We start from the raw sequence: 229,379 nt of genomic DNA, 5'->3' as shown, positions 1-229,379 counted from the left end.
TGGTGAGGTCGACGATCCTGACGCCGGCGAGCGGGCCAGCCGGCGCGGATGGCGCGTCTTTCGTTGGCACCCTGCTCAATGGCTGGCGGCCAGCGCTTCGGTGAAGGCCTTGAAGACGTCGGTGCCGGGCTTGCCGCGTTTGTCGACGTCCTTCACCCAATCCTGCGCCACCGACTTGAAGGCGGTGTCGAATACCTTCTTGTCATCGTCGCTGAAGTTGATGACCTTCATGCCCTGCGACTTGATCTTGTCGGTCGCGGCCTTCTCGCCGTCCTCGAATCGCTTGCAGGCCTCGCGCGTGGTCCGTTCGCCGGCCTCGACCAGCGCCTTGCGCACGTTCTCGGGCAGCGACTTGAATTTCAGCTCGCCGATCGAATAGGTGAAGATCGCGGTACCGAAGTTCAGCCCCTCGGTGCCCGACTTCAAGATCTTGCCGAAGTCGTAGGATGCCGAGCTTTGATAGGAGAAGATCAGCCCGTCGAGCGTGCCACGGGTCAGCGATTCATAGATTTCGGGAGCGGCCATCCGCACCGGCACGCCGCCGATCGAACGCATCATCAGATCCATCGCGCCGCCGGTGGTGCGGATCTTCAGACCTTCGAGGTCCTTTGCCGTCTTCACCTCGCGGCCGGTTGCGAGCTGGATCTGGTAAGCCGGCAGCGCCAGCGTCACCAGCGGCCGAAGCTGGTTGGGCACGAATTCCTTGGTCTCCAGGATGCCGCCATTGTGCGAGATCTTGTAGAAGGCGAGCGAGCCCCGGCATTCGCTGTCGAAGATGCCGGGCAACTCGGCAGCCGCTGTCAGCGGAAACTTGTCCGAAGAGTAGGACGGTACGATGTAGGAGATGTCGGCGACACCGAGCGCGGTGAGCTGGGCCATGTCCTTGGCCTTGCCGAGCTGCTCCGCCGGGAAGTGCTGGAACGTGACCTGGCCGTTGGTCAGCTTGGTGACGAGCTCGGAGAACGGCTTGCCGACGAGCTCATGGATCACGTGGCCGGAGGGCAGACTGTCCGCAAGGCGAAGGGTGATCTTCTCCTGGGCGCTGCCGGATCCGGCCGTGGCCGCGAACAACGCCGCGGCGAGCGCGAGCGACCTCGTTGGAGCGGACATCACATTTCTCTCCCTCTATTCGTTGCTTTTCTCAGTAGCCCATTTTCATAGGCAGCCAGAGGATAATCGTCGGCCAGATCACGAGAATTGCGATCGCGATCAGATGGGCGACGAAATGCGGAAATACGCCGTGGAAGACCTCCGCCACAGGGCGCCCGGAATAGCGCGCGACCACGAAGCAATTGAGACCCACAGGAGGAGTGATCATGCCGACCTCGGCGGTCACGATCTTGATGACGCCGAACCACAGCGGATCGTAGCCAAGGGACTTGATCAGCGGCAGCACGATCGGAACGGTCAACACCAGGATGGCGATCTGGTCCATGAACGAGCCGAGCACGATGTAGCCGCAGAGAATGATTGTCAGGATCAGCCACGGAGGCACCGGCAGGCTGCCCACCCAGCTCACAAGATTCTGCGTCACCTGCGTCAGCGTGAAGAAATATCCGAAGATCGAAGCGCCGAACAGGATCATGGCGATCATGCAGGTGCCGTGAGCCGAACGGAGCAATGCGCTGCGCAGAGTCTTGCGGTTGATCCTGCCCTTCCAGCAGGCGAGCGCGAACGCGCCAAACGCGCCGAGCGCGGATGCCTCGGTCGGTGTGGCGACGCCGGTATAGATGACGCCGGTGACCATGCCGAACAACAGCAGCATCGGCCCCACGACGCGCATCATGCGAAGCTTTTCCGCAAGCGATACGGAAGGAGCCGACGGAGCACGACTAGGGTCCTGCCAGGCCAGGAACCAGACGGTGGCCATGATAGTGAAGGTGACGAGTATCCCGGGGATCACGCCGCCGATCAACAGCGCGCCGATATTTACCTCCGCGAGCAGGCCGTAGATCACCAGCGCCACAGATGGCGGGATCAGCATCGCGAGGGTGCCGGAAATCGCGACGACGCCCGCTGCCATTCTCGGTTCATAGCCCTGCTTCAGCATTGCCGGCAGGCTTGTGGCGGAAAGCGTGGCGGCGGACGCAGTGCTTGTGCCGCAGATCGCGCCGAAGCCGGCGCCGGCCAGCGCCGTCGCCATGCCGAGACCGCCCGGAATTCGTCCGACCCAAGCCGCAGTCGCCTTGAACAGGTCGTCGGCGATTCCGCTTACGAGCACGAATTCCGCCATCAGCAGGAACATCGGGATGGTGATCAACTCGTAAGAGGTGACGGCCGAGAGCGGCGCGGTCTGCAAAATTCCCGTGAGGATCGGCATGCCGCCGATCATGTACAGGCCGAGCACGCCGGATCCCGCCATCGCAAAGCCGACTGGGGTGCCGATCGCAAGCAGACTGAACAGTACCAGCATCACCAGGAGAAGCGTCATTCGAATGTCTCTCCGGCGGCATGCGAGGCGGGCAGTGCGATCACGCTGCGTCCGGTCGCGAGCGAAATCGCGTGTGCGACGAGGTGCAGCACGAGGCGGATCGTGATCAGCCCGGCGCCGAACGGCACCAGTCCGATCGACGGCCACATCGGCCACGGGATCGCGCCGGCCATCACGTCAGCGGACTCGAAGCTGTCGACGGCACGCAGGAAGCCGAGATAGGCGATCAGCGAGAATATGGCGATGCCGACAATGCAGGTCACGATTTCCGAGATGCGGATCATCGCCGGCGAGAATTTCTGCTGCAGGATATCGACGCTGACATGGGCACGGCTGGCGTAGGCTTCCGACAGCACGAGAAAGAAGATGCCAGCCATCAGATAGAGCGAGATCAGGTCATAGGCCCACGAGAATGGCTTGTTGAAGGCGTAACGCATGATGACGTCGCCAAACACGATCATCATGATCGTGAACATGAACGTCGCGGCAATCGTCGAGGCGATCTTCTCGATGGCACCGAGCGCCCTTAACAATCCGTCGATCAAGAGTCTTGCCCCCGTGGCTTTGTGTGTTCACTTTGCCGGAATGGCAGCGACCGCGGCGTCGAATTCCTTGAGCGCGTCGCTGCCGTGCTTGCCGCGTGCATCGAGCCCGTCGGCCCAGGCCTTGCTCACGCCCTTCGTCAGATCCTTGAGCTTTGCGACGACGTCGGACTGCAGGGTGTCGAAGCGGACGCCCGCGGTCTCCATCGACCTCATGGTCTCGCTGTCCTGCTTTTGCACTTCCTTGCAGGCTGATGGCAGGATCTCCTCGGCGACGTCGACCATGGCCTTCTGGATCGCGGGCGACAGTTTCTTCCAGGCGTTCTCGCTGATCGAATATGCGACCACGAAGCTTGCGAAGCCGAAGCCTTCGGTGGAATGGTTGACGAGCTTGTCGGCGCCGTAGGCGACGACGCTCTCGAGCGGAAACAGCAGGCCGTCCATCGTGCCACGCGACAGCGACTCATAAGCGTCGGGCGCCGCCATGCGCACCGGCACTGCACCGATGGCGCGCAGGGTGAGGTCCTGCGCGCCGCCGGTCGATCGCAGCTTCAGTCCATTGATATCGGCAACATCCTTCACCGGCTGCTTCACGGTCAGGATGCGATACGGCGGCAGGCTCACCGCGAGCAGCAGGCGGATGCCGTTTGCGGTATAATCCTGCTGTGCAATCACGCCGCTGCGCGCGGATTTCCAATACGCCAGCGTGCCTTGGCAGGAATGCTCGAACGCGCCGGGCAGCATCGCGACTTCGGAGACCGGCATCTTGTCGGACACGTAGGCGGGCGCGACATAGCCGATATCGGCGACGCCAGTTTGCGTCAGCTTGAGCATGTCAGCGGCCTTGCCGAGTTGCTGGGCCGGATAATGCTCGAACGTCACCGCGTTGTTGGTGCGCTTCTGGACCTCGGCCATCCAGGGCTCGAGCACGAGGCGGACGAGATAGTGGCCTTTCGGAAAGGAGTCGGCGACCCGCAGCTTGATCGGGTCCGCCGCCGCAAGATTGACCGATGCGATGAGGAAGCCGTAACCGGCCAGCGCCTGCCAAAGCCCGCCCATATGTCCTGCCCCTGAGTAACCTTGTTGTTTTGAGCAGCTGGGCACAAACGAATTTGCCCGTCAAGCAGGGCTCGGCTGAGCGTGCTTGATGAGACAACCAAAGAGCGCGAGACGCCATGCGCCCGCGATTGCGACGATGGAAGGCATCACGGGAGAGGATGTCGAAATGCCCGCCCTGATCGCCGATTACGTCCCGTGACGACCAACTAGGAACCTGATCCGCAAGAAAGACCCGGATGCGACATCAATTTTGTCCACTGCGCGGGAAATTCCTCTGCGCCCGATCGCACCGTCGCCAGCAGCACAGCCGATGCGGCGAGTAGGAACTCGCCGCGCTCCCGAAAAGGAAAGGTCGAAAATGTTGCTTAGTGTGTGATCGACTAGCCTAGATCACCGGATTGAGGAATGCGCCCCGACGGCCGACTTGCCGTCCTGCCGCTTCGACCACGAGACGTAGTAGGCGACGGCCGTCATCGCGGCGATACCGGCGATGCTGACCGCGACCTGCCTTGCCAGTGAGTATGGGCCCGTAATCAGGATCAGGTGCGCAGCGAATGAGAGGAAGACGCCTGCACAGAACACGGCCAGCCATTCCTCGCCGCACTTGATGATCGGCTGCAAGGCGTGAGATCGCAGGTATTCCCAATCGCGCGGCACCAGCCACGTGAACAGGAACGTCAAGGTCACGAAGTGCAGGATGCGATGAGGCGCGACATCCTCCCGGTCGTTTGGCGGTAGCATATCGCTCAGCCCGCTCGGCATCATTTGCGCGAGTGCCGGGATATCGCTGGTCGAGACGATCGTCAGGGCGAACAGCAAATACAGCAACGCCGTGGCGCGTAGCGCGGGAGCGGCCTGCATCGCGCGGATCGCGGGTGCATATCGCGCGCCGATCAGCGCGAGCCAGCCGCCCATCACGAACAGCAATTGCCAGCAGAACGGATTGAGGTACCAGTCTCCATACGGATATGACGACAGGTTCCAGTCGAGCAGCCGGCCGGCCGCATAGAGGGTCACGGACGCGACGATCGTCACGTTCGGCACGTACAACAGCCCGAACACGATGATGGGCTGGAACGCCATCAAGGCAATGGTGAGTTGCAGCACGTCGAGATTGAGCGGCTTGGCCTGCAGGAACAGGCCGTAGATCAACGTCCGGATCGGGTGATCGATGAAGCCGGTGATGTTGAACTCGCTGATGATCTCGGGCGCCGCGGTCCGGGTAGCGACATAGCTGATCAACTCGACATAGATCACGAACAAAACGATATAGGCGGCATAGAGCTGCCATACGCGCTTGAAGATGCGGGTTGCGGCCACCAGGAATCCGCGTTCCAGCGTCATTCTGGCGTAGATCAGCGTCACTGCGTAGCCGCCAACGAATACAAAAAGGTCGGTTGCGCCGCTGAAGCCGAAGTTGCGCATGGTCAGCGCGCCGACGACGTTGTGCGGAATATGGTCCAGAAACAGAAACCAGTTTGCGATGCCAAGCAGCAGCGCGATCCTGAGATCGCCATCGGCTTTCGCGATCTCGGCGTTTGTTGTCGAAGTCATCTGAAGCTGAAATTTGCCGGCCCGAGAAACGAATCGCTAATCTAGAGGGAACCCGCGCCTGGTCCGAATAGACTTTGCGTGAACCCTATCTAGTCCGTTTCGGGTTCCGGCCAAGTGGCCGGCTCAAGAAAGATCACGTTTTCGCAATCATCCCGTGAGCGGTGTCAGACCGGTTCGTGTTTGCGCAGGTCGCGGGCGTGATCCAGCGTATTGGCTTGCAGGTTCGCGCCGGTCGCGGGGAGCTCCGGCAGGGCGGCCTCGGCCAGGAGGTCGTCCGTGACATCCTCGACCGAACGCTCGGCAGTCTCGTGAATGAAGCTGATGTTCGTATATTCGCCCGAGGCGATTCGTGAGACGACGTCGCGTCGTGTCATTTCGGGATCGACGATCGCCTCGCGGCCACGGCGGCCATAATCGATCATCACGACGAAGTACTGCATTGCCGGATCGTTCGGTGTTCTGACTGTCACCGGGCATTATTTCCGATAATCGGAAGTGCGTCAAGTTGAATTGTTGAAAACCGAAATTCAGGCATGCGCGGCCGGACCGATTCGGCCCGAAGGCGTCCGAATCGGTCTGGCCGGTCCCTGAAGCAGCACGGTTACTTCTCGGACGATCGCCCGCCCTGCGTCCGAGCAGATTTGCGACTCTTCGCCGCCGATTTGCCGCGCAGCCTTTCGATCTGGCCGCGGGGCAGGGTGACGCAGATTTCGCCGATCCATTCGAGCTTTACGCCGTTGATCGGCTTGGCGTTGAAGCTCTTGAGGTTGACGGTGCCGGACGAACTGCCGCGTTCGATCGTCTTCAGATATCGCTCGCCGCTCTTCAGCCGGACCGCAGCTTCCTCTCCGTAGAAGCTCGATAGCGGATAGCGCTGTTCGCGATACACCACGATGACGTCGCCGTTCTCGTATTTCGGCAGCATCGAATCGCCTGAGACCTCGAAAGCGACGGTCTCCTCCGTCATCGGGAACGGAAGCTCGATTTCGCCCAGACCCTCCGGCGGGACCTGCTCAAGCTCCGGCTGGATCGAGGCGCCGGCGCCGACCCGGCCCACGATCGGCACCGAATTCAGCTCCAAATACTCCATGATCGGGGCAATCTCGGATGCCTTGATCAACCTAATTCCCGACAGGATTTCGGAGACCGCCCCGGCCCGAACCCCCATCGCGCGGGCGAGCCCGCCTTTGCTCTTCCCGGTCTTTTCCAGTGCTCGTTCGATCAGTGCCGCGTCCAGCATGTTTCATCCTTTCCCAAACCCGGACACACTATATCCGTTACGATTATCAGAAACAAGGCTTGACATTTTATTCGGAATATCGGAAGATGTGCGAGGCGCCGGCGGAATGACAGAAATGGGAATTTGGAATGGAAACGATGAACTGGCTGCTGGAGCATTCGGCAGCCTTGCAGGACCTCCGCGCCCGCGGCTTGTCCTATTCGGAAATCGCTGACACGATCAACGCTACCTTCAAGACGGCCTATACGCGCAACGCGGCGCTCAGCCGGGCGCAGCGCATGGGGTTGGCGGGCCTTGAAAGGCTCGAGCCGTCCCTGCCGGGGCACCTCGATCCGCCCAAATCGCCCCTGCCGGAGCTCCCAAGGTTCGGGCGGCTGCGTGAAGGGCGCGCCGAATTGACGCCCGATCTGCTTCGCGGGCCAAAGATCTTCACTGAAACGGTGGAGATGCCGCAACTTCGTTGCGTGGTGGTCGTGCCGCGGCATCTTTCGCTGCTCGACCTCAAACCCGGAGACTGTCGCTATCCCTATGGTGGCGATCGCGACGGCGAGACAATGACCTTCTGCGGTCATCCGTGCCGGTCGGGCTCGAGCTACTGCACCCCGCATTTTCACCTCAGTCGCGATCCTGAGGCCACGGCGAGGCCGGTATTGAGCGCCGCCTGGCTTCAAGCCATCGGGACCGGTTGAGGCAATTCATCACCAGACCGACGGACATCGGTCCGCAACCGAGATCGCGCGGAAGCCTCCGCGCGTCCATCATCAGATATTTTGGAGGTTACCAATGCCGCGAGCCAGGCGCCGGAAGCCGCACGATCCCGCCGGAGCGCGCGAAGCGGTCAATGCGCGACGCGGATGGTCGTCTGTAAAAAAAGCTGTGACTGCACCAAAAGAGGCGGAAGGCGAGCGGGCTGCGGCTTAGGGGCCGATACGTCAGGTAAACTGCCTCTCACGTGATTAGCATCTTCAGCCACACTGACGAGGCTGCTGCGCTTTGCTATTGTTTTTGCGCACAGAGAAGCCCACGGTTATATCGCCTATGCGCGGGAGCAGCCTTATGGTGCAAGCTCTCATTGTACACAAGGACCGGCTGCCTCAGCCGCAAAAGATGCATCAAGCGGCGCAATATGTCCGCATGTCCACCGACTACCAGAAATACTCCATCGAAAATCAGGCGGTGGTTATCGCTGCCTACGCCGAGCTTCATAAACTCACGATCGTGCGCACCTATCGCGATGAGGGCGAAAGCGGCCTGAAGATCGAGAATCGAACTGGCTTGACCGAACTGATTGACGATGTTCAGTCCGGTCGAATTGAGTTTGGTCATTTGCTGGTATTTGACGTCAGTCGATGGGGGCGCTTTCAGGATGTTGATGAGAGCGCGCATTACGAGTTCATATGTCGAAAGGCCGGCGTCAAGGTTGCCTATTGCGCCGAGCAATTCGACAACGACGGCAGTCTCCTTTCGAGCATAGTTAAGAATATCAAGAGGGTCATGGCGGCAGAGTTCAGCCGGGAGCTTTCGGCCAAGGTTCTTGCAGGAGCTTTGCGTCTGGCAAGTCGCGGGTTCAAGATGGGTGCCCCGGCACCTTATGGTCTAGAGAGGCGACTCGTTGACGATAAATGTAGGCCGAAAGGTGTTCTGAAGAGCGGCGAGCGGAAGTCTCTTACCACCGACCGTGTCACACTCGGGCCAGGCTCGCGAGATCAAGTCGACGTCGTGAAGTGGGTCTTCGATGAATATCTACGATGCAAATCGCAGGCGGAAATCGCGCGTGAGCTTAACCGAAGAGGCGTCCTTACGAACCGAGGATACCGATGGCAGCAAAGTGCGATAAGTGCACTTCTTCACAACGAAGCGTATATCGGCGACTCCATCTACAATCGTGACACCGCGAAACTAGGAGCGAAGCGAACGCACAATCCGAGAGATCTCTGGATCACACGTAAGGGCGCGATCGAGCCAATCATTAAGCGTGATACATTTCTGCGCGCAAAGAAGACAATGGAGGAGCGTTGCGTTTGCATTTCCGAGAAGGAGATGCTCGTGCGCCTTCGTAAGGTCCTGATGAAGAACGGCAAGCTCAACGCCTCGATTATTGATGCAAGCCCCAGTTTGCCTTCGCTCACCACGTATCTCGTTCACTTTGGCACGCTTCGAAATCTCTATCGATTGATCGGCTACACGGGCAACCAAGACCGCTTCGACAAGCTTGACGCGCACAGAAAGTGGGTCAATTTCCACCTCGAAAATGCCAGCCGTCTTCGCGAAGCCTTTGAGGATGCGAATAGGCGCGCCACATTTGATCAGCCGACCGGATGTTTGCGGATAGATAACGCCGTGAATATCTGCTTCCAATTGGCCAAATGGCGCAAGTATGGGGGCCAGCCGCTGCGCTGGGCGATGGTTCGTCACGTGGCATTGCAGAGGGGATGGGTCGTCGCGCTAAGGATGGGTGAGAACAATGAGGCGGTCCTGGATTATCTATTATTGCCGTCCGCGTCGCTTTCGTTCAAAACCCAAGTATTCTCTTTTTCTGAGGACACACGCGCGGCCCACAAAATCGAGCGCTTTCCGACTTTCGAGGCGCTGTCTCGGTCGCTCGTAGAGCGAGTCTGCAAGGGAGCGAGCAAAACAAGCGGGCCAAAAAAGGGCTAGAGCACCCAGGTAGCGTTCGACTGAGCAGCGTTGTGAGCACCTACACTCACCACGATGATGACCAGGAATAGCGGCCTCGCTTACGAGGCCACTGCTCGCGCATGTACGCTCGCAAGCCTCGTTTGCCAAGGTGGTCCGAAGGTCCATTGTGATCGACGTCAGTAACAATACCTGGAGTGTCCTGGTTCCCCAACTTTGCTGCCACGAAAAATCATTCAGCGTCGTGGGACCGAGAGCTAGCTGAGTATCCTGAGTATGAAAGGGTGATATCTGAATTCGGAACCGAGCTTCCAGATGTCGATGGCGGCCTGCGACGCGAGCCGATCACCGAGGGGCAGCGCCAGGCGACGCTGCGCCTGAATCGCGCCGAGCATGAACTCGGCGCCGACGGTTCGGCGCTGGTGCACGATGTCCTGATCCTCGGCATGACCATGGAGCAGGTTGGACAGCGGCGCGGACTGCGTACGCAGCGCTGGCAGGAATATTTTGCGCGGCGTCTCAAGGAATGCCTGGATCGGCTGGCGCTGATGTACGGACTTGCGACGGCAAGCAGGGTCCCGGTGAACGACCGTCAACGCTGATCTGACGTGATTGCTGGCGTGCCGGTTTGCCGCGCAGGAATCTGGCACGGCAGCAACTCGCGACATGACTGTGCCTTGCCTCACACTGAACTCCTTCCTTGTGTGCGGTCGGGTTGGGCCCGGGCTGTGTCGAAGATGGTCGACAGCGGCGCGGACTCTCATGTAACTTCCGTTGCGTCGACGACCTGCCTGCATTCGAGGCCTCTCGCGCGGGGAAGGGTCTGGTACGTCCACGCAAGGGAGTTCGCCGCGGCTACGCACCTGTCCACGTCTTCTCTGCATCACGAACACCACGAGCAACGTGGATCGATGCCGACGCGGAGCCTAATCAAAATAACCCAAGGGAGAACCGACCGATGAATCACACTGGAAACTGCTTTTGTGGCGCCGTCGAACTCAAGGTCAGTGGGGAGCCCGAGGCAATGGGCTATTGCCACTGCCGTTCATGCCGTTCCTGGTCCGGCGGTCCGGTGAATGCGTTCAGCCTCTGGAAGCCCGAGGCGGTCGAGGTGACCAAGGGCGCCGACCACATCGCGACATTCGAGAAGACCGCGATGAGCCAGCGCAAATATTGCACAAAGTGCGGCGGTCACCTGATGACCAACCACCCGACGCTCGGGCTCGTCGATGTGTTCACCGCAACGATCCCGACGCTGAAATTCAGCCCGGGCGTTCACGTCAACTATTCCGAGGCAGTGCTGCAGATACGCGATGGCCTGCCGAAGTTGAAGGATTTTCCGGCCGAGTTCGGCGGCTCCGGCGAAATGATCGCCGAATAGCCCGAAGGCTCTCCATCACGAAAGCGGGTGGCGGCGGCGTGCCGCCACCCGTCTGCGTATGGCCCCCCAGATCGGTGTCCAGCAGGCTTGCTTCGCATGCGAGGCGTCCGACCATGTCGGCGGCCGCCCGCGCCGCCGGGGCGTCCTGGCCATTGACAGCCATGTCGGACGAAGGTCCCGCCCTGCAAAATCCGGGTTTGGTTTTGCTGACGAGCTTCCGCTAAAAGGCGAGCAGCGTCGGTCTTGGCAGGGACCGTCGTATTTCGCCTGACAAAATGAACAGAGGAAGCGTCAGATCATGACCAGACCAGAATTGCCGGGGCGCACGCCGCGCGGGGAGGGAGTTCCGACGGCGCTCGACGGCCTGCTGGTCGTCGACTTCACCCGCGTTGTGGCCGGCCCGGCCTGCACGCAAACGCTGGCCGACTTCGGGGCCGAAGTCATCAAGATCGAAAATCCGGACGGCGGTGATGACACGCGCGCCTATGAGCACGCCGAAATCGGCGGGGAGAGCGCGGCGTATCTGAGCCTCAATCGCAACAAGCGCGGCATCGCGCTCGATTTCAACAATCCGGCCGCGCTCGAGATCGCTCGCGCCTTGATTGCCAAGGCCGACGTCGTGGTGGAGAATTTCTCCGGCGGCGTGATGAAGAAATTCGGTCTTGATTATGCGTCGGTGGCGCCGACCAACCCGCGGCTGATTTATTGCTCGATCTCCGCCTACGGCCGCAAAGGCGATTTCGCGCTGCGCCCGGGCTTCGACCCGATCACGCAGGCCGAAAGCGGCTTCATGTCGCTCAACGGTTTCCCGGATGGCGAGCCGGTGCGCACCGGGCCGCCGATCGTCGACATGGCAACTGGCATGTCGGCCTGCAACGCCATCCTGCTGGCGCTGATCGCGCGCGATCGGCTCGGTCGCGGTCAGCAGGTCGAGGTCGCATTGATCGACACCGCGGTGTCAATGACCGGTTTCTACGGCATGGCCTATCTCATCAATGGCAACAATCCCGGCCGTTTCGGCAACTCTCCGAACGGTTCGCCGACCGTCGGCGTCTACCGGGCGTCCGATGGTCCGCTCTACATGGCCTGCGCCAATGACCGGCTGTATCGCCGGCTGGTCACCGACGTGCTGGAACGTCCGGATCTCGTCACCGATCCCGAGTTTGCTCATCGCAAGGCGCGGACCGCCAACAAGGAGAAGCTGCGCGCGATCATTGCCAGCGTGTTTGCGGGCGACACGCTCGAGAACTGGATGGCGAAGATGAAGAAGGCCAACATTCCGGTTGGCTATCTGCGGACGGTCGAGGAGGGGTTCAACGCGCCCGAGGTACGCGACCGGCATCGCCTGAGCAGGATTGCGCATCCAACCGCCGGCTCGGTTCCGAACATCGAGTCGCCGGTCAATATGAGCCTGACGCCGACCGTTGATCCTGTTGCGGCTCCGCTGCTCGGTCAACATACGAAGGACGTGTTGAGCGAGACGCTTGGTTACGACGACCGGCGTATCGCCGCGCTGGCCGAGGCTGGCGCGTTTGGCAAGGCGGGCAACACCGGCTAGAGCCTTTTCCGTGCCGATAGAATCGGAACGGGGCTCTAGATTCTGGTTTGACGCGTTTCCTTGACGCGAACCCGTATCCGCTTCGCTCGAAAACGCTCCAGCGTGCTCGGCCTGCACGAAGGATCAGCTATTCGCATACCAGCCTGACCGCAGGCGAGAGGAAAGCCTCTCGCCTCGCGAGATGTCTTTCAGGCGTCGCAGGCCCGGCGGGTCGCCGGCGGCCCGGGAGCTGGTCCGTTTTGGGAACTCAGTTCGGCTTGCTGCGCAAGTTGTTCCTTGGCATACTTTCAACTTCCTCGGGCTCCGCCCGATCAATCTCGAGGCGTGCCATCCGGAGGATGAGGGTTGCCGTGGTGAGGCCGAGGCGTTCGGCCTCTTGTGCTGCGGTGTCGACCTTCTGGGCCAAGCCTTCACGTTTACCTGGGTATGCCATTCGTAATCCTCACTTAAGGTGCGAGATGAAAAATCCCACATACGTTGCAGAGCTGCAGAAGAAGCTCGGAGCTCCATCGAGCGAAACACTGGAAAGCCTGCGACTGTTGAAGGCTTTCCTTCGACTTGCGCCCGACCAGCGTTCCGAGGTCATCGAGCTGGTCGAACGTTTGGCGGCTGAGCCGCCGCGCGATCCCTCTCTGTCCTGAGGTGCTCGCAAATCTTTCCTGTGCGTCAGTTGTTCATTGGCTTGGCGGGCGTTTGCGTCGCGATCACGTAGATTGCGCCGCCCTCGAGCGCTTCGGATTGATGCAGCGTGCCGGCTGGCAGCAAGATGGTGTCGCCGGCGCCAACCACCCGCTCGCCGCCATCCCAGATGAAGTGCAGCCGGCCGCTGATGATCATCAGGATCTCGTCGACCGGATGGGTATGGAATTGATGCACCTTGCCGGCCGCATCATGTTGCAACTCGACCGACCCCTGGGGCGGAAGCAGGTTCAGGATCTCCGGGTCGATGGCAAATTCAGTCTTCGTGCCTGCGATGATCTGGGTCATGCTGCCTGCTCCTTGTTCGCGATCGGTGGCGTCTTGTTCTGCGCGAGCTTGGCGAAGGGGCAGCCCGAACTCGCATTGTTGTCGTCGTGCAGGAAGTACTGCAGATACTCGCGGCCGTCGGTCGCACCGTAGCGGCCCAGAAGCGGAGAGGGGCTCGCGCTGTCGTACGGGATCAGGCGCTTGCGCACCTCCGCGAACGCGGCGTTCGCGGCCTTCTCCGTCCCGAGGATCTTCTCGAACACCCAGCGCGGCTGGAATGTGAGCATGAAGGCGCTGGACCGGCGGCTCTGCCGCATCACATGCGCGGGCGTCGTGCAGACCACGAAGATCGGCTCGCCTGCAAACGAGAACTCCCACATCGGGTGGTCGATCTGTTCCGGAATCTCCGATGGCCAAGGGTTCTTGTCCAGCCGTGCGAGCTGGTCGAGCGTCAGCCACATCTTGCGATAATAGGCATCGAGCGTCTGTACCGGGCGGGGTCGCGTGAACACGATCAACGAGGTGTTGGGACCGAACGAGCGCGCCTGCGAGACATATAGCCCGAGTTGCTCGCCCAGCACCGCCACGTCATATGGGTCGAGGAACAGGTAGCGGAGCTGATCCTGGCGATGTCCGGTCACGCCGAACACGCAAGGGAACGGCCTTGCCTCGCTGCTCATCTGTGCTTCAAACTCGGAGAACATCACGCTCTGCCAGCTGCTGACCGGAAAGTTTGACGCGATTTCGCCTTTTCTCAAGAACAAGCGCTCCATAACACCCCCTACACTCATAACGGCACTAACGAGCTATCAACTTGCTTCTCATCAAGAGCGGCCCGGCAATGCCCGGCAGCGACATGAGAAGCAGAATGACAATCAAGGCGCTGTAGCCGCCGTCGCCGATCGCGGCCGTGTTGTGTACGGCGTCGGTCCCCGAGGCGTTGCTGGCGGCTAGCATCGCGAAGCCGATGATGGGCTGCGAGATGCCGGCGAAGATTCCGGCGGCTGTGGTGTTCACGGATGCGCCCACGCCGATCAGATCGGCGGTGTAGAGCTTCTTGACGCATTTCAGCACCAGCGGGACAGTGCCGCCGGCGACGAGCCCCAAGGCAGTAAACACGACGGTGACGTAGGCGAGACCAAATGTCTGGGCGATCGGCGGCAGCAGCATCGCGATCAGCAGCATGCGGAGCACGCAAATGCCGATCAGCGCGCGGTCAAGCGCCGCCGCGGCGCGATCGGCGGCGTGACCCAGGAAGATCGAGCCGAGCGCATTGCCGATCATGAAGGCGAGCAGGGGCGTGCCGGCCGCCGTCGGGGAGATGTGGAAGAAGTGCGCGACCATCGGAATGCCCCAGACGCCCGACAGCGTCGTTACCACCGCGAAGTGCGACGCAAACGTCATTGCGCAACCCCAGTTCGCGACATGGGCCAGCGATTGCCGCGCGGCGAGCACCACGCCCTTCAGCGTCTTGTTGCTGTGCGAGGCTGGATCTGGCTTGAGCGCGAGCTTGGCGAAAGCGAGGTTGGCCAATCCAATGCACGCGATGAACAGGAAGCAGGCCCGCCAGCCAAAGCCTGAAACCGCAGCTGCAAGCGGCGTGGTCGCAATTACGCCACCGACATAGCCCGAGACCTGCGAAATGCCCGACATCATGCCGAACCGCTCATCCGCGAAGCTTTGTGCCACGAGCTTCAGGAGTGCGGTGAAGACCAGCGCATCGCCGCAGGCGACGATCAGGCGTGCAACAAAAACGTCGAGCAGGTTCGGTGCCAGCGCGAACGCGGCGCTGCCGAGCGAGGAGGCGATCATGCTGACGAGGACGACGCGCTTGACGCCGTAACGGTCGACCAGAAGGCCTGCCGGAATCTGCATCAAGGTGTAGCCCCAGAAGTAACTAGAGGCGAGCATCGCAACGCCGGCCGCGTCGGTGTTGAAGTCGTGCATGAAACTGAGGCTGACCGACTGTGGCGATACGCGCTGCAGGAAGGCTATGGCGTAAGCGATGGCCACCGCAGTCCACGCGAGATAGGCGCGATCGGTGAAGCGCGACGTCGGGGCATAAACAGCTTGTTGTCCAAGCACCGACATCACACCCTCGCGTAACCCACCGAGAAAAGGGCATCCGCTGAATTCGGAATCTTCCGTGACATCGCGGCATCGACCAGCGACGCGGTGCCATGATAGGCCTGCCGATGGTGCTTAATGTGGCCGTAAGCGCCACGCATGATCATGTCGGGCAGTTCGAGCGGCCTGCCCGGATAGAGCGAGGTGCACATCTCGATACAGGCCGCCTGCAGGGCGAGATCCTGCGCATCGTCGAGCAAAGATGGAGTCACTTTTTCGCAAATTTTAGCGTTCGCTGCCCAGACGATCGGGTTGCGGGTTCGCCAGCCGTAAAGCACGTTGCCCTCGGTTCTCGCGGCAGCGCCGGAGCATTTCAGGACTTCCGATGTGAAGAAGCCGTAGAAGCCGCGGCCCTGGTGCGCCGGAAGCACTTCCGTGCCGCTGCGATAGATGCCAAGCCCGGCCGACATCTCCAGGACGCGGTAGACCGAGAAGGCAATGAGGCCAGACCGATCGTAGACAAGGATCAGGCTGTACCTCTTGTCGAAAGGCGAGGAGGTTGCTGTCCAGTGCGGCTCGGTGGCCTGCCAGTTGACGGCAATGATGCCGTTCATGGCGTCCATCAGCGGCTGACGGTCGCAGGCTTCGACCCGGGATGCATCGGGTAGACTGTAGATCGCGTAATCCGTCCAAGGCGATTTGATCGCTTCGTATCCGCTGCCCAGATTTCGCGACATGGCAGAACTCCAGAATTCCATTGCGAGCTATACAGGGCAGCCTCGAATGGCTTAAAGGACAATATGCCCTCGAAAACTGCCAAAGCGCCCCGGCCTGAGCCGCGCGACAAGAAAGCAACGCGGCGGATCGCGATCGTTGCCTTTCCGGGTGTGACCTTGCTCGACATCTCGGGACCGGCGCAGGTGTTTGCAGAACTGGAAGCGATCGAGCTGCCGGGACCGGACTACTCGCTGTCCTACCTGTCGACCTCCGGCGGGTTGGTGCCGACCGATGTCGGCATGATGATCGACACGGCGCCGATCGACAGTATTGCGCCCGCCGAGGTCGACACGCTGGTGATCCCCGGCGGGCCCGGCATCTGGAAGATCCGCAACGATGCGAAGTTGATGAACTGGATCGCGGAGGCGCTGCCGAAGGCGCGCCGTATCGCGTCGGTTTGCCTTGGCGCATTTGCGCTGGCCTGGACCGGGATTCTGGACGGCAAGCGGGCAGCAACGCACTGGCGTTATTGTCCCCGTCTGCAGGATAGCTTTCCCAATATCCGGGTCGAGCCCAACGCGATCTTCGTCAAGGACGGACGGGTCTGGTCATCGGCCGGGGTCAGTGCCGGCATCGATCTGGCGCTCGCCATGATCGAGGAGGATTTCGGCCACACCATCGCGCTCGATGTCGCGCGCAGACTTGTGGTGTTTCTGAAACGGCCGGGCGGTCAGAGCCAATTCTCGACCGTCCTTGCCGCCCAGGCATCGGACGTCGAGGGACGCTTCAGCGCGCTGCACGCCTGGATCATCGAGAACATCACGAGCGACCTCAAGGTCGAGACCCTCGCGGAAAAGGCGGGGATGACGCCACGCACCTTTGCCCGGACCTATGTCAGCCGCACCGGCATGACGCCGGCAAGCGGCGTCGAGGCGCTGCGCGTGGAGACCGCGCGCTTGCTGCTCGAAAGCCGCCAGATCGGCGGTGTGGTCGAGGTCGCCAAGCGCGCGGGATTTGGCGATGACGAGCGAATGCGGCGGGCCTTCCTGCGCCACCTCGGCGTATCGCCGACCGAGTACCGAAACCGGTTTTCGGGCAGTTAGCTCGCTTCGCGCGAGGCCTGTCCGGATGCGGACCGCTTCGCGTCGAGAGCCGATCCATCTCACGAGCGAATAGCTGGCCTTCGCTGGCCGGATTCGTGGCTCAAGGTGGTAGCTTTTCCGGTTTGTCTGCGGCTAATGTGCCGGCCAAATCGGGAGAAGAAACACCATGAATGACGGGACCCCCATTCGACAGGCGCGCAATGTCGAACTCGGCGCCAGCGGCGAGGAATTCCAGAACCTGCACGAATTCGCGCGAAAGGCCCGTGCCAAGCTGAATCAGAACGCCTGGGACTACATCGTCGGCGCCTCGGAGACCGAGACCACGATGCGCCGCAACAGAATGGCCCTCGACGAGATCGCGTTCCGGCCGCGCGTCCTGCGCAACGTCATCAACGTCGATCCTTCTACCAAGGTATTCGGACGCAAGCTCCGGCTTCCCGTGATGATCGCCCCGGTCGGCGCGCTCGAGATCTTCGATCCGGATGCGGGCGCGGCCGTCGCGCGCGGAGCGGGAACGTTCGGCGCGGCGCACATGCTGAGTTCGGTGTCCGAGCCCGGGCTGGAGAACACCGCCAAGGCGGCACCGGACGCGCTTCGCATCTTCCAGCTCTATGTGCGCGGCGACGATGCCTTTGTCGAGGATGTGGTCAGCCGCAGCATCGACAACGGTTACGCCGCGTTCTGCCTCACCGTCGACACCGCCCATTACAGCCGGCGCGAGCGCGACATAGCCAAGCGCTATGTCCGCGAGAGCCGCATCCGCGCCACCGGCGGCGATTTCCAGAAGGGGCTGGAATGGCGAACGGTGAAGTTGATCAAGGACAAGTTCAAGATTCCACTTATCCTCAAGGGGATCGCCACCGCCGAAGACGCCAAGATCGCTCTCGACCACGGGGTCGACTGGATCTACGTCTCAAATCATGGTGGCCGACAGCTCGACCATGGCCGTGGGTCCATGCATGTCCTGCCCGAGATCGTTCAGGCGGTCGCCGGGCGTGCCAAGATCATGGTCGACGGCTCGTTCTGCCGCGGCACCGACATTGTGAAGGCTGTCATTTCGGGCGCTGATCTTGTCGGCATCGGCCGCCTGCAGTGCTGGGCGCTCGCCGCGGCCGGCGAGGCCGGCATTGTCCGGATGCTTGAACTGCTCGAGGATGAGGTGATCCGCTGCCTCGGTCTGCTCGGCGTCACCAGCTTTGCCGAACTGGACAAGTCCTTCCTGCATCCGGCGATGCCGACCAATCCGCCGAGCGTGTTCAGCGCATTCCCGCTTCTCGATATCGATCCTTACCGCTACTGAGCCGCTGCGAGCGATGCATGAAGCGCCGGCGCGATCGAGGCATTGTGCGCCCCCGATCGCGCCAGCCGCCATCAATCTGTGGTGTCCATGAAGCCGCCGCGGCAACGACAAAGTCTGATCCAAATGCCGCACTAGTCGAGGCGGATGGCAATTAATCCATTCGCGGAATTTTCACTCGAGCGCGCGATCGGCTTGCGCTGGACCTTGCGGGATATCCAAGCTGGCAGGCTCAAATTGTCACCGGCCAGCGATGAGGATCTGCACGTCCTCGCTGAGCTCGGTCTGATCGAACTGCATGACGACGAACCCGGGCTGACGGAGGCGGGAGCCGCGGTGCTGAGCGACTGAACGGGCGCCCGGCCTAGCGCGCGTTCAGGAAGCTTTCACCGGAATTGCAAGGCGTGCACTGATAGGTCAGCACGTCGTAGACCTGGTCGCGCGGCTCGATCAAGGCAAGCCGCATTTGCGTGCCGCACTTCATGCACGGCATCTCTATGCTGGTTTTGAACCGGGTGCAGGTCGGTGTTGGACGAACGGCGCGCAGCATCGGATCCCCTTATTCCCCAGAGACGCGAACGCGACCGACGAAGAAGCCGAATCAATATGCCACAGTGCTGACATGATTGGAATCGGCTGTCGGGCGCGGCTAGGTAATTTTTCCTCAATTGGGCGGAGCGGGTGGGGTCTTCATAGCTCGCGATCCGGCGCTGACGCCGTCACAATCTATGCTAACCTCGCCAGACGCTTATTTCAGGGGCGCGATCATGATTGAGCCGAAGCTTGAAGTTCCCGCCGAGTTGCGCGATCTCGCGGAAAAGACCATCGACCAGGCCGAACAGGCCTTTAGCCTGTTCTTTGATGCCGCGAGCAAGTCGATGACGTCGATGCCGGGCGCCGGTACCGAGATATCCAAACAAGCGCTGTCGTTCACCGAGCAGAACATGAAGGCGGCGTTCGAGCATGCGCGCAAGCTCGTGCACGCAACGGATCTGCAGGAGGCGATGCGAATCCAGTCGGAATTCCTGCGAAGCCAGTTCACCAATGCCGGCGAACACATGCGGCAGATCAGCGGTAGCGTGATGTCGGTGACCAAGGACGCGACGAAGGGCAAGTTCTAGAACGGCTTTCGCGGTCCCATCGACGCTTTATCGCCGGCGCGCGACGGCGACGCCGAGCAGAAACGCGACGAACAGGCTTGCGAGCGGCGCTTCGCGCGTGACCGCACTCACGGTGGCCAGGGCTCCGCCCGGTCGGCGCGAAGTCGCGATGGCATCGCTGAGGCGGTCGGCGGCCGCTCGAAGTCCATCCGACACCTCCGTGATCGTACGCGAAACGTCCGTCGCGGTGTCGATCGCTCGTTCACCGAGTGTGGGCTGAAGCGGGGACTCGGGTATTTCGGAGCTCATGTGCGTGCCGCAATTTCATTGAAGGCCAGATGACCGACGTCGGGTGACCGCCCCCCCTTTGCTTTCCGCACGTTTTGGACGGCGGTGGCGGCCACATATCTCAGAAATTCCGCAGCGGTGGATTGGTTCCACCGAATATGCCTCGCTTTCACGTCGAGGAACCGGAAACTTACGCGCGGGTCGCGGCTTGTTTCCGTGGAGGAGACGATGATGACTATGCAGGCGCATGGCATTGCGGATGGCGGTTCGGTCAAGCATCGAAATCGGCATGGTGGCACGCCGCTGTTGGTGGCGGCCGTGGTTGCGATCCTCGGCGTGCTCGGTATGCTGATCGTGGATCACGGCCCGTGGAACAAGCCGAACGTGCAGCCGGCCGCTTCGGCTAACTACTCAACGACCGGCGAGGCGGCGCGAGCCGCTGGCGCAAAGGTCATACCGACCGAGCCCAAGGCACCGATCGAGCCTGTTCCACCCGGCCCAAAGCCCGCTCATCCGGCAAATCCGGGCACGCCGCAATAGGTGCGGGCGTTCGTGGGATCGCATCCCGCGGCAGGGCGCAGGAATTGACTCGTCGGGCAAATCAGCGGCACAAAATCATTGTCGGAAATATCGCGGGATGATCAGCGAACGCTAACCAGCATGCCCCACGCTGCTGCAAATCCTGCACCGACAAGAACGAGCATCGGACTATCGCAGAAGATGCCGCCATACTGGCACATAGTGGCACCGAGAGAGCCGATCTGATGATGGCCCGCGGCGTAGAACAGGCCGGACAGGACCGCGAGCACGGCAGCAACGAAATACATCGACGCTTCCTCCTTGCAATCAAATGCGGCGCGGGTCAGTTCGACCGACGCGAGCCAAAACTGTATTGATGTCGATCCAAACATTGTGAGCTGTCCGCTTGACGCGTCGGGCAACTCAGCGGCACACTGACATCATCGCAGCAAGCATAGGCGCTTGGCGCCGGCTCGCGTTGCGATTTCGGATCAATGCGCAAACTTTCGTTCAAGGCGGTTTCTCACCGTCGAAGCCGACGCATCGCATTTTACCAATCGCATTCAACCCGAAAAGAGGGTTTGACCGGTCGGGCAACTCAGGGGCGTAATCCGAAAATCAGAAATTATTGAGCCCGCGCGGAGCAATCCGCGGCGGGCTTGTCTTTGCCATCTCGCCCACCCGACGGTGACTATCGATACATGAAGCAGACGTCGAGCAATCGTGATGGAAACGTTGATCGAGCAAGATCGGGTGCGCCGAAGCGAAATCGACGCCACTGTAGTCAAGACCATTGCGACCGTCTTGACCTCATTCGGTTTCGAGGAAGGGGACCGACGAAAGCTGCGCTGATTTCAACATCTCCGACGATGGCGCGGGAACGCGGAGCAGGCGCAAAGCTATGCGTTCAAAGCGTTCGCCACAGTAATCGCCACGGGGTTTCTCGGAGCCGTTTGGTTAGGCATAGGACGACGCTCGGAAAATAACTGCGGCGCGCGGATCCGAGTTGTTGCGAACAATTCGTCCCCCTAGAGGTCCCTAGCCGAACCGACGGGGCCATTTTTTTCCTTTTTCCGGCCAGTAGGTAGCACTTTCGATGCCGTCGCTAGCGGGATCGAATCTTGGCCACGGGAGTGCTAGAATGGCCAGTCCAGCGCAAACGAAGCATCGATCGAAGCGTTCTCTCAAAATGGGCGCTCGGCAGCAGTCGTGGATCCTGAGCGCTGATTTCGCTAAATGCAGGCTTGCGCGTCTTGGTGATCGGTCGATAAACTGAGTTGACGGCTCGATCGCACGTGCAAATGTCTTGGAGATCGAACGAAGGAAGAGACCATGGTTGAGGTTGACCGCGGGCTCGACACGAAGCTACAGCCAGGCCCGGATATGGATCGTTATTCGGTCATGGTCGCACGAGCCAAGGCGCTTGTTCCGGCCTTGCGCGAACGGGCATCACGGACCGAAGAGCTGCGCCGATTGCCGCCGGAGACCGAGCGGGATTTGCTCGATAGCGGCCTTTTCCGGATCCTGCAGCCCAAGCGCGTCGGAGGCAGCGAGCTCGACTATGTTGCGCTGGTCGACTGCGCCGATGCCCTCGGGCAGGGAGACGCCTCGGTCTCCTGGAATTTTGCCAACCTTGCAAGTCACCACTGGATGCTGGGTATGTTCGCCCCCGAAGCGCAGAGCGCGGTGTGGGGAGAGGATCCGGATGCGCTGATCGCGTCTTCCTTCGTCTTCCCGGCAGGTCGTGCGAGGAAGGTAGGTGGCGGATATGTTCTGAGCGGTCATTGGCCGTTTTCCTCCGGGGTGGAATCCTGCGGATGGAACATGCTCGCCAGCGTGGTCGCCTCGGATGATGAGGCCGATGGTGTCGAGTATCGGCTATTCCTGTTGAACAGGCGGGACTACAGCATCGACGACACCTGGAATGCGGCTGGTTTGCGCGGGACGGGGTCGAACGACGTGCGGGTAACCGACGCCTTCGTTCCCGAGCATATGACGGTTGCCGTCAGCGATCTTGCGGGAGGTGCGACACCGGGCAGTATCGTCAATCCGAATGCGCTCTACATGCTTCCGGTCTTTTCGTTGTTTCCCTATGTGTTGTCCGGGGTTGGTTTGGGAAATGCGCAGGCTTGCCTTGATGACTATGTCGAGATCGCGCGACACCGCGTATCGACATATAACCGGGCCAAGATCGGGGATCTGCAAAGCACGCAGATCAAGATCGCCGAGGCGTCGGCGAAAATAGATGCCGCGCGGCTGATCATGCGCACGAACTGCGTTGAGGCGCTTGCGGAGGTCCGGCGTGGCGACATTCCGGGCATTGCAGCGAAGACGAAGCTCCGGCGCGACGGTGCGTTCGCGGTCAATTTGTGCACCGAGGCGGTATCTCTTCTATTTGCGGCGGGCGGCGCACGCAGCCTGTTTACCTCGGGAGCGTTGCAGCGCCAATTCCGCGACGCGCATGCGGTGAATTCGCATCTCGCGTTCAATTTCGACGCGGCGGGCACCAATTACGGGCGGGTGGCTCTCGGGCTGCCGTCTGAAAACCTGACGCTTTGAGGTTAGCCGGATGTCCGACTTACCCAAACATCCGCTGGATCCCGCCAGTGAGCTCGCAAGCGATAGTTCGGCGATCGATCCCCGTGATTTCCGCAATGCGCTCGGCACATTCGCAACAGGTGTGACGATAGTCACTGCGATGGCGGCTGAAGGACGGCCGTATGGAATTACTTGCAATTCCTTTGCATCGGTGTCGCTTAACCCGCCACTGGTGTTGTGGAGCCTGGGCATGTTTTCGCAGGGGCTGCCGATCTTCCAGAATGCCAGCCATTTCACGGTCAACGTTCTGGACGCGTCGCAGCAGGCGCTGGCGATGCAGTTTGCCAGATCGTCGGGTGACAAGTTCGCGGGCGTGAGCTGGACGCCGGGTCTCGGGAATGCTCCCGTGCTTGCCGATGTGGTCGCGAATTTCCAATGCCGTGCCGCCAACCGCTACTATGGCGGGGATCACGTCATTTTCCTGGGCGCGGTGGAAGCCTACGCCTATAACCGGAACAATCCGCTGTTGTTCGCGCGCGGAGGTTTTGGCCGGTTCCTGGCCGACGGTGGTGACAAGACATCATGAATCGAAAGACGCCCGTCAAGCGCGTTCGTGCCAAGCAGAGGCGACTATCAGCTGTCGATCGTCGCAGTGAATTCGTTACCAAGGCAACCGAGCTATTTGCGGAGGAGGGATTTGGCGGCGGCACGCGTGCCCTTGCTCACAAGCTCGGAGTAACGCAGCCGCTGCTTTACCGCTACTTTCCGAGCAAGGACGATCTCATCAAGGAGGTCTACCGCAAGGTGTATCTCGAACCGCTTGAAATCGGCTGGGAGAAGTTGCTCTCGGATCGGTCACGTCCGCTCCGCGTGCGGCTCCAGGAATTTTACGAAATCTATACCGACGCGATCTTCAACCGAAGATGGCTCCGGATCTATCTCTACTCCGGCCTCAAGGGCCTCGATATCAATCGCTGGTATGTTGGCATGGTCAAGGACAAGATCCTGACGCGCATTCTCAGGGAATGCCGCCACGACGCCGGCCTCGCGACGCAAGGCAGGCCCAGCGCCGCAGAACTCGAGCTGGCCTGGGTGTTTCACGGCGGCATCTTCTATTATGGCGTACGCAAGTACATTTACGAGGCGCCTGTCCTCGAGGACAAGGCGCAGATGATCAGTGACGCGCTGGATATCTTCCTTGCGGGATTTGAGAGGATGGCCGAGAGTGCGACCGATCGTCGACGGGCGCCGATCAAGGTCGTCGGCTGAGTCGCGCTACGTTGTCGCCATCTGACCCCGATACCAATCGCCGATCTCGCTTGCCGTCATGAGGGCGACGCCGTCATGGCCGATGACGTACTCGAGCAGGGCCTCAAGGTACTTGATACGATGCGGTACACCCGTGATGTAGGGATGCACCGAGATGGCCATGATCCGCGCGTTCTCTGCGCCCTCGAGGTACAACCGGTCGAACTGGTCAGTGCAGCGCGTCAGGAACTGTTCCGAAGGAAGGTGTTGCAGCGCGTGAATGACAATGTCGTTGGTCTCGACCGAATAGGGAATCGTCGTCACGGTGCCGTGCGGCGTGGCGATGTCCTGGGGGAGATCGTCGATCACCCAATCGGCCACGTATTCGATCCCGTTGAGGCGCAGGAGATCGAGCGTTTCTTCGGTTTCGGTCAGGCCCGGGCTTTCCCATGATCGCGGCGGCTTGCCGGTAAATCCAGCAATCGTGTCGACCGCGCGTTTGATTGCGTCCGCCTGGTTCTCGACCTTGTGCATCGGGCCCTGCACAAACCCATGTCCCATGAATTCGAAGCCCGCCTCGCGCGCCGCAGACGCCACACGCGGATAGCTGTTGCAGACATTGGCGTTCGCAGCCAGCGTCACCGGTATCTTTCGATCGGTGAAAGCTTTGAACTGCCGCCAGAAGCCGGCGCGCATGCCGTATTCGTGCCACGACCAGTTCGGTACGTCGGGCAGCAGGGGCTGCCCCATTGGCGGGCTCAGCACGGTGCGCGGCATCGCGTTCTCGATGCGCCATTCCTCGACATTGAGGATGACCCACACGGCAAGCTTCTTGCCGTCAGGCAATGTCAATTTCGGGCGATCGACCTGCGCCTGGTACGGAATGCGATCAGTAAGGGCCATGTCGAACCTCCTTCACGTCGATGATCCGGCAGCGGCATTGATCCGCGGCAGGACCTTGTCGGCCATCAGGATCATCGATTGACGGCCAAGCTCGCGATCTTTCCAGTCCTTGCCGGCGTAAAGCAGGGTTCCGAAGGTGCCAATCTCTTCCTGGAACGCCAGCAACTGGTCAGCCACGCTTTCGGGCGTGCCGTAGATGATCAATTTGTCGCAGATCGACTCCAGTGTAACCTCAGCGTCGGGTTGATCCCGTCGCGTCTTGAACAATTCGAGCCGGCCACTGCGCTTCAGCTTCGTGAACAACTGGTGATAATAATACACGTAGGGACTATCGGGCGACGTGGCATAGGCCTTCGCGGTTTCTGCATCCTGTGCCACGAACACGCTCTTGGCGACCCGCCAATTGGCTGGCTCGGCTGCCCGGTTCACGCGCGCACAACCCTCGACATATTTCGGCCAGTGGCTCTTCACCCAGGCAGGCATCAGGAAGTTCGCCGAAATCGGATCCCAGCCGCGCGCCGCCGCCTCCGTGACGCCCTTTGAGAATGGCGCAACCGCGGTCACCACAATTGGTGGGTGAGGGGCCTGCAAGGGGCGAGCGACGATTCCCTGGCCGATGTCCTCGATCAGAGTCCTTTTGACAGAGATGTTCCAATATTTGCCCTGCAAGTCATAGGGCGGCTTACCAGCCCACATATCAAGAACCTGATTGATGGCTTCGAGGAACATCGCATTGCGGTCGGCATCGAGATTGCCGAAAACCTCCGCGTCCGACAGCAATCCACCAGGACTGATTCCAAGGATGAAGCGGCCATCAAGCATGTGATCGAGCATGGCGACGGCCGCTGCGACTGCTGCCGGATGCGTGTTTGGCATGTTGATGGTGCCGGTTCCAAGCTTGATCTGCTTGGTTGCGGCTGCGAGCCAGGCAATGAAAGCGATGCTGGAGGTGATGTTCTCGGCCTTGTCGGTGACGTGCTCGCCGACATACGCCTCGGTGAACCCGAGCTCATCCGCGAGCAGAAAAGCCTCACGATCCTCCCGGAGCGATTGCCGCCAATCCTTGTCGAGAGGATGGATCGGCATCGTAAAAAAACCGAGCTTCATGATCCGCCTCCCCGCGATTTGAACTTTGGTTGGCAAGGAACCTGCGTCCTTCCCGAGGCCAAGACAAGCCCTGCCGCACAAATAATCACTCGATAAACAAGCTTGACCTTTGAAGAGGGCGGCCCTCTAATCGGGCAAACCAAAATTGGGCCCGGGAGGCCACGCCCACATGAAAGCTGCGGCTTTCGCCTACGCCCGCGCGACCAGCGTCGTGAATGCGCTGGAGCTGCTCGCCATGCACGGCGACAAGGCGAAGGTTCTGTCGGGAGGTCAGAGCCTGATGCCGGCGATGAACCTGCGGCTCCTGTCCCCGGATATTCTGGTCGATATCGGTGGCCTCGCCGAGTTGCGCGGCATCACCGTGAGGGGAGACGTGCTTATCGTTGGTGCGCTGACCCGGCACGTCGATCTGCTCGGATCGCCGGAGGTTGCACTGCACGCGCGGCTGTTGCGCGATGCCGTTGCCCACGTTGCCCATCCCGCGATTCGCAATCGCGGAACGATCGGCGGTAGCCTTGCTCACGCCGATCCTGCCTCGGAGCTGCCGGCCTGTGTTGTGGCGCTTGACGCCACCATCGTTGTTCGGGGCTCGGCCGGCGAGCGCCGGATTGCTGCGACGGAGTTTTTCAGGGGAATCTACGAAACGGCGCTGTTGCCGGACGAGTTGCTTGTCGCGGTCGAGGTGCCGATCGCAGGCCAAGGCTCGACATTTTTCTTTCAGGAGTATGCCCGGCGGCATGGCGACTACGCTGTTGTTGGCCTCGCCGCCCGTGCGGTAGTTGCGGCCGGCAGGTTCTCAGCTCTTCGGCTCGGCTTCTTTGCTGTTGGCGATCGCCCGTTGTTCGCGGCGGCCGCCGGCAAGCTGATCGATGCCACGGTAACTCCCGCGTTGCTCGCGGAGGCGGCGACCGCACTGGCCGATGAACTCGATCCACAGGAGGACCAGCAGGCGACCGCGGCCATGCGTCGACACCTCGCAACGGTCTTGCTCCGGCGCTGCGTGGCAGCATTGCTGGCACGGCCAGAACTGGAAACGGGAGTCGGCAAGTGAAGGCTCCGGTACCGGTCTCGCTTCTGGTCAACGGCGAACCCATCGACGCATTCGTCTTGCCGCGGCTCAATCTTGCTGATTTCCTTCGGGAAAATCTCAAGCTGACCGGAACCCACGTTGGGTGCGAGCACGGCGTTTGTGGTGCCTGCACAGTCCGGCTCGATGGCGAGATCGTTCGCTCCTGTCTGATGCTGACAGTCCAGGCGCAGGGGGCGTCAGTTGAGACAATCGAGGGGCTGTCTGACAGCGGTGAAATAGCCGATCTTCAGGCGGCATTTCGCGAGCGCAATGCATTGCAGTGTGGCTATTGCACGCCTGGGATGCTGATAACGGCGCAGGACCTGCTGAAGCACGTGTCCGTGCCTGATCGTCGAGCAATCCGCGAGCATCTTTCCGGCAACTATTGCCGCTGCACAGGCTATCAGGCCATCGTGGATGCGGTGGAGGCGACAGCCAAGATGCGCGCGGAGCGGGGCGTATGACGGTGACGCGGGCGCCAGCAGACACGCTTTCGGTGCTTGATCGCCCGAATTCCTACATCGGCAAGACCGTGCCGCGGCCGAACCTCGACAGGTTGCTGCAGGGGCGCGGCCAATATGTCAGTGATCTCGAACTGCCGCGGATGGCGCACGTGGTTTTTCTACGGTCGCCACACGCCCACGCCAAAATCGCAGCGATCGACGCCGACGCGGCGACGCGGATGCCGCGTGTAATTTCCATCGTCACAGGCCGTGAACTTGAAGCGGTCATCACGCCGTGGGTCGGAGTGCTCTCGCACCTGAAGGGACTGAAGTCGGCGCCGCAGCACGCGATCGCGGTCGACCGCGTGTGCTGGCAGGGCGAAGCCGTTGCAGCGATTGTGGCGACCAGCCGTGCTGCAGCCGAAGATGCCATGGAGCATATTTCAGTCGACTACGAGGAGCTCGAGGCGGTGACGGACATGCGAGCTGCGCTCGATCCGGCAGCTCCTGTCATTCATGCCGCGCTCGGCGACAATCTTGCCTTTGAGCGGACGCTCGACGCCGGCGACGTCGATCATGCATTGTCGGGGTCCGAACTCGTCGAGGCCGACTTCGTATTCGGGCGCCACACCGGCGTGACACTTGAACCGCGGGCCGTCGTTGCCGATTGGAATGCGGCCGAGGCACGGCTCACGATCTATCAGGGCACGCAGGCGCCCCACATGGTGCAGAACATCGCAGCGCTGCATCTTGGGTTAAGGGAAGCGCAGGTCCGGGTGGTCTGCAAGGATGTCGGCGGCTCGTTCGGCATCAAGGTCCACATCTACGCCGACGAAATGGCGACCTACGCGCTGTCCAAGCTGTTGCGCCGGCCGGTCAAGTTCGTGGCGGACCGCGTCGAGAGTTTCAACACGGACATCCACGCCCGCGATCATCGTTGCAGGGGACGGATCGGCGTCAGGCCGGACGGTACGATCACAGCCTTCGAGATCGACGATCTGACGGGGATCGGCCCGTATTCGATGTATCCGCGCACCAGCGCCATCGAGGCAAATCAGGTGGTCAATCTGGTCGGTGGACCCTATGTCACGGCGAACTATCGGGCACGGGCGCGCGTCGTCTTCCAGAACAAGAACATGATGTGCCAGTACCGGGCGGTCGGACACCCGATCGCCTGTTCGGTCACCGAAGGCCTGGTCGATCTGGCGGCAGCGAAGATCGGCATGGACCCCGTCGAAATCCGGCGGCGCAATCTGATCGCCGACGATGCCTATCCGTGTGCATCACCCTCGGGCATGAAGTTCGAGCAGCTCTCGCATCACGCTTCGTTGACCAAGCTGCTTCAGATGATGGATTACGACGCGTTGCGCGCTGAGCAAGCGGCCTGGCGCGCCAGAAACGTCCATCGAGGCATCGGAATCGCGAGCTTCATCGAGGTGACCAATCCCAGCGCTGCCTTCTACGGCGTGGGCGGCGCGAAAATCTCCTCGCAGGATGGCGTTGCGGTCCGGCTCGACGCGCAAGGGTCGGTGATCTGCCAGACCAGCATCACGGAACAGGGGCAAGGGTCGGAATCGTTGACTGCCCAGATCGTCGGCAGCGTGCTTGGCGTTTCGATGGAGCGCGTTCGCGTCATCCTGGGGGACACCGACAACACGCCCTATGGCGGTGGCACCTGGGCCTCGCGCGGTGCCGGCATCGGCGGCGAAGCTGCATTGCAGGCAGCCAAGGCCCTGCGAGAGAATATTCTGAACGTCGCCGCGGCCATCCTGCAATCGACGCCGGCCGAGCTCGATATCGTCGACAACGGCATCGTCAACGCCGCCGACGGCGCGCCGCGCATCGAACTGCACGAGCTTGCGCGGATCGTCTATTTTCGGCCGGACACCCTGCCTCCCGGCATCCAGCCCGAATTGATGGCGACCCGGCATTTCGTTCCGCGTCAATACCCCTTTGCGTTCACCAACGGCGTTCAAGCCTCATGGCTCGAGGTCGATACCGAGACCGGGTTCGTTAAGCTGCTGAAGCATTGGGTTGTCGAAGACTGCGGCACTATCATCAACCCGCAACTGGTTGACGAGCAGATCCGGGGCGGGGTCGTTCAGGGACTCGGCGCGGCGCTGTTCGAGAAGTGCATCTACGATGAACGCGGTCAGCTGACCAATGCCAATATGGCGGACTATCTCGTCCCGATGTCCGGCGAGATGCCCGATATCGAGATCGGCCACGTGGTGTCTCCGACGCAGGAATCGGAGCTGGGAGCCAAAGGGGCAGGGGAGGCGGGGACGGCCGGCGCGGCAGCTGCGGTTGCCAACGCGGTCAATGACGCGCTCCGGCCGTTTGGCGCAACAATTACCGAGATTCCACTCACGCCTCAGGTTATCCTGACCGCCTTGGGACGGATCTGAGCGGAGACGTTCCGGGCAACGATAATACGATAAGCAAAACGCAGACAGTTCTTGGGGAGGAATAGTCATGACGAAGAAGGTCACCAAAGCTGGATCGATATCACGGCGTCGTCTGCTGACGACGGCAAGCGCCGGCGCCGTTCTCGCCGTCTCGCCTTTTCGCATCAATCTGCTTCAGGCTGAGGAAGCGCCGATCAAGATCGGCTTCCCGGTTCCTTTGACCGGTCCATACGGCGCCGAGGCCCAGGACCAGGTGCGGGCGGGTCAGCTCGCTGTGGCCCAGTTCAATTATGCCGGCGGTCTGAACGGCCGCAAGGCCGAGCTCGTGGTGCGCGACGACAAGCTGAATCCCGGCGAGGCGGCGACGCGGACCCTGGAATTGGTCGAGAAGGAGAAGGTGAATTTCGTCGTCGGCAGTCTGTCCGCGGCGGTTCAGCTCGCGATCAACAACGTCACCAAGGAGCGCGGCGTCATCTTCAATTCGATCAGCCAGTCCGACGCCATCAACGAGGCGGCAGATTTCAGCAAATACACGTTCCACGAAGCGCTGAACCCGCATATGACGTCAGGGGCGGTCGGTCGCTACGCCTTCACCAAATTCGGCAAGAAGGTTGCGTTTCTCACGGCGGATTATGCTTACGGTCACGAGATGGTTCGTGGCTTTCTCGAGGTCGGCAAGCAATTCAACATCGAGAATCTCGGTGACATCCGCCATCCACTCGGGACGACTGATTTCTCGACCCTGCTGCCGCGTCTCCAGGCGCTGAAGCCCGATATTCTATGCATCAGCAATTTTGGCCGGGACCAGCAAATCGCACTGAAACAGGCAACCGACTTCGGCATCAAGAAATCGATCCAGATCATCGCGCCGCTGCTGTCGCATGCCAGTCGCGTTGCGGCGGGCCCTCAGGCATTCGAAGGCGTCGTCGGCGGCTGCTCGTTCTTCTGGGGCATCGAGGACAAGTTCGCCTCGACCAAGGCGTTCAACGACGCATTCCGCAAGATGTATGACGGCAAGTTGCCTACCGACTACGGCGCGCTCGGCTATGGCGGTGTTCGGACGGTGCTTGAGGCGGTCAAGGGCGCGGGCAGCGTGGAGACCGACAAGGTCGTCGCGTCGTTGGAGGCTCTGAAATACGACTACTACAAGGGGCAGCAATACTATCGCAAATGCGATCACCAGTCGGTGCAATCGGTGCTCGTGATCAAGTCGAAGTCCAAGGACATGAAGAACGAGTCGGATGTGTTCGAGGTTCTATCGACCGAAGAGCCTGACGAGAAGAACCTGCGTACCTGCGACGCGCTTGGCCACAAGAGTTGAGCCATGCGCCGGCGCGCACCGCGGGGCGGCGCGCACCGTGCTGAGGGGGACAAATGGCGGGCCTGAGCTTTGACCTGATTGCATTGCAATTATTCGCCGGGCTGGCGCTCGGCGCGATCTACGTGCTGTTTGCGATCGGCCTCTCGCTGATCTTCGGGATGTTGACCGTCGTCAACTTCGCCCATGGCGCGTTCTACATGGTCGGCGCCTATGTCGGGCTGTACCTGATTTCGATCGGCGGCAATTTCTGGCTCTGCTTGCTGGCGGTACCACTCCTGATCGGGCTGTTCGGCCTTGCCGTCGAGCGCGTGCTGATCCGGCCGCTTTACGGCCGCGGCATCGATTATCCGCTACTGCTGACCTTCGGGCTGAGCTACGTCATGGTCGAATGCGTGCGCATTGCCTTCGGCAAGACTGGTTATCCCTTCGATACGCCCGAGCTTCTGCAGGGGGCTGTCAACATCGGTGTCGGATATTTTCCGCTCTACCGCCTGTTCGTGATCGGCGCGACGGCCGTCGTCTTGTTGGCGCTCTGGCTGTTCCTGGAAAAAACCAGCTTCGGACTCATTATCCGCGCTGGCGCGCGCGATCCGCAAATCGTCCGCGTTCTTGGGGTCGACGTTTCCAGGGTCTGGTTGATCGTGTTCGGGATAGGCACCGCGATTGCGGGCTTTGCCGGGCTGCTGGCTGCCCCGCTTCAAGGCGTCATTCCCGAGATGGGCGGCACGATTCTCGCCGAGGCTTTCGTGGTGACGGTCGTAGGAGGCATGGGTTCGATCGGTGGCGCCGTACTGGCGGGCCTTCTCGTCGGTGTGGTGGTCAGCATGACTTCGCTGTTTGCACCCGAGATGGCCAAGGTTTCGATCTTTGCCCTGATGGCGATCGTCCTGATCGTCCGTCCCCAGGGTTTCTTCGGCCGCGCCGGATTGATGAGCTGAGAGCCAGGGATGACCGAAGCCACCGAATCCATCAAACAGCCTCGTGCCACGACGGGCAGTTGGTACGAATTCGCAACGCGGCATCGCGCCAGCATTGTGGCCGCGGTGATCCTGATTTTCCCGTTGGTGATGCCGTTCACGGCCCTCGCGGTGAACATCCTGATCTATGGATTGTATGCCGTCGGCTTCAACCTCGTCTTTGGTTATCTCGGCCTGCTGTCGTTTGGTCACGCGGCGCTGTTCGGAACCGGTGCCTACCTCTGCGGCATCGCCATCGTGCATTTTGGCTGGCCATGGTATGCGGCCATCGCGGCCGGGATCGCCGGCGGCCTCTTGATGGCATCGTTGATTGGCGTACTCGCGATCAGGACCCGCGGCATCTACTTCGCGATGGTGACGATGGCGCTGTCGCAATGTATCTACTACCTCTTCTATCAAGCGGTTGACCTCACTGGCGGCGAAAACGGCCTCCGCGGCATCAATGTCCGCACCATCGATCTGTTCGGCTTGCGGCTCGACTTCATCAATCCGATGATCCGTTACTATGTCATCGCGGCCTTCGTGATTGCCGCATTTTTCGTGATGTCGCGCATTCTGGCCTCGCCATTTGGCGCCGTCATTGAGGCCGTGCGGGAGAATGAGATACGCGCGCGCGCGTCAGGCTATGACGTCACCAAGACCCGATTGCTGACCTTCGTTTTGTCTGGCGGCTTCTGCGGTCTCGCGGGAGCTTTGCAGGCGCTGCATCTGTCGATCGTTCCGATTGAGATCCTGCACTACGAGACGTCGGGCCTGGTCGTGATGATCGCATTGCTGGGTGGTATGGGGACGTTCTTCGGGCCGATGATCGGCGCCGCGGTGTTCCTGGTCCTGGAGAATGTGGTCTCGGTGTGGACCGTTCACTGGCAACTGATCGTTGGCGCCATTTTCATTGCATGCGTGCTGTTCTTCCCTGCCGGCATCTGGGGCACGCTGATCGCGCGAGGCAGGCGATGAGTGCCGCGGAAGACCAAACCAAAGAAATCATTCTGCGCACCAGGGGCGTCGGCAAGACGTTCGGGAAGTTTGTCGCGCTAAACAATATCTCGGCGGAGTTTTCGAGAGGAGCGATCACCTCCATTATTGGTCCGAACGGGGCCGGTAAGAGCACCTATTTCAATCTGCTGTGCGGCGCGCTTGCGCCCACCAAAGGCAGCGTTGAATTCGAGGGCAAGGATGTCACCGGCCTACCGCAGCACCGCTTTGCGCATATGGGGATCGCAAAGTCCTTTCAGATCACCAGCGTGTTTCCGCAGCTCACGACCCGTGAAAACATCCGCGTCGGTCTGCAGGCGCTGGTGTCGAGATACGACATCTGGCGTCCCCGCGCGCGCCTGACCGAGCTCGTCGAGCGAGCGGACGAACTGCTGGCCCTGGTCGGATTGTGGGAATCTCGCGAACGTGCCGCCAAGACGCTGGCCCATGGCGAGCAGCGGGCGCTGGAAATCGGCATGGCGCTTGCCAGCCAACCCCGGTTGCTGTTGCTGGACGAGCCGACGGCCGGCATGAGCCCGGAGGAAACCCGGACCATGATGGATCTGATCGTGAAGCTCGCAAAGGAGCGTACGGTCATCCTCGTCGAGCACAAGATGAAGCTGGTGCTCGGGATCAGTGATCGCATCCTCGTGCTGCACCACGGAGAACTTCTCGCAGAAGGAACGCCGCAGGAGGTCCGGCAGAACGAGGCGGTGAAACGGGTCTATCTCGGCCAGCGGGAGCATTGACGGATGCTGCAGATCAGCAAGCTCAATGCCTGGTACGGCGCAAGTCACGCGCTGCAGGACGTCACGCTCGAGGTGACCAAAGGCGAGATCGTCTGCCTAATCGGTCGCAATGGAGCCGGCAAGACGACGACGCTGAAATCGATCATGGGGTTGATGGGACGAACGCGCGGCTCGGTGACCTTCAAGGGCGAGGAGCTGCTGAGCCGGCCACCGCATGTGCGCTTCGCGCTCGGACTTGCCTATGTTCCCGAAGAGCGGCGGATTGTGCAGGGATTGTCGGTCCGGGAAAATTTGCGGCTCGGGCTGGTGGCGTCGCCAGCGAAGAAGCGGGAAGCCGAGCTGATTGACGAGATCGCAGGAGTATTCCCACGGCTGGCCGAGCGCATGGACCAGGAGGCGGTCACGATGTCCGGCGGCGAGCAGCAGATGCTGGCGATCGCGCGGGCGATGATCGCAAAGCCCGACCTGATCATGCTGGATGAGTCTTCGGAGGGCATCATGCCGGTCCTGGTCGACGAGATGTTCGAGCTATTCCGCAACATGAAGGCGCAGGGAACGACGGTGCTGCTGGTCGAGCAAAACGTCGAGCTCGCGCTTGGCATCGCCGATCGTGCCTACGTCCTTGATCAGGGGGCGGTGGTGCACCAGGCGTCGGCGCAGGCCCTGCTGGCCGACGACGAGATCAAGGAACGATATTGCTCGGTGTGAGCCGGCTTTCCGGTTCCTGCCGGCGCGAACGGACCTTACTCCGCAGCGCGCGCGATCGCGCCGGCCTTGCGAGTGGTGACGACGACCTTGATCGCGTCATCCACGCGATCCCGCGCATATCTGAGCGCCGTCGGCAGGTCGGCCAGCGGAAACGTATGCGTGTGGATTCGTGTCGCGTCGAACCGCTTCGCTGCCATCAATTCCATGGCGCGGCGAGTGGCGCTGCGGCCCTCGCCGCGAATCCCGTAAGCGTAGATGTTGTTTCGCACGAGATGCGCGATGTCCAGCGTCGCGGCCTCGTGCGGGAAGGCGGCCAGACAGATCTTGCCGCCACGATTGGTCATGTGAATGGCCTGGTTGAGTGTCGCTTCGGTGCCTGCACATTCGACGACATAGTCCGCGCCGATCCCCCCTGTTAGTTGCTTCACGACCGCAACGGCGTCTTCGTCGTTGATGTTGATGACGCGGTCGGCCCCCGGTTCCTGGCCGATCGCCAGCCGCTTGTTGCGCGTGCCGGTCAGAATCACCGGGCTTGCGCCAAGCGCCTTGGCCACGGCAACTGCGAGAAGTCCGATCGGCCCCGGGCCGATCACCACGACGCTCTCGCCCGCCACCAATCCCCCCAATTCCGTCAAGCCGTACATCGACGTGCCCGCGGTCACCACGAGCGTCGCCTCCGCGTCGCTCATGCTATCCGGGACGCGCGCCAGCGTATTGATGTGGTTGACTGCGTACTCCGCGAATCCGCCGTCGGTCGTAAAGCCGTTGGCGCGGTGGCCCTTTTCCGGCTTTCCATAGTTGAGGCATGACGTGTACATGCCCTGGCGGCAGCGTTTGCATTGGCCGCAGCCGGCGTGGATTTCGACGCTGATCCGCTCGCCGATCCTGAACTCGTCGACTTCAGGCCCGAGCGCGGCGACCGTGCCCATGTACTCGTGGCCCGGCGTAAAGTTCTTGTTGAAGGGCAGGCCGCCCTGAATGCTTGCTGGCGACCCGGCATGGATAATTTCGAGATCGGTGGCGCAGATCGCAACCGCGTCGATGCGCACCAGCACCTCGGCACGCGACGGGACCGGCGTCGGCTTTTCGCGAAGCAGGAGCTGATCGGGGTCACCAAGGACCCAGGCTGTCATCAGGTCTGGGACGGGAAGATCGGGCGATGTCTTGACGCCGGGCGGCTGGTACATGGGCTTCCTCTTCTGGCCGGCAGCCTAGCGCGAAACCAGTGGTTGCCGCGAGCACCCGATAGTCGGCATCGGAGCCGTTGCATTTGCTGCACGGCAGCAAGCGGGTCGCAAAACATTCATACGCGGCCTATACTTGGTCGCCCGGTTGATGTTGAAATCCTCATTGCATCGTCTCCCAGATCGGAGCCTCCCATGAAGACCGTCCGCCTTGTCCTTGCGTTGCTGGCGCTAATGCTGATCGCGCCGTGGCAATCAGCCAGGGCGGCCGACGTGATCTGCTACAATTGTCCGCCGGAATGGGCGGATTGGGCGTCGATGCTGAAGGCGATCAAGGCGGATCTCAACTACGATATCCCGCACGACAACAAGAATTCCGGCCAGGCGCTAGCCCAGATATTGGCCGAGAAGAGCAATCCGGTCGGTGATATCGGCTATTTCGGCGTGACCTTCGGCATGAAGGCCAAGGCCCAGGATGCGCTCGAGCCCTACAAGCCGGCGCATTGGGATCAGGTCCCGGCCGGCCTCAAGGACCCCGATGGCTACTGGACCACGATCCACTCCGGCACGCTCGGCTTGTTCGTGAACAAGGATGCGCTCGGCGGCAAGCCGGTGCCGGCCTGCTGGAAGGATCTCCTGAAGCCCGACTACAAGGGGATGGTCGGCTATCTCGATCCGTCGTCGGCGGCGGTCGGCTATGTCGGCGCGGTCGCCGTCAATCTGGCGCTCGGCGGCTCACCAGGCAACTTCGATCCGGCGATCAGCTTCTTCAAGGAGTTGCGCAAGAACGATCCGATCGTACCCAAGCAGACGTCATATGCCCGCGTCGTCTCCGGTGAGATGCCGATCCTGTTCGACTACGACTTCAATGCCTACCGCGCGAAGTACTCGGAGAAGGGCAACTTCGAGTTTGTGATTCCCTGCGAGGGATCGGTGGTGTTTCCCTATGTCGTTGGTCTCGTGAAGAACGCGCCCGACAAGGAGAAGGCCAAGAAGGTGATGGACTATCTCTTGTCCGACAAGGGGCAGGCGATCTGGACCAATGCCTATCTGCGTCCGGCCCGCCCGATCGAGCTGCCGGCTTCCGTGAAGGGAAAATTCCTCCCCGACAGCGACTATGCCCGCGCCAAGAGCGTCGACTGGGGTGAGATGGAAAACGTGCAAAAAGCCTTCGTCGACCGCTATCTCGCCGAGGTTCGCTGAGGCAATATGGTGCCCTTCGCCGGGGCACCATTCTTCCGATGTCGCAAAAATCCTTCGTTTGGCTCTGCCTGCTGCCGCTCGCGGTCGTGACCACGGCATTCTTCCTGCTGCCGATGGCGCGGCTGGTGGTCGCGGGTGCCGAAGGACCGCACGGGCTCGCCGGATATCTCGCCATCCTGACCGAAGCTCGTTATCGCGCGACGCTGATCAATACCGTGCTCCTCGCTGCGGCAACGACGGTCGTCACGCTGATCGTGGCGACGATAGCCGGAATGTTTCTGCAGCGGCACCGCTTTCCCGGGCGGGCCGTGCTGATCGCGATGCTGACCTTTCCGCTGGCGTTTCCCGGCGTGGTGGTCGGCTTCATGATCATTCTGCTGGCGGGGCGGCAGGGGCTGATCGGCGATCTGTCGAACCGGATCTTCGGCGAGAAGTTCGTCTTCGCCTATTCGATCTACGGGTTGTTCCTCGGCTACCTCTACTTCTCGATCCCGCGCGTGATCCTCACCATCATGGCGGCCGTGCAAAAGCTCGATGTCGGTCTGGAGGAAGCCGCGCGTTCGCTCGGCGCCAGCCCCTGGGCGGTGCAGCGTGACGTCGTGCTGCCCGCGCTGGCGCCGGCCTTCGTTGCGTCCGGCGCGATCGCATTTGCGACCGCGATGGGGGCCTTCGGGACTGCGTTTACGCTGGCGACGAATATCGACGTGCTGCCGATGCTGATCTATACCGAGTTCACGCTGGCCGCCAATTTCGCGACCTCGGCCGCGCTGTCGGTGGGACTTGGCCTGATCACCTGGCTCATCCTCGCGCTCGCCCGCTCGTTCAGCGGCAGCGCGGTCGCGGCGGCCGGGTGAACGCATGCGCAATGGCTTGATATTCGCCGGCCAGTTCATCTTCACGCTGCTCGTTGCCGGCTTCCTGGTGGTTCCCGCAGGGCTGTCGATCTCCGCCGGCGTGACCGTCAATTACTTCCGGGGCATCCAGTCCGGCGTGACCCTGCAATGGGTCGCGCAGGTCTGGGAGCTCTATGCCGGCACCATCCTGCTCTCCTTCGTGATCGCATTCGCGACCCTTGCCGTCACGCTGCTCGCCGGCGTTCCCGCAGCCTATGCGCTGCATGCGCGGGGAGGCCGGCTTGCGCGCATCGTCGAGGAGATCATCACGTTGCCTTTGGCGATCCCCGGGCTTGCGATTGCGCTTGCACTGCTGCTCGCCTATGGCAGCTTCGGCGACTTTCGCCGTTCCTGGCTTTTCATCCTGGTCGGACACGTGATCTTCACCATGCCGTTCATGGTGCGGTCGGTCATGGCGGTGTTCGCGACCGTGGACATCAAGACGCTGGATGAGGGAGCGGCCTCGCTCGGGGCGTCGCCATGGCGGCGATTCCGCGACGTCATCGTGCCGAACGCACTGCCGGGAATTCTCGCCGGCGCGCTGATGGTGGTCACGCTGTCGCTCGGTGAATTCAACCTGACCTGGATGCTGCATACGCCGTTGACGAAGACACTGCCGATCGGGCTCGCCGACAGCTACGCCTCGATGCGGCTCGAAGTGGCGTCGGCCTATACGCTGATCTTCTTCGTGATGATCATTCCGCTGCTGGTCGCGATGCAGCTGCTGGCCGACAGGGATCACAAGCGATGAGTACGGCCGGGCACGGCGCAGCGGTGCGGATCGAGGCCTGCGGCAAGACCTTTGCCGACGGCACGCGCGCGCTCGATCCCGCAACCCTCGACATTGCGCGCGGCGAGACGCTGGTGCTGCTTGGGCCGTCCGGCTGCGGCAAGACCACGATGCTGCGCATCATCGCAGGCCTCGAGCTGCCGGATGTCGGCGGCAAGGTCCTGTTCGACGGCAAGGACATGACCTCGGTCCCGATCGAGCGGCGCAATGTCGGGATGGTGTTCCAGTCCTACGCCCTGTTCCCCAACATGACGGTGGCGGACAATATCGCCTACGGGCTGAAGATCCGCGGTGTTGCGAGGGGCGAGCGCGCCGCACGCGTCGCCGAACTGGTTGCTCTGACGAACATCACGGGATTGGAGAATCGCCGCATCGACCAGCTTTCGGGCGGCCAGCGTCAGCGCGTCGCACTGGCGCGCGCCGTCGCGATCCGGCCCGGCATCTTGCTGCTCGACGAGCCCTTGACCGCGCTCGACGCCGCGTTGCGGGACCGGCTGCGGAGCGAGCTCAACCGGCTGTTGCGCGCACTTGGGATCACGACGATCTATGTCACCCATGATCAGGCCGAAGCCATGGAATTGGGCGACCGGATCGTCGTGATGCGGAAAGGCGCAATCGCCCAGATCGGCACGCCGCGCGAGGTCTACTTCGCGCCGAAGGACCGGTTTGTGGCGGAGTTCATCGGAGCGGCGAACATTGTGGAGGCTCCGATCGAGAACGGCGTGTTGATCCTGCCCGGCGGGCGACTGCCGATCGAGGGTGCAGCGACGACCGCGAACGCGACCGTCATGATCCGCCCCGAAACCATTCGCGTGACGGAGGCGGGCGCGGGTTTGCTCTCGGGAATCGTCGATTCCGTCAGCTTCATCGGCGACCGACAGCGGCTCGTCGTGAGCGGTGCATCGAGCAAGCCGCTCAATGTCGACGCTCCCAACACGATTCAAGCCAGGATCGGCGATCGTGTCGGGCTTTCGATTGCGCCCGACGCTGTCCGTCTGCTCCCCTCCGAACCACGAGATTGATCGATGCCGTCGAAACCGGTCCTCATCGCCCAGATTTCCGACCTCCACATCAAGCCGCCGGGAGCGTTGGCTTATGGCCGGGTCGATACCGCGAAGGCGCTTGAGCGCTGCGTGGCCACGCTCAGTGCATTCGAGCCGGCGCCCGATTTCGTCGTCATCTCGGGCGACCTTGTCGATACGCCGTCGGTCGAGGAATACGACTATCTCAAGCGCCTGCTCGCGCCGCTGCGCGTTCCGTTTGCCGGAATTCCCGGCAATCACGACTCGCGTGCGTGGATGCGCGGCGCGTTTCCGGGCGCGCCCTATGCTCACGCGACAGGTCCGCTCGACCAGCGGATCGAGGTGAATGGCCTCGATTTGCTGCTGCTTGATTCAAGCGTTGCCGGAAAGCCCCATGGCATGCTCGAACCGCCGACGCTGCAATGGCTGGACGCGACGCTGGCGGCAGCGCTCGACCGGCCCGCGCTGCTTTTCCTGCATCATCCGCCGTTCAAGGGCGGCATCTGGCACATGGACCGCCAGGACCTTTTCAATGCCGCAGAGCTGGCAGCAATCGTCAGGCGTCACCCGCGGGTGCGTTTGATCGGCTGCGGGCACGTTCATCGTGCCATGCTGACCTCGTTCGCCGGGATTCCCGTGACATTGTGCCCCGCGCCGAACCATGCGGTCGACCTGGACCTCGGACAGCTCCGCGAACCATCGTTCAAGGTGGAACCGCCGGCGTTTCACCTGCACACGTGGTTTGGCGGGCCGGATTTTGGACAATTGGTCACGCACCAGGTCCCGATCGGTCAGTTTGACGGGCCGCATCCGTTCTTTGGGCCAGACGGCAAGTTGCTGTGAGCTGGCCGTGTTGACCCCTCGCACAGACGGGATTTTTGCCAGGCGAGATTGTCGGGGCCGGGCATGTCAGATCAAGGGCAGCCCATTGCCTGCAATTGAGCGTTGCATCGACGCAGATTTATTCCAAATTGTACCTTGGATGCCCTCCATCCCAATGCGCCGGATCGGACCTTTTGTTGATGTAGGGGCCCGGTGGGGCTATACTTCTGCTGCTTTCATTGATCGATGGCATTGTCGGCGCCCGCTATGCTGGCGGGCCGATTGAACGCAACACAATCAGTCTGGAAAACGATGACCGGAGCGCCGCCCATAGAACGAACTGCCGGCGCGCCGTTGTTTTCGAACAACAAACTGTCGGTGCTGCGCAAGCACCCCTATTTCGCGGATCTCGAGCCCGAGGCATTCGATCAGCTCTGCCGCTACGCCAAGCACACCACGCTGAAGCGGGGGACGACGATCTTTTCCAAGGGCGATCCTGGCACCAGCCTGATTGCGGTGATCTCAGGCACGGTCAAGATCAGCATCTCGTCGCCGGATGGTCGCAACGCGATCTTGAACCTGATCGAAGCCGGCGAGATCTTCGGGGAGATCGCGCTGCTCGACGGCTTGTCGCGGACGGCCGATGCCACCGCCAACACCAATTGCGAGCTGTTCGTCATTGACCGGCGCGAGTTCATTCCGTTCGTGCGCAGCCAGCCGACGCTTGCGATGAAGTTCATCGAGCTGCTTTGCGAAAGACTGCGCCGGACCAGCGATCAGGTCGAGCAGGTGATCCTGCAGAACTTGCCTGGCCGTCTGGCCAGCGCGCTGCTGCGCCTCAGCGACAAGCACAAGCCGCAGGGACGCACCATCTCGATCACCCAGCAGGAGATCAGCGAGATGGTCGGGATGACGCGCGAGAGCATCAACAAGCAGCTCCGCGCGTGGGCGATACGCGGTTGGGTCAGGCTCGAGCATGGCGCGATCGTTGTGCTGAAGCCCGAGACGCTCCAGGAGCTGGTCGACGCTGGGGCGAACGACGGCGAGTAGTCGCGCCGGCTGCCCGGTCGGTCGCGCATTTCACGAAACGGTGAGCTGAACAAGGCCTGTGAAGCCATTCACATCGGCCTTGCGTGCGCTGCGGTAAGTGACGCGTCACGGGAGCACAATATGGACGAATCCATGCAGAACTCTTTCGACAAGCGAGGGCAGGACCCACAGCACAATTACCAGAGCTTCAGCATCAAGCTTGTCGCGTTGCCGTTGCTCGTCGTCGTTGCGTTGATCGGGATGCTGGTCAGTCATCCGGCGGTGGTCAGATGGATATCGGACGCGGCGCAAGCGGAGTTCGTCGGAACCGATGCCGTCTACACTGATCCGATACCCAATATCGCGCAGGTGGCACCAACGGTTCGGCCGGGCAGCAAGATCCGGACGGTGAAGGTCTACTGATTGTTGACGCCGTCGTCGCGCGGCACGGCGCGACGACAGCTGCCTGTCCAGCAGCAAGGCGTCTTCACGCGGCTACGCCAAGCAGCTTTGCTGCGGTCCGCCCGAGAATATTGGCCTTGTCATCGTCGCTCAGCGACGACGAGGCGAAGATGTGGTCGACCGGTGCCAGTTGCCATGGATAGGGATAGTCGCTTCCCAGCACGATCTGGCCGGCGCCAACCTGGGCGGCGAGGTGCCTGATCGCCTCAGGCGTGAAGATCAGAGAGTCGAAGTAAATCTGTTTGAGATACTCCGCCGGCACCTTCTGGAGCTTGATCTCCGGATTGCATCCCTTGGGTCCAACCAGACAGGCATGGTCCGAGCGGTCGGCGTACGAGCCGAGATAACCGCCGCCATGTGCGGCGATGATTCTCAGCCCCGGGAAGCGATCGAGCGTGCCCTCGAAGATCAAATGGGAGAGTGCGATCGTGGTCTCGAGCGGATTGCCGATCGTATTGCCAAGCCACCCATTGCCGGAGAGCCGCTTGGTGAGCTCGGGCACGCCCTGCGGATGGATGAACAGGGGGACGCCGAGTTCCTCGGCCTTGGCCCATATTGGATGAAACTTCGGATTTGAGAATTCGTCGCCATCGACGACACCGCCGATCGCCGCGCCCTTCAGCCCCTGCTTCTTCACCGCGGTCTCCAGCTCCTGCACCGCAAGGTCCGGTGCCTGCAGCGTCAGCGAGGCGAAAGCCGCGAACCGGTCGGGCTTTGAGGCACAAAGTTCGGCGAGCTTTTCATTCTGAATTTTCACGATCTGCGCGGCAAGGTCCCGGTCGCGGTCGTACCAGAACGGATTGATCGAAAGCACCTCCATGTCGACGGCCTGCGCGTCCATCGCAGCCAGCCGCTTGTCGATCTCGATGAAGGCCTCGCTGGCGCCGTTGACCGGCGGCAGTTGCAGCTTTCCGGCGTCGGCGCCGAGCAGGGCTCCGGCCTCGCGGAAATGGCAATGCGAGTGAATGTCGATGGTCTTGACACGTTTGCCGTTGATCGTGATTGGCAACTGCTGGCGCGATTGCTGCGCATTCGCGTTGTGGACGAGCCCGCAGCCGCAGAACACGATGCCTGCCGTCGCCGTTGCTCCCGCTTTCAGGAAATCCCGCCTTGTGGTCATGACGATCGCCTCCCTGGTGTTTTGTTATGGACAGGGAGCCTACGGATGCTGGCTAGTGCTCGCAAGATCACACGCTGTGCGTGTCGCGCAATGTTGATCTGCTCAGACCGCCTTGATCTCCGCCTTTGCGATGATGTCGCGCCATTTCGGCGCTTCGTCCGCAATTCGCCTGCGCATGCCATCGGGCTGTTTGCGGGCAAGTCGCCGTGTAATGGATAGCATTCAGTCAGATCGGCAATGCGTCACCCTCGCTCGACTTTGATCAGGCCGCGAACACGACAAACGCCAATATCACGACCGCACGGTTCAGTATGCAAGTGAAGGCATTGACCACTGTCGCCACTTTCGCGAGCGCTATTTGAGCGGATTAGCGCCGCCAGCAATCTCGCAGGATCAAAGGCCACTCAGCCCTTTCGCGATTTCGCGCCGATGCCGGACATCAAAGCCCGGCTGCTGCCCCCAAATCGTCAATTCCCCGTCGGGCTGAAACCGCGACAGACCGCCGTCCGTCCCCATCCGCTTGTTCATGATCCACTAACCTTGCGCTTTCACCGCATTTACTAGCTGCCCAACGCGGTGTAGATGCCGATCAATTAAGACGAATTTCCTGTTAACGACGAATAGCGGGATTTTCTCAAGAGCCGACGCGATCCAGCGCTGTGCGGCGGAGCCGCATAATCTGTTGGCGGAACGGAACGGCGATTTCATGCTAAAATGAAAGAAGCGAGGTGAAATAGAGTCTGCTTACGCCGAAGCCAAGCCGACGGTAGCACTGCCTCGTCTAGGCAACGAGGAAGCGTCCTCGTGAGGAGACGGGTTCGATGGGAGGGAAAATGGACCGAAACCTTGTGATCCTGAATGTGACTGGTTCGGAGACGATGTTGCGTTCCGACGGACATGCTGCCATTCGACTGGAGACCAAGGAGATGGGCCCCGTCGCCTTCGAGGTGAATCTTCAAGCAATTGCCGCACTTCGTCGCCACTTGGCGCGCGCCGAAATACACATTCTGCAGAGCCAGAATCAGACCAAAAACTGATTATCTTCAGAAGACGTCACTAAACTAAGCTGGCTATCAGATTGCCCCCTGAGGTCCGAGGGCGGGAATCCAATCGGAGGCGCCTGCAAGTCTAGAACGGCGTTGACCGCGGCGGATTCTGATTCCGCCATTCGGAGGTTCGATCCCTCCCGCCTCCCTGGCATGCGAGCGCGCTTCATACGAGATACGTCGCTTGTCCAACTGTCTGGCAGAAAGAGACGTAACGCGACCATCACTGGCACTTCGCCGCGCGCAAGCGTTAAAGACACCAGCGTTTGGCAATTTGCCGTTTTACCGAGAGCCGACGCGTATGTGTACTCATAAACGTTGGCTTGTGGTCATAAAGCGGAAGTCGCCCGGTCTGACCGCCAAGGGCGACTTTTGACCCAGCTTGAAACATCGCAGCTCTTTGCGTTTGATGTTATGATTGGGCACCAACGGCGGTGCAGCATCTGAGTTTCGGGGAGCGGCCATTGGGGCCTAAAAACGAGTCGGGATTTCAACTCAAGCCGTTGGCCAGCGAGCGGGCTCTGGAGCGCGCCGAGCGATTGGCCAATCTTCTGGCCTCCATCGTCGAGTCCAGCGACGATGCTATTGTGAGCAAGAATCTAGATGGCATTGTTACGAGTTGGAACAAGGCGGCCGAGCGCATTTTCGGTTACTCGGCCACGGAGGCTATTGGTCAGCCCATTACACTCGTGATTCCACAAGACCGGCTCAGCGAAGAACGGGAGATTTTAACCCGCATCCGACGAGGTGAGCGCATCGACCATTTCGAGACGGTCCGGCGACGTCGGGATGGTAGCTCAATCATCGTTTCGCTAACTGTTTCTCCTGTCAAAGACGCCCACGGCAACATCGTCGGCGCATCAAAAATTGCTAGAGATATTACCCAGCAGAAGCGAACTCAGGAGCAGATTAGCATTCTGGCTCGCGAGGCGGAGCATCGAAGCAAGAACATCCTTTCTAACGTACAGGCAATTATCAACCTTTCTCAGTCCGACACCTCCGAGGGCCTCAAGGAAGTGATCAGCGGGCGCATCCAAGCGATGGCAAATGTTCACTCGCTGTTTGTTGAAACGCGGTGGATAGGAGCCGAAGTCTCGGCGATCGCCAAGCAGGAGTTTGCCCCTTACCTCGAAGAGAGTCACCAGAAGCGGATTGTGATGGAGGGGCTGCAGACGGTGTTAGAACCCATCGCTGCGCAGGCGATTGCTGTTGTCCTGCATGAGTTAGCAACCAATGCTATCAAGTATGGAGCGCTATCCAACACAAGAGGCCGGATAGAATTGGCCTGGTCGCGCGCCGAGGATGGGCAGCTGGTGCTCCGCTGGACCGAACTGGGCGGACCGAGGGTAAAGGCGCCCCAACGCAAGGGATTTGGTAGTCGGCTCATCGAAGGGACGATCAATCCACTTGGCGGGAAGGTGCTCTTTGACTGGCGCGCGGAAGGGCTGGTTTGCGAAATCGCCGTTCCGACGTGAGATGCCAATCGAGCTTCGCTGCTCTCGCCGCTACAACTTTTGCTTATGGCCGACTCTGTTGAAAATGGCGGCTGTTGCGACGCAGAGATATCGGTGATTCAGTCTGTCTAGTTGGCAGGACTGAAGATCATGATAGAGCATCGGAAAGTCGAACAGGCCGCGTTGTTCTATGAGTTATCGCTCGAAAGACATATCCCGACTGATCACTTGCTGTGGTTGATTGACAGGTTTGTCGATCTTGAACAGGTCCGGCGGGACCTGGCGCTTTTCTACAGCAGCATCGGTCGGCCTTCGATCGCTGATCATCCGCATGCTCCTGATCGGTTACTGTTCGGTATCCGATCGGAGCGGCGCCTGTGCGATCAGGTTCACCTCAATTTGGCCTACCGGTGGTTTTGCCGGCTCGGTCTGGATGGGCGGTGCCAGATCATTCGACATTCTCCAAGAACAGGCATAGGCGCTTCCGGCAGAGCGACCTCTTCCGTCGCGTGTTCGAGAGCGTGCTGCGCCGCTGCATCGAGGAACGACTGGTCGGCGGCGAAGGATTTGCAGTCGATGCGAGCCTAGTCAAGGCCGATGCAAATCGGCAGAAGGCGATCGAAGGCGATAAGGGACTTGGCCAACGACGGCAATCCGGCAGGCGGAGGTATTGACCGCTAAGCGCATAATTGAGCGGTCGCTGGAGCGGTTTGATCTCTATCCGAGCCGGCTCCTCGGCGACAGTGGCGATGGCTCGGCCGAGATGCTCGCCTGGCTGGTCTATGAGCATGGCATCGAGCCGCACGTTACAGTCTTCGACAAGTCGGCCCGCACAGGCGGGATCTTCTCGCGCGACGACTTCACCTACGACCATGCTGGGGACATCTATCGTTGCCCTGGCGGCAAATTTCTTACCACGACAGAACGTTGGTGAATGATGGTGCCACCATGCTTTACCTCGCCAGCAAGCGCGATTGTGATCGATGCACATTGAAGGCTCGGTGTTGCCCCAAGCAGGCCTCACGGAGAGTGCCGCGCTCGATCTACGAGGGCGCTCGCGACATGGCGCGCCACATCGCGAGATCGTGGGAGGGAGGCACCTCGCGCCGGCTCCGCTTGTTGGCGCACCTCAAGCGCATTCTCAAGCTCGACCGTTTGCGTTTACGAGGTCCAAACGGCGCGCGCGACGAGTTCATCCTCGCGGCCACCGCCCAAAACCTTCGAAAGATGGCCAGTTGATCCCGATGCCCACCCCGAGGCTCGCATAGGGTCGGTAGAGCAGTTCGGCCACGTCGCGACGGAGCTATTACAACGAAATACTGCCAGCCTTTTTCGACGGAATCGGTCATATGCAAACATTCTTCACCCCGGCCCGCGCCCTCTCGGCTTCGGCTCGGCCAACGGTGCGACTTCGACCGTGGCGCTCTCTAGAGCGCGCTCTCGTTCAATAGTCAGCCGAACTTGCTGACCGACCGCGGTCAGCCCGATGAGGTTGCGCATTTGCGTGGCGCTGCGGATCGGGATGTCGTTGGCCTTCAGAATGATGTCGCCGCGGCGAAGGCCCGCGCGCTCTGCGGGCGAGCCGGGACTGACCTCCTTGATACGGGCCCCCTGCGTCACACCCGCAGCGGGCGTCTCGAGATCCTCCAGCGCAACGCCGATGCGGCCACGCTCGACCCGCCCTGTCTGCGCGAGCTGCTCCATCACCTTGCGGGCCATGTTGATGGGTACCGCGAAGCCAATTCCCACATTGCCTCCTCCCGGAGAGATGATCGCCGTGTTGATGCCAACGAGTTCGCCGCGCAGATTGATCAAGCCGCCACCGGAGTTGCCGGGATTGATCGCAGCATCAGTCTGGATGAAGTCTTCATAGCCGTGCTTGCCAAGGCCGGTGCGCCCGAGCGCGCTGACAAGGCCTGACGTGACGGTCTGGCCCAGGCCGAAGGGATTACCCACCGCGATGACGAAGTCGCCGACCTGAAGCGCGTCGCTGTCGCCCAGCGCGATGGCCCTCAGCCCGACTGGCTCCTTGACCTGTAGTAGTGCGATATCGGTCGGCGCATCGCGGCCGACCACGCGACCGGCAAACTTTCGGCCATCCTTGGTTCTGATCTGCACTGCGGTCGCGTTGGCAACAACGTGGTTTGCTGTCAACACATAGCCGCGCTGGGCGTCGACAATCACGCCCGATCCGGCGGCGTTGATTTCCTTCTCCAGCTGTTTCGGAACGTCGAAGAACTCCCGAAAAAAGGGATCCTGGTACAGCGGATTGTCCTCACGCACGCGTCCCTGCACCGAGATGTTGACGACGCTCGGCGTCACCTCCTTGACCAACGGCGCAAGGGTTGGCACGCGGCCGATGTTGATCTCTGGAATTTGGGCGAGAACTGGCGGTCCGGAAAGGGTTAACACCAGCGTCGAGCCGAGCCCGAGTCGCGCAAGCCCACGCAAGTATCGCATCGTTTCTCTCCGGCAGCACACCGCGTTTATCGCCCCGTCCTCCGGGGCGGTGGCGGCGATTAACTGGTTGGCTCAAGTCGACTGTTCAAGAGCCTTCAGTGCATCGTTCGGATGAGGCGCCAAAATTTTCGTAGAAGCTCTTGAACGGATTTTGTGCGTTACCTAAGTCGCTTCCGCCCGGGGCCCGGTTCCCGGACCCGGATTTTTGACATCGCTGACCTAATCAGGAGGATGTGCATGCATTTCCGTCCATTGCACGACCGCGTGCTCGTGCGCCGCATTGATGCCGAAGAAAAGACTGCTGGCGGCATCATCATTCCCGACACCGCAAAGGAGAAACCGCAGGAGGGTGAAATCGTCGCCGCGGGCCCTGGCGGTCGGAATGAGCAAGGGCAATTGGTGCCCCTCGACGTTGATCCCGGCGACCGCGTGCTTTTCGGTAAGTGGTCCGGCAACGAAGTGAAAATCGACGGCCAGGACTACCTCATCATGAAGGAAAGCGATCTTCTGGGCGTGGTCGACAAGGCCGCCTCGCTCAAGAGGGCCGCCTGAGCAAGCTGGAAGCTGACAGTCATTCGAGAAAGGAGCAGATAATATGGCTGCCAAAGACGTGAAATTCTCAACTGAGGCCCGCGAGCGGATGCTGCGCGGCGTCGATACGCTCGCCAATGCGGTCAAGGTGACGCTTGGTCCCAAGGGACGCAACGTCGTCATCGAGAAATCCTTCGGCGCCCCGCGCATCACCAAGGATGGCGTCACTGTTGCCAAGGAAATCGAGCTCGAAGACAAGTTCGAGAATACGGGTGCACAGATGGTGCGCGAAGTCGCCTCGAAGACAAACGATCTCGCCGGTGACGGCACCACGACGGCGACCGTGCTAGCCCAAGCCATCGTCAAGGAAGGCGCAAAATCGGTCGCCGCCGGCATGAACCCGATGGACCTCAAGCGCGGCATCGATCTAGCGGTCGAAGCCATCGTCAAGGACCTGCAGGCGCATGCCAAGAAGGTCACCTCAAACGAGGAAATCGCGCAGATCGGCACCATTTCCGCCAACGGCGACACCGAGATCGGCCGTTTCCTTGCCGATGCCATGCAGAAGGTCGGCAATGAGGGCGTGATTACCGTCGAGGAAGCCAAGGGCCTCGATTCCGAGCTCGAAGTGGTCGAAGGCATGCAGTTCGATCGCGGTTATGTCTCGCCCTACTTCGTGACCAACGCAGAGAAGATGCGGGTCGAGCTCGAGGATCCCTACATCTTGATCCACGAGAAAAAGCTCTCCGGGCTCCAGACCATGCTGCCGCTGCTGGAGGCGGTGGTGCAGTCGGGCAAGCCACTGCTCATCGTCGCCGAGGACGTCGAGGGCGAAGCACTCGCGACTCTTGTCGTCAATCGGCTGCGCGGTGGCTTGAAAGTGGCAGCCGTCAAGGCGCCCGGGTTCGGCGACCGCCGCAAGGCCATGCTCGAGGACATTGCGATTCTCAGCGGCGGAACGGCGATATCGGAGGATCTCGGAATCAAGCTCGAGAACGTAACCCTCAACATGCTCGGGCGCGCCAAGAAGGTCGTCATCGACAAGGAGAACACGACCATCGTCAACGGCGCAGGCGCCAAGAAGGACATCGAGGCCCGCGTCACCCAAATCAAGGCGCAGATCGAGGAGACCACCTCCGACTACGATCGGGAGAAGCTGCAGGAGCGTTTGGCGAAACTCGCTGGCGGCGTCGCCGTAATCCGCGTCGGCGGTGCCACCGAGGTCGAAGTCAAAGAGAAAAAGGATCGCGTCGACGATGCAATGCACGCAACGCGCGCCGCGGTCGAGGAGGGTATCCTGCCCGGAGGCGGCGTGGCGCTTCTGCGCGCGTTGAAGGCGCTCGATGGTCTCAAAGCTTCTAATGCAGATCAGAAGGCCGGCATCGATATCGTGCGTCGCGCCATCCAGGTTCCTGCCCGGCAGATCGTCCAGAACGCCGGTGAAGACGGCTCGCTCGTCGTCGGCAAGCTGCTCGAGAACGCCGACTACAATTGGGGCTTCAACGCAGCTACGGGAGAGTACCAGGACATGGTCAAAGCGGGCGTGATCGATCCTGCCAAGGTCGTCCGCACCGCGCTGCAGGACGCGGCTTCAGTCGCCGCCTTGCTCATCACGACGGAGGCACTGGTGGCCGACAAGCCGAAGAAGGCGGAGACGGCGCCTGCCGCGCAGTCCATGGACTTCTGATCAACCCTGAGCCCGGCCGGCGACGGCCGGGCTCATCCGATCCACCACGAGAAAGCAACGATAGTACCAAGGAGCTTCAGATGAGCAGGCGCACACAATCTCCACCACCCAACGGCGGGGCGGCTGTGATGCATTGGCTCATGTTCGCCCTCAGCCTTCCGACCATCGCTTGGATCAGCTTGCCGAAATTAGGAGGATGAGATGACAAGAAATGATACCCTTTCCGCTCGTGCTGAGACTTCAGACCGCCGGGCCCGAATGATGATTGCGGGCGCGTTCGCTTATGCGGCAATGCTGCTCCCGGCGGGTGCCTGGGGCCTGGACGGTCCGTCAAAACAGATCCCCGAGCGCGCGAACCACCTTCTGCCGCTTCCGCCCATCCCCTATCTGGATTCGATGCAGTGGATGAGCTGGAAACCGAGCCCGCCGCTGTTCAAGATGGACACGCTGCTGTTGCCAGACAGCAATGAACCCCATGTCCTTCGTCTTCCGTCCGACCTCGAGGGGACTGCCCCCCGGGTGAGCTAATGCTTCACGCGCGGCCCGTCTATGGGTCACGCAGCTTCCCTGGCACTCGAGGACGGCGAACCTGCGCCTCAACCGCGTTGCCGAATTGCGGGCCCGTGCATAACTCGCTTTGGCCCTTGTTAACGAAACGGACGTCAGGTCAGGTTACCGAGGACCAAAGCCCTAAAAAATTTTTGGCCCCCTCTTGAAACCAAAAACGACTTTGCTAATTTTTTTTGTCGCCACCGAACGGTGGTTTCCGGGCGCCTCATGGGTCCGGCCGTTGAGACGGGCACCGGTCGTGTCCGGTGCCGCTCGTAACCATCTTGCTCTTTGGAGGATTTGGCTATGCGCACTTATGATTTCTCGCCCCTTTGGCGTTCGACCATTGGCTTCGATCGCCTTTTTGACCTCGCGGAAATGGCCCAGCGGGCCGGCGAGGACAACTATCCGCCCTACAATATCGAACGGCTGTCTGAGGACCGCTACCAGATTTCGTTGGCGGTTGCAGGTTTTGCGCCCAACGAGATCGCGATCACGGCCGAACAGAACGTGATCACCATTGAGGGCAGCAAGTCGGAGAAGGCTGAGCGCGATTTTCTCTACCGCGGCATCTCCACCCGCAGCTTCAAGCGGCAGTTTAACCTGGCGGATTACGTTCAGGTCAAGAGCGCCGCATTCGACAACGGCTTGCTCAAAATTGAGCTGGTCCGGGAAATCCCGGAAGCCATGAAGCCGCGCCGTATCGCAATCAACGGCGTATCGGCCGACAATGTCCAGAAATTGGAAGCTAAGGCAGCCTAAGCAGGCTCCGACCGGCGCCGCGCGAGGCTTCGCGCGGCTGCCGCTCGTCGTCAATGCAAAGGAGGATACCATGCGGCCGACGACCGCTGACGACAACGTGTTTGACTTCAACGCGCTCCTGCATCCCGGCACCGCTTTCGAACATCCCAGGGATGTCGTGTGCCATGCCGGCCTGACGACGGCCGAGAAGCGGGCAATTCTGGCATCCTGGGCGTCCGACGCATCGGCGATAGCATGCCCGTCGCTCCGCTCGCCCGCCGGACTGAAGAAGCCCGTATCGATCGACGAAATCCTCGAGGCCCTGTGCGAACTCGACGGCGGACCCCGGAATCCTCCGGGTGGAAAGCCTTGTCGGTTGCGCTCAACCGAACGTGCCTTGGCCGCCTGAGCCGGAAGGGGACGAGTGATGATCAAGGGAAATCTTGAACGCCTGCGTGCCCATCGCGCCAATATTCGGCGCTACCGCAGGCTGCTCGCGACGCGGCTGTCGGACCTAGAGCGAGCGTATATCGCACGCCGGATGAGCGAAGAGCAGCATTCCGTGGAGGCCCTTTTGCACAAGACGTTTCCCGATCGCCTCTCGCTGCAGACGGATCGCCGACGAACAATGAACTTGGAGATGGCTCGGCTGCTGCATCCAGCCGAGGCGTTTGCTCATCCGATGTACGTTGTCGATGATTGCGACCTCACCTCGTACGAGAAACGGGCCATTCTATCGCTTTGGGCCGCGGATGCTTGCGCCTTGAAAGACGATCCAGAATTGAACCGGACAATCGATGGAGCTGTGAGCTTCGACGACATCGTGGATGCCCTGCGCCTTCTGGAGTCCGATTCGGATCGAAGGACCAATGGCTCCAACCGAAAAGGCCGACGTTTTGGCAGCCATGAGGCGGACGATAGTCCCGCTCTGTAGACCGATGCTTTCGTTGCTCTGCCGCCACCCTGACGAGAGCGCGGCAGAGGTGGGAATTTGTTGAGCGCTGCGAGGGGGAAATGTCTCAAGCTGTTTCTCAGAAATTGCCGTCGCTCGGCACCGGGCTGACGAAGTATTTAACGGAAATTAGACAATTTCCGATCCTCACTCGGGAAGAAGAGACCACTCTTGGTCGGCGATGGCGAAACCGCGGCGATCGTGAAGCGGCTTATCGCCTGGTGACAAGCCACCTGCGTCTCGTTGCGAAAATCGCCATGCGATATCGAGGTTATGGGCTACCCATTGCCGATATCATTTCCGAGGGCAATGTCGGCCTGATGCAGGCCGTGCGGCGATTCGATCCGGAGCGGGGCATCCGCCTTTCCACCTATGCCATGTGGTGGATCAAGGCAACGATCCAGGATTTTGTTCTTCGCTCCTGGTCGCTGGTGAAGATCACGGCGGACGCTGCCCAGAAGAAGTTATTCTTCAAACTGAGGCAATCGAAGAGTGCGATCTCCGCCTTGGAGGACGGGGATCTGAGGCCAGAACAGGTCAAGACGATCGCCGCTCAGCTCAAGGTACCCGAACGTGAAGTCGTGAATATGGACCGTCGCCTGCGTGGCGACCTGTCCCTGAATTTACGTCACAAGGATGCCGGCGACGTCGGAGATGCCCTCGAACGGCTGGTAGATCCGGCGCCTACTCACGACGTGACGTTGGCCGAGGACCAGGAACTGGCTCAACGGCGGCAAGCTCTGACAGCAGCCATTGAGAAGCTAAGCCCCCGCGAAAGGCATATCTTCACAGCGCGCTATTTGAGTGAAGATCCCCCGAAGCTCGAAGCGCTTGCCTTAGAGTACGAAATATCGCGCGAGCGTGTCCGCCAAATCGAGCAACGGTCATTTGAAAAGGTACAGTCCGCGATGCTGACAGGAGGAGCCTGTCTGAAAAGTCCATACAACATTCGAAGGAACGGTAAACACACTTTCGGCTCAGGCGCTTGACTGTACGATGCTAACGCCATTCATTCTTTGTCTGATGACCGCGAATAGCATGGCCGCGGCAGGAGCCATTTGCGCGGCACGACATATCGTGCTGCTCTTCGCGCATGGGACCGATAACGACCGTGCCATTCCGCAGATCGAGCAGCCAGGCAAGAGCGAGGCGCCTTCTCCGTTGGTTTCAAGCAATGCCTCAAAGCCGCAACTATGAGCGGGCCGTCAGTCCGCGCAGCGGATTGTCCATGCGCTCGACCGCTTCATGCGCACACCACCCGCAGAAGTCAGCGAGCGACTCTCTCTTGGCGATGCAATGAGCCATGCCCCGAGATGTCTCTTTCGACGCCCGCGCCACGAGCGAACAAGAGCGGACTAAGCTTGAATCCCTGATCTGCGAGGATTTTGAGCGCTGGCATCCCGGTCACACCCTGGAAGATCTGAAGCGAAGGGCTTCCTTCTCGTAAGCCTCCGAGGGGAGACGCCTTGCGGCGGGCTGGGCTGATGGTTGAGAACTGTACGTATGGACAGCCACACGATCAGTACGCTGAATCGACTTGAAGTGGTCGATAGTCGATGTCCTCGACGCAGGCCTGCTGACGCACCTTGGCGTATTGCAGCCTCGTGGAGAGCCGCTTGTCGCGTCGCAGCCACGCTTCGCGTTCGGGCAGGAGCGCAAGCCATTCGGCATGGCCGAGGCTTGCAGCATCGCCGCCGGCTTCGATGTCGGCAAAGGCTTTGGCCATGCCATGAAGGCCGAGCGCGTGGAGTTGTCGAGGGTCGGACGCGTGATGTTGGGATGAAGGATCGGCGCATTGTCCGCGGAGCGCTTGGTTGAAGGACGTCGATCGAGATTGTTGGTGAGGATCGATTTGACCGAGCCGTAGGTGCGGGCGCCGATGTCGATCGCCCGCAGGGCGGCGGCACCGAGCCGCTCTTGCCCGTAAGATCGGGCGAGCCGGATGATGCCGGGGCAGGCGCGGAAGCCCTGCTCGGGGTGTGCCCGCTCATCGAGGATCAGGTTGCACAGCGCCGCGGTGGCAGGCCCGATCGTGGCGGCCTCCTTGCGGATGCGCTCGATGGTCCAGCCGGCGTAGCGCCGATGACTGGACGCCATGTGCTCCGGCACGGTGGTGTGCTTGTGGTTGCCGCTCATGCGCTGATGCGCGGCGATCCGCTCGCCCCTGTGGAAAATCTCGACAGTGCGGGCGGTGAAGCGCACCTCGACCCTCGGCGCGGAGGAAGCGATGCGGGACGCTGTAGTAATGCGCTTCGACCTCGACGTGATAGTCGATGCTGACCCGGCAGATCCGCCACTTCGGCGAACACGTAGGGGCTCTCCGGCAAGTCCTTCAGCGCGGCCCTGGGCGAATGCTTACTGCGGATCGCGCAACCATCGCGCTCTAACTACTAAATTTCATGAGGAAGGCAGTGCTGCGCATGTGCAGTATTCGGCGAGCTCATTAGCAACTCCTCATCATACATGCCGTTGACCCTGTCTCGCATCACGCCATAGCACTCGCATGCAATCGTCTCGAGCCGCGTTCGGTCGATCTCTAGCATTCGTCGCTGTTCTGAAATGATGCCGCCGGCCGCTCGAAGTTTACGCATCGTTAGCGTCACGGTCGTTCGGCGCACCCCGAGGAGTTGTGCTAACGCCTCCTGCGTTAATTGAATTCGGCTGTCCGCAACTCGGTCGTGAATGTCGAGCAGCCATCGGGCCATACGGCATTCCACCGAATGGACCGCGTTGCAGGCTGCTACGTTCTGAAGCTGCAACAATTGCGTGCGAAAATGGAAACGAAGAACACGCCTAATCGCAGCGCTTTGCTCAAAGACATGCTGCAATTGTGAAACAGGTACATGGAGCGCGCTTCCGGCCACATAGGCCGTTGCCGTGACTGGCGATCGCGACCGGGAGGGACTTAGGACGGAGAGCGCGCCGACCGCTCCTTCTGAGCCCATGAGAGTGGACGCCACAATCTGACCGCCCGACATTTCGACTAAGAACGAGATGGCGCCGCTGAGGGGGAAATAGACCTGCTTGAACTCGTCTCCTGTTCGTACCAGCACAGCATCGAACCCGAAAGACGTTTTCTGAAGATGGGGCGCAAGCAAATTGAAGTCGGCTGCGGGCAACGCCGCCAAAAGTCTATTCCCAAGGCGGGTCTGGAGCGCCATCACGGATGTTCCCTGAAACCGCGCAGAAACAACCAAAGTTTGAAACCCGCGCCAAGCGCGCACGTTCCTAACTGGCCTGTTGTCGTTGATCCAAACTGCCGCTTCGGTCCAAAAGCCGGCCTTGGCGGTCAGACCGGGCGACTTCCCACCGCGGCATTCCTATGTATGGCCACCAAGCGATTTCACGTTCCGCTCCGGTGTCGCGCGCGCCAGAAGCGCATAGGACACCCCCAATCCGAGGGGCATTTGAGGGTGAGGCGCTCATCGCGCGCGGCAGGTGACTTTTGACGCGAACCCAGAAGCCATGCGTCAGCGCCGGGAGACGGCAGCTTTGAATGCTCCCTCTGCGGGGCGACGCTGGAAAGCGGGAAATCGGTTCGGGTGCCGACGTACAGGTTTCTCGCCGAGCCGGTGCGACTGCCTGCGAAGTAGACTGCCCATATCGTGGGTCCTCGATTCGTTCTCAATCCATAGCGCGGATGGATTACCGGGGTTCTCCGTGGGAGAACGGAGTTCCTAGCTCTATTGGCGTCCGCTAAAATCGGCTCCGCAGGCCTCGACCGAATGGCGGGGATCTGACGCGGGTTACCCTCGGGAAGAGCCGGGTGCGGGAAATCCGCCCGCCCGGATCTGTGAGGGCGAAAGCCAAATGGCTGAGCTACTCGACCACAACTGGGGGCGCAACTCGGAACTTGGCTCTGTGGTTGCTTCGCCCTGGACATTGGTCCGGCCACAAGGGGCCAATCAGGCCAACCGCTATCAGCGCGCCCCTGCGATTAACAGCCAATGCAGCAATTGCAATGAGAGCAGTAAGGCCTTTGCCATTTTCACTCCAGGACAGCGTTACTCAAATGCCACGCCGCCCTCCGGGGCGTTTTCCTCGAACCATTTCTCGGCGGCCTCGATCGAAGCGAAGACTTTGATGTGGTCCTCGTCGCCGATTTACTTAGCCGCGTCCGTGTAGATCCAGACAGTTTAACTGCACGGCCTTGAAAGGCAGGGCTCGATTCGATCGCTCGATGTGCCGCCCGAAATGGATCCTAGTTAGCTGCGCCGGCAGACTGCGTTGGTATACGAAGTCAGTGCCCAAAGAACAACCACAGCAGGATGATCACAGGAATTGGCACGCCCAAAAGCCAAAGCAAAACGCCTCGTCCCATCGCTTCCCTCCTTATTTATTCACGCCAATGGCAACTCCGGAGACGCGGCCAATGTTCCTAGCCCACCGATCGCGTCGTCCTTGCCGTTGCGCAGGGGGCGGATGGCGGTGGTCATCCCTCAATGATGAGGCGCCCCAGGAACGCATTGCAGGCCCGCTCGGCTTCAGCGAACGAACTGAAGGGAGACCCGGATACGTGAGCCATTCAGATAGTCGGGGCGATATGATGCAACAAAGCCCGGCTCTCCATGCAATCCAGGCCACTCCGGCTCTCGTTGCTGATGACGAATGAATAGTCGTCGCTGCTTGCGATCCATATCTCCAGTTCAGTATCGACTCGGCGGAAGTGCAGGGCCATTTCACCCTCCGCCTCCGTGATCATCCAGATGGGACGCTGAGCCCGCTCTTGTGCGGTTGGCCGCTTCGGCTCCCGCGCCAGCCGTTCGGCCTTTAGGCGCTTTCGATTATCGTGCATCGCTTTTTGCGCTTTGGCGTAATCCGTCATGGCTTCCGTCGGCCGGACTATTCTCGATGGGCGTCCCGTTCGCGTCCCGGACGTGCTCGCTGATCCACACTTCAATCGCCCTCGAGCACAAGAACTCATAGGGTTTCGGGGCGGCGCTCGGCGTCCCGCTCGTTCGGGAGGGCCACGCTTTCAGTGTCATTAACCTGTTTCGCTTCGCTGTGGGGTCTTTCGAGGACAAGCAGATCGAGCTGGTAGCGACGTTCGCCGACCAAGCGGTGATCGCGATCGAGAACGTCAAATTGTTTGAGCAAGTGCAGGCGAAGACGCGCAGCCTTACTGAGGCGTTGAAACAGCAGACCGCGACCGCCGACGTGCTTAAGGTCATCAGCCGCTCGGCATTCGATCTGCAAACCGTGCTCGATACCTTGACCGAATCGGCCGCGCAGCTCTGCAACGCCGACATGGCGGCGATGACCCGGCAGGATGAAACCGGCGGCTACCACCATATAACCAACTACAAGTTCTCGATCGATTGGGTGAAGATCGCAGACGCCGTTCGTCTCCATCCGGGACGCGGTAGTCTCGTCGGAAGGGTGCTTCTGGCGCGCAAGGCGGTCCAGATCGCCGACGTCCTCGCCGATGCCGATTACTCCTATCCGGAGATGCAGCAAGCGGCCGGATATCGCACTCTACTCGGCGTTCCACTTCTTCGCTCGGGAGAGCCCATCGGTGTCCTGTTTTTGGCGCGCAAGGTGGTTGAGCCCTTTACCGACAAGCAGGTCGAACTCGTCTCGACCTTCGCCGACCAGGCCGTTATTGCCATCGAAAACGTCCGCTTGTTCGAAGAAGTGCAATCAAAGACGCGCGACCTCTCCGAGGCCCTGACCTATCAGACCGGAAGTGCCAACATCCTCAAGGTGATCGCCTCCTCGCCGACCGACGTTGAGCCGGTCCTGCGCACCATCGTCGAGAGCGCCTGTAAGCTCTGCGAGGCCTATGATTCGGTGCTGGTCCTGAAGGAGGGTCAGGATCTCGTCGTTCGCGCGCATTACGGATCGATCGGAAGGGGCACTCAGACGTGGACCGACGACCGCACCTCCGTGTCGGGGCTCGCACTTGCCGAGCGGATGCCGATACACTTGCACGACGTCCTCTCCGATGAAGGCCGCGACTTTCCTATTGCGCAAGCAATGTCGCGACAGGATGGTTGCCGCACCATTCTGGCCGTGCCGATGCTAAGCGAAGGTGAGAGCATTGGCGCGATCGTACTTCGCCGTGCCGAGGTGCTGCCTTTCAGTGACAAGCAGGTCACGCTCCTGCAGACCTTCGCCGATCAGGCGGTGATCGCGCTCGGCAACGTCCGCTTGTTCGAGGAGGTTCAAGCTCGCACCCGCGAACTGGCCAAATCCATCGATGAATTGCGCGCCGCCCAAGACCGCCTGGTGCAGACCGAGAAGCTTGCATCCCTCGGCCAGCTCACTGCCGGCGCATCGCACACGAGATCAAGAATCCACTCAATTTTGTCAACAATTTTTCTGCGCTGTCCGCCGAATTGATCGGCGAGCTCAACGAGCTGCTCGGAAATGCGGAACTCGATGACAAGATCCGCACCGACGTAGACGAGCTTGCGCAGATGCTGAAGGGCAATCTCGACAAGGTCGTCCAGCACGGCAAACGTGCCGATTCCATCGTCAAGAACATGTTGCTGCATTCGCGCGAGGGGACGGGCGAACGTCGTCCGACCGACATTAATGCAATTGTCGAGGAAAGCCTTAACCTTGCTTATCACGGCGCACGCGCGGAGAAATCCGGTTTTAACGTCACGCTCAAACGCGACCTCGATCCGAATGCCGGGACGGCGGAGCTTTACCCGCAGGAGATCATGCGGGTGTTGCTCAACCTGATCTCCAATGGCTTCTATGCGGCTCACAAGCGCAAGGAAGCTGCCGGCGATGCCTTTGAGCCGACATTGAGCGCAACCACGCGAGCTATGGCAAATGAAGTGGAGGTTAGGATCCGCGACAATGGCGTCGGGATTGCGGAGGAGATCAGAACGAAGATCTTCAATCCTTTCTTTACGACCAAGCCCGCCGGCGAAGGCACCGGGCTCGGCCTTTCGATGAGCCACGACATCATCGTGAAACAGCACGGCGGCAGGATCGCCGTCGAGACTGAGCCGGGAGCATTTACCGAGTTCGTCATTACCTTGCCGCGGGTGGTGGCAGTGCAAGGCAATAGCGGAGGCACGAGTTGAGCGTTTACATTCTCGTCGTCGACGACGAGCCCGACGTGGAGGTATTGTATCGACAGCATTTTCGGCGCGAGCTGCGTGCCGGCCGCTTTCTCATGGAGTTCGCCGCTTCCGCGCCGGCGGCACTTCAGCGGGCCGCCGACGTTCGCGATCCCTCGCTGATCCTGATTCTATCGGACATCAACATGCCCGGAATGAGCGGGCTGGAAATGCTGCCAGAGGTACGAGCCAGACGGCCCGACGTTCCCGTGATCATGATTACGGCCTATGGTGACGCGGAAACCCGCAGGACAGCATTGGAGCGCGGCGCCGACGCCCTATTGACCAAGCCGATCGACTTCGGGCAGCTTCGCCAGGAGATCGACGCGCGGCTCGGACAGGTCGCATGACCGCTACCATCCTAGTGGTCGACGACGAGCCGGATCTGGAGGCTCTCGTCCTCCAAAAATTCCGCCGTCAGATTCGCGACGGGCAGGTCAGCTTCGTCTTCGCCCATGACGGCCTTGAAGCCCTGCAGTCGATCGAGGCGCATCCCGACGTCGACTTGGTCGTCTCCGACATCAACATGCCGCGCATGGACGGCTTATCGCTGCTGGCGAAACTACAGGAGGCCGAGGAAAAGAAGTCGACCATTATTGTTTCCGCCTACGGCGACATGAGCAACATCCGCACGGCGATGAACCGGGGCGCGTTTGATTTCCTTACCAAGCCGATCGATTTTGCCGACCTGGAAACGACTATTCAGAAAACGATACGTCACATCGACATGCTGCGCGAGGCGCGCCGCCGCCAGGTCGAAGCCGAGCGCGCCCACGCCTCGCTGTCCCGCTATTTCTCGCCTGAGCTTGCCAAGCGTCTTGCTGCAGGCGGCGACGGTAACGATATGCAGGTGCACTGGCGTGATGTCGCCGTCATCTTCACCGACATCACGGGCTTCACCTCGCTGGTCGAAACCGCCGCGCCCGAAGTGCTGGCCGAGCTGCTTAATGAATATGTCGGCGGCCTGACCGACGTCGTCTCGCTCATGAGGGCACGGTGGCCAAGGTGATCGGCGATGCGATCCAGGTGCTGTTCAACGCGCCCGGCGAGCAGGCCGACTACGCTAACCGCGCTATAGCCTGCGCGCAGGCGATCGATCGATGGGCGGAGGTGTTCCGCGGACGCTGGAAGGAAAAGGGTGTCGATTTCGGGGCCACACGGATCCGCGTGCACGCTGGCCCCGCCCTGGTTGGCAATTTCGGCGGCAGTCGCTTCTTCGATTACACCGCCTATGGCGATACCATCAATACCGCTGCACGGCTCGAGACAGCGAACAAGACTTTGGGAACACGGGTCTGCGTTAGTGCTGCGGTTGCGGGTGCAGCGGCAGACTTCAAGGGACGGCCGGTCGGCGACCTTCTGCTGCGCGGGCGCAGCGAACCGTTGCGCGCCTATGAGCCGCTCGCCCCGGCGGAATTCGAGGCGCCAGCGGCCGCACGATACGCCCAAGCCTTTGCCAAGCTCGAGGCCGAAGACGCTTCGGCCATGCCGGCCTTCGCCGCGCTGGTCGGAGTGCATGCCGATGACCCCCTTGCTGGCTTTCACCTCAAGCGGCTACTCAACGGAGGGAGGGGCGCCCGTATGCAACTCGGCTAAGTCGTGGACTGCTCGCTGTTAAGTGGTGCTTGTTGTGCGCATAGGCATACGGAGAAGGGCTCGTCCGTATTCCATTATTTCCGATGGGCGAATCCGATCGGGCAGGCCTATGCCACTCGGGCAATGAATCCGGATGAGGCTATGGGCGGCCGGCGCGTGAGGCGACAGCGATCAGTCGATAAAGAGAGGCCGCAGACTTTGCGACCTCTCTCTTTGATTTAAGCAGTCACCACCAGTGGCGGTGATGATGGCGCCAACCGTAGTGATGGCCCCGGTACCAGCCATAATGATGGCCGCGTCCCCAACCGTAGTGATGGCCGCGACCGCCATGATGACCCCAACCGTGTCCATTCCCGTGTCCGTGGCCGCCTCTGACCTGAATGACTTCACCCGCGGTGCTACCCATTGCATGTGGCGTTGCCATCGGCATGGCCGATGCCGACAGCATGGGCGTAAGCGAAAAAGCACAACCGATAACTGCGATTGCCAAGAGCCTTTTCATAAGATGGTCCTCCCGTTTTGAGCGCTAACCCAGCAGACTATCAGTCGCGCATTGCAATGCTCGCTGAACGGTGCATTCACCTACGGTTCATCGATGCCGCGCTTCGGCGCTGCCTAGACCCCTCTGGGGTCTATTGGAATCTGATGAGCCATATTCATGGAACGTCGTTCGGATCGCGCGGTTGGTTGCCGGGGCTCATTCTGGAGGACAAAATGAAGCGCACAATTATCGCACTTTCTGCCGCCTGCCTTATGGCTTCGAGCACCGCCTTGTTCGCGCAAGGCGTTTCGAGCAAATCTCCCGGCCACGAGATGCAGGACAGGGGCTCCAAGAAGGGTAGCCCCGGCGCCTCAGGTTATGCGCCCGGACAGGAAATGCAGGCAAAGGGCTCGAAGTCTGGCAGCGCCGGCGCATCGGGATATGCTCCTGGTCAGACGACAGGGTCCAGCACCGGAATGAAATCGGGTGGCTCGTCCAGGTCCAAGTAGCCGGCGTACGGGTCGTCCCAGCGTTCGGCCGGGGCGTGCGGTGCAAATCAGTCTTTGAGGCCAATTCGTACTGGTGAGCCTTCTCCAGCAGCGCGTCTCTGATCGGGCCGGGCGGAAGAAGAGCGGCCTGTCTTCGCGCTTCGCGTGCACACTCAGAGCTGACTTCTTGCTCTTTCATCATAGCTCGCCTCCAGCTCCTTGCGGACGGCCGCCGCAGAATTCCCGACTTTATCGACCGCCTTACGAAGCTCTTCCTTCGAGACACCGAGCGCATGAGCCCAGCATTTCATTTGGTCGGGCGCATGCAGATTGATCTTTGAGCGCTCGAACTGATCTTTTTTCGTAAGGCTCTCCATTCTCGAACAACTCCGGCTTGGGCGCTCCGTTCCTAACTAGGAACTGCCGGCCTAATTCGTGTGTTCATTCGATCAGGAGGTGACGACATGGCAAAGGCAGCATGGAAACGACCGGGTTCACCCATCGGCAAAAAGGGGCCAAGAAAAGCCAACCCCAAGTACAAGCGCCGTTCGCGTCAGCCCTGGACCGACAAGGAAGTCAAGCGGCTTCGAGCGCTGGCAAGGGCGAACACCCCGACAGGTGTCATCAGTCTCAAGATGGAGAGACCGAAAGGCTCGATCGCTAGCAAAGCGCAGCGAGAGGGCATCTCGCTGCGGCCGGTCAACCGCTCACCTTACAATCGTCGCAAGAAGACCGCGCGGCGCTAGTTTTTGGTGGGCGGGATCTCCTCGAGCACCCCGCTCACATTGGGCTCCTCCACACCCTGATTAATGTCGTCGGAGCCGTTGCACGCGCATCTCATACCCGCGCCACACTGGCATCCATGCCGGTCTGTCGTCCACGCCAACTGCGGATGGTTTTCGCAAACCCAGCCGAGGCCGCCGCAGATCGGACAATTGGGGTTGATCATGCTGCGAGCAGACGCTTGTAGCGCCGGTAAGCGTCAATGGCGTTGTTCGCGAGCATCAGCGGCCGACGCTCACCAGCCCGCGCCATGTCATCGATGTTTCTGAGAAGGAAGCGGCTCGCGTCGCCAGGATCTATGATCTCGCCGGAGCGCTCGAGGAAGTCCCAGGCGATTTGGATCGACTTTTCTACGAGGACTGGCAGGAGCTCACTCATGAGAGCAAAACCAATTTCGGTCGCGGAGGTTCCTTCTGTGACGGCATGGTAACCGCGAACGTCATCCATTTTCGATTGCCTAAATTTCCAGTCAGCATCTGCTCATCGCTAGGAACAGCCGATAGCAGGGGCAGTTGAACTGGAATCAAATATGGAGCGATGACATGGCATACGAAGAACGAGAAACGGGAAGTCTTATAGGAAGTGACAAAGTCGAAGGGACTGCGGTGTACGGCTCCGACCGATCGCGTATCGGTTCGATCGAACGGGTCATGATCGACAAAGTGAGCGGGAAAGTCGCGTACGCTGTTTTGGGATTCGGCGGCTTTCTCGGGATCGGCGACGACCACTATCCGCTGCCTTGGCACTCACTGAAGTTCGACACTGGCCTCGGCGGCTACGCAACGGGCATTACTGAAGACCGGCTGAGCAGCGCGCCGAAATACAGCGACGAGCGCAGCTGGAATTGGTCGGATCCTGCGGTGGCTCGCTCGGTCGACGACTATTACCGGGGAATACCCGCTCCTTAGCCAAGGCCGCGCACAACAAGGCCGCCATGAAATCGGATGCCCTCCAGTTTCGGAGGGCAGCCCCGTTAACATATTGAACTTCCGATTGAGGAACCACGCTGGGCTGCCGTCCTCAAGACGTGGGCGGGGCGGCGGTAAATTTTGAAGTCGCTGCACTAAAGATAATGGTGAGCTATCCTGGTGGAGTCGCCGCTTTGGTCGACCTCAAGCGCGACATGGCTATCCACTAAATATGATGCCAATGCAAACGTCTTAAAGCGACCCCGATCTGGTAGTCTGGGAAGTGACCGAGGCCGCCCGCGAGCAAGGTCCGAGCCGCGGCTCGTGGTCGCGCCTGATAGACAGCTATGTGTGAGAGACACCGGTAGTGACAAAGGTCATGCCGGACGCGGCAACAATGCTCGATCGTCGCTCGGAATATCCAACTCATCCCACAAGACCAGAGAGAGAGCGTGAGCAATGTGGTGAAGGCGTAGATTGCCAAAATTGTTTGGATCATGGCAAGCCGTTCCCGCAAACCGGCGTGAAGTACGCGGTCCCTTGTATCCGGGGCTGGCGGAAGAAGCATCAGGGACCGCGCTCCGCGCTGGCGTATTCCCTAAGTCGTTGAATAGCGGAAATGGTCCACCCCGACACCACTGTTGGCCGGTTGCGCTCCACGGCAACATTAGCTCTGAGATGGGATGTGATCGGTGGAGACCTACGGGCGAAGTCGTGCGCCCCAATGCGCTGCAATATTCCTGCTGAAAATTCGAAAAAAGCGGCCCGGCCTTGGGGTAGCTCTGGGGTAGGCCGGGCCGTTAGGACATGCCGAAATGTGAGTTTCCGGCCGCGCCATGAGCGGTTCCGATTCGGGCAGCAAGAGGGCGCGCAATTCGATGTCGCGGGCGATCATTTTGCCAACTCCGCCAGATTTAGTATTTCGGCGACGATTTTACGCCGCTCCGATGTGTCGTTTGATCGATTGAACTTATCTTCCAGCACTTGGAGGGTTATTCTGATCAGCATGTCATCGAGCTCGACTGGCAGTTTATCTACGGCATCGAATCCGGCAGCAGCTGCCTCCTCAAACCCAGCCACGAATCCCTTCTTAAAGGCCTCGCGATCGTGCAGAAGATGCACGATCTTCGGCTCAATGGACGCTGAAGGCATGTCCGAAAACAAGAAACGTACTCATGCCGCCACCGCCGTTTCAGCCTCGAACGACGCAAAGAACACGCGGGGAATTCCAGTGAGTGGTACGACGACTGATTCGGGCGTACGAAGGCGCGATCTCGACCTTGGGGATAGGGGTCAACCAGGCCGAGATCGCGCTGCCTCGCCGCTGCTGACATCGCGATCATTGTTCGCCTTCATGGCCGCGTTCTGGCCGGATGGTGGCTCGATCTTGGTTGTCCGCGATGTTCACCGTGTCGGCCTTGTCGTCGGGAGCCTCGCGGCGATCCGCCATCGCCTCGACGGCTTCGATCACATGCCGTCGTACTGCCCGGTCCCGGATCGAGCGAAAGGCTCTCAAGAGCCGGAATATCTGCGCGGCTTCCTTCGCCTGCCGTTCCTTCGACACGATCAGCCCTCGGCCCAGGCGGTCAATCCTAGCTGTCACACGTACTGCTGCAATCCCGGAGAATTTCGGGCGGGCATGAGGCTGGGGGCAATGAGGTGCACCCCGGCGAAGTAAACGCGGTCCCGTTCGTGCTGTCTGAGGGTCACGGCCGGGACCGTGCTCCGCTCTGGCGGATTACATAAACCGAAGATGGCGGCGGGAACGTTCCTACCGGCCGGAGTGTTTCAGGTAATTGCCTCAACTTGGCTGCCGTAGTCCGGGCGACGTTATCTACTCGGTCATGTGCGCCGCCGTCTCCTCCGGGCCTTGCGCAGTAGCGTCTCACGATCTGACCCCGGAGGCATGGCTTTGACTTCCTCTCGGAGGCTCTTCGCCTCATCGACCAATCGCTCACAAGAGACCGAGTTTTCTTGAAATGGCGTCGCCTCTGCCTTGGGACGGCATGTGCTCTAGGAGCAGGTGCCGCGTGTTGGCCGCCATCTCGTCACGCTGGAGCGGACTCTACTCAACGTGGAACGCCTGCATTTTCGCGGCAAATTGCCTAGCGACCTCGGGCGGGATTTCGAGCGGCTTTCGGCTAATGGGCATTACCGGAGAATAGGTATGCATGGCCGATTTAAGCTCCCGCGTAGAACGAATGGCGCATTGCCTTGCGCAGGCCAGATTTCGGAAACTTGCAGCACGGGGCGAGCACGCTACACGTCTCCGCAACTACGGCACCAGTGCGGGCTAGAGCGCTGGTGTTTTTGTAAGAAGCGGCCCCAGCGACATGTGGGCCTGGTAGGGTGCGCGGCGGCGATCAGGGTGAGACTCCGTATTGCCTCACATATCGATGCTCCCGAGTGCGGTCGGTTGCCTCATTTATTTTGCTCCCGGCTTGGGTTTAGGAGGAGGCCGGGTGCGGAGATGGCCGGGGTTTCGGAGCGCCCGGCCTCCTCCGCTGGCACCTGGCACATCATTGGGGTGTTGTGACCTCATACCCGGCGACGTTTTCTCCGTAGGAACGAACAGTAACGCGTTCGCTTGCTCGCTGCGTCGGGATTTAAGCCGACGTTGAAGCGTTCGAAGAAGCTTGTTCGGATAGGCTCCAGGATATTCCACCTGCAACCGGGAGAGCAGTTCGCTGCCAGTCCGCCAGGGCTCCACATCAAACCATTTTTGCAAATCCGGCGTTGCCCTGATGAGCGGGGCGGGACGGCGCCGGCCTCTTTTCGCTTTGACGATTGGCCGATCCGTCGGTCGCATAGCTCCGTCCTTCCAGGCGGTTCGTACGCTTGCGGCGCGGATATCGTGCAGCAACGCGACCGGGTCGAGACCTGCAAGATCAACAATGTCGCTCCGCTCGGAGGATCGGCTCGGTCCGCCCGAGCAACCCTCGGACGCGCAGTGTAGGGCGAGCCACCTCATCGGCAGAGGCGGACATACGGTCTTACGATTCTTCTCAGGCGGCTTCGCCAGCTTCAATTTGACACTCAACCGGCGCAACCTGGCATGCGCTCGCTCGACGCGCGTGTCATGATGTTGGCCCTTGGCACTGCGTCCCTTCGCCATATCTGCTTTCCTTTTCCGGGAAGGGCTCCTGCGTCTTGCGATCGATGAACGTGTCCGGGCCGGGTTTTCTTTTGAGCAACCGGATAGATTTGGCAGAGGCCTTTACGGCCTCATCAACGATCGCTTGTCTCGCTGTTGAGAAGTGTATATGCAATTAATGACTCGCTGATCGGCCATGGACCGCGCTCCTTCGCTTGTGCAGGCGGGAGCGCTCTCGGTCTCTCAGCCACCGACGCCTAGCGTTACCGCGATCAGGTAAGACGGTCAGTCTAGTCGGTGCTCGGACGAGCAATGATATGGCCTAAAGCTATGGATCACCCGAGAGAGCGCAGTGAGGACAGTACCGATCAGCGGCTTTGCCGAGTTGGCGTCGGAATTCCTGCCGGAGAGCTTCTCCCTCCCAAGTCGTGCCATCGCACTTGATCAGCTTTCTGGCGCGAGCAAAGGCGTGGTTTTCAGCCGCATCATCGCCGACACGGACCACGATATCCAGATGGAAGGGACATACTGCTATGGCATGGGTCGTTTCCAGTGCGTAGTGCACGGCTGAACGCAAATCATCTACGTGGCTGCTTACGGGCATACGAGCCTCCTCGGACGAAACAGGGCTCGGAGTGCTAGAGCCTGAGTTCCGTAACCCTTGAACAGTCAGGTTTTCGGATGCGGCTCATCTATAGCCCGCTTGGCTGGTACCGCAAAAGAACTCGGCTCTATGCAAAAGCTCGGCTACTAGTTGAGATGGCCGGGCGAATGCAAATATGAGCTCGATGAACACTGCGAGTGTGCTGTGGTGCCAGCACACTTCCATCCCGGACGAATACGGGTGGCGGACGGCGTTAGACGCACTTGAGTGGAGGCTGTTTACCCGCCGGACCGAGGCACGAACGCATCCACGGACGCGGCTATTCGGGTTGCCAATTCAGCAGCGGTCGGCGCGGACTGCTTTTCGAGTGGTAAGGCGACGGAATGCGCCGCCGCCAATCCGGCACCAGCGGTACAAATGGCTATCGCAATTGCAACGAGATGATCGATCCTCATGGCGATGGTCCTTCGCATCGACCCCATCAAATAACCGGGCAAATTCAAAATTGGTTCCCCCGTCTGAGCGAGTTCCTGTGAGTGATCGCCGGAACTCCCCCAAAGACTTGAACGTTGGGTCTTGTTGTCGAGCCGACAGAAGGACACGCCGTCGCATCGGCTGCGCCGTGCCAGTGCGCGCGTTTATTTCAGAACAGCCCGACCAGGGAGAAGAGAGCGACTTCGGTCAGGAAAGCGACACTCATGATAGCGACGGTGAGAAACACGTCGCCAGCCGACAGATTTGTCATAGTGTGCCTCACATTTCGCGAAGCCCCCGTGGGTAATTCACCTATGATAAAAAGGTTCGGTTCCAGCGGACAAAGCAAGCCCGATGCACGTTGCTATCGTGGCGGCAGGAAGACCTTGCGATAACGGTTGAACATTTTCATCACACTTTAGGTGGTCTGGCTCATCTAGGACGTCAAGCCAGAAATAAAGCCAGCCTGGCTGCGGCGTTCAGATGTTTCCGACGACGTCAGCAACGCGATCAGGCGTTGGGCCGGCGATGCCGACGATACATGTGCGGGGATGGCAGCGGTGTACATGGTGGCGAGCCCGCATCCTGGCGGCAAGGGGCCGGACAGAATGACGCCTTTGGTGCTGATGATCTCGGTCGATTGCGTGCAGCCGATCGGCCGCCGGTCATTGGACTCGGCCAGATATCGCATGGCGGTCGCGCCGTTTGGAAAAACTCTCAATCGGTCGGCGATGACATCAGCGATATCTATTTGTGCGAGCAGCTTGGCGACATGAATTCCGGCGGTCGATGCCTTGGTATCCGGCACGAAGATCGCGTCAGCGGCGAGCAATGCCGCGCGCAGGCTGGCCGCGTCGTCGGCGCTGACCAACGGATCGCCGGCCCGAACGGCGAGGGCGGTTTCAACCCGGCCGATGTCCGTGATCGAGCTGCGCAAAACCAGCCCTTCGTCGGCAAGCTTCGCGATCAGAGCGGCGGTCAGGATGACGATGTCGGTCGGTACGCCGGCGCGCAATCTGTCGGCCATGGCGCCGACCGCGCCAAAATCGCCGGCAATGCCGAGGCCGGTTTCGGCTTCAAACGCGGGCTCAAGGCTGCGCACCAGGCCTTGCGCCGCCCCGCCACTCAGGATGTTCAACGTCTTCATGCGCCATGTTCCCTTCGCCCGTGGACTCGCCGCCGCGTGCCTATTGGAGCTTGTCCAATCTCTTGACGACGTCTGCCCACTTCACGATATCGGCGCGTAGGAATGCGTCGAATGCCTCCGGCGTCATGGTCATCGGCGCCGCGCCCTGCGCGGCCCAGAGCTTCTCGACCTCCGGCCGCCTGATCGCCGCGTTCACAGCCGCGTTGAGCTTGTCGACGATCGGCTTCGGCGTGCCCGCCGGGGCCATCAGGCCGAGCCAGATCGTTGCCTCATAGCCGGACACGCCCGCCTCGGTCACCGTCGGAACGTTGGGCAGCACCGTCGAACGAGTCTTGCCGGTCGTTGCGAGCGCTCGCACCTGGTTTTCGGCGACATTCGGCGCCATCGCGGGAACGGCATCGATCATCATCTGGACCTGGCCGCCGATGACGCCGCCGCGGGCTTCGCCGCTATTGCGGTAGGGCACGTGCACGACGTCGATCCCGGCCATGGCTTTGAACAGCTCGCCCGCCATGTGATACGGCGTGCCCTGACCTGACGAGGCATAGTTCAGCTTTCCGGGCTGGACCTTTGCGAGGGCGATGAATTCCTGCAAAGTCTTTGCCTGCACTACGGGGTGAACCACGATCACGAGATCCGAAGTGTTCAGGGATGCGATCGGCGTCAGGTCGCGCATCAGCTCATATTTGCGCTGCGGTACCAGCGATTCGTTCGCGGTCTGGGTGTTCGACATCATCAGAAGGGTGTAGCCGTCGGCCGGTGCCTTGGCGACCTCGAGCGTGCCGATCACGCCGCCGGCGCCGGTGCGGTTCTCCACCACGAAGGGCTGGCCGAGGCTTTCCTGCAAGATGCCGCCGATCTGTCGCGCGACGACGTCGGCCGGACCGCCGGGACCGAAGGGAACGATGATCCTGACCGGCCGTGCAGGATAGTCTTCGGCGTCAGCATATGAGCCTGACATGGACACGGTCAGCAACGCCGCGACAAACACCAAGGCGTATCGCAGGCTCGCCATTGACTGAATCCCCCAACTTTAGTCTTGTTTCTTGATCAGAAGTCTAGCTGCAACCTGAAGCCTCTGTCGACGACAGACTCCGTTTTCGCGCATCGGAATAAGAGCGGGAGGACGGTGTACTCAAACTTCGCCATCGCGTGCGGGGAATCATATGAGGAAACATCCTGGGCTATCGCGCCGCGACATGCTGAAGGGCTCGGGCGCGGTGCTGGCTGGGGCCGCCTTTTCAACGCGCGTGATGGCCGCCGCGCCACCTGCGGAACCGGTGACGCCGACGTTGATCGAAGCGGCGAAGAACGAGGGGCAGGTCGTCTACTACACGTCGACCGATCTGCCGGTTGCCGAGAAGCTGGCAAGGGCATTTGAAGCGAAATATCCCGATATCACCGTGCGCGTCGAACGCACCGGGGCGGAGCGTGTGTTCCAGCGGGTCGGCCAGGAATATTCCAGCAACATTCATGCCGTCGACGTCGTCAATTCCTCCGACGCCGCGCATTTCATCGTGTGGAAGCGCGACGGCATTCTCGCGCCCTATGTTCCGGAGGAGGTCGCGAAATACTACCCCGAGGAGCATCGCGACGCGGACGGGCAATTCGCAAGCTTCCGGGTCTGGCTGTCGATCATTGCCTACAACACCAATCTCGTGAAGGCCGAGGAGGCGCCCCAGAGCTTTGCCGATCTGCTCGATCCAAAATGGAAGGGCAAGATCGTCAAGGCGCATCCCGGCTATAGCGGCACCATCATGACCGCAACCTATCAGATGCAGCGCGATCTCGGCTGGAGCTTCTTCGAGAAGCTCGCCAAGCAGAACGTCATGCAGGTGCAGTCCTCGACGGATCCACCCAAGAAGCTCGATCTCGGCGAGCGTGCTGTCATGGCCGACGGCAACGAATACAACATCTTCCAGATGAAGGAGGCCGGCCGCCCGGTCGAGCCGGTCTACGCCACCGAGGGGTCGCCGATCATTGTCGGCCCCAACGGGATCTTCAAGGACTGTCCGCATCCGAATGCCGCGAGGCTGTTCCAGTCCTTCGCGCTCGGGCGTGAGGGCCAGCAGCTCAATGTCGAGATCGGCGGCCTCAGATCCGTCCACGCGCAGGCCAAGGAGAAGGCTGGACGCAGGCCGCTAAAGGACATCAAGACGATGAAGGACGATCCGGTGGCGGTGGAGCGGGAAGGTGAATCGATCAAATCGCATTATACCCGCATCTTCCGAGTCTGATGCGACGGCTCAGACCAATAACTGCCCGTCCGGGCGCCTGCCGCATGGCACGTGCCCGGATTTCGCGCGAGCTGGGTCAATAATGCCCCTCGGCGGAGGCGACGTTTGATGTTACCAATTTGGCCATGAACCAGCATGCCAAGGTCGATATCCGCCATTCCACCTGTCCGCACGACTGCCCTTCGGCATGTGCGCTCGACGTCGAGGTGATCGAGGGCCGCTCGATCGGCAGGGTACGCGGCTCCAAGCAGCAGACTTATACGGCCGGCGTGGTCTGCGCCAAGGTGGCGCGCTATGCCGAGCGGATTCATCACGCCGAGCGGCTGATATATCCGCTGCGCCGGACCGGGCCGAAGGGCTCCGGCCAGTTCGCGCGGATTTCCTGGGACGAGGCACTGGACGAGATCGCGGCGCGATTCGACGCGGCCGAGCGGGAATTCGGCGCCGAGTCGGTCTGGCCTTACTATTACGCCGGCACCATGGGGCTGGTGATGCGCGACGGCCTCAACCGGCTGTCGCATGTGAAGAAGTATTCGCGCTTCTACGGCACGATCTGCGCGACCATCGCGCGCATCGGCTTTGCCGCCGGGACCGGCAAGATCGCCGGCGTCGATCCCCGCGAGATGGGCGTCTCCGACCTCATCGTGATCTGGGGCACCAATCCGGTGAACACCCAGGTCAACGTGATGACGCATGCATCCCGCGCGCGCAAGGAGCGCGGCGCGAAGATTGCGGCGGTCGACGTCTACAATAACGAGACCATGAAGCAGGCCGACATCAAGATCCTGCTGCGGCCGGGGACCGATGGCGCGTTCGCCTGCGCCGTGATGCATGTGCTGTTCCGCGAGGGATTTGCCGATCGCGACTATCTTGCGCGCTATACCGATTGCCCCGACGAGCTGGAAACGCATCTGAAGACCCGCACGCCGGAATGGGCTTCAGCGATCTCGGGCGTACCGGTCGAGGAGATCGAGGCGTTCGCGCGGCTGGTCGGACAGACCAAGCGCTCGTTCTTCCGTCTTGGTTACGGCTTTACCCGCAGCCGCAACGGCGCCGCCCAGATGCACGCGGCCTCGTGCATCCCCGCGGTCACCGGTGCCTGGCAGTATGAGGGCGGCGGCGCGTTCTTCAACAACGCCGCAATCTGGCGTTTCGACGAGTCGATCATCGAAGGCCATGACGCGATCGATCCCTCGACGCGGGTGCTCGATCAGTCCAAGATCGGCCGCATCCTGACCGGCGATGCCGAGGCGCTCCGGGGCGGCGGACCGGTCAAGGCGATGCTGATCCAGAACACCAACCCAATGACGGTGGCGCCCGAGCAGGCGCTGGTGCGCCAGGGCTTTGCCCGCGAGGATCTGTTCGTCGCAGTGCACGAGCAGTTCATGACCGAGACGGCCCAGATGGCCGATATCGTGCTGCCGGCGACGATGTTCATGGAGCACGACGACCTCTATTACGGCGGCGGTCATCAGCACATCTCGGTCGGCCCGAAGCTGATCGATCCGCCCGGCGAGTGCCGTTCCAACCACGAGGTGATGCAGGGGCTCGGTCGTCGGCTCAACGCCGTGCATCCCGGCTTCGACATGACGCCGCGCCAGCTGATCGACGCGACCTTGAAGAAGAGCGGGCACGGCACGATCGAGGGGCTGGAAGCCGACATTTGGCGCGACCTGCAGCCCGATTTCCGCACTTCGCACTATCTCGACGGCTTTGCCCATCCCGACAGGAAGTTCCACTTCAAGGTCGACTGGGGCAAGGTCCCCGTCGGGGCCGGCGGGCTGATGGGCGCGTGGGACAAGATGCCCTCGCTGCCCGACCACTGGACCATCATCGAGGAGGCGGACGCGCAGCACCCGTTCCGGCTCGCGACGTCACCCTCGCGCAGCTTCCTCAACACCAGTTTCAACGAGACGCCGTCGTCGCAGGCTCGCGAGGGCGCGCCGACCGTGATGATCCATCCCGATGACGCAGCCAGCCTGTCGATAGCCGACGGCGACGCGGTGACGCTCGGCAACACGCGCGGCGAGACCACGCTGACCGCGAAACTGTTCGACGGCGTTCGCCGCGGCGTGCTGATCGCCGAGTCGATCCATCCGAACAAGTCCCATATCGGCGGGCGCGGCATCAACATGCTGACCGGGGCAGAGGCCGTCGCGCCGCTCGGCGGCGCCGCGTTCCACGACAACAAGGTCTGGATCCGGAAGGCATCGGCCGCCGCATAAATCCTGCTTGCAGTCGGCGCCGATCCTGCCGCAAATGTCGGCTGACAACGGCACACGGGCAAGAAAACAGGCAGGAAACATGACCGACAACAGCGTTCTTCTCGAAAAGCGCGGGCAGGCGTTCTGGATCACCATCAACCGCCCGGACAAGCGCAACGCGCTCAATGCCGGGGTGATCGCCGGCATCGCGAAGGGCTATCGCGAGGCGCATGACGACAAGGACGTCCGCGTCATCGTGCTGACCGGCGCGGGCGACAAGGCGTTCTGCGCCGGCGCTGATCTGCAGAACAGCGGCGCGGCCTTCTCGATGGATTTCTCGCGCCCCAATGTCGACTATGCCGACCTGCTGCGGCTGTCGCAGAGCGCGACCAAGCCCGCGATCGCGCGGGTCGGCGGCGTCTGCATGGCCGGCGGCATGGGCCTGTTGTGCATGACCGACATGGCGGTGGCTGCCGATGGCGTGATCTTCGGCCTGCCTGAGGTGAAGGTCGGCGTGTTCCCGATGCAGGTGCTGAGCCTGCTGCAATCGATCGCGCCACCGCGCCTCGTCAACGAATGGGCGCTGACCGGCGAGCCGTTCGATGCCAGGTCCGCCCAGGCCGCGGGTCTGCTCAACTATGTGGTGCCGGCGGCCGAGCTCGACGCCAAGGTCGATTGGCTGATCGGCCGCATCGTCGACAAGTCGCCGACGGCGATCCGCCGCGGCAAATACGCGATGCGGGCGATCGCGTCGATGTCGTTCGACGAGAGCATCGCCTACACCGAAAGCCAGATCGCGCTGCTCGCGATGACCGAGGACGCCAAGGAAGGCCTCAAGGCGTTCGGTGAGAAGCGCAAGCCGACATGGACCGGGCGCTAGGCGGTAGACCGATCGCAAGCGTTCGTGACGCGAAATCGTGTCAGTTGCCTGAAACGAGGGCATCATGCGACGCGAGCGCAGAATCTGATGAGAGGGCCGTTCTGGTTCGTTCCTCTCGGCGCTTCTTTGCGGCCGCGATCAGCTGCTTCCGCGTGCGTTTGGCATAGGTTGGGAGTTGTTGTCTCGAGCGATGGCGGCCGGCGGCGCGTAGTTCAGCGTCTGTGAGATCGCTATCGGCACCTTCCGTGAATCCGCCGTGACGAAAGGAGGTAAATGAGAGTTCGTGCCGAAGACCAGCCGCGATGACTATTTTTTTGACCACATGCCGAAGATAGCGAAGGTCCTTACGCTCGGTCATCCATGGGATCAAGGCAGACGATTTGCGGTGGGCATGATCACGGCGGAACACCAATCCTGAAACGACAGAGCCTTTGATCGCATCGAGTTCCGCCACCAACTCGGGGAAGAGGGGGCCGCCCTTGTCATCGAACAGAGGCCACCAGGCTTCCTCGTTATTCTTTGGATGCACAATCCTTACACTGTTTGACCGCTCTTTTGGCCGATAGTGCGCGATTTCGAAAGCGCCGAAAACATGCTCCTCGCGTTGCAACCACTCCCATGACAATAGCGCGGCCGTTCCAATAGAGTGATATCCGAGCCGTTTCGCAGCTTTCCTAAACGCGGCTAGTTCATCCCAGCTTGCCGTGGGTGTCTCCCGCATGGGCTGCCCAGGCGCACGGGATTTTAGGCCCATCCGCGAGAAGGGATTGACCTGTGGTACCATTGTTTCTTGGTCGCGTTGACCAACAAACCAGGCGCGTCTGCAAGCAGTCATAGCTGCATTTGCGAACCGTCGACGTTCGCGCTTGGCGGCGTTACCTTCTCTGTCCTTGTATTGCACGACGAGGAGCTTCGCGTAGACCGCGTCAACAAATGCTTTGGTGAAATCAGTGATTTGTTTCGAGCCGACGCGGCTGCCGTCCTTTAGTTCGTGATTGGCGAAGAGTTGCAGACCTTGGCTGTATAAGCGCTGTGTCTTGTGATCGATGTCCCTCCATCGCTGGTGCGCCCGGAAGACGCTGACGAGCCAGTCGAAAGTGCCGGGCACAGGGAGCACTGGAAGCATGTCGGTCAATCCTCCGGAACGCCAGCTGTCAAAAGCTGGCAGCAGAATACTTTCAGTTCGCTCGACCGCTGACGCGAAGTCTTGTCCCAACGCTTCAGCATGTACGGGGCAACCCTGCTTGCGGGCCCAAGTCGGCGGCTCGAAGAAGTAGCCTGGTCGACCTCCCTTCAGTCGCTTCGACCGGAAATAGCGAGGAGGCCTCGACGTGGCATCGAGCGTATTCATACAAGAGAGACCAGGTCTTCATTTTTTGATTTATCTGGTGCTGCTCCTCCGTATTGGGCACTGAAGTGATCGATGGCGGCTCTCGACCAGATTGGTTGTCGAGCCCGTCCAGTTCTGCGATGGGCAATTGGTGGCGGTGCCTCACCGCGGCCGACGGCACGCGCGAGTTCGCGCGTGTCCGCGAAACCCAGATAAGCAGCGGCCATGTCGGCAGGCATGAGCGCAGGCCAGGTGCCGATCGGTGGATAGCGGGCGGGAAGGGCGGCACGCGATGCCACGGATGTCAGCTCACGCGTCAATGCGACAACGGTCTACGCACTGAAGCTATTGCAACGGCGTGATCCCTTGGGCTCCTTGCTGACATGTGCTCATACCCTCGTCTCCCCCTCGTGCACCAACTCGAAGCACGAGGGAGCTGTGAGGTATAGTACCATCAGAAGCTCATGCAGAAATCGGCGGGCTTGGCGTGCAAATAAGTGCTGGGCGTCGACGCTGCAGCATGCGGCGCCGATGGCACAGCGATCGACGCGCTCCATAAACATGCCGTTCAGGCCCGCGAGCGACTGCGAACGCTGCGCAGGGCGGAGCAACCTGAGCGGTAGTTCCGCGACAAGAAGCCTGGCATCCACCACGGAAAACGCCGCTCGACGAGAGTCATATGATACTTGCGAATTGTCAGTTGGTATTCCGACACGTGCGTCGCTCATCTCGCATCTGGACTACAGAAGCGCTCTCGTTTGTCGGAATTGCGAAACGCCAGCCACCCAAGCTGCCCCGTGAGCGCGATGTTGATGAAGCAACTGCCACTAGCTAGGTGAACGTCGCCCTAGCGGGCCGGGCTGTCGGCTGCGCTGAAACTCCGGCTTCGCCGGATTTTCACCCTTCGGGCGTCCATCCCTGACGCGATCGGCGTGGTCAGTTGGAGATCGTTGCCCGCGCATATGCGGGTGGAGGGACGGGCAGAGAGTAAGAGTGCGGCGAAGGGAGGCCGTGACGGGTTGGAAGTTGCGAGAGAGGCTCGCGGCGCCCGTCGCGGAGACGCGCAATGTCCAAACACCATTCCCGGACGCACACCAGGGAAGACCGGTTGAGCCTGTATGACGAAATTACCAATAAGATCATCGCCGAGCTGGAGGCTGGCCATGTACCCTGGGTTCAGCCATGGGAGAACGCTGCAGAAAAAGCACTCCCGGTCATGCCGAAAAACGTCACGACGAATCGTCCGTACAGTGGCGTGAACGTCCTGATACTCTGGAGTACGGCCCGCGAGCGTGGATTCTCAAGTCAGCGCTGGCTCACCTACCGTCAGGCGCTCACGATCGGAAGTCACATCCGCAAGGGTGAACGTGGCACGACCATCGTTCACGCTGATCATTTCGTGCCGCGTGACGAAAGGATTCGCGCGTACAAGACCGGGGAGGAGGCGCAAGCCGTCCCATTTCTGAAGCGATTTACCGTCTTCAATGTCGACCAATGCGATGGTGCTCTCCCCACAGAAATTGCGACCGCTGCGCGGCCGCAGCGACCCGACATGATTGAACCAACGGTTGAGGCCTTGATCAAGGCGACCGGTATCGATTTCCGTATCGGTGGCAACCGTGCGTTCTACGCACCGTCTGATGACTATGTTCAAGTGCCGCCGCCTGCGGCCTACTTCGAGCCGATCAATTGGCACCGCACCGCGCTCCACGAACTTGGCCACGCGAGCGGTCATCCCTCGCGCCTCAACCGCGATCTTGGTGGTTGCTATGGTACGAAGAGATACGCATTGGAGGAATTGATTGCGGAGCTGTGTGCTGCATTCTGCTGCACATCACTCGGCATCGTACCGACTGTGCGCCACGCCGACTATATCGGCTCATGGCTTGAGTAATGGCAAGCTCGCCATTACTCCAGTAATCAGCAGGAGATCATAATGTGAAGGAGCACCACTTTTCCGGTGTTATGCGGGCATGGTGTGAGATCTCCTCCACATTATTTCTTCGCCGCTAAAGGGTATCGAGCCAGGCGAGAACGCTCTGGTCCTGTTTCCACGATGGTCGCTTCGTCGATCGTGAGGGGCTTTCGAGGCGTTCCAGTGCCAAGCGCTTTGTTTCCAAATTTGCCTGAGCGTAGTGGTTTGTGGTGTCGAGGCTGACGTGGCCGAGCCAGCTTCGGATCACAGTGACATCAACACCTGCCGCCACCAGATGCACCGCCGTCGCATGACGGAAGCTATGAGGTGTTACATGCTTCGAAGTCAGACTGGGCGTGATCTTCGCTGCCGCTTCGACGTATTGCGCCAGTTTAAAGCGGACGCCCGATGCACCGAGTGGGGCGCCATACCGATTGACGAAGATCGGCTCGTCGGCGGCCCTCGGCTGTCGCATAAGCTGCGATCTTAGCAGCGACACGGTCTCTGGCCAAAGAGGGCTCAGTCGTTCTTTTCGTCCCTTGCCGTAAAGACGCACGCAGTTTGGCGAGTCGAACCGGATAGCCTGCGGGCAAACATCGAGCGCCTCCTGGATGCGCGCGCCGGTATTGTAGAGGAAGGAGAAGAGCACGTGGTCGCGTTGTCCCTCGATCGTCGAGCGATCGGGTTGCGCCAGAATGGCCTTCACCTCCTCGGGCTCCAGATAGCACGGCGCATGGATCGGCGCTTTCTTCATGGGCACGTGCAGAATCTGAGTGCACTGCTCGATAGCCGTCGGTTCGCGGTCAGCAACGAAGCTGAAGAAGCTGCGTAAGGCGGACAGGCGACAGTTGCGCGTGCCAATCGTATCTCCGCGTTCCTGCTCGGTGTATTGCAGGAAGGTCTTGACCTCGGAGGCCGTTAGATCGCTCAGTGCGAGCTGGGCTATCGGCCGGTGCCGCCGTTGAGCCACGAACCTGAGGAACAGGCGCCATGTATCACGGTAGGACCGAACGGTGTGCGCAGAGGCATTTCGCTGCTGAACCATCCACTCGTAAAAGAAGGCGTGAAGCAGCCTCGGGAACGGGTCGACCGGCTTCATGGCCGCACTCCTTCTGAAGCATGCAGGCAATGTGACGCGTACGTCCGGAAGCGTTCGTTTGCCTGCTGAAGGAGTTCCTGGGTGACCGTGATGTAAACCAGTGTCGAGTGGATATCGCGGTGCCCTAGGTATGTCGCTAGGAATGGAAGCCTGTCCTGCGGATTGATGCCGGCGCGGTACCATTCGAGAATGCGGTTCACCACAAACGAGTGACGCAGGTCGTGGATGCGAGGGCCCGTTTTGCCTTTCGCCGGCTTGAGTCCGGCACGCCGCAGGATGTCGACAAGGCAACCGGCGATCGCGTGAGATGTGTAGCGCGCATTTCCCTTATCGTGCCAGAACAGGCCAGATTCAGGGCTTTGTGGCACCTTTGCCTTGCGCCTCGCCTCCAGATATTCCCGCAGCGCCGATAGCGGGCTGTCAGCTAGCGGCAGGATTCTCGACTTGAAGAACTTCGTCTCCCGGATCGTAATCGTGCCGACCTGAAGATCGATGTCAGCAAGGTTTAAGCGTGCGAGTTCGCCCAGCCGCAATCCCGCGCAATAGGTCAGGACCAGCATGGTGTAGAGACTGATCGGCCGTAACGGTGCACGGGGAGAGGGGTAGGTTCGCGCGATATCGAGGAGGCGACGAACCTCTTCCGGGCTGTAGATATAGGGTCGACGCCATTGCCGCGCGACCTGCTGTGCGGGACGCGGATCCGGGCGCCTTGGTTTGCCGCCGGGATCGAGATGATGCTGCGCCTTGGCTAAGGCGCGAGCGACCCTCTCACACTCGGCAGCGTGGTTGGCGGTTGATCGCGCGGCCGCCCAATGCTGCAGCATGACCGATACCGACTTACCCGCCAATTCCGGATGCGCCTGCAAGAAGCGATCGAACCGCCAGAACCAGCGGGCCTGTGCTTGATAACGGTAGCCTCTGGCCCGCATCAGAGAGATGTGATTGCGCATGAGGTTGCCGAGAGCGCTGCCGAACGGCGGGAACTGCCGTAGCGCTTCAAGTGCCTGATCGGGATCGGGCGCGAGCAGCGCCCGCACGATCGCCTTGTCGCTCTTCGCATGATACTCGGCGCGCAGATCAGCAATGGGATTGCTGACGATGAAGGCTTCCTCCACGAGGAAGTCGAGGAAGCGATTGACGATGCGGGCGTGGTGCAGCAGCGTGGACCGGGCCCAGATAGCAGCACACTCGCTCAACCAGATTTCCAGGACTTTCCGATTCACCTGTGTGCATTGGTGTTGCTGCCGAACGACAACATCCTGGAAGCTGCGCAGAGCCTGCCGATAGGAGATGGGGCTGATCGGACAACGCAGCCGGAGCCGACCGAGATAGCGAGCAATGATCTTGCCGTCGGTGTCGGGCCAAGCGTTCATGAGCGCACCTCCTGTCCCGGGATATCCAGGGCAATTGCGCGCAGGTCCTCCGTCGCCAATTTCAGGTAGGGGATTGTCGATTCCGTCGAACGATGACCCAATACGTCACCGATCAGCTTTCGCGGGACCGACGCCCGTAGCAGGCTGACGGCACGCGCATGGCGGAAGATATGCGGACCGCGTTTGCCGCTTGGGGTGATGCCCGCCGCCTCGATCCGCCGGCTGACTTCGCTATAAATGCGCACCATGGGAACGTAGGGCGCGCGCGTGCGGACAAAGATTTCTCGCACATCAGTTTCAGGGCGGCCGTGCCGGAGATAATCGATCAGCGCCTCCCCGACGGTCTCAAACAACGGCAGCAGAGAATGATCACGCGTTTTGGAGCGGCGGATGTGCAGAACATCGCCGCGCCAATCGACATCTTCCAGTCGCAGCCGGATTACTTCACCGGCACGCAAGCCATAGACCGCCAGAAGCTGGAGGATGGCATGGTCGCGCAAGCCCATCGGAGACCGGTCTTTTCGGACAAATTCCAGCACGGTCGAGATCTGATCCGAACTTAACGCTGATGGGATGCCTTCATACGCATAGAGCAGCGGAGCAATGACATGCTGGGAGAGATTGGCGGCGATGCGGCTCGTCCTATGGAGATGCCTCAGCAGCGACCGAAGCCGTTCGGCGACATCTTTCAAGGATTTCCGCGTCAGCCCGCGAGCCCGCATGTCCATGTAGATATCGAGATCGCGGACGGTCAGGCCTGCAAAATTGGCGTTCGAATGCTTGATGAGCCAGGCACAAAAATTGCGAGCTTCCCACAGCAAGGCGTCGACCGAAGCCGTAGCGAGCCCGCGTTCCTCCCGCAGCCACGTCTGATACTGTTCGCACACTTCTCGACAGAGAAGTTCGCCAGCGGTAGCCGCAGGTTCGGGTGGCCAGCGCTTCAGCGCGAGCTTCAGCAGCGCGTGGATGCCTGATCTGGGAATGCCTATCCAATATCGAGCTGGGGCGCGGCCATGACGTTTGCGAAATTGTCGGACCGCAAAGCGCAGATAATCCGTAACGTCTGTCGGCGTGACCGCTTCAAGAGTAACTTTACGCGCCGCCAGGTACGCAAGAAAGTAGCCGGCATTGCGGCAATAGTTGTGAACTGCAACTCGATTATATCGTTGTCGCGTGAGCGTATCCTTAAGCTCCGCGACAAGGGTACCGCATCCATGTGGCATGAAGGCTTCCTCCACTGTGTTTGATCAACAGTTGAGGGTTTCATGCCGGAAATAATCCGCAGCAGATTGCAGGCGTTTTTAGCCGATCTCCACAAGCCGGCCGCGTTAATAATCTCCCTTCACATTATGATCTGCTGCTGATTACTTGAGATCCTGCGGGAGGATAACCGCGCAATTCTGCGTGCGGCATCGCAGGCGAGCAAAGCCGCCGACTTCTTGCTCGGATTCGTTCCGAAGCAATCCCTAGCCGCACCGACTATAGCTGTCGGAGCCGAGCAGGAAGCATGATCGGCATTTGATGACGTACTCGAGAGGAAGAGGGCGGCGCGTGACGCCATAATGGGTTGGAGGCGGAGGGAGAGGTCCTTCGGTCGCCCGTCATGGAGACCTCAAATGACAATGGCTGTCCAAACGAGAGTGCTTTCACCCTCATTTAAGAATCCGGTTGCTCGGGCAGGTAAAGAGGAGGTGGCCTAATGCGGCGCGATGCGTCCGAAATGGCACGTCGCCTCGCGCGTGAGGCCGAGGCGGTGTGTCGACACTATCTCTCCAACGGCTGCCGGCGGGGTCGGTATTGGGTCGTCGGGGACTGTAGAAATGCACCCGGCCGCTCGCTGTTCGTCCGGTTGAGCCAATCGCCCAAGGGGCCCGCCGGCAAGTGGACCGATGCCGCGACCGGGGAGCATGGCGACCTTCTCGACATTATCAAGACCAGCTGCGGGTTGGTCGATTTCCGTGACGTCCTCGAGGAGGCGCGGCGGTTCCTGAACATGCCTCGATCCGATCCCCGACCGGTCGGTGCTGATCGTCTGCTGCGGCAAAGCGGATCTGTAGAGTCCGCACGTCGGCTCTTTACCATGTCACAGCCGATCGGTCGGACTGTGGCCCAAATCTATCTGCGGCAACGCGGCATTAAGCCCATCCGCGATGACGGCGCGCTGCGCTTTCATGCGCATTGCTACTATCGGCCCAACCTGGACTCTCCGCCCCTGTTCTGGCCGGCAATGATCGCTCGAGTGACCGATCTCAAGGGGCATTTCACCGGCGTACACCGGACCTGGCTTCATCCGTCGGGACAGGGCAAGGCGCCGGTCGAAACACCACGGCGTGCAATGGGCGATCTCCTCGGTAACGCGGTGCGTTTCGGGTCAGTTGACGACGTGCTCGTGGCAGGCGAGGGCATCGAAACCATGCTGTCGCTTCGTTGCGTGTTGCGGAGCATGCCGATGGTAGCGGCCCTTTCCGCCAATCACCTTGCCGCCCTACTGCTCCCGCTGTCGCTACGCAGGCTCTACATCGCGCGCGATGCGGACGCGGCTGGAATGTCGGCAGCGATAGCCTTGACGAGCCGCGCAGAGGCTGTCGGCATCGAGGTCTTCATTCTTTCGCCAAAGTGCGAGGACTTTAACGCTGACCTCTGCAAGTTGGACGCTGAATTATTCCGAGCGGCGTTACAGGATCAGCTCGCTCCTCGGGACATCGTCCAGTTGCGGCCATGAATGAGCCGCGATCGATTCGAGATTGCGGCGATCTCTCGATCGCGGATCGTCGTGATCTGCCGATGCGAGATCACCTTTGCCGGGCGGGACCGCGCCACGGCCTTCTAGAGGGCGATCGGACGGCAGGTGGACCGGCCCTGCAATGGCTGCGCACGGCTATTTTCCGCCGGCCCTGCGGCCCTTTGCATCGCGAAGCAAAATAGCCGGCCTTCGCCATCCTCCGCTCCGCTTCGGCCCGCCGGCTTGCGCCTTTGGGTTCTGGTCCGCTCCGCCCGCCGTCTTTTGATCGCCACGAAGACCGCGATAGGCGCGGCCGATCGGGCAGAAGGAGCCTCACCATGACAACCGACCGTGACGAAACCGAGTTCGAACCGCAGCATGCCTCATCACCAACGGATCATTTGCTCAACGAGCTTCAGCTCTATGGTCACCGTCCCTTCGAGGACGAACTCGATCCCAGACCGCTTCCCGAGGGTAAAAGAATTGCGGGCGCCGTTGCCGACATGTTCGACGCCCTTGTCGCGACCTTGAGCGACACCCGGCTCGAACCCGACCTGGAGAACCTGCTTTGGTCGACCGTCAATCTGTTCCACCGTGCCACGGGCCGTATCGAGCGAGAGCTCGACGACAATGAGCAGGCGCAACGCAGGAGCCAGTGTGAACAGAATGGATCGGAGGTTGGATCGGTTGAACTCGAACGGCTTACGGCCGAGGGCGTTACACTCATGGAACGCCGCAATGCCATGGAGCTCTTCCGTGAACTGGCCACCGATCAATTCGAGCTTCACACCGGCTCGCCCTGGCGTCCCCGCGCTGGGTCGCTGGTCAATCATCGCGCGCTCACGTCGGCGATGATCGATAGCCGCGACTTCCTGGCTGCCAAGTATCGGGCAGAAACCGAGGTAATGGTGCCGTTGGGGGCTAAGATCGCGTTTACCGGAGGCTTCGATTTCAACGATCACCTCCTGATCTGGGATCGGCTCGACAAGGTCCATGCTAAGTACCCTGATATGGTCTTGTTGCACGGTGGATCTCCGAAAGGTGCCGAACTGATCGCCGCCAAATGGGCCACCACCCGCAAGGTACCGCAGATCGCATTCAAGCCCGACTGGACCAAGCATGCCAAGGCGGCTCCGTTCAAACGGAACGACGCAATCCTCGCACTGCTGCCAATCGGCGTCATGCACTTTCCTGGCTCCGGAATACAAGACAACCTTGCCGACAAGGCCCGTAAGTTCGGCATTCCCGTCTGGAGATTCGGCGGCGCGTAAGCGCCGTTTCATGCGCACTTCTTCATCAAGAGGCGGCGCCCTTTCAATAGTGAACGTCTCGCCGGGGGTACTCGGGCCAGGGCCCGCCGGCATCTGCGATGCCGGCGTCGCTATCACTGCCTCTGTCCCGGGTACCCTCTTGACCGGTCTCGACGTCCGCGGGTTCACTTCGCTGCGCTCCGTCTGACACGCTATTTCATTTGAAGGCGGTGCGCTTTGCGCCCGCCTTGTCTTCTTGGCAACAGATGTTTTGGCGCTATAACAATCGGCACCAAGGCTTGGCTTCAGATAACCATCCTTGTTGAGCCCGAAGGGTCTATCGGGGCCCTCGGGCCGGACGAACCTTAGCCAACTGTTTCTGCCAAGGCGCGGTGGGGATAAGTCGGTCTGTCGATCGAAATTGCTCGCGATCGAGGCGTTGATCGGTCCGCCGGATAGACCGCGAGTAACGTGGCCAACGTTGAGCGCTTGGTCCCTGACTTCTCTCACCTTGCTCGCACGATCAACGCAGTACACGGGCATCTCGTCGCGAATGCTCAAGGCGATCAATTACGCCTATTCCTTCGCGTCTGTTTCCGTCTCTTCGCCCGAACGCAGCGACATCTTGTGCAGCATAGCCGAGGTTGGCCAAGACTTCTCTGGAGGATGCCGTTCGATGACAGACCACCTGGCCTCTTGATGGCTTGATCTGGCCTAAGAGCGGCTGCGCCTCGATCGCCTGAACGCAACGCCGTGGGGCGACTTTCTTCCCCTGGGCTAACGCCCATTCCTCGCGGGACAAGAAAGTCTCCCCACTGGCGTCCTCCGCTGCGCTCCAGCCCGCATGCGGGTGCGTCGTCGCTCGTCTTTGGCCTGTAGATCGCCATCGAGGCCGCGATGGTCGCGCCTCGAAACATCAAGGAGAAGTGACATGGCTAACATCGGTTATTTCAAGAAAGTCGGCCGCGAGTTGCAGGGCGAGATCGTCACCCTGAGCCTCCAGACCAGGGGCGTCAGGATCGTACCCGAGACCAACCGATCCAACGACAATGCCCCGAGCCATCGCATCTTCGTTGGCCGCGCAGAGATCGGCGCCGCCTGGTCGAAGCGCTCCGAGGAGGGCCGCGACTACCTCTCGCTCAAGCTCGACGATCCCTCGTTCAACGCGCCGATCTACGCGAACCTGTTCGACGACGAGGAAGGTGACGGCTTTACCCTCATCTGGTCGCGGCTGCGAAAGAACGGCGACTGACGTTCGACCGCTAAAAAGAGCCCCGTCCGGTTGGCCGGCCGGGGCTCTTTGCATCAGCAGTCAAGGCATTGCCGGCCAAGCTGCGATCAAGGCATTGAACTAGCGCACTAGATAGCGACGAAGCGCTTGAACAGGGAGATTTACGTCATCTGTCTGTCAGCGCTGCTCTTGAAGATGAATGTGTTCCGCGCTAGTCCGTGTCAGCAATGGTCTGGGATCGACCACGCACCGTAGGCCGCGGCAGGTGTCTACAGCACTTTCCGAATTCCTGGCATCTTCGATCTTTGAAACTTCCAGATCAGCGGCGGCGCAGAGTAAATGGTCTGGCACTGGCGGGCTCGAAGCGTGGAGGAATGTCCTCCTTATAGCGTCAGCGCCCGTTTGAGATCGTCGTGCTCGAAAGCGCTGGCCATGCGGTTGATCTCGGCCGAGCGGGCGCCGACCGCCCTGGCCGTATCGCGCCAGGTCACGGTCACGGTCGCGACTTCTTTGATGATCGCGCGAGCCTGCGGCAACGTAAGTGCAAAAAATCCGGACGCTGCTTCCAGCAGGTCGAGTGAACAGGTGCCCTCGTCGAGATCGATGTTCGTCGTCAGCACCCGGGCCTTGAGATCAGTTGGAACGGGATTGAGATCATATGCCGGCGAGAGAGACCAGCCCGCCTTTCCAAGCCACAGGAAGCCGTGATTACGGAGGTGGTCGTCGACATTGGAGATCAGTACGTTGAAGACGACACGCCGATAGAGGGCATGGGCGTCTGTCCTTGCCTGAGCGCCGTGTTCGGCTAGGGCATCGACGATCTCCGGATAGCTGCCGCGCTCGACGTCCTTGGCACCCACCATTGCCATCGCCGACAGGAATGGGATGCGGATCGCACCATTGCGGTCGAACCGTCGCGACAACATGAGCGGCTTGCCAGCGATGTCGATCAGCTCGTGCTGGGGAACGGCGATACCTGCCTTGCTGGCCAGCAGCAGAGCGATCTCTTCCCAGGTCTCTATGCTATAGTCATCGGTCTCCTTTGGAAATTTCGCGATGGAGAGGTAACCATGCTGGTCGATGACCGACGCCTTCGGACGTGCGCCGCCGAGCGAGGAGCCAGGGGCAAAGATGAGCTGGAGGTCCTCATCCGTTTCCTCATCCCGGAGAATCCGCTCGGTGATTTGGAGCAACCGACCAAGTTCGATCAGGGCAGGAACGCCGGCGCGAATTGGTCTCTGAAAAACCTCGTCGCCAGCCCAGCGGAAGCGGAGCGCGCCAAGCCGTGCCTCGTCGGCTACGCCGAGCAGGTAGTCACTTTCCGTGAGGGTGCGAACGGCTCGGCCTTCGTGTTCGGCGAGGCGACGCTCGGCGCGTTGCATGAGGCGACGACCCCAGGTATCCGGCGCCGAGTCTCCGATCGAACCGAAGGTCGCTAGTCCGGCGCGTGGTGCGAAGGCACCACGGGTCAGCGCCAGTGCTGGCTCCAGCGAGAAGCGGTCCGGATCCTCAAGCCATGTGCCGTCATATTCGAAGAGAATGGTCTCCGTGCCTCGGACACGATTGCTCCTCGCCAGCCCGATCGGGCGTGTGCGGCCGTCCAGATCGATATGTACTTCGAAGTCAGCCATCGTGGGACGACCCGGCCGGCCGCTTGAGGTGGACGCGTTTGGGCAGATCAGCGCTAGCCAGAGCCCGCCCAACGCTGTCGTTGCTGATGTCGGCGACCTGGTTCAGGCCGTCGAGCAAGCCGAGCGCTTGTAGGACGCCGGCATAGATGCCGATGCCGACGTTGGTGTCCCCGGCTTCGACCCTTTGCAATGTCGAGCGAGACGTGAAGGCGCGTTCGGCCACGACCGCCATCGGAAGTCGTCGGCGTCGACGGGCATCATGGATGTCGGCCCCGAGCTTGCGTACCACGCGTCGGACGGCAGCAGGGGGGGTATGCGGGGTAGGCATCTTGTCACCTTCGCACTACAAATCGAACAAATATGTAGCACCAAGCTCACAATTTTTCCATGTGCCGGGAGTCTTGCGCAGAACAGGAAACGGTATCGAAATACCGACATCCGCCGCATTTGTCCGCCCACGCCATCCGGCTCTACGTGGCGATTTAATTCAGACATGGATTACGACCAGCGCCGCCCTCAACAAGGTTGGAGAGGCGAGTATCGTCGACGGCACTGTCTCGACGCGCCGTCGCCGTGATGGCGCGAGAGGCGCTGCTAACGAATGGCGTCTAGAAGTGGCTGTCCAAGCAGACGTTCAGAGCGGTTGAAAGCAACACGTTTTCGCCAGAAGAAAATCGCGGTGCGGCTCTCTCATCGTCTCACGCAGATCTATGGCTTCCCCAAGGTAATGGCCACCACGCGCGAATGATGGTTGATCCGCTGGTCGGGAAACTCGTCGGCAAACCGCTCACTTGGGACGGCAGCAGAATCCAGGACACCGGTACGCTGCGTAAAGTGAAGCGTGTGTAGCTGTGCTCGCCGAGGAAAATCACGATTTCAGGTCGCTGTTGAAGTACGCGCGCAGCCATAGGTCATATTCTGACGAAGCCGGATCGGTTGCCGCGTCACGCAGCCGCGTTCGGCCCAGCTTGACATATCACGGATGTCGTACCGGTCAGACTTCAAGACGAGCCGAGGGCCTCGCAACGCTTTACAGGTAATTTAGGTGGCCTACGATGTGCTCGCCCAGTCTTCTTGAGCAAGTCACCCGGCTCGGCCCCTATTGTTGAAATAGAGAGGTGGGCAGCAAGACGCTGGGGAATGCGAGCTCCTATCTGCAAGAACCGCAACCTCTGGGGCGTCGAGAATTTCGAGGAGATCGCGATCCGCCATTTGAAATTCGCGGCGCAACGGTGTGCGCACGAAGCGACGCCAGCATTGACACGCTTTGCCAATTTGTCGCCAACCTCATTCGTGGAAGGCATGATGGCCGCGCGAGAGCGGATCGTTGCTTGAACCGACGAGGATTTGCCAAGTATTCCTACGTCGGGAAGGGTTCTCCAAGTCCGACGCCGCAAAAATCATCGAAACCCGTTCTGTGCGAGGAAAGTCGTAAGCCGGAGAGTATCTTCGATTTAGTGCAAGGAATTACGGCGTTCGTGCGCGGCAAGGCTCATCAGGACACGTCTTGAGCTCGCAGGCAAAGCGAAGCGTTTGATGGAGCGTGCAAGTTAAGGACATCAGCTGCGCGACCAGCGCTGCGTCGGTCTAGTCGCGCCGTCGATCCAGCCGGATCGGCGGCGCGACGCGTAGCCGCGTCCGGCGCTCGCCGCGCCTTCGGCCCGGCTCGCGGAAGATCAAACTTATCCTAGACTTGTATCAAGAGGAACTGGGAGCCGCGTCACTGCTCAACTGACTCGTCCTTTAGAGGCCTATGACTTGCTCAACCGCCCGGGCCTCTTAAGTAAGTCGCACGGGTCAACTCCTAGCGCTTCAGAAATCTGTCCAAGTACAGTGATACTTGCCGACACATCGCCGCGCTCAATAGCGCCGACGTATCGTGCGCTCAGGCCCGCGCGCTCGGCCAACTCCTCTTGCGTCATTTCTGAATCGTGGCGTATCCGACGCAGATTGGTCGCCATGACCTCCTTGAGATCCATGGCGACATGGGAGCCAGAGCTGGAACGATCGTTCTAGGAACGATCATTCCTATTCGTCAGCAAGTATGCTATTCATTTGTCGGATGCGCTCTGAGCCACTTGCTTAAAATGTACATGGTACAAAATTCTCCCTTGGATCCCCCCGTCACCGATCGCGCGCCCGGCGACACCACTCCCACGTCCTACGACGAAAAGCACCTTGTCACCTACCTGCGCCTTTTGCAGGCGGAGGATGAGGGAGCGGACTGGCGCGAAGTCGCGCGAATAGTTCTGCATATTGATCCGGAAAGTGACCCACACCGTGCGCGAACTGCCTATGAGAGCCATCTAGCGCGCGCTAAGTGGATGACCGAACAGGGGCGTTTTTTGCGCAAAGGCGGCGCCAATTAGACGAAAACCGCCGCGCGAGATGCCGCACTGAAAAGGACTTTCCTGTCAGAGTGGTGGTCTCCGTCGCGCACCATGTGGTGCCGAAATAGGGACTTTCTACAACCAAATCGTTCACAATTATTGCACCGCAATCCCTGCTAGCTGCAATGGGGCGGAGCAATGCCTAAATTCGACTGGCGGTCGCCAGAATCCTACAAAATCCTTCAGGATGGAGAAATTACCGACATCGCCTGGGAATGTCTTCGCCGTAACGCCGATTATCGACGCGACTACGAAACAATGATCGCCATCAGCCCGGATGGCGACGTGACACCCGAATTCAGGAGGAGGTGGGGTATCTGCTTTCGCCCATGACCCGCTGAAGTCCTTCAGGGAGCATACCGTCTTCTGGGCTCCCGAGGTTCTGCCGACCGTCGTCCCAATTGCAGTGAGCGCGCCGTCTCAGGGGCCCGGCGTCGGCTCTCAACCGCTGCTCGATCTTGCGGCTGGCCAAATCCGCCGTGCTGCTGACGGTTGGCATGCAGTGCTGCGTATCGCCGCGGTTGACCATCGCGTCTGGTCGAAATCGCCGCCGACCGTTGGCGCTCGCTATGTTGCCGTGCTGCGGTTTGACCGGGATTTTGAAGAACGGGCATTTGCCGCGCGTCGGTTGTGGCGCGCTATGAACGGGCGCAGCGCCGGCCCAGCCTTTCGTGAGCTATCAAAGCAACGGCGCAAGCGCTTCAGCGAAGCCCTGCGCGCGCTCGATGCGCAAACTGCAGGCAACACATACCGTGCCATTGGAGAGGCGTTGTTCGGTGGGAAAGGAATCCCCGATAGCGCCTGGAAGACGCACGATCTCCGCAGTCGGACTATTCGGCTAGTCCAGAGCGGGCTCGCTCTCGCGCGCGGCGGCTATCGCCGACTGCTGCGGCCTAGCCGCCGAGGCGAATAGACCCACCGTCTCCGGGGGTTCGAAAATCGCCCCCTCAAACTTCGGCATCCCGCTCCGACATCGCGCTTCTCCAATATGACCGCATACACGCCGGCGCCGCAGGCAGATTGCGCTGTCATTCTGGAGTTGTCAGATGCCCGATCCGATGGCCGGTCTACCCCCGCGCTTTCTCCGCACCACAGAGGCTGCGCGTTACCTTGGCCTCTCCGGCCGTACGCTTGAGAAGCACCGGACATACGGAACGGGGCCAGTTTACCGGAAGATCGGCGGGCGTGTCGTCTATGCGCTGGATGATCTGAAAGCGTGGGCTGATCTCGGAGCCAAGACGTCGACGTCCGACCCCGGAAAGGGGACCGTGCTGCCTGCCAAGAAGCATCCTGTCCTGCGTCCTTACGCAGGCCAGGAACGTCGTTGATCGTGGTCCGAGATCAGAGATCATGCGGCGAACACTCTCCTCCGAGCGCGGCCAGCTCGAGCTTTTTCGATCTCTTCCTGGCAATCTCGCGCCCCGCGACGCGCAGGATCTGATGGCTTATCCCTTCTTCCCGCTCGCAAAAACGAAGCGTGTTATGCTGATCGACTTCCGAGCGGGTGCGATTTCCATTCGTGTTGAGGCCGCGCTGGAGCACGGCATGGCCACCATTTGGGACGCAGATGTCCTGATCTGGGCAGCTTCGCAGATCGTCGAAGCTCGCGACGCCGGATTGCGGACCTCGCGCCTGATGTCTGCAACTCCTTACGAGATTTTGACGTTCGTCGGCCGCGGCACAAGCGCGCGGGATTATGATCGGCTGAAGGCTGGTCTCGATAGACTGCAGTTAACAACGGTGCTGACCTCGATCCGTCAACCCACGGAGCGGCGGAGACATCGCTTCTCGTGGATCAACGAATGGAAGGAAACCGCCGATGCAAGCGGACGTCCGCTCGGTCTCGAGCTGATTTTGCCAGACTGGTTCTATGCCGGAGTGATCGGTGACGCTCTCGTGCTCGCGATCGATCGCGCCTATTTCGATCTGACCGGCGGCCTTGAGCGCTGGCTTTATCGTCTGGCGCGCAAACACGGCGACCGCCAGAACGGCAACGGGAGCTTTGACCTTGTGCATCTGCATGCCCAGTTGGGAAGCCTATCGCCGCTCAAGCACTTTGCGTACGACCTGCGCCAAATCGTCAGCCGGCAGACCCTGCCAGGCTATGAACTCGTGATCCGCCGCGATTCAAACGGCGCCGAGCGACTGAACTTCAAACCCATCCCTCTTGACGCGATCACCGCGCGACTTCGCAAGCGCGGTCTCATTACGGATTCGGAGGAAAATTTGTGAATCAGCTCGTGCTATCGAGGACCGCAAGCCTCGTGCCATTGAGGACCGGACCCTCGTGCTATCGGAGACCGGGATGGGGACTAACTCGTTGTTCCTTCACGCCTTACGGCCGCCGCAATTCTACTAACCGGAAATCCTCCGGATTTCTTCTAACGGACTGCGCCATTCGCGGAGCCGGCGACAATCGCCAGCAAGCATCAGATCGTCCTGCTTCGTCTCCCTATGAACAGCGCACGTCCGGCATCGCAACAGAGCTGCAGCCAGGCGATAGGAACATCTTTCGACCTCGGGGCGCCTCATGAGCGACTGCACCGAAGTCGAGCTTCTTTGGCTTGAAAGGCGCATCGAGAACCGAATTCGGTTTGGGCGCGCCACCCATGAAAAGACCCTCGACCGCAGCCGACGGCTGCTGTCGTTTGCGCCAGGCAACATCTTTGCGTTCGTCCGATGGGTGTCGAACGACTTCGGAACAGTCATCTCGCGCATCGATATTCTGCGAGCCGTGTCGCCTGGAGCGCCATATTCGACCGTGCCCTATGTGAAACCCGGCGGTGAGAGTCTCCTGCGCGTGTCAGGATGGCCGAAAGTCGAACGTGTGCTTCAACTGATCGATGCCGTCGAAGCGCTCGGCGTTAATCCGGCGGATGCCGCCCCCGACTATTGGCATCACGTTCATAACCGGCTGTCGGTCAACGAGAAGCCGCGCCCGTACACACAAACACGCCATCAGGCCTGGCTTCGCCGGCAAAAAGTCATGCGATGACGGGCCGGTTCAAGACGCTTGTTGCGATGCTCGGCGGTGCTGCGGCTCTTGTCATACCTGCCGTTCGGGAGATGGCGCCCATCTACATCTGGAATGCATCCGAGAGCGTGCCTATCGGGCTCTACCGTCTGCAGCATGCCGACAGTCTGTTCGTCTCCGAGCTGGTCGCCATTCAGCCGCCGGAACCGCTTGCGACGTTCCTTGATCTGAACGGCTATCTGCCGGTCGGTATGCCAATGCTCAAACACGTGCTGGCCCTTCCGGGCCAGACGGTCTGCAGAAATGGGCTCATAGTTTCCGTGGACGCAATCGAATTAGGCGAGGCGCGAGAACGCGATGGCCGCGGGCGGCCGCTCCCGAAATGGCAGGGCTGCCGCATCGTCGGCGCGGGCGAACTCTTCCTCATGAACGGACAGTCCGCCAACTCGCTGGACGGTCGCTATTTCGGGTTCTTGCCGGCATCGGTCGTCATCGGGCGCGCGCGGCCAGTGTGGACCTGGGAGGACTGATCGTGCGTGCATTGCGAATTCGCTTTTCCATTCCTCTGTTCGGCCAAGTGCAACACCATTCCTCCGTCCTGACCAACGATTGCGCAGGTGCCGCGCGCAGGCGCTGTCCAGGACGGCCGCAAGGCCGGCGTGAAACATCTTTACCCTGGATGGGCCTGAGCACGGCGGCATGCTCACGTCTGTTCGAAAAGGGCTTGCGGATCGTCGTGCTGCTGTTTGCTGCGCTGCCCTTGAATAGCAGTCCCGCGATAGCCGAAGGCCATCCTGCGCAGGCTGCGGCGAGCAGTCGAACCAGTGATCCCTTGGCTAATTGCGTTGACGAAGCATCGCGTCGCTTTAGCGTTCCCACGCGCTGGATACGTGCCGTCATAGACGCCGAAAGCGCCGGAGACGTGCGTGCGAAGTCACCGAAAGGCGCTATGGGCCTGATGCAAATCATGCCAGAGACGTGGGCGGAGCTGCGCGCGCGGTACGGTCTTGGCACCGATCCCTACGATCCCAGCGACAACATTCTTGCTGGCACGGCGTACCTTCGCGAACTGCACGATCGGTATGGTTCGCCAGGCTTCCTTGCGGCCTACAACGCGGGTCCTGGTCGCTACGAGGCGCATCTCGCCGGCCGTCAACTTCCCGTCGAGACCGAAGCCTATTTGCAGAAGCTCCTACCAGCTATTGGCAGCGACAATGCAGCCGTCGGCACATTCACTCGTCCACAGCCGCCTGCGGGCGTGCTCTTCATTGAGCGATCTGAAAACTCAAAGTCCGCTATCTGGCGGCGGCTTGAGTACCCGCGGAATCAGGCGCTAGCGGCCGGTTCCGGTCACGGCAGCTCGGCCCTCGTGCCTCAGGCAACAGGTCTATTCGTATCGAGATCCGATGCGGGAGGCCTGCGATGACGGCATTCGCGGGTCGGTATGCATTGGTGTGCCCCCGAGAGGAATGGGCGGCAACGCGAGGGAGGCGGGAGGCAACGACAGCGCGATGGCGAGATAAAAGGCCGCGAGGTGCGGCTTCGGACGGTCGTGATGTTTCAACGGGTTATGCTGTGTTTTCGAGAGGTGCCAGCGTTTCACGCGCCTCGCGCCTCCACGGATTTCGTAACGTTTTCAGCTTCCTGTCGCGATGTGCGGGCGCGCAATCATGAACGGCGAGGACAGATTCCGCATCCGGCCAGGCCGGATCCGCTCGTCCCGGGCTCAGCGCGCCAGACCGTTCGTCGCGCAGGTGCTTGCGGCGGCCCGGAAGGCCGGCGCACGCGTATCACGTACCGGCCAAATCACGCACGGCAATCGATCGACATTTGGGCGCGGCCGAACGGCAAGCGTGCGCGCCAACCGGTTCCTGACCAGCCGCTCGCGTGTCGTCGTCATCAAGACCCGTGTTGTGCGTCATCATGCAAGCGCAGCCCCTCTGGTGGCCCATCTCGGCTACCTCCGCCGCGAAGGCGTCACCCGCGATGGCGAGAAAGCCCGCTTGTTCGGGCCGCAGACCGATGAGGTAGATAGCCGTGCCTTTGCCGAGCGGACGGAGGGCGATCGACACCATTTCCGCTTCATCGTCTCACCCGAGGATGCCGTAGAGCTGGCCGACCTCAAGTCGTTTGCCCGGGACCTGATGAGTCAAATGGAGAACGATCTCGGCACCAAGCTTGATTGGACAGGTGTCGATCACTGGAATACGGACAACCCTCACGTTCACATCATTCTGCGCGGCCGAGCCGACGACGGCCAAGACCTCGTCATTGCCCGCGACTACATTAAGGAAGGAATGCGCGCGCGAGCGGCCGATCGCGTCACCCAGGAACTGGGGCCGCGGACCGATCTCGAAATCCGTCGCAATCTCGAGCGCCAGGTCGAAGCGGAGCACTGGACGCAGCTCGATCACCAGCTTGTCCGTGACGGCCGCGCGACCGGAATCGTGGACCTCGCGCCCGATCCAGGCGCTCAGCCGGATGAGTATCACACGCTGAAAGTCGGTCGGCTGCGCAAGCTAGAAGCGCTCGGACTCGCAGAGGAGGTCGGCCCTGGCCAATGGGCGATCGACGAGCGAGCCGAAGCGACGCTGCGCGAACTTGGCGAGCGTAGCGATATCATCAAGCGGATGCACCGCGCGCTGACTAGGCGTGGCATCGAGCGGGGATCTGCGAGCTACGTTCTTGCCACCGAGACCCTGGACACGCCGATCATTGGACGATTGGTCGACCGCGGTCTCCACGATGAATTGACAGGCACGGCTTACGCCGTGGTCGATGGTGTTGACGGGCGTACCCATCATATCAGGCTGCCCGATCTCGACGCCGTGGGCGACAGTGCTCCCGGCTCGGTCGTTGAGCTCCGCAAGTTCGATGACGCACGAGGGCAACGCCGGATCGCGCTCGCCGTCCGCTCTGATTTTGATATCGATCGGCAGATTACGGCGTCTGGTGCCACCTGGCTCGACAGGCAGAACATCGCGCGCGAGCCGGCCGCATTCTCCACTGGCGGCTTCGGCGCCGAGGTGCGGCAGGCTTTGGACGCCCGCGCCGAATATCTCATCCAGCAGGGACTTGCCGAACGACAAGGACAGCGCATCACCTTCGCTCACAGTCTGATAGATACGTTGCGCCGCCGGGAACTTGACGCGATCGGCGAAAAGCTCGTAGCCGACATAGGGCGGCCGTTCAATCGGGCGAGAAGCGGCGAATACGTTGCCGGCGTCTATCGCCAGCGTCTGGCTCTCGCGTCCGGCCGCTTCGCCATGCTCGACGACGGACTCGGATTCCAGCTCGTGCCCTGGACGCCGGCCCTCGAGCAACACCTCGGTCGGCAGGTCTCCGGCGTCGCGCGCGATGGCGGCGGCATCGACTGGAGTTTTGGGCGCAAGCGAGGGCTTGGTCTCTAGCTCTATCAGAAAGGACCTCGGACATGCCCGCCACCAGGATATTTTGGGGCCAGATCATCGCCGTCGTTGCCATCATCGTGGCGACGACCTGGGGCGCGACGGAGTGGGTGGCCTGGCGCCTCGCGTTCCAGCCTGAGTTGGGCACTCCCTGGTTTCGGCTGTTCGGTCTTCCCTTCTACCTCCCGCCGTCGTTCTTCTGGTGGTGGTACGGCTTCGACGCCTATGCGCCGTGGGTCTTCGTTGAGGGCGCCTACATTGCGGCATCGGGCGGCTTCATCTCTGTCGCAGTCGCCATTGGCATGTCGGTCTGGCGGGCCCGCGAGGCGACGAGGATTGAGACCTACGGCTCCGCCCGATGGGCCGAGGCGGAGGAGGTGAGGGCAGCTGGCCTTCTTGGCCCCGACGGAGTGGTCCTCGGGTGCTATGGTGAGGCCTATCTGCGCCATGACGGACCGGAGCATGTTCTGTGCTTCGCGCCGACCCGCTCGGGCAAGGGCGTCGGACTGGTCGTGCCATCCCTGCTGACTTGGCCGGGATCGGCGATCGTCCACGATATCAAAGGCGAGAACTGGCAGCTCACCGCCGGATTCCGCGCCCGGCATGGTCGCGTGCTGTTGTTCGATCCGACCAATCCGGAGTCCTCGGCCTACAATCCATTGCTGGAGGTTCGCCGCGGTGAATGGGAGGTGCGCGATGTCCAGAACATCGCCGACATCCTGGTCGATCCGGAAGGAAGCTTGGACAAGCGGAACCATTGGGAGAAGACCAGTCACGCGCTGCTGGTCGGCGCGATACTTCATGTCCTCTATGCTGAGGAGGACAAGACGCTCGCCGGCGTCGCTGCTTTTCTCTCAGACCCCAGGCGCCCGATCGAATCAACGCTCGCCGCGATGATGAAGACGGGGCATCTGGGGTCCAGTGGTCCGCATCCCGTCATCGCCAGCGCCGCCCGCGAGCTGTTGAACAAGTCGGAGAATGAGCGGTCCGGCGTTCTTTCGACGGCTATGTCGTTCCTCGGTCTCTATCGCGATCCCGTCGTTGCCGAGGTCACGCGACGCTGCGACTGGCGGATCATAGACCTCGCAGGCGCCAAGCATCCGACGACGCTCTACCTTGTGGTACCGCCCTCCGACATTGTCAGGACCAAGCCGCTAATCCGCCTGATCCTCAACCAGATCGGGCGCCGCCTGACGGAGGATCTTCACGCCGAGGCCGGCCGTCACCGAGTGCTTCTCATGCTGGACGAGTTTCCCGCGCTAGGACGCCTCGACTTCTTCGAGTCGGCGCTGGCTTTCATGGCAGGCTATGGGCTTAAAAGCTTTCTGATCGCGCAGTCTCTCAATCAGATCGAAAAAGCTTACGGCGCGAATAACGCGATCCTCGACAATTGCCATGTCCGGGTCAGTTTTGCCACCAACGACGAGCGCACAGCCAAGCGCGTGTCGGACGCACTCGGCACCGCGACCGAGATGCGCGCCATGAAGAATTATGCCGGTCACCGGCTGAACCCCTGGCTTGGCCATCTGATGGTTTCACGCCAGGAGACCGCGCGCCCACTGCTCACGCCCGGTGAGGTGATGCAGCTTCCGCCCACGGATGAAATCGTCATGATCGCCGGCACGCCACCCATCCGCGCGAAGAAGGCGCGCTACTACGAGGATGCTCGCCTCAAGGAGCGTATTCTGTCCCCACCCAAGCTGACGGCACCAAAAGAGCACGCAAAGTGCGAGTGGACCACGTTGCTGCTACGGGCACAGTCGCAAATCGGCGACGCGATGTGTGCATCCCAAGCCGCGGGCGATGACCCAACCGAATCCGAACACCGCCTTCAGCCTGAACTTAACCTCGTAAAGGCGGTCGAGATGAGGACATCAGTCCAGAATGAATTCGAAATCGATCCGGTTGACGACGAGGACGATGACGTTACTCGCAGCCGCCACATGAACCGTGCCATGCAAAGGGTGGCAAGACAGGCATCGCTCGATCCCGGCGACGGTATAGACCTCTGAGACTTCCATGGCAAAACCACCCCGGAAACAGCGCCTCTCGGTCTACCTCGATCCCAACGTCATGGGGCGACTTGCCGAACATGCGGCACGGCGCGGCCACTCCCGCTCATTGGTTGCAGAAGCGGCCATTGAATCTTTCCTTTCGCCAGATGCCTCAGAACGGCAGGAGGCTGCGATCGCGAGACGCCTCGACCAGTTTGATCGTCGCATGCTCCGTCTTGAGCGGGATGTCGGTATTGCGATTGAGACGCTCGCCGTATTCATCCGCTTTTGGCTAGCCACGACACCGGCATTGCCCGAACCGGCCGCACAGGCGGCACGCGCGAAGGCAGGCGAGCGGTACGATGCGTTCGTTTCAGCGCTCGGCCGTCGATTAGGGAAGGGGCCAAAGCTTCGGCAGGAAATTTCCGAAGACATTTCGATTGAAGAGGCGCCCTGAACATTTGCTCCAAGGACAGTCGGCGGTGATGCGCCAGCACCCCGTGCATGCATATTATGGAAGAAACGGAGCACAATCACACGTGTGAGCGCCCGCCGAGATCAAAATCCGGTTATAGCGACCGGGCTTGGCACCTTCCGGTTCACCTCGAATAGTGGACGTTCGCGACAGTTATGCAGACCGTCAGCTATGGGCCAAAAGCTGACCAAACGCCGACGACGGTCGGATCGTCATTTTGCCCGCTTGAACACCAATGCCAGCGTGATGCCGGCTGGAGTGCGTGGATTTGTGAAATTCAACTCATTGTCGGTGATCGATGTCACGATCCGACGTTGATTTGGCGCTCCGACCAAGTTGGGAAATGAGCTCGTCTCGATATTGACGGTAATCGTCTTGGTGCTCTCCTCAACGGTATACGTCCCAGTGTAGGCAACAATACCCGAAGCTATGGCCATAGCCTCATCTGCAGAAGGGCGCGCAGAGTCCCCTGATGCATACTTTGGCGCGTCGGAACGCACAGTGATGAAATGGAAGCGCCCGTCGGCGGTGTAGGTGACAGCGCCTTGCAGCTTTGGCCTCTCAATCGCACTGCCATCTTCACGCGTGGCGGAGCTGGATACGTAGATCCAAGTGCCAACCAACTGATCTTTCAGAGACTTCGCTTGAGACATGGCAGTGGTCGTAAATGCCGCGACCGAGATCAGCGTGGCCACACAAAGTCCAAGTCCGTACCGCCTGTTCATGAGATGCCCCTGTTTTCGGCAACGCGCCCAAGGTTACCCTAGCCGGTCGATTGCCAGCAACAGGTCAAAAGCTGCCGATAGCGACTGGTCCTAGGGAAATCCGCTTCGCTTCGGGAAGCTGATGTTATCGGTGGACGTTCAGACCGTCAGCCATAGCCAAGAAGCGGCAAAGAGACGACCGACGCTTTTGGTGGGTTGCAGTGCGGCGACGGATTCGCTCGTTTCCTAACCAGTCGATCTGATCGCACGCGGCCCCTGTCTTTCCGAGTCTTTCTCTTTCTACGCTGCAGTACGACGACTGCCGTTGCCGTATTGCAGGAAGGGAGTTGGTGCGTTTTCTAATCATCCCCATCCGAGGACGGTGATCTGACTTGTCCTCGATCGGTGGGGGCAAGCAGTGGCGATCCATACCTTTCAGTCGGAAGCGATCTCCCGCGGCGCGCGGATGTTGCGCAGTGCGCTTGGAGCCGCGATTGCGCGTTATCTGGAAGATGACGCGGTTGTCGAGGTCATGCTCAATCCGGACGGCCGGTTATGGATCGACCGGCTGTCAGTTGGGCTGACCGACACCGGTGAACGCCTCTCCGCCGTAGATGGCGAGCGCATCATTCGCGTGGTTGCGCATCATGTCGGCGCTGAGGTGCACGCCGCTGCGCCCAGACTTTCGGCCGAGCTCCCCGAAACCGGAGAGCGTTTCGAAGGCCTGCTTCCTCCGGTGGTCGCCGCACCGACGTTCGCCATCCGCAAACCCGCGGTCGCAGTATTCACGCTCGATGAATATGCGGCCTCCGGCATCATGAGGTCAGATCAGGCCGTCACGTTGCGACAGGCGGTGTCTGCGCGGATGAACATCCTGGTCGCCGGCGGCACCTCAACGGGCAAAACGACCCTCATTAACGCTCTGCTTGCCGAAGTCGCGAAGACCAATGATCGCGTGGTGCTGATCGAGGATACCCGCGAACTGCAGTGCAGGGCGCCGAATCTGGTTGCACTTCGGACCAAGGACGGAATCGTTTCGCTCTCCGATCTTGTGCGCTCGTCGCTTCGACTGCGGCCAGATCGCATTCCGATCGGCGAGGTGCGCGGCGCCGAAGCGCTCGATCTACTCAAAGCATGGGGCACCGGTCACCCCGGCGGCATCGGCACGATCCATGCGGGTACCGCGCTCGGTGCGCTACGCCGGCTGGAGCAGCTCATCCAGGAAGCGGTCATTACGGTCCCGCGCGCCCTGATTGCCGAGACCATCAACGTCATTGCCGTCCTGTCCGGCCGAGGCGCCGAGCGGCGTCTCGCCGAGCTCGCTCGCGTGACCGGGCTTGGTGCGACGGGTGACTACAGCCTCTCATCAGCAGGAGACCTGATATGATCTTTCGATCGCGACTTTCGGTAGGGGCGGCCTTCGCTGCCGCATCCGGCATCGTTCTAATCGCTGTGACCTCAGCCTGGGCCGCCGGCTCCAACATGCCCTGGGAACAGCCGCTCAACCAGATCCTGCAATCCGTCGAAGGGCCGGTCGCCAAGATCATGGCCGTCATCATCATCATCGTCACCGGGCTGACGCTAGCATTTGGCGATACGTCGGGTGGATTTCGCAGACTGATCCAGATTGTGTTCGGCCTGTCGATCGCCTTTGCGGCGTCGAGCTTCTTTCTTTCGTTCTTCTCCTTCGGTGGCGGCGTGGTGATCTGATGGACGAACCGGTCGCAGGCTTTGTCGCGCCCGTGCATCGCGCGCTGACCGAACCAATCCTGTTGGGCGGGGCACCGCGGTCGATCGCGATTCTGAACGGAACATTCGCCGCGGCGGTGGGCCTTGGTCTGCGCCTTTGGTTGGCGGGTCTTCTGCTCTGGTTTGTTGGTCACATGGCCGCGGTGTGGGCTGCCAAACGCGATCCGGCCTTTGTCGAGGTCGTTCGACGGCACCTGCGTATCCCCGGGCACCTCAGCGTCTGAGTTCGTTCCATGATCAATCTCTACGAGTACCGTCGGACCAGTATCCGGCTTGCCGATTTCCTGCCCTGGGCGGCGTTGATCGCCAATGGCGTAATCCTGAACAAGGACGGTTCATTCCAGCGTACTGCGAAGTTTCGAGGTCCGGATCTCGACAGCGCTGTGCCGGCCGAGCTCGTCGGCGTCAGTGGGCGTCTCAACAACGCCTTGCGCCGCCTGGGCTCGGGCTGGGCGGTGTTCGTCGAAGCGCAACGGCATTCGGCCGGGACCTATCCCGCCAGCACGTTTCCGGACGTGGCCTCCGCATTGGTCGATGCCGAGCGGCAGGCACAATTTGAGGAGGAAAGCGCTCACTACGAATCAAGCTACTTCCTGACGTTCCTCTATCTACCGCCGCCGGAGGACGCATCGCGCGTTGAACGGCTACTGTACGAAGGACGCGATCATACCGAACAGGCCGACGCGCGCGAAACTCTGCGGACGTTTATCGACCTTACAGACCGCGTGCTGCAGCTCGTCGAAGGTTTTATGCCGGAATGCGAATGGCTCGGCGATGGCGCGACTCTCACCTACCTCCATTCCACAGTCTCGACCAACCGGCATCGGGTTCGTGTTCCCGAAATCCCGATGTATCTCGACGCACTTCTCGCCGACCAGACACTGACCGGCGGCCTGGAGCCGATGGTGGGCGCCTTTCACTTGCGCGTTCTAACCGTCGTGGGATTCCCGACCGCGACCACGCCCGGAATTCTCGACGACCTCAATCGTCTGGCGTTTCCGTATCGTTGGTCGACCCGCGCCATCATGCTCGACAAGCTCGAGGCCACGAAACTTCTGACGAAAATCCGGCGTCAGTGGTTTGCCAAGCGCAAGTCGATCGCTGCGATTCTCAAGGAGGTGATGACCAATGAAGCATCGTCACTCCTGGATACCGATGCCCACAACAAGGCGATGGACGCCGACGCAGCGCTTCAGGAGCTCGGATCCGACCAAATCGGCCAGGCATTTGTCACGGCGACGGTCACGGTCTGGGACACCGATCCACGCGCGGCCGACGAAAAGCTCCGTCTTGCCGAGAAGGTCATCCAGGGCCGCGACTTCACCTGCATGGTCGAGACCGTCAACGCCGTTGAGGCGTGGCTCGGCAGTCTGCCTGGACATGTCTACGCCAATGTTCGTCAACCGCCGATCTCGACGCTCAATCTGGCGCATCTAATTCCACTGTCGGCCGTATGGGCCGGAGAACCGCGAGATCGCCACTTCGACGCACCGCCTCTTATCTACGGCAAGACGGAAGGCGCGACCCCGTTCCGCTTCTCGCTGCATGTCGGGGACGTCGGCCATACCCTTGTGGTTGGCCCGACCGGCGCCGGCAAGTCGGTTCTGCTTGCGTTGATGGCGCTGCAATTCCGCCGCTACCCCAATGCCCAGGTCTTTGCGTTCGATTTCGGCGGTTCGATCAGGGCGGCTTCATTCGCGATGGGCGGAGATTGGCATGACCTTGGGGGAGCGCTGTCCGGCGGGCCGGAGGAGGCAGTCGCGTTGCAGCCTTTGGCCTGGATTGACGATCCCAACGAGCGAGGCTGGGCCACGGAATGGATTGCCTCGATCCTCACCCGGGAGAAGATTGAGATCACGCCCGACGCGAAAGACCATTTGTGGTCGGCGCTGACGTCTCTTGCGTCGGCACCTGTGCAGGAGAGGACGTTGACTGGACTCTCGGTCCTGCTGCAGTCGGCGGTCCTGAAGCGCGCCTTGCAGCCCTATTGCCTGGGCGGACCCTACGGGCGGTTGCTCGACGCGGAGTTCGAGCGCTTGGGCGAGGCCTCGATCCAGGCCTTTGAGACCGAGGGATTGATCGGAACCGGCGCTGCAGCCGCCGTGCTCGCATATCTCTTTCACCGGATTGGCGACCGTCTTGATGGCCGGCCGACGCTCATCATCGTCGACGAAGGTTGGTTGGCGCTGGATGATGCCGATTTCGCCGGCCAGCTCCGCGAGTGGCTGAAAACGCTGCGGAAGAAGAATGCTTCCGTTGTGTTCGCCACTCAGTCGTTGTCGGACATCGACGGGTCGAAGATCGCGCCAGCCATCATCGAGAGCTGTCCGACACGGCTATTGCTGCCGAACGAGCGGGCAATCGAGCCACAGATCAAGGCAATCTATCAACGCTTTGGTCTCAATGACCGCCAGATCGAGCTTCTGAGCCGGGCGACTCCGCAGCGGGATTACTACTGCCAGTCTCGCCGTGGCAACCGAATGTTCGAACTCGGCCTTGGCGAGGTCGCACTCGCCTTTACCGCGGCCTCAGCTAAGTCCGATCAGGTCGTGATCGACCAATTGCTCGCAGAGCATGGCCGGGAGGGCTTTGTCACGTCGTGGCTTCGGCACCGTGGCGTCGGGTGGGCCACGGATCTCATTACTAATCTCACCAATCTGGAGAAGATCCGATGAACCGTCGTCGATTGATCGCGGCAGTCAGCATGCTTGCGTTGTCGCTCGTCAGCGCAAATACGGCACATGCAGTGATTGTCTTTGACCCCAGCAACTACGCCCAGAATGTCCTGACAGCGGCGCGCGAACTGCAGCAGATCAACAACCAGATCACTTCGCTGCAGAATCAGACGCAGATGTTGATCAATCAGGCGAAAAACCTGGCCAGTCTGCCATATTCCGCGCTTCAGCAGCTGCAGTCATCGATCCAGCGTACCCAGCAGCTTTTGTCCCAAGCCCAGCGCGTCGCCTATGACGTGCAGCAGATTGATCGTGCCTTTGCCACGAGCTACGCGCCGATGACAGGCGGTCAATCCAATGCCGCGCTGATTGTCGGTGCCCAGACACGGTGGCAGAACTCGCTCGCAGCGCTTCATGACGCCCTGCGCGTCCAGGCGGGCGTGGTCGGCAATCTCGACACTCATCGCGCGCAGAGTACAGCACTGGTGACTTCAAGCCAGAGCGCGAGCGGTGCGCTGCAGGCAACGCAGGCAGGTAATCAGATCCTTGCGCTCCAGGCACAGCAACTCGCCGATCTCACCGCAACGGTGGCGGCACAAAGCAGAGCTCAGGCGCTGGAATCCGCTCAGCGTGCGGCGGCTCAAGATCAAGGGCGTGAGCAGCTTCGACGTTTCTTAGCGCCCGGCCAGGGTTACCAGTCCTCGAGTGTGCGGATGTTCCACTGATGGATGGTCTTGGTCCCTTCAAACGGTTGCCATCCGTTGTGGCTGTCGGGATGGCAGTCCTGGCAACGGCCGCTTGCGCGATCCAATTGCGCGAGTCTGGCAACGATGCGGCTGCGAAACAAACGAGTGTGTGGAAGGCCGGACCGCCAGAACCAGACCTGGCGCGCTGCCGCACTGTGACGTTAGGGCAGGGAGCCGAGTTTGAGCAGTGCCGAAGAATCTGGAGCGAAAACCGAAGACGGTTCTTTGGTCATAGAACTGGCAGAGCTTCTTCTGGCTTGAGCGAGGAGATGATCCCGAAGAAAGACCAAGGCCGGATGCTGCAGGGCTACCCATCCGTGGCAACGCCGGCCGAGGGGTTTCAATGACAGGTACTGGCGTCATCGATCAATTCCTCGAAACCTTCGCGCATTACATCGACGGCGGTTTTGGGCTGCTCGGCAGCGAAATCGGCTACCTCGCGACCACGTTGGTGGCAATCGACATTACGCTCGCTGCGCTATTTTGGGCTTGGGGCGGCGACAATGATGTCGTCGCGCGACTTGTTAAGAAGACGCTCTTTGTCGGCGTTTTCGCCTATCTCATCGGTAACTGGAACAGTCTCGCCCGGATCGTCTTCGAGAGCTTCGCGGGTCTCGGCCTAAAGGCGTCCGGCACCAGCCTTTCGGCCGCCGATTTCGTCCGTCCAGGAAAGATCGCGCAGGTTGGTCTCGATGCCGGTCGACCGATCCTCGACTCGATCTCGAATCTGATGGGGTACATCAGCTTCTTCGAGAATTTCATCCAGATCGTGGTTCTTCTGTTCGCCTGGGTCGTCGTGCTGCTGGCCTTCTTTATTCTGGCCATTCAGCTGTTCGTCACACTGATCGAGTTCAAGCTGACGACCTTGGCCGGCTTTGTGCTGATTCCGTTCGGTCTGTTTGGCAAGACCGCTTTTGCCGCCGAGCGCGTTCTGGGCAACGTCGTCTCGTCGGGCATCAAGGTCCTGGTGCTGGCTGTCATCGTCGGCATCGGCTCGACCTTGTTTTCACAGTTCACAGCCGGCTTCAGTGGAGGTCAGCCGACGATCGAAGATGCGATGACGTTGGTTCTGGCCGCGCTATCCCTACTGGGCCTCGGCATCTTCGGCCCTGGCATAGCCAATGGACTTGTCTCGGGCGGCCCACAGCTTGGAGCGGGTGCTGCCGTAGGGACTGGACTTGCGGCTGGCGGCGTCGTCGCCGCCAGTGTTGGCGTGGCGGCTGGCGCTGCCGGTTTGGCTGGAGGCGCCCTTGCAGGTGCCGCCCGTGGTGGCGGCGCAGTCGCCAGGGGAACCGCGGCGGCCTACCGCAACGGCGGCGTAACTGGCGTCGCCGAGGCTGGCCTTTCCGCTGCCGCTAGTCCCCTCCGTCGCGCTGCAGCGGTCCTTGGCGGCGGCAAACAGTCAGAGGGGCAAGGCTCCGCCGACGATTCTCCGGCTTGGGCACAGCGCATGAAGCGCGCCCAGACCATCAGCCATGGCGTGTCCGCGGCGAGTCATGCCGTTCGATCCGGTGATCACGGTGGAGCTGGCAGCTCCGTCAAAGTCTCGGAGGGAGAACACTGAGTGCCGACGGACTTCCGGCTGCGGTCAAACAATCTGAATTCTGTGTTGAGGGTATGATGTTCAGACGATCTTCAGTTCACTACGGACGCGCACCTGAACCGGTGACGCCGTATCAGAAGGCAGCGCAAGTCTGGGACGAGCGCATTGGAGCAGCTCGCGTTCAAGCCAGGAATTGGAGGCTGATGGCCTTCGGCTGCCTGGCCTTGTCGTGCGGCCTTGCCGGTGGTCTTATTTGGCAATCCGCGCAAGGCACGATCACACCCTGGATTGTTGAGGTCGATCGCCTTGGTCAAGCGCAGAGAGTTGCGCCAGCAAATCCGGACTACGAGGCGAGCGATCCACAGCTCGCTTACCACCTGGCTCGCTTGATCGAAGACGTTCGCAGCTTGCCGTCCGATGCAATCGTCCTCCGCCAAAACTGGCTCAGGGCCTATGACTTCACCACTGACCGTGGGGCTGTCGCTCTCAACGAATATGCGCGGGCCAATGACCCGTTTGCGAAGCTCGGCAAGGTCCAGATCTCAATCGATGTCTCGAGCGTCATTCGGGCATCACCGGACAGCTTTCGCGTGGCATGGGTTCAGCGCGTCTACGAGAACGGAGCTTTGTCTTCGACCGAACGCTGGACGGCAATCTTGTCGGTTGTGATCAGAACCCCGCACGACGCTGACCAGCTGCGCAAGAACCCGCTCGGAATCTACGTCAACACAATCAATTGGTCGAAGGAGCTGGGGCAATGAGACTTAAGGCTATGGCGCACAGGAGGGGAGCCGTTTCAATAGTGATGTCCTGCAGCCTCCTGCTGGGCGGCTGCTCAACATTCATCCCGCCCGAAATCGCCTACGACGCGGATGTGCCGGCGCTGCCGCCGCCTCCGGGGCCGGCGGATGATCGGGCCCGACCCGTCCATATTCCACCGTCTTGGAAGCCCACCCTCGGCGGCAAGTTCGGGACGAAGGAAGATGCCGAGCCCGTTGGCCGAATAGAAACCGCCAACAGCGCTGCCAGGGTCGAACCGCGCAAGAAAGGATATTTCAATGCGGCGCAGATCTACAGTTTTAGTCCCGGTGCGCTCTATCAGGTCTATGCGGCGCCGGGACAGATCACCGATATCGCCTTGGAGGAAGGCGAGCAGCTGACAGGAAGCGGGCCGATCGCCGCGGGTGATACGGTGCGCTGGGTGGTCGGTGATACCGAAAGCGGCAGCGGCGAAACACGCCGCGTGCATGTCCTGGTTAAACCGACCCGGGCGGCGATCGAGACGAACCTCGTCGTCAATACCGACCGACGCACCTATTTGATCGAGCTTCGTGCCCGCGAAAAGTCCTACATGCCCTCCGTTGCCTGGTATTATCCGGAAGCAGCGCAGGGAAAGGGGAGATCGGCGCCATTAACGCCCGCGCTGCCTGACGCGTCGCAGCGCCGGTTCCGTTACGCGATCGAGGGCGACAGTCCGCCGTGGCGTCCGCTTGCGGCCTATGACGATGGCCGAAAGGTCTATGTCGAGTTTCCGCAAGGCATTGTTCAAGGTGAAATGCCGCCGCTGTTCGTGCTTGGCTCCGACGGCAAGACCGAGATTGTCAACTACCGAGCCTTTAGCAACGTGCTGATTGTCGATCGGCTGTTCGCGGCGGCCGAATTGCGGTTGGGAGAAGAGCACCAGCAGAAGGTCAGAATTGTCCGGACTGACGGGAGGCCCTCGTCGTGAGCACCGAGAATCGGCAGGGAGACCAACATCCAGTTGAGGCACGAACGCCCGAGGAATTGGCGAAAGGCTTTCGACTCAGACCCGAATACCCGCGCGTGACGCGCTTGTCGCGGAAGGTTTTGGCGACTGGGAGTGCGCTCGGATTGGCCGTCATTGGTGTGGTAGTGGTGTGGGCACTGCAGAAGAATAAAGAGGCTAGCCCGGTATCAGGAGAGCTTTATGGCACCGAGCACCACAATGTTGCCGAAGGCGTCACAACGTTGCCTCGCGACTATTCAGCGGTGCAGCGCCAAGTGCCGCAGCTCGGTCCGCCGCTTCCTGGTGATCTCGGCAGACCAATCCTGGCGGCCCAGGGTGGTTTGCCGCCGGCAACAGCGGTCACGATGCCAGATCCGGAGCAACAGCGCCGCGATCAGGAGACGGAAGCGGCGCGCGTAAGCCGTGTATTCGTATCGGGGAATATCCGTGACCAATCCGCGACTGCTACCCAATTGCAGGCAGGCGATCGCAGCACGGCAGCCCCAACAACGCTCAATGGTGATGACGGATTGGCTCAGAACGGGCAGGACCGGAAGCTCGCCTTCGTCAGTGCCCCCGCCGACCGTCGCACGACGAGCCCGGATCGGATCACGAAGGCGGCATCACCTTATGTCGTGCAGGCCGGCTCGGTGATTCCCGCAGCGCTCATCACAGGCGTTCGCTCAGACCTCCCCGGGCCGATCACCGCGCAGATAACGGAGAACCTTTATGATACGCCGACGGGCCGCTTCCTGCTTGTTCCTCAAGGAGCGCGACTCATCGGTACCTACGATAGCCAGGTAGCTTTCGGCCAATCCCGGGTGCTGCTTGTCTGGACGCGGCTCATCATGCCGAACGGCCGGTCGATCGTGCTCGAGCGACAGCAAGGTGCCGACGCGGCGGGTTATTCCGGTCTCCAAGACGATGTCGACAATCACTGGCTGGAGCTCTTCAAGGCGGCCGCTCTCTCGACATTGCTGGCTGTTGGCACCGAGCTCGGTGCGGGCTCCGATACGAACGGCAATGATAGCGCGATTATTCAGGCGTTGCGGCACGGAGCGGGGGATTCGTTGAATCAGACTGGCCAGCAAGTCGTTCGGCGCAGCCTCAACGTTCAGCCGACGCTGACCGTCCGCCCGGGATTTCCGGTGCGTGTGATCGTCAATCGCGATCTCGTGCTCGAACCGTACAGAGGCTGATCGATCATGTCCAAGCTCAAGATCGGAACGTTGCCCGATGACAAGCCCGTCAAGGTCAGTCTTGAATTACCGGCGTCGGTGCATCGAGATCTCATCTCGTACGCAGAGGTCTTGACGCGGGAGACCGGTCGACGAACAGATCCGACGAAACTGATCGCGCCTATGCTAGCCAGGTTCATGGCGACCGACCGGGAGTTCACAAAAAGACGGCGTCTTGCCCGTTCGCGCCTGTCAGAGGTGGAGGATAGCGTTCCGCCAAGAGACTAAGAAAGCGCGCAACGGCAGGCCGATCGTTCTCGGGAAGCCACCGGGCACAAGCGCGCATCCGTATCGGGCCTTCAGAGTTGTGTAGCTCCAGGCAAACAACGTCGTCACCGACGGCTCCGATGTCGAATTCCGGAATAAGGCTAGCGCCGAGGCCCATAGCCACCAGAGAGTAAATCAGCTGTTGGCTTGCGTCGTGTCGCTGAATGTTTGGCGAGATGCGGTAGGTCGCGAGTTCAGATCGAAGCAACGCCTCGAGACCGTTCACCGGTTCTGACCTGCCAAGTATGATCGTGTGATCGATGAGATCCGCCCAGTGAACTTTCTGATGTTCCGCCAGGGCATGTTTTCTCGGTAACGCGACCAAGACGCGCTCATGCCAAAGCGCGCGAGCCTCGGCGCCTGGCGGAGGTCGCAACATTTCTGGGACGATGATGATATCGACAGTGCGGCTTCGTAGCCTTTCATAGAGTTCCTGCAAAGGCTTTTCGACAATCGATATTTCAGTCTGTCGACCGTCAGCAAGGATCGACTGCAAATTTCTAGCCGAAGACGAGGTGCAAAGACCTAGCGAAAGTCTGTCGGTGCTTCGATCCGGGGCTTCGTTTGCCGACTCGAGCAACGCGTCAATTTGTTTTAGCAACGTGCTCGCACGATCTAAAAATCGGTTGCCTGCAACAGTTGCTTGCACACCTTTTCTCGACCGGACGAACAGCGTGATCCCGATGTGGCGCTCGAGTTCAGCTATCGACCGGCTAAACGTCGAATGGCGGACGGTAACTTGGTCTGATGCCTTTCTGAAGCTGCCATGATTGTGCGCCAGTACCGCCGAGCGGAGGTGCTTAAGCTCGACCACGCGCATGGCGTGCTTCCGACGGGCTTGTGAATGAAGCATCCACTTCAACCTCTGCAACGCAAGAAAGCCTAGCTGTGCAAGATAGGTCAGCCGTGATTGATGCGCACCTGTCAGATCTTACAGGCGTTTTGCATCGAGTGGTTCAGTTACCCTGCGATTGATGAGCGGCAGTCTTGATCTTGGTTGCCATGCCTGACGACTAGAACAACGAAAGCCTATGCATGCAATCTGCAGAAATCCCTGCGCTTGAGCCATTCAGTGAAGTTCTATCACCAACTGGCGCCCGGTGGTCGGGTGAAGTGGTCAGACTTGGATATCGCATTGCCGGAACGGACACGGTGCTGACGTCAATTGAAGTCCCACTGGCGGTGGTTCGGGAATCGATCCCTCGAGAGCTAGCCATAAACCTTGATCCAAGAGGATTAGTCACAGCAAGTGTTGAATGCTACACCAAAGAAACAGAGTTCAGAGCGGTTTCCTTGGTTGATCTCGTCCGACAGCTGCTTCACGCCGACCGCATTCGGATGGAAGAGATTGGCATGTCTGATTTAGAAGCCCTCTTACACATCTTGAAGATTTCCATGCAGCTGGTCGAAGCGAAGATGGCGTAATCTGGCAAGCTGATTTGTGCAGCGTTTGCCTACATCGCCACCTAGCTGTTTGCGGCGTTGCGGCCTCGGCAATGAACGCACAGTGGCGGGCAAAATGAAGTACACGTGAAACTAGGTAACGAAATTGACTGCGACGACCAGATCCCTGCGATGAGGTGCCGTCCATAAATGGACGAGCCTCATCTGCACGTTGTTCATGCTGCTGCTCTGCATCACCGGCCTGCCGCGGATCTTCCACGAGCAGATCGACGATCTCCTGCACAGCCAGGTCAAGCCGGCCGACGTGCCGCCAGGCACGCCGCCGGCCAATCTGGATCGTCTGCTCGGCAACGCGCTGGCGCAGGTGCCCGGAAAGGTGCCTCACTTCCTGATCTGGGACCGCGACGATCCGAGCGCGATGTTCGTCAGCGTCGGCCCGACCATCGATGCCGATCCGACCAACAACCTCTTGATCCGGATGGACACCCACACCGGCGGCGCCGCCTATCTCGATGCGCCCGACGTGACCGGCCGCTTCACCTACATCATGCTGAAGCTGCACACCGACATGTTCGCGGGGCTGCCCGGCAAGCTGTTCCTCGGATTGATGGGGGTCCTGTTCTGCGTCGCGATCATCTCCGGGATCGTCGTCTATGCACCGTCGATGCGGAAGCTGCGTTTCGGCGCCTACCGCGCGCGGCGGACCCGCGTCGTGCGCTGGCTCGACGTCCACAATCTCGCGGGCATCCTGCTCGTCGCCTGGACGGTGGTCGTCGGCTTCACCGGGGTGATCAACACCTGGGCCGATCTCGTGCTCAAGATGTGGCAGTTCGGCCAGCTCGCCGAAATGACCGCGCAGTACAAGGATCGGCCGGTGCCGTCGAAGCTGACCTCGCTAAATGCGGCGGTCGAGGTGGCCACCCATGCGGTGCCCGGCATGACGTCGAGCTTTGTCGCTTTCCCGGGAACCCTGTTCAGCAGCAAGAGCCACTACGCCGTGTTCCTGCATGGCGATACGCCATTGACCTCGCGGCTGCTGAAGCCGGCGCTGATCGACGCGGAAACCGGCAAGCTGACCGATACAAGGGACATGCCCTTGGTATGTGACGACCCTGTTCGTCTCGCAGCCGCTGCATTTCGGCGACTATGGCGGCATGCCGCTCAAGATCGTCTGGGCGCTGCTCGACATCCTGACCATCTTCATCCTCGTGACCGGCGTGTATCTGTGGATGCGCCGCCGCAAGGCCGGTGTGAGCCAGGAACGCGCGATCGCCAACGCCGCCTCCATCGACAATCCCGCATTATCGTCGTGACGTCAGCATGGTCTCGCATCGTTCATTGACCCAAATCTTCGGCGCTCCGCTCGTCATCGCGATCGTGAGCACGGTCGGATTGATCAGCGCGCTGGTCGGCGACGGCTGGTGGGATGCGGTCTCGTGGGTCGGGCTCGGACTGCCTGTGCTGCTCTATCTGGTGTTCACCTGGCGGCGCCAGCCGAACTGACGCGCCCGATTCAAGGCGGTGCCTGATCTGTCGCGAAGCCGGTCCGAAACAAGCCGGCTCGTCGAGTGCGATGGCAATTGGGATCGAAAAGTCGAATGCCATGCGCGGCCGCATCCGGCTTTAATTGCTTGATTCACGTCGGCTCAGCCGAGACTGAGATCGCTAGCAGCGCTCGTATCGAAAGGGCCCGACAGCTTCAATCAAAATAGCGAAATCGCGTTCGGTCGTTGGAAAGTTTAGGGCCGGAATCGACTATCCTTGCGGCCTCAACGCCAAACGCTGGCCGCAAATACTGCCTTATTCGCCGGTCCCTCTTAGTACGCGATCTTAGGGCGTTGGAGTCTTCGGTGTTAAGCTGCTGCACGATCCCGGTAGGTGAAGCGACGACGCTTATGTGCAATAGCCTGTGATTACCGTCCCCAGCTCCGGTTGGTTCGAAGGTCGGCCTCGTCGGGCTGTTGAATGAGTGAAGTTTGGCCGCTGTTCATCCCGTGTGTTTGGTGGGTTGGCTCACAATGAGGGCATCCAAGTTTTGTCCGACATACTGTTCCCGAGCCGTGCAACACCTCTTGTTTTGACGCGGCGCACACAGCTACCACCGTGCAAATGGCTGCAATTCCCAACAATCTCAATTATTTCCCCCGGTGCAGCTCTTACCGCGCCCGTCGCTGTGCCAGGGGGCTTCTCGTGCATGACCGAAGCGTCTATCTGATGTCAAACGGTCAGCCCCCCGATTTAGTGAATGCCCCGCGCAAGTTTGTAGCTTATGCAAAGGGATGCCATCCCGATCGAGACCCAAAATGGCGGGCGGTGGCTCGCGAACTCGTGGGCGATGTGATTCTAGCTGTCTCTTGCCTCTGGCGAATGAATTGCGGGCCATAGTCGATGCAGAGGCAGAAGTTATCGTGCGCAATCTCGACCGGGATGGCGTCGAGATTGCGGTAGGTGGCCTAGGCATCGTTTGATAGCGATTTGACGTGCGCTGTTAGGAGGTCGACTGTTTCGATCAGTCCCTCCGCTTCCATCATGTCAATTCGTCACCAGGTGCAAATTTGTCAATTTTGTACTATCACCCGATGTTGGCCTTCAGGCCGGCAGCTTCGATGCCGGCCACGGCGCAGATCTCGTCATGGTCCGAGGTGTCGCCGCTGACGCCGACGGCGCCGAGCAGGGTCGCGCCGTCCATGATCAGGACACCGCCGGGGACCGGCACCATCCGGCCCTGCGCCAGCGTGTTCACGGCGTCGACGAAATAGGCCTGCTCCTGCGCGCGCAGAAACAGCGCCCGCGATCCCATCCCGAGCGCCAGCGCGCCATAGGCCTTGCCATGGGCGATCTCAGCCCGCATCAGGCTGGTGCCGTCCTGTGCCGCCGTCACCTTCACGGCGCCGCGCGCGTCGAGGATGGTGACGACCAGCGGCTTGAACTTCTTCTCGACCCCCTTGGCCAGCGCGGCATCCAGAATCTTGCGGGCAATTTCGAGAGTGAGCTCAGCCATGGGCCTCTTCCTTTGTCGGTAACAATCTGTCGGAGTTCGATTTCGCACGTTTCAGGCTCATCGCCAATACGCTGGCGACATGCAGCGGCGTCCGCCCGCTGCCGTCCTTGATCTGGTGCCGGCATGAGGTCCCGTCGGCCACGATCAGCGTGTCCTGATCGGCGCCTCTGACAGCCGGCAGCACCGACAGCTCGGCCATCTCGATCGAGGCCTGATAGGTGTCGGCGCCATAGCCGAACGCGCCGGCCATGCCGCAGCAGCTCGACTCGATGGTCTTGACGTCGAGGCCCGGCACCAGGCGCAGCACTTTCTCCACCGGCTTGAACGCGCCGAAGGATTTTTGGTGGCAATGACCATGCACCACGGCCTTGCCGGCGACCGCGCCGAGCGGCAAAGCAAGGCGCCCGGCCTCGGCCTCGCGCACCAGAAATTCCTCGAACAGCAGCGAGTGCGCGCTGACGGTCTTGGCGGCCTCATCCGAGCGCAGCGACAGCAGCTCGTCGCGCAAGGTCAGCAGGCAGCTCGGCTCGAGACCAATGATCGGCACGCCGCGGGCCGCGAACGGGACGTAGGTCGCAACCAGCCGGTCGAGCTCGGCGCGGGCCTGCTCAACCAGTCCGGCCGACAGGAACGTTCGCCCGCAGCACGGCGGCCGCCCGCCGTCCGATGGCCTCGGCAGATGCACGCGATAGCCGCCGGCGACCAGCACCTCGATCGCAGCGTCGAGATTCTCGCGCTCATAGCCGCGGTTGAACGTATCGGCGAACAGCACCACTTCGCGGCCATCCGCCGGACCCAGTGCCTCGGCGTCGGGCCGGAACGTGTCGCTGCGAAATTCCGGCAGCGCGCGCCTGGCGCTGATCCCGGCGAGTTTCTCCAGCAGCGCGCGCAGCAGCGGGCTGCGGTTGCGCCAGTTCGCGATCGGCGCAAGGCGCGAGGCGAGATCGACATAGCGCGGCAGATAGCCGACCAGCCGGTCGCGCAGCGACAGACCGTGCGTCGCCGCGCGCGCGGCCAGCACCTCGATCTTCATCTTGGCCATGTCGACGCCGGTCGGGCATTCATGGCGGCACGCCTTGCAGGAGACGCAGAGCTTCAGTGTCTCCATTATCTCGTCGGAGGCGAGCGCGTCCGCACCCAGCTGGCCCGAGATCGCCAGCCGCAGCGTATTGGCGCGGCCGCGGGTGACGTCCTTCTCGTTGCGCGTCGCACGATAGGACGGGCACATCACGCCGCCTTCGAGCTTCCGGCAGGCGCCGTTGTTGTTGCACATCTCGACGGCGCCCTGGAAGCCGCCGCCGGCGCCGGGATAGGCCGACCAGTCGAGCACCGTCTTCAATTCGCCGACGCGATAATCCGGCGCGAAGCGGAACAGCGAACGGTCGTCCATCTTGGGTGGATCGACGATCTTGCCCGGATTGAGCGTGCTGGTCGGATCGAAGCGTTGCTTGACCTCGCGGAAATCGGCCACGATGCGCTGCCCGAACATCGCTTCGTGGAATTCCGAGCGCACCAGTCCGTCGCCGTGCTCGCCGGAATGCGAGCCCTTGTATTCGCGCACCATCGCGAAGGCTTCCTCGGCAATGGCGCGCATCGCCTTGACGTCCTTCTCGAGCTTGAGATTGAGCACCGGGCGCACATGCAGGCAGCCTTCGGAGGCATGCGCATACATCGTGCCGCGGGTACCGTGCTTGGCGAACACGGCATTGAGCCGCTCGGTGTAGTCGGCGAGATGCGGCAGCGGCACCGCGCAATCTTCGACGAACGAGACCGGCTTGCCCTCCTGCTTCATCGACATCATGACGTTGAGGCCGGCCGCGCGGAAATCGGCGATGCCGGTTTGCAGCGTGGGCTCGACGATCTCGACCACGCCGCCCCATTTGCGCTGCGGCTTGTCCCAGCCGAAGCCGAGGTCGGCCATCAGCTCGCCGAGCTGCTTGAGGCGGGTGAGATTGTCGGCCTGGTCCTCTTCCGCGAACTCGACCACCAGGATCGCGTCCGGATCGCCGCGCACCGCCGCCGAGATGATCGGCTGGAACATCGCGATCTCGCGGCCGAGCGCGATCATGGTGCGGTCGACCAGCTCCACGGCAATGGGCCGCAGCTTGACCAGATGCTGGGCCGCGTCCATCGCCTCGTAGAAGCTGCCGAAATGGCAGACGCCAAGCGCCTTGTTGCGGATCACAGGCCACAGCTTGAGTTCGACCTGCGTCGTGAAAGCGAGGGTGCCTTCCGAGCCGACCAGAAGATGCGCCAGGTTGTTCGGCGCGTTGCGCGGCACCAGCGCGTCGAGGTTATAGCCGCCGACGCGGCGCTGCACCTTGGGGAATTTGTCCGCGATCTCGAGCGCCTCGCGCTCGCCGAGATCGAGCATGTCGCGAAACAGCTTCAGTCCGCTGTCGGACGAATTGACCCGCGTCAGGTCGCGCGGCACCTCGCCGAAATGCAGCACCGTGCCGTCGGCGAGCGCGGCATCCACCGACAGCGTGTTGTCGCGCATGGTGCCGTAGCGTAGCGAGCGGCCGCCGCAGGAATTGTTGCCGGCCATGCCGCCGATCGTGGCGCGCGACGCGGTCGAGACGTCGACCGGAAACCACAGCCCGTGCTTCTTGAGTTGCCGGTTGAGGTCGTCGAGCACGATGCCGGGCTCGACTACGCAGGTCCGATTCTCGACGTCGAGCGAGAGGATCCGGTTCAGGTGCTTGGACAGGTCGACAACGATGCCGTCATTGACGGTCTGGCCGCATTGCGAGGTGCCACCGCCGCGCGGGGTGACGATCCGCCCAGCGTCGCGGACGATCGCAAGCGCCCGCAGCGCCTCGTCGACGGTTCGCGGCACCACCACGCCCGCCGGCATGATCTGGTAGAACGAGGCGTCGGTCGCGTAGCGGCCGCGGTTGAAGGCGTCGAAAAACACGTCGCCGGTCAGTTCGGACCGCAGGCGCTGTTCGAGCGAGGAGGCGTTCTTCATCCCAGATCCGATGTGATCCATGACGCGAGGGAGGTTGCATGGATTATGCATTCTCTCGACGTGAGTATTACATTATGAATTCATAATGGCAAGGATGGCTGCCCTCCAGCCATCCTTGTGCCGACCCCTTTAGTCGTTCTGGGGCGTCGTCTCCAGGCTGCTGTCCGGCCCCTCCGCCAGGTGATCGATGGCGGCGGCCCGCTTGTTGCGCAGGTGCTGGAACAGGATGTCGCTGAGCTCGCTTGCCGCGCGCCGGCGCAGCGCATCGAGGATCGCCTCGTGCTCGCGCATCGCCTCGGCCCAGCGCTGCCGCTTGCGGGCGAAATTGGCGGAATAGCGCACGCGGCGAATCCGGCCGGCGAAGTTGGCGTAGGTCGCCTTCAGCGTCTCGTTGCGCGCGGCCGCAACGATGCTTTCGTGGATTTGCTGGTTGGTCTGGAAATAGCGGTGCATGTCGCGGTGCAGGTAATGGGCGTACATCTCGTAATGCAGGCGCTCGATCGCGACGATTTCCTCGTCGGTGATGATCTCGCACGCCAGTCGTCCGGCGAGGCTCTCGAGCCCGGCCATGACGTCGAACAATTCCTCGAGGTCGCGTGGGCTCAGCCGGCGCACCCGCGCGCCGCGGTTGGGCAACAGCTCGATCAGGCCCTCGGCGGCCAGCACCTTGAGCGCTTCGCGCAGCGGCGTCCTTGAGATACCCAGCATCTCGCAGAGCTGCCGCTCGGGAACGCGGGCGCCCTCGGGAATGTTGCCCTCCACCACATAGTCGCGGAGCCGCAGCAGGATTTCGCCGTGTAGCGAGGCCTCCTGGCGGTCGCTGCCATTGCCGGCGGCGGGCGGGGTGATTGGAACTCCGGCTTCGGGAATCGCGGATTTCATATTCTGAACAATAATTTGCCGGCGCGGTCGCGTCGATGCTCTCGATCGAATACCAAGATTGGATTGAAAAGACAAAAAATGAATGCAAAATAGCTGGTAGAGGAGCCGAAATCCGGCGATTGGGAGGTTCTCATGCATCAAGGGCGCCATTTTCTGCAGATTCCAGGGCCGAGCTCGGTCCCGGATCGCATTCTTCGCGCGATGGACATGCCGGTCATCGACCACCGCAGCGCCGAATTCGCCGCGCTCGGCCGGGCCGTGCTCGAGGGTAGCCAGAAGGTGTTTCAGACCAAGGGGCCGGTGGTGATCTTCCCGTCGTCCGGGACCGGCGCCTGGGAGGCCGCCATCGTCAACACGCTGTCGCCCGGCGACAAGGTCCTGATGGTCGAGACCGGCCACTTCGCCACCCTGTGGCGGCAGATGGCCGGCCGGTTCGGCATCGAGGTGGACTTCATGCCGGGCGATTGGCGCCGCGGCGCCGACCCCGCCCAGATTGAAGCAAGGCTCGCCGCGGACACGGCGCACAGCATCAAGGCGGTGATGGTCGTCCACAACGAGACCTCGACCGGCGCGACCAGCCGGATCGCGGACATCCGGGCCGCGATCGACCGCACCTTGCATCCGGCGCTTCTGATGGTCGACACCATTTCCTCGCTCGGCTCGGTCGATTACCGGCACGACGAGTGGAAAGTCGACGTCAGCGTCAGCTGCTCGCAGAAGGGCTTCATGCTGCCGCCGGGCCTCGGCTTCAACGCCATCTCGGACAAGGCGCGCGCCGCGTCGCGCACCAATAAGATGCCGCGCTCCTATTTCGACTGGGAGGAAATGCTGAAGCCGAACGCCAAGGGCTTCTTCCCCTATACGCCGGCGACGAACCTGCTCTACGGGCTGCGCGAGGCCATCGCGATGCTGCTGGAGGAGGGGCTCGACAACGTGTTCGCCCGCCATAAGCGACTGGCCGCCGCCACGCGCGCCGCCGTCAATCAGTGGGGGCTCGAGGTGCTGTGCCAGGAGCCCTCGGAATTCTCGCCGGTGCTGACCGCGGTGATGATGCCGCCCGGCCATGATGCCGATCAGTTCCGCAAGGTCGTGCTCGACAATTTCAACATGTCGCTCGGTGCCGGCCTGTCGAAGGTCGCGGGCAAGGTGTTCCGCATCGGTCATCTCGGCGAGTGCAACGAGCTGACGCTGCTTGGCGCGCTGACCGGCGTTGAGATGGGGCTGTCGGTCGCCGGGGTCCCGCATCGCCCGGGCGGTGTCGAGGCCGCGATGCGGCTTCTCGAGCAGCGCGACCAGCGCAACGCGTCGTCGCATCTGAAGGTGGTCAGCACTTAGAGCGTTTTCAGTGGACGCCGGTTCGCGTGAAGAAAACGCGTCAACAAAAACCTGGAGCTTCGGTTCTGATTCAATCGGAACCGAAGCTCTGGCAGCCACGGCATCCGCAGCGCAACGAACTCAGAACAATCGCGGATCGGGGGAGGAGATGATATGAGGCTTCGGTTCAAGGCCACCCATGTCGTGTTGGCCATGCTCTGCGTGATGTACTTCATCACCTATGTGGACCGCGTGAACATCGGCACCGCGGCCGGCGAGATCCAGAAGGAGCTCGGCCTGTCCAATACCGAGCTCGGTCTGGTGTTCTCGGCATTCGCCTATCCGTACCTGCTGTTCCAGGTGATCGGCGGCTGGGTCGGCGATCGCTTCGGGCCGCGCCAGACCTTGTTCTGGTGCGGCGTGATCTGGGCTGCCGCGACCATCATGACCGGCTTTGTCCATGGCCTTGCCGCGCTGTTTGTCGCGCGTTTCGCGCTGGGGTTCGGCGAAGGCGCGACGTTTCCGACCGCAACGCGCGCGATGCAGTACTGGACGCCGGCGAACCGCCGCGGCTTCGCGCAAGGCCTGACGCATTCATTCGCGCGGCTCGGCAATGCCATCACCCCGCCGGTGGTCGCGCTCCTGATCCTCTGGCTGACCTGGCGCGGCGCATTCGTCGTGCTCGGCGTTGTCAGCCTCATCTGGGGCATTGCGTGGGTCTGGTACTTCCGTAACGAGCCGAGGGACCATGGCTCGATCACCGCGGCCGAGCTTGCGACCTTGCCGCCGCGTCCGCAGGGCGAGCGGCCAAAGGTGCCGTGGGGACCGCTGCTGCAGCGGATGTGGCCGGTGACGCTGACCTATTTCTGCTACGGCTGGTGCCTGTGGCTCTACCTCAACTGGCTGCCGCTGTTCTTCAAGAACAACTACAGCCTCGATCTCAAGAACTCGGCGCTGTTCGCATCCGGCGTGTTCTTTGCCGGCGTCGTCGGCGACAGCATTGGCGGCGTCATCTCCGACCGCATTCTTGAGCGCACCGGCAATGTGCGGCTGGCGCGACTCAGCGTGACGATCGTGGGCTTCGCCGGCGCGCTGCTGTCGCTGATGCCGATCCTGTTCGTTCACGACATCACGGTGGTGGCGCTCTGCCTGTCGGCCGGCTTCTTCTGTGCCGAGCTCGTGATCGGGCCGATGTGGTCGATCCCGATGGACATCGCGGCGAAATATTCCGGCACCGCGGCCGGGATCATGAACACCGGCTCGGCGTTCGCGGCTATCGTCTCGCCGCTGGTCGCCGGCTTCGTCATCGACGCCACCGGAAACTGGTACCTGCCGTTCCTGATGTCGATGGGCCTGCTGCTGGTCGGCGGCTTCTCGGCGTTCCTGATGCACCCCGAGCGGCCGTTCGAGGAGACCGGCGAACTGGTGGCGCCGGGCAAGGTGGTGGCCGCCGAATAAGGCGCTGCCGGCCCCGACGGAGCGCCGTCAGATATGCATGACGGACCCCCGCCGGGCCTAGGACAAACCCGGCGAATAGTGATATGCGAGCGGCTCACCACGAAAGACGAGACCGGGAAAGACGCTCATGACCGTGCATACTGGAAGGCATTTTCTGCAGATTCCGGGACCGACCAACGTGCCGGACCGGGTGCTGCGGGCCATGGATATGCCGACCATGGACCATCGCGGTCCCGAGTTTGCCGAGATCGGTTTTGCCGTGCTTTCTGCAATGCAGCGTGTGTTCCGGACCAAGCAGCCCGTGATCATCTACCCGTCGTCGGGGACCGGCGCCTGGGAGGCCGCGATCGTCAACACGCTGCAGCCCGGCGACAAGGTTCTGATGTGCGAGACCGGCCAGTTCGCCGTGCTGTGGCATGGCATTGCCGACAAGTTCAAGCTCGACGTCGATTTCATCGCGGGCGACTGGCGCCACGGCGCCGACCTCGAGCAGATCGAGGCCAGGCTGTCCGCCGACAAGGCGCACAAGATCAAGGCCGTCTGCGTCGTCCATAACGAGACCTCGACCGCCTGCGTCACCTATCCGCGCGACGTCCGCAAGATCCTCGACACGCTGAAGCATCCAGCGCTCTTGATGGTCGACACCATCTCCGGCCTCGGCTCGCTGGAATATGAGCATGATGCCTGGGGCATCGATGTCTCCATTGCCGGCTCCCAGAAGGGACTGATGCTGCCGCCCGGCCTCGGCTTCAACGCCGTGTCCGAGAAGGCGCTCGCGGTGGCCAAGGCCAATCCGGGCATGCGCTCCTATTGGGATTGGCAGGAAGTCATCAACATCAACAAGGCCGGCACCTGGCCGTATACGCCGGCGACCAACCTCCTGTTCGGCCTGCGCGAGGCCGTGAAGATGCTGGAGGAAGAGGGGCTCGAGAACGTCTTCGCCCGCCACAAGCGCCACAGCGAGGCGACGCGCGCGGCGATCAAGGTCTGGGGCCTCGAGACGCAGTGCCAGGAGCAGGGTGCGCACTCGCCGGCGCTGACAGCGGTGCGGGTGCCTGACGGCCACGACGCCGACCACTTCCGCAAGGTCGTGCTGGAGAACTTCGACATGTCGCTCGGCACCGGCCTCAACAAGGTCAAGGGCAAGGTGTTCCGGATCGGGCATATCGGCCACTTCAACGACCTGATGCTGATGGGCACGCTGTCCGGCGTCGAGATGGGCCTTGATCTGGCCAAGGTGCCGCATCGTGGCGGTGGCGTGCTGGCGGCGATGGAAGTCTTGAAGGGACGCGAAGCTTCGCAGGCGTCCAAGGCTGTGGCCTAGAGAGCCGTCGCCTGAAATCGAATCGCAAACAACAGAAAGAGCGAGACATGAACGCGCCCGTCACTTCGACCGAAGACCTGATCTATTCCGTCGAGGACGGGATCGCGCGCATCACGTTCAACCGGCCGCAGGCGCGCAATGCGCTGACCTTTGCAATGTACGAGCAGATGGCGACGATCTGCGAGAACATCAATCAGGATCACTCCATCAAGGCGCTGATCATGACCGGTGCCGGCGACAAGGCGTTCGCCTCGGGCACCGACATCTCGCAGTTCCGCGCGTTCAAGACGGCGCAGGATGCGCTCGACTATGAGGCGCGGATCGATCGCGTGCTGGGTACGCTCGAGCAGTGCCGGGTGCCTGTGATCGCGGCGATCGCCGGCGCGTGTACCGGCGGCGGCGCCGGCATCGCTGCCTGCTGCGATATCCGGATCGGTACCGAGGCGACGCGGATCGGCTTCCCGATCGCGCGCACGCTCGGCAACTGCCTCTCGATGTCCAACATCTCGCGGCTGGTGTCGCTGATCGGTCCGGCGCGGACCAAGGATCTGATCTTCAAGGCGCGCCTCGTCGAGGCACCCGAGGCGCTGGCGCTCGGGCTGTTGAACGAAGTCGTCCCCGATGTGGAAACGTTGCAGCGCCGCGCCACCGAGACGGCGAAGCTCGTCGCCGGCCATGCGCCGATCACGTTAGAGGTGACCAAGGAAGCGGTGCGCCGCATCCGCCGCACGCTGTCGCGCGAGGAGGGCGAGGACCTGATCCTGCGCGCCTATATGAGCGAGGATTTCCGCGAGGGCATGGACGCCTTCCTCAACAAGCGCGCGCCCAACTTCAAGGGCAAGTAACGGTCGTCCTGGAATCCTGGCGGAAAGCGCACTTTTCGCATTGATCCCCGTTGTCAGAAAGCGTGGGCACGAGACGGACTCCGCGCTGTTTTGATTGTTGGTCCGGAGCGTCCCCACCTCATTCCAAAGTCATAGGCCATGCGGCAGTTCGCGGCTTGAACTCACCTTCATTCTTGGCACAATGACGCGAGCCCGAGCCCGCTACCTCGCAGGTTTTGCCAAGCCGAACAAATAGATAGGGAAGAAACACGTGGGACAGATTGTAAAAACCACGGCTGCAATCGCGGCCCTCTTGCTGAGCACGCCGGCCTTTGCCGGCTGGGAGCCGAGCAAGCCGGTCGAAATCGTGGTCGCGGCCGGTGCCGGCGGCGCCTCAGACCAGATGGCGCGCATGATGCAGGCGGCGATCCAGAAGAACAATCTGATGAAGCAGCCGATGGTGGTGTCGCTGAAGGGCGGCGCGTCAGGTGCGGAAGCACTGATGTACATGAAGTCCAGCGAGGGTGATCCCAACAAAGTGCTGATCGCCTATTCGCTGATCTACATGCTGCCGCTGTCGGCCAAGATTCCGTTCAACTGGCGCGACCTCACCCCGGTGTCGGTCATCGCGCTCGACCAGTTCGTGTTGTGGGACAACGCCTCCGGTCCGAAGACCGTGAAGGAGTTCATCGCTGCCGCGAAGGCGGCGAGCGCGCCGTTCAAGATGGGCGGCACGGGCTCCAAGCGCGAGGATCACGTGCTGACCGTCTTCATGGAGCAGAAGACCGGCGCAAAGTTCTCCTACCTGCCGTACAAGTCCGGCGGCGAGGCCGCGACCCAGCTGGTCGGCGGCCACACCGAGTCCAATGTCAACAATCCCAGCGAGAACCTCGAAGTCTGGCGCGCCGGACAGGTTCGCGCGCTCTGCGTGTTCGACAAGGAGCGCATCTCCTACAAGACCAAGGTCACCGACACGCAATCCTGGAACGACATCCCGACCTGCAAGGAGGAGGGGCTCGACGTGCAGTACCTGATGCTGCGCGCGATGTTCCTGCCGGGCAAGGTCACGCAGGAGCAGCAGGCGTTCTATGTCGACCTGTTCCAGAAGGTGACGCAAACGCCGGAATACAAGGACTACATGGAGAAGCAGGCGCTGAAGCCGATCTTCCTCACGGGCAAGGACATGGTCGAGTTCCTCGAGGATGACGACAAGCAGAATGCGTCGCTGATGAACGCCGCAGGGTTCGTCGCGAAGTAGCGGATCCGCCGTCATTCCGGGACGATGCGAAGCATCGAACCCGGAATCTTGAGATTCCGGGTTCACCCTTCGGGTGCCCCGGAATGACTGGGCCGGCTGCTTTCCTGTTAGCTTGGAATTGCCTTGCAAGTGGCACCGGCGCGGTGATTACTGCGCCGCAGTATGGCCGAACGTCCGGCGAGCCCGATTGGGCTCGGTCACCCCTCCGGCGCCGTTGCGGGACCGTGAGGAGCGATCATGACCAAAGCCGTTCTCGGCATCATCGGCGGATCCGGCATCTACGATCTGCCCGGCCTGGAAAATGTCCGCGAGGAGGCGATCACAAGCCCCTGGGGCGAGCCGTCCGCGCCGCTCCGACGCGGCGAGATGGCGGGGCTGCCGATCGTGTTCCTGCCGCGCCACGGCCATGGACACGCGCTGTCGCCGTCCGACATCAACTATCGCGCCAATGTCGATGTGCTGAAGCGGGCGGGGGTCACGGACCTCGTCGCGCTGTCCGCGTGCGGTTCGTTCAAGGAAGAGCTGCCGCCGGGCACTTTTGTATTGGTCGACCAGTTCGTCGATCGCACCCACAAGCGCGAGAGCTCGTTCTTCGGCAAGGGCTGCGTCGCGCATGTCTCGATGGCGCATCCGGTGTCGCCGTTGCTGGCGAGGCATCTCGCCGCCGCTGCCGAGGCCGAAGACATCGCGTTCGCCCGCGGCGGCACCTACCTCTGCATGGAGGGGCCGCAGTTCTCCTCGCTCGCCGAAAGCCTGACCTACAAGGCGCAGGGCTATTCGGTGATCGGCATGACCAACATGCCGGAAGCCAAACTCGCCCGCGAGGCCGAGATCTGCTACGCCAGCGTGGCGATGGTCACCGATTTCGATTGCTGGCATCCGGCGCATGATGCCGTGACGGTGCAGGATATCATCCGTGTGCTGAATTCGAACGCCGAGAAAGCAAAGGCGCTTGTCGCGCGGCTGGCGCGGGATTTCCCTCGCGAGCACGAGCCGTGCCCGGTCGGTTCGGATCGGGCACTTGATACCGCGCTGATCACGGCGCCCGCGGCCCGCGATCCGCAGCTGCTGGCCAAGCTCGATGCCGTCGCCGGACGGGTGTTACGGTCGTGAGCAAGTCCTCTAGCGAGCGCGCGACGCGAAGGGCATAGGACATGAAAGTCGATGGACGACATTTTCGCAGCATCTGGCTCGAGCCCGACGGCTGGTCGGTCGGCGCGATCGATCAGCGCCGGTTGCCGCATGAATTCATCGTCGCCAAACTCACCACCGCGGACGAGGCCGGCGAGGCGATCCGCTCGATGCTGGTCCGCGGCGCGCCGCTGATCGGCGCCACCGCAGCCTATGGCATGGCGCTTGCCATGCGCGCCGATGCGTCGGATGCGGCGCTCGAGCGCGCCGGCAAGATGCTGCTTGCGACCCGGCCGACCGCGATCAATCTGAAATGGGCCGTTGACGAGATGCAGCGCGCGCTGGCGCCGCTCGCGGCTTCGGCCCGCGCCGAGGCGGCCTATGCCCGCGTGCGCGAGATCGCCGATGAGGATGTCGAGATCAACCGCGAGATCGGCCGTCACGGGCTCGGCCTGATCGAGACGATCGCCGCGACCAAGAAGCCGGGCGAGGTGGTAAACGTCCTGACGCATTGCAACGCCGGCTGGCTTGCAACCGTGGATTGGGGAACGGCGACATCGCCGATCTACCAGGCGCACGATCGCGGCATTCCGGTCCACGTCTGGGTCGACGAGACGCGTCCGCGCAATCAGGGCGCTTCGCTCACCGCCTGGGAACTCGGTCACCACGGCGTGCCGCACACCGTGATCCCCGACAACACCGGCGGCCATCTGATGCAGCATCGCATGGTTGATCTCGCGATCGTCGGGACCGATCGCGTCGCCGCCAATGGCGACGTCTGCAACAAGATCGGGACCTATCTGAAAGCGCTCGCGGCCCACGACAACAGCGTGCCGTTCTATGTTGCGCTGCCGTCGCCGACCATCGACTTTAGTATCGATGACGGCGTCAGGCAGATTCCGATCGAGCAGCGCGCGGCCGCCGAGGTGACGCACCTCACGGGACGCACGGCGGATGGCCGGATCGAAACCGTGCGCGTGGTTCCGGACGGCTCGTCGGTGGCCAATTTCGGCTTCGACGTGACGCCGGCGCGGCTGGTGACCGGATTGATCACCGAGCGCGGTGTTCTCAAGCCGGAGCGTGCTGCACTTGCGAGCGCCTTTCCCGAACGTTCCACTGTTTAGCTGAAGGCTGCATTGACGGTGGTTGCATCTGCACGCTATCCCAATCGTCGCCCTCGCAACCCAGACCGTCTCATCCATGTCCAATACCGAACTTGAGATCGTCGTCGACGATCCGACCGCACCTGAAGATAACTCGCCGGCGGTTGTCAGCACCGGCGTCGTCGACGTCGTCGTGTCGTTGCTGTTGCTTGCGCTCGCCGTGGTGCTCGGCTGGGACAATTGGCGCACCGGCGCGTCGTGGGACTCGACCGGTCCGCAGCCGGGCTATTTTCCGTTCTACCTCTCGGTCATCCTCGGCGGTGCCAGCCTCTATGGTCTTGGCGCGGCCTTCCTCTCGCGCCGGGAAGCCGCCGAGACCTTTGTCACCCGGTCCCAGCTTCGCCGGGTGATGGCGGTGTTCGTGCCGACATTGCTGTTCTGCCTCGCCACCCAATATCTCGGCCTCTATGTCGCGAGCTTTCTCTTGATCGCTGGCTTCATGCGCCTCGTCGGCAAGATCGCGCTGTGGAAGTCGCTGCTGACCGCCTTCGTCTTCACCGCCGCGATGTTCATAACGTTCGACGTCGCGTTCGACGTCATCATGCCAAAGGGACCGCTCGAAGCGGCTCTCGGCCGCTAGCGAACCGACAGGATTTCGAAACATGGAAGCCTTCGGTCTCCTGCTGCACGGCTTCGCCGTCCTTTTGACGTGGAAGACGCTGCTGTTGATGATGGTCGGGCTGGTGCTCGGCATCTTCGTCGGCGTGCTGCCCGGGCTTGGCGGCCCCAACGGGGTCGCGATCCTGCTGCCGCTGACCTTCACGATGGATCCGACGTCCGCGATCGTGATGCTGTCGTGCATCTACTGGGGCGCGCTGTTCGGCGGCGCCATCACCTCGATCCTGTTCAACATCCCGGGCGAAGCCTGGTCGGTCGCGACCACCTTCGACGGCTATCCGATGGCGCAGCAGGGCAGGGCAGCCGAAGCGCTCACTGCGGCGTTCACCTCGTCCTTCGTCGGTTCGCTGGTCGCGGTGCTGCTGATCACCTTCCTGGCGCCGATGATCTCGTCGTTTGCGCTGAGGTTCGGCCCGCCGGAATTCTTCGCCGTCTATCTCCTGACCTTCTGTTCCTTCGTCGGCCTCGGCCGCGAGGCCAAGCACAAGACGGTGATCTCGATGTCGCTCGGGCTGCTGCTTGCCGGCGTCGGCATGGATACGGTGTCCGGGCAGCTGCGCATGACGTTCGGCTCCGCTGAGCTCTTGCGCGGCATCAACTTCCTCGTCGCCGTCATCGGCCTGTTCGGCATCAGCGAGATCCTGCTCACGATGGAGGAGCGCCTCGCGCTGCGTGGACACGCCGCCGGCATCAGCCTACGCGTCGTGCTCTCGGTGTGGAAGGATCTGCCGAAATACTGGGTGACGCTGCTGCGCTCGTCGGTGATCGGCTGCTGGCTCGGCATCACGCCGGGCGGCGCGATCGCGGCCTCCTTCATGGGCTACAACCTCGCCAAGCGCTTCGCCAAGGATCAGGAGAGCTTTGGCAAGGGCCGGATCGAGGGCGTGTTCGCGCCGGAGACCGCCGCGCATGCCTCAGGCACCTCGGCGCTGCTGCCGATGCTGGCGCTCGGCATTCCCGGCTCGGGGACCGCTGCGATCCTCCTCGGCGGCCTGATGGTATGGGGCCTCAACCCGGGGCCGCTGCTGTTCGTCGAGCACAAGGATTTCGTCTGGGGCCTGATCGCCTCGATGTATCTCGGCAATGTCGTCGGCCTGGTGCTGGTGCTGACCACGGTGCCGATCTTCGCCTCGATCCTGCGCGTGCCGTTCGCGGCGGTAGCCCCGATGATCGTGGTGTCCTGCGCGATCGGTGCCTATGCGATCCAGAACGCGATGTTCGATATCTGGCTGATGCTGGGCTTCGGCGTCGTCGGCTATGTCTTCAAGAAGATCGGGATCCCGCTCGCGCCGTTCACCCTCGCATTGGTGCTCGGCAACCGCGCCGAGGATGCGTTCCGCCTCTCGATGATCGGCTCCGGCGGCGATATGAAGGTGTTCTGGTCGAACGGCCTGGTCGGCACCATCACGACACTGGCGATCGTGCTGCTGTTTTGGCCCTCGATCGATAGTTTGGTCGGCCGTGTCAGTTGGAGGCAGCGGAGCAAAACGGAGACACCATGAGAACTGAATTAGATCAGTGTCCCAGTTCTCTTATGTCGCCATAGTCTTATCCAGGACGCCTCGTCATTGGTTCCAAATGTTGCCGCTGCGCGATGCCGGCCAGACAAGCTCTGGATACGTATAGTCCTTCCTGCTCAGATGGTTGGTGATGACGCAGCCTGGGCCACCACTAAACCGAACCACCTTCTGCCCCACACGAAACATAGTTCATCTCTGCGAGAGGCTGGAGGTGAAATCCCTCCGGCCTACTTACCCCAAGATCCCGATCCTGGCGAAAGGGAAAGCAGATACCGGCCGGATTTGGACCTATGTTCGCGACGATCGGCCATTCGGCGGGCGAGATCCAGCGCGGCGCTGTTCTACGCCTCACGTGATCGGCGCGGCGAGCATCCCGCGCGGCATCTTCAGAACTTCGCCGATATCCTGCTGGCCGATGCCTATAGCGGGTTCAATGCTCTCTTCGATCCCGGACGCAAGGCGTTGCCGGCCACGCCGGCCTTCTGCTGGGCACATGGCCGGAGGGCGTTCTTCGAACTTGCCGACATCGCCCAGAACGCTCGCCGGGGAAGATCGGCGACGGCGATCTCGCCCGTTGCGCTGGAAGCGGTTCGTCGGATTGACCAATTGTTTGAGATCGAGCGCGATATCTATGGGCTGAGCGCTGAGGAGCGGCTGCAGATCCGCCGGGAGAGAAGCGCGCCACTGCTAACCGACCTTGAGGCTTGGCTCCGGGCGGAAGCTGCCGGGCTCTCGCGTTCGTCCAACGTGATTAAGCCGATCAATTATCTGCTCAACCGTTGGGACGGCTTTGCCCGCCTTGTCCACGACGGGAGGATCTGCATGACGAACAATGCTGCAGAGCGAGCATTGCGCTGTTTTGCTCTTGGAAGAAAGGCATGGTTGTTCGCCGGTTCTAATCACGGCGCCGAGCGGGCTGCCGTGATGGCCACGCTCATCATGACGGCGCGTCTCAACGACATCGACCCGAAAGCCTGGCTTGCCGACGTGCTTGCGCGCATCGCCAACATGCCACAAAGCCGGCTGCACGAGTTGCTGCCGTGGAATTGGACGCCTCCCACATCGACGTCCTCCGCTCAGGCGGCGTAGCCATGCACGTCAACAAAGTTCATGCCGTCTTCACCATCAGTCGCGTCGCGAAAGACCTCGGAGAGGACGAGGACTGGCTCTGGGATGTCGCAAGCGGAATGGAAACGGAAGACGGCGTCATCTGGGTTTACGGCATAGGTGAAGACGGCGTCATGGCGTTCACCGACTTCGGCATCGAAAACCTGATAGAACTCATCAGGATGCATAAGGAAGACCCCGAACTCCTCAAGCGGTGAGATCGGTGATCCACTATCAGCGGCCTAGCTCGGACGGATACTGCGGATCGGCCGACACGCGGTGTTCTGCGGCTCAGGCTGCGGAAATCCGCGCGATCGGATCTGCGGTTCACGTCGATAGGTGCCGATGTGAGAGACTGCGCGATGGTAGACGCGGGACTTCTCGGCGAGGTCGAGCTTTGCCTTCCGCGAATGGCATGGCGACGTGCAGAGCGGCCAAAGATTGCGCTCGCGGTTTTCTCCGCCATTGATCAGCGCGACGATATGGTCCAGCTGCCACTTGCGCGGCTCAAGCTTGCGAGTGACAGACGCCCTTGAAGTTCTGGAAGGTGCGCAGCCGGACACGAACCGGAATCGCCTCGTCGTCCGTCTTGCTAATCCATTCTGGTATTGCGCGACTCATGACCGGCTCTCCGGATCATGGAAGACGACGTCACGACGCGCGCCGAATTCGTGGACGAGGTCAATCACGTTCGAGAACTCGGCTTTGCTCAGGCTCGACGACGACCGGCCGAGATTGACGAACCCATTTCCATTGATGTTCGGAACAAGGCGCATCTCCTGGTTCAGCGCGTCCATGAAAAGAAGTTTCCAGTCCTCGGTGGACAGCTTGACGCTGTGCCGCATGAGCTGTGATGCAATGTCGGTCATCCTAGCTTCGTGCAGACCGCGTACACCACCGTCGATTCCGCGAAGGATTGCCAAGGCATCTACATGGCCGATGTGTGCCGTGGCGTCGAAATTCACGACTATACGCAGACTGGCAGCGTTTCCGGTCTTAGCGTCGTGCGTTTCGCCCGGTTGCGGGCTCGCGACATGTTCATGTCCGGCGACTTTGACACGGTATATTACCCCGGCCAATTTCCAGCGAAACGGCGACCAGGTGGATCTTCGCTATCGTACCCCGCAGCGCAGACCGATCTTATTTCTCCTACAACGTGCGCCAGCACCGAGTAGTGCTGGACAGCCAGCAGTCGGGGCCTTTCGATGACTGCCTCCTTAAGGTCTACGTTGACAACAACGAGAGCAATTTCGAAAACTCACTTTCCGAAATCGATTTGAAATACACCAACACGGGACGCCAGGTTTCGAACCTAGGCACCGGTTCGATTATTTGACTCGGGGTCGACCAGCGTAACGCGACAGCGCTTCGTACGCATACGACGAGGACCGCCTGATTGATGCATGCGCGCGGGTGTCATTCGGCTTGCAATATTGACCCCCTAAGCCGGGGGATCGGCGTCCAAAATTGACCCCCTACAGATAGGTCTGTTGCGCTGCCTGCTTTGGAATGAAGCAGGTGGTTGGGGATGCTGGTCGTGGAGACGATTGCGCGGATTCGGCGCGAGCACTTCATCAAGGGCAAAACGATCAAGGAGATCGCCCGCGACCTGAAGGTGTCTCGGAACACGGTCCGGAAGGTGCTGAGGTCGGGCGAGACTTCGTTCGAGTACGAGCGGTCGGTGCAGCCGCGGCCAAAGCTGGGGCGATGGGCATCGGAACTCGACGGGTTGCTGTCGGCGAACGCGGTCAAATCCACACGTGAACAGCTGACGTTGATCCGGATCTTCGAGGAGCTGCGCGGCCGCGGCTATGACGGCGGTTACGATGCGGTGCGGCGTTACGCCCGGCAGTGGGGTAAGGAGCGCGGGCAATCGACGGCTGCGGCTTATGTCCCGCTGAGCTTTGCGCCAGGCGAAGCTTATCAGTTCGACTGGAGCCACGAGGTGGTGCTGTTGAGCGGCACCACGGTGATGGTCAAGGCCGCCCATGTCCGCCTCTGCCACAGCCGCATGCTGTTCGTGCGGGCCTATCCGCGGGAGACGCAGGAGATGGTGTTCGACGCCCACGACCGGGCGTTCGCCCTGTTCAAGGGCACCTGCAGTCGCGGCATCTACGACAACATGAAGACTGCGGTGGAGACGATCTTCGTCGGCAAAGGACGCCTCTACAATCGCCGCTTCCTGCAGATGTGCAGCCACTACCTGGTCGACCCGGTGGCTTGTACGCCGGCCTCGGGCTGGGAGAAGGGCCAGGTCGAGAACCAGGTCGGGCTGGTCCGGGAGCGCTTCTTCACGCCGCGGCTGCGGTTCAAAAACCTGGACGAGTTGAACGCCTGGCTGCTCGACAAATGCATCGCCTACGCCAAGGCACATCGCCATCCGGAGCTGGCCGACCAGACGATCTGGGAGGTGTTCGAAGCCGAACGCCCCAAGCTCGTTCCCTATGCCGGCCGGTTCGACGGGTTCCATGCGGTGACGGCGTCGGTCTCGAAGACCTGTCTGGTGCGCTTCGACAACAACAAATACTCGGTCGCAGCCAGCGCAGTCGGGCGCCCGGTCGAGGTTCAGGCCTATGCCGACCGCATCGTGATCCGTCAGGATGGGCGCATCGTCGCGGAGCACCCACGATCCTTCGGACGCGGCGAGACGACCTACGATCCCTGGCATTATGTGCCGGTGCTCGCTCGCAAACCCGGCGCCTTGCGCAATGGCGCTCCCTTCAAGGACTGGGTGCTGCCGGCCGCGATCGAGCGGATCCGTCGCAGGCTTGCCAGCACCGACGATGGCAATCGGCAGATGGTCGACATCCTCAACGCGGTGCTGACCGACGGTCTGCCGGCGGTGGAAGCCGCCTGTGCCGAAGCGCTCGGCCACGGCGTCCACTCCGCCGACGTCGTGCTTAACATCCTGGCCAGGCAACGCGAACCCGCTCCACCGGCAAACATCATGACGCCGGCCGCACTGACGCTCCGCCATGCGCCGATCGCCGATTGTGCCCGTTACGACAACCTCCGGAGGACCAGCTGATGGAACGAACTCAAATCTTCGACCTTATGGGCGAGCTCAAGCTCTACGGCATGAAGGCCGCCTTCGACGAGATCATGGCGACCGCCATCAAGCGACAGCATGAACCTCAGCGCATCGTCGGCGACCTACTCAACGCCGAGATCAACGAGAAGCAGGCTCGCTCGATCAAGTACCAGCTCACCATCGCCAAACTGCCGCTCGCCAAGGATATCGCCGACTTCCAGTTCGACGGAACGCCGATCAACCAGACGCTCGTCAATGATCTTGCCGGCGGCGGCTTCATCGCTCAGCAGCGCAACGTCGTCCTGGTCGGCGGCACGGGCACCGGCAAGACTCACCTGGCCATCGCAATCGCCAGAAGCTGCATCCGATCCGGTGCCCGTGGCCGCTTCTTCAACGTGGTCGACCTTGTCAACCGCCTCGAGACCGAGACCCGCAGCGGACGTCAGGGCCGGCTCGCTGAGCATCTGACCCGGATGGACTTCATCGTCCTGGACGAACTCGGATACCTGCCCTTCGCCCAGTCCGGCGGCCAGCTTCTGTTCCATCTCGTTAGCCGCCTCTACGAACGCGCCTCCGTCATCGTCACCACCAATCTCGCCTTCGGCGAATGGCCGAGCGTGTTCGGCGATGCCAAGATGACCACCGCGCTGCTCGACCGATTGACCCACCACTGCGACATCGTCGAGACCGGCAACGACAGTTGGCGATTCAAAAGCCGAGACGACGATCACATCACCCGCGCTCGTCTCGCCTCCGCTATCCCGACCAGCTCCGACGAGACGAGCGCTACCAGCAAACCCCGCCGCCCGAAGGGGTCAAAATTGGACGCCGATGAGGGGTCAAATTTGCAAGCCGATTGACAAGCATGCGGGCAGATCCATTCTCGGGCGCTGTCTATGTGTTCAGGGCCAAGCGGGCGGATCGGATCACGCTGGTGTTTTGGGACGGAACGGGTCTGTGTCTGTTCACCAAAAGGCTCGAGGATGGGATCTTCCGCTGGCCGAAGGTCGAGGACGGCGTGATGCGTCTGTCGGCGGCGCAATTGTCTGCGCTGCTGGAAGGACTCGACTGGCGGCTTGTGCATGAGGCGCGGGAGACGCCGGCGCCAACGCAAGCGGGATAGTTGTTAGCGGCACTGCGGCGAAGTGAATCAAGAGCGTGGGACGTGTCGCCAGATGGCGGCGAATATGCTCTGAATTGGGTGTGAGTGACGCCCTGCCTGACGATCCTGAGACGCTGAAAGCGATGCTGCTTGCCGAGCGGTGCGAGAGCGAACGACTGCGTCAGATCATCAAGGAATTGCAGCGGCATCGGTTTGGCCGGCGGGCAGAGACGCTGCCTGAAGATCAGATGCTGCTGGGCCTGGAAGACGTCGAGCAGGTCGCAGCCTACAGCGAGACAGCGCAGGACATCAGCGCACCTGAAGGCCGTGAGGCACGGGCTCGCACGCGCCGCGGCAACCGTGGCGCGTTGCCGACGCACCTGCCGCGGATCGAGGTCGTCGTCGACATCGAGGGCAAGACCTGTCCCTGTTGCCAGGGCGAGTTACACCGGATCGGCGAGGATCGAAGCGAGCGGCTGGACCTGGTCCCGGCGCAGTTCCGGATCCTCGTGACCCGGCGTCCCAAATACGCCTGCCGGGCTTGCGAGGACGGCGTCATGCAGGCGCCGGCCCCGGCCCGGCTGATCGAGGGCGGATTGCCAACCGATGCCACCGTCGCCCAGGTGCTGGTGTCCAAATATGCCGATCACCTGCCGCTCTACCGGCAGGCGCAGATTTACGCCCGCCAGGGCATTGAGCTCGATCGTTCGACGCTGGCGGACTGGGTGGGGCAAGCAGCCTTCCACCTGCGTCCGTTGCATGAGCGCCTCCTCGACAAGCTCAGGCAACGGCCAAAGCTGTTCGCAGACGAGACGACGATGCCGGTGCTCGATCCCGGCCGCGGGCGTACCAAGACCGGCCAGCTCTGGGCCTATGCGGCGGATGACCGGCCGCGGGGCGGTGCCGATCCACCGGGCGCCGCCTATGTCTATGCCCCCGATCGCAAGGCCGATCGACCGATCGCCCATCTGGCAGGCTTCAAGGGGATCCTGCAGGTCGAGGCTATGCTGGCTATGGCAAGCTGGCCGAGCGTGGCGACGTTCAGCTTGCATTCTGCTGGTCGCACAGTCGCACATGCCGCGCAACTTCTACTAACTTGCCGCCCCCGGTCCCGCGCCTATTGCGGAGGCGCTCAAGCATATCGCCGCGTTCTATGCCATCGAGAAGGACATCCGTGGTCGCAGCGCCGAGGAGCGACGTCTCGATGGACAACAGAAAAGCCGGCCGCTCGCCGACGCATTCGAAAAATGGCTGCGAACGAAACTCGGTTTGATCAGCCAAAAGGCTAAGCTGGCCGATGCCATCCGTTATGCGCTCTCACGCTGGCAAGGCCTGACGCGCTTCATCGAAGATGGCCATATCGAGCTCGACAACACTGTCGAGCGCTCGATCCGCCCGATCACGCTCAATCGGAAAAACGCATTGTTCGCAGGTTCTGACGGGGCGGTGCCCAACACTGGGCCGTCATCGCCTCCTTGATCGAAACTTGCAAGCTGAATCACATTGATCCGCTGGCCTACATCACCGATGTGCTCACCAGGATCGTCAACGGTCACCCGAACCGCCAACTCGTCAGTTTGTTGCCATGGGCCTACGGAAACGGCTAGAATCCGGCCTGAGCGAAGAAAAACGACGAGCCAACATTCTTGAGGCGCGCCAGTGAACGACAAGAACATCGTGTGGCAACAGGACGGGGTAGATCCCGGTTGGTTTACAGCCGATCACATCGGGTCGATTAGGAACAGCACGAGTTATCGCCCGGGCGGTTGGTGGTTCTTGCCTGCTTGGCTGCCCGACACGCAAGAACACGACGTTGGTCCTTTTAAAACCAAGACTGCGGCACTAGCTGAGGCGGAACGGCTGTACGCATCCGACGGGCGCCGTCTTGCGTGACGCGAGGTAATTCGCGAAGCGTGTAGCCTTAAGTCTAGCTTTAAGGTCATCAGGCGATGCGGGTCGAGGTTTTGGGCGGACTGGAGCGGCGGCGGCGCTGGTCGCAGGACGACAAGGCGCGGATTGTCGAGGAGACGTTGGTGCCGGGCGCGAAGGTGACTGAGGTTGCGCGCCGCAATGGAGTCGCAGCCAGCCTGGTGTTTACCTGGCGTCGAGAAGCACGGACATCAGAGCAGGTTGTACCATCTTTTGCGCCGGTGCAGATCGTCGCTACGGAGGTGGAGGAAGCTCCGAAGCTTTTGCCTGCGGGTGACGGCCGGGTGCGCTCCGTAGCGTCCGCGCGTACTGGATTGATCGAGATTGATCTTGGCAACCGGCGACGCATCCGGGTGGATGCGCACGTCGACCCGGAGGCGCTGGCGCGGGTCCTCGAGGTGCTTGAGCGCCGATGATCGCCATACCGGGTAATGTGCGGGTGTGGCTTGCGACCGGCCATACCGATATGCGCCGAGGCTTCCCGAGCCTTGCGCGTCTGGTTCAGGAGAGCTTGAAGCGGGATCCGCACGCTGGTGATCTTTACGTTTTTAGGGGCCGCCGCGGCGACCTGATCAAGATCATTTGGCATGATGGCCAGGGCGCATGTCTGTTCACGAAGCGGTTGGAGCGCGGCCGCTTTTTGTGGCCATCGCGGGCGGACGGCGTTGTGACGATCAGCGTTGCGCAACTATCCTATCTCCTGTCCAGAATTGACTGGCGGATGCCGCAGGCAACCTGGCGTCCGCAGGCTTCCGGTTAAGCTGTGGCTTATTGACTCACGAGGGAGATCGGTCGCGAATTTTGGCGGCGAATATGATTGAGTTGCCCTCGTGACAACGCCTTCCGATCTGCTTCCCGCCGACCTTGCCGCTGCGCACGCAATGATCCTTGCGCAGCGCGAACAACTGGCGCTGGCGAAGAGCGAAGTGACCGTCGGTCGACTGGAAATCGAGCGGCTGAAGCTGATGCTGGCCAAGGCACGGCGCGAACAGTTCGGGCAATCCTCCGAACGCGGCAAGCTGCTGGTCGAACAGCTCGATCTTGCCATCGAGGATCTCGAAGAGACGCAGGCCGAACAGGAAACCAAGGCCGAACTCGCCGCGCCAGGGGCCGCCAAGGAGAAGCGCGCGCAAAATCCACGGCCGCCGCGACGTCCGTTGCCGGACAATCTGCCGGTCGAGCGCGCCGTCGAACCCGCGCCTTGCGCATGTGGTAAGTGCGGCAGCCAGCGGCTGCACAAGCTCGGCGAGGTGGTCTCGAAGACCCTGGAATGCGAGCCGCGGCGCTGGAAGATTATCGAGCATGTCCGCGAAAAGTTCTCCTGCCGGGATTGCGAGGCGATCACAGAAGCGCCGGCACCCTCCCATCCGATCCCACGAGGCTTTGCCGGGCCGAACCTGCTGGCGACGGTGCTGGTCAACAAGTTCCTGCTGCATCAGCCATTGAACCGGCAGAGCAAGACGTATGCCCGCGAAGGGGTCGAGATAGATGTCTCGACCCTGGCGGATCGGGTCGGCGCCTGCGTGGTGGCGCTCGATCCCATTATTGAGGCGATCCGGATCCATATCATGAGCGCGGAACGCATCCACGCCGACGATAGTGTGCTGCAGAAGCACACAGAAAGGATGATCGAGATGATCTGAAAATCTGTGTGCACAAGCTGTGGCAGCGATGAGGGTAGGCCCCTCGGGATCGACTTTCAGGAGTAGGTCTCAAATCACTTCAAGCGGCTTCGCTTAAGAGGCGCGGTCGTGAGCGTTGAAGCTAAGGGTCGGGAATACCCGAACGGATAGGCGTCCGAGAGTCGAATGAAAATGAACCCGCCGATGAACCGTCGTAACGTGGAAACCGTCGTCAAAACCAGAGGTGTGTCGTCCCTCTGGGATGAGCCCGCCGGAAGCCTGAAGACCGGGCGGGCGGCGACCGGCGTTGAGGGGGCGTGAATCGGATGCAGGCGCTGCCGCGGAACTGCAGGAACCAGTCGCTCCGATGGAAAGGGAGAAGCACAAGCGGAGAAGACCGCGAGGCGAGATTACCGACGCGGAGCACTGGGACGGACCGATCCGTATTAGCGACGTAATGGGGCCGGAGCGAAGGGATCGGATCAGGTGGGCTGGCCATCGTCGCAACTGACAACAGGAGGACGACGGTGAACCAGCCGGGCAAACCGTTCAACATCGACAAGAGAGAGGTATACGAAGCATATCTGCAGGTGCGATCCAATGGTGGCGCAGCCGGTGTCGACGGAGTGACGATTGAGCAGTTCGAGTCCGACTTGAAGAGCAATCTCTACAAGATTTGGAATCGAATGAGCTCAGGCGCTTACTTCCCGCCGTCTGTTCGCGCCGTCTCCATTCCAAAGAAGAGTGGCGGCCAAAGGATCCTCGGGGTTCCCACTGTGGCAGACCGCGTGGCACAGACGGTTGTCAAACAACTGATTGAGCCGGCTCTCGACGCAATCTTTCTGGCAGATTCTTACGGCTACAGACCCGGTAAATCGGCTCTCGATGCCGTAGGCGTGACGCGACAGCGGTGCTGGAAGTACGATTGGGTTCTGGAGTTCGACATCAAGGCACTGTTCGACAATATCGACCACGAGCTTCTGCTGCGGGCCGTCCGGAAACATGTGACGTGCGCATGGGCGCTGCTCTACATTGAAAGATGGCTGACAGCGCCGATGGTGCAGGAGGATGGAACGGTAATCGAGCGAAGCCGCGGTACCCCACAAGGGGGCGTGGTGAGCCCGATCCTCGCCAACCTCTTCATGCACTATGCATTTGATCTCTGGATGGCACGGATGTTCCCCGATCTCAGGTGGTGTCGGTATGCGGATGACGGGTTGGTACATTGTCGGAATGAGATGGAGGCGCAAAGCATTCGCGAAGCGCTCCAGGCTCGGCTGGCGAAGTGCCGCCTGGAATTGCATCCTACGAAGACGAGGATCGTCTACTGCAAGGATGATCGACGCCGAGGTAAAAGCGAGACGGTCATGTTTGACTTTCTCGGTTATTGCTTCCGGCCACGATCGGTCCTGGGGCCGCATTCGCAGAAGATGTTCTGTGGGTTCACCCCAGCGGTCAGCAAACCAGCGCTGAACGCCATGCGGGCGACGGTCCGAGGCTTGAAACTTCGCAGGCGAACCGAGGTGACGCTGGACGATATTGCTCGCGAGCTAAACCCGATGGTTAGGGGGTGGATCGCTTATTATGGGCAATACACGCGCTCAGCGCTTTATCCTTTGGCCCGCTACATCAACCAGACGTTAGCTATTTGGCTGAAGCGAAAGTACAAGCGCTTCCATCACCGTTTAGGACGCGCGCGTCTCTTCCTGGAGAAGATCGCGCGTGAGAAGCGCAGGCTCTTTGTGCATTGGCAACTCGGCGATGGCGGCAAGCTTGCCTGATGGGAGCCGGGTGAGGCGAGAGTCTCGCGCCCGGTTCTGCGAGAGGCCGGAGGTGAAATCCCTCCGGCCTACTCACCCGACGGTGCCGGTGCTGACCAAGCTTAAGACGGTTACCGGCCGGATCTGGACCTATGTTCGCGATGACCGGCCGTTTGGCGGCGCGGATCCGCCGGCGGCCCTGTTCTACTACTCACGCAACCGGGCTGGAGAACATCCGCAAAGCCATCTTGCCGGCTATGTGGGCCTCATGCAGGCCGATGCCTTCGATGGATATAACCAGCTCTACAAGGCCCAAAGGAAGCCAGCTCCGATCCTTGAAGCGGCCTGTTGGAGCCACGGTCGCAGAAAGTTCTTCGACCTGGCGAAATCTGGAGAGGCGCCGATTGCCAGCGAGGCCGTGCGACGCATCGATATCCTGTTCGAGATCGAGCGCACCATCAACGGCAAAACGCCGGAACAGCGGCTTGCGGCACGTCGTGATAAGTCGAGGCCGATCGTCGCCGATCTCGAAATCTGGATGCGCCAGCAGCGAACCTTGCTCTCATCAGGCAACGGTACTGCAAAGGCGATCAACTACCTGCTCAACCGCTGGGCGGCGTTCACCCGCTTCCTGGACGATGGCCGCATCTGCCTCTCGAACAACGCTGCCGAACGAGCGCTACGCGGTGTGGCTATCGGAAGACGAAATTGGACCTTCGCCGGTTCAGATGCTGGCGGCAATCGTGCCGCCGCTGTCTATACCCTGATCGAAACCTGCAAGATGAACGACGTTGATCCGCAAGCCTGGCTCGCTGACGTGTTGGCCAGGCTTCCAGATCACCCCGTCAACAGAGTCGCCGACCTGCTCCCGTGGAATTGGAAGGCGACCCAACAGCCAAAGCGGCCGCTGCCTGAGGCGCCGCGGCAGACCGGCGCGACTAGCCGGGGTGCTGGCCGGATGCGTACGAACGGCTGGCAGCTCTCCACAAACCAAAAACATAGAGATCAGCTAACGTCTCGAACCCGTGTGTTCGGAACAGCGCTTACGTTGATCCGGTCAAATCGCTCTTCTCAAAACAAGCCGACTTCAAATTTGAACTAGGCCAAGTGCTCCCGCCGGGGTGACACGCTTCTTTGGCTTGTGGCGTTTGCGCCATAATACCGCGCTTCTAGCGGTGCCGTTAGTGCTTCGCTTCGATATTGACCTTCAAGAATGAAAATAGATCTTTTCTAGCAGCCAGAAGATCCAGGGCTTACGCGGAGGAATTCTAATCGACTGGAACGGGTCAACAGCTGCCGGTTCCACGGCGCGATATATGCGGCCATTTGTGTTTGGATTACTGTTGTCGCTTGTCGAGAAATAGAGAAAAACCCAATCATCCTTCCGGTAGGAAAACCGACCGTGCCCTATGTCTCCAATTTCGATGTCCGCGCAGTGGGCCGGCCCGAGGGGACGGCCATCCTCGGTCAGTTCAAGTCGCGATTGATGGGGTGCTTCAGCGGTATCGGCTATTGCTCGCGAAACGGATGGCTGGTAGCGCCAAGCGTAGCCGCCATAGTACTCGAACGGGCCATACATTATTGTTGGATCGGTGGGCGGTAGAGTGTCCAGATAGAGCCCGATCGGGATGTATATGACCAGCACCGCGGCGAGCGCGTGCCATTTGTTGATTTTCAGTATCCGCGTCGTCACGTCCTGAAGAGGGGGCACGGGATTTCCAGAGTGGTCCGTAGACGAAAGGCTTTGAATCGTCGGATCAAGTGCCCTGAAAATGGTCTGCCCCGAAGTTCTTCAGGCGTGTTCATGATCCGTGTCGTCATCTGAGTGCTATGCAAGCTGCGCGATAAGCCAAGTCAGATACGTTGCGCCGACCGGCGGGAAGAGCATGGCAGAGCTTTTCAGTAGAACGCCGGTGCATGTTACCCCACTGCACATTTCCCAATTAGAGAATAAAAATTGTCCTGCCGCAAATAATCCAACTCCGAAGGAAAGTGTCGCTCGCTCGTCCGTTCCTATGGTCGCGTCTGAAATGACGTCAATAGTGTCTCGGACACTATGCTCCAGGAACCACCAAGCCGGCCAAAAAAGTACGCACAAGGTCTGGCGTGCACCTAAGCGTCCTTCGTGCTTGCGGTAGAAGTGCCCCGCCGTGGCCAGTATGCCCAGCGCGTAAATAAGGAAAAATGGCGCGAGCAGCTTGAATGAAGGCATTGTTTTCCACCCCTTGAACAACAATAACTTTGGTCTATCAACACCTGCGCCGGTGGTCCCGTATCCGGCCCGGATTGCTCGTAGCACGATGCAACTTAGCGAAGCATCTCCGTGAAATTACGAGAACGGAAAAAATGGCAATTTACTCGCCCCGGTCCCGTTGAGTGGATAGCAGGCGCGGCAGTGGCGCCATCCGGGGGCGCGGCGCTGCAGCTTCCCCGTCTTCCCAAGTCTTCTCCGATCGCTTGTGCCGGGCCGCGGCAATAGACCCTATCAGCACCAGCGCGAGGCCCGCGGCGATCATGAGAGCCGGAACCATCTTCTCCCAATCAAAAAGCAGGGCACTCACTTGATAGCTATTTGGCATCATTTACGGCTTGCGCCCTCGCCTGAAGGCCGAGCAATTGAGCTTGGATCATGCTAATGCGATTGTTGACCTCTGCAATCAATTTGTAGGTTCGGTCCAACTCAATGCTCTGCTGGGCTAGCCGCTGTTGCTCAATTCGACGCAGCTCGAGTGTGGCATCTATCGCTGTCGAGCCCAATTGCCTTCGCTGCACCTCAGACAAGCCAATCGAGATGATATTAATAACGACGGCAGCAGTAACGATAGCTCGCGTAGAAATTGTCATGAACAGTTTCCTTGCCCGAGGCAGAAGATGCGCAATGACGGCAATCGAAGGCAGCAAGGCGATCAGATAGACCACAGCAGCAAAAGCGAACGGTGTGAGCCGGTCGCCACCAGCGCTGTATGACATACCGTGTAATTTTAGCGAACGACACCTCAATCAGGATCTCGCTGTGGGGGAGCCTTATCGAGTGCCCGCCGGGTACCTCCGTAGAGTTGAAACGACTCCGACAAACCCTGCTCGCGGCCCTCGCGAAAGGCAAATCGATATGTCGCCCGGACGCACAGTGCGAGGATCAAAATCGAAATTGCCGCGAGAATGAGCCAAGTCATCATGCAGGCCAGCCAATGGTAAGGCGTCGACTAACGTCGACGGCAGCTCGAACATAATAGCGGTGAAAGAGTTTTTTGAATATAAGGACTCCTATCCCTTGGCGGAGGCGGTCACTACCGTATTTTTACGGTGAATCGGTGAGCGGGAGTAAGCGTATGAGTGGGCGTGCGACTACTCGAAAAGAGTTTTATTATTGGGCATCGCTGTTGTTCAGTTTCTCTCCCCTCTGGATTCTTGTGGGACTTCTTACCTTTTTCAAATGGTGATTTCTATCTAGTCCGCAGACCCGCTGGTATGCGACCGGTGGTCTCGCTGTTGGGGAGCTCAAGTATTCGTCCGCGGTCAACCTTGGAATCCAAGTCTTCGGGTCGGATCTCGGCGGCACGACTCCGTTCGGCGCGTTCAGCTTTCCAATCGGTACGGCGGTGAGTAGCATCGATACCCGAGTCGGTTCGATCGGGCGTCGAGTGCAAGTTCTCCCGGAATTGGTCGGCGAAGCTCGAATACGCATTTCGGAAGTAAGACTTACTTCGTCGGAACCGCTGACCAGGCGGACGTCAGCTTTCCACAATCATATTCTGCGTGTCGGCTTCAACTATGCGTTCACTCCAACACCGGTTGTTGCAAATACTGAGCTGCGCAGCGCGAACTCCCTTCGATGCCCGACAATCTTGCCGGGCATTGTTGTTTCTGACCTGGCTCACACCACCTTGGCGTCCCTGAGCTTGGCAATCTCGTCGGAGCTGAAGCCGAACTCTTTCAGCACCTCGTCGGTCTGTTCGCCGAATTCCGGCGGCCGCACAACCATCTTGCTCGGCGTGCGCGACAGCGTCACGGGCTGGCCGACTAGGCGGATGGGGCGGTTTTCATCGTTCGGCACGTCTTGCGCAATGCCGAGATGCTTGACCTGCGCGTCCTCGAACATCTGGTCGATGGCATAGATCGGCCCGCAGGGCACGCCGGCCTCGTTGAGCGCGCGGACCCAGGTCTCGGTCGACTTCGTCAGGGTGCACCTCTCGATCTCGGCGTTGAGCGCGTCGCGGTTTTTTGAGCGGGCAGAGGCCGTCGCGTAGTCGGGATGGCCAAAGAGCTCCGGCGCACCGATCGCCTGCGCGCAACGCTCCCAGATCCGCCCGCCCGTGGTGGCGATGTTGATGTAGCCGTCCGAGGTCTTGAACACGCCGGTCGGGATGCTGGTCGGGTGGTTGTTGCCGGCCTGCTTGGCCACCTCTCTCTCCATCAGCCAGCGTGCGGCCTGGAAGTCGAGCATGAAGATCTGTGCCTGGAGCAGCGAGGTCTGCACCCACTGGCCCTTGCCGGAGACCTCGCGCTCGAGGAGCGCGGTGAGAATGCCCATGGCGCAGAACAGGCCCGCCGTGAGGTCGGCGACGGGAATGCCGACCCGCATCGGTCCGCCGCCGGGCGCGCCGGTCACCGACATCAGGCCGCCCATGCCCTGCGCGATCTGATCGAAGCCCGGCCGCTTGTGATAGGGGCCGTCCTGGCCGAAGCCGGAGATGCTGCCATAGACGATGCGCGGGTTGATCGCGGCGAGGCTCTCATAGTCGATGCCGAGCTTCTTCTTCACGTCGGGGCGGAAATTCTCGACCACGACGTCGGCCTTGGCGGCGAGGCGCTTGAAAACGGCGAGCCCGCGCTCGTCTTTCAGGTTCAGCGTCATGGCCCGCTTGTTGCGGTGCAGATTCTGAAAGTCGGAACCTCGCCGGGGGCCGCCCGGCTGCTCGCCACCGGCATCCTCGGTCAGCGCGTCGATCTTGATGACATTGGCGCCCCAATCCGCGAGCTGCCGCACGCAGGTCGGCCCGGAGCGGACCCGGGTCAGATCGAGCACGGTTAAGCGCGACAGGGCTTCCGAGGCATGCGGAAAGGGCATTGTGAAAGGGCTCCGGGACAGATTGCGGGCCTACCATAGCGCCGAAAGACCCTGCGGCAAGCCTGGGCCAGCGCGGATGCCGCCTGTCGAAATGCAATGGCTGGCGCGGTTTGCTGCGCTGCGTGAAGGGATCAGCGCGACAGGCGCTTCAGTTCCGAGCGCGCCTTCTCGGCCAGCGGGTCATCGCCGTAGCGCGCAATGAAAAGCTCAAAGGCCTCCCGCGTTCCTTTCCGGCGGGCGGCTTCGTATTCCTCGGCCACCGCGGCAGCAGGATCGCGGGCCATTGGCATGGTGGGTGATCGTCCCGCCTTGCCGCTGTCATCCGCATTGGCCTTCTCCACCATGACGGGCAGTCCTCCGAAGGGCGTGTGATTGAATCCGGCGAGCGCCGCAAGGGCGCCAAACAGGCCGGCCGCGAGTGAAGATCGTTTCATGAAACCCTTCAAATTACCGGCGCCGCGGGAACCGAGGTTCTTGCTTGCGCCTCGTATGAGTACGGGGTTTGATAGCTAACAGCGCAATTATGGCAGAGGTCCGGGCGCTCTCGCCGCATTTAAACCAAACGTTCAACTCTCTAGCTAGAATCATCTGTTAACGCCTCGCATCGGATGGGCTTGCTGCTTCGGAGTTTCCCTTTGGCTACCGCTGTCACGGTCACCAAGACCAACGACGCCGACATAGACGGCCTGCTGTCGGGCTACAAATGGTCGGGCCCGATAACCTATAGTTTCCCGGATTCGCCCAGCGACTACGCCAATCCGTACGCTGGCGGCAGCAGCGAGCCGACCACGTCGGGCTTTGCCTCGGCGCCGACCCAAATGCAGGCTGCGATCAACTACGCCATTGGATTGATCAACGGCTACGCCAACGCCAACATCCAATACGCGGGCACGAACGGCGCCGACATCATGATCGCGCAATCGCCGTCGGCTAACCCGACTTCCTACGCCTACTACCCCGGCAATTATGCGTCCGGCGGCGACATCTGGTTCGGGACCCAATACAATTACTCGCTCGCCAAGCTTGGCAACTACTATTTCACGACCGCGCTCCACGAACTCGGCCACGCCGTTGGTCTCAAGCACAGCCAGGAGACCGGCGGAGTTGCCAACGTGGCCGTGCCGAGCGCACATGACGACAGCGAATACACTGTCATGAGCTATCGCAGCTATGTCGGGGCGTCCGCGACGAGCGGCTACACCAATGAGGCCTATGGATATCCGCAGACCTTTATGGCCAACGATATCCTCGCGCTCCAGACGATGTACGGCGCGAACTTCACGACCCAGAGCAGCAACACTGTCTACACCTGGAATCCGACCACGGGGCAGGAGTTCATCAACGGTGTCGGGCAGCTCGCGCCCGGCGGGGGCGTCGGCGGCTCGGCCAACCGGATCTACGAGACTGTGTGGGACGGCGGCGGCGTCGACACCTACGATCTGTCGAACTACACGACGAACCTGAGCATCAACCTCAACCCCGGTGCGTCGTCGGTATTCTCCTCCGTTCAACTGGCCTATCTCGGCGATGGCCATTACGCATCGGGCAACGTCTACAACGCCTATCTCTATAACGGCGACGCGCGTTCCTACATCGACAATGCCAACGGCGGGTCCGGCAACGACATGATCTTGGGCAACGCAATTGGCAACGTCCTGAACGGCGGCTCGGGCAACGATACGATCACCGGCGGCGGCGGCAACGACACCATCTTCGGCGGCTCCGGCACCGACACCGCTGTGTATTTGGGCAACAGGGCGAACTACACAGTTAGCTACAACGCAAGTTCGCAGACCTTCACGATAAGCGACCAGCGCGCCGGTTCACCGGAGGGCATTGATAACGTCACTGGCGTTGAGTATTTCCAGTTTGCCGATCGCACGATCGCGGCCTCCTCGGTGCTCCCGCCGATCGTCATCGAAGCCGCCGGCTCGACCAAACTGGACCAGATCGGCAGCAACTATTTTCTCGATGCCGTCAGCGGCGGTACGGGCCCATCAGTCAAATATGCCGGGGCGCCTTTTGATGCATCCACTCAGGTCGGAGCCTGGACGCCGATCGGGGCGGAGCAGACGGCAAACGGATATCAGATTGCGTGGAAGGTGATCGGTTCGGATCAGTACTTGGTCTGGAACGCCGACAGCAACGGCAACTATGTCTCCTCTGCGACCGCGGTTGTCTCAGGAAGCAGTGCAATCCTTGAAGCATTTGAGAGCAGCTTCCATCAGGACCTCAACGCCGACGGCGTGAGCGGCATACCTGCGGCGAGCGTAACCGTGGTCGAAGCCGCTGGTTCGACCAAACTGGACCAGATCGGCAGCTACTATTTTCTCAATGCCGTCAGCGGCGGTACGGGCCCATCAGTCAAATATGCCGGGACGCCTTTTGATGCATCCACTCAGGTCGGAGCCTGGACGCCGATCGGGGCGGAGCAGACGGCAAACGGATATCAGATTGCGTGGAAGGTGATCGGTTCGGATCAGTACTTGGTCTGGAACGCCGACAGCAACGGCAACTATGTCTCCTCTGCGACCGCGGTTGTCTCAGGAAGCAGTGCAATCCTTGAAGCATTTGAGAGCAGCTTCCATCAGGACCTCAACGCCGACGGCGTGAGCGGCATACCTGCGGCGAGCGTAACCGTGGTCGAAGCCGCTGGTTCGACCAAACTGGACCAGATCGGCAGCTACTATTTTCTCGATGCCGTCAGCGGCGGTACGGGCCCATCAGTCAAATATGCCGGGACGCCTTTTGATGCAGCCACTCAGGTCGGAGCCTGGACGCCGATCGGGGCGGAGCAGACGGCAAACGGATACCAGATTGCGTGGAAGGTGATCGGTTCGGATCAGTACTTGGTCTGGAACGCCGACAGCAACGGCAACTATGTCTCCTCTGCGACCGCGGTTGTCTCAGGAAGCAGTACAATCCTTGAAGCATTTGAGAGCAGCTTCCATCAGGACCTCAACGCCGACGGCGTGAGCGGCATACCTGCGGCGAGCGTAACCGTGGTCGAAGCCGCCGGCTCGACCAAACTGGACCAGATCGGCAGCAACTATTTTCTCGATGCCGTCAGCGGCGGTACGGGCCCATCAGTCAAATATGCCGGGGCGCCTTTTGATGCATCCACTCAGGTCGGAGCCTGGACGCCGACCGGGGCGGAGCAGACGGCAAACGGATATGAAATTGCTTGGAAAGTTTCGGGCGCCGATCGGCATACCGTTTGGAACACGGACAGCAGCGGCAACGCCATCTCGGATACTATTGGTGTTGCTGTAACCGTCCAGACATCGGTGCCTCCATGTCCTGCATCGCAAGGGGCCTGGATCGCAGCTAGCAATGATAGTTTCGTATTTCACCGGGACATCGATGGGGGCGGTGTAGTGAATGCCGGAAGCGCGGAAATTGTCGCACCTGATGGATTTTCTTTGGTTACTACCTGTAAACAGCTGATGGAGCTCTTGCACGAAACGCCGAGCGATCAATCCCACGCCATGTCTGAGTTAGGGAGCGATTTTCATGATGCCGTCATGGGGCGGGATACAACCAACGTACGTATGGCCGACCTGAACACGGGCTACTTCGTTGTCCATTAGGCTGTGTGGACAGTTGCCTTAGCCAGAGCGGAGCGGTAGCGATCGTTAAGATGGCGAAGTAATTTCGAGCGGTTTTTCGTAGCGCGTTGCGACGCGCCTGAACCGCTGCAGTTTTGAGAAGCAGCGTTCGATCACGTGACGCTCGGCATGGAGAGGCTTGTTGAACGGATGTTTGATTGCCCATGAGGGGGTGTTCGCGAGATGACTTGTGTGCCTTTTTGCGCCGATGGTGGATAGCAACGCATCCGAATCGTAGGTCGCATCGCCGTCAGCACATTGGCTGAGAGCCCCTCGATGAGCGGTTGGGCTTGAGGCGCTTCGCCAGCTTGACCTGCCGTTAGGCCGATGGCTGTTCTGCTGCGCGCGCTCGCCGTCAGCGCGCGGCTACGACAATTGGCGTACAGGCGCGTCCTGGGATGCGACCGGGCTCGAACCCGGTCACTTCTCGTTCTATCTCTGCATCATCCGGCAGCCTCTACGGCCTCACGACGGTCCTTGCGCGGCGGTCGAGAGACCTTCGTCACGCGCGCAGGCCCGCCGCGTGATGACGGTGCTCGAGTTGGCGCACGCAGTGAGCCCGGAACGTGCCTGGGTCAGATCGAGCATGGCGAAGCCCGACAGGGCTCCGGATGTGGCGGAAAGGGCATTTAGATACCTCTTATTTGAACGGGCGGCTTTGGGTCTCTGCTTATCTGCTTTAGAATTTAGACAGGCCTTTCCAATTGTTGCTTGAACGACAAGCCAGGCCGGAAACAACCAGCCATGGTTCCGTGAAGATCGGCTCCTGTATTTTGCGGTCCTGGCCTGGCCCCACACCTCCCCGCCGTCTGCGAACCCTCGACAATCACCGCGCCGGCTGCTAGCCCGTCGTCATGCCGAATGGGTTTTGCCCTTACGGAAGAGGCACTTGAGGCGTATCGGAGCGATGGACCGAAAGCGGGCATGGCGGTGAAAAAGGGTCCATCCGATCTGCTCGGTAACTCGGCATGGAACGCGACCGCCTTCGCGGTCGCGGTGCTGCTCAATCTCGCGATCCTGCCGTTCGTGATTTTCCGGCTCGGTCTCGCCGCGTTCGGCGTTGCGGGTCTGGTGACGGCCTGTGTCGCGCCGGCGCTGATGTTCAGCAATGCGCTCGGCCTTTCGACGGCGCGCGAGCTCGCGCAAAGGTTGGAACCGTCCGACCGCGACCTGGCACGGCGATTTTTCGCGACCGCTCTCGCGCTTGCCATCGTCCTTGGCGGCCTGATCGCGGCGTTGCTTGCCTTTGCCGGCGCGCCACTCGCACGACTGGGATTCCACCTCGGCGGCCCGGCCGCCGACGACCTCGGGCTCGCCTTCGCATTGGCCGGCGCCGGTTGGCTGTTCCAGTGCCTGTTCGCCGTCTTCCTCTCGCTGTTCACGGCGCGTCAGGACTATCGGCGGATCGCGTCGATCAGCATCACGGGCACGGTGGTGACGACGATGTCGATGCTGCTGCTGATCCCCTACGCGCCGCGTGCCTCCACCTTCCTTGGCTGTCAGGCCTTGGGCTTTGCAACAAATCTCGTGATGGCTTTTGCCTGGTCGCGCCACGCCATCAGTGACTGGCTGGCACGGCCAGCGCTCGATCGCGGTGCGCTGCGTGCACTGGTCAAGCTTGGCGGTTGGCAGTTCGCAGCACAAAGCGGCGCGCTGTTCGCCGGGCAGGCGGACCGCTATCTGCTCGGAGCGCTGTTGCAGCCGCAATTCGTCGGCTTCTACAGCGTTGCGCAGCGGCTGGAGGAGGCGGTCTATATCGGTGTGCTGAAGATCGGCGAGATCTTGTTCCCGTTCTTCAGCACCCTGCAGAGGGAAGATGATGATCGCAAGGTCGACCTCCTGCTGCGCTCGTCCTGGATTCTCAATGTGCTTGCCGCGAGCGCGCTGGGCGGCCTGATCCCGGTCGCAGGCGCATTGCTGCATCGATGGACCGGCGCCGAGGTCGCCGCCGAGGCCCAGCTGGTGCTGGTGGTACTCGCGATCAGCGGAATATTGGGGTCCAGCGCCAATGTGTTTGCGTTCTATCTGCTGTCGCAGGGGCGCTCCAGTTCCAACGCGCTGATCTCGCTCGTCACGGGCATCTTCACGCTGGTGACCAGCGCCGTCGCGCTGCCATATTTCGGCTGGGAGGCGGCCGGTTGGAGCTCCTGTGTCGGGATGGTCGCCCAGATGGTGATCACCGTGCTGTTGCTGCGGCGAACCTTCCGCCTTTCAGGTATGTGGTCACGGATGTTGCATTTCGTATTGATTCCGCTCGGCACGGGAGTAGCCATCGCGCTGGCGCTGCGTTCGCAGCTCGGCCACGCGTCATTCGACTACGCGCCGTCATGGTGGTATGTGGTGTCGCTCTACGGAGTGTCGGCGGCGGCGATCTTTGTCGCCGCCGTTGCCGCCTCGCAGCTCGGTCCCTATCGCGCCGTGTGCTGGCGGGATCTTCGCGTCATCAGCAGTCGCTTCCTGCCCTTCAAGGCCATCTAGACATGTGCGGCATCGCAGGCATCGTCAATCTGCGCGGCGCTCCCGTGGAGCCGGCCGACATCTCGCGGCTCACCAATTTGATCGCGCATCGCGGTCCGTTCGGCGAGGGCACCTGGTTCAATGCCAAGCGAAACGTCGCCTTCGGCCATCGCCGGCTCGCCATCATTGATCCCGGTGAGGGCGGCTATCAGCCGATGGTGTCAGCCGATGGCCGCCATGTGATCGTCTACAATGGCGAGATCTACAACTTCCTCGAATTGCGCCGCGAGCTCGAGGCGAAGGGCGCGGTTTTCCGCAGCCAGTCCGATACCGAAGTGGTCCTTGCCGCCTGGCAGGCTTGGGGCGAGGACATGCTGCTGCGCTTCAACGGTATGTGGGCGCTGGCGATCTACGACACGGCCACGGATGATCTGTTCCTGGCGCGCGATCGCTTCGGCATCAAACCGATGTTGTATGCGCTGTCGTCCGGGCGCTTCGTGTTCGCGTCCGAGCAGCGCGCGCTGGCGCGGAGTGGGTTGGTCGAAACGTCGCTCGATGTCGATGTGGCGCGGCGGCTGTTGCTTGACCCGTTCGGGATCGAAGGCAGCGAACGGACGCTGTTCGCGCAACTGCGCCGCCTGCAGGGCGGCCACTGCATGTGGTTACGCCAGGGGCGTGTGCAGGTGCGCCGCTGGTGGCGGACCGTGGACCATCTGCCGGCGATTCCGGATACCGAGACGGCGCGCGTCGAGCGCTTTCGCGACCTGTTTCAGGATTCCGTCGCGCTGCGGATGCGCAGCGATGTTCCGATCGGGACCTGTCTGTCCGGCGGCTTCGATTCGTCCGCGGTGATCTGCGCCATGGCGACCCATGAGAAGGCCGGCATGGGACCGCGGGACTCGACGGCCTGGCGACACGCCTTTGTCGCGACCTTTCCCGGCGCCAGCAACGACGAGCGGCCGATGGCGGAGGAAGCGGCCGCGTGGGCCGAGGTGGCACCGAGCTTTCTCGAGATCGGGCGCTCCGACGCGCTCACCGACCTTGACCGCATCCTCGACGATAATGACGACGTCTATATCGGGCTGCCGAGCGCGCCGTGGTTGATCTATCGCGAGCTCCGGCGCCAGAACGTCACCGTGTCACTCGACGGCCACGGCGCGGACGAATTGATGGGCGCCTACCTGCAGGAGGGGCAGTCGGCCGCATTCCGGATCCGGAACGCAGCAGCCGCGCTCACCTCACGATCGCAGCTGGCGCAGCGCGGCATCGACTTCCTGCGCGCGCAGATGATCAAGCGCGAGGGGCACTACTTCCTGCGCGGAGGCGCTGCGGCCGCGCCTGCGCCGCTGCCGCTGGTCGCCGAGGATGACGAATTGCCTGATACATGGGGCGCGTTGAACCGGCGCCTCTACCGCATGTTCCATTCGACCACGCTGCCTACCATTCTGCGCAATTTCGACCGGCTCTCGATGGCGCACGGGATCGAGGTCCGCATGCCGTTCATGGACTGGCGGCTGGTCACTTACACGATGGCGTTGCCGGAAACGAGCAAGTCGGCTGATGGCCTGACCAAGGTGGTGGCGCGGCAGGCGATGGCGAACCTGATGCCCGAAAGCATCCGCACCGCGCGCCGCAAGGTAGGCTTCAACTCGCCGATGCCGGAATGGCTGAACGGGCCATTGGCGGGCTGGACGGCAGAGCTGCTCGAGCGGAATGTTCCGGCATTCGCCGAGTTTGTCGACGAAACGCCCCTTCGAAAGACGGTCGGCCGCTTGACGGCGTCGCAGAGCTGGGATTGGAAGAGCGTCGGCCGGATCTGGCCTTACTTGAACATGAAATGGATGTTGGCAAGGTCCGCGTAACCAATGCGTCTGTTCCAGAATAGCGGTCTCTATCCGTCCTATTTGCCGAGGCTGAACCAGCTCGCGGCAAAAGCGTCAGGTTTCGACGCGCGCCGCGACGTGTTCCTGCATGATCGATTTGGCGCCGCGCATTTTCTAAAGCCCGTGCTCGACGGCGCAGCTGAAGCCTTCTTCACGAATGGCGACGACGAGGTGCTGCAGCGCCAGTGGGCGCGTGAGCAGGGCATGAAGGAATCGCCGACGCTCGAGGCCATTCTGCTCGCGCAGATCGAGCATCATAGAACCGAGGTGTTCTACAATCTCGATCCGGTGCGCTATCCGAGTGCGTTCGTCGCCAAGCTTCCCGGCTGCGTGAAGAAGATGCTGTGCTGGCGCGCCGCGCCTTCCGGAAATGCCGATCTGACCGCCTATGGCGCGGTGCTTGGAAACTTCCCCTCGATCCTCGAGGCGTGGCGCAGCAAGGGGTGCCGGGCGGAGCTCTTCTTTCCCGCGATCGACCCTGTCATGGAGCAGTACGGCCACGGCGAACGGCCGATCGACGTGGCGTTTGTCGGTGGATATTCGCGGCATCATAGCGCGCGGGGCAGGACGCTCGAACAGGTCGCCGCCCTGGCGGCTGATCGCAAGATCGTGTTCTGCCTCGATGCGTCGCGGCTGACGCGGCTTGCCGAAAGCGCGGTCGGTCGATTGCTGCCGCTGCGCAAGCACCGCCGCCCCGACGCCATCGCGCGAATCGCGAGGTTGCCGCTGTTCGGCAGGGACCTCTACGAGCTGTTCGGATCGGCGAAGATCGTGCTCAACGGCGCAATCGACATGGCTGGCAGCGACCGCGGCAATATGCGCTGCTTCGAGGCGATGGGTTGCGGGTCGCTGCTCGTGTCGGATGCCGGCAACTATCCGGAGGCGATGCAGGACGGCGTCACGATGCGCACCTACGACGTTCCCGAGCGGGCCGCCGAGGCGATCTCACGCAGCCTGCAGGATTGGCCTCAATGGGCCGGGATCGCCGCCTCCGGCCGGAGCCGTGTGCAGGAGACCTACAGCAAGGCCTCGCAGTGGGCACAGTTTATCGATCTCGTCGCGCGGATTGAGCCATGATAGACGTTGCACAGATCCGAGCGGAGGGCGATGGGGCCGCGATGATGTCTGCAAGCAACTTGATCCATCAACTCAAATGGGGGCCGACGAATGTACCGTGCCGCACTGTAGCGCCGAAAAAAGGAGGCGACGATGCGAGTCTGTTCGCCCGGTACAGCGGCGGGCGCGACCGGTTCAACGAGCAAGCATCTATGCTAACGCCATCGCCCAGAATTGAGTTGAGCTGATGAATCTCGACTATTGCCTGCAACGACTTGTGGGACGGGCAACCTGCCGTCTTGGAGCTGGTGCAAAATTGATGCGGACAGCACGCATCCGCAACATTCGTTGCGACAGCGATCGAATCGTCGTCGGAGATAACAGTATTATCCGCGGGGAGTTGATGACCTTCGCGCATGGTGGAGAGATCAGGATCGGCGAGTGGTGCTACGTCGGCGAAGGAACCCGGATCTGGTCTGCGACCTCGATCGAGATCGGCAACCGCGTCCTGATCTCGCATTCGGCGAATGTTTTCGACAATCTCACGCACCCGCTGCGGGCGGCCGAGCGGCACAAACAGGTCCAGCAGATTTTCACCCGTGGGCATCCGAACGATATCTCGCTTGATGAGAGTCCGGTCAAAATCTGCGATGATGCGTGGATCGGCGCGGGTGCGATGGTCTTGCGCGGTGTGACGGTGGGCCAGGGCGCTATCGTCGCGGCCGGCGCGGTTGTGACCAGGGATGTCGCGGCGTTTTCGATCGTTGCGGGCAATCCGGCCGTATTGGTGAGGGAGCTTGGGCCCGATGAACGGTGAGCGCAAGTTTACCACCTGGGAGGACGCGGTGGTCTGGCTGCGCAATCAGCCGGACCAGCGCCAGCTTGTGCTCGATGCATTCTACGACGATCCGCTGGCCGACGCTGCCGAACGCTATTTCCGGAGCTCCGAGTGGCAGGCGGTCGCTTCGCTGCTGGCCGGCCGGTCCGGCGCCGCGCTCGATGTTGGCGCCGGCCGCGGCATTGCGAGCTACGCGCTCGCCCGAACCGGCTTTGCCGTGACGGCGCTCGAGCCGGATCCCAGTGCGATCGTGGGAGCGGCGGCGATCCGCGATCTGGCAGGGCAGACGCAACTGCCGATCCGGGTGGTCGAAGAGTTCTCCGAGCGGCTGCCGTTCGCCGATGCGGCGTTCGATCTCGTCTTCGCCCGCGCCGTGCTGCACCACACGCGCGATCTCGAGGGAGCATGCCGGGAGATGTTTCGCGTGCTGCGGCCCGGCGGCATGCTGATCGCCGCGCGCGAGCATGTCATCAGCAAGGAGGCGGACCTTCCCCAGTTCCTCGCGCAGCATCCGCTGCATCATCTTTACGGGGGCGAGCATGCCTTCCTGCTCGATCGCTATATCGGCGCGCTGACCGCCGCAGGGTTTTCCGCGATCGACACGCTGGCGCCGCTGCAAAGCCCGATCAACCTGTTTCCCTATACGGTGGAGACCCTGAAATCGGCGATCGTGACCAGGTTGACGCAAAAGGTTCCGGTGGCGCCGCTGTGGCGAACCGCGTTTGCGTCACGCCTTGTGTTCGGCTCGCTGCTGTCGATGGCCGAACGTTTCGACAATCGACCGGGCCGGCTCTACTCCTTTGTCTGTCACAAGGCGTGAGCGATGATCGTCTGGGTCACAGGCGCGAATGGGTTCATCGGCCGCCATCTCGTGCATGAGCTGGCGGGAGCGGGCCATGCGGTGCTCGGCGTCGGGCATGGCGCACTCGATGCAGCGGAAGTTCGCCGGCTTGGTTTGCAGAGCTGGATCAACGGCGAGATCGACGCGGCCAATCTCAACGCGCTTGCCACCGCCCACGGGCTGCCGGCGCAGATCTTTCATCTGGCTGGCGGATCGTCGGTCGGCATCTCGATCGAGCGGCCGTTCGAGGACTTTTCGCGGACCGTGGCGAGCACCGCGCGGCTGCTCGAATGGCTGCGCGGATCCGCGCCGACCTGCGCCGTGATCGCGGCGTCAAGTGCGGCCGTCTATGGAGCCGACCATGTCGGCCCGATCGCTGAAAGCGCGATCGCAACTCCGATGTCGCCCTATGGGCAGCACAAGTTGATGATGGAGCAATTGTGCCGGAGCTACGCGCAGTCGTTTGGCATCCGCTGCGCGATCGTGCGGTTGTTCTCGGTTTATGGACCCAATCTGCGCAAGCAGCTGCTCTGGGACATCTGCTCGCGGCTGGCGGCCAAGGAGCAGGTGCTCACGCTTGGCGGGACCGGCAACGAAATCCGCGACTGGACCGACGTTCGCGATGTCGCAAGGCTGCTCGCAAGCGTCGCAGCGCCGTCGTCGCCGGCGGCCTTCCGGGTCATCAATGGCGGGTCGGGCCGCGGGACCAGCGTTGCCGATATCGCAGCCGGTCTCATCCGGGAGTGGGGCGGCAATACCGTTGTGCGGCACTCGGGCGTAAGCCGGCCCGGCGATCCCCTGAGCCTGTTGGCCGATGATGCCGTGCTGCGCCAGATCGGGTTCGATTGGCGCATTCCGCTCGATCGGGGCCTTGCCGATTACGTGGCCTGGTTCAAGGGGCAGGCTTCGTGACGCCCCGCCCATTGCGGTTCGCGTTCAGTCACATTTCGCGACGGCTTTGGGCCGGCGGCTACAATTATCAGCGCAATCTGTTTGCGGCGCTTGCCAGGTTTCTGCCCGGCGAATTCGTTCCGATCGTCTTTGCCGGGAACAGGGCCGAGCAGAATGAGCTCGCGGAGCTTGCCGGAATACCGGGTGTCGAGGTCGTTCGATCGGAAGCGTTCGATGGACAGCCAGGGTTGGCCGCGGCACTCGGGCTTGGTCTGGATCGCGGAGCCGCGGCGGCGTTTCGCGGCGCCGGGATTGACGTCGTCGTCGAATCGGCACGTTTCTTTGGTTGGCGACTCGCGCATCCGGCAGTGGCGTGGATTCCGGATCTGCAGCACCGCTCGCTGCCGCAACTGTTTCCAACGACGGCACGCTGGCGCCGCGAGCTTGGCTTTCGCATGCAAATCGCCTCGGGCCGAACCATCATGCTGAGCAGCGAGAGCGCGCTGCGTGATTTCAAGGCCTACTATCCAGGCGCAAGAAACAAGGTCTGCGTCGTTCGCTTCGCGACCCAGCCACCGGCCGCGTTCCTGAACACCGACCCGTCGGACGTAATCGCGGAATATAATCTGCCGGCGAACTATTTCTACCTACCCAATCAGTTCTATCGCCACAAGAACCACCAGCTCGTCGTCGACGCCTTGACGATCCTGAAGGGGCGGGCGATCGACGTGGTGATCTGTGCATCCGGCAGCAAGGAAGACCGGCGCGAGCCGGGTTACTATGATCTGGTAAACTCCGAGATCCAAAAGCGCGGCCTTGAAGCGCAGTTCCGCCACCTTGGCGTTATCCCGCTGCCGCATGTCTACGCGCTGCTGCGCGCTTCAACAGCCCTGATCAACCCATCGCGCTTCGAGGGCTGGAGCACGACCGTCGAGGAGGCGAAGTCGTTTGGCGTTCCAGTGATCCTGTCGGATATCGACGTGCACCGCGAGCAGACCTCAGGTGCCGCCCGCTATTTCGGCGTCGATGACCCGGTCGCGCTGGCGGATCATCTGATGCAGATTTCGGAGATGGATAGCCCTCCGACGGTACGAAACATTGTCCCGCATCAGGACGACAATGTCCGTGCGTTCGCGCGAAGCTTTTCGGACGCTATCCGGCAAACCGCCGTGAGTTGAAGGCCAGCTTCCTGGGGGCGGCAAGACGTGACCCCACGCTACCTCATAAGCGACCACCATGATCGCCGAGCCGGCCATCGACGCTGCTGAGCTGCGCAATTCAGGAAGATAGCTTGCCCTTCATCGATTGATACTTGAGTTGCGCTCGGCAGCAATCCTTGCTGCCTGCTAGCCCTCCGCGATTTTCCAGGCGCGCCGGCAGAGTCACCAAGCGCTCCGTCACCTGGTTAGCCAATGTGGTTCTTGGGTTTCAGATTGCACCAGTGTTTCTGTAGATTTCTGGCGGGCCAAATCTGCACGGTGAATAGCTCAATTGAGCTATTCACGCTCTCACCGTTTGAAAATAATGTGTTCAAGCACAAGAAGCGTCTTGCGTCTCATGCGGGTGCAGTACGGAGCTTAAGAGCGCCCTCAACAAAGAGCATCGCCGCCGATGAACTGGCTGAGGACCCTGCCGAGGCTCAGAAGGCCGACCCTGCTGCGGACGGTCGTCGCAATCTTGCTGGTGGCCGTCTCTGCTTCGCAGCTTCTGCCTAGGCAATCGCGAGGCAGGCAAGTTGGTGTACCCGGATACGACTATGTGAGCGGGCGCTCACTTAGCGAGATTCCGGACGCCGAACTCGTCCGACGTCCTTCTGAGACCGACGATGTCGCCTACGCGAACCGGATCGCGCTCGCGGTGCACTACACCAGCTACAACTGCGAACCGGGCGACTTCTCGTTGACGCCGATTGAGCGTGCTCTTTCTGCAACTCTTGCTCAGTTAGCACTAATCGACGCGAGCCTAATTTGGAGCGAGGGCCTTCTTCAGAAACGTACGCTGATATGCGGCTTCTGTGGCCAGCGCGCAGTGATCACTTCCGAGATTCTTCGCAAAAATGGCATTCAAGCGTGGGCGTTCGGTGTCGGTGGCCATGTGCTCGTAAAGTTTGCTGCCGGTGGGCACGACTACCTGGTTGATCCAGACTATGGGATTTCGGCTTACAGGTACGACGTGCGGCGCGGCGTCTTGCGAGCGGAGATTGCCGGGAAATACACAAAAGCAGGTTGGGCAAACGCCAACGAGATCTACCGCTACGTATCGAGTCGATCCGACAATGAGGACTATTTGAATCCCGAGTACGTTTTGCACATTGAGAACATGCAGGACGTCGTTTTCCACTATGCCAATGCAATCGCAATAGGATTGATCTTGCTGGCTCCGTGCGCTGCTTTTGGTGTCCGGTCAAAGATCGCTCGATCCGCTTCTTGGTCACCTCGTGTTCTGACCGCTCGTGAATATCTGCTTCCAGATGCAAAACGCGCAAGTTGGAGGGGCGAGAGGTTCAGTGATCGAACCTCGATGGGAATAGCCGGCTCAACAAACTTGGACGATGAGGAATTCGGAGCGAGACGAAGGGGTCCTTCGCGTCTGGATCAATGACTCGGTAGGCTCGCCCGTTTGTATTCGGGTCGCTGTTGTCGCTCGTCGAGAAAATCAAGGACGATTGCCAATGAGAGTATCGTCCGTTTCCTTTCTCGGCGATATCGACGTGCGTCGTATGAGCTGGTCCGAGAGCGTGACGGTCTTCTGTCACTTCAAGCCGCGACCGACTGGGTGCCTCATTGCTGTCCGAGACGGCGCCTGGAATAAGCGTCAGATATTGCCAAGCGTTGCCGCCAAAATGTTTGAATGGCGGGCGGATGATGCCCGGGTCCGGCTCACGCCAAGGCGGAAGCGTATCGAGGTAGAGCCCGAGCGGAATGTATAAGATCGCTCCAAAAATGGTCGCGAGAACGAGCCTCCGCTGAAATCGCTTCGACATGTCGTGTCCAGTTTGCAGATCAGGATGCGGCGTAGATCAGGGCGAAATGCAGTGTTGGCTCGCACCAAATGCGATCGCTAACCAACATCGACCGCTTGATGGTCATGCGAGGTGCTCTTCAAGCTTCCTCTCGACGGCGACAGATCCACTCTGCGATGCAAAGACTGAGCGCGGCGTCAGATACCATAGCAGAAAAAGTACGGCGGCGCCGTGAGAGAGGAGGGTTGTCGTGAATGGCACGTTCAAGAGGATCTGAGGAAGGATCGCACCAGATACAAGGATGAAGCGAGGAGGAAGGCCCGAGGAAAATCGATTGACGAGAGCGATTACTAGTCCGCACGCCAAAACCGGGATCGGCGCCAGGAGAACGCCGACCGAAGCGATCCCTTCGGTCGCGAAAAGGGAGGCATTGAAATTACCGAGCCGGTAGGCCTGCTGCATCACTTCTCCCAACTGAACCGTATAGGGACAAGAGACGAGGGTTTTGACAAATGTAATCTGGCAGAAGGATGTGAGAGGGTGGTTGAAGAAGAAGTCGTTGTAGATATCCATCGCATTTGAAGGCGTAGCAATCATTCGAAGATTGACGATATCGAGATAGCGCGTGTCGCTGATGCCGAGGATGGCATACGAGACGACGCCGATAATCAGCGGTACGAATAGCGAGAGCACAACTGCAATTCGGCAATCGAGCAGGCGCGTCAGTACAGCCATGGCCAGAAGCCACATTGGTGTGAAGAACGCGATCTTATTGAGCGTGATTGGGTAGACAAGCAGCAATAGGACAAGCGTCAGTCCAGCTCGCCAGTAATTCCGCCGCTCCACAAAGCAAGCAAAGGTGAAGGGCAACAGGGCGTTCGAAACAACGCCAATGCAGTAGACGAGCGGGGAGGGCATGTTGATCTTGTCGCGGAAGTCGTACATCTGCCCGAGCGAGACCATTTTGAAGCTATAGCTTGCGGCTATCAGGATCGTGGCCACACCGACTGCCAAGATAATTGTCAATGCGCGGTAGAAGGTTGTTTCGCTAATCGTGAACACTTGTCGGATCGGAGATGTCACGAGGAGTGACGGCGCCATGAATGCTATCATGGACGCGACGGCAGAGGCTCCACTGAGCCAGTGATTGTACTCGAAGCGGGAGAAACAATTTAGCCAGAGGTATCCAAGGATCATGGTGTAAAAATAAAAGCTGAGAAAATAACCAAAGCTGAATGGAACGAGGAGGAAAAGGTAGGAGAGAGCAGCAAACGCGGCGATCGTTGCGATCGCCCCGTAGAGCAGTTCGGCATCATAAAAAATATGGAAGTTGCCGTAGCTGCGGCTGAGATAGCCGAGCGAGATGCAGCAGGCGACGATATGGAAGCTGATCAATACGCCCAAGCTCACGCGCGTTGAAATCTTGCCCGCTACCGCGATCTCGTTCGTATTCATGCTGCCAGTCCCGTTGCAGGTCATGCGCGGCCGGTGAGTGTGGCTGGCGGCCTGCGGATTCGAAGATTCGAGAACTTAACCTGCTTGGTGCCAAGAGTAAGCCTCTGTTATCTCAAACGAAGCAATAATTGCCAACAATTGCCGTGATGACGTTCGTCATCTTTCGCAGATGCGGAGCCTTGCGAACATGGCGCAGCGTATCTTGAGTTCGGCCGGCGCCGCTGCGCGGCTGGGCCGGATCAACGAACCGCGCCGCAATTCCGCGGCGACGCTGTGCTTGCTTCGTTCGCTTGGGCTCTCCCGGTCATCACAGCTATGGCTGGTCCCGGGACCCAGGGCACTCAAGATTTCGAGTGAGCCGAGTTGCTTCCATGAGCGGAACTCTCTGGTCGTGCTTGACGATTGCATTGTCCTGTAAACACCGGGAAGCAGGTTGACAAGTCGCCAATTGTCGAACGAGCAGCAAAGCAATTCAGCCAGCCTCCGCTTGCGCGGGCGTTTCTGTGGGCGAGTCCCATGGAGGAGTTCATGAGATTTCCTTGGCAACTGCCGCATTCACAGGCCGGCCGCCGGCGCAGGAGCCCGGAGAATAGTGGTGATATCAAGCACGGCACGACACGTTGGCCGCAGCCTGTGAGGGACATCGCTTTGACGCCGGCTGCGTCAGTTCGCTTGTTCAGTGGGCCGCAATCGGCGAGGTCGCGGTTATCGATCGGTTCGGGCGTTCGAAGCAGTCAGTGGCGTCTCACTGCGCGCCAATATGTCACCGTAGAGCTGAGTGATCGTGTAACCGATGATCCTTGCAGAGAATCGCTCCGACACGCGTCGTCTCGCCGCAGCACCGAACCTCGCCCGCAACTCAGGCGCTTCAGCAAGCCGCAGAATTGCGCTCGCCAGCGCTATTGGGTCCTCGAGTGGTACCAAGAGGCCGGTTTGATCAGCAAGCACAATCTCGCGGCAGCCAGGCGTGTCCGTCGCAATCAGGGGCCTGCCGCAGGCGGCTGCTTCCATCAACGCTCCCGGAAGCCCTTCACGATACGAAGGCAATGCCGCGATGTGTGAAGCGCGCCACAGCGAGGTGATGTCGTCGATGTGCCCGAGCCACGTGATGCCCGGTCGTGCGATCCAGGCTTCGATCTCGTCGTGTGACACGGACGATGGATTCGCCGGGTCAGGATTACCTGCGATGATAAGGTTGATATCGTGTCCTTGATCGCGCAGTAGACCGTGGGCGCGAACCAAAGTGCGGATGCCTTTGTCGACCAGCAGCCTCCCCGCGAATCCGATCGTGATCGGGCCTGCCGGCTCAGGTAGCGGTTGCAATGATTCATCATCAACGCCAGATCCCGGAATCAACGTCATGCGGTCGGGCTTGGCACCGAGCGCCATCAGCGCCTCGCGGTCGTCGGGATTTTGCACGATTGTGTAGCTGCGATTTCGATTGAGCAGCCAAGGCAGCAGTTGGGTCAGGACGCGCTTCAGCAGACGTGACTGCGAACTCGATGACGTGAAGATATAGCCGAGCCCGGTGATCGCATTGACGACGGGGAATCTCCGGTCGAGCGCAGCCAGCGAACCAAAGACGCAGCATTGCACCCCGGAATGGTGCACGATGCTTGGCTTGATCGCGCGCTCCACCTCCCGGATAGCTTTCAGCGCCGCAGCAGCCGTGAGCATCGCCCGTTGACCACGTTGGAAGGGGATCTGGTGAAGTACAAAGTCCTCCGCCTTGATGGAGGCGGCGCCGCTGCTCACATTGGTCGCCACATGAACCTCAAGGCCGGCGTCACGCGCTGCCCGCGCCATTGGCAGGCGATTGAGCAAGAACGCCCAGTCCTCGTTAGCGATGTAGAGGATGCGACCCTTCAGCTTGATTTCTAGGGGATTCATTGATCAGTCGAAGCAGGATTGTCGGAAGCCCGGATTTCATGGGTAATCGGGAGCATGAAAAATCTGTGTCGTCTCGAAGGGAGCGGCAGGACCGCAAGTAGGCCATCAGCATCGTCGCCAACGTCACGAAGGGCCGCAGTCATACCACGGGATGACGCACGTCCACCAGCAGTGCGGCGGCCTGCCGCATGGTTCGGGTGCGACATCATTAGATTTGGTGGGTACGAAGTTCGAGCGATGCGCTGCTTGTGCCGCCTGGGTCTATCACAGCGCCGGCTGCTGCTGCGCGGACGATTCGACGCGGTTGCTCTTGATTTGCGCCAGCTCCAACCGCCCAGTACAGGCGCTTATCGGATGTGGTGACCGCTCATTCCGAGGCGTCGTTGTTCGTCGACATTGCGGTCAGCGCACTCTGGAATGTTATTCATCGAACGCAACTACTGGCGGGAGGGGTATGGTCAGTCCATTTGGCGGCGTTCGAACGCGGCCGGTGGCAGCGCCGAGCGAATACTCGGTACGCCGTAGTGAGTGGGCATTTGCATCCAGGCTAAGAAAAGGCGCCTGTCCGAGCATGCCAATTTGCTTGCTCAATTAGCTATCCATAAAATTCTTCAACAAATTCAATTGGATTGAATTGTTCACGTCGTGAACGTTCGACTTGACGTTCACGGCATGAACGGACTATCTGTCGCCGACGGAGGGGGAGTCTCAATGGACCACACGTTGCCGGATTCTAGCGGGGAGGACGAACGGATCGTCCTTAATTTGCTGAATTCCGTCGATGATGGCGCGCAATCGCAGCGCCGCATCGCGGAGGAGCTTGGTATCGCGCTTGGCCTCGTTAACGCCTACCTCAAGCGATGCATCAAGAAGGGCCTTGTCAAAGTCAGCCAGGCGCCGGCGCGTCGCTACGCCTATTACCTGACGCCAAAGGGCTTCGCTGAGAAATCGCGCCTGACCGTGGAATATCTGTCGTCCTCTTTCTCGTTTTTTCGTCAGGCCAAGGCCGATTGTGCGCAGGTCCTTCAATTGGCGAAGGCGCGGCATTTCCAGAATCTGGTGCTTTGCGGGAGGTCGGACTTGGCCGAGATTGCCATGCTGTCGGCTGTCGATTGCGGTGTCTCGATCGTCGCAATTGTTGATGAAAATGCAGGCGACACGCGTTTCGTCGGGGTCCAGGTTGTTGCTGGCTACGATCGTGTTGCCATTCCATTTGATGCTGTGATGATCACCGATGTGGCCAATCCCAGTCGGGCTTTCGATGAAGCGGTACGCCTCTACGGACCAGGCCGTGTACTGGCTCCAAGCTTGCTGGGCTTGAATCACCAGGAGCATCAGGAGGCAGCGCAATGATTGCGTCAAATACACGTTCCTTGCTGCTCTGCTTTTTTCAGTGATCTGAACAGTGTCTACGGCCAGGGGGAGAGGGGCGCAGTAATGTGCGGCATTGCGGGTTTCATGCGACTTCGGCCGGGCGGCCGCGGGCCTCTATCGCAGCGGGTCCTCGACGAAATGACCGATAGCCTCGCATATCGTGGGCCGGATTCGCGCGGCACTTGGCTCGACAGCGAACGAGGTGTGGGCTTCGGTCACCGACGTCTGGCGATCCGTGATTTGACCCCCACGGGCGCTCAACCGATGACGTCGGGATGTGGGCGGTTCGTCATTGTCTACAATGGTGAGGTTTACTCCCATAACGAGATTGCGGCCGATCTTGAGCGGACCAATCGTCGGCTCAAAGGTCACTCGGATACTGAAGTTATCCTCGAGGCCTGCGCGGAATGGGGCATCGAAAACGTGGTGCCGCGCCTGATCGGCATGTTCGCCATCGCGCTCTATGACAAGCAGACTGGCGACCTGACTCTTGTGCGCGACCGCCTTGGAATCAAGCCGCTTTACTGGAGCGTAATTGACGGGGTGCTGACCTTCGGCTCGGAATTGAAAGCGCTGCGCGCTGTTCCGGGCTGGGCGCCAGCCGTGGATCGCAACGCGATGGCTTCGTTCATGCGCCACAACTATATCCCGGCGCCTTTTACGATCTATAAGGATACCTACAAGCTTGAACCGGGCACCATGCTCAAGACCAAGCTTGGCGGCGAAGTTTCGACTGAGCGTTTCTGGAATCTCAGAGGCCTCGTTGAGACGTCGGTAGGCGGCAAATCGAAAATCGACGAGGGCGAGGCGATCAATCGCCTTGATGCTCTGCTGTCCGATGCGGTGAGGCGCCGGCTGGTTGCCGACGTGCCGATTGGTTCGCTGTTGTCGGGAGGGATAGACTCCTCGCTCGTGACTGCGCTGATGGCAGAGACCGCAGATCGAAAGATCAATACATTCTCGATCGGTTTTGCGGAGAAGGGATTTGACGAGGCGCCCTTTGCGCGCGAGGTCGCGCGCCATCTCGGAACTGACCACACCGAATTGTATGCTGATGCCTCGCATGCCTTGGATATGGTTGAGCATCTCCCGCAATGGTACGACGAACCGTTCGCCGACTCCTCTCAACTGCCGACCGCCTTGGTGTGCGAGCTGACCCGTCAGCATGTTAAGGTCGTGCTTTCGGGAGATGGTGGCGATGAATTATTCGCGGGCTACTCCCGCTATGCCTACGCGCTGGATATGCGAAAGGTCGCCAGCCCCGCCCCAGGGGCTTTGCGCAATGTGCTGGCTCGAGGTCTCCGTGCTGTTCCGAGGCGTGCCTTGGATCAGATCGGCGAGGTGCTGCCGGGCCGCTGGCGGATAAACGGTCTTGGTTCGAAGGTTGAACGGTACGCCCCGGCCATTCTCGAGGGTGATCCCGACACGCTCTATCGCGGGATGCTGAGCCATTGGCACACACCGGACGATCTGGTGATCGGAGCTTCCGAGACCAAGGGGGTGCTTTGGGATACGCATCTCCCGACCGGCGTTCCGAATTTTCTCGACCGGATGATGCTTATCGACACTCTCACCTATCTGCCTGACGACATTCTGACGAAGGTCGATCGCGCCAGCATGATCGTCGGCCTCGAAGCGCGGGTTCCGCTACTGGATCACCGGGTCGTGGAATTCTCCTGGACCCTTCCAAGGCATATGAAGTATCGCGATGGCGTTGCCAAATGGGCGTTGCGCGAGGTGCTCTATCGCCGTGTCCCGCGTGCACTGCTTGACCGTCCAAAGATGGGATTTGGCGTGCCGCTGGCGGAGTGGCTGAGGGGACCGCTGAGGGACTGGGCGGAAGAATTGTTGGCTGAGAAAAGATTGAAGGACCAGGAATTGTTTACTCCCGCACCGATCCGAGAGCGATGGCAAGCGCATCTGGCTGGCGCGAACTGGGCCTATCCACTGTGGAATGTCTTGATGGCGCAAGCGTGGCTGTCGGCTAATCCGGAGGTCTCGCTGTGATCGCGGCGCAGTCACTTCTTGGCTCGGTGTACGGACACCGCGAGCTCGTTGCTGAGCTCGTGAAGCGTGAGTTGCGTGATCGTCACACCGGACAGCTGCTGGGCGCGCTGTGGGCTTATGGCCATCCGCTGCTGCTCATGCTGATGTACTCGCTCCTGTTCGCCTACGTATTCCCGACCCGCGTCGGTAGCAGCGGCGGCCATCCCGATTTTGCCGTCAATGTCTTGATCGGAATAGTCTCGTGGCTGGCGTTTCAGGATTTGCTGGCGCGCTCCACCACGATATTGACCGCTCATGCGAGCCTCGTGAAGCAGATTATTTTTCCGGTCGTGGTATTGCCGATCAAGACTGCGATCGCTTCGGCGCTTCCATACTCAATCGCGCTTCTGTTCACGATCGGCTACGCTGCGGTCAGCGGAACCCTGACCTTCATGGTTCTGACCGTCCCGTTCCTGATTGCGATCCAACTCATTGCGATGACCGGCGTTGCTCTCATGCTATCGGCCCTCGGCATCTTCTTTCGCGATTTGCGCGACATCGTGACGATCTTCTGTGCGGTCAACCTGTTCGCACAGCCCATCTTGTTCAACCCGTATGTGACGCCGAGCTGGATGAATTGGGTTTTTCATTTCAATCCGTTCAGCTACCAGGTTTGGTGCTGGCAGGACGCGCTCTATTTTGGAGCCTTTCAACATCCGGCGGCTTGGATTGTTTTTCCCCTTGGGGCGGTCTCCTGCCTGGCAATCGGCTACGCAGTATTCTCTCGCCTGCAGCACGGCTTTGGTGACGCGCTATGACCGGATCCGAAATCGCCATCCGTGCGCGCGGGCTGCGAAAGGCGTACCGCGTCTATGAGCATGCAATCGATCCGCTGGTGGAAGTTATTCGCCGCGTTCCGCGCCACACCGAGCGCGTGGCCCTTCAGGCCGTCGATCTCGATCTCAAGCGTGGAGAGATCGTCGGAATTCTTGGGCGCAACGGGGCCGGAAAATCGACGCTGCTCAAGATCATCGCCGGAACACTCGAGCGCTCGTCGGGTGATTTGGACGTCAACGGCCGGATCACCGCCATCCTCGAACTGGGAACCGGCTTTCACCCGGACTACACCGGCCGAGAGAACATTTTCATGGGTGGGCTGTGCCTCGGCACGCCCAAGGCGGAAATCGAACGCAAGCTCGATTCGATCATCGAATTTAGCGAGTTGCGGGACGTGATCGACCAGCCTTTCAAGACCTATTCGACCGGGATGCAGGCGCGTCTCACGTTCGCCACGGCGATCAGCGTCGAGCCTGATATCCTGATCGTTGACGAAGCTCTATCGGTTGGCGACGCGCGGTTTCAAATGAAGTGCTTCGGCTGGATCCAGCGGCTGAAGCAGAAGAACGCGACGATCTTGCTCGTGTCCCATGATACCAACACGATTACGACTTTCTGCGATCGCGCCCTGATTCTGGAAGGCGGACGAGTCTTCGCGGAAGGCGAGGCCGGGCCGATATCGGTGGTCTATCACAATCTGCTGTTTGGCAAATCGGAAGCGAGCACGGCGACCGCGGCCGAAGAGGCGTCGTCGCCGGGGCTGGAGAACGCGATCAGTCAACGAACCGTCGAGAATACCGACGATTCCGAGCTGCCGGCGGAGGAAATCGCGCCGAAGGTTCGATATGGATCGGGTGAGGGGCGTTTGCTCGATTGGGGGGTGTTCGATGAGCACGGACGGCGCGCAACGCTCCTTCAGAGTGGAAGTAACTATCGCTTTTCGATGCGGTTTCGGTGCGATGCGGACATTCCGGCACTGTCCTGTGGTTTTGCAATCAAGGACCGCAGGGGAACTGTCGTATGGGGGGCAACCAACCTGACCAGCCATGGCGTGGCGTGGCAAGCCCGTGCCGGTGATGTTCTGACGATAGCGTGCGATTGCACGATGTGGTTGGCGGCGGGCGACTTCTTTCTAACGCTCGGCGCCGCGCATCTCCACGATGGTGCAAAAATCGATTTCGTCGAGGATGCCATTCAATTCCGGGTTGTTGGCACAAAAGGGGCTTTCACGACAGCCTTGGTCAATCTGGAGAGTGAAATCGTGATCTCCTCTGAACAAGAGGATGTCGCCCGGGTAAGCGGAGCTGTCGGAGGATGTTGAAGCGAATAATGGCGCCGTTGCTGGGACCGCGCGCGAAGACCGAGAGCGAGGCCCCCGTGCAACCCGCTCCGGCCCCAGTCTACAGTTCTGATGCTACGCGGCTGGCGGCGGAGATCGAGAGCCTTGCGCCGGACAAGGCTGTTCAGCTTCTTACGCTCTTGAAGCGTGGGCTGGAGTTTCAATCCTCCGAATTCGAACGCTATCTTTCGGCGGAGGCGCTGACGACAGCCATCTATCCGAAGTTCAAATTCTCCGAATTTGCTCGAATATTCCTCGAGGATGAAGCATTCCTTGCCTACTACATGAGGTTCATGGATGTAGGGAACTGGCATTCGCTTGATCGCAAATATGCGATGAACGAGTTGCTGAAGCTCGTGCTTCATCTCGAAGGCGATGCCGCCGAATGCGGCGCGTACAGGGGCGCTACGGCCTACTTGCTCTGCCAGGCCTTCAGGAAGATACCGATGTCGATTCATCTCTTCGACAGCTTCGAGGGGTTGTCCGAGCCGGCTTCCGTCGATGGCACGTACTGGCGAAAGGGCTCTCTGACCGCGGCCGAAGATGAGTTGACGCAGAGCTTGCGAGAGTTCGACAACTATCGGATTTACAAGGGCTGGATTCCCACGCGATTTGCCGAAGCGGCCGACTGCAGGTTTCGCTTTGTGCACGTCGATGTCGATCTCTACCAGCCCACGCTTGACTCGCTTCAGTTCTTCTATCCTCGCATGGTTGCGGGTGGCATTATCCTGCTTGATGACCACGGGTTCAAATCATGCCCAGGTGCGAAACAAGCAGCTGACGAATTCTTCGAATCGAAGGCCGAGAATCTCGCGCTTTTGCCAACGGGGCAGGCCTTCACGATCAAGCAGTAGGATGGGGCTTAGCTGCTTCGTACAATGGTGAGAAAGCTCTGACATGGCTGCGGAACGCTTGAAGTGGACCCCCGAACTGGTCAACCGGTTCTGGGACAATGTGGGGCAAACCCGGCTGACCGAACTCAGTTTCGCGAAGCTTGGCGGCCGTAGTGTCATTACGGCTATCGATCACATACTTCCAAAGCACGGACGCATTCTCGATTTCGGTGCCGGCGATGGCCACCTTCTTCGCTTCATGGCCCAGCGGGGCCTGACTGTGGCGGGATACGAGCCGTCGAAAGGACGCGCGGCAAATCTGCAGCGTGCGCTGGAGAATTTCGATGGATTCCTGGGCGTCGTGGGCGACGACTCGACGGAGACCTTTGATGTCGTAATCATGTCCGAGGTCATCGAGCATGTTCTGGACGAGGTCATGGACGTCACGCTTGATCGTCTGGCGCGCTTTGTGCGGCCCGGGGGCGTGTTGGTCATCACGACGCCCAACAACGAAGACCTCGATTTGGACATGGCATACTGCCCGGTCAGCAATTTGCTGTTCCATCGCTGGCAGCACGTTCGCTCACTCGATCAATCGTCACTGAAAGCACTTCTCTCCCGGTTCGGCTTCGACGAGGTGGTGACGCATCAGGTGGGGTTCGACGACAACATCTTTGTCCCGAACGATGCCTTCTGGAGCGGAAAGCCGCTCGTTGATCCTTTGCCGGATTGGCTTCAGAACATGCGCCAGAACAAGCCAACTCAGGCTGGGGCGGGGAATCGACTTCTGTACATTGGGCAGAAGGGGCGAGCGACCGACTATCAGGAGCAATTAACGGCCTTTCAGGCCCTTGCTGCGCAGGCGAGGTCGAGCGCGTCGGCAAAGGCGTCGCCGCATCGCAGTGGAATCCTGATGATCATTGGTTCGTTGGGCCCGGGTGGCGCCGAACGGCAAATGGTCGCCTTGGTCGAACAGATCGTATCGAGAGGGATTGATTCAGTTACTGTGGCGCTCGTCCATCCGCCGGCGACGGAACGGGAGAATTTCTTCAGAGCCAGGTTGCAGAAGGCGGGCGTCAAAATCATCGACGGCTTCTCTGCCGCCAAATCTCCGACCGGATCCGGGAAGACGGCGGATCCCGATCCATTTGAAGTGTTGTCGCCGGAGCTCGCTGACGTAAGGGCCTACTACGACGTTCTCTCGGATGTAAATCCCGAGACGGTGTATCTCTGGATGGACGAAGTGTGCATCAAAGGAGGCATCGCAGCGACCGTACTGCAGATCCCCCGAACATTGCTCTGCTTTCGCAATATGCCATCCTACAATTTCCCTTACTATCACGGGTACCATCGTGATTGTTATCGGTTCTTGGCAGAGCAACCGAACCTGCAGATGCTAAATAACAGCCATGCTGGTGCGCGCGCGTATGCCGCGTGGCTGGAGCTCCCAGAGGGAGCGATCAAGGTCGTGCACAACGGAATTGACCTCGACAATGATGCTGCACCCAAGGTCCTGAGAAAACAATACCGAGCGGCGTTGGGCATCGATGAGAAGATGCTGATTGTTGGCGGTGTCTTCAGGATGATGACGGAGAAACGTCCGTTCCTCTGGCTCGATGTCGCCGCGATAATACGTGAGAAAATGCCGAATGTGCGCTTCCTGCTGGTGGGCAATGGCGCGCGGTTCGATGATGTTCGCGCTCGCGCCGAGCAGCTTGGGTTGACCGGCGCATTGATATTTGCCGATCTGGAACTGCGCCCGGCCGCGGCAATCGCAGCAATGGACCTATTCTTTCTGGCGTCTCGTATCGAGGGTCTTCCAAACGTCATTCTCGAAGCTCAGGCCCTTGGGGTTCCCGTCGCTACGACCTCCGCTGGAGGCGCTCCCGAGGCTGTGCTGGATGGCAAGACGGGGCAGATATTCAAGCCCGATGCGACAGCGCGGGTTATGGCTGATACTATCGTTGACTTGCTAGGCAACTTGCGCTGGAGAGAAAAAGCTGCGCAACTGGCCCCGCGACAGGTCAAGACTTCTTTTAATATAGAGCTTATGGCCGACGGGATGCTGGCCGCCCGCGATGAAATTGCGGTCCGTTCGGCAGTTGATAGCGAGGTTGTTGAGGCGGGTCCGTCGGCTGATCCTGTTGTGGAGAAGGCAGATCGACCGCAACGACCTTGGGCGCTGCGGTGGTTTGCAGCCAAGCTCCCGTCCTGGATCTATCGATCGTGAGCGGGCGACCGGGCCGAAGCTAGTGCCGAACCCATCGTGCGTATTAAGCAGGATCGAGCAAACCCATGACCGCAAGATTTGAACGGGGGCCGGCTAGGCCATTTGTCTAGGGGGCGAAGAACGTGGGCAAGGAGGAACAAGCGACATCGAAGGGCAATGCTGCATGGCGGCCGCCGGCGCGGACCGTTTCTTCCATGTTTGCAATAGGGCCAAAATTCGTGGCGAGGGCATTCGCCGTGGCGGTCCGTCGCAATCTGCCGCACCGCACGATTGCATTTATTCGGCAGTACCGGCCGCGTCGACCTCCAATCGTCACGTTCAAAGATGCGTATTTGTTCGCCTGGTCGAAGATGGCTCGCTGTCGTCCCTTGTTGGCGCGCGATCCGGCAGAACTCAGCATGGTGGAGCGGGTCGAGCGTGGAATTCTCAAGCTCGTCCTGGCGATGCCTGATGGACGACATCGTCGCGCGCTCAGGCAGTTCGGTATCCAGCTGGAGAGGCAAGGTGTCTCGGCCGCGAGGAGATCGATTGCGCAGCAGCACGGTGTGACGATGATGATCGGCACGCTTGGCCCAGGCGGTGCAGAGCGCCAATTGGTGGTCACGGCGCGGGGGCTTCGCGAAGGCCGGAAGCCAAGCATCCGCGTGGCATGCGTCAATCTATCCTCCCCAGTCAGCAGGTTTTTTCTGCCGGAGCTGGAGTCCAGGGATATTGCAGCCAGCGTCATCGGCACTGAGGTGGACAGCAACCTCGAACCGGCGCGGCGCGCCGTCGTCGATGCCTTGCCGCCGGAACTGCGGGACGACGTGGCCCTCTATGCCAAGACATTGGCGGCGCAGAACCCCGAGATTGCCCATCTGTGGCTCGACGAAGTCAACATCAAAGGGGGTATCGCGGCGGTGCTGACCGGCGTGCCAAAGATCATCATCTCGCAACGTAGTTTGCCGCCGATCAATTTCGTTTTTCATCAGCCATACATGCGTGAAAGCTACCGCTGGCTCGCGCGTCAGCCGGGTGTCAAGATGATCAACAACAGTGCGGCCGGCGCGAGGGCTTACGAGGCGTGGCTTGGATTGGCCAAGGACTCGATTGGCGTTGTCCGCAATGGTTATGCCTTTGATGAGTCCGAGCTGGCGGGGTACAAGGCGGATTGCGCTAAGCTCCGACAGCGCGTCGGGATTGAACCCGGCGCGCAGGTTGTGGGGACCGTGATGCGTTTCACCGAGGAAAAGTGCCCCATGCTGTGGCTGGAGATCGCAGCGCTCATCCGCCGGGAACTGCCTGATGTGCGTTTTCTGATCGTTGGAGATGGACCTTTGCGCGCGGTCATGGAGGCTCGCGCGGCTGCTGACGATTTGGCAGGAGCCGTGTTTTTCGCGGGCCATCTGAAGGAGTCGATGGCCGCTATTGCCAGCATGGACCTGATGCTTCTGACCTCCCGTGCGGAGGGGCTTCCGAACGTTTTGGTCGAAGCGCAGTTCTTGGGGGTGCCCGCTGTGACGACGCCCGCCGGCGGCGCGCCAGAGGCTGTCAATCACGGCAAGTCAGGGTGGGTTCTCCAAGGCTGGGACGCGGCATCGAGTGCTTGCCAAATCGTGCGCCTTTTGCGAGACGGCCACTGGCGAGAAGCCGCGGCGAAAGATGGTCCTGAGTTCGCGTTCAAGCGCTTCGGGGTTCAGCGTGCGATCGATGAAACGCTCGCGGTGTATGGTTAAACGGATTCCAGAGGACAATTTGATGGACCAGGTAGAAGAGAAGCGCTTCGAGTTCGGAAAGAATTGGCATGACTTCATTCAGAAGAATTTTGACGCGGAGAAGGTTCAGACTTCGAAGCGTCATATCCTTCAGTTCATGGGGCGATCCGATCTCAATGGCCTGACGGTTATCGATATTGGCTGTGGCAGCGGGCTGCATTCGATTGCCATGCTCGATGCAGGCGCCGCCCGAGTGGACGGCTTCGACTATGATCCGGATTCGGTCCGGGCCAGCAAATTTGTCCAGTCGCAAGCGGGCAACCCTGCCAATTGGACCGCGGAGCAGGGGTCGGTTCTCGACGATGCCTACGTCGCCAAATTGCCGCTCTACGATCTGGTCTATTCGTGGGGTGTGCTGCATCACACGGGCGAGGTCTGGCATGCGATTAAAAATGCAGCCAGCCGAGTGAAGCCGGGAGGACTGTTCTACATCGCACTCTACTCGGCCGACGTGCAGAAAGATCCGACTCCGGAGTTCTGGCTTGATGTGAAGCGCCGATACGTTGCTTCCGGTTGGCTGCGGCGCAGGCTCATGGACGGTTGGTACGTCTGGCGTTTCGAGATGTACCGAGATCCGCGCAATTTGCCCGCGTTCCTGCGGCGGGTGCGGGAATACAAGAAAATGCGCGGCATGAACAAGTTTACCGACATCCGCGATTGGCTCGGCGGCTGGCCCATGGAGTTCGTCTACGACAAGGACGCGATCGATTTTGTCGAGAAGATGGGCTTCAAGCTCGAGAAGATCGCAACCGGCGAAGCAAATTCCGAATTCCTGTTTGTTCGGAATGCGTAGAGGAACGATGTTACGTGCTCTGCCGCATGGGATCGCGACAAGGCGTTCGCGGTCGCGGCGAGGATGTCATTGATTTTCAGACAATGAGCCCACTCCCGATCATATACGTGATCGGCTCCCTCGATGTCGGGGGAGCCGAGCGGCATCTGGCACAGATCATCCCGAGACTTGATCGCGGCCGATGGAAGCCGGTCGTTTGTTGCTTGACCGAGAGAGGCAAGCTCGCAGACGGTCTGGAGGCGGCCGGCTTCGAGGTGATAGCCCGTCCGGTCGCGCGGCGTTCCGGCGGCGCGTCTCGGATACGAAGCTTCGTGCGTCTCGCTGAGACGGTACTCTGGCTTTGCCGGGTCATGCGCCGATTTCGTCCGGCAATCGCTCACTTCTTTTTGCCTGGGGCATACATCCTGGGGGCTCCGGCGTCGATTCTGGCTCGCGTTCCCGTTCGGATCATGAGCCGACGAAGCCTCAATTACTATCAGCGTAACATTCGCTTTAGTCCTGCGATCGAAGGCTGGCTGCATCCCCATATGACGGCCATTCTCGGCAATTCAAACAGCGTGGTGCGCCAACTGCATGATGACGAAAACGTCCAGGCAGATCGGCTCGGCCTGATCTACAACGGCATCGATTTCGCAAAGTATCAAAAGTCTTCGATGGTGCGGCAGGGCGTGCGTGCCTCCCTCGAAATCGATCAAGACGCGCTTGTTTTCATTATGGTGGCAAACCTCATCCCTTACAAAGGACATCAGGATTTGCTCGTGGCTTTCTCGATGGCTTGCCCCCATTTGCCCGCCGGCTGGAGGCTCTTAGTGGTGGGGCGCGACGACGGAATCGGCGGGGCGCTGCGTGAACAAGCGACGAATCTCAAAATAGCTGACAACGTGCTCTTTCTCGATTCAAGAAGCGACGTGCCTGACCTCCTGTGTGGCGCCGACATCGGTGTTCTGTCCTCGCACGAGGAGGGGTTCTCGAATGCGGTGCTCGAGAGCATGGCGGCCGGACTTCCAGTGATCGCAACTGACGTGGGAGGGAACCCGGAGGCGAACATCAACGGAGAAACCGGGGTCATTGTGCCGCCGCGTGACCCCAAGGCGATGAGCGAGGCGATACTCCGTCTCTCGGTGGACGGGGCATTGCGAGTCCGGATGGGTATGAACGCGGCAGATCGGGCCGAAAAGACCTTCAGCCTGGATGCTTGTGTGTCGCGCTATGAGGATCTTTATCGCGGCTTGCTGGAGGGCAAGATTCCGAATGATATCCCGAGCATCCGGATTTCGAAGTAATCTATCCCCACCGTTCACGCCAGGCTTCGAACATCAAGACGTCCCAGAGCGCGTATTGCCAGTTGCGCTTGCGCGACAGATGCTCGGTCCAGTGCCGGCGAATGAGCGCGACGTCGAAGAGATCCGTCTCCCGCAACCGCTTCTCGGAAAGCAGATTTTCTGCCCACTGCCGCAACGGCCCGCGCAGCCATTCGTCGAGTGGAACAGAAAAGCCCATCTTTGGACGTTCGACGAGATTTCTCGGGACGTGACGGTACAGAACCTGACGTAACAGCCATTTGCTGACGCCGCGCCGGATCTTGACGGAGTGCGGGAGCCGCCAGGCCATTTCGACAACGCGGTGATCGAGCAGCGGCACTCTCGCTTCAAGAGCGACCGCCATGCTCGCACGATCGACCTTCGTCAGGATATCGTCGGGAAGATAGGTCACCGAGTCGAGGAATTGCATTCGATCGAGCAAGTTCGGAAAGTCGGTCCGTACGGAATTATCCCACAAGACCCCACGGGCTTCCCCCACGCCGGGCGCGATGCTATCCGGGTCCCAATGGCTAATCAGCTTTCTGTACAGCTCATCGGCATCGTTCAACCCGAGCACGTTCGCGAATTTATGAATCTTGTCGCCCGGCAGTCGTGGATAGCTGTGCTCCGGAAGGTAGTCGAAAATCGCGTTCCATCGCTCCGAGCTTACCGAAGTCAGGCCCGCTGCGAGTGCCTTTCGCGCGGGAGTCGGCACCAGCGAAAGCATCCTCCAGGAACGCCGGGTCAGCTGATATCGATTGTAGCCCGAGAAGAGTTCGTCGCCGCCATCGCCCGAAAGTGCGACAGTGACGTGCTTGCGTGTCATCGCCGAAACCAGGTAGGTCGGAATCTGTGACGAGTCAGCGAACGGCTCGTCGAAGATTTCGGAAAGCTTCGGTACGACCTCGAGCGCTTGCTGCGAGGTTGCGATGAGTTCGGTGTGCTCGGTTCCGAGATGTCTGGCGATTGCGGCGGCGTGGGGAGCCTCGTTGAAAGCCTTCTGCTCAAAGCCGATCGAAAACGTTTTGACCGGTCCGACATTTGCGGCCTTCATCAACGCGACGACGGTCGATGAATCGACGCCGCCGGAGAGGAAGGCCCCGAGCGGCACATCCGCCATCGTTCGCTTGCGGACGGCGTCCACAAGAAGCGTCTCAAGCTGTTCGACCAGCGAGGCCTCGTTTCCAGTGAGCGGATTGCTCAGCCCGTCGAGAGCCACCTGCCGGGCATCCCAGAATTTCTCGGTTTGCGGTTCGCGACCGACCTCCAGCGTCAGAATGCTTCCCGGCTCGAGTTTGTGGACATCCCGATAGATCGTGTGGGGAGCGGGGATGTAATTATGGCGCATGAACGAGGCGACCGCCGCAGGTTCGATCCGAGGCGTCCATCCCGGATGCTGGCGGAGCGCCTTGAGCTCCGAGCCGAACATGAACAGTCCGCCGATCTTGGCCCAATAGATCGGCTTGATACCGAGACGATCGCGAATGAGTTTCAGGGTTCGCCGTTGCCTGTCCCAGATCGCGATCGCAAACATTCCAATCAGTCGGTCGGCCGTCACGCGGATTCCGTATCGGGCAAACGATTCGAGCAGGACCTCGGTGTCCGAGTGTCCGCGAAAGCGATGACCGGTCGCTTCGATCTCGGCCCGGATCGGAAGGTGGCTGTAGACCTCGCCATTGTAGACGATCACGAAGCGGCCGTCGGCCGAGTGCATCGGCTGGTGCCCGGCGGGCGAAAGATCCACGATCGACAGGCGGCGGTGAACGAGCGCGATGCCAGCTTCGGCATCGACCCACACGCCGTGATCGTCGGGCCCGCGATGTTCCAGGCTGACGTCCATGGCGTCAGCGATGGATTTCAGCTGGTCAATCGATGTCCGACGGCTGGGGTCCGCGAGAAATCCGGCGATTCCGCACATCGTGGCCTACAGGAAGTCTTGCAAATCGGTCGGTGGGCAGGGACCGAGCCCGGGCGATTGCTGTTGCCGCACCATGAGTTCACATCGCATCTGGACCACGGGAATAGGGCGGCAATCGAAGGTTGATGAGCCGGTTCGAGCCCAAACCAATAGCCACGAAGGTGGGAGCCGATCGAACGAAACTGGCGACACCAGGACGGGGGGCGACAGAATTCAATGGCCGACGCATGCGGGTGTGTCGCAGGTGCCTCAAAGGGATGCCAATGGGCCGGAGAGGTTAGTGTACCTTGCTATTCTGTTTGAGTCGCGCTGGCAATAGCATGCTTTTTGCGGCAAAATCCTTGGAATTTTAAGGACTTTCGCTCTTGCGACGCAAGCGGTCGGGCGGCTAAACAACCGGCGTCGATGGTGAGCCTGGGCCGGAACTTTTTTGATGTCACATTCCCGAAAGATTGCAGTTATCGGATTGGGTTATGTCGGGCTTCCCGTTGCGGTTGCCTTCGCGCGCAAGGGGATTCCCGTCGTTGGTTTTGACGTCGACACGAGCCGTGTCGCCGAGCTCAGCGAAGGGTTTGACCGGACGCGTGAAGTCGACGCCGACGATCTTCGCCATGGTTCCCTGACCTTCAGCGTGGATCCGGCGGCGATCCGTGGCTCGGATTTTTTCATCGTCACCGTGCCGACGCCAATCGACGATGCGAACCGGCCGGATCTGGGGGCGATGATTGCCGCGTCGCGCACGGTCGGAAGTGTACTCAAGAAGGGCGACATCATCGTCTACGAATCGACGGTTTATCCTGGCGCGATCGAAGAGGAATGTATCCCCATCCTGGCGAAGGTATCGGATTTGAAACCGGGGGTGGACTTCGCGGTCGGGTACTCTCCCGAACGGATCAATCCCGGCGACAAGCTGCACCGCTTCGAGACCATCATGAAGGTCGTCTCGGCTCAGGATCCAAAAACGCTCGATATCGTCGCCGATGTTTATGGGTCCGTCGTGACCGCTGGTATCCATCGCGCACCTTCCATCAAGGTGGCCGAGGCTGCCAAGGTCATCGAGAACACGCAGCGCGATCTCAACATCGCGTTCATGAACGAGCTGTCGCTGATCTTTCAGGTGCTGAATATCGACACCGGCGACGTTTTGGCCGCCGCGGGCACCAAATGGAATTTTCTGCCGTTTCAGCCTGGCCTCGTCGGTGGCCACTGCATCGGCGTCGACCCCTACTATCTGACTTTCCGTGCCGAGCGAGCGGGCTACCATCCGGAGGTTATCCTGGCCGGTCGCCGGATCAATGATGGCATGGGTCAGCGCATTGCCCGCGAATGTGTTCGAATGCTGCTTCGCGGGAAGGGAAGGGGAGGCAGAAGCACTGTCACGGTGCTTGGCCTGACCTTCAAGGAGAACGTTCCGGACACGCGCAACTCCCGCGTGGTCGACATCATCCGCGAGCTCGAGACATTTGGTATTCATGTGCAGGTGCATGACCCTCTCGCGAACGCGGAGGATGCAAGGCACGAATACGGGCTGACGCTGACTGATCTGGATGCCTTGGGTCCGGCTGATGCGGTGATCCTGGCTGTGGCACATGATAGTTATCTCGCGGGTGGCTGGCCGCTCTTTCAGCGCCTATTGGATGGCGGCACGGGCCTCATTCTGGATGTCAAAGCGAAGCTCGACCGTAGCGTAGCTCCCGCCGGCATCGAGCTCTGGCGGCTATAGAACAATGGCTGAGAAAGCGATGTCGCACGATACACCACTGGTCACTGGAGCTGCCGGGTTCATTGGCTTTCATGTTGCCCAGCGCCTCTTGGCGGCGGGCCGCAAGGTCGTTGGCCTGGACATCGTCAACGACTATTACGATCCTCAACTGAAGGAAGCGCGTCTCGAGATCCTGAAGCGCGACCCGAACTTCACTTTTGTGAAGCTCGATTTGACTGATCGCGCGGGTATCAAGTCGCTCTTTGCCGCGTATCGTTTTCCTGTCGTTGTCCACCTCGCCGCCCAGGCCGGCGTGCGCTACTCGCTGGAGCATCCACATGCCTATGTGGATGCAAACCTGGAGGGCTTCATCAATATTCTTGAAGGATGTCGCCACAACGGGTGCGGACACTTGCTGTTTGCATCATCGTCATCGGTCTACGGCAGCAATACAAAACTGCCCTTCTCGGTGCATGACAATGTCGACCATCCGATCAGCCTGTACGCCGCGTCAAAGAAGGCCAATGAGTTGATGGCGCACTCGTACAGCCATCTGTACGGCATCCCTGCTACCGGCCTGCGTTTCTTCACGGTCTATGGTCCGTGGGGCCGCCCGGACATGGCCATGTTCATTTTCGCGAAAGCGATTTTGAGTGAAACGCCGATCAAATTGTTCAACAACGGTGATATGCGCCGTGACTTCACGTTTGTTGACGATATCGCCGAAGCGATCATCCGCCTCTTGGAGCGGCCACCTCAGGGGCAATCAATCCCCCCCACAGCCGCGCCCGATCCTTCGAGCAGCAGGGCGCCCTGGAAGATCTACAATATTGGCAACAATAACCCCGAGGAGCTCTTGCACGTCGTCTCTCTGCTGGAGAAGGAGCTCGGCCGGAAAGCAATCAGGGAACTGCTTCCGATGCAGCCCGGCGATGTGCCGGCGACCTATGCAGACATTGAAGATCTGGCGCGGGACATCGGATTTCGGCCTGCGACCAGCATCGAGGATGGGATCGCGCGATTTATCAAGTGGTACCGCGAGTACCACAAGGTTTGATAGGGAGCCGACATTCGGGGGTCGGTGCGGATCGGGCTTGCTCCCCACTGCCCGGCGACGAACATGGCGGAATCGGCGTGCCGTCCGCCACCTAATCGGCGCATGGCCTTGCTTTATCCCGGGTTTTCTGGGTAATGGAACGCTACCGTGCGGCTCGCAAGGCCGCTTGTTCCCTCGGCTCTTCGGCTGGTTGCACTGGCCAGCCACGAGACAAGACAGGGCCTGTTGCATGATCAGATTTGGCCTCCTCGGGTGCGGGCGTATCGCCAAGCGTCACTCGGATCTCCTAGGTGGCAATCACATCGAAGGAGCGAGCCTGGTCGCGGTCTGCGATCCGATCCGCGGGCGCGCCGATGCGGTTGCCGGGAAGTTCGGCGTTGCGGCCCATTACGACATGGACGAATTCCTGGCGCGGAAGGACATCGATGCCATCGCCGTGCTGACGCCGAGCGGTCAGCACCCCGCGCATGTGATCGCCTGCGCGAGGGCCGGCAAGCACGTCGTGGTCGAGAAGCCGATGGCGCTGCGTCTGCAGGACGCCGACGACATGATCCGGGCCTGCGACGAGGCCGGCGTCAAGATGTTCATTGTCAAGCAGAACCGCTTCAACGTGCCTGTGGTCAAGGCGCGCGAGGCGCTCGACGCCGGCCGCTTCGGCAAGCTCATCCTGGGGACGGTCCGGGTGCGCTGGTGCCGCGACCAGGCCTATTACGACCAGGACGATTGGCGCGGCACCTGGGCCTATGACGGCGGCGTGCTGACCAATCAGGCGAGCCACCATGTCGACATGCTGGAGTGGTTCTTCGGCGACGTGGTGAGCGTGCATGCGCGCGCGGCAACGGCGCTGGCCAATATCGAAACCGAGGATACGGCCGTCGCAACGCTGAAGTTCCGCAACGGCGCGCTCGGGATCATCGAGGCGACCACCGCAGCGCGCCCGACCGATCTCGAGGGCTCGCTCTCGATCCTGGGTGAGAAGGGCACGGTCGAGATTTCGGGCTTCGCGGTCAACCAGATCCGGCACTGGCGCTTTGTCGACGAGCTGCCGTCGGACAAGGACGTCGTGGAGAAGTTCTCGGTCAACCCGCCCAACGTCTACGGCTTCGGCCATCAGGCCTATTATCACCATGTGGTCGATTGCCTGGAGAACCAGCGCGCCGCGCTGGTCGACGGGCTCGAGGGCCGCAAGAGCCTGGAGCTGATCTCGGCCCTCTACGAGTCGATCGAGACCGGCGAGGAAGTCGCGCTGCGCTTCACGCCACGGTTGAGCCGGCTGGGCGTCGTTTCGTGAACCGGCCGGAGGTACATCAGGCCAGCGTGCGCGATGTCGCGTTCGGCGAACGCGTCAAGATCGTCGAGCCCTGCAACCTCTATGGCTGCAAGCTCGGCGACGACTGCTTCGTCGGGCCCTTCACCGAAATCCAGAAGGGCGTGATCGTCGGGGCGCGCACCCGCGTGCAGTCGCATGCCTTCGTCTGCGAGCTCGTCACCATCGGCGAGGATTGTTTCGTCGGACACGGTGTGATGTTCGTCAACGACACGTTCTCCACCGGCGGCCCGGCGCGTGGACGCAAGGAGCTGTGGCGCGAGACGGTGATCGGCAACCGGGTGTCGATCGGCTCCAACGCGACGATCATGCCGGTCAGGATCGTCGACGACGTCGTCATCGGCGCCGGATCGGTGGTGACCAAGGACATCACGACATCAGGCACCTATGCCGGCAATCCGGCGCGCCGGCTGCTGACGAGCCAATAGGGCAATAGGGGAATATCGATGGCGGTGCCGTATGCCGACCTGCAACTGCAATACCAGTCCATCAAGGGCGAGATCGACGCTGCGATCGCCGGCGTGATCCGCGACAACGCCTTCATTCGCGGCAGCTATGTCGACGCCTTCGAGCGCGAATTTGCGGCGGCGGCCGAGGTCGCTCATTGCGTGTCCTGCGCCAATGGCACCGACGCGCTTTACCTCGCCATGCGGGCGCTGAAGGTGGAGCCGGGTGACGAGGTGATCACGACGGCGCATTCCTGGATCTCGACCGCGGCGATGGTCACCCATTCCGGTGCCACCATCGTATTCTGCGACACCGACGAGGCGACGTTCACGATCGATCCGGCGGCCATCGAGGCCGCGATCACGCCGCGCACGGTCGGCATCATTCCGGTGCATCTGTACGGCCAGCCCGCGGATATGGACGCGATCATGGCGATCGCGCAGAAGCACAAGCTGTGGGTGATCGAGGATTGCGCCCAGGCCCATCTGGCGCGCTACAAGGGCCGCATGGTCGGTACGTTCGGCGCGGCCGCGACCTATTCATTCTATCCCGGCAAGAATCTCGGCGCGATGGGCGATGCCGGCGCGGTCGTCACCAGCGACGCGGCGCTCGCCGAGCAGATGGCCATGCTGGCGCGCCATGGTGGACTGGTGAAGCACCAGCACCACATCGAAGGCATCAACAGCCGGCTCGACGGCATGCAGGCGGCGATCCTCTCCGCCAAGCTGCCGCATCTTGCCGCCTGGACCGAGGCCCGGCAGGCCGCGGCCGAGGTCTATGATGCCGGCCTCAACCAGATCGAGGATGTCGTGGTGCCCGAGGTCGCGCCGGCACGTAGCCACGTCTATCACCTCTACACGATCAGGCATCCGCGCCGTGACGCGCTCGCCGCCCATCTCAACGCCAACGGCGTGCAGACCGCCATCAACTATCCCACCGCGCTGCCGTTCCTGCCGGCCTATGCGCGGTTCGATCACCGGCCCGAGCAGTTCCCCAACGCGCATCGCGATCAGGGCCGGATTCTCTCGCTGCCGATGTTCGCCGAGATCACCCGCCAGCAGCAGGACGAGGTGATCGACCTGATCCGGAAGTTCTGATCGCGAGCGCTGCTTCGCGCCTGACGCTGTGGTCTTCAGCTCCCGAGCAGCAGAGGCCTCAGAAACAGCTCCAGATTGGAGCCTGAGAACAGGTAGCCCTTCAGCCCGGCCGCATGTGCCGCCTCGAGATCCGTCGGCTGATCGCCGACCAGAAAGCTGCGTTCGACGTCGACCGGAAAGCGTTCCAGCAGGTCATTGATCATGCCCGGCGACGGTTTGCGCCGGTGGCTGACCTGCCGATATCGTTCAACCGTCCCTTCAGGATGGAACGGGCAGTATTCGAAGGCGTCGATATGCGCGCCGATCCTGCCAAGCTCATCGGCCATCCAGTCGTGAAGCTGCCGGACGTGCGTCTCCTCGTAGAGACCCCTCGCGACGCCTGACTGGTTGGTCACGACAAACGCAAAATAGCCCATGTCGTTGACGGCCTTGACCGCCTCGCGCGCGCCGTCGATCCAGACCAGCCTGTGGCTTTCGAACAGGTAACCGATGTCCTGGTTCAGGACGCCGTCCCGATCGAAGAACACGGCCGGCTTTCGCGGTTGATCTCCGGAAGCGCTGCTCATGAGGTGATGATCCGTTCGTCTCCACGAGGCATGAGCTAGCTCAATAGTTCACAACGCCGCGCGCGACAAATCTGGACCGATCACGCCCCGTGTGGTCTCGACGGTTATCGCTCGTCCGCAATCACCTTGCCGTCGTTCGGCAGCGAGCCGGTGCCGACGAGTTCGACGGTGCCGCCGAGTTTTGTTACCGCACGCAGCGTCGCTGCAACTTCGCTCAACAGGGCATCCGGCGCCGAGGCACATTCGGCTCTCAGCGTCATCGCGTCGGCCTCGCCGGCGCGCGTGACGACGAGGCGCAGCCGTCCAAGCTCGGGATGGCGCTTGCCGATCTCCGCGATCTGCTCGGGGCGCACGAACATCCCCTTCACCTTGGTCGTCTGGTCGGCACGGCCCATCCAGCCCTTGATTCGCATGTTGGTGCGCCCGCACCGGCTTGCGCCGGGCAGGGCGGCGGTCAGGTCGCCGAGCGCGAGGCGAATCCAGGGATGGTGCGGATCGAGCGAGGTCACCACGATCTCGCCGACGTCACCCGGCGCAACGGGATCGCCGGTGCCGGGCTTGACGATCTCCAGGATCAGGTCCTCGTTGACCGTCATTCCCTCGCGCGCCGCCGTCTCGAACGCGATCAGGCCGAGATCGGCGGTGCCGAAGGCCTGGTAAGCCTCGACGCCACGCGACTTCATCTCCTCCTGCAGCGATTTCGGAAATGCCGCGCCCGAGACCAGCGCGCGCTTGATCGAGGATACGTCGCGGCCGGCGGTGGCGGCAGCGTCGAGCAGGATCTTCAGGAAGTCCGGGGTGCCGCTATAGCCGACCGGGCGATACGCCTCGATCAGCTCGAATTGCTGTTCGGTATTGCCGGGGCCCGCCGGGATGACCGCACAGCCGAGCGCCCGCGCCGAGGCGTCGAAGATGAAGCCGCCGGGGGTGAGGTGATAGCTGAAGGTGTTCAGCACCACATCCCCCTCGCGAAAGCCCGCCGCGAACAGCGCCCGGGCGCCGCGCCAGGGGTCCGCCTGACGGCCCTCGGGCTCGAAGATCGGACCGGGCGAGGTGAATAGCCGGGCGAACGAGCCGGGCGTGTCGGCCACGAAGCCGCCGAACGGCGGGGCGGCCTTGTGCAGGGCCGGCAGTTCTGACTTGCGCAGCACCGGCAGCCCCGCCAGCGCCTCCCGGCTGGTGATGGAGGCGGGATCGGTGCCCCTCAGCAAATTGGCATAGGCAGGCGCCGCCATCGCCTTGCGCAGCACCTCGGGCAGCCGGGCGAACAACGCGGCCTCGCGCTCGGCCGGATCGCGCGTTTCAAGGGCGTCGTAATGGTCGGTCATGGCAGGTCCTTGAGAGGATGTGCGCGGGTTGCGTGCCGGTCCGCCCGTGCTATCAGACGGTGACCGCTGACATTGGGACGGTTCCAGGAAGCACGATGGCTGAGGTAGAGAGCGTTGCGGCGGATCGGGCCGCCGACGTCGTCGCGAGGCTGAAGCGCCGAATCGTCGACCAGGCCCTGCCGCTGTGGTCGACCGCAGGCTGGGACAGCACCGCCGGCGGCTTTGTCGACCGGCTGCACCAGGACGGGACAGCCGACCGCGCCGCCCCGCGCCGGATCATGGTGCAGGCGCGCCAGATCTATTGCTACGCCAAGGCGGCCCAGCTCGGCTGGTATCCGGAAGGACGCGCGATCGCGCTGAAGGGGCTGGACTACCTGCTGGCCAAGGCCAAGGCGCCGGACGGCCGGCCCGGCTTCGTCTACAGCCTGACCGCGGAGGGCGGCGTGCACGATGCGCTGCGCGACACCTACGGCCACGCCTTCGTGCTGCTTGCGCTCGCGACCGTCTACGGCCTCGACCAGGACGCCCAGATCCGCGCCGAGATCGACGCGCTGCTGTCGTTCCTCGATACCCAGCTGCGCTCGCCCCATGGCGGCTTCCACGAAGGCCTGCCGCCCTCGATGCCGCGCCGGCAGAACCCGCAGATGCATCTGTTCGAGGCGATGATCGCCTGCTTCGACGCGACCCACGATTTGTCGTTCCAGAACCGCGCCGGCGATTTCTTCGCGCTGTTCCTCGCCAGCCTCTACGACAAGCAGACGCGAACCCTCGGCGAATATTTCGAGGAGGACTGGTCGAAGATCCCGCCGGTCAGCGTCGAGCCCGGGCACCTCGCGGAATGGGTCTGGTTGCTGAAGGGATTTGAGCGCATCACCGGCTGCCCGACCGGGCGTCCGCGCGGCGAGCTGCTGGCATCGGCGCTGCGCTATCGCGACGCGGCCACCGGCTGCCTGGTCGACGAGGGCGACGCCGAGGGCAACATCCGCCGCCACACACGGCGGCTGTGGCCGCAGAGCGAGCTGGCGAAGGCGTGGATCGCGCAGGCCGAGTCGGGCGAAGCCGGCGCGGCGGACGAGGCGCGTGCGGCGCTGCTGCTGCTCGAGCGGCACTATCTCGGCCATGCCGTGGCCGGCGGCTGGTACGATCAGTTCGACCGCGACGGCAATTCGCTGGTCGCCACGATCCCGGCGTCGTCGTTCTATCATGTGCTTTGCGCGGTCACTGAAGCCGAGCAGGTGCTCGGATAGAACCGCCTTCCTGGTCTGACGCGTTTTCTGCACACGCAACTCCGCCTGAAAACGCTCGATATCCTCACAGCCAGCGCTTGCGCCGCTTGAAGCTCTTCAGGTTCTTGAAGCTCTTGCGCTGGTCGCCGGCGCCGCCGAGGTAGAATTCCTTGACGTCCTCATTGTCGCGCAGCTCGTCGGCGGAGCCGTCGAGCACGACCTTGCCCTGTTCCATGATGTAGCCATGGCTCGCGACCGAGAGCGCGGCGCGCGCATTCTGCTCGACCAGGAGGATCGTGACGCCGAGGTCGCGGTTGATCTCCTTGATGATCGCGAACACTTCCTTGACGAGCAGCGGTGACAACCCCATCGACGGCTCGTCCATCAGGATCATCTTCGGGCGGGCCATCAGTGCGCGGCCGATCGCGAGCATCTGCTGCTCGCCGCCGGAGAGATAGCCGGCGAGGCCGGTGCGTTCCTTCAGGCGCGGGAAATATTTGAACACCAAGTCGATGTCATCGGAGACCTCGCCGTCGCGCCGGGTGAAGGCACCGAGCCGCAGGTTCTCCAGCGACGTCATGTCGGCGACGATGCGGCGGCCTTCCATGACCTGGAAGATGCCGCGGCGGACGATCTTGTCCGGATCGATGCCGTTGATGCGCTGGCCCTCGAACAGGATCTCGCCGCGGGTGACCTCGCCGTCCTCCGTCTTGAGCAGGCCGGAGATCGCCTTCAGCGTGGTCGACTTGCCGGCGCCGTTGGCGCCGAGCAGCGCCACGATCGCGCCCTTCGGCACCTCGAGGCTGAGGCCGCGCAGCACCAGGATGACGTCGTCATAGACGACCTCGATGTTGTTGATGCTGAGCAGCGGCGGCGGCGGGACTGCCGTCGGTCCCGGGCGGGTGGCTTCGAGGGTTTCGTTCATGGCCTGTGTTACCCTTCGATGTCATTGCCGGGCATAGCCGTCCGAAGGACGGCGTCGCTTCCGCTCGCCTATGACCCGGCAATCCATCGCTCGGAATACGTCTTCGCTTGATGGATGCGCGGGTCGAGCCCGCGCATGACGATTTGTGGACGTGATCGGCTCCTGCCTCACCACCCAAACCATTCCGGCTTGCGCGGCAGCTCGACGGTCTTCACCTTCTCGAGCTTGATCGTGCCCTTGCCCATCAGGTCGTTGATGTCGCCATCGGTCGCGCCCGAGATCTTCGAGCGATACAGGTCGACCTTCGTGGTCGGGCGGTGATCCTTTTCGGTCCAGGTCGATGGATTGCAGACGCCGTCCATGCCGGCCGGCACCCAATCCTTCTTCTGGTAGAAGCCCTTGGCGACGTTCTCGCCGGTGGCGCCGCCGTTCTTGGCGGCCCAGTCGAGCGCTTCCTTCAGATAGAGCGCGCTGCAGACCGCGGCGATGTAGTGCACCGGCCGATAGACCTTGCCGGACGGGTCGGACATCTTGGAGATTTCCATCACCGTCTTCATGCCGGGCGCGTTGCCGCCCCAGCTCACCGCCGTGCGGAGCGGGAAGATCACGCCGTCGGCTGCATCGCCGGCGGTCTTGGCCGCATTCTCGTCCATGCCCCAGACATTGCCGAGGAACTGGACATCGACGCCGGCGGTCTTGCAGGCCTTCAGCACCGAGATGTTCGAGGCCGCCGTGTTGCCGAGATAGGCATAATTTGCGCCCGAGCTTTTCAGGCTGAGACACTGCGCCGAGTAGTCGCCGGGCGACAGCGCGAACACCAGCGGCGGCAGCACCTCGAAGCCGAGCTCGGTCGCCAGCGCCTCACCGGCCGCCTTCGGCGCGTTCGGATACGGATGGTTGGCGCCCATGTGGACGAATTTCGGCTTGCCGGGCTTGCCCTTGGCCTTCCAGTCTTCGGCGGCCCAGGTCAGCATCGCGCGCATCGAGTCCGAATAGCTCGGACCGTAGAAGAAATTGTACGGTGCGGGCTTGGCCTTGCCGCTGGTGCCTTCCGGATCGGTCAGCGCGGCGGCGTAGGAGCCGGAGATGTCTGGGATCTTGTCCTGCGCCAGGAAACCGGTGAGGGCCTCGGTATCCGCCGTGCCCCAGCCCATGATCGCCGCGACCTTGCCGTCGGGCGCCGACCATTTCTTGTACAGCGCGATGGCGCGCGGCACCTGGTATCCGTAGTCGTTGCTGTCGACATTGAGCTGCTTGCCGCCGATGCCGCCGTTCTTGTTGACCCAGGCGAAGGTGTCCGCGACGCCCTGGCCATAGGGGGTGCCGACGTCGGACGTGCCGCCCGAGAGGTCCTGCAGATGGCCGATGGCGATCTGCGCCTGCGCGGTGGTGGCCGCGCTGCCGATCAGCAGCGCAAGGGAGACCGAGCTCAAAAGGGATCTAATCGTCATTTTTTCTTTCCTCCTGCTTATTCGTTGAACCGAATTTTGAGTTGCGTTCCGTGCTTTGCGTCAATGCGAGAACGGGTAGAGCTTCCAGTAAGCCTTGATCTGCCGCCAGCGATGCGCGAGGCCGTCCGGCTCGAACATCAAGAAGCCGATGATGATCAGGCCGATCGCGATCTCGCGCAGGAAGGTGATGTTGTTGTTGAGCTGCAGCGCCTTGTCGATGGCGCCGCCCTTCAGCCAGGCGCTCAGCCATTCCATCGATTCCGGCAGCAGCACCACGAAGGCCGTGCCCATCAGCGTGCCCATCACCGAGCCCGTGCCGCCGATGATGACCATGGCGAGGAACAGCACCGAGCGCTCGATGCCAAAGCCTTCCTGAGAGACGACGAGCTGATAGTGCGCGTAGAGCGCGCCGGCGATGCCGGCAAAGAAGGCGGCAAGCCCGAACGACAGCGTGCGGTACTTGGTCAGGTTGATGCCCATGATCTCGGCCGAGAGATAGTGATCGCGGATCGCGACCAGCGCGCGGCCGTCGCGGGTGCGCATCAGATTGGTGACAAGCAAATAGCTGATCACCATGTAGGCGAGCACGACGTAGAAATACTGCCGGTCACCACGCAGGGTGTAGCCGAAGATCGAGAACGGGTTGGCGCTGGCCGGCACCGAGCCGCCCGAGAACCATTCGGCGCGCGAGAAAAAGTCGAGCAGGATGTACTGTGCGGCGAGCGTCGCGATCACGAGATAGAGCCCCTTCAGCCGCGCCGCCGGCACGCCGAAGATCAGGCCGACCAGCGCCGTGACGACGCCGGCGAGGGGGATGGCGAAGAACACCGGGATCGGCGCGTTGTTGGAGATGTAGGCCGAGGTGAAGGCGCCGAACAGGAAGAAGGCGGCGTGGCCGATCGATATCTGGCCGGTGAAGCCGACCAGGACGTTGAGGCCGAGGGCCGCGATCGCGAAGATGCCGATCTGGATCGCGATCGAGAGCAGGTAGTTGGACAGCAGCATCGGCGCGAAGCAGGCGAGCACGATGCCGAGGATCGCGAAATTGCGGCTGGTCGCGGTCGGGAAGATAGTGGTGTCGGCCGCGTAGCTGGTGCGGAAATCGCCCGAGGGGATGAGTGTGCTTGTCGCCATTGATCAGACCCGCTCAATATCCTTGGTGCCGAACAGGCCGTACGGCTTGATCATCAGGATGATGATCAGGACGTAGAACGGCGCGATCTCATAGAGATTGCCCCAGTGCAAATACTGGCTGTCGACATACTGGGCGACGTTTTCCAATAGCCCGATGATGATGCCGCCGAGCACGGCGCCGCCGACCGAGTCGAGCCCGCCCAGGATCGCAGCCGGAAACACCTTGATGCCGTAGGCGGAGAGGCCGGACGACACGCCGTTGACCACGGCGACCACGACGCCGGCGACCGCCGAGACGGTGGCCGAGATCGCCCACGCCATCGCGAACACGTTCTTGACGGAAATGCCGAGCGACTGCGCGACCTGCTGGTTGAAGGCGGTGGCGCGCATCGCAAGGCCATATTTGGAGGCGCGGAAGAACCAGGCCATGCCGACCATCATGGCGAGCGAGACCACGAGGCTCATGACATAGACGGTCTGGATCTGCAGCCCGAACAGGCTGACCGACTGGCTCTGGAATACGCGCGGGAACGGCTGCGGGTTGACGCCGAAGATCCACTTCAGAGCGGCCTGGAACACCGTCGACAGGCCGATCGTCACCATGATCACGGAGATGATCGGCTCGCCGATCATCGGACGCAGGATCACGACCTGGATCGCAATGCCGAAGATGAACATGAAGACCAGCGTGATCGGCATGCCAACCCAGAACGGCACCTGATACTTCGTCAGCAGCGCCCAGCACACCCAGGCGCCGACCAGCAGCAATTCGCCCTGCGCGAAGTTCACGACCTGCGTCGCCTTGTAGATCAGCACGAACGACATCGCGACCACGCCGTAAAGCGTGCCGACCACGAGACCGTTGACGATCAGCTGGATCAGGAACTGGGTGTTCATGGGGTGCGGTCGCTCCGAACTGCGGCGCCAGCACCCTCTCCCCTTGTGGGAGAGGGTGGCTTCGCAAAGCGAAGCCGGGTGAGGGGTTGACTCTGCATCGGGATCGTGGAGAGGGTACCCCTCATCCAAGCGAGTTCGTGTCGACTAGCGGTGTCGCCCTCTCCCACAAGGGGAGAGGGCACATTCATGAGCACCGCGCCCTGGTCGCGCAACACAGTCATTCCGCGGCCTCCGCGAGCACGGCGCGGCCGAGGTCGACGACCTCGAGCGTGGTGCGGACGCGCTGCGTCGAGCCGTCCTGGAAGCGAATCACGGTGTCGACGGGGATCCTGGCCTTGCCGCGGTAGATCGCATCGATGATGTCGGCGTATTTCTCGTTGATGACGCCGCGGCGGACCTTGCGGGTTCGGGTCAGTTCGCCGTCATCGGCATCGAGCTCCTTGTAGAGCAGCAGGAAGCGCGAGATGCGTTGCGCCGGCGGCAGGGTGGCATTGACCGTCTCGACCTCTTTCTTGAGCAGCGCATAGACCTCGGGCCGCGAGGACAGGTCGGTGTAGGTCGTGAACGAGATCCGGTTCTTCTCCGCCCATTTCGAGATGATCGAGTAGCGGATGCAGATCATCGCGGCGAGCGCGTCGCGGCCGGCGCCGAGCACGACCGCTTCGGCGACATAGGGCGAGAACTTCAGCTTGTTCTCGATATATTGCGGCGAGAAGCGCTCGCCGCGCGAGGTCTCGGCGAGATCCTTGATGCGGTCGATCACGACAAGCTGCCGGTTGTCGTTGTAGTAGCCGGCATCGCCCGAATGCATCCAGCCGTCCTTGATATCGGCGACCGAGGCTTCGGGATTCTTGTAATAGCCGTGGAACATGTTGGGATGCCGCACCACGATCTCGCCGACGCCGTTGACGTCGGCATTGTCGATGCGGATCTCGATGTCGTCAGCCATCGGCACGCCGGTGGTGTCGGGATCGACCTTGCCTTCGGGATGCAGCGTGTAGGCGCCGAGCAGCTCGGTCTGGCCGTACAGCGTGCGCAGCGGCACGCCCATCGCCTGGAAAAACTTGAAGGTATCCGGCCCGAGCGCCGCGCCGCCGGTCGCCGCCGAGCGCAGCCGCGTGAAGCCGAGCCGGTCGCGCAGCGCGCGGAACAGCACCTGGTCTGCGAAAACAGAACGCTTGCCCTCGGCAAGCGCCGCCAGCCCGGTCTTCATGCCGAGGTCATAGAGCCGCTGCTTGAACGGCGAGGCGTCCATCACCCCGGCGCGGACGTCGGCCGCGATCGATTCCCAGACCCGCGGCGCGAACAGCACGAAGGTCGGCGCGATCTCGCGGAAGTCGTGCATCATGGTGTCGGGCTCTTCGACGAAGTTGACCTTCATCCGGGAGAGCAGCCCTTTGCCCAGCGCGTAGATCTGTTCCATGATCCAGGGCAGCGGCAGCACCGAAACATATTCGTCGTCCGGCCCCTTCGGATCGAAGGCGAGATAGGTCGCGCAGTGCCGCAGCACGCGCCCGGCCGAGAGCATCGCAAGCTTCGGATTGGCCGTCGTGCCCGAGGTGGTGCAGAGGATCGCGACGTCCTCACCCTTCGTGGCGTCGACCAGCCGTTCGTACAGGCCGGGCTCGCGCGCGGCGCGATCGCGGCCCAGCGCAACGAGCTTGCTCGCCTCCATCAATCGCGGATCGTCGTATTTGCGCATGCCGCGCGGGTCGGAATAGACGATGTGCTTGAGGTGGGGCACGCGATCGGCAAGGCCGAGCAGTTTGTCGACCTGTTCCTCGTCCTCGGCGAAGACCAGCTTGGCCTCGCCATAGGTCAGGAGATAGGCGGCCTCCTCGTCCAGCACGTCGCGGTAGAGGCCGAGGCTCATCGCGCCAATCGCGTGGGCCGCGATCTCGGCGGCGACCCAATCCGGCCGGTTGTCGCCGATAATGCCGATCACGTCGCCGCGGCCAAGTCCGAGCTCGACCATGCCGAGCGCGAAGTCATGAGTACGGGTCTGGTAGTCGTTCCAGGTGAATTCGCGCCACAGCCCGAAATCCTTCTCGCGCAGCGCGATCTCTTGGCCGTGTTCCTTCGCGTTCAGGCGCAGCATCTTGGGAAAGGTGTCGGCCTGCGCGGCGCGACCGGCATAGTCCATCATGCCGCACTCTCCCGCACCGCCGGCTTGTCGTCGGGGTCGACCAGCACTTCGTCTTCCTCGCCGAGATAGGCGCGCTTGACATGGGGATCGGCGAGCACGGTGGCCGGATCGCCCTCGGCGATCTTGCGGCCGAAATCGAGCACCATGACGCGGTGGGAGATGTCCATCACGACGCCCATGTCGTGCTCGATCATCATCACCGTCATGCCGAACTCTTCGTTGAGATCGACGATGTAGCGCGCCATGTCCTCCTTCTCTTCGAAGTTCATGCCGGCCATCGGCTCGTCGAGCAGGATCAGTTGCGGCTCGAGCGCCATCGCGCGGGCGAGCTCGACGCGCTTGCGCAGGCCGTAGGGCAGGGTGCCTGCGGTCGCCTTGCGTACCGACTGCAGATCGAGAAAGTCGATGATCTCCTCGACCTTGCGGCGGTGCTCCAGCTCCTCGCGGCGCGCGCCGGTCAGCCAGTACAGCGATCCCGTGATGAAGTTGTTCTTCAGGAGGTGATGGCGGCCGACCATGATGTTGTCGAGCACGCTCATGTGGTGGAACAGTGCGAGATTCTGGAAGGTCCGGCCGATGCCGAGCCGGGGCCGCGCGTTCGGGTTGAGGCCGGTAATGTCCTGGCCGCGATAGAACAGCTGGCCTTCGGTCGGCCGGTAGCGGCCGGAGATGCAGTTGACGATCGAGGTCTTGCCGGCGCCGTTCGGGCCGATGATGGAGAACAGCTCGCCCTCGTTGACGCCGAAGCTCACTTCGGTCAGCGCGCGGACGCCGCCAAAGCGCAATGAGACTCCGCGCACCTCGAGACTATTAGCCACCCTGTTCCCTCCAGATACGGGCGCTTTGGCGCGCTCTTTATCTTCGCTTCGATCTTACTCTTCGATCTTACATGGGCCGCCGAAGGGAGACCATCCGACTAATGATGCCGGCGTTCGGGAGATCGCTCGCCCCGATCGCCTGCGTCATGCGCGGTAACGCCGCACCCGCCTGCAAGCCCGTCTCTCGCGTCGTCCGCCTTCAGCGATCCATCGAGGAGCTGCGCGACGTTACGCGAGGTGGCTCTGAATACGAGAAAGCGATAGGTTGAATTGTCATGTGCCCGACATTTGGTCAGGAATTTTCGCTGGCATTCCAGGCCCCGGGTCCCTGGCTTCGCGCACGGCGTTGCTGCGGTGCAATATGGTTGCAGTATCTTGGGGTGGGATGCCGTCGCTAGAATGATTGCTGCTGATTACCTGAGGCGCATCGCGGCCTGGTCGCGCGAACTGAGCGAGCAAGAAATCGAAATCGCACGCGCCGGCATTTCCGAGAAATCCTACCGCGCCAACGAATTCATCTTCATGCGCGGCGACAATTTCCAGTACTGGACCGGCATCGTCACCGGGCTGGCGCGCATGGGCATCGTCTCGCGCGGCGGCAAGGCGGCGAGTTTCGCGGGCCTCACCGCAGGCGCGTGGTTCGGCGAGGGGACCGTGCTCAAGAATGAGCCCCGGCGCTACGATGTGGTCGCGCTGCGCGACACGCGCCTTGCGATGATGGATCGCCGGACCTTCGTCTGGCTGTTCGAGAACAGCGTCGGCTTCAACCGATTCCTGGTCGGCTCGCTCAATGAGCGGCTCGGCCAGTTCATCGCGCTGCTCGAATATGGCCGCACGCTGGACGCCACGGCGCGACTGGCGCGCTCGATCGCCTCGCTGTTCAATCCGATTCTCTATCCCGACCTGACGCTGCACCTCGAGATCACCCAGGAGGAGATCGGGGCGCTGTCGGGAATCTCCCGGCAGAATGCCAACCAGTGCCTGAAGCGGCTCGAGCGGGAAGGACTGTTGCGGCTCGAATATGGCGGGGTGACCATCCTGAACCTCGACCGGCTGCGCCACTATGGCGAGTGACGGGTTCCGGGCGCATTGAGCCGTTTTCGCAGTCCTAAAGTCCTGATTTCAAACGATTAAGCTATTAGACTTGGGGCAGGCTGGATGCTACAGACCGGCCTCGTCGGGATCGCGCGGTTTTCGCGCTCTCTGGAGATGACATGGCGGTTAAGGATTCGGCGGCTCAGGACTCAAAGCGGCGCGTTGCGCTGATCACCGGCGTGACCGGGCAGGACGGCGCGTATCTCGCCGAATATCTGCTCGGTCTCGGCTACACCGTGCACGGGATCAAGCGCCGGTCGTCCTCGTTCAACACCGCGCGCGTCGACCATCTCTACCAGGACCCGCATGCCGGCAACGTGCCGTTCCTGATGCACTACGGCGACATGACGGATTCGACCAATCTGATCCGCCTGGTGCAGCAGATCCGGCCGACCGAGATCTACAATCTCGCCGCCCAGAGCCACGTCCAGGTCAGTTTCGAGAGCCCGGAATACACCGCCAACGCCGACGCGATCGGCGTGCTGCGGCTCTTGGAGGCGATCCGCATCCTCGGCATGGAAAAGGAAACGCGGTTCTACCAGGCCTCGACCTCGGAGCTTTACGGGCTCGTGCAAGAGGTGCCGCAGAAGGAGACCACGCCATTCTATCCGCGTTCGCCCTATGGCGTGGCCAAGCTCTACGGCTACTGGATCACGGTGAACTACCGTGAGGCCTATGGCATGTTCGCGAGCAACGGCATCCTGTTCAACCATGAGAGCCCGATCCGCGGCGAGACCTTCGTGACGCGCAAGATCACACGCGCCGTCGCCCGCATCGAGGTCGGCCTCGAGAACAAGCTCTATCTCGGCAATCTCGACGCCAAGCGCGACTGGGGCCACGCCCGCGACTATGTCGAGGGCATGCACAGGATCCTGCAGGTGGACGAGCCCGGCGACTTCGTGCTCGCGACCGGCGAGACGCGGTCGGTCCGCGAGTTCGTCGAGCTGGCGTTTGCCGAGGTCGGCCGCAGCATCGAATGGCGCGGCAAGGGCGTCGAGGAGGTCGGTATCGACAAGGCGTCCGGCAACACCCTGGTGCAGATCGATCCGACCTATTTCCGCCCGACCGAGGTCGATCTTCTGATCGGCGACGCCAGCAAGGCGCGCGCCAAGCTCGGCTGGGCGCCGAAGACGCCGTTCGCGCAGCTGGTGAAGGAAATGGTCGCCAGCGATCTCGTCGAGGCCAGGCAGGACGCGGCCAATGGCAAGCACGGCGTTTGAGCTGAAGGGCAAGACGGTCTTCGTTGCCGGCCATCGCGGCATGGTCGGCTCGGCGCTGATGCGCCGGCTGGCGCGCGAGGAGGCCGATCTCCTGACGGTGTCGCGCAGCGAGGTCGATCTGCGTGACCAAACCGCGGTGAATGCCTGGTTTGCCGCGAAGCGGCCGCAGGCCGTGTTCCTCGCTGCCGCCAAGGTCGGCGGCATCGTCGCCAACAACACGCTGCGGGCGGAATTCCTCTACGACAATCTGGCGATCTCGAGCAACGTGATCGAGGCGGCCCATGCCAATGGATGCGAGAAGCTGATGTTCTTCGGCTCGTCCTGCATCTATCCGCGCCTGGCGCCGCAGCCGCTGCGCGAGGATTCGATGTTGACCGGCCAGCTGGAGCCGACCAACGAGCCCTATGCCATCGCCAAGATCGCCGGCATCAAGATGGCCGAGGCCTATCGCAGCCAGTACGGCGCCGATTTCATCAGCGTGATGCCGACCAATCTCTACGGTCCCGGCGACAATTATCACCCCGAATACAGCCACGTCGTCGCCGCGCTGATCCGCCGCTTCCACGAGGCCAAGGTTTCGGGCGCAGGCAACGTCGCGGTGTGGGGCACCGGCACGCCGCGCCGCGAATTCCTCTATGTCGACGATCTCGCCGACGCCTGCATCCATCTGATGAAGACCTATTCCTCGTCCGAACTAGTCAATATCGGCACCGGCGAGGACATCACCATTGCCGAGTTCGCGCGCGTCGTCGCGGCCGCCGTCGGCTATCGCGGCGAGATCAAGTTCGACACGTCGCGCCCGGACGGCACGCCGCGCAAGCTGCTCGACGTCGGCCGGCTGGCCAGGCTCGGCTGGCGCGCCACCACCTCGCTCGAGGATGGCATCGCCCTCGCGTACCAGGCCTATCTGCGCGAGACGAAGTGACGCGGTGAACCTCCCGCCCTCCGACTGAGAATATCTGTCGGCTTGGCGACGCCGTGCGGCTAGGATGCGCGTGGCCAAGCGTGCCGCAAGAGCCGCCAGTGCGTCGGAGGAGACATCATGAGGGTTCTACGCCGCCAGTTCCTGCAACTTGCAGCCGCTACGGCTGCGCTTCCGCTCACATTTGGAAAAGCGATTGCCGAGGCCTATCCGGCGCGGCCGGTTCGCCTCGTGATCGGCTATACGCCCGGCGGTTCGGCGGACCTGACGGCGCGCCTGATGGGGCAGTGGCTGTCGGAAAAGCTCGGGCAATCCTTCATTGTCGAGAACCGGCCGGGCGGCGGGACCAACATCGCCACCGAGCAGGCGCTGCGCGCGGCACCCGACGGCTACACGCTGCTGCTGGTCGCGCCGGCCAATGCGATCAACGCGACGCTCTACCAGAAGCTCCCCTTCGACTTCATGCGCGAGATGGAGCCGATCGCGGGCATCATTCGCTTTCCCAACGTCGTGGTGGTGCACCCCTCGCTGCCGATCAAGTCAATTCCCGAATTGATCGCCTATGCAAAGGCCAATCCCGGCAAGCTCAACATGGCGTCGTCGGGCAACGGTTCGACGATCCACATGTCGGGCGAACTGTTCAAGATGCTGACCGGCATCAACATGCAGCACGTGCCTTACCGGGGCGGTGCGCCGGCGCTCACCGATATGCTGTCCGGGGTGATGCAGGTGATGTTCGATAATCTTCCGACCTGCGCCGAGCACGTCAAATCCGGCAAGCTGCGCGGACTTGCGGTCACCAGCACGACCCGTTCGGACGTGCTTCCGGACCTGCCGCCGGTCGCCGACTTCCTGCCGGGCTACGAGGCGAGCGCCTGGTACGGCCTTGCGGCGCCGAAGAACACGCCGCCTGAAATCGTCGACAGGCTCAACAAGGCCGTCAATGAAATCCTCGCCGATCCCAAGGCCAAGGCGCGGTTTACCGAGATAGGCGCGATCATGCTGCCGGGCTCGGCTGCCGACTTCGGCAAACTGGTGGCCGATGAGACCGAGAAGTGGGGCAAGGTGGTCAAGTTCGCCGGCGCCAAGGTGGACTAGCTTTGAGCCGTCGCGCGTGGCGGGTTTTTTGAAAGCGCGGCTGCCATCGCCGAGATCAGCGGCCGCATGAAGAAGGCGTCTTCGGCAGGATAGATGTCGGTGCGCAGGCCGTGGGACTTGAGTTCGTCCGATACCGCCGGTCCGACGGACGCGATCGGCGTACGCTCGAAGCCCTGGCGTAACGTCTCCTCGCAACCGCGCGCCCGTGCCACCTCGATGAGGCGGCGGACCTGGCCGAGGTTGGTCAGCGCGATCGCGTCGATGCGGCCCCGCGCCATCTCCTCGATCGCGGTGACGATGTTGGCGTCGGCAGCCTGCGCATCATAGACATAGGGCAGCACCGTATCGACCTCGGCGCCCTGTGCCTTGATCGCGCCGATCAGGGTGGCGTGATCCTTGTCCGGATAGAGCTGCAGGCCGAGCCGATGGCCGGTCAGGTCGAGCTTCGACAGCATCTCGGCGACGCCTTCCGACGTCGGCTTCTCGGTGGTTATCTGCGGTTCCAGGCCGATCTCGCGCAGCGCCCGGCCGGGCTTTGGGCCGCGGGCGAGTTTGCGCGCCTTGGCGAGGCTATCGACAAACTCCCGCTCGACACCGATCCGGCGCACGACCTTCATCAGCCGGCGCAGGCCTTCGCCGGTCATCAGCACGAGATCGTCGAGCGGCCGTTCGATGGCGCGGCGAATCCAGCCCTCGATCGGCGCCGCATCGGGCGCATCGTGGATGGTGAACATCGGGCATTGCAGCACGTCGGCCCCCTGCTCGGCGAGCAGGCGGGAAAACTGCGCCTCCTCGCGCGTCTCGAGGATCAGGATGCGGTAGCCGTTCAGCCGTTCAGCCATGATGGTCCCTAATAAACATTGTCGTCATTTGTTCGATTTGACCCCCGCGCCGGGATTGGCGCAAGGCCGCCTGCGGTGTAGACGAGGGCCGAAAATGACCGTTCCACCGATCTGCTCAAGCTTTGGTCAATTGGCATGCCCGACCATCAATTCGTTTTGACCCTGTCCTGTCCGGACCGTCCGGGGATCGTCTCGGCGGTCTCGACGTTTCTCGCCCATAACGGCCAGAACATCCTGGACGCCCAGCAGTTCGATGACGTCGAAACCGGCAAGTTCTTCATGCGCGTGGTGTTCACCGCTGCCGACCTTGCGGTCGAGCTCGCGGCGCTGCAGACCGGCTTTGCCGCGATCGCCGAACGGTTCGGCATGGAATGGCAGATGCGCGATCGCGCCAGCCGCCGCCGGGTGATGCTGTTGGTGTCGAAGTCCGATCACTGCCTGGTCGACATCCTCTACCGCTGGCGCACCGGCGAGCTCGAGATGATCCCGACCGCTGTTGTCTCCAACCATCCGCGCGAGACCTATGGCTCGCTCGATTTCGGCGATATCCCGTTCCATCATCTGCCGGTGACGAAAGAGACCAAGCGGCAGCAGGAAGACGCGGTGTGGAAGCTGGCCCAGGACACCAGGACCGATCTCGTCGTGCTGGCCCGCTACATGCAGATCCTGTCGGACGAGATGTCGGCGCGGCTGTCGGGCCGCTGCATCAACATCCATCATTCCTTCCTGCCGGGCTTCAAGGGCGCGAGGCCCTACCATCAGGCGCATGAGCGCGGCGTCAAGCTGATCGGTGCCACGGCGCATTACGTCACCAGCGATCTCGACGAGGGGCCGATCATCGACCAGGACGTCGAGCGCATCAGCCACCGCGATACGCCTGAGGATCTCGTGCGCAAGGGGCGCGACATCGAGCGCCGGGTGCTGGCGCGCGCGATCCGCTACCATCTCGCCGATCGCGTCATCCTCAACGGACGCAAGACCGTGGTGTTCGTCGACTGATCCGCGGCTTCGCTCGGTCCGCATAAGGCGATGCGGGTTCAGCGGCCGGCCGACCGTGCGCTCAGTGGGCCGCGTCCTGCGGTGCCGTTGCCGGCTTGGCTTCGTCGCCGCGCTGGGCCGCGGGCGTCAGCCGCTTGCGTTCCCGATCCTGCATGAACTTGTCGTATTCCGGGGTGCCCGGCCGCGGCGGCGCATCCGCGGGCAGGCCGCCGGCCCAGGCTGGAATGGTGTCGGCCATGCCGGCGGATAGCTTCTGGTTCATGGAGCTGCATCCCCCGAGCGCGCCGGCCGCGAGCGCGAGGGCAGTCAGGACAGCGATGGGGCGCGTCACGATTGGCATGGGAGGAAGGATACAGCCCTGTTCTTTATGGATGATGATCTCGGGCGCGACCGTTCGGCTGCAATTGTGCTTGTTTGTTGACATTGTTGCTGCGTTTGTACGATCGTACAAATGAATCGAGCCGATGGCGGCCTTGAATGCGCGAGACCGCTTCTCGCGGGAGGCATTGAGTCTTGTGGAGCGATGTTGGTATCCTGATACTTGCTTCTGCAGCCAGACCCGATCGCGTCGCGCGCGGCACACGTCCATCGTCCGATTGACAGAGGGCACGGGGAGACGCCTTGTCGCGTTGCGGCTTGGCCGTGCATGCGTGAGTTAAAACAAGGCAAGAGCCGGGGACCAAGGCTCGATGCAGAAGAACGGAAGGGGGAGGGACGTCGATGTTCAATCGTCGCAAAATGTTGCTGTGGGGCGCCGCTTCGGCCGTGCTTCCCGGGTTGTGTGCCAGTGTGCCGGCGTGGGCGGACGACGCCGTCAAGATCGGGCTGATCCTGCCGATGACCGGCGGTCAGGCGTCGACCGGCAAGCAGATCGATAACGCCATCAAGCTCTACCTGCAGCAGAAGGGCGACACCGTCGCCGGCAAGAAGATCGAGATCATCCTGAAGGACGACGCCGCGGTGCCGGACAACACCAAGCGGCTTGCGCAGGAGCTGATCGTCAACGACAAGGTCAATTTCATCGCCGGCTTCGGCGTGACGCCCGCGGCGCTCGCCGCGGCGCCGCTGGCGACGCAGGCCAAGATTCCGGAAGTCGTGATGGCCGCAGGCACTTCGATCATCACCGAGCGCTCGCCCTATATCGTGCGCACCAGCTTCACGCTGGCGCAGTCCTCCACCATCATCGGCGACTGGGCGGTGAAGAACGGCATCAAGAAGGTTGCGACGTTGACCTCGGACTATGCGCCCGGCAACGATGCGCTGACCTTCTTCAAGCAGCACTTCACCGCCGGCGGCGGCGAGATCGTCGAAGAGGTCAAGGTCCCGCTCGCCAATCCGGACTTCGCGCCGTTCCTGCAGCGCATGAAGGATTCCAAGCCCGACGCGATGTTCGTATTCGTGCCGGCCGGGCAGGGCGGCAACTTCATGAAGCAATATGCCGAGCGCGGGCTCGACAAGAGTGGCATCAGGGTGATCGGACCCGGCGACGTCATGGACGACGATCTGCTCAACAATATGGGCGATGCCGCGCTCGGCGCGGTGACGGCGCATCTCTATTCGGCCGCGCATCCGTCTGCAATGAACAAGGAGTTCGTCGTCGCCTACAAGAAGGCGTTCGGCAACCGCCCGGGCTTCATGGCGGTCAGCGGCTATGACGGCATCCATCTGATCTATGAGGCGCTGAAGAAGACCAATGGTGCGACCGACGGCGACAAACTGATCGAGGCGATGAAGGGCATGAAGTGGGAGAGCCCGCGCGGCCCGATCTCGATCGATCCGGAAACCCGTGACATCGTGCAGAACATCTATATCCGCAAGGTCGAGAAGGTCGACGGCGAGCTCTACAATGTCGAGTTCGCGACCTTCGAGGCCGTCAAGGATTCCGGCAAGACCAAGAAATAGCATCGTCATCGGCGGCGTGCGCCCCGGCCCTCACCACGTCATGCCCGGCCAAAAGCGCGAAGCGCGTCTTCGCGCAGGTGTGCCGGGCATCCACGTCTTTCTTCCCGGCGAGCAGAAGACGTGGATGGCCGGGACAGGCCCGGCCATGACGATGACCTTGACGTTCGAGCTGTTGTTCTTGTTGCGTCCTCACGGCTAAGCTGACTCCATGGCCTCTATGCTCACCAACCTGTTCGACGGCGTCGCCTACGGCATGCTGCTGTTCGTGCTCGCCTGCGGGCTTGCGGTGACGCTCGGGCTGATGAATTTCGTCAATCTCGCGCATGGCGCCTTCGCGATGGCCGGCGGCTATATCTGCGCCGTGCTGGTGAATAATTCCGGCTGGCCGTTCTTCGCAGGCCTGCCGCTCGCCTTTGTCGGCAGCGCCGTGATCGGCATCGCGCTGGAGCGCACGCTGTACCGCCATCTCTATAGCCGCAGCCATCTCGACCAGGTGCTGTTCTCGATCGGTCTGGTGTTCATGTCGGTCGCGGCGGTCGACTACATCATGGGATCTTCGCGGGTCTTCATCAAGCTGCCGGCGGCGCTGGAAGGCCAGATCGACCTGTTCGGCGTCGGCATCGGCCGCTACCGGCTGATGATCGTGGTGATCTGCGGCCTGCTCACGCTGGCGCTGCAACTGATCCTCGCCAAGACCCGGTTCGGCAGCCGGCTGCGCGCCGCGGTCGACGATCCGCGCGCCGCGATCGGGCTCGGCATCAACGTGCCGCAGGTGTTCGCCTTCACCTTTGCGTTCGGCTGCGGCCTCGCCGGCCTCGGCGGCGCGCTGAGCGCGGAGATCCTCGGGCTCGATCCGTATTTCCCGCTCAAATTCATGATCTACTTCCTGATCGTCGTCACCGTCGGCGGCTCCTCCTCGATCACCGGACCGTTCCTGGCGTCGCTTTTGCTCGGCATCGCCGATGTCGCCGGCAAGTATTACGTGCCCAAGCTCGGTCCGTTCGTGATCTACACGGTCATGATCGTGATCCTGCTCTGGCGTCCGAACGGCCTGTTCGGCCGTACCGCGCCACGGTGAGGCTGATATGACGGCGCTATCCGACGTTTCCACTCACGCGATGGCCAGCGCCCGCTGGCGGGTCAGCGAGGTCGCGTTCTGGGCGCTGGCGCTCGCCTGCGCCTTCCTGTTCCCGTCGCGCTATTTGATCATGACCGACATCGTGCGGCTCGGTTTGTTCGCGCTGTCGCTCGACCTGATCCTCGGCTACGCCGGCATCGTTTCGCTCGGCCACGCGGCCTTTTTCGGCGTCGGCGCCTATTCGGCCGGCTTGCTGGCGCTGCACGGCATCGTCAACGAGCCCGTCATCGCGCTGGTCGCCGCCGGTCTGGTCGCGGCGCTGCTCGGTTTCCTGACCAGCTTTCTCGTCATCCGCGGCGTCGACCTGACACGGCTGATGGTGACGCTCGGCATCGCCCTGCTGCTTGAAGCGCTCGCCGAACGCTTCTCGAACATCACCGGCGGCACCGACGGGCTGCAGGGGATCGAGATGCAGCCGATCCTCGGTCTGTTCACCTTCGACATGTTCGGCAAGACCGGGTTCTTCTACTCGCTGATCGTGCTGTTCATCCTATTCCTGCTCGCCCGACGCATTGTGCATTCGCCGTTCGGCCTGTCGCTGCGCGCGATCAAGAACAATCCGCTGCGCGCGGCCGCCATCGGCGTGCCGGTCAACCGTCGCCTGATCGCGGTCTATACGCTCGCGGGCTTCTATGCAGGGATCGCAGGCGCGCTGTTCACCCAGACCACGGCGCTCGCCTCGCTCGACGTGTTTTCCTTCGAGCGCTCCGCCGATCTGATGCTCGTGCTCGTGATCGGCGGCACCGGCTATCTCTACGGCGGCCTCATCGGGGCCGTCGTGTTCAAGATGCTGCAGGAGCTGTTTCAGAGCATCACCCCGCAATACTGGCTGTTCTGGATCGGCCTCGTGCTGGTCGTGATCGTGCTGGTCGGCCGCGCGCGCATCCATCGCTGGGTGCTGTTCGTGCCCAACCTGATCATCCGCCAGTTCGCCTGCCGCAAGGCCGCCGTTGCCGTGCCGGAGAGCGACGCGTCATGACGATCGCGCTGGAAACCCGCCGCCTCGAAAAATCCTTCGGCGCCCTTCGCGTCACCCGCGATCTCTCGCTGAAGGTGATGCAAGGGGCCCGCCATGCGCTGATCGGGCCGAACGGCGCGGGCAAGACCACCGTGATCAATCAGCTGACCGGCGTGCTGACGCCGAACAGCGGGCGAATCCTGCTCGAAGGTAGCGACATCACCGGCCTGTCCGTCCACAAGCGGGTGCTGCGCGGGCTGTCGCGCACGTTCCAGATCAACCAGCTCTATCCCGACCTGACCCCGCTCGAAACCATCGGGCTCGCAGTCTCCGAACGGATGGGCCACGGCGGCGACTGGTGGCGGCGGATGGGGACGCGGAGCGACGTCAACACCGAGATCGCCGAGATCCTGTCGCGCTTCCATCTGCTCGACGTGATGACGGAGCTCACCTCGACCTTGCCCTATGGCAAGCAGCGCCTGCTCGAGATCGCGGTCGCGATCGCCGCCAAGCCGCGGGTGCTGCTGCTCGACGAGCCCGCCGCGGGCGTGCCCGAGAGCGAGCGCCACGACATCCTGGCGGCGGTCGCAGCATTGCCGCGCGACGTCACGGTGCTGCTGATCGAGCACGACATGGACCTCGTATTCTCCTTCGCCGACCGCATCTCGGTGCTGGTCAATGGCGGCCTGCTCGCCGAGGGCGCGCCCGACGAGGTCGCGCGCGATCCGCAGGTGAGGGCGGTCTATCTCGGCGAGGCCGCCGATGCCTGACCTTCTTTCCATCCAGGGCCTGCGTGCCGGATATGGGGAGGCGGTGGTGCTGCCCGATATATCGCTGGCGCTTGCGGAGGGCCAGGTGCTAGCGCTGCTCGGCCGCAACGGCACCGGCAAGACCACGCTGATCAATTCGATCGTCGGCATCGTCAGGCGCCTCGGCGGCAGCGTCGCGCTCGCAGGCCGCGACATCACGGCGATGCGGCCCGACCAGCGCGCCCGCGCCGGGATCGGCTGGGTGCCGCAGGAGCGCAACATTTTCCGCTCGCTGACGGTGGAAGAGAACATGACCGCGGTGGCGCAGTCCGGGCCGTGGACGGTCGAGCGGGTCTATGAGATGTTTCCGCGGCTGCAGGAGCGGCGGCGCAATTTCGGCAACCAGCTGTCCGGTGGCGAGCAGCAGATGCTGGCGATCGGCCGCGCGCTGACGCTAAATCCGAAAGTGCTGCTGCTCGACGAGCCGACCGAAGGCCTCGCGCCGATCATCGTTGAGGAATTGTTAAAGGCGATCGGAACCATCACGCGCTCAGGCGGCATCTGCTCAATCATCGTCGAGCAGAACGCGCAAAAGATTCTGGGGCTGGCCGACCGCGTTGTGATATTGGAACGCGGCACGATCGTGCACGACGCCGCAAGCAGCGCGCTGAAAGCCGATCCCTCCGTCCTCGAGCGCCACCTCGGCGTCTCTGGGGCCAAGGCACATTAGACGGCACATTAGAAACGTCCGGGAGTTGACCATGCAGCGAACCAAGCCTCCGTTCCGCGCCGACGAGGTCGGCAGTCTGTTGCGGCCGCCGAAGATCAAGGAGGCTCGCGCCAGATTGGAAAAGGGCGAGATTTCCGCCGACGAACTGCGCAAGGTGGAGGACATGGAGATCGAGAAGGTCGTGCACAAGCAGGCCTCGGTCGGCCTGAAGCTTGCGACCGACGGCGAGTTCCGCCGCTCCTGGTGGCATTTCGATTTCCTCAGCCATCTGACCGGCTGCGAGCTGTTCCATCCCGACATGGGCATCCAGTTCGCCGGCGTGCAGACCCGGCACGATGCCATCAGGGTGATTGGCAAGCTGGATTTCTCCGATCATCACCCGATGCTCGATCACTTCAGGTTCCTGAAGAAATACGCCGACCAGGCGCATGTCACGCCGAAGATGACGATCCCCTCGCCGGCGGTGCTGCATTTCCGCGGCGGCCGCAAGCTGATTTCGAAGGAGGTCTATCCGGACCTCGAGGAATTCTATCAGGATCTCGGCAAGACCTACCGCAAGGCGGTCAAGGCGTTCTACGACGCCGGTTGCCGCTATTTGCAATTCGACGACACGGTGTGGGCCTATCTGTGCTCGCAGGAGGAATTGCAGAAGTCGCGCGACCGCGGCGACAATCCGGATGGCCTGCAGGAGATCTACGCCCGGGTCATCAACTATGCGATCGCCGACCGTCCGTCCGACATGGTGATCACGACCCATGTCTGCCGCGGCAATTTCCGTTCGACCTGGATCTCCTCCGGCGGCTACGAGCCGGTCGCCGAGACCCTGCTCGCCGGCACCAATTACGACGGCTATTTCCTCGAATATGATTCCGACCGCGCCGGCGGCTTCGAGCCGCTGCGCTTCCTGCCCAAGGGCAACAAGGTCGTGGTGGTCGGCGTCATCACCTCGAAGTTCGGCGAGCTCGAGAAGAAGGACGACATCAAGCGGCGGCTGGAGGAGGCATCCAAATTTGCCCCGATCGAGCAGCTCGCGGTGTCGCCGCAATGCGGCTTTGCCTCGACCGAGGAAGGCAACATTCTCTCCGAGGAAGAGCAGTGGGCCAAGCTGCGGCTCGCGGTCGAGGTCGCGAACGAGGTGTGGGGGAAGTGACGCGCTGATGTCATTCCGGGGCGATGCGAGGCATCGAACCCGGAATCTCGAGATCCCCCGGGGCGCAATTGCGCCCCTGAGGTTCGCGCTGCGCGCGCCCCGGAATGACGGTGCTCAAGCGCACCGTCATTGCTCCGCCAGATAGACCTCGCCGAGCAGCGACGAGTTCGACCACGGCACCTGCTTGCCCTTGGTCGCGGCGACGACCTCGGCGCGGACCCGTGTCAGCATCTGCTGCACCTCGAGGCCGGGCGTGCCGACATGGCGCGACAGCGCCGCCGAGAACGGGCTGTTGGCGCCTTCGCCGTCGAGCGCGACCTGGCCCGGCGCGGTCGCAAACGCGATCAGCGTGCCGGCGCCGAGCGTCGAGCCCGATCCGAGCGAGGCGGGCGCGGCAAGGCCGGAGCCCGCTTCGATGCCGCGGCTTGGACCTGTGGAGGCCAGCTGCGGCGCCATCGGATTGTTGCGGCAGGCATCGAGGATCAGGATGTTGGTGCGGATCTGGTCGTCGAGCCCGGCCATGATGGTGTCCATGTCGACCATCGCGTCGGTGGCGCGGCTGCCCGCCTTGAACTCGATATCGACCGGCACGAGATAGTTGCGGCCGTCGACCTGCACGCCGTGACCGGCATAGTAGACCACGGCGATCTGCGACCGCGCCGCCTCGCGCAGGAAATCGTGGATTGTCTTCTGCATCGTGTCGCGATCGAGATCGAGGCCTTCGGAGACCGTGAAGCCGATGTCGCGCAGGCTCCTGGCGATGGCGCGCGCATCGTTGGGCGGATTGGGCAGCGCCTTGACATGCGCATAGGCGCCGTTGCCGATCACCAGCGCGACGCGCCGGCCGGTTGCTGCGGCCTGCACGCGTGCTGCGGGCGCAGCCGGTGCTGCGGCGGGAGCCGGCGGTGCAGGGGCAGGGCTGCTCTCGGCGGCCGGCGCCGCCGCGGTCTTGCGCGGTGCCGCGTCGGCCTCCTTGAGCAGCGCGAGCCGCACTTTCGCGGTGGCCTGGTTGGCCTTGCTGCCGGCATCGGACGCCACGCCTTCGAGCACCGAGGCGTAATCTTCCTTGGCATGCGCAGCATCGCCCTTCGCTTCGTAGCTGAGGCCGCGCTGGGTATAGGCCGAGATCAGCACGCTGCCGGGCGGCGTCATGATGTTGACGGGCGCCTTGGCCTTGGCGAGCCGGATTGCCTCCGACGTGTCCGCAATCGCGCGCTCGATCTCGCCCTTGGCGCGCCAGATCACGGCGCGGCTGATCAGCGGCTGCGGCAGCGACGGGTCGATCCTGACCGCCTCGTTGATGTCGGCGAGCGCGCCGTCGAGATCGCCGAGCGCCCGCTTCGAGGCGCCGCGGTTCTGATAGGAGAAGGCTGACTTCGGACCGGCCTTGATCGCGGCGTCATAGTCGGCGATCGCCTTGGCGTAGTCGCCCTTGCTGCGATAGGCGTTGCCGCGGTTGTGGAAGATGATGCCGCTCGGCGGCCCCATGGGCAGCGCATCGTTGAAGTCGGCGATCGCGATGTCGTACTCGCCTTTGTCGAAATAGGCCGAGCCCCGGAGGTTGTAGACAGCGGTGCTCGGCTTGAGGCGCAGGGCCTCGGTGGCGTCGGATATCACCTGGGCGTAGTTGCCCTTCTTGTTCCAGCCGACCGCGCGCCAGAAATAGATGGTCGCGAGCTTCTCGCCGGAAAACACCTTCAGCGCGATGATCTTGGTGCAGGCGTCGATCATCTGGTCGGCCGGCGTGGTGTCGGTCGTGCAGAGTGGGCCGAGCTGGGAGCGCGCCTGGCCGAAACAGGGCGCCGACCAGAGCAAAGCGGCCAGGAGGGCGGGGATCAGGAGCAGGCGGCGCATTGGTCATCCGGGGGTAAAGCCGTCATGGCGATCGCCGACGGCAGGGCGGGTCCATGACTGTTTGGTGATCGCGCAGCAGAGGGGGTTCAACTGGTGGGAAAATGGTGATAAGATGCTACTAGTCATCAATTCTGCCCACTCCCGTCCCACTCGCTGCTGCCCACCCCAGGCGCCATGAAGAACGACGAAATCCTCAGCCAGATCACGGATTTTTGCCGCCGCTCCGACATGGCGGAGACGACGTTCGGCCGCCGTGCCGTCAACGACGGCAAGCTGGTGCACCGGCTGCGCGAGGGCAAGCGCATCACCATCGACACGCTCGACCGCATCAACGGCTTTATCGCGACCTCGACCCCGGGCGGCGTGGCGCCGCCGCGCGGCCTCGTGGTGCCGCCGGAAAAGCGCGATCCGCGGGGCAATTTCCGGTTCTTCGAGAACCGCCAGCGCTATTTGCTGTTCGTCCACACCTGCAGCGAGAAGCGGGTGATCGCCGACCGGGTTGCGCTGGAACTGGCGGCCATCCACCCGCGGCCGCCGGCGCTGCGGGTGTTCGACGCCGGGATGGGCGACGGCACGGTGCTGGCGCGGGTCCTGCGCGCCATGCATGGCCGCTTCCCACATATGCCGTTCTATGTCGCCGGCAAGGAGTTGAGCCTGGAGGACGTCCGCCTGACCCTCGATAAGGTCCCCGACCGCCTGTTCGAGCATCCGGCCAGCGTCTTCGTGTTCACCAACATGTATTATGCCGAGGCGCCGTGGCTGACGCCGAAGAACTCCGCGGCGGCCGCCAGCATGATTTGGCACGAGGTGCCGCTGCGCGGGGCGTCATCGGGTGAGTTCGAGGCCCAGATCGCCGAACTCGGTCCGTTCCTGGAGCAGAACTGGCGGGCCAATCTCAGCCCCGGCAATGCGATGCCGATCTATGAGCGGCCGGTGGCGCTGGTCCTGTACCGCGACGATCACCGGTTCCTGCTCGATTCCATCATTCCGCGGGCCGGCCGCACCGAAGCCAATTTCGATCTTGTGATCGCCTCGCAACCCTACCGCGCCAAATCCTCGGTGAACTTCCGCGCCAAGCGGATCATCGCGCCGCTGGCCCGCGCGCTGCGCGGCGGCGGACGGCTGATAGGAATCCACTCCCACGGCGGCGATCCCGGGCTTGAAATGATTCAAGCCGTCTGGCCCGGAGAAAATCCTTTCGCCGTCAGCCGTCATGAGATACTGCGCGCGGTGAAATACGAGTTGGGCTCCGCCGGGCGCGAGCTGAACTTCAACGCCTACGCCGATAACCGTTCGATCTTCCGATATGATATGGAAGCGCTGCCCAATGAGGTAACCGGCTCGATCGGAACCTCGACGGCCTTTGCTGCGTGGAATGCGGCGGTGTATGTCGCGCAGATCGAAGATGAGCGGTTGACCGAAACGACCGAAAACGGACGAGCTCTCGAGGCCACGCGCGAAGTTCTCCGCAAACACAACGGGCTGTGGTTCTACGACGAATCCTACGTCATCTCGCGGCGACGAGACTGACATGCCGGGGACATATTCACCAACCAACGTCGGACTTCGACTTAACAAGGGGTTTGCTTGATGCGCGCGTCTTATCTGTTCACCAGCGAGTCGGTCTCGGAAGGCCATCCGGACAAGGTCTGTGATCGGATCTCGGATGAGATCGTCGATCTGTTCTATCGCGAGGGACCGAAAGCGGGCATCGACCCGTGGCAGATCCGCGCGGCGTGCGAGACGCTCGCGACCACCAACAAGGTGGTGATCGCCGGCGAAACGCGCGGCCCGAGCTCGGTCACCAACGACCAGATCGAGAGCGTGGTTCGCTCTGCAATCAAGGACATCGGCTACGAGCAGGACGGCTTCCACTGGAAGAACTGCGACATCGAGATCCTGCTGCATCCGCAGTCGGCCGACATCGCGCAGGGCGTCGACGCGCTGCAGCCGGGCGAAGTCAAGGAAGAGGGGGCCGGCGACCAGGGCATCATGTTCGGTTACGCCACCAACGAGACGCCGGACCTGATGCCGGCGCCGATCTTCTACGCCCACAAGATCCTGCGGCTGATCTCCGAAGCGCGCCACTCCGGCCGCGAGAAGGTGCTGGGTCCGGACTCCAAGAGCCAGGTCACGGTGCAGTACGAGAACGGCAAGCCGGTCGGCGTCCGTGAGATCGTGGTCTCGCACCAGCATCTGATCGAGGACCTCTCGTCCAAGCAGATTCGCGACATCGTCGAGCCCTATGTCCGCGAGGCGCTGCCGAAGGAGTGGATCAGCGACAAGACGATCTGGCACATCAATCCGACCGGCAAGTTCTTCATCGGCGGTCCCGACGGCGACTCCGGCCTGACCGGCCGCAAGATCATCGTCGACACCTATGGCGGCGCGGCTCCGCACGGCGGCGGCGCGTTCTCCGGCAAGGATCCGACCAAGGTCGACCGCTCGGCGGCCTATGCCGCGCGCTATGTCGCCAAGAACATCGTCGCGGCCGGTCTTGCCGACCGCTGCACGCTGCAGCTCGCCTATGCGATCGGCGTGGCGCGTCCGCTGTCGATCTACATCGACACCCACGGCACCGGTAAGGTGTCGGAGGATCAGCTCGAGAAGGCGGCGGCCAAGGCGATGGATCTGACGCCGCGCGGCATCCGCAGCCATCTCGACCTCAACCGTCCGATCTACGCGCGCACCTCGGCCTACGGTCATTTCGGCCGCACGCCCGACAATGAGGGCGGCTTCTCCTGGGAGAAGACCGATCTCGTCGAGCAGCTGAAGCGCGCGCTCTGATACTTGCGTCATTCCGGGGCGCTCGCGAGAGCGAGCGAACCCGGAATCCCTAATCATCACCTCGAGATTCCGGGTTCGCCTCTTCGAGGCGCCCCGGAATGACCCGTTCAACAACAGGACGCTCAAATGAACGCCCCCACGAAGCCCGGCTTCACCGACTACATTGTCAAGGATATTGCGCTCGCCGATTTCGGCCGCAAGGAGATCTCGCTGGCCGAGACCGAGATGCCCGGCCTGATGGCCACCCGCGAGGAGTTCGGCCCCAAGCAGCCGCTGAAGGGCGCGCGCATCGCGGGCTCGCTGCACATGACGATCCAGACCGCGGTATTGATCGAGACGCTAGCCGCGCTCGGCGCCGACATCCGCTGGGTCTCCTGCAACATCTACTCGACCCAGGATCACGCCGCGGCCGCGATCGCCGCCGCCGGCATTCCGGTGTTCGCCGTCAAGGGCGAGACGCTGACCGAGTATTGGGACTACACCGCAAAGCTGTTCGACTGGCACGGCGGCGGCACGCCGAACATGATCCTCGATGACGGCGGCGACGCCACCATGCTGGTGCATGCCGGCTACCGCGCCGAACAGGGCGACACCGCTTTCCTCGACAAGCCGGGCTCCGAGGAAGAGGAGATCTTCTACGCGCTGGTCAAGCGCCTCCTGAAGGAGAAGCCGAAGGGCTGGTTCGCCGAGATCGCCAAGAACATCAAGGGCGTCTCGGAAGAGACCACCACGGGCGTGCATCGCCTCTACGAGATGGCCAACAAGGGCACGCTGCTGTTCCCGGCGATCAACGTCAACGACAGCGTCACCAAGTCGAAGTTCGACAACCTCTATGGCTGCCGCGAGTCGCTGGTCGACGGCATCCGCCGCGGCACCGACGTGATGCTGTCGGGCAAGGTCGCGATGGTCGCCGGCTTCGGCGACGTCGGCAAGGGCTCGGCCGCCTCGCTGCGCCAGGCCGGCTGCCGCGTCATGGTCTCCGAGGTCGATCCGATCTGCGCGCTGCAGGCGGCGATGGAAGGCTATGAGGTCGTGACCATGGAAGACGCGGCGCCGCGCGCCGACATCTTCGTCACCGCCACCGGCAACAAGGACATCATCACCATCGAGCACATGCGCGCGATGAAGGATCGCGCCATCGTCTGCAACATCGGTCACTTCGACAACGAGATTCAGATTGCGAGCCTTCGCAATCTGAAGTGGACCAACATCAAGCCGCAGGTCGACGAGATCGAATTTCCCGACAAGCACCGCATCATCATGCTGTCGGAAGGTCGGCTGGTGAACCTCGGCAATGCGATGGGCCACCCGTCCTTCGTGATGTCGGCCTCCTTCACCAACCAGACGCTGGCGCAGATCGAGCTGTTCGCCAACAACAAGGACGGCAAGTACGCCAAGAAGGTCTACGTGCTGCCCAAGACCCTCGACGAGAAAGTCGCCCGCCTGCACCTCGCCAAGATCGGCGTCAAGCTGACCGAGCTGCGCAAGGATCAGGCCGACTATATCGGCGTGAAGCAGGAAGGTCCGTACAAATCGGATCACTACCGCTACTGATCCGCGCCCGCAGCAATCGATCACGTGAAGAGCCCCGGCCTCGCCCGGGGCTTTTTGCTAGGCAGGCTCGTGCATCAAGCTGGGATGCCGCACGCAATTTGACTGGTCGCCCCCGTGCACCGGTCGAGGACCGGTCACACCAAAATGGGCCGTGCAATAAGGTCCTTTTCGGATTCGGGAAATCAGAGATAGCCTGCCAAGGCTCGGGTTGCTAGGGTCGGCTCTCTCGGGTTACAGAGCTACTTGCCCTGCGGCTCTTACCCCGCAATCGGCTAATCAGTAGGGGACGCAAATGCGCTGCCCCTCCAAAGTGAGGGATCATCATGGGTTTGGCGCTCAACGTTGCAGTCCTATTGCGCGGGTGGCTTTTGGCACACCATGCCAACGGGCCGGTCGCAACGCTTGGTGTGATGGACTGCGGCTTCTCAGAGAAAGCCTTTACTAAAGCCATAGAGAAGGTTTCGCTATGGGCATCCGCCGATCACCCTATGAGCGCGGCTCGTTATTTTCAAATGTGCGGAGGGCTAAATGATCTGTCAAGCATCGACATCAGCAAATACGAGGGCGCCGATTTCGAGTTTGATCTAAACAATGAAAGTCTTCCAAATGAATTGATCGGCCGCTTTGGCGTGGTGCTTAACGGCGGGACGCTGGAGCACGTCTTTCACGTTCCGAACGCGCTCACCAACATCTCGCGCATGCTGCGTCCCGGCGGCCTTGCCGTCCATATCTTGCCGATGAGCAATTGCGTTGATCATGGCTTCTATCAATTCAGCCCTACGCTCATGCTTGACTATTATGCGGCGGCGAAATTCGACCTGCTCAACTCGATTTCGCTTCACTTCTCTCCGCAGTCGCCGCGCTGGCTCGTTAAACCAGCCCTGCTCGGCTCGTACGGCGAAGGCCTTATCGGCACCTTCGACCAAAGAATCGCCTTCCACATGCTCGTCGCCCGCAAGCGTCCCGATTCCCTCGATTGGGCAATCCCAATCCAAAGCCTGTACGGCCGGAAATTTGCAGGTCAACGCCGTCTATGCGACGCGATCGAGTGGTTCAGTCCCTTCGAGATTGAGAACGGTCGCCGGATCGAGTCCCGTAAACCGACCGAGTTTCGTATCGAGTCGTTTGCGAGCAACGGCGGCTTAATGTGGGGTGCGACACTGCCGGATTATCTTCCGCGGGGTGACGACAGTACGAGCCCCATAAGTTCTAGCCTCGCATTGTTCGAGGATGATAAGCTCCTTGGACCACCCCACTCAGCTCATGACACGATCCAGAAAATTGGGCGAGGCGCATATTCGCATTGGGGTGGAGCGCTCTTTTTGTCGTCTAGCGACGGATCCGATCCAAATACGAATGGACGTCAATACCTCTGCAAGCTGTGAGCGAGTCGGCTATATTGGTCACGCGGACGAGTTTACTGGAAGAACCGTCTCGAGCTGGCTGCGCACGTATCGATATTGCTTCCCGATCCGTTCGCAGTCCTAATCTGAATAGCTTGAACAGAGCATGAGTGAACGGCACCACAGCTCGCTCATGTACCTGGTGATGGTCGCTGATTTCATCAATCGTGTCATTTCGTCACCGGTCGGTGTCGTGTTTCGCTGTTGGATGCAGCCGCGCAGTATCCCGGGAGGTCGAGGAGGCTGGAGTGCCGCGCGCCGATTCGGAGAGTGTTGCCGACAAGTCTTAAATCTGGATCGATGTTAGCTTGCTGCGCCGATCGGACGTACTTTCTTTCGCAAAGGCGCTGCGCGCTTTGAAGACACCAGCCACTACGTGCGCTCGGGCGTCAACCGCATCTCACCGTAACATCCGTGACGATGCGCAGCCCCCCTCGATCGGGTGAGACGGACACATCATACACTGAGTTGTGCTCCGGATAAGCACCGGGGGACTTGCCATGTGGGGCAACTCAGCGGCACTTGCGCGCGAGGAGGGAGCCGGACGAGCGTGCTTACCTCACGGTCTTTCGGTCGCCGGCGCTGTGCCGTGCCCCAGTTGCCGTGATATCTCGCCCGCACAATCGCGCAGCGCAGTTGCGATTGCGCTGTCCCAGCCGGCGTCGAAGGTGCCTTCCGGCCCCATCGCGGTGATGACCAGCGCGACGTGGCCGGCGTGATCGAACACCGGCGCGGCGAAGGCGTTGACGCCGGGCAGGGGATCGCCGGTCGCCCGCGCCAGCCCGCGGCTGCGGACCTCGGCGAGGATCTCGGCCGTCTTCGCGTCCGCCGGCGGACGCTTCGGATTGTAGCCGACGCCGAGGCGATCGAGGCCGCTCTCGAGCGCGGTCCTGATCGCGTTCGGCGGCATGAAGGCGGCGAAGGCGCGGCCGGTCGCGGTCTCGAGCAGCGCCACCACCGATCCGACGCGCATCGCGATATGCACCGGATGGCTCGGCTCCTCGAGCCGCACCACGGTCGCGCCGTGGGTGCCCCAGACCGACAGCGACACCGCGTGATTGATGCTGTCGGCGAGCGCTGCGATCCGCGGCGTTGCGATCCGTACCGCCGACTGCCGGCGCAGGCTGATCAGGCCGAGTTCGAGCGCCAGCGCCCCGATTTCGTAACGGCCGGTGGTCTCGTCCTGCTCGATCAGGCCGATGCGGGAAAAGCTGACGAGATAGGGATGCGCCTTCGCTGGCGGCATGCCGGCTTCGCGGGCGAGATCGCGCAGCATCATCGGTTCGCCGCTGCGGGCCAGCGCGCGGAGCAATTCTCCGCCGACCTCGATCGACTGTATGCCGCGGCTCTCTCTCGTCATGTGGCCCTGCCAGCTCCCACAATGTGCTTATACGGCGAGAAACCCTCCGTCGACCGGCATGGTCACGCCGTTCACATAAGATGCCAGCTCCGATGCGAGGAACACCACCGGGCCGACCAGCTCCTCCGGCCGCCCGACGCGGCCGAGCGGTGTGCGGCCCAGAAATCCGGCGAGCCGGCCCGGGTCGTTGCGGGTCGCTTCGGTCATCGCCGTTTCGACCACGCCGGGCGCGATCGCATTGACACGAATGCCGTCGGCGGCAAGCTCGCGGGCGAGCGCCTGGGTGAGGAGCTTGACGCCGCCCTTGGACGGCGCATAGCCCAGCGTATCGGCAACGCCGAGGAAGGACGCGATCGAGCCGAGATTGATGATCGCGCCGCGCGTCTCGCGCAATGCCGGCAAGAAGGCGTGGGTGACGTTGAACGTGCCGGTCAGGTTGACGTCGAGCACCCGCCGCCAATTCTCGCGTGCACGGGGCGAATCGATGCCCTCACGGATGATGATGCCGGCATTGTTGACCAGGATCGCGATCGGCCCGACCTCGCGCGCCGCACGCTGCGCCAGCGCGGAGCACGCCTCCGCATCGGTGACATCGAGCTCGAACGGCCATGCCGCGCGGCTGTGCTGGCGAATGTCGGCCGCGGTTTGCTCGGCGCCGGCGCGATCGATGTCGGTCACAACAACGTCCGCGCCATGCGCCGCGAGGCCAAGCGCGATGGCGCGACCGTTGCCGTGCGCAGCGCCGGTCACCAGCGCGCGCTTGCCTGCGAGCAGGGTCGCCATTGCGCTCATGGCGCGCTTCCTTCCGCCGCCACGCCGGCGATGCGCTTACCCGCGATGTAGCCGAAGGTCAGCGCGGGCCCGAGCGTGATGCCGGCGCCGGGATAGTTGCCGCCCATGATGCTCGCCATGTCGTTGCCGGCGGCATAGAGGCCGGCGATCGGCTGGCCGTCGGCGTCGAGCGCACGGGCATTGGCATCGGTCCTTATGCCGGCATAGGTGCCGAGATCGCCGATCACCATCTTGATGGCGTAGAACGGCCCGTGCCGGATCGGCGCGATGCAGGGATTGGGCCCGTGCAGCGCATCGCCCTGGTAGCGGTTATAAGCGCGCGAGCCCTTGCCGAAGGCGGGATCGCGGCCCTCGGCCGCGGTGGTGTTGAACTCCGCGACGGTCGCCTCGAGCGCCTTGGCGTCGATGCCGGCCTGCGCGGCGAGCTCCGCCAGCGTCGCGCCGCGCTTGAGATAGCCGGTCTTCAGATGATGGCCGAGCGGCATCGGGCGCGGCGGCACGCAGCCGAGGCCGTATTTGCGCAACGTCTCGTGATCGCAGATGAGATGCGCCGCGATCTCCTCGCCGGGCTTCGCCGCCTTGATCATCGCCTGCACGAAGTCGTGGTAGGAATTGCCTTCATTGGCAAAGCGCCTGCCGTCGGCCATCACCGCGATCACGCCCGGCTTGGCGCGATCGATGAAATGCGGCATCACGCCCTTCGAGCCGTCCTTGCGCGTCGTGACCGAGACCGGCACCCAGGCCGCGGCATTCGGCAGCGAGTCGTCGATGCGGCCGCCGGCGGATTCCGCAAGCCGCAAGCCGTCGCCGGTGTTGCCGGTCGGGCCCGGCGAGTAATGCTCTTTTCCGGTTGGGGCGTGCGGAAACATCTTCTGCCGTCGCGCGACGTCATGCGGAAAGCCGCCGCAGGCGAGCACCACGCCACGTTTCGCATTGACGCGGATCGTGCGCCCTTCGCGCACGACGATTGCGCCGCGCACCGCGCCGTTCTCGACGATCAATTCGCGCACCGGCGAGTTGAGCCAGAGCGGGATCTTGAGGTCGAAGGCGGATTTCGCCAGCCGTCCGGCGAGCGCGTTGCCGTTGGTCAGCGTCATGCCGCGGCCGTTGCGCATCACGTCGATGGCGTGTTTCGACAGCCGCTTGGCGACATAAGCCGCCGAGGTCAGCGACCGCGTCGCGCGCATGAAATGCACGATCTCCTTGCCGGAGCCGAGCATCATGCCGAACACGGTGAGCTCGGGCAGGGGACTGCCGAGATTCTTGAGGGCGTCGCCGAGCTCGTGGGCGTCGAACGGCCGCGTCACCATCGAGCGGCCGCCCTGCGCGCCGCCCGGCGCCTCCGCATGATAGTCCGGGAAGGTCAGCGGCATGTCGAAGCGCACCGCGGTGCTGGTGGTGAAGAAGTCGACCGCCTTCGGCCCTTCGGTCAGGAACGCATCGACGCGCGCGGCGTCAAAGCTGTTGCCGGCCTCGTGGCGCAGATAGGTTTTGGCCTGATCGGGGCTCTCCTCGATGCCCCAGGCCTTGGCCAGCGAGGTGCCGGGGATCCACAGCCAGCCGCCGGAGCGCGCGGTGGTGCCGCCGAACCGCGGCTCCTTCTCGACCACCAGGACCTTGAGGCCGTGATGGCCGGCGGTGACCGCCGCCGACAGCCCGGCGCAGCCGGAACCGACGACCAGCGCGTCGCAATCATAAGCTTCTTCGTTGGCCACGCGATCGATCCTATTTCTTGAGCAGCGGGCACTTCGACTCGGAGACCGGACGATAGGCGTCCTCGCCCTTCACCGTCTTGACGATGTCGAGATAATCCCACGGCTCCTTGGACTCCGAAGGCTTCTTCACCTTCGCCAGATACATGTCGCGGATCACGCGGCCGTCCTCGCGCAGCTTGCCGTCATGCACGAAGGTGTCCTCGATCGGCAGCTCGCGCATCTTGGCCATCACCGCTTTCGGATCGTCGGTGCCGGCGGCCCGGATCGCCTTGAGATAATGCAGCACCGAGCCGTAGACGCCGGTCTGGATCATGGTCGGCATCACATTGGCGCGGGCGTAGAACTTCTTCGACCAGGCGCGCGTCTTCTCGTCCATGTTCCAGTACGACGCCGTCGTCATGTAGGTGCCCTGCGCGGCGTTGAGGCCGATCGCATGCACGTCGGTATCGAACATCAGAAGGCCGACCAGCTTCTGGCCGCCCTGCACGAGGCCGAACTCGCCGGACTGCTTGATCGAATTGTCGGTGTCCTGGCCGGCATTGGCGAACGCCACCACGTCGGCCTTCGAGCTCTGCGCCTGCAGCGCAAAGGAGGAGAAGTCGGCGGTGTTGGTCGGATGCTTGACGCTGCCGAGCACCTTGCCGCCCATCTCGTTGATGAAGCGCGTCGCGTCCCGCTCGAGCTGCTGGCCGAAGGCGTAATCCGCGGTGACGAAGAACCAGGACTTGCCGCCTTCCTTGATCACGGCCGAGGCCGTCACCTTGGACAGCGCGTAGGTGTCGTAGGCGAAATGCACCGTGTTGGGGCTGCACAGTTCGTCGGTCAGCGAGCTCGCGCCGGGACCGGAGAGAAGCGCGATCTTGTTGCGCTCGCGCACCATGTTGTGCACGGCGATCGCGATGCCGGAATTCGGGATGTCGACGACCGCGTCGACCTTGCCGTTGTCGAACCAGCCGCGCACGATCTGCACGCCGACATCGGTCTTCATCTGGTGGTCGGCGGAGATGATCTCGATCGGCTTGCCGAGCACGGTCGGGCCGAATTCCTCCACCGCCATCCTGGCCGCCTCCACCGAGCCCGGGCCCGAATTGTCACGGCCCCAGCTCGACAGGTCGGTCAGCACCCCGATGCGCACGACGTCATCGGAAACCTGGGCGTGAGCGGCGGTGGCCATCGCCGCGACGAAGGCTGCCGCCAAGAACTGTCTCATCATTCCTCCCTTTGGATGTCCGCGCTCTTCGGCGGGTCATCTCTTGATTAGGAATTGTCTAATTAGTTTGTCAATGGCGAATTAAGTGTGTGAATAGTGTCACAAAGTTGGCGCCGGCGCGGCACGACGCTTCACATTTGGTGAGCGGACGCTTACATGGCTCATCCGGGACGGCACCGCGGCAAGGCTTCCGGCTCATTTGCCAGAGCGCGCCGCAGTGCCAAGTCACTATGAAACAGGGGAATTTTCGCGGACGGCGACGCGTTTCGCCGCCCGGACTGGGCCACCCGTGAAGGGCAAGGCTCCTGCGGGGCGGGGCATGAAGGGCGTCGGCGGGCAGCGATCATAGACGGATCATGTTGAGACAGCTCTTCGCGCCGCAGCTCGTCATTCTTTACGTGCTGGTGGTCTCTACGCTCTACGTTCACTTCCGCGGCAAGCAGCGGTTGCGCTTCGCGCGCCAGCTCGGCGATCACTCGACCTACCTCGCTCCCTACAATGTGCTGATGTATGCCGGCTCCGCGGTGCCCAACACGCCGGTGATTCCGGTCGAGCAGTTTCCCGAGCTCAAGAAGCTCTCCGACAATTGGGAGACGATCCGCGACGAGGCCACGCGCCTGTTCGACGAGGGCTTCATCCGCGCCGCGGCCAAGAACAACGACTGGGGCTTCTATTCTTTCTTCAAGAGCGGCTGGAAGCGCTTCTATCTGAAATGGTACGACGATTTCCTGCCCTCGGCGCGGACGCTGTGCCCGAAGACGGTGGAGCTGCTCAACTCGATTCCGAACGTGCATGGCGCGATGTTCGCGATGCTGCCGCCGGGCGGCAAGCTTGGGGCGCACCGCGATCCGTTCGCCGGCTCGCTGCGCTATCACCTTGGCCTCGTGACGCCGAACTCGAAACAGTGCCGCATCCTCGTCGACGGCGTCGAATGCGTCTGGCGCGACGGCGAGGCCTTCATGTTCGACGAGACCTTCATCCACAGCGCCGAGAACAAGACCGACGTCAACCGCATCATCCTGTTCTGCGACGTCGAGCGCCCGATGAAGTTCGGCTTCATGACGGCAATGAACCGCTGGGTCAGTCACAACATAGTCAAGGCGTCGGCCACCCAGAACGTCGACGGCGAGCATGTCGGCGCGCTGAACAAGGTGTTCGGCAAGCTCTACGAGATCCATCTCGCCAGCCGCAAGGTCAAGGAGTGGAATCGGAACGTGTATTACACGCTCAAATATTCCGCGACCGTGCTGATCCTCGGCCTGATTGTAATGTCGGCGTTGCACTGATTGCAGCGTTGAAAGCAAAAGCCCCGGAGCATGCTCCGGGGCTTTTTGTCTGGGACGAGAGCTGTGAAGCGCAACAGCATCAGTCGCGCTCGAAAACCTTGGCGCCGGGGTAGATTCGCCTGGCGTAGGCGACGACCCACTCCCGGTCCTGGGTCTCCAAGAACGGAGTTCGGATCTTGCACGACCCGACGATAAGGTGCCACAGGCCGTTCAGCTTCTGAATGTTGACGATCATCTGAGTGTTCCTCGAAACCCGCGTTCCAGTCGACACCCGCTACCCGTGACAGTCTTGCGATCGACGGCTCGGCGCAGTGATCCTGATCACGTTGGAGCAGCCGCGAGTGTAAAAATCTCTCGCCATCGCTCAACTGTACGGGCGTAAGCGCGGGCCATCACAAGGAATCAGGCGGGCTATACCAAGGTATGTCGGTCCGCAGGCGCAGCCGCAGCGTCGGGGCCGTTCAACTTTGCGCGTCGCGGCGCCTTCGCGCTCCGATCCGTTACACGGGCGTGATAACGTTCCATCCGGCGTTTCGCATTGAGGGGACCTTGTCATGTCGGAGTCATCAGGAGCTTTTGCGACCACTGCGCTGAGCGGCTACGAGCTGCTGGCCGATCCGCAGCTGAACAAGGGCACGGCGTTCTCCGAGGCCGAGCGCGAGGCGTTCGACCTGCACGGCCTGCTGCCGCCCAATATCCTGACGCTGGACGAGCAGGTCTCGCGCCGCCTCGAGGCGCTGCGCGGCTATGAGACCGACATCGAGCGCTATGCCTTCCTGCGCGAGCTGCAGGACACCAACGAGACGCTGTTCTACGCACTCCTGGTCGGCAACCTGGAAGAGCTGTTGCCGATCGTCTACACGCCGACCGTCGGCGAGGGCTGCCAAAAATTCAGTCGGTTGTTCCGCAAGCCGCGCGGGCTGTTCCTCAGCATCCCACATCAGCACCGGATCGACCGCATTTTCGCCCATCCGCGCTTCGATCATGTCGAGGCAATCGTCGTCACCGACGGCGAGCGCATCCTCGGCCTCGGCGACCAGGGCGCCGGCGGCATGGGCATCCCGATCGGCAAGCTCGCGCTCTATACCGGCTGCGGCGGGCTGCATCCCGCGACGACCTTGCCGATCATGCTCGACGTCGGCACCGACAATCCCGATTGCCTGGCCGATCCGCTCTATATCGGCTGGCGCAACGAGCGCGTCCGCGGCCAGGCCTATGACGACTTCATCGAGGCGTTCGTCGCGGCGGTGGTGAAGCGCTGGCCGCGCGTCCTGCTGCAGTGGGAGGATTTCGCCAAGAACAACGCGACGCGCATGCTCGAGCGCTATCGCGACCGGCTCCTGACCTTCAACGACGACATTCAGGGCACCGCGGCGGTGGCGACCGGCGCCTTGCTCTCCGCGATCAACGTCACCGGCGTGCCGCTCACCGAGCAGCGCGTCGCTGTGCTCGGCGCGGGCTCGGCCGGCTGCGGCATCGCCAGCCTGATCCGCGCCGCGATGATCGATGCCGGCCTGCCGGAGAGCGAGGCGGCGAAGCGCTTCTTCATGGTCGACCGCGACGGGCTGCTGCTCGAGGGTATGAGCGGGCTCGCCCCGTTCCAGCTGCCGTTCGTGCAGGACAGGCAGGCGATCGCGGGCTGGCAGCTCAGCCACCCCGACAAGATCGCGCTGCTCGACGTCGTGCGCAACGCCCGGCCGACCGTGCTGATCGGCGTCTCCGGCCAGGCCGGCGCGTTCTCCGAGCCGATCGTCCGCGCCATGGCCGAGTGCAACAAGCGGCCGGTGATCTTCCCGCTGTCCAATCCGACCTCGCGCGAGGAAGCGACGCCGGTCGATATCGAGGCGTGGACCGAGGGGCGGGCGCTGATCGGCGTCGGCAGCCCGTTCCCGCCGATCATGCGCGACGGCGCGCGCTTCAAGGTCGACCAGACCAACAACTCCTACATCTTCCCGGGTGTCGGCGTCGGCGCGCTCGCGGTCGGTGCCAGCCGGGTCAGCGACGGCATGTTCATGGCCGCCGCCAAGGCGCTCGCCAGCGTCTCGCCGGCGCGCGACAACCCGAAGCACAATCTGCTGCCGCCGGTCAGCGCGCTGCGCGACGTCTCGCAGACCGTGGCGCTTGCGGTCGCGCTGCAGGCGCACAAGGAGGGATTGGCGAGGGACGTTCCGATCGACCAGGTCGAGGCGCGGATTCACGCCAAGGTCTGGACGCCGCGCTACGTGCCGTACCGCCGCAGCGATCGGGCTTAGAGCTCGGCGCGGCGCGATCCTTCGCGCCACGCGCGGGCCGCATCATCTTGCGATCATCATGATCGGGTCAGGGCGGGCTCGACCTCGCTCGCGCCTTCTTGACGGCGTCGCCCGGCGGCTGCCGGGCGCATCCGGCAGCCATGTGCGAAGCATGATCCGGCACTCGGTGCGGGAGACGGACGACGCCTTCGGCGTACCGGACGGTTGCGATTGTCGCTCGCCGTGGCCGACTAAAGTTCAAGCCTCGACGGTCCCTTCCAGTGGAACTTTCCGGGGCGTGTTATCGTTCGTACTCAAACGAACCACAGTCAATATCCGTCCGGGGGCCTGCGAGGGAGACACCCCCATGGCAACATTTGGCCCAACGCTTCGTCCAACTCCCGGCCTCGACGCCAACCAGCTCACGCCATCCGAGCATCAGCTCCAGATGCGCCGTGCGGTGATCGCCTCCACGATCGGGACCGCGATCGAGTGGTATGACTTCTTTCTCTACAGCACCGTCACCGGCCTGGTTTTCGCGAAACTGTTCTTTCCGAATTCCGATCCCTGGGTCGGCACGCTGGAGGCCTTCGCCATCTACGCGGTCGGCTTCGTCGCGCGGCCGATCGGGGCTGCGATCTTCGGGCACTATGGCGACCGCATCGGCCGCAAGTCGACGCTGATCGCGACGCTGCTGTTGATGGGCCTGGCGACCGCGGCGGTCGCATTGGTGCCGACCTATTCCAGCATCGGCATCTGGGGCGCGGTGATCCTGACCGTGCTACGCTTCATCCAGGGCGTCGGCGTCGGCGGCGAATGGGGCGGCTCGGTGCTGATGTCGATGGAATGGGCGCGCAACGATCGCTCCCGCGGCCTGATCGCGTCATGGCCGCAATTCGGCGTGCCCTGCGGGCTGTTCCTCGCCAATCTCGCCGTGCTGGCCTTCAGCCAGATGTCGGGCGACCAGTTCCTGGCGTGGGGCTGGCGCGTTCCGTTCGCGCTCAGCATCGTCCTGGTCGGCGTCGGCCTCTACATCCGGCTCGGCATTCTGGAAACGCCTGTCTTCACCAGGCTGCTGGCCGAGCGTCAGCTCGACCGCACGCCGATGCTGACCGTGATCAAGGACCATCCCAAGGAGATCCTGCTGTCCGCCTTCGCGCGGATGTCCGAGCAGGCGCCGTTCTACATCTTCACCGCCTTCGTGTTTTCCTACGGCACCGGCACGCTGCACGTCTCGCGCGATTTCCTGCTCACCGCGGTGCTCGCGGCCTCGGTGCTGTCGTTCGTCTCGATCCCGGTGTTCGGGCACCTGTCGGACCAGATCGGCCGCAAGAACATGTACATGATCGGCGCGTTGGTGACCGGCATCTTCGGCTTCATCTACTTCGCGATGCTCAATACCGGATCGGCGTCGATCATCTTCCTCGCGATCATTCTCTCGCTCATTCCGCACGACATGCAGTACGGGCCGCAGGCCGCGCTGATCGCCGAAAGCTTTACCGGGCGCTTGCGCTACAGCGGCGCCTCGCTCGGCTATCAGCTCGCGTCCGTCATCGCCGGCGGTCCGGCGCCGCTGATCGCGGCGTGGCTGTACGGCACCTATCATTCGTGGATCGCGATCGCGGTCTACATCGCGCTCTGCGCCGTCATCACGCTGGTCGCGACCGCGCTGATGACCGACTTCACCGGCAAGGACATCAATGCGGCCGGCGCGCATGAACGTCGGGCTTGAGTCAGCAATGGAGCGGCAGATGACGAAATGGCGAAAAGAATCGGCTCTCGATCTCTATAACCTCGTTGCAGCGATCTTCCTGCTTGCTGCGCCGTGGCTGTTCGTGCAGGCCAATCCGACCGCGGCGATCGATCTCAGGATCAGCGGCGCGGCGGTCGCGATCATGTCGCTGGCGGCGATCGTCGCGTTTTCGATCTGGGAAGAATGGATCAACCTGGTCGTCGGGTGCTGGCTGATCGTCTCGCCCTGGCTGCTCGGCTTCGCGCATACCCGCGCGATGCATTTTGCCATCGCCGCCGGCGCGGTGGTGGCCTTCATGGCGCTGCTCGAACTGTGGCTCGAGTACGAGAAGACGCATCTCGGTCCGGCGGCGTCGCAGGCCGCCGAAAGGCAGTAGGATCCCGCTCCAACTGATGTGATCGGGCGCTCGCGGCGCGGTGATCGCGCGTGATGAAATAATTTCCGGGCGCGCGCGGTCCTGAACACAGGAGCCGAGCTAGGTCGGCTTCATCCACTGTACGGAGAAATCCCATGACCAAACTGACCCTCGCAGCGCTTGCGCTGGTTGCGGCAGCCGCCTGTTCGGCGCAGGCGTCCGCCGCCGGCAACAACGCTGCGGTGCGGCGCGCCAATGCTTCGATGACGACAACGACGGTCAGCAGCAAGACCACCGATTGTGTGCGCGCGCCGAAGGTCGGATCGTTCGCGACCGCCCCGTTCACCGAGCCGCCCTGCATGCCCGGCACGATGCGCTGACCGCGCACAGCAAAAAGCCCCGGACCTGAGGTCCGGGGCTTTGGGCCTTGCCTCGTCTGCTGAGGCGGTTATTCCGGCTTGCCGATCGTCACCGCGAGCTTGCCGACGCCGTCGACACCGCATTCGAGCTTGTCGCCCACCTGCAGCTGCGAGACGCCGGCGGGCGTGCCGGTCATGATGATGTCGCCGGCGGCGAGCTTCACCTGCTGCGAGAGCTGCCAGATGATTTCAGGCACGTTCCAGATCAGCTCGGTGAGGTCGCCCTTCTGCGCTTCCTTGCCGTTGACGGTGAGCCAGATTTTGCCCGCGGTCGGGTGGCCGATCTTTGCGGCCGGCTGGATCGCCGAGCAGGGCGCGGAATAGTCGAACGACTTGCCGATCTCCCAGGGCCGCTCCTTCTTGCGCGAGGCGATCTGCAGGTCGCGGCGGGTCAGGTCGATGCCGACGGCATAGCCGTAGACATGCTCGAGCGCCTTGTCGGCGGGAATGTTCAGCCCGCCGCTCTTCATCGCCACCACCAGCTCGACCTCGTGATGCAGGTCCTTGGTCAGCGGCGGATAGGGGATGGTCGCACCATCGGGCACCAGCATGTCGGCATGCTTGCCGAAGAAGAACGGCGGCGCGCGCTCGTCATTGCCCATCTCCCTGATATGCTCGAGATAGTTGCGGCCAACGCACCAGATGCGGCGGACCGGATAGGTGCCGGATTCGCCGACGACTGGAAGCGAGGGCTGCGGGGGAAGCGGAATGACGGTGGATGCGGCGTTCATGAACGGGTCCCGGAGGGTTGAAGGAGGGAGCGCGGGCGGTATTTACGCGCTTACGCCGCTCAGGGCTAGTGGCCGCGGCTGCATCCGGCGCAGAGGTGAGGCCAGCTTTCCGCCGAGCGCGGCCGCCTTTGGTCGACGAAGGCGGTGCTGCCCATGAGACGAAGTCCGGGGTGCCGCGCGGACCGGCGGCGTGGTCGGCATCGGTTTCTGGCAAGGCGCGGTCTGCTCGCTCGATCCGAACAACGTGGCGCGGGCGATCGCCCATGTCCGCGATCTGGTTGGGATCGACCATGTCGGTTTCGGCTCGGATTTCGACGGCTCGACCACCACGGGCTTCGATGCCGGCGAGATCGTCGCCGTGACCCAGGCGCTGATGTCGCGCGGGTTCTCGGAGGACGACATCCGCAAGGTCATGGGCGGCAACGTGCTGCGCGTGCTCCGCGCAGGCATTGCCCCGAGGGGATGAGAAGAAGATCTAGCCGGCGGCGCTGATCGGCGCCAGCGCCAGCGGCGACGGGTCGTGGTGATGCTGCAGGCGGAAGAACGAAGCGTAGCGGCCGCCGCGGCGCAGCAACTCCTCGTGCCGTCCGCGCTCGACGATCTCGCCGCCCTCGACCACCAGGATCGCATCGGCATGCATGATGGTGTGCAGGCGGTGCGCGATCACGATCGTGGTGCGGCCCTGGCAGAGATGCTCGATCGCTTCCTGCACCTGCTTCTCGGACTCCGAGTCGAGCGCGGCGGTGGCCTCGTCGAGCAGGATGATAGGCGCGTTCTTGATCAAGGCGCGGGCGACCGCGATGCGCTGGCGCTGCCCGCCGGACAGCTGGGTGCCGTGCTCGCCGACCGGTGTGTCATAGCCGAGCGGGAAGCTCATGATGAAGTCGTGCGCGCAGGCGGCCTTGGCGGCGTCGACGATCTCTTGCTCGCTGGCGCCCTGCTTGCCGAAGGCGATGTTGGCACGGATGGTATCGCGGAACAGATAGACGTCCTGTCCGACATAGGCGGTCTGCTGCCGCAGCGACTTGCGCGACACCTGGGAGATCGATTGTCCGTCGATCAGGATGTCGCCCTCGCGCGTCTCGTAGAAGCGCAGCAGCAAGGCCAGCACGGTCGATTTGCCGCCGCCGGAGGGGCCGACCAGCGCGGTCACCTTGCCGGGCTCGGCCACGAAGGTCATGCGGTTCAGCACCGGCTCGCCCGGCCGATAGGCGAAGCTGACGTCGCGCAGTTCGATCCGCGCGTCGGAGAGTTTCAGCGCCGGCTTGTCGTCATCCGTCTGTTCGCTCGCCGGGCTGTCGACCACCTCGAGCAGCATCCGCGCGCCGACCAACTGGCTGTTGAGGTCGATGTTGAGCCGCGCCAGCCGCTTGGCCGGCTCGGTCGCCATCAGGAACGCGGTCAGGAACGTGAAGAACTGGCCCGGAGTGGAACCGAGCGCCACCACACTGTAGCCGCCATACATCAGGCAGCCGGCGACCGCGAAGCCGCCGAGCATCTCCATCAGCGGATTGGAACGGTTGGCGACGCGCGCCATCTTGTTGGCATTGCTCTCGACGGTTGCGATGTGCTCGTCGATCCGCTGCTGCATGGTGCCTTCCAGCGTGAACGCCTTCACGGTGCGGATGCCCTGCAGCGATTCCTGCATCGTCTCCATGATGTCGGCGGTGCCGGTGAACTGGTTGTAGGCGAGCCCCTTGATCCGCTTCACCAGCTTGCGCAGCATCAGCATCGCCGGCGGCACCGCCACGAGCCCGATGAACGACATCAGCGGGTCCTGCCAGACCATGACGGCGACCATACTGATCAGCATCAGGAAGTCGCGGCCGATCGCATTGACCAGCATGTTGAGCACGTCGGTGATTGACTTGGCGCCGGCCGTGAGCCGCGCCAGGAATTCCGACGAGTGCCGTTGCGAGAAGAAGCCGATGCTCTCGCTCATCAGCTTGGCGAATAGTTGCCGCTGGTTGCTGGCGAGGATGGCGTTGGAGATCTTGTTCAGGATCACCATGTGGCCGTAGGTCGCCACGCCCTTGATGAACAGCAGCACCACCGTGATCCCGGCGAACATGGCGATGCCGGGGATGTTCTTGTCGACATAGGCCTGGTTGATCACCTGGCCGAGCACGTAGGTGGCGCCGGCGGTCGAGCCGGCCGCAACGGCCATCAGGGCGAACGCCGTCAGATAGCGCCGCCAATAGTTAATCCCTTGTTCCATGACCAGGCGGCGAATCAGGATCGCCGCGCCATAGGGATCGTCGGTAATTTTCTTTGGAAACTGGGCCATCCGCGTTCCATTGACGGCGGGCAGCGCCGGCCGTCAGGGTTGCGGGACCTCCTTGCCCGCTTGGCGGGGCTTTTTCAAGCACAATAACTGCTTGATAACGGTTTGTTTTTTAGGCCGATTCCGCCTGTCGGGCGGAGCTGGCGCGCTCCCGGAACAGCTTCTCCTCCCAGGCCAGCGCATGGCTCGCGATGGTCTCGAGATCATCATAACGCGGGGTCCAGTCGAGCAGCGAGCGGATCCTGGTCGTGTCGGCCACCATGGTCATGATGTCGCCGGGCCGGCGCGCGGCGTAGGCCACCGCGAAATTGCGCATCGAGACCCGGCGTACCGCCTCGATCGTCTCGAGCACGGAATAGCCGCGGCCATAACCGCAATTCATCGTCACCGATTGCCCGCCGGCGCGCAGATAGGACAGCGCCGAGCGATGCGCCTCGACGAGGTCGCTGACATGGATGAAATCCCTGATGCAGCTGCCGTCCTGGGTCGGATAGTCGGTGCCGAACACGTCGATCTTGGCGCGCTGGCCGGTCGCGGCCTCGACCGCGATCTTGAGCAAATGGGTGGCGCCGATGGTGGCAAGGCCGACGCGGCCTTTCGGGTCGGCGCCGGCGACGTTGAAGTAGCGCAGCACGACGTAGCTCATGCCATGAGCGGACGCGACGTCGTGCAGCATGATCTCGGTCATGAGCTTCGACGAGCCGTAGGGCGACAGCGGACGGGTCGGTGCGATCTCCGGCACCGGCACCTGGTCTGGGTTGCCGTAGACGGCCGCGGTCGAGGAGAAGATGAAGCGGCTGACGCCGCCCTTCACCGCGGCGTTGAGCAGGCTGCGCGTCGTCATGGTGTTGTTGCGGTAGTAGCCGAGCGGATCGCGCATCGAGTCCGGCACCACGACGGAGCCGGCGAAATGGATGATGCTGTCGATGCCGTGCTGGGCGATCACGCCCTCGACGAGGTTCTCGTCGCCGGCATCGCCGATGAACAGCGGCACGCCTTCGGGCAGGAACGCGGAGAAGCCGGTGGAAAGGTTGTCGATCACGACGACGCTCTCGCCGGCATCGACCAGCGCATGAACCATGTGACTTCCGATATAGCCGGCGCCGCCGGTCACGAGCACGGTCATGGGTAGAGCTCTCCCGATATTCTTTAACCGACGATGCTAGCGGGAGTGCGGTGAAGAGGGGGTTTCGCCGCGGCCGAACTGGCCACTATGCTTAATGTTGCGTATAGGAACTGGCACGAAACGGAGACTTGCGTGCCGATCGAGAACACACCTGCCGGCGAGCTCGAGCTCATCGTGCCCAATCTGCACCGACGCTATTCGGGTGTCACCGCGACTAACCGCATGGTCGCGCCGAAACTCGCAAAGATGTTTCGCGCAGGCTGGCTCGGCTCGCATCGGCCCGACGGCATCGACGCGATCGGATTTGCAGATCTCCTGCACCTGTGGCGGCGCGCATCGCCGCTGATCTGGCATGCGCGGCGCAACGACGAGATGATCGTCGGGCTCGTGCTGCGCGCGCTCGGCTGGCCGCTGAAACTGATCTTCACCTCGGCGGCGCAGCGCCATCACACCTGGCTGACGCGCTGGCTGATCCGCAACATGGATGCGATCATCGCCACCAGTCCGCTGTCGGCCTCCTATCTGAAGCGCGATGCGACAGTGGTGATGCACGGCGTCGACACCGATCGCTATGCGCCGCCCGCCGATCGCGCGGCAGCCTTCGCCGAGAGCGGACTGCCGGGACGCTATGCGATCGGCTGCTTCGGGCGGGTGCGCGCGCAGAAGGGCAGCGACGTCTTCGTCGAGGCGATGTGCAGGCTGCTGCCGCGCTATCCCGATTTCACCGCCGTCATCGTCGGCGCCGTGGTGCCGGAGCAACTCGCCTTTGCCAACGAGCTGAAGCGGAAGATCGAGGCCGCCGGCCTGCAATCGCGCATCATCATCACGGGCGAACTGCCGATCGAGGATGTCGTGCGCTGGTACCAGCGGCTGACGATCTACGCCTTTACCTCGCGCAATGAAGGTTTCGGCCTGACCCTGATCGAGGCGATGTCGGCGGGTGCGGCGCTGGTGGCGGCGCGTGCGGGCGCGGCCGAGTTCGTGGTCGAGGACGGCGTCACCGGCGTGCTGACGCCGCCCGGCGACACCGACGCGCTGGTGGCCGCGCTCGAGCCCTTGATGCGTGATCCGGCAGCGGCCGCGGCGATGGGGGGGCGCGCGCGGCAACGAGTTGTGGATAAGTTCAGCCTCGATGCGGAAGCGGGCGCGATCGCCAGGGTCTACAGCGCGCTGACCTGAGCCAGCACGCGCTGCGCAATCTCCACGACCTCTTCGGCTGCGATGTCGCGCATGCAGCGATGGTCGTTCATGGTGCAGACCGTGCGCTGGCACGGCTGGCACGACAACTTGCTCTTGGTTTGCAGCACCGTCGCGGCAAGGCCGTTGAGGGGCGCCCAGAGATAAGGATCGGTCGGACCGAAGATGCCCATGGTCGGCGTGCCGATTGCGGCGGCGATGTGCATCAGCCCGGAGTCGTTGGTCACGGCGACGCTGGCCGCGGCCATCGCAAGGATGCCGTTGCGCAGATCGGTGCCGGTGAGGTCGCGGACCCGCGCGCCGCCGACAGCCGAAATCTCCTGCGCCAGCGCCTTCTCGCCGGGGCCGCCCACCACCCAGACATCGAAGCCATGTTCGGCGAA

General features: G+C 61.8%; 209 protein-coding genes, 1 tRNA gene and 15 pseudogenes (2 of these 225 running past the window's edge). 150 read left to right on the top strand and 75 right to left on the bottom strand.

Features of this window, described 5'->3' with window-relative positions; all coding sequences use genetic code 11:
• The 8 genes from XI02_RS30730 to XI02_RS30695 form a co-directional block, all read right to left on the bottom strand.
• On the bottom strand, positions 1-70 hold the start of the coding sequence (locus XI02_RS30730) for a CaiB/BaiF CoA-transferase family protein (RefSeq protein WP_018272838.1). The gene continues 1,160 nt to the left of window position 1, outside the view; only the first 70 of its 1,230 coding nucleotides appear in the window; its start codon is at positions 68-70; its stop codon lies beyond the left edge, outside the window.
• 5 nt (positions 71-75) lie between these two features.
• Entirely contained in the window at positions 76-1,110 is a 1,035-nt protein-coding gene (gene dctP, locus XI02_RS30725) for a TRAP transporter substrate-binding protein DctP (protein WP_018272837.1), read from the bottom strand.
• Between the two features lie 31 nt (positions 1,111-1,141).
• The gene (locus XI02_RS30720; RefSeq protein WP_018272836.1) at positions 1,142-2,431 is read right to left on the bottom strand and encodes a TRAP transporter large permease; all 1,290 of its coding nucleotides are present in this window, start codon (positions 2,429-2,431) and stop codon (positions 1,142-1,144) included.
• Positions 2,428-2,976 (bottom strand): TRAP transporter small permease, encoded by a 549-nt coding sequence (locus tag XI02_RS30715; protein ID WP_018272835.1) that lies wholly within the window; start codon positions 2,974-2,976, stop codon positions 2,428-2,430. The genes XI02_RS30720 and XI02_RS30715 overlap by 4 nt, the downstream gene beginning before the upstream one ends.
• A 27-nt stretch (positions 2,977-3,003) precedes the next feature.
• Entirely contained in the window at positions 3,004-4,032 is a 1,029-nt protein-coding gene (gene dctP / locus XI02_RS30710; RefSeq protein ID WP_050999376.1) for a TRAP transporter substrate-binding protein DctP, read from the bottom strand.
• Positions 4,033-4,422: 390 nt separating this feature from the next.
• On the bottom strand, positions 4,423-5,586 hold the full coding sequence (locus XI02_RS30705) for an OpgC domain-containing protein (RefSeq protein WP_018272832.1): 1,164 nt from the start codon (positions 5,584-5,586) through the stop codon (positions 4,423-4,425).
• A gap of 164 nt (positions 5,587-5,750) precedes the next feature.
• Positions 5,751-6,026, bottom strand: coding sequence for a hypothetical protein (locus tag XI02_RS30700; protein WP_018272831.1), 276 nt, complete (start codon positions 6,024-6,026; stop codon positions 5,751-5,753).
• A gap of 161 nt (positions 6,027-6,187) precedes the next feature.
• Positions 6,188-6,826, bottom strand: a complete 639-nt coding sequence (locus XI02_RS30695; protein WP_018272830.1) for an XRE family transcriptional regulator — start codon at positions 6,824-6,826, stop codon at positions 6,188-6,190.
• A 128-nt stretch (positions 6,827-6,954) separates the two neighbouring features.
• Here XI02_RS30695 and XI02_RS30690 point away from each other — a divergent pair, with 128 nt between their 5' ends.
• The 5 genes and pseudogenes from XI02_RS30690 to XI02_RS30670 all read left to right on the top strand — a co-directional run bounded on the left by XI02_RS30690 (position 6,955) and on the right by XI02_RS30670 (position 12,402).
• Entirely contained in the window at positions 6,955-7,515 is a 561-nt protein-coding gene (locus XI02_RS30690) for a GcrA family cell cycle regulator (RefSeq protein WP_172647531.1), read from the top strand.
• Between the two features lie 367 nt (positions 7,516-7,882).
• Positions 7,883-9,484 (top strand): recombinase family protein, encoded by a 1,602-nt coding sequence (locus tag XI02_RS30685; protein ID WP_172647532.1) that lies wholly within the window; start codon positions 7,883-7,885, stop codon positions 9,482-9,484.
• A 296-nt stretch (positions 9,485-9,780) separates the two neighbouring features.
• Positions 9,781-10,065, top strand: a pseudogene (locus XI02_RS30680) (hypothetical protein); the annotation flags it as partial.
• A 356-nt stretch (positions 10,066-10,421) separates the two neighbouring features.
• The gene (locus XI02_RS30675; RefSeq protein ID WP_026193083.1) at positions 10,422-10,844 is read left to right on the top strand and encodes a GFA family protein; all 423 of its coding nucleotides are present in this window, start codon (positions 10,422-10,424) and stop codon (positions 10,842-10,844) included.
• Between the two features lie 295 nt (positions 10,845-11,139).
• Positions 11,140-12,402, top strand: coding sequence for a CaiB/BaiF CoA-transferase family protein (locus XI02_RS30670; RefSeq protein WP_172649129.1), 1,263 nt, complete (start codon positions 11,140-11,142; stop codon positions 12,400-12,402).
• Between the two features lie 247 nt (positions 12,403-12,649).
• Here XI02_RS30670 and XI02_RS30665 read toward each other — a convergent pair whose 3' ends face one another.
• Complete coding sequence (locus tag XI02_RS30665; RefSeq protein WP_016847356.1) at positions 12,650-12,835, bottom strand: hypothetical protein; 186 nt, start codon at positions 12,833-12,835, stop codon at positions 12,650-12,652.
• Between the two features lie 25 nt (positions 12,836-12,860).
• On the opposite strand from XI02_RS30665, the gene XI02_RS45545 reads away from it, so the two are divergent.
• On the top strand, positions 12,861-13,043 hold the full coding sequence (locus XI02_RS45545; RefSeq protein ID WP_038379149.1) for a hypothetical protein: 183 nt from the start codon (positions 12,861-12,863) through the stop codon (positions 13,041-13,043).
• Positions 13,044-13,068: 25 nt separating this feature from the next.
• On the opposite strand, the gene XI02_RS30660 is transcribed toward XI02_RS45545, so the two are convergent.
• The 4 genes from XI02_RS30660 to XI02_RS30645 form a co-directional block, all read right to left on the bottom strand.
• Positions 13,069-13,389, bottom strand: a complete 321-nt coding sequence (locus XI02_RS30660; RefSeq protein WP_018272824.1) for a cupin domain-containing protein — start codon at positions 13,387-13,389, stop codon at positions 13,069-13,071.
• Positions 13,386-14,048, bottom strand: coding sequence for a YqcI/YcgG family protein (locus XI02_RS30655; protein ID WP_244981076.1), 663 nt, complete (start codon positions 14,046-14,048; stop codon positions 13,386-13,388). The genes XI02_RS30660 and XI02_RS30655 overlap by 4 nt, the downstream gene beginning before the upstream one ends.
• Positions 14,049-14,166: 118 nt before the next feature.
• Complete coding sequence (locus tag XI02_RS30650) at positions 14,167-15,459, bottom strand: MFS transporter (protein WP_172647534.1); 1,293 nt, start codon at positions 15,457-15,459, stop codon at positions 14,167-14,169.
• Positions 15,459-16,172 (bottom strand): hypothetical protein, encoded by a 714-nt coding sequence (locus XI02_RS30645; RefSeq protein WP_172647535.1) that lies wholly within the window; start codon positions 16,170-16,172, stop codon positions 15,459-15,461. Before XI02_RS30645 ends, XI02_RS30650 begins: the two co-directional genes overlap by 1 nt.
• Positions 16,173-16,235: 63 nt before the next feature.
• Here XI02_RS30645 and XI02_RS30640 point away from each other — a divergent pair, with 63 nt between their 5' ends.
• The 3 genes from XI02_RS30640 to XI02_RS30630 all read left to right on the top strand — a co-directional run bounded on the left by XI02_RS30640 (position 16,236) and on the right by XI02_RS30630 (position 18,903).
• Positions 16,236-17,255 carry a GlxA family transcriptional regulator gene (locus XI02_RS30640; protein WP_018272820.1) on the top strand — a complete coding sequence of 340 codons (1,020 nt, stop codon included), beginning with the start codon at positions 16,236-16,238 and terminating at the stop codon, positions 17,253-17,255.
• Positions 17,256-17,421: 166 nt separating this feature from the next.
• Positions 17,422-18,555, top strand: a complete 1,134-nt coding sequence (locus XI02_RS30635) for an alpha-hydroxy acid oxidase (RefSeq protein WP_018272819.1) — start codon at positions 17,422-17,424, stop codon at positions 18,553-18,555.
• Between the two features lie 192 nt (positions 18,556-18,747).
• Entirely contained in the window at positions 18,748-18,903 is a 156-nt protein-coding gene (locus tag XI02_RS30630) for a hypothetical protein (protein ID WP_311988762.1), read from the top strand.
• 13 nt (positions 18,904-18,916) lie between these two features.
• Here XI02_RS30630 and XI02_RS30625 read toward each other — a convergent pair whose 3' ends face one another.
• Complete coding sequence (locus XI02_RS30625; RefSeq protein ID WP_018272817.1) at positions 18,917-19,102, bottom strand: hypothetical protein; 186 nt, start codon at positions 19,100-19,102, stop codon at positions 18,917-18,919.
• Between the two features lie 217 nt (positions 19,103-19,319).
• Between XI02_RS30625 and XI02_RS30620 the strand changes: the two genes are divergently transcribed.
• Positions 19,320-19,673, top strand: a complete 354-nt coding sequence (locus XI02_RS30620) for a phasin (RefSeq protein WP_038379157.1) — start codon at positions 19,320-19,322, stop codon at positions 19,671-19,673.
• A gap of 27 nt (positions 19,674-19,700) precedes the next feature.
• Here XI02_RS30620 and XI02_RS30615 read toward each other — a convergent pair whose 3' ends face one another.
• The gene (locus XI02_RS30615; protein WP_018272816.1) at positions 19,701-19,961 is read right to left on the bottom strand and encodes a hypothetical protein; all 261 of its coding nucleotides are present in this window, start codon (positions 19,959-19,961) and stop codon (positions 19,701-19,703) included.
• Positions 19,962-20,177: 216 nt separating this feature from the next.
• Here XI02_RS30615 and XI02_RS30610 point away from each other — a divergent pair, with 216 nt between their 5' ends.
• Entirely contained in the window at positions 20,178-20,480 is a 303-nt protein-coding gene (locus XI02_RS30610) for a hypothetical protein (protein ID WP_018272815.1), read from the top strand.
• Between the two features lie 101 nt (positions 20,481-20,581).
• Here the strand turns inward: XI02_RS30610 and XI02_RS30605 are convergent, their stop codons facing one another.
• Positions 20,582-20,851, bottom strand: coding sequence for a hypothetical protein (locus XI02_RS30605; protein ID WP_370143033.1), 270 nt, complete (start codon positions 20,849-20,851; stop codon positions 20,582-20,584).
• Between the two features lie 991 nt (positions 20,852-21,842).
• Here XI02_RS30605 and XI02_RS30600 point away from each other — a divergent pair.
• The 3 genes from XI02_RS30600 to XI02_RS30590 are packed head-to-tail and all read left to right on the top strand — an operon-like array spanning position 21,843 to position 24,266.
• On the top strand, positions 21,843-23,018 hold the full coding sequence (locus tag XI02_RS30600; protein ID WP_370143892.1) for an acyl-CoA dehydrogenase family protein: 1,176 nt from the start codon (positions 21,843-21,845) through the stop codon (positions 23,016-23,018).
• Between the two features lie 10 nt (positions 23,019-23,028).
• Positions 23,029-23,583, top strand: coding sequence for a flavin reductase family protein (locus XI02_RS30595; RefSeq protein WP_026193078.1), 555 nt, complete (start codon positions 23,029-23,031; stop codon positions 23,581-23,583).
• Positions 23,580-24,266, top strand: coding sequence for a TetR/AcrR family transcriptional regulator (locus XI02_RS30590; protein ID WP_018272811.1), 687 nt, complete (start codon positions 23,580-23,582; stop codon positions 24,264-24,266). Before XI02_RS30595 ends, XI02_RS30590 begins: the two co-directional genes overlap by 4 nt.
• A 6-nt stretch (positions 24,267-24,272) precedes the next feature.
• On the opposite strand, the gene XI02_RS30585 is transcribed toward XI02_RS30590, so the two are convergent.
• Both XI02_RS30585 and XI02_RS30580 read right to left on the bottom strand, forming a co-directional pair.
• Positions 24,273-25,148, bottom strand: coding sequence for a polysaccharide deacetylase family protein (locus XI02_RS30585; protein ID WP_016843851.1), 876 nt, complete (start codon positions 25,146-25,148; stop codon positions 24,273-24,275).
• Positions 25,149-25,160: 12 nt separating this feature from the next.
• Entirely contained in the window at positions 25,161-26,255 is a 1,095-nt protein-coding gene (locus XI02_RS30580) for an LLM class flavin-dependent oxidoreductase (RefSeq protein WP_172649130.1), read from the bottom strand.
• Positions 26,256-26,424: 169 nt separating this feature from the next.
• Here XI02_RS30580 and XI02_RS30575 point away from each other — a divergent pair, with 169 nt between their 5' ends.
• The 8 genes from XI02_RS30575 to XI02_RS30540 all read left to right on the top strand — a co-directional run bounded on the left by XI02_RS30575 (position 26,425) and on the right by XI02_RS30540 (position 34,905).
• Entirely contained in the window at positions 26,425-27,306 is an 882-nt protein-coding gene (locus tag XI02_RS30575) for a xanthine dehydrogenase family protein subunit M (RefSeq protein WP_172647538.1), read from the top strand.
• The gene (locus XI02_RS30570; RefSeq protein ID WP_172647539.1) at positions 27,303-27,788 is read left to right on the top strand and encodes a (2Fe-2S)-binding protein; all 486 of its coding nucleotides are present in this window, start codon (positions 27,303-27,305) and stop codon (positions 27,786-27,788) included. Before XI02_RS30575 ends, XI02_RS30570 begins: the two co-directional genes overlap by 4 nt.
• The gene (locus XI02_RS30565) at positions 27,785-30,175 is read left to right on the top strand and encodes a xanthine dehydrogenase family protein molybdopterin-binding subunit (protein WP_172647540.1); all 2,391 of its coding nucleotides are present in this window, start codon (positions 27,785-27,787) and stop codon (positions 30,173-30,175) included. The genes XI02_RS30570 and XI02_RS30565 overlap by 4 nt, the downstream gene beginning before the upstream one ends.
• 67 nt (positions 30,176-30,242) lie before the next feature.
• The gene (locus XI02_RS30560) at positions 30,243-31,496 is read left to right on the top strand and encodes an ABC transporter substrate-binding protein (RefSeq protein ID WP_172647541.1); all 1,254 of its coding nucleotides are present in this window, start codon (positions 30,243-30,245) and stop codon (positions 31,494-31,496) included.
• A 53-nt stretch (positions 31,497-31,549) separates the two neighbouring features.
• Positions 31,550-32,434, top strand: coding sequence for a branched-chain amino acid ABC transporter permease (locus tag XI02_RS30555; RefSeq protein WP_038377831.1), 885 nt, complete (start codon positions 31,550-31,552; stop codon positions 32,432-32,434).
• Between the two features lie 9 nt (positions 32,435-32,443).
• Positions 32,444-33,430: a branched-chain amino acid ABC transporter permease gene (locus XI02_RS30550; protein ID WP_172647542.1), complete on the top strand. Its 987-nt coding sequence runs from the start codon at positions 32,444-32,446 to the stop codon at positions 33,428-33,430.
• Complete coding sequence (locus XI02_RS30545; protein WP_038379173.1) at positions 33,427-34,197, top strand: ABC transporter ATP-binding protein; 771 nt, start codon at positions 33,427-33,429, stop codon at positions 34,195-34,197. The genes XI02_RS30550 and XI02_RS30545 overlap by 4 nt, the downstream gene beginning before the upstream one ends.
• A gap of 3 nt (positions 34,198-34,200) precedes the next feature.
• Complete coding sequence (locus XI02_RS30540; RefSeq protein ID WP_172647543.1) at positions 34,201-34,905, top strand: ABC transporter ATP-binding protein; 705 nt, start codon at positions 34,201-34,203, stop codon at positions 34,903-34,905.
• 35 nt (positions 34,906-34,940) lie between these two features.
• On the opposite strand, the gene XI02_RS30535 is transcribed toward XI02_RS30540, so the two are convergent.
• The gene (locus XI02_RS30535) at positions 34,941-35,954 is read right to left on the bottom strand and encodes a zinc-binding dehydrogenase (RefSeq protein ID WP_244981078.1); all 1,014 of its coding nucleotides are present in this window, start codon (positions 35,952-35,954) and stop codon (positions 34,941-34,943) included.
• 330 nt (positions 35,955-36,284) lie between these two features.
• Here XI02_RS30535 and XI02_RS30530 point away from each other — a divergent pair, with 330 nt between their 5' ends.
• The 7 genes from XI02_RS30530 to XI02_RS30500 all read left to right on the top strand — a co-directional run bounded on the left by XI02_RS30530 (position 36,285) and on the right by XI02_RS30500 (position 42,271).
• Positions 36,285-37,292 (top strand): ABC transporter substrate-binding protein, encoded by a 1,008-nt coding sequence (locus XI02_RS30530; protein ID WP_172647545.1) that lies wholly within the window; start codon positions 36,285-36,287, stop codon positions 37,290-37,292.
• A 38-nt stretch (positions 37,293-37,330) separates the two neighbouring features.
• Entirely contained in the window at positions 37,331-38,146 is an 816-nt protein-coding gene (locus tag XI02_RS30525) for an ABC transporter permease (protein ID WP_018272804.1), read from the top strand.
• 4 nt (positions 38,147-38,150) lie between these two features.
• On the top strand, positions 38,151-38,936 hold the full coding sequence (locus tag XI02_RS30520; RefSeq protein WP_069275427.1) for an ABC transporter permease: 786 nt from the start codon (positions 38,151-38,153) through the stop codon (positions 38,934-38,936).
• Positions 38,933-39,997: an ABC transporter ATP-binding protein gene (locus XI02_RS30515; RefSeq protein WP_172647546.1), complete on the top strand. Its 1,065-nt coding sequence runs from the start codon at positions 38,933-38,935 to the stop codon at positions 39,995-39,997. Before XI02_RS30520 ends, XI02_RS30515 begins: the two co-directional genes overlap by 4 nt.
• A gap of 3 nt (positions 39,998-40,000) precedes the next feature.
• Entirely contained in the window at positions 40,001-40,840 is an 840-nt protein-coding gene (locus tag XI02_RS30510; protein WP_172647547.1) for a phosphodiesterase, read from the top strand.
• A gap of 291 nt (positions 40,841-41,131) precedes the next feature.
• A complete protein-coding gene (locus XI02_RS30505; protein WP_050999379.1) occupies positions 41,132-41,869 on the top strand; it encodes a Crp/Fnr family transcriptional regulator in 738 nt (245 codons plus the stop codon).
• A gap of 120 nt (positions 41,870-41,989) precedes the next feature.
• Entirely contained in the window at positions 41,990-42,271 is a 282-nt protein-coding gene (locus XI02_RS30500; RefSeq protein WP_172647548.1) for a hypothetical protein, read from the top strand.
• A gap of 64 nt (positions 42,272-42,335) precedes the next feature.
• On the opposite strand, the gene XI02_RS30495 is transcribed toward XI02_RS30500, so the two are convergent.
• Positions 42,336-43,430 (bottom strand): amidohydrolase family protein, encoded by a 1,095-nt coding sequence (locus XI02_RS30495; protein ID WP_172647549.1) that lies wholly within the window; start codon positions 43,428-43,430, stop codon positions 42,336-42,338.
• Between the two features lie 833 nt (positions 43,431-44,263).
• On the opposite strand from XI02_RS30495, the gene XI02_RS30490 reads away from it, so the two are divergent.
• Positions 44,264-44,467, top strand: a complete 204-nt coding sequence (locus XI02_RS30490) for a hypothetical protein (RefSeq protein ID WP_016843872.1) — start codon at positions 44,264-44,266, stop codon at positions 44,465-44,467.
• Between the two features lie 75 nt (positions 44,468-44,542).
• Positions 44,543-44,625, top strand: a tRNA-OTHER gene (locus XI02_RS30485).
• On the opposite strand, the pseudogene XI02_RS30480 reads toward XI02_RS30485, so the two are convergent.
• Positions 44,626-44,778, bottom strand: a pseudogene (locus XI02_RS30480) (transposase); the annotation flags it as partial.
• Between the two features lie 162 nt (positions 44,779-44,940).
• On the opposite strand from XI02_RS30480, the gene XI02_RS30475 reads away from it, so the two are divergent.
• Together XI02_RS30475 and XI02_RS30470 are read left to right on the top strand one after the other, a co-directional pair.
• On the top strand, positions 44,941-45,951 hold the full coding sequence (locus XI02_RS30475; RefSeq protein ID WP_085970550.1) for a PAS domain S-box protein: 1,011 nt from the start codon (positions 44,941-44,943) through the stop codon (positions 45,949-45,951).
• A 129-nt stretch (positions 45,952-46,080) separates the two neighbouring features.
• Positions 46,081-47,169: pseudogene (locus tag XI02_RS30470) on the top strand (transposase).
• 123 nt (positions 47,170-47,292) lie between these two features.
• Here the strand turns inward: XI02_RS30470 and XI02_RS30465 are convergent.
• A complete protein-coding gene (locus XI02_RS30465; RefSeq protein ID WP_172647550.1) occupies positions 47,293-48,390 on the bottom strand; it encodes a trypsin-like peptidase domain-containing protein in 1,098 nt (365 codons plus the stop codon).
• A gap of 237 nt (positions 48,391-48,627) precedes the next feature.
• On the opposite strand from XI02_RS30465, the gene groES reads away from it, so the two are divergent.
• The 7 genes from groES to rpoH all read left to right on the top strand — a co-directional run bounded on the left by groES (position 48,628) and on the right by rpoH (position 53,839).
• Positions 48,628-48,942 (top strand): co-chaperone GroES, encoded by a 315-nt coding sequence (groES, locus tag XI02_RS30460; protein WP_016844150.1) that lies wholly within the window; start codon positions 48,628-48,630, stop codon positions 48,940-48,942.
• A gap of 43 nt (positions 48,943-48,985) precedes the next feature.
• A complete protein-coding gene (groL, locus tag XI02_RS30455; protein WP_018272797.1) occupies positions 48,986-50,608 on the top strand; it encodes a chaperonin GroEL in 1,623 nt (540 codons plus the stop codon).
• A gap of 201 nt (positions 50,609-50,809) precedes the next feature.
• Positions 50,810-51,136 carry a hypothetical protein gene (locus tag XI02_RS30450; protein WP_026193071.1) on the top strand — a complete coding sequence of 109 codons (327 nt, stop codon included), beginning with the start codon at positions 50,810-50,812 and terminating at the stop codon, positions 51,134-51,136.
• Positions 51,137-51,463: 327 nt separating this feature from the next.
• Positions 51,464-51,919: an Hsp20 family protein gene (locus XI02_RS30445; protein WP_018272795.1), complete on the top strand. Its 456-nt coding sequence runs from the start codon at positions 51,464-51,466 to the stop codon at positions 51,917-51,919.
• 70 nt (positions 51,920-51,989) lie between these two features.
• Entirely contained in the window at positions 51,990-52,307 is a 318-nt protein-coding gene (locus XI02_RS30440) for a hypothetical protein (protein WP_018272794.1), read from the top strand.
• Between the two features lie 18 nt (positions 52,308-52,325).
• Positions 52,326-52,832, top strand: a complete 507-nt coding sequence (locus tag XI02_RS30435; protein ID WP_018272793.1) for a hypothetical protein — start codon at positions 52,326-52,328, stop codon at positions 52,830-52,832.
• An 80-nt stretch (positions 52,833-52,912) separates the two neighbouring features.
• On the top strand, positions 52,913-53,839 hold the full coding sequence (gene rpoH, locus XI02_RS30430) for an RNA polymerase sigma factor RpoH (protein WP_018272792.1): 927 nt from the start codon (positions 52,913-52,915) through the stop codon (positions 53,837-53,839).
• Positions 53,840-54,369: 530 nt separating this feature from the next.
• On the opposite strand, the gene XI02_RS45535 is transcribed toward rpoH, so the two are convergent.
• From XI02_RS45535 to XI02_RS30420, 3 genes and pseudogenes are all read right to left on the bottom strand, one after another.
• Positions 54,370-54,576, bottom strand: coding sequence for an ATP-binding protein (locus XI02_RS45535; protein WP_018272791.1), 207 nt, complete (start codon positions 54,574-54,576; stop codon positions 54,370-54,372).
• Positions 54,577-54,611: 35 nt separating this feature from the next.
• Positions 54,612-55,189, bottom strand: a pseudogene (locus tag XI02_RS30425) (IS21 family transposase); the annotation flags it as partial.
• Positions 55,190-55,240: 51 nt separating this feature from the next.
• Entirely contained in the window at positions 55,241-56,011 is a 771-nt protein-coding gene (locus XI02_RS30420) for a Crp/Fnr family transcriptional regulator (protein WP_018272789.1), read from the bottom strand.
• 649 nt (positions 56,012-56,660) lie between these two features.
• Between XI02_RS30420 and XI02_RS30415 the strand changes: the two genes are divergently transcribed.
• Entirely contained in the window at positions 56,661-56,975 is a 315-nt protein-coding gene (locus XI02_RS30415) for a hypothetical protein (RefSeq protein WP_172647551.1), read from the top strand.
• A 400-nt stretch (positions 56,976-57,375) separates the two neighbouring features.
• Here the strand turns inward: XI02_RS30415 and XI02_RS45530 are convergent, their stop codons facing one another.
• Entirely contained in the window at positions 57,376-57,675 is a 300-nt protein-coding gene (locus XI02_RS45530) for a hypothetical protein (RefSeq protein ID WP_244981181.1), read from the bottom strand.
• Positions 57,676-57,833: 158 nt separating this feature from the next.
• On the opposite strand from XI02_RS45530, the pseudogene XI02_RS46485 reads away from it, so the two are divergent.
• The 3 genes and pseudogenes from XI02_RS46485 (at position 57,834) to XI02_RS30395 (ending at position 61,522) form a co-directional block, all read left to right on the top strand.
• Positions 57,834-59,890, top strand: a pseudogene (locus XI02_RS46485) (GAF domain-containing protein).
• Positions 59,887-60,276 carry a response regulator gene (locus tag XI02_RS30400; RefSeq protein ID WP_018272786.1) on the top strand — a complete coding sequence of 130 codons (390 nt, stop codon included), beginning with the start codon at positions 59,887-59,889 and terminating at the stop codon, positions 60,274-60,276. The pseudogene XI02_RS46485 and the gene XI02_RS30400 overlap by 4 nt, the downstream one beginning before the upstream one ends.
• Positions 60,273-61,522, top strand: a pseudogene (locus tag XI02_RS30395) (adenylate/guanylate cyclase domain-containing protein). Before XI02_RS30400 ends, XI02_RS30395 begins: the two are co-directional and overlap by 4 nt.
• Positions 61,523-62,664: 1,142 nt before the next feature.
• Here XI02_RS30395 and XI02_RS30390 read toward each other — a convergent pair.
• Entirely contained in the window at positions 62,665-62,868 is a 204-nt protein-coding gene (locus XI02_RS30390) for a DUF3606 domain-containing protein (protein WP_018272783.1), read from the bottom strand.
• 87 nt (positions 62,869-62,955) lie between these two features.
• On the opposite strand from XI02_RS30390, the gene XI02_RS30385 reads away from it, so the two are divergent.
• Positions 62,956-63,237, top strand: a complete 282-nt coding sequence (locus XI02_RS30385; protein ID WP_026193070.1) for a hypothetical protein — start codon at positions 62,956-62,958, stop codon at positions 63,235-63,237.
• A gap of 199 nt (positions 63,238-63,436) precedes the next feature.
• On the opposite strand, the gene XI02_RS30380 is transcribed toward XI02_RS30385, so the two are convergent.
• The gene (locus XI02_RS30380; protein WP_016840994.1) at positions 63,437-63,721 is read right to left on the bottom strand and encodes a hypothetical protein; all 285 of its coding nucleotides are present in this window, start codon (positions 63,719-63,721) and stop codon (positions 63,437-63,439) included.
• Between the two features lie 95 nt (positions 63,722-63,816).
• Here XI02_RS30380 and XI02_RS30375 point away from each other — a divergent pair, with 95 nt between their 5' ends.
• Positions 63,817-64,182: a PRC-barrel domain-containing protein gene (locus XI02_RS30375; RefSeq protein ID WP_038373630.1), complete on the top strand. Its 366-nt coding sequence runs from the start codon at positions 63,817-63,819 to the stop codon at positions 64,180-64,182.
• Between the two features lie 891 nt (positions 64,183-65,073).
• Here the strand turns inward: XI02_RS30375 and XI02_RS30370 are convergent.
• From XI02_RS30370 to XI02_RS30360, 3 genes and pseudogenes are all read right to left on the bottom strand, one after another.
• On the bottom strand, positions 65,074-65,346 hold the full coding sequence (locus XI02_RS30370; protein WP_244981080.1) for a hypothetical protein: 273 nt from the start codon (positions 65,344-65,346) through the stop codon (positions 65,074-65,076).
• A 175-nt stretch (positions 65,347-65,521) separates the two neighbouring features.
• Positions 65,522-65,746 (bottom strand): hypothetical protein, encoded by a 225-nt coding sequence (locus XI02_RS30365; protein WP_016840991.1) that lies wholly within the window; start codon positions 65,744-65,746, stop codon positions 65,522-65,524.
• A gap of 955 nt (positions 65,747-66,701) precedes the next feature.
• A pseudogene (locus tag XI02_RS30360) lies at positions 66,702-67,060 on the bottom strand (ISNCY family transposase); the annotation flags it as partial.
• Between the two features lie 568 nt (positions 67,061-67,628).
• Here XI02_RS30360 and XI02_RS30355 point away from each other — a divergent pair.
• Positions 67,629-67,847: a hypothetical protein gene (locus tag XI02_RS30355; protein ID WP_038386995.1), complete on the top strand. Its 219-nt coding sequence runs from the start codon at positions 67,629-67,631 to the stop codon at positions 67,845-67,847.
• A 943-nt stretch (positions 67,848-68,790) separates the two neighbouring features.
• Here XI02_RS30355 and XI02_RS30350 read toward each other — a convergent pair.
• A complete protein-coding gene (locus XI02_RS30350; protein ID WP_038386993.1) occupies positions 68,791-69,501 on the bottom strand; it encodes a substrate-binding domain-containing protein in 711 nt (236 codons plus the stop codon).
• A 40-nt stretch (positions 69,502-69,541) separates the two neighbouring features.
• Positions 69,542-70,462 (bottom strand): tripartite tricarboxylate transporter substrate binding protein, encoded by a 921-nt coding sequence (locus tag XI02_RS30345; RefSeq protein WP_370143893.1) that lies wholly within the window; start codon positions 70,460-70,462, stop codon positions 69,542-69,544.
• 205 nt (positions 70,463-70,667) lie between these two features.
• On the opposite strand from XI02_RS30345, the gene XI02_RS30340 reads away from it, so the two are divergent.
• The 3 genes from XI02_RS30340 (at position 70,668) to XI02_RS30330 (ending at position 74,822) form a co-directional block, all read left to right on the top strand.
• On the top strand, positions 70,668-71,738 hold the full coding sequence (locus tag XI02_RS30340; RefSeq protein WP_244981081.1) for an ABC transporter substrate-binding protein: 1,071 nt from the start codon (positions 70,668-70,670) through the stop codon (positions 71,736-71,738).
• Between the two features lie 125 nt (positions 71,739-71,863).
• Positions 71,864-73,963, top strand: coding sequence for a molybdopterin oxidoreductase family protein (locus tag XI02_RS30335; RefSeq protein ID WP_172647553.1), 2,100 nt, complete (start codon positions 71,864-71,866; stop codon positions 73,961-73,963).
• A gap of 79 nt (positions 73,964-74,042) precedes the next feature.
• Entirely contained in the window at positions 74,043-74,822 is a 780-nt protein-coding gene (locus XI02_RS30330) for an enoyl-CoA hydratase/isomerase family protein (protein WP_172647554.1), read from the top strand.
• A 40-nt stretch (positions 74,823-74,862) separates the two neighbouring features.
• Here the strand turns inward: XI02_RS30330 and XI02_RS30325 are convergent, their stop codons facing one another.
• Entirely contained in the window at positions 74,863-76,173 is a 1,311-nt protein-coding gene (locus XI02_RS30325) for a hypothetical protein (protein WP_172647555.1), read from the bottom strand.
• A gap of 1,045 nt (positions 76,174-77,218) precedes the next feature.
• Here XI02_RS30325 and XI02_RS30320 point away from each other — a divergent pair.
• Entirely contained in the window at positions 77,219-78,046 is an 828-nt protein-coding gene (locus tag XI02_RS30320) for an ArdC family protein (RefSeq protein ID WP_172647556.1), read from the top strand.
• Between the two features lie 115 nt (positions 78,047-78,161).
• Here XI02_RS30320 and XI02_RS30315 read toward each other — a convergent pair whose 3' ends face one another.
• Genes XI02_RS30315 through XI02_RS30305 form a run of 3 tightly spaced genes read right to left on the bottom strand, consistent with a single transcriptional unit; the run spans position 78,162 to position 81,762 of the window.
• The gene (locus XI02_RS30315; RefSeq protein WP_172647557.1) at positions 78,162-79,166 is read right to left on the bottom strand and encodes a tyrosine-type recombinase/integrase; all 1,005 of its coding nucleotides are present in this window, start codon (positions 79,164-79,166) and stop codon (positions 78,162-78,164) included.
• Complete coding sequence (locus tag XI02_RS30310) at positions 79,163-80,539, bottom strand: tyrosine-type recombinase/integrase (protein WP_172647558.1); 1,377 nt, start codon at positions 80,537-80,539, stop codon at positions 79,163-79,165. The genes XI02_RS30315 and XI02_RS30310 overlap by 4 nt, the downstream gene beginning before the upstream one ends.
• Positions 80,536-81,762 carry a site-specific integrase gene (locus XI02_RS30305; RefSeq protein ID WP_038388357.1) on the bottom strand — a complete coding sequence of 409 codons (1,227 nt, stop codon included), beginning with the start codon at positions 81,760-81,762 and terminating at the stop codon, positions 80,536-80,538. The genes XI02_RS30310 and XI02_RS30305 overlap by 4 nt, the downstream gene beginning before the upstream one ends.
• A gap of 144 nt (positions 81,763-81,906) precedes the next feature.
• Here XI02_RS30305 and XI02_RS45515 point away from each other — a divergent pair.
• The 4 genes and pseudogenes from XI02_RS45515 to XI02_RS30290 form a co-directional block, all read left to right on the top strand.
• Positions 81,907-82,050, top strand: a pseudogene (locus tag XI02_RS45515) (antirestriction protein ArdC); the annotation flags it as partial.
• A gap of 188 nt (positions 82,051-82,238) precedes the next feature.
• The gene (locus tag XI02_RS30300) at positions 82,239-83,261 is read left to right on the top strand and encodes a toprim domain-containing protein (RefSeq protein WP_172647559.1); all 1,023 of its coding nucleotides are present in this window, start codon (positions 82,239-82,241) and stop codon (positions 83,259-83,261) included.
• A gap of 338 nt (positions 83,262-83,599) precedes the next feature.
• On the top strand, positions 83,600-84,532 hold the full coding sequence (locus XI02_RS30295; protein WP_172647560.1) for a DUF2493 domain-containing protein: 933 nt from the start codon (positions 83,600-83,602) through the stop codon (positions 84,530-84,532).
• 910 nt (positions 84,533-85,442) lie between these two features.
• On the top strand, positions 85,443-85,763 hold the full coding sequence (locus XI02_RS30290) for a DUF736 domain-containing protein (protein WP_018272761.1): 321 nt from the start codon (positions 85,443-85,445) through the stop codon (positions 85,761-85,763).
• A 362-nt stretch (positions 85,764-86,125) separates the two neighbouring features.
• On the opposite strand, the gene XI02_RS30285 is transcribed toward XI02_RS30290, so the two are convergent.
• On the bottom strand, positions 86,126-87,373 hold the full coding sequence (locus XI02_RS30285; protein ID WP_172647561.1) for a type II toxin-antitoxin system HipA family toxin: 1,248 nt from the start codon (positions 87,371-87,373) through the stop codon (positions 86,126-86,128).
• Positions 87,366-87,701, bottom strand: coding sequence for a helix-turn-helix domain-containing protein (locus XI02_RS30280; protein ID WP_172647562.1), 336 nt, complete (start codon positions 87,699-87,701; stop codon positions 87,366-87,368). Before XI02_RS30280 ends, XI02_RS30285 begins: the two co-directional genes overlap by 8 nt.
• Before the next feature lie 781 nt (positions 87,702-88,482).
• Between XI02_RS30280 and XI02_RS30275 the strand changes: the two are divergent.
• Positions 88,483-88,927, top strand: a pseudogene (locus XI02_RS30275) (DUF932 domain-containing protein); the annotation flags it as partial.
• Between the two features lie 197 nt (positions 88,928-89,124).
• Here the strand turns inward: XI02_RS30275 and XI02_RS30270 are convergent.
• The gene (locus XI02_RS30270) at positions 89,125-89,352 is read right to left on the bottom strand and encodes a helix-turn-helix domain-containing protein (protein ID WP_172647563.1); all 228 of its coding nucleotides are present in this window, start codon (positions 89,350-89,352) and stop codon (positions 89,125-89,127) included.
• A gap of 114 nt (positions 89,353-89,466) precedes the next feature.
• On the opposite strand from XI02_RS30270, the gene XI02_RS30265 reads away from it, so the two are divergent.
• The 11 genes from XI02_RS30265 to XI02_RS30215 all read left to right on the top strand — a co-directional run bounded on the left by XI02_RS30265 (position 89,467) and on the right by XI02_RS30215 (position 98,595).
• On the top strand, positions 89,467-89,742 hold the full coding sequence (locus tag XI02_RS30265) for a DUF2285 domain-containing protein (protein WP_172649133.1): 276 nt from the start codon (positions 89,467-89,469) through the stop codon (positions 89,740-89,742).
• Between the two features lie 159 nt (positions 89,743-89,901).
• Positions 89,902-90,096, top strand: coding sequence for a transcriptional regulator domain-containing protein (locus tag XI02_RS30260; protein ID WP_172647564.1), 195 nt, complete (start codon positions 89,902-89,904; stop codon positions 90,094-90,096).
• Positions 90,097-90,403: 307 nt separating this feature from the next.
• The gene (locus XI02_RS45510; RefSeq protein ID WP_244981141.1) at positions 90,404-90,676 is read left to right on the top strand and encodes a DUF2285 domain-containing protein; all 273 of its coding nucleotides are present in this window, start codon (positions 90,404-90,406) and stop codon (positions 90,674-90,676) included.
• Positions 90,677-90,809: 133 nt separating this feature from the next.
• Positions 90,810-91,091, top strand: coding sequence for an AlpA family transcriptional regulator (locus XI02_RS30250; RefSeq protein ID WP_172647565.1), 282 nt, complete (start codon positions 90,810-90,812; stop codon positions 91,089-91,091).
• 22 nt (positions 91,092-91,113) lie between these two features.
• Positions 91,114-91,995, top strand: a complete 882-nt coding sequence (locus XI02_RS30245; RefSeq protein WP_172647566.1) for a replication initiator protein A — start codon at positions 91,114-91,116, stop codon at positions 91,993-91,995.
• Positions 91,996-92,293: 298 nt separating this feature from the next.
• Positions 92,294-92,758 carry a DUF2840 domain-containing protein gene (locus XI02_RS30240; RefSeq protein WP_172647567.1) on the top strand — a complete coding sequence of 155 codons (465 nt, stop codon included), beginning with the start codon at positions 92,294-92,296 and terminating at the stop codon, positions 92,756-92,758.
• On the top strand, positions 92,755-93,267 hold the full coding sequence (locus XI02_RS30235) for a S26 family signal peptidase (protein WP_172647568.1): 513 nt from the start codon (positions 92,755-92,757) through the stop codon (positions 93,265-93,267). Before XI02_RS30240 ends, XI02_RS30235 begins: the two co-directional genes overlap by 4 nt.
• 2 nt (positions 93,268-93,269) lie before the next feature.
• Positions 93,270-94,163 (top strand): lytic transglycosylase domain-containing protein, encoded by an 894-nt coding sequence (locus XI02_RS30230; protein ID WP_225162318.1) that lies wholly within the window; start codon positions 93,270-93,272, stop codon positions 94,161-94,163.
• Positions 94,164-94,407: 244 nt separating this feature from the next.
• Complete coding sequence (locus XI02_RS30225; protein ID WP_172647569.1) at positions 94,408-96,147, top strand: VirD2 family relaxase/mobilization nuclease; 1,740 nt, start codon at positions 94,408-94,410, stop codon at positions 96,145-96,147.
• 23 nt (positions 96,148-96,170) lie between these two features.
• Positions 96,171-98,156: a conjugal transfer protein TraG gene (locus XI02_RS30220; RefSeq protein ID WP_172647570.1), complete on the top strand. Its 1,986-nt coding sequence runs from the start codon at positions 96,171-96,173 to the stop codon at positions 98,154-98,156.
• A gap of 7 nt (positions 98,157-98,163) precedes the next feature.
• Entirely contained in the window at positions 98,164-98,595 is a 432-nt protein-coding gene (locus XI02_RS30215; RefSeq protein WP_172647571.1) for a ribbon-helix-helix protein, CopG family, read from the top strand.
• A 230-nt stretch (positions 98,596-98,825) separates the two neighbouring features.
• On the opposite strand, the gene XI02_RS30210 is transcribed toward XI02_RS30215, so the two are convergent.
• Positions 98,826-99,308: a lipocalin-like domain-containing protein gene (locus tag XI02_RS30210; protein ID WP_172647572.1), complete on the bottom strand. Its 483-nt coding sequence runs from the start codon at positions 99,306-99,308 to the stop codon at positions 98,826-98,828.
• 427 nt (positions 99,309-99,735) lie between these two features.
• Between XI02_RS30210 and trbB the strand changes: the two genes are divergently transcribed.
• From trbB to XI02_RS30155, 11 genes are read left to right on the top strand one after another with little or no spacing between them, the layout of a single operon-like run.
• On the top strand, positions 99,736-100,704 hold the full coding sequence (gene trbB / locus XI02_RS30205; protein ID WP_172647573.1) for a P-type conjugative transfer ATPase TrbB: 969 nt from the start codon (positions 99,736-99,738) through the stop codon (positions 100,702-100,704).
• Positions 100,701-101,027 (top strand): TrbC/VirB2 family protein, encoded by a 327-nt coding sequence (locus XI02_RS30200; protein ID WP_172647574.1) that lies wholly within the window; start codon positions 100,701-100,703, stop codon positions 101,025-101,027. Before trbB ends, XI02_RS30200 begins: the two co-directional genes overlap by 4 nt.
• On the top strand, positions 101,027-101,290 hold the full coding sequence (locus XI02_RS30195; protein WP_172647575.1) for a VirB3 family type IV secretion system protein: 264 nt from the start codon (positions 101,027-101,029) through the stop codon (positions 101,288-101,290). The genes XI02_RS30200 and XI02_RS30195 overlap by 1 nt, the downstream gene beginning before the upstream one ends.
• Before the next feature lie 9 nt (positions 101,291-101,299).
• On the top strand, positions 101,300-103,741 hold the full coding sequence (gene trbE, locus XI02_RS30190; protein WP_172647576.1) for a conjugal transfer protein TrbE: 2,442 nt from the start codon (positions 101,300-101,302) through the stop codon (positions 103,739-103,741).
• The gene (gene trbJ, locus XI02_RS30185; protein ID WP_172647577.1) at positions 103,738-104,466 is read left to right on the top strand and encodes a P-type conjugative transfer protein TrbJ; all 729 of its coding nucleotides are present in this window, start codon (positions 103,738-103,740) and stop codon (positions 104,464-104,466) included. The genes trbE and trbJ overlap by 4 nt, the downstream gene beginning before the upstream one ends.
• Positions 104,466-104,834 carry a putative entry exclusion protein TrbK-alt gene (gene trbK-alt, locus XI02_RS46480; RefSeq protein ID WP_172647578.1) on the top strand — a complete coding sequence of 123 codons (369 nt, stop codon included), beginning with the start codon at positions 104,466-104,468 and terminating at the stop codon, positions 104,832-104,834. Before trbJ ends, trbK-alt begins: the two co-directional genes overlap by 1 nt.
• The gene (gene trbL / locus XI02_RS30175) at positions 104,831-106,051 is read left to right on the top strand and encodes a P-type conjugative transfer protein TrbL (RefSeq protein WP_194483242.1); all 1,221 of its coding nucleotides are present in this window, start codon (positions 104,831-104,833) and stop codon (positions 106,049-106,051) included. Before trbK-alt ends, trbL begins: the two co-directional genes overlap by 4 nt.
• Before the next feature lie 56 nt (positions 106,052-106,107).
• On the top strand, positions 106,108-106,791 hold the full coding sequence (gene trbF, locus XI02_RS30170; protein ID WP_172649136.1) for a conjugal transfer protein TrbF: 684 nt from the start codon (positions 106,108-106,110) through the stop codon (positions 106,789-106,791).
• Positions 106,788-107,759, top strand: a complete 972-nt coding sequence (gene trbG / locus XI02_RS30165) for a P-type conjugative transfer protein TrbG (protein WP_370143061.1) — start codon at positions 106,788-106,790, stop codon at positions 107,757-107,759. Before trbF ends, trbG begins: the two co-directional genes overlap by 4 nt.
• Before the next feature lie 56 nt (positions 107,760-107,815).
• A complete protein-coding gene (locus XI02_RS30160) occupies positions 107,816-108,976 on the top strand; it encodes a TrbI/VirB10 family protein (RefSeq protein ID WP_245164304.1) in 1,161 nt (386 codons plus the stop codon).
• A 6-nt stretch (positions 108,977-108,982) separates the two neighbouring features.
• Entirely contained in the window at positions 108,983-109,243 is a 261-nt protein-coding gene (locus tag XI02_RS30155) for a DUF2274 domain-containing protein (RefSeq protein WP_172647581.1), read from the top strand.
• Here the strand turns inward: XI02_RS30155 and XI02_RS30150 are convergent.
• On the bottom strand, positions 109,173-110,102 hold the full coding sequence (locus XI02_RS30150) for a LysR family transcriptional regulator (RefSeq protein ID WP_172647582.1): 930 nt from the start codon (positions 110,100-110,102) through the stop codon (positions 109,173-109,175). The two genes, XI02_RS30155 and XI02_RS30150, sit on opposite strands and share 71 nt — an antisense overlap.
• A 215-nt stretch (positions 110,103-110,317) precedes the next feature.
• On the opposite strand from XI02_RS30150, the gene XI02_RS30145 reads away from it, so the two are divergent.
• The 4 genes and pseudogenes from XI02_RS30145 to XI02_RS46475 all read left to right on the top strand — a co-directional run bounded on the left by XI02_RS30145 (position 110,318) and on the right by XI02_RS46475 (position 113,071).
• Positions 110,318-110,707 (top strand): hypothetical protein, encoded by a 390-nt coding sequence (locus tag XI02_RS30145; RefSeq protein WP_172647583.1) that lies wholly within the window; start codon positions 110,318-110,320, stop codon positions 110,705-110,707.
• A 196-nt stretch (positions 110,708-110,903) separates the two neighbouring features.
• Positions 110,904-111,999: pseudogene (locus XI02_RS30140) on the top strand (PepSY-associated TM helix domain-containing protein).
• Between the two features lie 25 nt (positions 112,000-112,024).
• Positions 112,025-112,189, top strand: coding sequence for a hypothetical protein (locus XI02_RS30135; RefSeq protein WP_370143894.1), 165 nt, complete (start codon positions 112,025-112,027; stop codon positions 112,187-112,189).
• A gap of 606 nt (positions 112,190-112,795) precedes the next feature.
• Complete coding sequence (locus XI02_RS46475) at positions 112,796-113,071, top strand: DUF3085 domain-containing protein (protein ID WP_172647585.1); 276 nt, start codon at positions 112,796-112,798, stop codon at positions 113,069-113,071.
• Positions 113,072-113,258: 187 nt separating this feature from the next.
• On the opposite strand, the gene XI02_RS30125 is transcribed toward XI02_RS46475, so the two are convergent.
• The 3 genes from XI02_RS30125 to XI02_RS30115 all read right to left on the bottom strand — a co-directional run bounded on the left by XI02_RS30125 (position 113,259) and on the right by XI02_RS30115 (position 117,540).
• Entirely contained in the window at positions 113,259-113,687 is a 429-nt protein-coding gene (locus tag XI02_RS30125; RefSeq protein ID WP_172647586.1) for a heme-binding protein, read from the bottom strand.
• Entirely contained in the window at positions 113,680-116,658 is a 2,979-nt protein-coding gene (locus XI02_RS30120; RefSeq protein ID WP_172647587.1) for an FAD-binding and (Fe-S)-binding domain-containing protein, read from the bottom strand. Before XI02_RS30120 ends, XI02_RS30125 begins: the two co-directional genes overlap by 8 nt.
• A 129-nt stretch (positions 116,659-116,787) precedes the next feature.
• A complete protein-coding gene (locus XI02_RS30115; RefSeq protein ID WP_172647588.1) occupies positions 116,788-117,540 on the bottom strand; it encodes a GntR family transcriptional regulator in 753 nt (250 codons plus the stop codon).
• Between the two features lie 132 nt (positions 117,541-117,672).
• On the opposite strand from XI02_RS30115, the gene XI02_RS30110 reads away from it, so the two are divergent.
• The 11 genes and pseudogenes from XI02_RS30110 (at position 117,673) to XI02_RS30060 (ending at position 129,475) form a co-directional block, all read left to right on the top strand.
• Positions 117,673-118,875 carry an alanine--glyoxylate aminotransferase family protein gene (locus tag XI02_RS30110; RefSeq protein ID WP_172647589.1) on the top strand — a complete coding sequence of 401 codons (1,203 nt, stop codon included), beginning with the start codon at positions 117,673-117,675 and terminating at the stop codon, positions 118,873-118,875.
• A gap of 153 nt (positions 118,876-119,028) precedes the next feature.
• Positions 119,029-120,312 (top strand): MFS transporter, encoded by a 1,284-nt coding sequence (locus XI02_RS30105; RefSeq protein ID WP_172647590.1) that lies wholly within the window; start codon positions 119,029-119,031, stop codon positions 120,310-120,312.
• 127 nt (positions 120,313-120,439) lie between these two features.
• On the top strand, positions 120,440-121,636 hold the full coding sequence (locus tag XI02_RS30100; RefSeq protein WP_172647591.1) for an alanine--glyoxylate aminotransferase family protein: 1,197 nt from the start codon (positions 120,440-120,442) through the stop codon (positions 121,634-121,636).
• 47 nt (positions 121,637-121,683) lie between these two features.
• Positions 121,684-122,481 (top strand): enoyl-CoA hydratase/isomerase family protein, encoded by a 798-nt coding sequence (locus XI02_RS30095; RefSeq protein WP_172647592.1) that lies wholly within the window; start codon positions 121,684-121,686, stop codon positions 122,479-122,481.
• A gap of 259 nt (positions 122,482-122,740) precedes the next feature.
• On the top strand, positions 122,741-123,718 hold the full coding sequence (locus XI02_RS30090) for a Bug family tripartite tricarboxylate transporter substrate binding protein (protein ID WP_370143895.1): 978 nt from the start codon (positions 122,741-122,743) through the stop codon (positions 123,716-123,718).
• A gap of 237 nt (positions 123,719-123,955) precedes the next feature.
• Complete coding sequence (locus tag XI02_RS30085; RefSeq protein WP_057020489.1) at positions 123,956-124,831, top strand: S-methyl-5'-thioadenosine phosphorylase; 876 nt, start codon at positions 123,956-123,958, stop codon at positions 124,829-124,831.
• A 41-nt stretch (positions 124,832-124,872) separates the two neighbouring features.
• Positions 124,873-125,973: an S-methyl-5-thioribose-1-phosphate isomerase gene (gene mtnA / locus XI02_RS30080; RefSeq protein ID WP_172647594.1), complete on the top strand. Its 1,101-nt coding sequence runs from the start codon at positions 124,873-124,875 to the stop codon at positions 125,971-125,973.
• Between the two features lie 76 nt (positions 125,974-126,049).
• Positions 126,050-126,592: a tripartite tricarboxylate transporter TctB family protein gene (locus XI02_RS30075; RefSeq protein WP_172647595.1), complete on the top strand. Its 543-nt coding sequence runs from the start codon at positions 126,050-126,052 to the stop codon at positions 126,590-126,592.
• 22 nt (positions 126,593-126,614) lie between these two features.
• Positions 126,615-128,132: a tripartite tricarboxylate transporter permease gene (locus XI02_RS30070; RefSeq protein ID WP_172647596.1), complete on the top strand. Its 1,518-nt coding sequence runs from the start codon at positions 126,615-126,617 to the stop codon at positions 128,130-128,132.
• A gap of 259 nt (positions 128,133-128,391) precedes the next feature.
• Positions 128,392-129,239 (top strand): annotated as a pseudogene (locus XI02_RS30065) (IS66 family transposase); the annotation flags it as partial.
• A 2-nt stretch (positions 129,240-129,241) separates the two neighbouring features.
• A complete protein-coding gene (locus XI02_RS30060; RefSeq protein WP_172647597.1) occupies positions 129,242-129,475 on the top strand; it encodes a hypothetical protein in 234 nt (77 codons plus the stop codon).
• Between the two features lie 24 nt (positions 129,476-129,499).
• Here XI02_RS30060 and XI02_RS46470 read toward each other — a convergent pair whose 3' ends face one another.
• Both XI02_RS46470 and XI02_RS30050 read right to left on the bottom strand, forming a co-directional pair.
• Positions 129,500-129,820, bottom strand: a complete 321-nt coding sequence (locus XI02_RS46470; RefSeq protein ID WP_172647598.1) for an HNH endonuclease — start codon at positions 129,818-129,820, stop codon at positions 129,500-129,502.
• A 54-nt stretch (positions 129,821-129,874) separates the two neighbouring features.
• The gene (locus XI02_RS30050) at positions 129,875-130,222 is read right to left on the bottom strand and encodes a recombination protein NinB (protein ID WP_172647599.1); all 348 of its coding nucleotides are present in this window, start codon (positions 130,220-130,222) and stop codon (positions 129,875-129,877) included.
• Positions 130,223-130,785: 563 nt separating this feature from the next.
• Here XI02_RS30050 and istA point away from each other — a divergent pair.
• The 10 genes and pseudogenes from istA to XI02_RS30005 form a co-directional block, all read left to right on the top strand.
• Positions 130,786-132,388, top strand: a pseudogene (gene istA, locus XI02_RS30045) (IS21 family transposase).
• A complete protein-coding gene (gene istB, locus XI02_RS30040) occupies positions 132,285-133,148 on the top strand; it encodes an IS21-like element helper ATPase IstB (RefSeq protein WP_172647601.1) in 864 nt (287 codons plus the stop codon). Before istA ends, istB begins: the two are co-directional and overlap by 104 nt.
• Positions 133,149-133,153: 5 nt before the next feature.
• Complete coding sequence (gene tnpB / locus XI02_RS30035) at positions 133,154-133,411, top strand: IS66 family insertion sequence element accessory protein TnpB (protein ID WP_172647602.1); 258 nt, start codon at positions 133,154-133,156, stop codon at positions 133,409-133,411.
• 122 nt (positions 133,412-133,533) lie between these two features.
• A pseudogene (locus XI02_RS30030) lies at positions 133,534-134,997 on the top strand (IS66 family transposase).
• A gap of 52 nt (positions 134,998-135,049) precedes the next feature.
• Positions 135,050-135,283, top strand: coding sequence for a hypothetical protein (locus XI02_RS44900; protein WP_210339748.1), 234 nt, complete (start codon positions 135,050-135,052; stop codon positions 135,281-135,283).
• Positions 135,284-135,339: 56 nt separating this feature from the next.
• Positions 135,340-135,735, top strand: a complete 396-nt coding sequence (locus XI02_RS30025; protein WP_172647603.1) for a transposase — start codon at positions 135,340-135,342, stop codon at positions 135,733-135,735.
• Positions 135,732-136,079, top strand: a complete 348-nt coding sequence (gene tnpB, locus XI02_RS30020) for an IS66 family insertion sequence element accessory protein TnpB (protein WP_172647604.1) — start codon at positions 135,732-135,734, stop codon at positions 136,077-136,079. Before XI02_RS30025 ends, tnpB (XI02_RS30020) begins: the two co-directional genes overlap by 4 nt.
• Before the next feature lie 70 nt (positions 136,080-136,149).
• A complete protein-coding gene (locus XI02_RS30015; RefSeq protein ID WP_244981083.1) occupies positions 136,150-136,962 on the top strand; it encodes a transposase in 813 nt (270 codons plus the stop codon).
• Positions 136,963-137,468: 506 nt separating this feature from the next.
• Positions 137,469-138,722 carry a group II intron reverse transcriptase/maturase gene (ltrA, locus tag XI02_RS30010; protein ID WP_194483241.1) on the top strand — a complete coding sequence of 418 codons (1,254 nt, stop codon included), beginning with the start codon at positions 137,469-137,471 and terminating at the stop codon, positions 138,720-138,722.
• Between the two features lie 79 nt (positions 138,723-138,801).
• Positions 138,802-139,587 (top strand): annotated as a pseudogene (locus tag XI02_RS30005) (IS66 family transposase); the annotation flags it as partial.
• Between the two features lie 321 nt (positions 139,588-139,908).
• On the opposite strand, the gene XI02_RS30000 reads toward XI02_RS30005, so the two are convergent.
• The 5 genes from XI02_RS30000 to XI02_RS29980 form a co-directional block, all read right to left on the bottom strand.
• Positions 139,909-140,412, bottom strand: a complete 504-nt coding sequence (locus tag XI02_RS30000) for a hypothetical protein (RefSeq protein ID WP_172647608.1) — start codon at positions 140,410-140,412, stop codon at positions 139,909-139,911.
• A 117-nt stretch (positions 140,413-140,529) separates the two neighbouring features.
• Positions 140,530-140,913, bottom strand: coding sequence for a hypothetical protein (locus XI02_RS29995; protein WP_172647609.1), 384 nt, complete (start codon positions 140,911-140,913; stop codon positions 140,530-140,532).
• 356 nt (positions 140,914-141,269) lie between these two features.
• A complete protein-coding gene (locus tag XI02_RS29990) occupies positions 141,270-141,671 on the bottom strand; it encodes a hypothetical protein (RefSeq protein ID WP_028337722.1) in 402 nt (133 codons plus the stop codon).
• A 904-nt stretch (positions 141,672-142,575) separates the two neighbouring features.
• Positions 142,576-143,769, bottom strand: coding sequence for a CaiB/BaiF CoA-transferase family protein (locus tag XI02_RS29985; RefSeq protein WP_172647610.1), 1,194 nt, complete (start codon positions 143,767-143,769; stop codon positions 142,576-142,578).
• Positions 143,770-143,900: 131 nt separating this feature from the next.
• Positions 143,901-144,203 carry a hypothetical protein gene (locus tag XI02_RS29980; protein ID WP_172649138.1) on the bottom strand — a complete coding sequence of 101 codons (303 nt, stop codon included), beginning with the start codon at positions 144,201-144,203 and terminating at the stop codon, positions 143,901-143,903.
• Positions 144,204-144,404: 201 nt separating this feature from the next.
• Here XI02_RS29980 and XI02_RS29975 point away from each other — a divergent pair, with 201 nt between their 5' ends.
• The 10 genes and pseudogenes from XI02_RS29975 to XI02_RS29935 all read left to right on the top strand — a co-directional run bounded on the left by XI02_RS29975 (position 144,405) and on the right by XI02_RS29935 (position 157,944).
• A complete protein-coding gene (locus XI02_RS29975) occupies positions 144,405-147,359 on the top strand; it encodes a M10 family metallopeptidase C-terminal domain-containing protein (protein ID WP_245163959.1) in 2,955 nt (984 codons plus the stop codon).
• A 385-nt stretch (positions 147,360-147,744) separates the two neighbouring features.
• Positions 147,745-147,825: pseudogene (locus tag XI02_RS45505) on the top strand (tripartite tricarboxylate transporter TctB family protein); the annotation flags it as partial.
• A gap of 476 nt (positions 147,826-148,301) precedes the next feature.
• Entirely contained in the window at positions 148,302-149,855 is a 1,554-nt protein-coding gene (locus XI02_RS29970) for a lipopolysaccharide biosynthesis protein (protein ID WP_172647611.1), read from the top strand.
• Between the two features lie 2 nt (positions 149,856-149,857).
• Positions 149,858-151,696 (top strand): asparagine synthase (glutamine-hydrolyzing), encoded by a 1,839-nt coding sequence (asnB, locus tag XI02_RS29965; RefSeq protein WP_172647612.1) that lies wholly within the window; start codon positions 149,858-149,860, stop codon positions 151,694-151,696.
• A gap of 3 nt (positions 151,697-151,699) precedes the next feature.
• A complete protein-coding gene (locus tag XI02_RS29960; RefSeq protein ID WP_172647613.1) occupies positions 151,700-152,794 on the top strand; it encodes a glycosyltransferase in 1,095 nt (364 codons plus the stop codon).
• A 226-nt stretch (positions 152,795-153,020) separates the two neighbouring features.
• The gene (locus XI02_RS29955) at positions 153,021-153,590 is read left to right on the top strand and encodes a DapH/DapD/GlmU-related protein (RefSeq protein ID WP_172647614.1); all 570 of its coding nucleotides are present in this window, start codon (positions 153,021-153,023) and stop codon (positions 153,588-153,590) included.
• Positions 153,580-154,431 carry a class I SAM-dependent methyltransferase gene (locus tag XI02_RS29950; protein ID WP_172647615.1) on the top strand — a complete coding sequence of 284 codons (852 nt, stop codon included), beginning with the start codon at positions 153,580-153,582 and terminating at the stop codon, positions 154,429-154,431. The genes XI02_RS29955 and XI02_RS29950 overlap by 11 nt, the downstream gene beginning before the upstream one ends.
• A gap of 3 nt (positions 154,432-154,434) precedes the next feature.
• The gene (locus XI02_RS29945) at positions 154,435-155,364 is read left to right on the top strand and encodes an NAD(P)-dependent oxidoreductase (protein ID WP_172647616.1); all 930 of its coding nucleotides are present in this window, start codon (positions 154,435-154,437) and stop codon (positions 155,362-155,364) included.
• Positions 155,298-156,521 carry a glycosyltransferase family 1 protein gene (locus tag XI02_RS29940; RefSeq protein ID WP_225163385.1) on the top strand — a complete coding sequence of 408 codons (1,224 nt, stop codon included), beginning with the start codon at positions 155,298-155,300 and terminating at the stop codon, positions 156,519-156,521. The genes XI02_RS29945 and XI02_RS29940 overlap by 67 nt, the downstream gene beginning before the upstream one ends.
• A 433-nt stretch (positions 156,522-156,954) precedes the next feature.
• A complete protein-coding gene (locus XI02_RS29935; protein ID WP_194483240.1) occupies positions 156,955-157,944 on the top strand; it encodes a hypothetical protein in 990 nt (329 codons plus the stop codon).
• Positions 157,945-158,428: 484 nt separating this feature from the next.
• On the opposite strand, the gene XI02_RS29930 is transcribed toward XI02_RS29935, so the two are convergent.
• Both XI02_RS29930 and XI02_RS29925 read right to left on the bottom strand, forming a co-directional pair.
• On the bottom strand, positions 158,429-159,760 hold the full coding sequence (locus XI02_RS29930) for a hypothetical protein (RefSeq protein WP_063787333.1): 1,332 nt from the start codon (positions 159,758-159,760) through the stop codon (positions 158,429-158,431).
• A 705-nt stretch (positions 159,761-160,465) separates the two neighbouring features.
• Entirely contained in the window at positions 160,466-161,650 is a 1,185-nt protein-coding gene (locus XI02_RS29925; RefSeq protein ID WP_172647618.1) for a glycosyltransferase family 4 protein, read from the bottom strand.
• A gap of 711 nt (positions 161,651-162,361) precedes the next feature.
• Here XI02_RS29925 and XI02_RS29920 point away from each other — a divergent pair.
• The 9 genes from XI02_RS29920 (at position 162,362) to XI02_RS29880 (ending at position 174,079) form a co-directional block, all read left to right on the top strand.
• The gene (locus XI02_RS29920) at positions 162,362-163,003 is read left to right on the top strand and encodes a winged helix-turn-helix transcriptional regulator (RefSeq protein WP_172647619.1); all 642 of its coding nucleotides are present in this window, start codon (positions 162,362-162,364) and stop codon (positions 163,001-163,003) included.
• 84 nt (positions 163,004-163,087) lie between these two features.
• A complete protein-coding gene (gene asnB / locus XI02_RS29915; protein WP_172647620.1) occupies positions 163,088-165,031 on the top strand; it encodes an asparagine synthase (glutamine-hydrolyzing) in 1,944 nt (647 codons plus the stop codon).
• Entirely contained in the window at positions 165,028-165,828 is an 801-nt protein-coding gene (locus XI02_RS29910) for an ABC transporter permease (protein ID WP_028338356.1), read from the top strand. Before asnB (XI02_RS29915) ends, XI02_RS29910 begins: the two co-directional genes overlap by 4 nt.
• The gene (locus XI02_RS29905; RefSeq protein WP_172647621.1) at positions 165,825-167,168 is read left to right on the top strand and encodes an ABC transporter ATP-binding protein; all 1,344 of its coding nucleotides are present in this window, start codon (positions 165,825-165,827) and stop codon (positions 167,166-167,168) included. The genes XI02_RS29910 and XI02_RS29905 overlap by 4 nt, the downstream gene beginning before the upstream one ends.
• Positions 167,169-167,176: 8 nt before the next feature.
• Positions 167,177-168,040 (top strand): TylF/MycF/NovP-related O-methyltransferase, encoded by an 864-nt coding sequence (locus tag XI02_RS29900; protein ID WP_172647622.1) that lies wholly within the window; start codon positions 167,177-167,179, stop codon positions 168,038-168,040.
• A 43-nt stretch (positions 168,041-168,083) separates the two neighbouring features.
• A complete protein-coding gene (locus XI02_RS29895) occupies positions 168,084-170,249 on the top strand; it encodes a methyltransferase domain-containing protein (RefSeq protein ID WP_172647623.1) in 2,166 nt (721 codons plus the stop codon).
• Between the two features lie 122 nt (positions 170,250-170,371).
• A complete protein-coding gene (locus XI02_RS29890) occupies positions 170,372-171,964 on the top strand; it encodes a glycosyltransferase (protein WP_172647624.1) in 1,593 nt (530 codons plus the stop codon).
• Between the two features lie 22 nt (positions 171,965-171,986).
• Positions 171,987-172,796 (top strand): bifunctional 2-polyprenyl-6-hydroxyphenol methylase/3-demethylubiquinol 3-O-methyltransferase UbiG, encoded by an 810-nt coding sequence (locus tag XI02_RS29885; RefSeq protein WP_172647625.1) that lies wholly within the window; start codon positions 171,987-171,989, stop codon positions 172,794-172,796.
• Between the two features lie 107 nt (positions 172,797-172,903).
• Entirely contained in the window at positions 172,904-174,079 is a 1,176-nt protein-coding gene (locus XI02_RS29880) for a glycosyltransferase (RefSeq protein ID WP_172647626.1), read from the top strand.
• 1 nt (position 174,080) lies between these two features.
• Here the strand turns inward: XI02_RS29880 and asnB (XI02_RS29875) are convergent, their stop codons facing one another.
• Complete coding sequence (gene asnB, locus XI02_RS29875) at positions 174,081-176,015, bottom strand: asparagine synthase (glutamine-hydrolyzing) (protein WP_172647627.1); 1,935 nt, start codon at positions 176,013-176,015, stop codon at positions 174,081-174,083.
• A 433-nt stretch (positions 176,016-176,448) separates the two neighbouring features.
• On the opposite strand from asnB (XI02_RS29875), the gene XI02_RS29870 reads away from it, so the two are divergent.
• The 5 genes from XI02_RS29870 to XI02_RS29850 all read left to right on the top strand — a co-directional run bounded on the left by XI02_RS29870 (position 176,449) and on the right by XI02_RS29850 (position 181,645).
• Positions 176,449-177,738: a nucleotide sugar dehydrogenase gene (locus XI02_RS29870; protein WP_172647628.1), complete on the top strand. Its 1,290-nt coding sequence runs from the start codon at positions 176,449-176,451 to the stop codon at positions 177,736-177,738.
• A 19-nt stretch (positions 177,739-177,757) separates the two neighbouring features.
• Entirely contained in the window at positions 177,758-178,774 is a 1,017-nt protein-coding gene (locus XI02_RS29865) for an NAD-dependent epimerase (RefSeq protein ID WP_172649140.1), read from the top strand.
• Between the two features lie 229 nt (positions 178,775-179,003).
• Positions 179,004-180,065: a Gfo/Idh/MocA family protein gene (locus tag XI02_RS29860; RefSeq protein ID WP_172647629.1), complete on the top strand. Its 1,062-nt coding sequence runs from the start codon at positions 179,004-179,006 to the stop codon at positions 180,063-180,065.
• Positions 180,062-180,529 carry an acyltransferase gene (locus XI02_RS29855; protein WP_172647630.1) on the top strand — a complete coding sequence of 156 codons (468 nt, stop codon included), beginning with the start codon at positions 180,062-180,064 and terminating at the stop codon, positions 180,527-180,529. Before XI02_RS29860 ends, XI02_RS29855 begins: the two co-directional genes overlap by 4 nt.
• A gap of 18 nt (positions 180,530-180,547) precedes the next feature.
• Entirely contained in the window at positions 180,548-181,645 is a 1,098-nt protein-coding gene (locus XI02_RS29850) for a DegT/DnrJ/EryC1/StrS aminotransferase family protein (protein WP_172647631.1), read from the top strand.
• Between the two features lie 35 nt (positions 181,646-181,680).
• Here XI02_RS29850 and XI02_RS29845 read toward each other — a convergent pair whose 3' ends face one another.
• A complete protein-coding gene (locus XI02_RS29845; RefSeq protein ID WP_172647632.1) occupies positions 181,681-182,211 on the bottom strand; it encodes an HAD family hydrolase in 531 nt (176 codons plus the stop codon).
• Between the two features lie 104 nt (positions 182,212-182,315).
• On the bottom strand, positions 182,316-183,539 hold the full coding sequence (locus XI02_RS29840; protein WP_172647633.1) for a phenylacetate--CoA ligase family protein: 1,224 nt from the start codon (positions 183,537-183,539) through the stop codon (positions 182,316-182,318).
• Between the two features lie 95 nt (positions 183,540-183,634).
• Here XI02_RS29840 and XI02_RS29835 point away from each other — a divergent pair, with 95 nt between their 5' ends.
• Complete coding sequence (locus tag XI02_RS29835; RefSeq protein WP_172647634.1) at positions 183,635-184,786, top strand: AGE family epimerase/isomerase; 1,152 nt, start codon at positions 183,635-183,637, stop codon at positions 184,784-184,786.
• A 64-nt stretch (positions 184,787-184,850) separates the two neighbouring features.
• Here XI02_RS29835 and XI02_RS29830 read toward each other — a convergent pair whose 3' ends face one another.
• From XI02_RS29830 to XI02_RS29805, 6 genes are all read right to left on the bottom strand, one after another.
• A complete protein-coding gene (locus XI02_RS29830; RefSeq protein WP_172647635.1) occupies positions 184,851-185,690 on the bottom strand; it encodes an ABC transporter ATP-binding protein in 840 nt (279 codons plus the stop codon).
• A 167-nt stretch (positions 185,691-185,857) separates the two neighbouring features.
• On the bottom strand, positions 185,858-187,141 hold the full coding sequence (locus XI02_RS29825; protein WP_172647636.1) for an ABC transporter substrate-binding protein: 1,284 nt from the start codon (positions 187,139-187,141) through the stop codon (positions 185,858-185,860).
• A gap of 60 nt (positions 187,142-187,201) precedes the next feature.
• On the bottom strand, positions 187,202-188,275 hold the full coding sequence (locus tag XI02_RS29820) for a branched-chain amino acid ABC transporter permease (RefSeq protein WP_057020451.1): 1,074 nt from the start codon (positions 188,273-188,275) through the stop codon (positions 187,202-187,204).
• Between the two features lie 3 nt (positions 188,276-188,278).
• Positions 188,279-189,172, bottom strand: coding sequence for a branched-chain amino acid ABC transporter permease (locus XI02_RS29815; RefSeq protein WP_028343071.1), 894 nt, complete (start codon positions 189,170-189,172; stop codon positions 188,279-188,281).
• A gap of 217 nt (positions 189,173-189,389) precedes the next feature.
• Entirely contained in the window at positions 189,390-191,318 is a 1,929-nt protein-coding gene (locus tag XI02_RS29810; protein WP_172647637.1) for a long-chain fatty acid--CoA ligase, read from the bottom strand.
• Positions 191,315-192,136, bottom strand: a complete 822-nt coding sequence (locus XI02_RS29805) for an ABC transporter ATP-binding protein (RefSeq protein ID WP_016847995.1) — start codon at positions 192,134-192,136, stop codon at positions 191,315-191,317. The genes XI02_RS29810 and XI02_RS29805 overlap by 4 nt, the downstream gene beginning before the upstream one ends.
• Before the next feature lie 399 nt (positions 192,137-192,535).
• On the opposite strand from XI02_RS29805, the gene XI02_RS29800 reads away from it, so the two are divergent.
• The 4 genes from XI02_RS29800 (at position 192,536) to XI02_RS29785 (ending at position 196,471) form a co-directional block, all read left to right on the top strand.
• Positions 192,536-193,210, top strand: coding sequence for a Crp/Fnr family transcriptional regulator (locus XI02_RS29800; protein ID WP_028343069.1), 675 nt, complete (start codon positions 192,536-192,538; stop codon positions 193,208-193,210).
• Between the two features lie 140 nt (positions 193,211-193,350).
• Positions 193,351-194,451 (top strand): GDP-mannose 4,6-dehydratase, encoded by a 1,101-nt coding sequence (gene gmd / locus XI02_RS29795; protein WP_172647638.1) that lies wholly within the window; start codon positions 193,351-193,353, stop codon positions 194,449-194,451.
• Entirely contained in the window at positions 194,432-195,376 is a 945-nt protein-coding gene (locus XI02_RS29790) for a GDP-L-fucose synthase (RefSeq protein WP_276513730.1), read from the top strand. Before gmd ends, XI02_RS29790 begins: the two co-directional genes overlap by 20 nt.
• Before the next feature lie 117 nt (positions 195,377-195,493).
• On the top strand, positions 195,494-196,471 hold the full coding sequence (locus XI02_RS29785) for a tripartite tricarboxylate transporter substrate binding protein (RefSeq protein WP_172647639.1): 978 nt from the start codon (positions 195,494-195,496) through the stop codon (positions 196,469-196,471).
• Here XI02_RS29785 and XI02_RS29780 read toward each other — a convergent pair.
• Positions 196,468-197,313 carry a uroporphyrinogen-III synthase gene (locus XI02_RS29780; protein WP_172647640.1) on the bottom strand — a complete coding sequence of 282 codons (846 nt, stop codon included), beginning with the start codon at positions 197,311-197,313 and terminating at the stop codon, positions 196,468-196,470. The two genes, XI02_RS29785 and XI02_RS29780, sit on opposite strands and share 4 nt — an antisense overlap.
• 135 nt (positions 197,314-197,448) lie before the next feature.
• On the opposite strand from XI02_RS29780, the gene purU reads away from it, so the two are divergent.
• Positions 197,449-198,312, top strand: coding sequence for a formyltetrahydrofolate deformylase (gene purU, locus XI02_RS29775; protein ID WP_172647641.1), 864 nt, complete (start codon positions 197,449-197,451; stop codon positions 198,310-198,312).
• Positions 198,313-198,373: 61 nt separating this feature from the next.
• Here the strand turns inward: purU and XI02_RS29770 are convergent, their stop codons facing one another.
• A complete protein-coding gene (locus XI02_RS29770) occupies positions 198,374-198,652 on the bottom strand; it encodes a hypothetical protein (protein WP_172649142.1) in 279 nt (92 codons plus the stop codon).
• A 380-nt stretch (positions 198,653-199,032) separates the two neighbouring features.
• Between XI02_RS29770 and XI02_RS29765 the strand changes: the two genes are divergently transcribed.
• The 6 genes from XI02_RS29765 (at position 199,033) to XI02_RS29740 (ending at position 204,939) form a co-directional block, all read left to right on the top strand.
• On the top strand, positions 199,033-200,214 hold the full coding sequence (locus XI02_RS29765) for an ABC transporter substrate-binding protein (RefSeq protein WP_172647642.1): 1,182 nt from the start codon (positions 199,033-199,035) through the stop codon (positions 200,212-200,214).
• 208 nt (positions 200,215-200,422) lie between these two features.
• Positions 200,423-201,292: a branched-chain amino acid ABC transporter permease gene (locus tag XI02_RS29760; RefSeq protein ID WP_172647643.1), complete on the top strand. Its 870-nt coding sequence runs from the start codon at positions 200,423-200,425 to the stop codon at positions 201,290-201,292.
• A 7-nt stretch (positions 201,293-201,299) separates the two neighbouring features.
• Complete coding sequence (locus XI02_RS29755; RefSeq protein ID WP_172647644.1) at positions 201,300-202,331, top strand: branched-chain amino acid ABC transporter permease; 1,032 nt, start codon at positions 201,300-201,302, stop codon at positions 202,329-202,331.
• Complete coding sequence (locus tag XI02_RS29750) at positions 202,328-203,080, top strand: ABC transporter ATP-binding protein (protein ID WP_172647645.1); 753 nt, start codon at positions 202,328-202,330, stop codon at positions 203,078-203,080. Before XI02_RS29755 ends, XI02_RS29750 begins: the two co-directional genes overlap by 4 nt.
• Entirely contained in the window at positions 203,073-203,789 is a 717-nt protein-coding gene (locus XI02_RS29745) for an ABC transporter ATP-binding protein (protein WP_172647646.1), read from the top strand. The genes XI02_RS29750 and XI02_RS29745 overlap by 8 nt, the downstream gene beginning before the upstream one ends.
• A gap of 31 nt (positions 203,790-203,820) precedes the next feature.
• Entirely contained in the window at positions 203,821-204,939 is a 1,119-nt protein-coding gene (locus XI02_RS29740; RefSeq protein ID WP_016840262.1) for a cobalamin-independent methionine synthase II family protein, read from the top strand.
• Between the two features lie 126 nt (positions 204,940-205,065).
• On the opposite strand, the gene XI02_RS29735 is transcribed toward XI02_RS29740, so the two are convergent.
• Positions 205,066-206,793 (bottom strand): caspase family protein, encoded by a 1,728-nt coding sequence (locus XI02_RS29735; protein ID WP_172647647.1) that lies wholly within the window; start codon positions 206,791-206,793, stop codon positions 205,066-205,068.
• 174 nt (positions 206,794-206,967) lie between these two features.
• On the opposite strand from XI02_RS29735, the gene XI02_RS29730 reads away from it, so the two are divergent.
• The 4 genes from XI02_RS29730 to XI02_RS29715 all read left to right on the top strand — a co-directional run bounded on the left by XI02_RS29730 (position 206,968) and on the right by XI02_RS29715 (position 212,519).
• Positions 206,968-208,323 carry a hypothetical protein gene (locus XI02_RS29730; RefSeq protein WP_038380758.1) on the top strand — a complete coding sequence of 452 codons (1,356 nt, stop codon included), beginning with the start codon at positions 206,968-206,970 and terminating at the stop codon, positions 208,321-208,323.
• A gap of 60 nt (positions 208,324-208,383) precedes the next feature.
• A complete protein-coding gene (gene metK / locus XI02_RS29725; protein WP_038380757.1) occupies positions 208,384-209,580 on the top strand; it encodes a methionine adenosyltransferase in 1,197 nt (398 codons plus the stop codon).
• 126 nt (positions 209,581-209,706) lie between these two features.
• Positions 209,707-211,134, top strand: coding sequence for an adenosylhomocysteinase (gene ahcY, locus XI02_RS29720; RefSeq protein ID WP_172647648.1), 1,428 nt, complete (start codon positions 209,707-209,709; stop codon positions 211,132-211,134).
• A gap of 323 nt (positions 211,135-211,457) precedes the next feature.
• On the top strand, positions 211,458-212,519 hold the full coding sequence (locus XI02_RS29715) for a methyltransferase domain-containing protein (RefSeq protein WP_172647649.1): 1,062 nt from the start codon (positions 211,458-211,460) through the stop codon (positions 212,517-212,519).
• A 577-nt stretch (positions 212,520-213,096) separates the two neighbouring features.
• On the opposite strand, the gene XI02_RS29710 is transcribed toward XI02_RS29715, so the two are convergent.
• Genes XI02_RS29710 through XI02_RS29695 form a run of 4 tightly spaced genes read right to left on the bottom strand, consistent with a single transcriptional unit; the run spans position 213,097 to position 217,617 of the window.
• Positions 213,097-213,897 carry an IclR family transcriptional regulator gene (locus XI02_RS29710; protein ID WP_172647650.1) on the bottom strand — a complete coding sequence of 267 codons (801 nt, stop codon included), beginning with the start codon at positions 213,895-213,897 and terminating at the stop codon, positions 213,097-213,099.
• A gap of 27 nt (positions 213,898-213,924) precedes the next feature.
• Positions 213,925-214,689 (bottom strand): SDR family NAD(P)-dependent oxidoreductase, encoded by a 765-nt coding sequence (locus XI02_RS29705; RefSeq protein WP_172647651.1) that lies wholly within the window; start codon positions 214,687-214,689, stop codon positions 213,925-213,927.
• A complete protein-coding gene (locus XI02_RS29700; protein ID WP_172647652.1) occupies positions 214,686-216,404 on the bottom strand; it encodes an FAD-dependent oxidoreductase in 1,719 nt (572 codons plus the stop codon). Before XI02_RS29700 ends, XI02_RS29705 begins: the two co-directional genes overlap by 4 nt.
• Positions 216,405-216,414: 10 nt before the next feature.
• On the bottom strand, positions 216,415-217,617 hold the full coding sequence (locus tag XI02_RS29695; protein WP_162136780.1) for an ABC transporter substrate-binding protein: 1,203 nt from the start codon (positions 217,615-217,617) through the stop codon (positions 216,415-216,417).
• 353 nt (positions 217,618-217,970) lie between these two features.
• Between XI02_RS29695 and XI02_RS29690 the strand changes: the two genes are divergently transcribed.
• The gene (locus tag XI02_RS29690; RefSeq protein ID WP_172647653.1) at positions 217,971-218,900 is read left to right on the top strand and encodes an aspartyl/asparaginyl beta-hydroxylase domain-containing protein; all 930 of its coding nucleotides are present in this window, start codon (positions 217,971-217,973) and stop codon (positions 218,898-218,900) included.
• A 79-nt stretch (positions 218,901-218,979) separates the two neighbouring features.
• Here the strand turns inward: XI02_RS29690 and XI02_RS29685 are convergent, their stop codons facing one another.
• Positions 218,980-219,135, bottom strand: a complete 156-nt coding sequence (locus XI02_RS29685; RefSeq protein ID WP_016843659.1) for a hypothetical protein — start codon at positions 219,133-219,135, stop codon at positions 218,980-218,982.
• A gap of 319 nt (positions 219,136-219,454) precedes the next feature.
• On the opposite strand from XI02_RS29685, the gene XI02_RS29680 reads away from it, so the two are divergent.
• The 4 genes from XI02_RS29680 to XI02_RS29665 all read left to right on the top strand — a co-directional run bounded on the left by XI02_RS29680 (position 219,455) and on the right by XI02_RS29665 (position 223,619).
• Positions 219,455-221,152, top strand: a complete 1,698-nt coding sequence (locus XI02_RS29680) for an NAD-dependent malic enzyme (RefSeq protein ID WP_172647654.1) — start codon at positions 219,455-219,457, stop codon at positions 221,150-221,152.
• Between the two features lie 346 nt (positions 221,153-221,498).
• Positions 221,499-222,863: an MFS transporter gene (locus XI02_RS29675; RefSeq protein ID WP_225160129.1), complete on the top strand. Its 1,365-nt coding sequence runs from the start codon at positions 221,499-221,501 to the stop codon at positions 222,861-222,863.
• Between the two features lie 19 nt (positions 222,864-222,882).
• On the top strand, positions 222,883-223,260 hold the full coding sequence (locus XI02_RS29670; RefSeq protein ID WP_244981085.1) for an SPW repeat protein: 378 nt from the start codon (positions 222,883-222,885) through the stop codon (positions 223,258-223,260).
• A gap of 134 nt (positions 223,261-223,394) precedes the next feature.
• Positions 223,395-223,619, top strand: a complete 225-nt coding sequence (locus XI02_RS29665) for a hypothetical protein (RefSeq protein ID WP_057016719.1) — start codon at positions 223,395-223,397, stop codon at positions 223,617-223,619.
• A 68-nt stretch (positions 223,620-223,687) separates the two neighbouring features.
• Here the strand turns inward: XI02_RS29665 and XI02_RS29660 are convergent, their stop codons facing one another.
• Positions 223,688-224,389, bottom strand: coding sequence for a fumarylacetoacetate hydrolase family protein (locus tag XI02_RS29660; protein ID WP_028341609.1), 702 nt, complete (start codon positions 224,387-224,389; stop codon positions 223,688-223,690).
• Between the two features lie 190 nt (positions 224,390-224,579).
• On the opposite strand from XI02_RS29660, the gene XI02_RS29655 reads away from it, so the two are divergent.
• On the top strand, positions 224,580-224,855 hold the full coding sequence (locus tag XI02_RS29655) for a membrane dipeptidase (protein ID WP_244981086.1): 276 nt from the start codon (positions 224,580-224,582) through the stop codon (positions 224,853-224,855).
• A 9-nt stretch (positions 224,856-224,864) separates the two neighbouring features.
• Here the strand turns inward: XI02_RS29655 and XI02_RS29650 are convergent, their stop codons facing one another.
• Both XI02_RS29650 and galE read right to left on the bottom strand, forming a co-directional pair.
• Positions 224,865-226,676, bottom strand: coding sequence for an ABC transporter ATP-binding protein (locus XI02_RS29650; protein WP_172647656.1), 1,812 nt, complete (start codon positions 226,674-226,676; stop codon positions 224,865-224,867).
• Positions 226,677-226,785: 109 nt separating this feature from the next.
• Positions 226,786-227,799 (bottom strand): UDP-glucose 4-epimerase GalE, encoded by a 1,014-nt coding sequence (galE, locus tag XI02_RS29645; RefSeq protein ID WP_172647657.1) that lies wholly within the window; start codon positions 227,797-227,799, stop codon positions 226,786-226,788.
• A gap of 138 nt (positions 227,800-227,937) precedes the next feature.
• On the opposite strand from galE, the gene XI02_RS29640 reads away from it, so the two are divergent.
• Entirely contained in the window at positions 227,938-228,978 is a 1,041-nt protein-coding gene (locus XI02_RS29640; RefSeq protein ID WP_172649144.1) for a glycosyltransferase family 4 protein, read from the top strand.
• On the opposite strand, the gene waaF is transcribed toward XI02_RS29640, so the two are convergent.
• Positions 228,960-229,379: the 3' portion of a lipopolysaccharide heptosyltransferase II gene (waaF, locus tag XI02_RS29635; RefSeq protein ID WP_194483239.1), read on the bottom strand. 645 nt of this gene lie beyond the right edge of the window; 420 of the gene's 1,065 nt are visible here — the last part of the coding sequence; its start codon lies beyond the right edge, outside the window; its stop codon occupies positions 228,960-228,962. The two genes, XI02_RS29640 and waaF, sit on opposite strands and share 19 nt — an antisense overlap.

The sequence above is a fragment of the Bradyrhizobium sp. CCBAU 21365 genome (assembly GCF_015291305.1).
GTDB classification, from domain to species: Bacteria; Pseudomonadota; Alphaproteobacteria; order Rhizobiales; family Xanthobacteraceae; genus Bradyrhizobium; species Bradyrhizobium elkanii.
This window is presented reverse-complemented; position numbering and strand designations above follow the sequence as displayed.

Excerpts from the sequence above, each read along its gene's own strand:
- dctP (WP_018272837.1), bottom strand. The coding sequence starts at position 1,110 with ATGTCCGCTCCAACGAGGTCGCTCGCGCTCGCCGCGGCGTTGTTCGCG.
- XI02_RS30720 (WP_018272836.1), bottom strand. The coding sequence starts at position 2,431 with ATGACGCTTCTCCTGGTGATGCTGGTACTGTTCAGTCTGCTTGCGATC.
- dctP (WP_050999376.1), bottom strand. The coding sequence starts at position 4,032 with ATGGGCGGGCTTTGGCAGGCGCTGGCCGGTTACGGCTTCCTCATCGCA.
- XI02_RS30705 (WP_018272832.1), bottom strand. The coding sequence starts at position 5,586 with ATGACTTCGACAACAAACGCCGAGATCGCGAAAGCCGATGGCGATCTC.
- XI02_RS30700 (WP_018272831.1), bottom strand. The coding sequence starts at position 6,026 with ATGCAGTACTTCGTCGTGATGATCGATTATGGCCGCCGTGGCCGCGAG.
- XI02_RS30695 (WP_018272830.1), bottom strand. The coding sequence starts at position 6,826 with ATGCTGGACGCGGCACTGATCGAACGAGCACTGGAAAAGACCGGGAAG.
- XI02_RS30690 (WP_172647531.1), top strand. The coding sequence starts at position 6,955 with ATGGAAACGATGAACTGGCTGCTGGAGCATTCGGCAGCCTTGCAGGAC.
- XI02_RS30685 (WP_172647532.1), top strand. The coding sequence starts at position 7,883 with ATGGTGCAAGCTCTCATTGTACACAAGGACCGGCTGCCTCAGCCGCAA.
- XI02_RS30675 (WP_026193083.1), top strand. The coding sequence starts at position 10,422 with ATGAATCACACTGGAAACTGCTTTTGTGGCGCCGTCGAACTCAAGGTC.
- XI02_RS30665 (WP_016847356.1), bottom strand. The coding sequence starts at position 12,835 with ATGGCATACCCAGGTAAACGTGAAGGCTTGGCCCAGAAGGTCGACACC.
- XI02_RS45545 (WP_038379149.1), top strand. The coding sequence starts at position 12,861 with ATGAAAAATCCCACATACGTTGCAGAGCTGCAGAAGAAGCTCGGAGCT.
- XI02_RS30660 (WP_018272824.1), bottom strand. The coding sequence starts at position 13,389 with ATGACCCAGATCATCGCAGGCACGAAGACTGAATTTGCCATCGACCCG.
- XI02_RS30655 (WP_244981076.1), bottom strand. The coding sequence starts at position 14,048 with ATGAGCAGCGAGGCAAGGCCGTTCCCTTGCGTGTTCGGCGTGACCGGA.
- XI02_RS30650 (WP_172647534.1), bottom strand. The coding sequence starts at position 15,459 with ATGTCGGTGCTTGGACAACAAGCTGTTTATGCCCCGACGTCGCGCTTC.
- XI02_RS30645 (WP_172647535.1), bottom strand. The coding sequence starts at position 16,172 with ATGTCGCGAAATCTGGGCAGCGGATACGAAGCGATCAAATCGCCTTGG.
- XI02_RS30640 (WP_018272820.1), top strand. The coding sequence starts at position 16,236 with ATGCCCTCGAAAACTGCCAAAGCGCCCCGGCCTGAGCCGCGCGACAAG.
- XI02_RS30635 (WP_018272819.1), top strand. The coding sequence starts at position 17,422 with ATGAATGACGGGACCCCCATTCGACAGGCGCGCAATGTCGAACTCGGC.
- XI02_RS30625 (WP_018272817.1), bottom strand. The coding sequence starts at position 19,102 with ATGCTGCGCGCCGTTCGTCCAACACCGACCTGCACCCGGTTCAAAACC.
- XI02_RS30620 (WP_038379157.1), top strand. The coding sequence starts at position 19,320 with ATGATTGAGCCGAAGCTTGAAGTTCCCGCCGAGTTGCGCGATCTCGCG.
- XI02_RS30615 (WP_018272816.1), bottom strand. The coding sequence starts at position 19,961 with ATGAGCTCCGAAATACCCGAGTCCCCGCTTCAGCCCACACTCGGTGAA.
- XI02_RS30610 (WP_018272815.1), top strand. The coding sequence starts at position 20,178 with ATGCAGGCGCATGGCATTGCGGATGGCGGTTCGGTCAAGCATCGAAAT.
- XI02_RS30605 (WP_370143033.1), bottom strand. The coding sequence starts at position 20,851 with ATGTTTGGATCGACATCAATACAGTTTTGGCTCGCGTCGGTCGAACTG.
- XI02_RS30600 (WP_370143892.1), top strand. The coding sequence starts at position 21,843 with ATGGATCGTTATTCGGTCATGGTCGCACGAGCCAAGGCGCTTGTTCCG.
- XI02_RS30595 (WP_026193078.1), top strand. The coding sequence starts at position 23,029 with ATGTCCGACTTACCCAAACATCCGCTGGATCCCGCCAGTGAGCTCGCA.
- XI02_RS30590 (WP_018272811.1), top strand. The coding sequence starts at position 23,580 with ATGAATCGAAAGACGCCCGTCAAGCGCGTTCGTGCCAAGCAGAGGCGA.
- XI02_RS30585 (WP_016843851.1), bottom strand. The coding sequence starts at position 25,148 with ATGGCCCTTACTGATCGCATTCCGTACCAGGCGCAGGTCGATCGCCCG.
- XI02_RS30580 (WP_172649130.1), bottom strand. The coding sequence starts at position 26,255 with ATGAAGCTCGGTTTTTTTACGATGCCGATCCATCCTCTCGACAAGGAT.
- XI02_RS30575 (WP_172647538.1), top strand. The coding sequence starts at position 26,425 with ATGAAAGCTGCGGCTTTCGCCTACGCCCGCGCGACCAGCGTCGTGAAT.
- XI02_RS30565 (WP_172647540.1), top strand. The coding sequence starts at position 27,785 with ATGACGGTGACGCGGGCGCCAGCAGACACGCTTTCGGTGCTTGATCGC.
- XI02_RS30560 (WP_172647541.1), top strand. The coding sequence starts at position 30,243 with ATGACGAAGAAGGTCACCAAAGCTGGATCGATATCACGGCGTCGTCTG.
- XI02_RS30555 (WP_038377831.1), top strand. The coding sequence starts at position 31,550 with ATGGCGGGCCTGAGCTTTGACCTGATTGCATTGCAATTATTCGCCGGG.
- XI02_RS30550 (WP_172647542.1), top strand. The coding sequence starts at position 32,444 with ATGACCGAAGCCACCGAATCCATCAAACAGCCTCGTGCCACGACGGGC.
- XI02_RS30545 (WP_038379173.1), top strand. The coding sequence starts at position 33,427 with ATGAGTGCCGCGGAAGACCAAACCAAAGAAATCATTCTGCGCACCAGG.
- XI02_RS30540 (WP_172647543.1), top strand. The coding sequence starts at position 34,201 with ATGCTGCAGATCAGCAAGCTCAATGCCTGGTACGGCGCAAGTCACGCG.
- XI02_RS30530 (WP_172647545.1), top strand. The coding sequence starts at position 36,285 with ATGAAGACCGTCCGCCTTGTCCTTGCGTTGCTGGCGCTAATGCTGATC.
- XI02_RS30525 (WP_018272804.1), top strand. The coding sequence starts at position 37,331 with ATGTCGCAAAAATCCTTCGTTTGGCTCTGCCTGCTGCCGCTCGCGGTC.
- XI02_RS30520 (WP_069275427.1), top strand. The coding sequence starts at position 38,151 with ATGCGCAATGGCTTGATATTCGCCGGCCAGTTCATCTTCACGCTGCTC.
- XI02_RS30515 (WP_172647546.1), top strand. The coding sequence starts at position 38,933 with ATGAGTACGGCCGGGCACGGCGCAGCGGTGCGGATCGAGGCCTGCGGC.
- XI02_RS30510 (WP_172647547.1), top strand. The coding sequence starts at position 40,001 with ATGCCGTCGAAACCGGTCCTCATCGCCCAGATTTCCGACCTCCACATC.
- XI02_RS30505 (WP_050999379.1), top strand. The coding sequence starts at position 41,132 with ATGACCGGAGCGCCGCCCATAGAACGAACTGCCGGCGCGCCGTTGTTT.
- XI02_RS30500 (WP_172647548.1), top strand. The coding sequence starts at position 41,990 with ATGGACGAATCCATGCAGAACTCTTTCGACAAGCGAGGGCAGGACCCA.
- XI02_RS30495 (WP_172647549.1), bottom strand. The coding sequence starts at position 43,430 with ATGACCACAAGGCGGGATTTCCTGAAAGCGGGAGCAACGGCGACGGCA.
- XI02_RS30490 (WP_016843872.1), top strand. The coding sequence starts at position 44,264 with ATGGACCGAAACCTTGTGATCCTGAATGTGACTGGTTCGGAGACGATG.
- XI02_RS30465 (WP_172647550.1), bottom strand. The coding sequence starts at position 48,390 with ATGCGATACTTGCGTGGGCTTGCGCGACTCGGGCTCGGCTCGACGCTG.
- groES (WP_016844150.1), top strand. The coding sequence starts at position 48,628 with ATGCATTTCCGTCCATTGCACGACCGCGTGCTCGTGCGCCGCATTGAT.
- groL (WP_018272797.1), top strand. The coding sequence starts at position 48,986 with ATGGCTGCCAAAGACGTGAAATTCTCAACTGAGGCCCGCGAGCGGATG.
- XI02_RS30450 (WP_026193071.1), top strand. The coding sequence starts at position 50,810 with ATGACAAGAAATGATACCCTTTCCGCTCGTGCTGAGACTTCAGACCGC.
- XI02_RS30445 (WP_018272795.1), top strand. The coding sequence starts at position 51,464 with ATGCGCACTTATGATTTCTCGCCCCTTTGGCGTTCGACCATTGGCTTC.
- XI02_RS30440 (WP_018272794.1), top strand. The coding sequence starts at position 51,990 with ATGCGGCCGACGACCGCTGACGACAACGTGTTTGACTTCAACGCGCTC.
- XI02_RS30435 (WP_018272793.1), top strand. The coding sequence starts at position 52,326 with ATGATCAAGGGAAATCTTGAACGCCTGCGTGCCCATCGCGCCAATATT.
- rpoH (WP_018272792.1), top strand. The coding sequence starts at position 52,913 with ATGTCTCAAGCTGTTTCTCAGAAATTGCCGTCGCTCGGCACCGGGCTG.
- XI02_RS45535 (WP_018272791.1), bottom strand. The coding sequence starts at position 54,576 with ATGGCCAAAGCCTTTGCCGACATCGAAGCCGGCGGCGATGCTGCAAGC.
- XI02_RS30420 (WP_018272789.1), bottom strand. The coding sequence starts at position 56,011 with ATGGCGCTCCAGACCCGCCTTGGGAATAGACTTTTGGCGGCGTTGCCC.
- XI02_RS30415 (WP_172647551.1), top strand. The coding sequence starts at position 56,661 with ATGGCTGAGCTACTCGACCACAACTGGGGGCGCAACTCGGAACTTGGC.
- XI02_RS45530 (WP_244981181.1), bottom strand. The coding sequence starts at position 57,675 with ATGACGGATTACGCCAAAGCGCAAAAAGCGATGCACGATAATCGAAAG.
- XI02_RS30390 (WP_018272783.1), bottom strand. The coding sequence starts at position 62,868 with ATGGAGAGCCTTACGAAAAAAGATCAGTTCGAGCGCTCAAAGATCAAT.
- XI02_RS30385 (WP_026193070.1), top strand. The coding sequence starts at position 62,956 with ATGGCAAAGGCAGCATGGAAACGACCGGGTTCACCCATCGGCAAAAAG.
- XI02_RS30380 (WP_016840994.1), bottom strand. The coding sequence starts at position 63,721 with ATGGATGACGTTCGCGGTTACCATGCCGTCACAGAAGGAACCTCCGCG.
- XI02_RS30375 (WP_038373630.1), top strand. The coding sequence starts at position 63,817 with ATGGCATACGAAGAACGAGAAACGGGAAGTCTTATAGGAAGTGACAAA.
- XI02_RS30350 (WP_038386993.1), bottom strand. The coding sequence starts at position 69,501 with ATGAAGACGTTGAACATCCTGAGTGGCGGGGCGGCGCAAGGCCTGGTG.
- XI02_RS30345 (WP_370143893.1), bottom strand. The coding sequence starts at position 70,462 with ATGTCAGGCTCATATGCTGACGCCGAAGACTATCCTGCACGGCCGGTC.
- XI02_RS30340 (WP_244981081.1), top strand. The coding sequence starts at position 70,668 with ATGAGGAAACATCCTGGGCTATCGCGCCGCGACATGCTGAAGGGCTCG.
- XI02_RS30335 (WP_172647553.1), top strand. The coding sequence starts at position 71,864 with ATGAACCAGCATGCCAAGGTCGATATCCGCCATTCCACCTGTCCGCAC.
- XI02_RS30330 (WP_172647554.1), top strand. The coding sequence starts at position 74,043 with ATGACCGACAACAGCGTTCTTCTCGAAAAGCGCGGGCAGGCGTTCTGG.
- XI02_RS30325 (WP_172647555.1), bottom strand. The coding sequence starts at position 76,173 with ATGAATACGCTCGATGCCACGTCGAGGCCTCCTCGCTATTTCCGGTCG.
- XI02_RS30320 (WP_172647556.1), top strand. The coding sequence starts at position 77,219 with ATGTCCAAACACCATTCCCGGACGCACACCAGGGAAGACCGGTTGAGC.
- XI02_RS30315 (WP_172647557.1), bottom strand. The coding sequence starts at position 79,166 with ATGAAGCCGGTCGACCCGTTCCCGAGGCTGCTTCACGCCTTCTTTTAC.
- XI02_RS30310 (WP_172647558.1), bottom strand. The coding sequence starts at position 80,539 with ATGAACGCTTGGCCCGACACCGACGGCAAGATCATTGCTCGCTATCTC.
- XI02_RS30305 (WP_038388357.1), bottom strand. The coding sequence starts at position 81,762 with ATGCCACATGGATGCGGTACCCTTGTCGCGGAGCTTAAGGATACGCTC.
- XI02_RS30300 (WP_172647559.1), top strand. The coding sequence starts at position 82,239 with ATGCGGCGCGATGCGTCCGAAATGGCACGTCGCCTCGCGCGTGAGGCC.
- XI02_RS30295 (WP_172647560.1), top strand. The coding sequence starts at position 83,600 with ATGACAACCGACCGTGACGAAACCGAGTTCGAACCGCAGCATGCCTCA.
- XI02_RS30290 (WP_018272761.1), top strand. The coding sequence starts at position 85,443 with ATGGCTAACATCGGTTATTTCAAGAAAGTCGGCCGCGAGTTGCAGGGC.
- XI02_RS30285 (WP_172647561.1), bottom strand. The coding sequence starts at position 87,373 with ATGGCTGACTTCGAAGTACATATCGATCTGGACGGCCGCACACGCCCG.
- XI02_RS30280 (WP_172647562.1), bottom strand. The coding sequence starts at position 87,701 with ATGCCTACCCCGCATACCCCCCCTGCTGCCGTCCGACGCGTGGTACGC.
- XI02_RS30270 (WP_172647563.1), bottom strand. The coding sequence starts at position 89,352 with ATGGATCTCAAGGAGGTCATGGCGACCAATCTGCGTCGGATACGCCAC.
- XI02_RS30265 (WP_172649133.1), top strand. The coding sequence starts at position 89,467 with ATGGTACAAAATTCTCCCTTGGATCCCCCCGTCACCGATCGCGCGCCC.
- XI02_RS30260 (WP_172647564.1), top strand. The coding sequence starts at position 89,902 with ATGCCTAAATTCGACTGGCGGTCGCCAGAATCCTACAAAATCCTTCAG.
- XI02_RS45510 (WP_244981141.1), top strand. The coding sequence starts at position 90,404 with ATGAACGGGCGCAGCGCCGGCCCAGCCTTTCGTGAGCTATCAAAGCAA.
- XI02_RS30250 (WP_172647565.1), top strand. The coding sequence starts at position 90,810 with ATGCCCGATCCGATGGCCGGTCTACCCCCGCGCTTTCTCCGCACCACA.
- XI02_RS30245 (WP_172647566.1), top strand. The coding sequence starts at position 91,114 with ATGCGGCGAACACTCTCCTCCGAGCGCGGCCAGCTCGAGCTTTTTCGA.
- XI02_RS30240 (WP_172647567.1), top strand. The coding sequence starts at position 92,294 with ATGAGCGACTGCACCGAAGTCGAGCTTCTTTGGCTTGAAAGGCGCATC.
- XI02_RS30235 (WP_172647568.1), top strand. The coding sequence starts at position 92,755 with ATGACGGGCCGGTTCAAGACGCTTGTTGCGATGCTCGGCGGTGCTGCG.
- XI02_RS30225 (WP_172647569.1), top strand. The coding sequence starts at position 94,408 with ATGAACGGCGAGGACAGATTCCGCATCCGGCCAGGCCGGATCCGCTCG.
- XI02_RS30220 (WP_172647570.1), top strand. The coding sequence starts at position 96,171 with ATGCCCGCCACCAGGATATTTTGGGGCCAGATCATCGCCGTCGTTGCC.
- XI02_RS30215 (WP_172647571.1), top strand. The coding sequence starts at position 98,164 with ATGGCAAAACCACCCCGGAAACAGCGCCTCTCGGTCTACCTCGATCCC.
- XI02_RS30200 (WP_172647574.1), top strand. The coding sequence starts at position 100,701 with ATGATCTTTCGATCGCGACTTTCGGTAGGGGCGGCCTTCGCTGCCGCA.
- XI02_RS30195 (WP_172647575.1), top strand. The coding sequence starts at position 101,027 with ATGGACGAACCGGTCGCAGGCTTTGTCGCGCCCGTGCATCGCGCGCTG.
- trbE (WP_172647576.1), top strand. The coding sequence starts at position 101,300 with ATGATCAATCTCTACGAGTACCGTCGGACCAGTATCCGGCTTGCCGAT.
- trbJ (WP_172647577.1), top strand. The coding sequence starts at position 103,738 with ATGAACCGTCGTCGATTGATCGCGGCAGTCAGCATGCTTGCGTTGTCG.
- trbK-alt (WP_172647578.1), top strand. The coding sequence starts at position 104,466 with ATGGATGGTCTTGGTCCCTTCAAACGGTTGCCATCCGTTGTGGCTGTC.
- trbL (WP_194483242.1), top strand. The coding sequence starts at position 104,831 with ATGACAGGTACTGGCGTCATCGATCAATTCCTCGAAACCTTCGCGCAT.
- trbF (WP_172649136.1), top strand. The coding sequence starts at position 106,108 with ATGTTCAGACGATCTTCAGTTCACTACGGACGCGCACCTGAACCGGTG.
- trbG (WP_370143061.1), top strand. The coding sequence starts at position 106,788 with ATGAGACTTAAGGCTATGGCGCACAGGAGGGGAGCCGTTTCAATAGTG.
- XI02_RS30155 (WP_172647581.1), top strand. The coding sequence starts at position 108,983 with ATGTCCAAGCTCAAGATCGGAACGTTGCCCGATGACAAGCCCGTCAAG.
- XI02_RS30150 (WP_172647582.1), bottom strand. The coding sequence starts at position 110,102 with ATGCGCGTGGTCGAGCTTAAGCACCTCCGCTCGGCGGTACTGGCGCAC.
- XI02_RS30145 (WP_172647583.1), top strand. The coding sequence starts at position 110,318 with ATGCAATCTGCAGAAATCCCTGCGCTTGAGCCATTCAGTGAAGTTCTA.
- XI02_RS46475 (WP_172647585.1), top strand. The coding sequence starts at position 112,796 with ATGGCTGCAATTCCCAACAATCTCAATTATTTCCCCCGGTGCAGCTCT.
- XI02_RS30125 (WP_172647586.1), bottom strand. The coding sequence starts at position 113,687 with ATGGCTGAGCTCACTCTCGAAATTGCCCGCAAGATTCTGGATGCCGCG.
- XI02_RS30120 (WP_172647587.1), bottom strand. The coding sequence starts at position 116,658 with ATGAAGAACGCCTCCTCGCTCGAACAGCGCCTGCGGTCCGAACTGACC.
- XI02_RS30115 (WP_172647588.1), bottom strand. The coding sequence starts at position 117,540 with ATGAAATCCGCGATTCCCGAAGCCGGAGTTCCAATCACCCCGCCCGCC.
- XI02_RS30110 (WP_172647589.1), top strand. The coding sequence starts at position 117,673 with ATGCATCAAGGGCGCCATTTTCTGCAGATTCCAGGGCCGAGCTCGGTC.
- XI02_RS30105 (WP_172647590.1), top strand. The coding sequence starts at position 119,029 with ATGAGGCTTCGGTTCAAGGCCACCCATGTCGTGTTGGCCATGCTCTGC.
- XI02_RS30100 (WP_172647591.1), top strand. The coding sequence starts at position 120,440 with ATGACCGTGCATACTGGAAGGCATTTTCTGCAGATTCCGGGACCGACC.
- XI02_RS30095 (WP_172647592.1), top strand. The coding sequence starts at position 121,684 with ATGAACGCGCCCGTCACTTCGACCGAAGACCTGATCTATTCCGTCGAG.
- XI02_RS30085 (WP_057020489.1), top strand. The coding sequence starts at position 123,956 with ATGACCAAAGCCGTTCTCGGCATCATCGGCGGATCCGGCATCTACGAT.
- mtnA (WP_172647594.1), top strand. The coding sequence starts at position 124,873 with ATGAAAGTCGATGGACGACATTTTCGCAGCATCTGGCTCGAGCCCGAC.
- XI02_RS30075 (WP_172647595.1), top strand. The coding sequence starts at position 126,050 with ATGTCCAATACCGAACTTGAGATCGTCGTCGACGATCCGACCGCACCT.
- XI02_RS30070 (WP_172647596.1), top strand. The coding sequence starts at position 126,615 with ATGGAAGCCTTCGGTCTCCTGCTGCACGGCTTCGCCGTCCTTTTGACG.
- XI02_RS30060 (WP_172647597.1), top strand. The coding sequence starts at position 129,242 with ATGCACGTCAACAAAGTTCATGCCGTCTTCACCATCAGTCGCGTCGCG.
- istB (WP_172647601.1), top strand. The coding sequence starts at position 132,285 with ATGGAACGAACTCAAATCTTCGACCTTATGGGCGAGCTCAAGCTCTAC.
- tnpB (WP_172647602.1), top strand. The coding sequence starts at position 133,154 with ATGCGGGCAGATCCATTCTCGGGCGCTGTCTATGTGTTCAGGGCCAAG.
- XI02_RS30025 (WP_172647603.1), top strand. The coding sequence starts at position 135,340 with ATGCGGGTCGAGGTTTTGGGCGGACTGGAGCGGCGGCGGCGCTGGTCG.
- tnpB (WP_172647604.1), top strand. The coding sequence starts at position 135,732 with ATGATCGCCATACCGGGTAATGTGCGGGTGTGGCTTGCGACCGGCCAT.
- XI02_RS29995 (WP_172647609.1), bottom strand. The coding sequence starts at position 140,913 with ATGCCTTCATTCAAGCTGCTCGCGCCATTTTTCCTTATTTACGCGCTG.
- XI02_RS29990 (WP_028337722.1), bottom strand. The coding sequence starts at position 141,671 with ATGTCATACAGCGCTGGTGGCGACCGGCTCACACCGTTCGCTTTTGCT.
- XI02_RS29985 (WP_172647610.1), bottom strand. The coding sequence starts at position 143,769 with ATGCCCTTTCCGCATGCCTCGGAAGCCCTGTCGCGCTTAACCGTGCTC.
- XI02_RS29980 (WP_172649138.1), bottom strand. The coding sequence starts at position 144,203 with ATGAAACGATCTTCACTCGCGGCCGGCCTGTTTGGCGCCCTTGCGGCG.
- XI02_RS29970 (WP_172647611.1), top strand. The coding sequence starts at position 148,302 with ATGGCGGTGAAAAAGGGTCCATCCGATCTGCTCGGTAACTCGGCATGG.
- asnB (WP_172647612.1), top strand. The coding sequence starts at position 149,858 with ATGTGCGGCATCGCAGGCATCGTCAATCTGCGCGGCGCTCCCGTGGAG.
- XI02_RS29960 (WP_172647613.1), top strand. The coding sequence starts at position 151,700 with ATGCGTCTGTTCCAGAATAGCGGTCTCTATCCGTCCTATTTGCCGAGG.
- XI02_RS29955 (WP_172647614.1), top strand. The coding sequence starts at position 153,021 with ATGAATCTCGACTATTGCCTGCAACGACTTGTGGGACGGGCAACCTGC.
- XI02_RS29950 (WP_172647615.1), top strand. The coding sequence starts at position 153,580 with ATGAACGGTGAGCGCAAGTTTACCACCTGGGAGGACGCGGTGGTCTGG.
- XI02_RS29945 (WP_172647616.1), top strand. The coding sequence starts at position 154,435 with ATGATCGTCTGGGTCACAGGCGCGAATGGGTTCATCGGCCGCCATCTC.
- XI02_RS29935 (WP_194483240.1), top strand. The coding sequence starts at position 156,955 with ATGAACTGGCTGAGGACCCTGCCGAGGCTCAGAAGGCCGACCCTGCTG.
- XI02_RS29930 (WP_063787333.1), bottom strand. The coding sequence starts at position 159,760 with ATGAATACGAACGAGATCGCGGTAGCGGGCAAGATTTCAACGCGCGTG.
- XI02_RS29925 (WP_172647618.1), bottom strand. The coding sequence starts at position 161,650 with ATGAATCCCCTAGAAATCAAGCTGAAGGGTCGCATCCTCTACATCGCT.
- XI02_RS29920 (WP_172647619.1), top strand. The coding sequence starts at position 162,362 with ATGGACCACACGTTGCCGGATTCTAGCGGGGAGGACGAACGGATCGTC.
- asnB (WP_172647620.1), top strand. The coding sequence starts at position 163,088 with ATGTGCGGCATTGCGGGTTTCATGCGACTTCGGCCGGGCGGCCGCGGG.
- XI02_RS29905 (WP_172647621.1), top strand. The coding sequence starts at position 165,825 with ATGACCGGATCCGAAATCGCCATCCGTGCGCGCGGGCTGCGAAAGGCG.
- XI02_RS29900 (WP_172647622.1), top strand. The coding sequence starts at position 167,177 with ATGGCGCCGTTGCTGGGACCGCGCGCGAAGACCGAGAGCGAGGCCCCC.
- XI02_RS29895 (WP_172647623.1), top strand. The coding sequence starts at position 168,084 with ATGGCTGCGGAACGCTTGAAGTGGACCCCCGAACTGGTCAACCGGTTC.
- XI02_RS29885 (WP_172647625.1), top strand. The coding sequence starts at position 171,987 with ATGGACCAGGTAGAAGAGAAGCGCTTCGAGTTCGGAAAGAATTGGCAT.
- asnB (WP_172647627.1), bottom strand. The coding sequence starts at position 176,015 with ATGTGCGGAATCGCCGGATTTCTCGCGGACCCCAGCCGTCGGACATCG.
- XI02_RS29870 (WP_172647628.1), top strand. The coding sequence starts at position 176,449 with ATGTCACATTCCCGAAAGATTGCAGTTATCGGATTGGGTTATGTCGGG.
- XI02_RS29865 (WP_172649140.1), top strand. The coding sequence starts at position 177,758 with ATGTCGCACGATACACCACTGGTCACTGGAGCTGCCGGGTTCATTGGC.
- XI02_RS29860 (WP_172647629.1), top strand. The coding sequence starts at position 179,004 with ATGATCAGATTTGGCCTCCTCGGGTGCGGGCGTATCGCCAAGCGTCAC.
- XI02_RS29850 (WP_172647631.1), top strand. The coding sequence starts at position 180,548 with ATGGCGGTGCCGTATGCCGACCTGCAACTGCAATACCAGTCCATCAAG.
- XI02_RS29845 (WP_172647632.1), bottom strand. The coding sequence starts at position 182,211 with ATGAGCAGCGCTTCCGGAGATCAACCGCGAAAGCCGGCCGTGTTCTTC.
- XI02_RS29840 (WP_172647633.1), bottom strand. The coding sequence starts at position 183,539 with ATGACCGACCATTACGACGCCCTTGAAACGCGCGATCCGGCCGAGCGC.
- XI02_RS29835 (WP_172647634.1), top strand. The coding sequence starts at position 183,635 with ATGGCTGAGGTAGAGAGCGTTGCGGCGGATCGGGCCGCCGACGTCGTC.
- XI02_RS29830 (WP_172647635.1), bottom strand. The coding sequence starts at position 185,690 with ATGAACGAAACCCTCGAAGCCACCCGCCCGGGACCGACGGCAGTCCCG.
- XI02_RS29825 (WP_172647636.1), bottom strand. The coding sequence starts at position 187,141 with ATGACGATTAGATCCCTTTTGAGCTCGGTCTCCCTTGCGCTGCTGATC.
- XI02_RS29820 (WP_057020451.1), bottom strand. The coding sequence starts at position 188,275 with ATGGCGACAAGCACACTCATCCCCTCGGGCGATTTCCGCACCAGCTAC.
- XI02_RS29815 (WP_028343071.1), bottom strand. The coding sequence starts at position 189,172 with ATGAACACCCAGTTCCTGATCCAGCTGATCGTCAACGGTCTCGTGGTC.
- XI02_RS29810 (WP_172647637.1), bottom strand. The coding sequence starts at position 191,318 with ATGATGGACTATGCCGGTCGCGCCGCGCAGGCCGACACCTTTCCCAAG.
- XI02_RS29800 (WP_028343069.1), top strand. The coding sequence starts at position 192,536 with ATGATTGCTGCTGATTACCTGAGGCGCATCGCGGCCTGGTCGCGCGAA.
- gmd (WP_172647638.1), top strand. The coding sequence starts at position 193,351 with ATGGCGGTTAAGGATTCGGCGGCTCAGGACTCAAAGCGGCGCGTTGCG.
- XI02_RS29790 (WP_276513730.1), top strand. The coding sequence starts at position 194,432 with ATGGCAAGCACGGCGTTTGAGCTGAAGGGCAAGACGGTCTTCGTTGCC.
- XI02_RS29785 (WP_172647639.1), top strand. The coding sequence starts at position 195,494 with ATGAGGGTTCTACGCCGCCAGTTCCTGCAACTTGCAGCCGCTACGGCT.
- XI02_RS29780 (WP_172647640.1), bottom strand. The coding sequence starts at position 197,313 with ATGGCTGAACGGCTGAACGGCTACCGCATCCTGATCCTCGAGACGCGC.
- purU (WP_172647641.1), top strand. The coding sequence starts at position 197,449 with ATGCCCGACCATCAATTCGTTTTGACCCTGTCCTGTCCGGACCGTCCG.
- XI02_RS29770 (WP_172649142.1), bottom strand. The coding sequence starts at position 198,652 with ATGCCAATCGTGACGCGCCCCATCGCTGTCCTGACTGCCCTCGCGCTC.
- XI02_RS29765 (WP_172647642.1), top strand. The coding sequence starts at position 199,033 with ATGTTCAATCGTCGCAAAATGTTGCTGTGGGGCGCCGCTTCGGCCGTG.
- XI02_RS29760 (WP_172647643.1), top strand. The coding sequence starts at position 200,423 with ATGGCCTCTATGCTCACCAACCTGTTCGACGGCGTCGCCTACGGCATG.
- XI02_RS29755 (WP_172647644.1), top strand. The coding sequence starts at position 201,300 with ATGACGGCGCTATCCGACGTTTCCACTCACGCGATGGCCAGCGCCCGC.
- XI02_RS29750 (WP_172647645.1), top strand. The coding sequence starts at position 202,328 with ATGACGATCGCGCTGGAAACCCGCCGCCTCGAAAAATCCTTCGGCGCC.
- XI02_RS29745 (WP_172647646.1), top strand. The coding sequence starts at position 203,073 with ATGCCTGACCTTCTTTCCATCCAGGGCCTGCGTGCCGGATATGGGGAG.
- XI02_RS29740 (WP_016840262.1), top strand. The coding sequence starts at position 203,821 with ATGCAGCGAACCAAGCCTCCGTTCCGCGCCGACGAGGTCGGCAGTCTG.
- XI02_RS29735 (WP_172647647.1), bottom strand. The coding sequence starts at position 206,793 with ATGCGCCGCCTGCTCCTGATCCCCGCCCTCCTGGCCGCTTTGCTCTGG.
- XI02_RS29730 (WP_038380758.1), top strand. The coding sequence starts at position 206,968 with ATGAAGAACGACGAAATCCTCAGCCAGATCACGGATTTTTGCCGCCGC.
- metK (WP_038380757.1), top strand. The coding sequence starts at position 208,384 with ATGCGCGCGTCTTATCTGTTCACCAGCGAGTCGGTCTCGGAAGGCCAT.
- ahcY (WP_172647648.1), top strand. The coding sequence starts at position 209,707 with ATGAACGCCCCCACGAAGCCCGGCTTCACCGACTACATTGTCAAGGAT.
- XI02_RS29715 (WP_172647649.1), top strand. The coding sequence starts at position 211,458 with ATGGGTTTGGCGCTCAACGTTGCAGTCCTATTGCGCGGGTGGCTTTTG.
- XI02_RS29710 (WP_172647650.1), bottom strand. The coding sequence starts at position 213,897 with ATGACGAGAGAGAGCCGCGGCATACAGTCGATCGAGGTCGGCGGAGAA.
- XI02_RS29705 (WP_172647651.1), bottom strand. The coding sequence starts at position 214,689 with ATGAGCGCAATGGCGACCCTGCTCGCAGGCAAGCGCGCGCTGGTGACC.
- XI02_RS29695 (WP_162136780.1), bottom strand. The coding sequence starts at position 217,617 with ATGATGAGACAGTTCTTGGCGGCAGCCTTCGTCGCGGCGATGGCCACC.
- XI02_RS29690 (WP_172647653.1), top strand. The coding sequence starts at position 217,971 with ATGTTGAGACAGCTCTTCGCGCCGCAGCTCGTCATTCTTTACGTGCTG.
- XI02_RS29685 (WP_016843659.1), bottom strand. The coding sequence starts at position 219,135 with ATGATCGTCAACATTCAGAAGCTGAACGGCCTGTGGCACCTTATCGTC.
- XI02_RS29680 (WP_172647654.1), top strand. The coding sequence starts at position 219,455 with ATGTCGGAGTCATCAGGAGCTTTTGCGACCACTGCGCTGAGCGGCTAC.
- XI02_RS29675 (WP_225160129.1), top strand. The coding sequence starts at position 221,499 with ATGGCAACATTTGGCCCAACGCTTCGTCCAACTCCCGGCCTCGACGCC.
- XI02_RS29670 (WP_244981085.1), top strand. The coding sequence starts at position 222,883 with ATGACGAAATGGCGAAAAGAATCGGCTCTCGATCTCTATAACCTCGTT.
- XI02_RS29665 (WP_057016719.1), top strand. The coding sequence starts at position 223,395 with ATGACCAAACTGACCCTCGCAGCGCTTGCGCTGGTTGCGGCAGCCGCC.
- XI02_RS29660 (WP_028341609.1), bottom strand. The coding sequence starts at position 224,389 with ATGAACGCCGCATCCACCGTCATTCCGCTTCCCCCGCAGCCCTCGCTT.
- XI02_RS29650 (WP_172647656.1), bottom strand. The coding sequence starts at position 226,676 with ATGGCCCAGTTTCCAAAGAAAATTACCGACGATCCCTATGGCGCGGCG.
- galE (WP_172647657.1), bottom strand. The coding sequence starts at position 227,799 with ATGACCGTGCTCGTGACCGGCGGCGCCGGCTATATCGGAAGTCACATG.